Source organism: Xenorhabdus poinarii G6 (assembly GCF_000968175.1).
Taxonomy (GTDB): Bacteria; Pseudomonadota; Gammaproteobacteria; order Enterobacterales; family Enterobacteriaceae; genus Xenorhabdus; species Xenorhabdus poinarii.
Map to the genome: position 1 here is coordinate 2,364,531 of NZ_FO704551.1, position 230,118 is coordinate 2,594,648.

A 230,118-nucleotide genomic window follows, 5' to 3' on the forward strand; every position below is an offset into this window, starting at 1 on the left:
TCCGTTATCAGCTATGCTATGGAATCTTAAATTTCATAAACAAACCGCGCGCTAAAGGCGGCGCTTTATTACTCACCATAGGATTATCGGTGCCATGCAAGAACAATATCGTCCAGAAGACATAGAACAACAAGTCCAGCTTCATTGGCAAGAAAAGCAAACGTTCAAAGTGACAGAAGACAGCAGCAAAGAAAAATACTATTGCCTGTCAATGCTACCCTATCCTTCTGGCCGACTACATATGGGCCATGTCCGTAACTACACCATTGGTGATGTCATTTCCCGCTATCAGCGCATGCTAGGCAAAAACGTTCTGCAACCGATTGGTTGGGATGCTTTTGGTCTGCCGGCAGAAGGTGCAGCAGTCAAAAATAATACGGCACCTGCACCATGGACTTACTCCAATATCGAGTACATGAAAAACCAGTTAAAAACCCTGGGTTTTGGCTATGACTGGGATCGTGAGGTCACTACCTGTACACCAGAATACTATCGTTGGGAACAGTGGTTCTTCACGCAACTGTATGAAAAAGGTTTGGTATACAAAAAAACATCCGCCGTGAACTGGTGTCCGCAGGATCAAACGGTTCTGGCGAATGAACAAGTGATTGATGGCTGCTGCTGGCGTTGTGATACTCAAGTTGAGCGTAAAGAGATCCCACAGTGGTTCATCAAAATTACCGCTTACGCAGAAGAATTGCTCAACGATCTGGATAAACTGGAAGACTGGCCTGAACAGGTCAAGATCATGCAGCGTAACTGGATTGGCCGGTCAGAAGGTGTCGAAATCACATTCAATGTTGCAGACAGCCAGGAAAAACTCACCGTTTATACCACTCGTCCAGATACCTTTATGGGGACCACCTATATTGCTGTCGCGGCAGGTCATCCTCTGGCACAGCAAGCCGCGAAAAATGATCCGAAACTGGCCGAATTCATTAACGAATGCCGCAATACCAAAGTTGCTGAAGCAGATATGGCAACCATGGAGAAAAAAGGCATGTCAACGGGTCTGTTTGCCATTCATCCATTGACCAACGAAAAGATGGCTATCTGGGTTGCCAACTTTGTTCTGATGGAATACGGCACGGGGGCGGTTATGGCTGTTCCCGCGCACGATCAACGCGATTGGGAATTTGCCACTAAGTACCATCTGCCCATGAAAGTCGTCATTCTCGACAACGATGGCAATGTATCCAATATTCAGGAAGCGGCTGCCACCGATAAAAATGCCCTGGTGCATTCCGGTGAATTCAGTGGACTGAGCCATGAAGAAGGTTTCAATGCGATTGCTGACAAACTGGTTACCATGGGAGTTGGTCAGCGTAAAGTCAATTACCGTCTGCGTGACTGGGGGGTTTCCCGTCAACGTTATTGGGGTGCCCCAATTCCAATGGCTACGTTGGAAGATGGCACTGTCGTTCCTGTTCCAGATGATCAACTACCGGTTATTTTGCCCGAAGATGTGGTGATGAATGGGATCACCAGCCCGATCAAAGCCGATCCTGAATGGGCAAAAACAACGATCAATGGCCAGCCGGCACGGTTTGAAACGGATACCTTTGATACCTTCATGGAGTCCTCATGGTATTACGCTCGCTATACCTGCCCGGATTACGATAAAGCGATGCTAGACCCGGCGGCAGCTAACTATTGGCTGCCGGTGGATCAATACATTGGTGGTATTGAACATGCGATCATGCACCTGATGTATTTCCGTTTCTTCCACAAATTGATGCGCGACGCCGGCATGGTTAACTCTGATGAACCCGCTAAACGCCTGCTGTGTCAAGGTATGGTTCTGGCCGATACCTTCTATTACACCGGCAATAGCGGTGAAAAAGTCTGGGTATCCCCCTCTGATGCGATTGTTGAGCGTGATGAGAAAGGGCGCATTGTGAAAGCCACGGATAAAGATGGTCATGAACTGGTTTATACTGGCATGAGTAAGATGTCCAAATCCAAGAACAATGGCACCGACCCACAAATCATGGTCGATAAATACGGCGCGGACACGGTTCGTCTGTTCATGATATTCGCCGCACCACCAGAACTGACACTGGAATGGCAAGAGTCTGGCGTAGAAGGAGCTAACCGCTTCCTGAAACGCGTTTGGCGTCTGGTTTACGAACACAGCAACAAAGGCGTAACCCAACCGCTGGATATCAACAACCTGACGACTGAACAAAAAGATTTGCGTCGTGATTTGCACAAAACTATCGCAAAAGTCACCGATGATATTGGTCGCCGCCAAGCGTTCAATACCGCTGTTGCAGCCATCATGGAGTTGATGAACAAACTGACTCGTGCACCACAGGAAAGTGAGCAAGATCGCGCTTTGATGCAAGAAGCGCTCACGGCTGTTGTACGTATGCTTTCACCGATCACTCCACACGCCTGCTTCGTCATGTGGAAAGCACTGGGTAATGAAAACGATATTGACACTGCGGCATGGCCACAAGCGGATGAACAGGCAATGGTAGATGATACTAAACTGGTCATTATTCAGATTAACGGTAAAGTTCGTGGTCGTATTACGGTGCCAGCAGAGGCAACAAAAGAATATGTTCAAGAAATGGCGACACAAGAATACAGTGTGACGAAATATCTTGAAGGGGTCAGTATCCGCAAGGTTATCTACGTTCCGGGTAAGTTACTGAACCTGGTTGTAGGTTAATAACAGGAGACACTATTTGTGGTAAAACGTGTGGTAAGCCGTGTGGTAGGCAATAACCTACGACATCGTATGTTCACGTTGTTGCTCGGGTTGGCGGTGCTAGCCACCGCCGGCTGCGGTTTTCATCTCCGGGGCACAACACAAGTACCAAAAGAGCTTCAGACATTGCAATTAAGTTCTAGTGACCCTTACGGGCCACTGGCGCTGGCAGTACGTCAACAATTACGTTTGAACGACGTTAAAATTGTTGAACATGGCGATGCTTCACTCCCTATCCTGAAACTTGTTGGTTCTAATACAAATAAAGAGACCGTTTCTATCTTTCAGGATGGCAAATCGGCTGAACGCCAATTGGTTCTGAACGTAGATGCACAAATCTTGATGCCGGATGGCAGTATCTATCCACTACGCGCTAAAGTTGATCGCTCTTTCTTTGATAACCCGTTAGAAGCACTGGCAAAAGATGCAGAAAATGATCTGGTTCAACAGGAAATGCGCGAACAGGCTGCCCGTCAGCTGATGCGCCAGCTGCTGACTGTGCATAGTGCTGAGCGCCATAAAGCCAAAGAAAAACAAAACGCAGCGGCTATACAGAAGCAATGATTCGACTTTATCCTGAACAACTACGCTCGCAGCTTAATGAAGGGCTGCGAGGTTGCTATCTGTTATGGGGCAACGAACCATTACTGTTGCAGGAAAGCCAGGACAGCATCCGAAAAGTCGCAGAACAACACGGATTCCTGGAGCATTTCACCTTTACATTGGATAACCATACCGATTGGGATGAAATCTTCAGTCTGTGTCAGTCACTGAGTCTGTTTGCCAGCCGCCAGTCTCTCACCCTGCTGCTACCCGAAAATGGCCCAAATACCGTCATGGCAGAACAGCTTACCAAGCTGTCGGCACTGCTGCATGCAGATATCTTACTGATATTACGTGGGCATAAACTCACCAAAGCTCAGGAAAATAGCCCGTGGTTCAAAGTGATTGGACAAAATGGGGTTTATGTCAGTTGTTTGGCACCTGAACAACATCGTCTGCCACACTGGGTAGCACAACGTGCCAAAAACATGGGGTTATTCCTGGAAGACGAGGCCAATCAACTACTGTGCTACTGCTATGAGGGAAATTTATTGGCACTGGCTCAGGCGCTTGAACGCCTCTCCTTGCTTTACCCCGACAATCAATTGACCCTGCTGCGCGTGGAAGAAGCCGTCAATGATGCCGCCCACTTCTCTCCTTATCAATGGGTTGATGCTTTGCTGGCAGGCAAAATAAAACGGGCATGGCATATACTCAAACAACTTCGACAAGAAGATACCGAGACGGTTATTCTGCTTCGTACAATCCAGAGGGAGTTGATACTGCTTCTGACGCTGAAACGCCAACATACGACACGCCCTTTGAAGGCGTTGTTTGATCAACACAAAGTCTGGCAAAATCGCCGCTCATTACTGTCAGACGCACTACAACGTCTGTCACAGCAGGAACTGCAATCTGCTATACATTTATTGACCCAGATGGAACTGCGTGTCAAACAGGATTATAGCCAATCTATTTGGGCTGACCTGGAAACGCTTTCTATGCTGTTATGTGGAAAACCATTACCAGAGAGCTTCTTAAATGATTGATTCGATTGTCCCAACCCATATTGATTCAGAAATCGATACGATGATTCCTGCAACGCCGGTGGGTTCTCCGGTTATCCAGGCACTATTTGGCGGTACCTTTGATCCCATCCATTATGGCCATTTACGTCCAGTAGAAGCATTGGCTCAATTAGTGGGACTTAAACACGTTATTTTATTGCCCAATCACGTTCCCCCACATCGCCCGCAGCCAGAGGCAAGCGCTCAACAACGGCTGGAAATGGTTCAGCTGGCTGTACAAGATAACCCGCTGTTTACCGTGGATACCCGTGAACTGCAACGAGAAACGCCCTCTTACACCGTCGAAACACTGCAATCTTTTCGTCAGGAAATCGGTGAGCAATCCCCGTTAGCATTCATCATTGGGCAAGATTCATTACAAACTATCCATACCTGGTATAAATGGGAAGCGTTGCTCGATGTCTGTCATCTGTTAGTTTGCTCCCGACCGGGTTATCAAAGCCAGCTTTCGGCTCCTGGAATGCAACAATGGCTTGAAAAACACCAAACTGACTCGACACACACATTGAGTCAAAAACCGCATGGCTATATTTATCTGGCAGCCACTCCGCTATTAAACATTTCCGCAACGGATATTCGTCACCGTCACCTGCAAGGGCTGAATTGTGATGATTTACTTCCGCTATCGATACAAAATTATATCGATTCACAGAGGCTATATAAGAAATAGCGAAATCATGCGGTTATTTGCAGCTAACTCGCTTACTTTTATAGAGATTAGCATGCTATTATTCTGCGTTATCCAACCCATTTTATGAAATAAAGGTGATCCTTTTGCAAGGCACAGAACTACAACAATTTGTTATTGACAAACTTGAAGATTCCAAAGCACAGGATATTGTTTCTATAGATGTCCGTGGAAAATCCAGTATTACTGACTGCATGATTATTTGTACCGGAACATCAAGCCGCCACTTGATGTCTGTGGCGGATAATCTGGTCGATGACTGCCGTCAAGCCGGCATCATACCGCTGGGTGTTGAAGGGCAAGGTATTTCAGATTGGATAGTCGTGGATCTCGGTGAAATCATGGTTCATGTTATGCAAGAAGACAGCCGCCGTATGTATGAACTGGAAAAACTCTGGAGTTGAGTTTGAAGTTACAACTGGTTGCTGTAGGAACAAAAATGCCGGACTGGATACAGACCGGCTTTATCGATTATTTGAACCGCTTTCCCAAAGACATGCCTTTTGAGCTAATTGAAATTCCGGCGGGGAAACGGGGGAAAAATGCTGACATCAAGCGCATTCTGGAAAAAGAAGGCGATCAGATGTTAGCCGCGGTGGGTAAAGGTAACCGTATTGTGACACTGGATATTCCAGGCTCTCGCTGGGATACCCCACAACTGGCACAACAGCTTGAACGTTGGAAGCTGGATGGCAGAAATGTCAGCCTGTTGATTGGTGGCCCCGAAGGGTTAGCGCCTGCCTGTAAAGCCGCTGCGGAACAAAGTTGGTCACTTTCGCCTTTAACCATGCCACATCCTCTTGTTCGGGTTATGGTCGCAGAGAGTCTTTATCGAGCCTGGAGCATCACGACTAACCACCCTTATCATCGGGAATAAATGAGGTAATCTGACACCGTGAATTCTGGTAATGGGATGAAGAATAAACGAACCCCTTTTCGCGATCACTCTGCTGAATCGGCCTTATTCATACGCCGCTCACTCGCGGCGTTTATCGGCATTATTATTTTAACCGGCGTCCTCATTGCCAATCTCTATAATCTCCAGATCACGCGTCACGAAGATTACCAAACCCGTTCGAATGGAAATCGCATTAAGCTCGTTCCCATCGCACCGAGCCGGGGCATCATTTATGACCGTAATGGCACGCCGCTGGCCACTAACCGCACCATTTATCAGTTAGAAATTGTGCCACAAAAAGTCACCGATCTTGATAAGACGTTAAATCAGTTACGTTCCATCGTTGAACTCACGGATGAAGATATTGAAACCTTTAAAAAAGAGCGCCAGCGTGCTCCCCGTTTCGCATCTATTCCGCTGAAAACCTCATTGACTCCGGTTCAGGTTGCCCGGTTTTCCGTCAATCAATACCGTTTTACCGGATTAGAAATCAAAGGCTATCAGCGCCGCTATTATCCTTATCACTCCGCACTCACCCATGTCATTGGCTACGTTGCCAAAATCAACGACAAGGATGTGGAACGATTAGAAAAAGACGGCATTATTTCCGACTACAAAGCCACACATGATATCGGGAAACTGGGTATTGAACGTTACTATGAATCCATTTTGCATGGCAAACCGGGTTATGAAGAAGTTGAAGTGAATAATCGGGGTAAAGTGATCCGTCGATTACATGAACAGCCCCCCCAAGCCGGAAAAGATATTTACCTGTCAATCGATTTAGAGCTGCAAACGTACATTGAAGAAATCCTGACAACCAGCCGTGCCGGAGTTGTCGTTACCGATCCCCGAACCGGGGAGGTTTTGGCTATGGTGTCTAATCCAAGCTACGATCCGAATCTGTTTGTTGATGGTATTTCAGGTAAGAACTATAAATCCCTGCTTGATGATCCAAATCGTCCCTTAATTAACCGGGCAACACAAGGCGCTTATCCACCCGCATCCACGGTTAAACCGTTTATTGCTGTTGCAGCTCTCAGTAGTGATGTCATTACCAAAAACACCACCACCAATAATCCCGGTTGGTGGGAACTGCCAGGGTCAGACAAGCGTTACCGCGACTGGAAGCGCTGGGGACATGGCAAACTGAATGTCCATAAAGCGATTGTCGAATCAGCGGATACTTTTTTCTATCAAGTCGCCTACGATATGGGTATTGACCGAATATCTGAATGGATGACTAAGTTTGGCTATGGTCAATTTACCGGCATTGACTTAAAAGAAGAAAATCCCGGCAATATGCCGACCCGTGAATGGAAACTTAAACGCTATAAAAAACCGTGGTATCAAGGGGATACAATCTCTGTTGGTATCGGTCAGGGGTATTGGACAGCAACGCCAATGCAGATGGTAAAAGCCCTGATGATCCTGATTAATGATGGCGAGGTGAAAACACCTCATTTCTTGCTGGATACCCGCACCAATGGCAAGATGCAGCCTTACCATCCTCCAGTCAGTCAACCGATTGGTGATATTCATTCCGGGTATTGGGAAATTGCCAAAGATGGCATGTATGGCGTTGCCAATGCCCCAAATGGCACAGCTCGCCGATTTTTTGCCGGTACGCCATATAAAGCAGCGGTTAAATCAGGAACGGCCCAGGTTTTCAGTTATGAAACCTACAATGCCAATAAACTTGCTGAACATCTGCGTGACCATAAGCTCATGATTGCCTTTGCACCTTATGATAACCCGACTGTAGCCATTTCCATTATTCTTGAAAATGGGGGGGCAGGGCCATCTGTCGGCGCTATCGTTCGTCAAATTTTGGATCATATTTTACTCAGGGATAACAAAAACACTGCCCCTGCCAGCACGTCGGAGACAACCGGTGTAAACCCGAGCCAAACACAAGCTATCAGGACACGAACGCATTGAATAAATCCATGACAGATTCACAAAACAAGGTTTCTTTCTGGGCCAGGCTACATATCGATATCCCTTTACTGCTGTTTATCCTGGCATTACTGGCCTACAGTCTTTTTATTATGTGGAGCGCCAGCGGGCAAGATGTTGATATGATGGAGCGTAAAGTCGGACAGGTCATCATGGGCCTCTTCGTTATGCTGATTCTGGCGCAGATCCCGCCACGCATATACGAAAACTGGGCGCCTTATCTCTATATTGGCTGTGTCATTTTGCTCATCCTTGTGGATGTTTTTGGCCAGATTAGTAAAGGGGCGCAGCGCTGGCTGGATCTGGGCTTTGTCCGTTTCCAGCCATCAGAAATTGCCAAAATCGCCGTTCCTTTGATGGTCGCGCGTTTTATCAATCGAGATCTCTGTCCACCATCGCTGAAAAACACGGGGATTGCACTGGTTTTGATTTTTGTTCCGACCCTACTGGTCGCAGCACAACCTGATTTAGGCACCTCTATTCTGGTCGCCGCTTCTGGGATATTTATCCTGTTTCTGGCCGGCATGAATTGGAAACTCATTGGCGTTGCCTTGTTACTGCTTGCCTGTTTTATTCCAATATTGTGGTTTTTCCTGATGCATGATTACCAGCGTGCCCGCGTTATGATGTTATTGGATCCAGAAAGTGATCCGTTGGGTAAAGGCTACCATATCATTCAATCCAAAATTGCCATTGGCTCAGGCGGAATATTTGGCAAAGGCTGGTTACAAGGCACTCAATCACAGTTAGAATTTCTGCCCGAGCGACATACCGACTTTATTTTCGCCGTTCTGTCTGAAGAATTAGGCTTGATTGGTGTTCTTGTTTTACTCGTGCTGTACTTACTGATCATTATGCGTGGCCTGTATATTGCTGCCAAAGCACAAAATACCTTCGGTCGGGTAATGGTTGGGGGCTTGATCCTGATTTTATTTGTCTATGTCTTTGTCAACATTGGTATGGTAAGCGGTATCCTGCCAGTGGTTGGTGTTCCCCTGCCATTGATCAGTTATGGGGGATCTGCATTAATTGTCTTAATGGCGGGGTTCGGCATTATGATGTCGATACATACGCATCGTAAGTTATTGTCCAAAAGTTTATGAGGAAGAAGTTTCATGCGTCAACAGTGGCTTACCATTGGCCTTCTGGCCGTACTGCTATCAGGCTGTAACCTAACAGGCAACAACCAGGCACCTTCTCTTCCCCCCGTTCCAACCCGCGATGTTTTGGGGGCAGAGCCTCGATATGAGCCTTACCATCCACGCGTCAACCAGGATTATCAGCGGGACGGGCAAACGTATCATATCGTGCAGGATCCTGCTAACTTTACCCAAACAGGTTATGCTAGCTGGTTTGGTGAAGAGTCCAATGGAAAACTGACGGCCATTGGGGAACAAGTCAGCCCCTATACTTTAACCGCAGCACACCCAACATTGCCTATTCCAAGTTACATTCGTGTTACCAATTTAAGTAATGGACGCATGATGATTGTCAGAGTCAATGATCGGGGGCCTTATCATCAACCAGGGAAAATCATTGAATTATCTCGTGCGGCAGCGGAACGTCTGAATTTGATGCCGCAAAGCAAAGTGAAATTAGACGGAATTCTGATTTCACCTGATGGCTCACTTTCCGGTTTAGGCACCGTCGGCTCCTCGATTATTAAGCGGAGTTTTGCTTTGCCTGACCGACCAAAAATTATGGGTATTCAACCATCTTCGCCTGCTTCCCCGCCGGAAAGTTCTGCATCATCACTCCCTGAATCAACAAACGGTTATCGGCTACAAGTGGGGGCGATAAGCGTTGAAGAAAAAGCCAAAGCGTGGCTACAGTCGTTGAGTCAGCGCTTTCATGTCCCAGGGCATATCACCCAATTTGGTCACGTCTATCGCATCCAGTTGGGACCATTCAATAACCGCCAGCAAGCGCTAGAACTACAAAAAACATTAATGGATCAAATGCAGCAATCCTCTTTTATCGTTGCGCCCTGATCCCCGAAATACGATCGTAAACCATGACATCACCGCCTGCTGATATTGACGCACTCTCCCCGTCAGCAGGCCGCTAAGATCGGCTTGTCGCTTGCGTTTTGTTTAATGTCAGCTTTTCTTGCATTTGTTATTATGTCATTTATTATCAATCCTTCTCTCACGGATGTTATCTAATCAATCATGAAATACATAGTTACTTCCCGTTTTATCAAAAACTCCGCCTTAGGCATTGCGCTGGCCGCCAGTGTCTCCACGTTCGCCAACGCAGATGATAATTTCAAAACCATGATCCCTGGGGTACCAGAACTGGATTCAGAAGCCTATATTCTGATTGATTACAATTCAGGAAAAATACTGGCGGAAAAGAATGCGGATATCCGCCGCGATCCAGCCAGTCTGACCAAAATGATGACCAGCTATGTCATTGGCCAAGCGGTTAAATCAGGAAAAATTAGTCAGAATGATATTGTGACCGTCGGTAAAGACGCCTGGGCAACCGGTAACCCGGTGTTTAAAGGTTCATCTTTAATGTTCTTAAAACCGGGTGACCAAGTTTCTGTTGCTATGCTCTCCCGTGGCATTAATCTGCAATCAGGCAACGATGCTTGTGTTGCCATGGCCGATTATGTGGCGGGCAGCCAAGATGCCTTCGTCAGCTTAATGAATCAATATGTGCAAAGTCTGGGGCTGAAAAACACTCATTTCCAGACTGTTCATGGTCTTGATGCTCACGACCAATACAGCACCGCCCATGATATGGCATTGATTGGTCAGGCACTCATCCGTGATGTGCCGGACGAATATGCTATCTACAAAGAAAAAGAGTTTACTTACAACAACATTCGCCAACCTAACCGTAATGGTTTGCTATGGGATAAGAGCCTGAATGTTGATGGTATTAAAACAGGACACACCAGCGGTGCAGGCTATAACCTTGTTGCTTCTGCTACCGAAGGGAATATGCGCCTGATTTCTGCCGTCATGGGAAGCCTCACCTTCAAGGGACGTGAAACCGATAGCAAAAAATTGCTCACATGGGGATTTCGTTTCTTCGAAACAGTTTCACCTCTGCAAGTCGGTAAAGAATTTGCCTCAGAACCCATTTGGTTCGGTGATGCCGATACCGTCCAACTGGGCGTTGACAAAAATGTTTATCTGACGATCCCCCGTGGCCGTTTGAAAGATCTGAAAGCCAGCTATGTATTGAACAATGCCGAACTGCACGCTCCGCTTGCTAAAAACCAAGTTGTCGGCACTATCAATTTCCAGCTTGATGGTAAAACCATTGAACAACGTCCATTGGTCGTCATGCAAGAAGTTAAAGAAGGTGGCTTTTTCAGCCGCATCGTTGACTATATCCGGCTGATGTTCCATCACTGGTTCGGTTAATGACTTGAAAGCCAGATATTGAGTCCTATATTCACTCAATATCGTGAGAAAATGATCACGCCACGGCAAACCAATCCTGATGCCGTGGCAATTATATTTTAGGAATGCCCATGAAAACCAAATTAAATGAACTACTTGAATTCCCCTGCTCATTCACCTACAAAGTGATGGGATTGGCTCAGCCTGAGTTGGTGGATCACGTTGTTGAAGTAGTTCAACGCCATGCACCGGGCGATTACTCCCCTGTAGTTAAGCCAAGCAGCAAAGGGAATTACCACTCAGTCTCCATCACCATTAATGCGACACACATTGAACAAGTTGAAACGCTGTATGAAGAATTGGGCGCACTGGAGCTGGTACGCGTCGTACTGTAATTCATCGCTCGAATTGATAACTCTGCTATATACACGTTCCAAATGCCATACAATTAACCTCATGTGCTGCTGTTGCTTAGACAGCAGCACATAAACCGAATGCATGGCCGGTTTAAATAACATCCCTGGCGTACCACACCATAATGAAAATGGTTATTATTATGGTGCGTGAAGGACACTGGATAAAAAAAGACGTTATCAGACGTACTTAAAAACGCCAGAATGCTTTTGAGCACAAAATAAGTATCGGGTAAATTTCCAACCTTCCCAATAACATAGCTGCACACATCATCCATTTGGCTATCGGATCAAGATCACCGAAACTTTGTGCCGTAGCGCCATACCCTATCCCCATGTTATTGATACAAGCCGCCACGGTGGCAAATGAGGTCACTAAATCATAACCGAGCAAATTCAGCGCCCAGATAAAGAAACAACTAAAAAAGATATAAAGGAAAAAAAATCCCCAGACAGAACGCAGCACCCTTTCCTGAACAACAGATTTGCCAATTTTTATTGTTGAGATAGAGTTTGGATGAATAAGTTGGGTAATTTCATTGACGCTCTGTTTTGTCAGGATCATAAAACGAAGCGCTTTGATACCACCACAAGTCGATCCCACGCAGCCACCAAAAAAACTCACTGCCAACAACAATAAGATGGTATGGGGAGGCCATTGTGCATAATCAGAGGTCGACAAACCATTATCCGTCATGACAGAACTGGTCATGAAAAAACCATGCACAAATGCGTCTTTTATGCCATACATGCCTGAACGGTATAATTCCAGCCAAGTCGTGAGAATGATCACGGTCAGTACCAGTAGAAAAAATCGCAGTTCCGCATTTTTTAACAGCGGTTTTAAGCTCCTGCGCGTCAAGGCAACAAAATAGAGTGTAAAGTTGACTGCCGACAGTATTGAAAAAATCCCCCCCACCATCTCAATCGCAGCGCTATCGTAATAACCAAGGCTTTCATTACGGGTCGAAAATCCCCCCAGGGAAACAGTTGAGATCCCGTGACAGATCGCATCAAACCACGACATACCTGCAGCCGCAAAACTGACCGAGCATAATCCGCCCAACAACAGATACACGACCCACAGACTTTTAGCACTGTCCGCAAGGCGTGGCGTCAGCCGTTCTTCTTTGAAGGGACCGGGCATTTCTGATTGATAAAGTTTGGCACCACCAATCCCCAGTAAAGGTAAGATAGCCACGGCAAGGACGATAACACCTAATCCACCGATAAAATTGAGCTGAGCACGATAATAGAGCACAGATTTGGGTAACGCTGAGACATTATTTAATACGGTGGCGCCAGTGGTCGTAATACCGGATACCCCTTCAAACACCGCATCCACCAAATTAATGTCTAAATTTTCATCAAGCACAAAAGGCAAGGCACTGAGCAATGAGAACAATAGCCAGAATAGTACAATGATAAGAAACCCATCCTGCGTACTGGGATGGGCTTTCGTTTTACGGGTAAAGTACCAACCAATGCCTCCTGTAACAAATCCAATGAGAAACGTCTCAAAAAAAGCAAAAATACTTTTTTCTTTATAAAACAAAGCCACAAAAATAGGCAGCAACATAGAGAGGCTGTAGAGGAGCACCAAAAAACTACAAAGATGCCCGACAATCAAGAGTTGGTTTTTTTTGACCATCTGTTAGCTCAAACAGAGAATAATAAGGAAAATTACCAATATATATAACCATGATAATATAAAATAAAAACATATTCGTCTAATGAACAATATTATTGCGTTAACGCACTCCCAAACTGGTGGGAATCCTCTTACGGCGTTATACTGACGGGTACTTTTTTGTTAACGAATGATGAAATTCCCATTGCAACATAACACCATTATTTTACGCCAGTTAGGTATTCAGCCCTACGAGCCGGTTTCTGATGCTATGCACCAATTCACCGAGCAGCGTACTGCGGAAACACCTGATGAAATCTGGCTTGTCCAACATGAAAGCGTATTTACACAAGGTCAGGCTGGTAAAGCCGAGCATGTACTTGCACCGGGTCATATCCCTGTTGTTCAATCGGATAGGGGGGGACAAGTCACTTATCATGGCCCTGGGCAGCAGGTCATGTATGTTTTGATTGATTTGAAACGCGCGAAAATTGGGGTTCGTCAATTAGTCACGGCAATCGAAAATACGGTGATTGAAACGCTGGCGCATTTCGGGGTAGAAGCGTATGCCCGCCCAGATGCGCCTGGGGTTTATGTTGCGGGTAATAAAATCTGTTCTCTTGGTCTGCGTATCCGAAAAGGATGCTCTTTCCACGGTCTGGCACTGAATATTGCCATGGATTTACAACCCTTTCTGCGCATAAACCCGTGTGGTTATGCTGGAATGCAAATGATCCAACTCAGTGAGTTCGTCACTGGGGTGACGATTGAAGATGTACAACCCATTCTGGTAGAAAAATTCTGTCAGATCTTGGGATTTCAACTCATCAATGAATAATGATATAATTTTTTAACATTTTTCAAAAAAATTTGAATGGATTTATTTGCCTGGATATTTTTATTATAACCATCAGGCAGTTAAGTCAAAATCTGAAGAATATAACTGGAACCAGCACGATTATGAGTAAACCAATTCAGATGGAACGTGGTGTCAAATACCGCGACGCAGACAAGATGGCTTTGATCCCTGTGAAGACAATCGCCACAGAACGTGAAGCACTCTTGCGTAAACCTGAGTGGATGAAAATCAAGCTTCCCGCAGATTCCAGCCGCATTCAGGGTATCAAAGCTGCAATGCGTAAGAATGGATTGCACTCCGTCTGTGAAGAAGCCTCCTGCCCTAACCTTGCTGAATGTTTTAACCACGGTACCGCCACTTTTATGATCCTTGGCGCCATTTGTACCCGTCGCTGCCCGTTCTGTGACGTCGCCCATGGCCGCCCAAATGCCCCTGATGCCAATGAACCGCTCAAACTCGCACAGACTATCCAGGATATGGGGCTGCGTTATGTCGTGATTACCTCTGTTGACCGTGACGACTTACGTGATGGTGGTGCTCAGCATTTTGCTGACTGTATTACCTCTATTCGTGAAAAGAACCCATCAATTAGGATCGAAACGTTGGTGCCGGACTTCCGCGGTCGCATGGATCGTGCGCTGGAAATTCTGACCGCAACCCCCCCTGATGTGTTCAATCACAATCTGGAAAACGTGCCGCGGGTTTATCGTCAAGTACGTCCGGGAGCAAACTACCATTGGTCTTTAAAACTGCTGGAAAAATTCAAAGAAGTGCATCCAGATATCCCTACTAAATCGGGCTTAATGGTGGGATTGGGTGAAACTAACGAAGAAATTTTGGACGTCATGCGGGATTTGCGTAGTCATGGGGTCACCATGCTGACCCTGGGGCAATATTTACAACCTAGCCGTCACCATCTGCCCGTACAACGTTACGTCAGCCCGGCGGAATTTGAAGAGATGAAGGAAGCTGCCTTAGCAATGGGCTTTACCCATGCGGCTTGTGGCCCGTTTGTTCGTTCTTCTTATCACGCAGATTTGCAAGCTAAAGGCATAGAAGTCAAATAACCTGTTGCCACCATCATGATAAATATTATATTTGCGGTATTCATCGGTGGTGGCCTGGGTAGCGTACTACGCTGGTTCATTAGTCTCCGCCTGAATACGCTTGCTTCTCCCATCGCCGTTGGTACGCTAACGGCCAATTGTATTGGCGCATTCATCATTGGATTAGCGCTGGCCTATTTTAACAAAGCCACACATCTCGATCCGGTTTGGAAATGGATGCTAACGACCGGTTTTTGTGGTGGGCTAACCACCTTTTCCACGTTTTCCGCTGAAGTCGTTTATTTATTACAGGCCGGAAAAATAGAATGGGCACTGTTCGGCATGCTGGTAAATGTCAGTGCGTCATTGTTGATGACCGCCTGTGCTTTTATGATAATGAACAAACTGTAATGATATCAATCTTCCCTTCTCGCGGGCTTGCCACACGGGAAGAGAGGGATTAAGCCTCAAAAAGCTCAATAGCGGATAACATAAAAAAACCCGCTATCAACCAACACGGGTTTTTCAGAAATACGTAGGATTTGAAATTAGATTGCGACAACGTTCGCAGCAGATGGACCTTTCTCACCCTCAGCAATATCAAACTCTACTTTTTGGCCTTCAGCCAGCGTCTTGAATCCGTTAGTTTGAATGGCGGAAAAGTGTACAAAAACATCTTTGCTACCATCTTCTGGCGTGATAAAACCGAATCCTTTGGATTCATTAAACCACTTAACGTTACCTTTAACTTTTGACATCAAAACTTACCTTTAAGAAAAAAGACTAGCGTAGCTTACAGTACAACAAATAATATAGTCTACTGTCTGTAACATAGATCACGAAATGTATGACAGAATGCAAAAAACAAACTTTTCGCTTAGTTACATTAGTTTATTCTATACGCTAATGGTAATTTCACAAATAAATTAGCGCGTTATTTCAATTCTGTTTACTTTTCACTTTTCTGTTTTTTTCATGCTCCAGTAGCCACCCTTTGATATCCAGTCCGCCGGTATAGCCAACCAATTTACCATCATGCCCAATCACTCGATGACAAGGCACAATCAATGAAATAGGATTGCGTGAATTAGCCATCCCGACAGCACGGCAATAATTGGCGGATCCTAACGTGAGTGCCAATTGTTTATAGCTCCACATTTCGCCATAAGGGATGCGACAAAGCTGCTGCCAAACGCGTTTTTGGAATTCAGTTCCCTGGATATTTAAAGGAACGGTGAACAGGACTCTCTTCCCTTTGAAATATTCCTGCAATTCTTTTGCACACTGCTGAGTAATCACACTTTTTGATTCTAATGCTTTCTTTTCGCTGACGAAATAGATGCTGGTAACGCCTTCATCGTCCGCACTGATATGTACATAAGGCTTGGGAAAACCGTCTGGAGTATTCAGGTAATGATGATACATAAACTACCTCCATTTAATTTATTATTAAAAATTTCTGTACTGGCCTAAATCCCTCATTCATCAATTTGCAATGATGAATTCGGTTACACATCTGACAATTTGATAAAGAAACCATTGCACCCTCTGACCATTAAAATGATGACGCTGCCAATAAGATATAACACTTCGTTTTTAATTTCACCCCCGTTAAAAAACCTTAAAATACCATATGTAGATAAAATTTATCATTGATACACTATAGGTAGAATAAATTTCTTAAATAAATGATTACAATATAATATATTAATGTTAGATTTTATTATTCTTGATAATATAGAACACGAAGATATTTTACTAGAAGTGTTATCATTTATGACAAAAATGGTGAGATATCCCCATCGCATTTCAAGAAACATCTCTTCTCCTGAAGGGATACACTACACTGGAATCAATCAATCCAATGGTGAAAAAAAACCGGTTATTCCAATCACTAAAAGCGTTCACAGCACATTGTGATGGACATTCAGACGTCAATTATCATTCACACCATTTTTCCGACCTATCATCAGATAGGGATAATGAACAAAAATAAAAAAACGTATTCAATTATCATATTAATATTGAAACAAAAAACAGACCATTTAAAACCGTATACATCGTCACATTACCCATAAATGTCAATTTGCATTGTACAAACACAAGCAAGTCTTAATTCCTTCTTGCTGAGCGAAAGTGAATAAAATAATTTATGGATACGACGAGGATATACGGCAGCCAATATATATTTCAATGAAAAATAAAATAGCTTATCTTGATGGTATTTTTTCCCTTCTTATAACTTAGTAAATAAGCAAAATAAACAGCTCCATATTGCCACCCAACAAAACCAGATTAAATACAATAATAACAACCAGATACAAGATAAATAAAATAAAAACAAACACCAATATTTAAGGTGAGCAGTCTAAAAGTAATCGTCAGTTCCTCATTTCTCACATCCGCATTATGCCATGAAAAATATCAAATTTTGATTAATGGTGATAAATAAGGTGTTGTCATCAAATTTCAATATGCTAGGGTATATATTGGCGAAATTTGGCAAAGGCGTGTTTAGGTAATCTAAAAAAAATAATAGAACAACTAAAATCATAAATCATCATAAGCAACGGAGAAATATTGATTTCATGACAGTTAAACTTGAAGTTAACAATCTCTATAAAATATTTGGCGATCCCCCTGAGCTAGCATTCGAATTATTAGCATCTGGCCTCAGCAAAGAGCAAATATTTGAGAAAACAGGTCTCACCGTCGGTGTTCAAAATGTTAATCTGGCCATTGAAGAAGGCGAGGTATTTGTGATCATGGGATTATCCGGTTCAGGTAAATCCACACTGGTACGCCTTCTCAATCGTCTGATAGAACCCACCAGAGGCCAGGTCTGCATCGACGGAGAAGATATTTCCACCATCACAGAAACTCAATTACGGGAGGTTCGTCGCAGTAAAATCAGTATGGTTTTCCAGTCATTTGCGCTGATGCCGCATTTAAATATTCTGGAAAATACGGCGTTTGGCATGGAGCTTGCCGGTATTCCAAAAGAAGAACGCCAGCAAAAAGCATTCGAGACGCTAAAACAGGTTAATCTGGAAAATTATGCCCTGTCATATCCCGATGCACTGTCCGGTGGTATGCAGCAACGTATCGGGTTAGCCAGGGCGTTGGCCAATAATCCCGATATTTTGTTAATGGATGAAGCCTTCTCAGCGCTCGATCCCCTCATCCGAAATGAAATGCAAGATGAATTATTACGTCTGCAAGGAGAACATCAACGTACCGTTGTATTTATCTCTCATGATTTGGATGAAGCCATGCGTATCGGTGATCGCATTGCCATTATGCAAGGCGGTATTGTGGTTCAGGTCGGTACACCGGAAGAGATCTTAAATCACCCCGCTAACGATTATGTCAAAACGTTCTTCCGTGGTGTGGATATCAGCCATGTCTTCTCGGCAAAAGATATTGCCCGCCGTCGTCCAGAAGCACTGCTTCATGTTGCCGCCGGCTTCGGCCCTCGCTCGGCACTGCAAGTGCTGGATAATGAGGATAGAAACTATGGCTATTTAATCGAAAGGGGCCAGAAGTTTATTGGTGTGGTGTCCGTCAATTCCCTGCAACACGCATTGACAGAAAAAAAATCCATCGAACATGCCCTATTGAAAGAACCCACTGCCGTTGCAGCCGAGACGCCTCTAAACGAATTGATATCTACCATCGCACAATCCCCTTGCGCGGTTCCTGTCGTCGATGACGGTGGCCGTTATTTAGGCGTCATTTCCAAAGGAATATTGCTACAGGCTTTAGATAAGGAGACTTCCCATGAACAATGACTCTTCCCATACAGTCACTGATTTCGATACCCACAGTGATCCCTGGATGGAGAATGCCACTGCATCGTCCTCATCAAACAGCGACTGGCTGAATACATCGGCAACCCATATGCCACCAGACCATTTTAATCTCATGTCACCTTTTCAGCACAAACTCATTCCGTTTGATTCCTGGGTTAGCCATCTCGTTGATTGGACTGTTGTACATTTCCGCCCGGTCTTCCAAATGATCCGTGTCCCTGTCGATTTTACCCTCAACGGTTTTGAGCAATTCCTGACAACCTTGCCGCCGCCCGTCACTATTTTGTTTTTTGCCTTGCTGGCCTGGCAACTTGCTGGTGCAGGCATAGGCGTGTTCACGTTAATTTTATTGATCGTCATCGGCGCAATTGGTGCGTGGGCAGAAGCGATGGTAACGATGTCTCTTGTGCTAACGGCCTTACTGTTCTGCATTATCATAGGGCTTCCTTTGGGGATCGGTCTGGCTCGCCATGAACGGCTAGCCAAAATTGTTCGTCCCTTGCTGGATGCGATGCAAACCACACCCGCGTTTGTTTATCTCATTCCTATCGTCATGCTGTTTGGCATAGGTAATGTCCCCGGTGTGATAGTCACCATCATTTTTGCTTTACCCCCTATCATCCGTCTGACGATTTTGGGGATTAAACAAGTGCCATCAGATTTAATTGAGGCAGCCCGATCATTTGGAGCAAGCCCACGGCAAATGTTGTTCAAAGTTCAACTGCCGCTGGCAATGCCGACAATCATGGCTGGTGTAAATCAAACATTAATGTTAGCGCTTTCCATGGTGGTCATTGCCTCCATGATTGCGGTGGGCGGCTTAGGGCAGATGGTGTTGCGCGGTATCGGCCGTCTTGATATAGGATTGGCATCCATTGGCGGCACAGGAATTGTGATTTTGGCCATCATCCTCGATCGCCTGACCCAATCGGTGGGGAAAAATCATCGCACCAGAGAAAGGCGTTGGTATCACGCCGGGCCAATTGGATTGCTGAGCCTGCTTTTTTTCGCATTTTTCCCAATCAGAAAAAAAACCACTGCCCCAAACAACGCCACTCCCCATCATGCCAATAAAAACGATACATCAAATACAGTATCCGATCTGACTACGAAAGGAGGAAACTGCCATGGGCATAATCACCTTATGCAACAAGATCACAAATAAGGGGAGAATGTTAGGTGCACTCCTAATCGTATTAATGAGCATTTCCTGGTCACCGGCGATATCGGCGACTGAGCGACCGGGGAAAGGGATCACGGTGCAACCGCTGCAAAGTACCATCAGTGAAGAAACGTTTCAGACTTTGATTGTTTGCAAGGTATTAGAAAAACTCGGCTATGATGTCAAACCGATTAAGGAGGTTGATTATAACGTCGCTTATGCTTCCATTGCTGCCGGAGATAGCACATTTATGGCGGTTAATTGGGTGCCACTCCATAATGCCTCATACGCTGCAGCAGGAGGAGATAAGGTATTCTATCGTAAGGGAAATTATGTCGTAAATGCCGTCCAGGGATATCTCATTGATAAAAAGACCGCAGACACATACCACATCACCAATATCGCCCAATTAAAAGATCCTAAGCTTGCCAAATTGTTTGATAGTAATGGCGATGGAAAAGCGGACTTAACCGGCTGCAATCCCGGATGGGGATGTGAACAGGCGATTAATCGTCACTTAACTGCTTATGGGTTAAGTGATACCGTGAAACAGAATCAGGGTAATTATGCAGCGATGATGGCTGATACAATTGCTCGTTACCGGGAAGGTAAGCCTATTCTCTACTACACTTGGACACCCTATTGGGTGAGTGATGTGCTAAAACCCGGAAAAGATGTCGTCTGGCTTCAAGTCCCCTTTTCTGCCCTCGGCGATGGAGAAACAATCGATACCCAATTGCCTAATGGTCGTAACTACGGTTTTCCTCCCAGTGTCATGCATATCGTGGCAAATAAAGCATGGGCGAATAAAAACCCGGCGGCTGCGGAACTGTTTGCCGTGATGACGCTACCGATTGCTGATATCAGCGCACAAAACCAACGTATGCATAGCACTAAAATTTCGGATGTTGACATTGAACGCCAGGCTGAAGGCTGGATCAAATCACACCCGCAAACAGTCGAACGCTGGTTAAACGCAGCCAGAAAAGCGGCTGATTAGTTGTTCAAGATTGACTTTTCCCTTGCGTTGTACTGGATAACCATAAGATATTAACAAAAACGCATGGCTATCCGGTACATTCTCGCTTATCTCCGTTAATATACTCGTTGTAAACAACATTGTTTAAATAATTTATATATTTCATATTTTCACTTTCACCATATTTTGTTAAGGTTGTTTTATCTATTAACAAAAAAGCAAAATATACCATGCCAATGCCCGATAAATTTGCGCCTGATATGCCAATATCTGATCTCCCTATCGTCATTGGTTATATCCCCATCTCTTTTGCTTTTAGCCTGAACACCGGAATGGCATTGTGGATCTCTACACTGTCCGTCATGGCAATAGGTATCCGTCATATTTTATATGGTCCTGCCAACTTTTTATTCCGTTATCTTCCCCTACGTTTGGAAGCCCATCGTTTTTCTGTCAGAAAAGCGGGAATGGTGTTCGACAGTATTAGCTCACTTCTTATCGTCTCAAACATGCCGAACCACCCTATCTGGTGCTGTCGTTTTTGGCATAATATTCAAGGTATTTATGAATTAGGTATCAATATTAAAAGAAATATGTGATAACAAATAACTATAATTGCTAAATTTAACTTTTAATATAGTATTTGTATGGTTTTTAACAACAGTTACTTTACCGGTAGAAACTAATAAGGTATCTAAACAATGGAAAGTTCATTCACTCCCACAGAAGAGTTACTTAATTGCCGTGTAGCACAGCAAAAGAGTTTACCCTACCAAGAGATTTTACTCACCCGCTTGTCTATGCATGTCCAGAGTAAACTGTTGGAAAATCGCAACAACATGCTGAAATCACAAGGAATCAATGAAACCTTGTTTATGGCGCTGATGATTCTGGATACCAAAGACAGTCGTAGTATTCAGCCATCAGAACTGAGTGCTGCATTGGGTTCTTCTCGTACAAATGCCACCCGGATTGCCGATGAATTAGAAAAGCAAGGTTGGATAGAGAGAAAGGAAAGTCATAACGATCGTCGTTGTCTCTATCTGCATCTCACAGAAAAAGGTTCAAATTTCTTGAACAGTTTACTTCCCCCCCAACATGAATGCCTGGTCAAGCTTTGGTCTGTATTTGATCTTGAGGAGAAAAAGCAATTAGAAAAATTGATGAGAAAAATCTTGAGTCAATTGGATAATATTGAGGATTGTTTGAGTAAGTGATTTCCTTCTTCTGAACAGCCTCAAACCCAAAAAATGCTTGTATAGCAACATGATCTAAAAAAACTTTTCTGCAAGCCTGTATCATCGATACTTCATATGGCTGACTATTATCATCAGATAATATTTGATCCATACTGTTCACCCTTCCAGTAGTGTAAACACACTACTGGAGACGTGTGTGTTTTTCCCCCTATAGGGACAATAGAGTCAAGAACAAATACGGAGACTCTCTATGAGCACGAATGAGAAAGCCCCCCTTTCACCTAATGCTGAACCGCTTTCTTTGAGCGAAAAACCGGGTATTGGAAAAGATGCGCCTGAAAAACAGGATGCGAAAAAGCCGGAAACTAAAAAACAAAAACGTCGCAGTATCATTATGTCATTGACGTTACTCTTTCTTTTACTTGGCGCAAGTTATACCGTTTACTGGTTTATCGCTTTACGTTACCAACAAGAAACGGATAATGCCTATGTCTCTGGTAACCAGATACAATTAATGTCACAAATTTCAGGCAGCGTCGTGACTGTTAATTTTGACAATACTGATTTTGTGAAAAGTGGTCAGCCTCTTGTTCAACTCGATCCCCGTGACGCCGAACTGGCCTTAAAACGCGCCGAAAATGAATTAGCCAATACTGTCCGGGCCACTCATCAGCACATGGTTGATAGTAAAAGATATCAAGCGACTATAGCGCTAAAAAAAATTGCACTCAGAAAAGCGCAAAGTGACCTCGACCGAAGAGAAATATTGGGTACTAAAGATCTTATCGGCAAAGAAGAATTGCAACATATGCGTGAAAACGTTGCGGCTGCCCAAGCGGATTTGGACATCGCAATAGCCCAATATGAAAGCAATCAAGCCATTATTCTGGATACACCCTTGGAAAAACAGCCCACTATCGAAAAAGCAGCCTCCGGTGTGCGTGATGCATGGCTCGCTTTACAGAGAACCCATATTGTCAGCCCTGTTGATGGTTATGTCGCCCGCCGTAGCGTTCAAATCGGCTCCCGTATCAATTCAGGAACCCCCTTGATGGCGATTGTACCAGCCGACACGATGTGGATTGACGCCAATTTTAAAGAAACTCAGCTTGCAAACATGCGTATCGGGCAACCCGCAAAAATCATTAGCGACTTCTATGGCGATGATGTTGTCTATACGGGTAAAGTAGCCGGCATTGAGATGGGTACAGGTAGCGCCTTTTCTCTCTTACCCGCGCAGAATGCCAGCGGAAACTGGATCAAAGTGGTACAACGTCTGCCTGTTCGGATTGAGTTTGAGCCTGAGCAGCTAAAACAGCATCCCCTGCGCATTGGGTTATCAACAAAAGTGATTGTAGACACAACACACACCGATGGCACTGCATTGGCAACAACTGAACGTACTCTCCCTGCCTATCATACTAACGCTTTGACGATCGATATGGCGCCTGCAAACAGAATCGTTACTGACATTATTAATCGTAACTCAGGCAATCAATTTTAAGGGGGCAGCATGGTAACAAGAGAACCGTTTACAGGTGCGAAACTCGCTCTTCTGACCATTACACTCTCAATGGCGACGTTCATGCTTGTTCTCGACTCTACCATTGCCAACGTCGCCATACCGACGATTGCTGGTAATCTGGGGGCATCAAGTTCACAGGGAACATGGGTGATTACCTCTTTCGGTGTCGCCAACGCAATTTCCATTCCAATTACAGGCTGGCTTGCAAAGCGTTTTGGGGAAGTGAAGTTGTTCCTCTGGTCTACCGCGATTTTTACTCTCTCATCCTGGCTGTGCGGCCTGTCAAACAGCCTTAACATGTTGATTTTCTTCCGCGTTATTCAAGGGTTGGCCGCCGGCCCTGTCCTTCCTCTTTGTCAAAGTTTGTTACTCAATAACTATCCAATCGCGAAACGAAATATGGCATTGGCGCTGTGGTCGATAATGATCGTTGTCGCCCCGATTTGCGGGCCTATTCTAGGTGGCTATATCAGTGACAACTATCATTGGGGATGGATTTTTTTCATCAATATTCCCCTGGGTATCGCAATTATCTTTATCATTACACAGTTATTGCGCAATCGGGAGACGAAAACAGAAATACGCCCCATCGATATTACCGGGCTATTTTTGCTGGTGATTGGAATAGGCAGCCTGCAAATTATGCTCGATCAGGGCAAAGAGCTTGATTGGTTTCACTCCACTGAGATTATTATCCTGACGATTACGGCCATTATTGCACTCATTTTCCTGATTATATGGGAACTGACGGATGATAATCCGGTCATCGATCTGTCGCTGTTTAAACAACGCAATTTTTCCATTGGTACACTCAGTATCAGCCTCGGTTTCATGATGTACTTTGGTTCGATCGTTTTACTGCCACAGCTATTGCAGGAAGTCTTCGGTTATACCGCAACCTGGGCAGGTCTTGCCGCCGCTCCGGTTGGATTTCTGCCACTACTACTGTCTCCCATTATTGGTAAATTTGGCCATAAGCTCGATATGCGCTATATCGTCACATTCAGTTTCATCACTTATGCGGTATGTTTCTATTGGCGCGCTTATACCTTTGAACCAGATATGGATTTTGCGACTGCGGCATGGCCTCAATTTTTTCAGGGGCTTGCCATGGCATGTTTCTTTATGCCATTGACAACGATCACATTATCAGGATTAGCACCTGAGAGAATGGCCTCAGCGTCCAGTTTGTCAAATTTTACTCGTATCTTGTCGGGTTCAATCGGCACCTCTCTGACAACCACGATGTGGACACAGCGTGAATCGATACACCATGCCAATTTTGCAGAGCATATCACGCCATATAACCCCAATTATCAGCAAATTCATCAGCAACTCAGTCAACTGGGAATGAATAATGAACAGATCTCTGCTTATCTGGCAAAACAGATTACGCATCAAGGTTTAATTATCTCAGCCAATGAGATCTTTTGGCTTTCAGCTGGCGCATTCCTGATCTTGGTGTTATTGGTCTGGCTGGCAAAACCGCCTTTTTCTGCCGAAGGGAAAGATTCCGGGGGAGCACACTAAATTGATTACGGGGCCTATACGGGAGCATTTGCTCCCGTTGAGATGACATCTTTACAGCCGTCCGTGACACATTAGCCCCGGATTTATTCGGACATGCTGAGGTTCGTTTGATGTTTTTGGCGAAATAAATTATCCAAGACAATTGTTCGTATTATTTTTCTTTAGTCGTTCCAAGAGGGCAGTCGTGACAATTACTTACCCCAGGCAATTTATTTCTTTGACAGCAACAACGGCGCTGTATGGCATTATTTTTCATAATGACTGTGCGATAAAGTGGATTATCCCTGCCATCAGGTAACGTCTGTTCGAAAAAAAGGTGCTGGATTAATGTATCATATTGTGATTTATCCACTCTATCTTTAAAATTATTCAAGTACCAATGCATAACATAACCAATATTATTCCACAGTAGTCGCTTATTTATTCCACGGTAGGATTCGATTTTATCACATACAGGAATAATATGCCGATCCAACATAATCTGGTAACGCGATAATAAAGATATTGGCTCGTCCAGCCAAGTTAGCTGGTAATAAATGATATTTGGTCTGCCCGTTTCATGAAATTCAATCTGAAAAAGGTGATAATCCGTATCAACCGCCTGAGGATACGCCAATAGCATTAACATCATGGGTGGCACAACTAGGCCAAAATACCACTGTGACCATAACGAATAAAGTCCTTTCTGATTCGGTTTTAATTCATTATCACCATAATACGAATCCTGATATTTCTTCATCAATGATAAAAAACTTTCCTCACCTGACCACTGATTCAACCGCATACTTTCTGGTGGGATATTTCCTGAATTTATTTTTATGGATGCATTAAAATGACTAAATGCACCATCAAATAAATGAGTAATATCTTCGACAGTGATTTCAGATTTATGCTTACCAGAATCAGTGATACCAGAAACAAATTTCATGGAGTCCTGATAAGGATCATTTTCCATTCCCTATTCCCCTTTCATCTATTATTTATCCTGAACTACACTCGCTATCATTCATTGGTCTTATATTTAGGCATGATTAATGGCCTGTTAAATTCAGGATCACGAATAATCCGGTAGGCCAAACCAAATACATCAGCAATCCTTTGTTCTGTTACGATTTCCTCAGGATTACTTTCAGCATAAACCCGACCTTCTTTCATCACAAGCAGATGCGAGGCATAGCGCAGAGCCAAATTAATATCATGTAAAACCAACACTAATGTTTTACCTTGTCGATACAAGCGTTGACAGAGGTCAAATTCACGCGCCACCGATTTTGGTTTATGACAATACATTGAGACTGATAAAATTACAATCAACCATAGCCGGGTAGGGGACTACTGATGAGGCAGCAGCCTTCGCTTTATTGGTTGAAACAATTATAGGAACGGGCTGATGTAGCACCATAAAATGGTAAACAGGCTCTCTCGAAATTCTAGCCATCCCTTCCGTTCCCACCATTAGAACCACCTTTTCCACCATCACTACCATCCCCTCTTTTTCCACCATCACCACCATTACCACCATTACCTCCTTTTCCATTATTTTTACCGGTTATACCATCGCCGCCGTTGCCTCCATTTTTACAATCAGGAGTACCATTCTTGCCATTTTCTCCTTTTTTTCCATCAAGGACAGAGCAATTAACGGTTTCAGAGATTTGCTTTGAATAGCTTGATGTAGAAAAGAGTAAAGGCATCGTTAAGCTGAATAAAAAAACAGATTCTTATTAATCATATAATTACCTTTAGTTACCTTATATTAAAATTCTTTGCTTGAAAGACAATCAATCTCAAAAAACAAAGGCGTTTTTTCATGATTTATCCATTCAATAAAATTAAAAAATAAATGGATAGCTAATTATTAGCATAACATAAATAACATTCCAAAATAGTGTAACTCACCTGCACAGTATACCATTCCATTTATAGTATATAGTTAAATATCATATGTAGCTGGATTGCGAAAAGTCATTTACTCTTAATGGATGACATTAATAATTATCACAAAATCAAACTTAGATTCGCATAATAAGTGCAATTAAAAAGAAACACCCTAAATTAACAGAAAAAATAAAGGCCCTGACTAAATAATCAGGGCCTATTAATCGTGGCAATGAAGCTATCTCTTTCTATTTTCAAGTCACCGTTCTTTGACCAAATGGCAGCTTGAGAATCGATTCCGGATATAAATTAAACTTTGTTCTGACGCCACCATTCCGCCAGCATAATACCGGTTGCAACAGAAACATTCAGACTTTCCACCCGACCAGTCCCACCAATGGAAAGGCGAATATCACCATCTTCCCAGGTGCTATCACTGAGTCCATCACTTTCCTGGCCCAGTACCAAAACCATTTTTTCCGGTAATGTTGCTTGTGCCAGCGTCGTGCTGCCTTTATGACTTGACGTGGTTACAATGGAATAACCTTTATTGCGGAATTTATTCAGCGTCTCGGTGAATCCATCAGCGTCAATGCCTTTGATGTGTTCAGCTCCTCCCTCCGCGGTACGGATAGCCGCACCTGATTCCAGCATTGCCGTATCTTGCAAAACCACACCCTGTACGCCAAAATGCGCACAACTACGCATAATTGCCCCAAGATTATGTGGGTTACCTACGTTTTCCAATGCCAGCACACAATCTTTTGCAGGTGCCTGCTGCAAATAAGTTTCCGCATCCAAGCCATTGCGTTTCTTAATCAGGAAACATACGCCACCGTGATGCTCTGTACCTGATGCCTTAGACAGCTCTTCATCATCCACCACATGGTAAGCCTTGCGATTTGCCGCCATCCATTTCAACGCATCACGAAAACGCGGGGTGACTGATTGAACAAACCAAGCCCGAACAATCGCGTCAGGACGATTCTTGAACATGGCCTGACACGCATTTTCTCCATAGATACGGGTTTCTTCCAAACGCTGGCGACGAAGCTGTTCAGGATCAATATAACTTTTACCACTGATGCCATTGTGCTCTAATTTGGGGGGTTCTCCCTCTGGACGAGAGATTGTTTTCCACGGAGAACGCTCGCCTGCATGCACTGGCCGCTCATTATCACGACGACGGTCACCCTGCTCACGCCCATTTCCAAATGGACGTTTATCATTTCTACGGTTGTCACTGTGTTTACGACGATCAGCGCCTTTACGGCTATCGTTGTTGTCCTCACTACTGCGGACATACATTACTTTGACTTTGCCGCTTTTACCACTATAGGAATCGTTCATTTATTTCTCCAACTGCGTTATGGCGCGAAGATTACCCGATGTACGCGCCCGAAGCTACCTCTGGCAACGACAATCCATTAAAATATCCGCTAATTTTTTTATTGGCTTTATCCACGAACCTGTTTGAGTTCTTAAATGAGAAATAACAACGCTGTTTATCAGCTTCGCCAACTTCGCCTCGCCCGTTCTACCCGCCCTTTCCAGGCCAGGGGGTGTCGGGTGCAGCGCTGCCTGCATTGTTTATTACCCCAGAAAAGATGCCTGTGTGAAATGATCTCACCAGCGAATGCAACAAGCCGCTTCTGTCTCATCATGTTTGATACTGAGCCAATGAAACCCAGTAATACCGGAAAGTTGATCGCAGATATCCTGCCCGATACACGGGCTTTTCTCTGGTCTAGAACCGAGCCTGATCAACAAATGCTTGACGTGTTACGCGATCCAACTCGGCAACCCTATCTGATCTTTCCAGACAGTTATGCCACACCGCCTAGAACGGTATATCAGAAACCCGCTGATAACCCAAAGCCGCCGTTGTTCATTATATTGGATGGGACTTGGCCTGAAGCAAGAAAAATGTTTCGCAAAAGCCCCTATTTGGATGATATTCCCCTGCTGTCTATCAATAGTATTGCTAAAATGGACTATTTACTGCGGGTTCCTGCCAGAACAGAACAGCATTGTACTGCTGAAGTCGCAGTCGCGGCACTAGAATTGGCCGGAGATATCGAAGCGTCACAATCATTATTGAGTCATTTCAATCATTTTCGTGAACAATATCTGGCAGGGAAAGCGAATCATCTGTAGGAATAAGTCACAGTAATGCTTAGTAATCCGCGCTAAAGTGACAGATGATAATCAACGTTATTCATGGTAATTGTTTAATCAATAATAATGGTTTATTGATGTAATCACTGATGAGGAATTCCAGACATGAGCCAGCGCGGACTTGAAGCATTACTACGTCCTACATCCATCGCCGTTATTGGTGCTTCTGAAAAACCTGAAAAAGCCAGCTCAATGTTGATGCGGAATTTGTTAATGGGGGGGTTTACAGGGCCGATTCTTCCCGTTACACCCAACAAATCTGCCGTTTCAGGGGTGCTGGCTTATCCTTCTGTCGATAAATTACCGTTGACTCCGGATCTGGCTATCATCTGCACGCATTACAGTCGTAACTTATCTTTGTTGGAACAACTGGCTCAACATGGATGCAAAACTGTCATTATTTTATCTTCTCCACCAGCGCAATTTACTGAATTGAAGCAATGTGGTCAAAAATATCATATTCGCATTTTGGGACCGAATAGCCTTGGCATTCTGGCTCCCTGGTACGGGCTGAATGCCAGTTTTTCGCCTATCCCCATCCTTAAAGGGAAACTGGCTTTTATCTCACAATCAGCAGCAATATCAAACACAATTCTGGATTGGGCCAATCATCGTAATATCGGTTTTTCATATTTTATTGCTTTGGGTGACAGTGTTGACATTGATATCGATGACCTGCTCGACTTTCTGGCAAGAGATAGTAAGACCAGTGCTATTTTATTACATCTCGAACATATCAGCGATGCCCGACGGTTTCTTTCTGCCTCCCGAAGCGCCTCACGCAATAAGCCTATTCTGGTTGTGAAAAGCAGCCGCACTCGAAAAGCTCAGCAATTACTGGGAGAACAACAAAATTTTGATGCGGCTTATGATGCCGCTATTCAACGTGCCGGATTACTCCGTGTACAGGATACGTATGAGATGTTTTCCGCAGTGGAAACATTGAGTTTTATGCGGCCATTACGCGGAGAACGTTTGCTCATTGTCAGTAATGGCGCAGCGCCAGCCGCAATGGCGCTAGATGAGTTACTGAGAAGAGCGGGTAAACTCGCTATGTTAGGCGAGGAAACACTCCGTGGACTGTCTGACATGCTCCCTGATACGCTTCTTTTACGTAATCCATTGGATATCGGTGATGACGCCTCAACTGAGCGGTATATTGCCGCGCTCAGTCTGCTATTAGATAGCCATGATTATGATGCCCTACTGTTGATCCATTCTCCTTGTGCTATATCCAACAGCCAAGCTACCGCGGTTCGGGTCATACAAACCATTAAAGAACATCCTCGTGGGAAATGGATCACTATTTTTACTAATTGGTGTGGAGAATATTCTTCCCTGGAAGCCCGGCGCTTGTTCAGTGAGGCGGGTATTCCGACGTATCGAACACCGGAAAGCGCGATTACCGCATTTATGCATATGGTGGAATATCAGCGCAATCAAAAACAGTTAAAAGAAACGCCATCCTTACCGATTGGGATTACATCGAACACGGCCAGAGCCCATGAATGCATACAACATGCCCTTAATCACGGACACTACCGTTTAGATACCCATGAAGTACAACCTATTCTTGATGCATACGGTTTACATACGTTACCGACTTGGATCGCTCATACTCATGATGATGCAGTCAACATTGCAGAAAAAATTGGCTATCCTGTCGCTCTAAAACTGCGTTCACCGGATATTCCGCACAAATCTGAAGTTCAAGGGGTCATGCTTTATTTACGCAATGCCGATGAGGTGAGGACCGCGGCGCAAGCAATTATTGAACGTGCCAAACAAAATTTCCCGCAGGCCAGAATTCACGGCTTATTAGTACAGAGCATGGCTAACCGTGCTGGTGCCCAGGAACTAAGAATTTCGATTGAGCAAGATGAGATATTTGGCCCCTTAATCATGCTAGGAGAAGGGGGAATCGATTGGGTGAATGAGACACAAGCTGCAGTCGCTCTGCCTCCCCTTAATATGGCACTAGCCCGCTATCTGGTGATTCAGGCCATTAAGAGTGGCAAAATAAAATCGGGGGGGTCATTACTACCTCTGGATATTCTTGCCCTTAGTCAGTTATTAGTCAGCGTCTCTAACCTTCTGATTGACTGTCCTCAAATTATTCGCGTGAATATCCATCCTCTGCTTGCGTCAGGGAATGATTTCACTCTATTGGACGTGACGATGGAGCTAATGCCCGTCACTGGCGATCCACGCAAAAGACTGGCTATCCGACCCTACCCCAATGAACTGGAAGAAACTATCTACATAAAAGATGATCTTGAGTGTTTGCTACGCCCGATTCTGCCGGAAGATGAACCTTTGTTGAAGGCATTTATCGGCCAGGTGACGAAAGAAGATCTTTATTATCGCTATTTCAGTGAAATCAGCGAGTTTACTCATGATGATCTCGCGAACATGACTCAAATTGACTATGACCGAGAAATGGCATTTGTGGCGATCCGCCATCCAACCACTACCCCCGAAATTATTGGTGTTGCCCGGGCGATGGCCGATCCCGATAATATTGAAGCAGAATTTGCAATTTTAGTTCGATCCGATCTCAAAGGGTTCACTTTAGGCTATCAGCTGATGTCCAAGCTCATTCACTATACAAGAGAACATGGTATTCAGGTATTAACTGCTATTACTATGCCTGAAAACCGTAATATGATTCAACTTGCGAAAAAACTGGGGTTTACCATTGATATACAATTAGAGGATGGCATTGCGAATCTGATGTTAAGACTTTAACCAAAATGAACCTAGTCGATATCTCATCATCCACCGTGATAAATTTTTACTTCGTGACGAATTGCACAGAGTTGCATCAATCAACCCGAAAGCGCTAATTCATACTCACAATGAGTCAAACTAATGGTATTATCGCGGGATTATTTTGATTCATACACCTTATGATGGTCTCAACTCCATCTTAAACTAAGAGAAAAAACGCACTGTGATGTTGTCCAAATTTAAACAAGCAAAACACCAACAACACCTTGCACAACTGCCTAAATTACCGCAGTCAGTTGCTGACATAGAAACACTTTATCAATCTAAAGTGTTCCGCAGCGCCTTACTGGAGCACATTGCAAATGCCCAAAAGCATATTTATATCGCTGCATTATATCTAGAAAACGATGATGCGGGATGGGATATTCTGACTGCACTCTATACTGCCAAAAAAAATCGTCCAGAACTGGATATCAAAATTTTGGTTGACTGGCATCGTGCTCAGCGTGGTCGGATTGGCGTGGCAGCGGCGGCAACGAATGCAGATTGGTATTGTTCCATGACCGAAAGATACCCTGGCGTTCATATTCCTATTCTGGGTGTTCCGGTGAATACACGTGAAGCACTGGGTGTTTTACATCTAAAAGGCTTTATTTTCGATGAGACCGTTATTTATAGTGGAGCCAGTATTAATGATGTCTATCTGCACCGCTATGAAAAATATCGTTACGACCGTTATCACATATTGCATAATGCAAAACTTGCTGCTGTCATGAAGCAATTTATTGATAACAGTATAATTAGTGCTGAAGCTGTCAAAAATTTGGCCAGCTATAATCGTCCTCGTAGTCTTGAAATTAAAAATTCAATCCGCCAATTTCGTGCTTCATTGAAAAACTCTGAATATCACTTTAAAAATCAGGCATCAAATGAAGAATTAGCGGTAACTCCGCTTGTTGGATTGGGAAAAAATAATCTCCTAAACAAAACAATTTATCACCTCATGTCCTGCACTGAAGATAAGTTGGTTATCTGTACACCTTATTTTAATTTGCCAGCCGTGTTGGTACGTGCAGTATCTCGGTTACTCTGCCAAGGGAAACAAGTCGAAATTATCATTGGGGATAAGACGGCTAACGATTTTTACATTCCACCAGAAGAGCCGTTTAAGCTAATCGGTGCATTGCCCTATCTGTATGAAATTAATTTGCGTCGCTTTGCTAGTCGATTGCAAAAATTTATCGATAACCAGCAATTAACGATCCGGTTATGGAAAGATCAAGATAACACTTATCACTTAAAAGGCGTCTGGGTTGATAATCAATGGCATTTCATTACGGGTCATAATCTGAATCCCCGGGCATGGGGATTGGATCTGGAAAATGCCATTCTGATTCACGATCCCCATCAGGAGATGGAAGAGCAACGTACAATGGAATTAAATTGCATTCGTACTCATACAAAAATCATCCATAATTATCAGGAGCTAGAAAGTATCCAGCTCTATCCTGTGAAGGTACGTAAACTCATACGACGCTTACGCCGTATTAGAGTGGATCGACTGATCAATCGAATACTGTAAAATCGACCATTCATTGATAAATAATGATTGCTTTCTAAATCCCCTCAGGCTCTTTCTTGAGGGGATTTTTATATCTTTTTTTATCAAAAAATACAGTGGGATCCAAATAACATTTGAACAGAATCCCCCAACGCAAAAAAGCCATCCGGTGACGGATGGCTTCTCTGACTAATTGATGTCTGGCAGTGTCCTACTCTCACATGGGGAGACCCCACACTACCATCGGCGCTACGGCGTTTCACTGCTGAGTTCGGCATGGGGTCAGGTGGGACCACCGCGCTATTGCCGCCAGACAAATCCGGTTTTCAATCTCGAACAAGCTATTTCTCTTGAAACTCTCTCTGCCCACTAAAACACCTTCGGTGTTGTCAGGTTAAGCCTCTCGGTTCATTAGTACTGGTTAGCTCAACGTATCGCTACGCTTACACACCCAGCCTATCCACGTCTTCGTCTTAAACGTTCCTTCAGGACCCTCTAAGGGTCAGGGAAGACTCATCTTAAGGCAAGTTTCCCGCTTAGATGCTTTCAGCGGTTATCTCTTCCGCACTTAGCTACCGGGCAATGCCATTGGCATGACAACCCGAACACCAGTGGTGCGTCCACTCCGGTCCTCTCGTACTAGGAGCAGCCCCTTGCAATCTTCCAACGCCCACGGCAGATAGGGACCGAACTGTCTCACGACGTTCTAAACCCAGCTCGCGTACCACTTTAAATGGCGAACAGCCATACCCTTGGGACCTACTTCAGCCCCAGGATGTGATGAGCCGACATCGAGGTGCCAAACACCGCCGTCGATATGAACTCTTGGGCGGTATCAGCCTGTTATCCCCGGAGTACCTTTTATCCGTTGAGCGATGGCCCTTCCATGCAGAACCACCGGATCACTAAGACCTACTTTCGTACCTGCTCGCGCCGTCACGCTCGCAGTCAAGCTAGCTTATGCCTTTGCGCTAACCTCACGATGTCCGACCGTGATTAGCTAACCTTCGTGCTCCTCCGTTACGCTTTGGGAGGAGACCGCCCCAGTCAAACTACCCACCAGACACTGTCCGCAACCCGGATGACGGGTCCACGTTAGAACATCAAACATTCAAGGGTGGTATTTCAAGGATGGCTCCATGCAGACTGGCGTCCACACTTCTAAGCCTCCCACCTATCCTACACATCAAGGCTCCATGTTCAGTGTCAAGCTATAGTAAAGGTTCACGGGGTCTTTCCGTCTTGCCGCGGGTACACTGCATCTTCACAGCGAGTTCAATTTCACTGAGTCTCGGGTGGAGACAGCCTGGCCATCATTACGCCATTCGTGCAGGTCGGAACTTACCCGACAAGGAATTTCGCTACCTTAGGACCGTTATAGTTACGGCCGCCGTTTACTGGGGCTTCGATCAAGAGCTTCGCCTTGCGGCTAACCCCATCAATTAACCTTCCAGCACCGGGCAGGCGTCACACCGTATACGTCCACTTACGTGTTTGCACAGTGCTGTGTTTTTATTAAACAGTTGCAGCCAGCTGGTCTCTGCGACTGGCCTCGGCTCCGGACGCGCGGTCCTTCACCTAGCGCCAGCGTGCCTTCTCCCGAAGTTACGGCACCATTTTGCCTAGTTCCTTCACCCGAGTTCTCTCAAGCGCCTGAGTATTCTCTACCTGACCACCTGTGTCGGTTTGGGGTACGATTAATGATAATCTGGAGCTTAGAGGCTTTTCCTGGAAGCAGGGCATCAGCAACTTCGCCACCGTAGTGACTCGTCATCAGACCTCAGTGTGATAGTCAGCCGGATTTACCTGGCTCACCCACCTACATCCTTAAACCGGGACAACCGTCGCCCGGCCTGCCTAGCCTTCTCCGTCCCCCCATCGCAATTATCACCAGTACAGGAATATTAACCTGTTGCCCATCGACTACGCTTTTCAGCCTCGCCTTAGGGGTCGACTCACCCTGCCCCGATTAACGTTGGACAGGAACCCTTGGTCTTCCGGCGAGCGGGTTTTTCACCCGCTTTATCGTTACTTATGTCAGCATTCGCACTTCTGATACCTCCAGCAGACCTCACAGTCCCCCTTCAACGGCTTACAGAACGCTCCCCTACCCAACAACACCTAAATGTCGCTGCCGCAGCTTCGGTGCATGGTTTAGCCCCGTTACATCTTCCGCGCAGGCCGACTCGACCAGTGAGCTATTACGCTTTCTTTAAATGATGGCTGCTTCTAAGCCAACATCCTGGCTGTCTGAGCCTTCCCACTTCGATTCCCACTTAACCATGACTTGGGGACCTTAGCTGGCGGTCTGGGTTGTTTCCCTCTTCACGACGGACGTGAGCACCCGCCGTGTGTCTCCCGTGATAACATTCTTCGGTATTCGCAGTTTGCATCGGGTTGGTAAGTCGGGATGACCCCCTAGCCGAAACAGTGCTCTACCCCCGAAGATGAATTCACGAGGCGCTACCTAAATAGCTTTCGGGGAGAACCAGCTATCTCCCGGTTTGATTGGCCTTTCACCCCCAGCCACAAGTCATCCGCTAATTTTTCAACATTAGTCGGTTCGGTCCTCCAGTTAGTGTTACCCAACCTTCAACCTGCCCATGGCTAGATCACCGGGTTTCGGGTCTATACCCTGCAACTTAACGCCCAGTTAAGACTCGGTTTCCCTGCGGCTCCCCTATACGGTTAACCTTGCTACAGAATATAAGTCGCTGACCCATTATACAAAAGGTACGCAGTCACACCCCAAAGGGTGCTCCCACTGCTTGTACGTACACGGTTTCAGGTTCTCTTTCACTCCCCTCGCCGGGGTTCTTTTCGCCTTTCCCTCACGGTACTGGTTCACTATCGGTCAGTCAGGAGTATTTAGCCTTGGAGGATGGTCCCCCCACATTCAGACAGGATACCACGTGTCCCGTCCTACTCATCGAGCTCACACTGCCAACGCCTTCGGATACGGGGCTATCACCCTTTACTGCCGGCCTTTCCAGACCGTTCTCCTGACGCTGACACTGCTGATGGCTCTGGGCTGCTCCCCGTTCGCTCGCCGCTACTGGGGGAATCTCGGTTGATTTCTTTTCCTCGGGGTACTGAGATGTTTCAGTTCCCCCGGTTCGCCTCATTAACCTATGAATTCAGTTAATGATAGTGTGACAGGTCACACTGGGTTTCCCCATTCGGACATCGCCGGCTATGACGGTTCATATCACCTTACCGGCGCTTATCGCAGATTAGCACGTCCTTCATCGCCTCTGACTGCCTAGGCATCCACCGTGTACGCTTATTCGCTTAACCTCACAACCCGAAGGTGTCTTCGGAGATGCGGGTTGAGAGACGCCTCAATACTGTCTTAACAGCACTGAGTGTTTCAAATTTTCAGCTTGTTCCAGATTGTTAAAGAGCATGATTTGTAAATCGGCTGTCACCAGCCCACTTAAAAATACAGTTGGTTACGCCTTTCACCCGTTCCCCGCAGCGTGGCGTCCCCTAGGGGATTCGAACCCCTGTTACCGCCGTGAAAGGGCGGTGTCCTAGGCCTCTAGACGAAGGGGACATCTGTCTTCTTCGCAGACGCGCTGCTTCTTCTTCATTTTCATCAGACAATCTGTGTGAGCACTGCAACAATAACCTATCGTCGGTTTAAGGAGGTGATCCAACCGCAGGTTCCCCTACGGTTACCTTGTTACGACTTCACCCCAGTCATGAATCACAAAGTGGTAAGCGCCCCCCCGAAGGTTAAGCTACCTACTTCTTTTGCAACCCACTCCCATGGTGTGACGGGCGGTGTGTACAAGGCCCGGGAACGTATTCACCGTAGCATTCTGATCTACGATTACTAGCGATTCCGACTTCATGGAGTCGAGTTGCAGACTCCAATCCGGACTACGACAGACTTTATGAGGTCCGCTTGCTCTCGCGAGGTCGCTTCTCTTTGTATCTGCCATTGTAGCACGTGTGTAGCCCTACTCGTAAGGGCCATGATGACTTGACGTCATCCCCACCTTCCTCCGGTTTATCACCGGCAGTCTCCCTTGAGTTCCCACCATTACGTGCTGGCAACAAAGGATAAGGGTTGCGCTCGTTGCGGGACTTAACCCAACATTTCACAACACGAGCTGACGACAGCCATGCAGCACCTGTCTCACGGTTCCCGAAGGCACTTTCGCATCTCTGCAAAATTCCGTGGATGTCAAGAGTAGGTAAGGTTCTTCGCGTTGCATCGAATTAAACCACATGCTCCACCGCTTGTGCGGGCCCCCGTCAATTCATTTGAGTTTTAACCTTGCGGCCGTACTCCCCAGGCGGTCGATTTAACGCGTTAGCTCCGGAAGCCACAGCTCTAGGCCACAACCTCCAAATCGACATCGTTTACAGCGTGGACTACCAGGGTATCTAATCCTGTTTGCTCCCCACGCTTTCGCACCTGAGCGTCAGTCTTCGTCCAGGGGGCCGCCTTCGCCACCGGTATTCCTCCACATCTCTACGCATTTCACCGCTACACGTGGAATTCTACCCCCCTCTACGAGACTCTAGCCAACCAGTCTTAGATGCCGTTCCCAGGTTAAGCCCGGGGATTTCACATCTAACTTAATTGACCGCCTGCGTGCGCTTTACGCCCAGTAATTCCGATTAACGCTTGCACCCTCCGTATTACCGCGGCTGCTGGCACGGAGTTAGCCGGTGCTTCTTCTGCGGGTAACGTCAAACGCCAACCTTATTCAGGCTGCCGCCTTCCTCCCCGCTGAAAGTACTTTACAACCCGAAGGCCTTCTTCATACACGCGGCATGGCTGCATCAGGCTTGCGCCCATTGTGCAATATTCCCCACTGCTGCCTCCCGTAGGAGTCTGGGCCGTGTCTCAGTCCCAGTGTGGCTGGTCATCCTCTCAGACCAGCTAGGGATCGTCGCCTAGGTGAGCCTTTACCCCACCTACTAGCTAATCCCATCTGGGTTCATCCGATGGCGTGAGGCCCGAAGGTCCCCCACTTTGCTCCGCAGAGATTATGCGGTATTAGCCACCGTTTCCAGTGGTTATCCCCCGCCATCGGGCAGATCCCCAGACATTACTCACCCGTCCGCCGCTCGCCGGCAAGAAAGCACGCTTTCTCCCGCTGCCGCTCGACTTGCATGTGTTAGGCCTGCCGCCAGCGTTCAATCTGAGCCATGATCAAACTCTTCAATTAAAAGTCTGATGCTCAAAGAATTAAACGGTTTATTCATAATGAATTCACTGTTAGTCACTCTTTAAGACTTGATTCTTTCTTTCGCCTTTCGGCGTTGAGATAGGGTCTTGCGAGTGCCCACACAGATTGTCTGATTAATTTGTTAAAGAGCGTGTCAACCGGGCATCGCTGCCGGGTTGCGAGGCTGCGTATCTTACGCTTTCCTCTTTCAGTGTCAAGCCTTATTTTTCAAGGCCTTTCACTTTGTCATCCCGACAGGTTTGTGTGTTTGTCGTGACAACGGATGCGCATTATAGGGAGTTTTACGACTGTGGCAATCGTTTTTTCAAAAAAAAACCTCAACCGCTCATTTATCCCTCAAAACACTATAACCTGATGCTTTTATAATCGATAAAATGAAAGAAGAGGTGCAAAAAACACCTCTTTTTATCTCAATGTGACTTTACCTTCTCTGCTTTTTTATTAAAAACCTGTCAGGTAATGTCATTGCATGGCAACAATCCGATCATTTTCTAGCACCAACGTCACTAGTTTACCTGGAATCAATGTTCCAGAAAGGATCTGCTGAGCCAGTGGGTTTTCAATCTCTTGTTGAATTGCACGTTTTAATGGGCGAGCACCATATACAGGGTCAAAACCCGCTTCGCTTAATTTTTCCAGCGCGGACGGTGTTATTTCTACTTGATAACCACGCTCTTCTAAGCGCTGATATAAACGCTGCAATTGAATATTTGCAATAGATGTCAAATGCCCTTTCCCGAGTGGATGGAATACAACAACCTCATCAACACGATTGATAAACTCAGGTCTGAAATGATGACCAACCACTTCCATCACCATATTTTTCATACCGATATAATCCAAGGTACCAAAACGTTCTTGGATCATATCGGAACCTAAGTTGGAGGTCATAATCACAACCGTATTGCGAAAATCGACAGTTCTACCCTGTCCATCAGTTAAACGACCATCATCCAAAACCTGTAACAAAATGTTGAAGACATCTGGATGCGCTTTTTCTACTTCATCCAGCAAAATGACAGAATAAGGACGACGACGCACAGCTTCTGTCAAATATCCCCCTTCTTCGTATCCAACATATCCAGGAGGCGCACCGACCAACCTTGATACTGAGTGTTTTTCCATAAACTCTGACATATCAATGCGCACCATGGCATCATCACTGTCGAACAAGAAATTAGCCAGCGCCTTGCACAATTCTGTTTTACCAACGCCAGTCGGTCCCAAAAACATGAACGAACCGATCGGACGATTAGGATCAGATAACCCGGCTCTGCTACGACGAATGGCATTCGATACAGCATCAACAGCTTCACTCTGCCCAATCACACGCTTATGCAATTCTTGCTCCATGCGCAATAATTTATCTTTTTCACTTTCCAGCATCCTGGACACTGGAATTCCTGTCCAACGAGCAAGTATTTCGGCTATTTCAGCATCTGTGACTTTGTTACGCAGCAACTTCATATGACGATTTTCTGCTGTGGTTGCCGTTGTCAGACGCTTTTCCAATTCGGGAATTTTACCATACTGAATTTCAGACATTTTAGCCAAGTCACCGTTACGGCGTGCTTTTTCTAATTCAATACGGGTATTTTCTAATTCGGCTTTGATATTCTGAGTACCACTCAGTTCAGCTTTTTCTGCTTTCCACTCTTCTTCCAATTCAGAATATTCACGTTCCTTTTCTGCCAATTCCTCATTCAGCATCTCTAAACGCTTTTTACTGGCATCATCAGATTCTTTTTTTAGTGCCTGTTGTTCAAGCTTTAGTTGAATAACACGGCGCTCAAGGCGATCCAAGGCTTCCGGCTTAGAATCCATCTGCATACGCAGGCTTGCCCCTGCTTCATCAATCAGGTCGATTGCCTTATCAGGCAGCATGCGGTCAGAAATATAGCGATGAGACAATGTTGCCGCCGCAACAATTGCTGGATCAGTAATCTGGACATGATGATGCAATTCATATCGCTCTTTCAACCCACGTAAAATAGCAATCGTGTCTTCAACAGTAGGTTCTGCGACATACACTTTTTGGAAGCGGCGCTCCAAAGCTGCATCTTTTTCTATATATTGACGATATTCATCCAGAGTTGTTGCCCCAACGCAATGCAGTTCACCACGAGCCAGAGCTGGTTTTAACATATTACCAGCATCCATTGCACCTTCGGCTTTACCGGCTCCTACCATAGTATGCAATTCATCAATAAACAGAATGACTGAACCTTCCTGTTTGGCTAAATCATTCAAAACACCTTTCAAACGTTCTTCGAATTCTCCACGATATTTAGCACCGGCTAATAACGCCCCCATATCAAGTGACAAAACACGTTTGTTTTTCAGCCCTTCTGGAACTTCACTATTAACGATACGCTGTGCCAAGCCTTCGACAATTGCGGTCTTCCCAACCCCAGGTTCACCAATGAGGACCGGGTTGTTTTTAGTTCTACGTTGTAATACCTGAATAGTTCGACGGATTTCTTCATCACGTCCGATAACGGGATCTAATTTGCCTTGTTCAGCGCGTTCAGTAAGATCAATGGTATATTTCTTTAACGCTTGACGCTGATCTTCTGCACCTTGATCATTCACTTTGTCACCACCACGCATTTGTTCTATTGCCTTAGTGATCTTATCTTTGGTTGCCCCCGCAGCTTTTAGCATGTCACTTAATATTCCACGCTCTTCTATCGCTGCCAGAACAAAGAGTTCTGAAGATATAAAGTTATCGCCTTTTTTTTGTGCAAGCTTGTCACACAAGTTGAGGTAACGTCCCAGTTCATTGGATACCTGCACATCGCCACCGTTGCCCTCTACTTTCGGCAATCGATTCAGAGCCTGAGTCAGTTGGTGGTTGAAATTGCCCGTATCCACCCCTGCCGAGGCTAATAAAGGACGAATTGAACCACCTTCTTGATTGAGTAATGCACTCATCAAATGGATAGGTTCAATGAATTGGTTATCACGCCCCAATGCGAGAGATTGGGCGTCAGCGAGAGCAAGCTGGAATTTATTGGTAAGACGATCCAGACGCATAACACCTCCAATACTGGTCAGAATTTGCTACTGAAGATTAGATAAGGTCAATTCCTTACATATTCAAGGTATTCTGACAAGTTAATTGGACACGGACCGCTATACATCAAAGATCGCCCTGTGAAGTCAGTTATCGCAACCAGATTAAAGTTGCCATTCTCCCAGTATGGCCATCACGACGATAGGAGAAAAAATTTTTTTCCTCCATGAAAGTACATGCGATCCCACCAAAAATTTCTGCTATGCCTACTGACTGCAACTTTAATTTAGCCAGTAAGTAAATATTTGCCAGAAACCTATTACTATGATCATCATAAGGCGTGAAAGCTTGTGCTAGCTCAGGGTTAGTCTTTATGAAGGCTTCCCTCACCTCACTACCCACCTCAAATTTTTCAGGGCCAATAGCTGGCCCCAACCAAGCACGGATCGTATCCGGTTTTGCATTAAATCGGGATACGGTATTTTCCAACACCCCGGCACATAGTCCACGCCATCCGGCATGGGCGGCGGCCACCTCCATACCTGAACGACTACAAAAAAGCACTGGCAGACAATCTGCTGTCATCACAGCACAAACCTGCCCCGGTATATTCGTGTAAACAGCATCAGCCTGATTATTTACCACTGACAAACCATCAAGTGTGATAACACGTGTACCATGAACTTGTTCTAACCATGTCGGTTGCTGCGGTAATTGGGCATATTCAACTAACAATGCCTTATTCCGTTCCACGGCTTCCGGAACATCCCCAACGTGATTGCCTAAGTTTAAACTATCATATGGGGGCAAGCTCACGCCCCCCAAGCGGGTGGTACTGCAAGCACCAACATTATCAGGTTGTGGCCAATCAGGAAAAATCAGTGATGTCATTTACCTACCAATCCATTTCATCTTTGAAAGCTTCTGTATCCGCTTTCATCACTTCAACCAATTTCACCATGTCATCTGGCAATGGTGCATGCCATTCCATCTCAATACCCGTAATCGGATGGTAGAGACGTAACATAGTGGCGTGCAATGCCTGACGATCAAAATTGCGCATCACTTCGCGAAATTCATCAGAAGCGCCTTTTAATGGGCGAGGGCGTCCACCATACAACTGATCACCCACCAATGGATGCTTGATATGTGCCATGTGCACACGAATTTGGTGTGTCCTGCCTGTTTCCAAACGCAAACGCAGACGCGTATGTGCCCTGAAGTGTTCCATTACGCGATAATGGGTAACAGCAGGTTTTCCCATAGGGTGCACGGCCATATGTGTCCGTTTCGTTGGATGACGGGAAATAGGTTCTTCAACCATTCCCCCAGCGGTCATACATCCCAAAGCGATCGCTTCATACTCACGGGTTATTTCACGTAATTGCAAGGATTCCACCAAACGGGTTTGTGCTGGAACCGTTTTTGCCACAACCATTAATCCAGTCGTATCTTTATCAAGACGATGAACAATGCCAGCACGAGGAACATCCGCAATTTCAGGATAACGGTATAATAAGGCATTCAATACCGTGCCATCAGGATTACCCGCTCCCGGGTGAACGACCAAATTACGGGGTTTATTAATGACTAAAATATCATCATCTTCATAGACAATATTAAGATCAATATCCTGAGGCTCCCAACGTGCATCCTCTTCAATGATAGCATCAATGGTGATTTCTTCACCGCCTAGAACTTTTTCTTTGGGTTTGTTAATTAATTTGCCATTAACTTGAACTTTATCATCCAAGATCCACTCTTTTATACGTGACCTGGAATAATCAGGGAACAATTCAGCCAAGGCTTGATCTAAACGTTGACCAAGCTGAGATACAGCGACTATAGCGTTAAGCCGGATTTGTTGTGCCATATAAATTTCTATATTTTACGTTGAGTTTTGACGGCGAAGCCGTTTCATTTAAAATAGTGTGCTATTGTAACTCTATATTTGCCGGGAGCTTCACGGACAGTCTCCCAGAAAACACTCAGAGGATAATCAACACGTGATGATTCGCATGAAATATCTGGTGGCAGTGACCACATTGAGCCTGGTTCTATCTGGATGTTCCAGCAATAAGGATGCTGTTCCTGATATTCCGCCATCCCAAATTTATTCAATTGGGCAGGAAAAGCTACAAGAAGGTAACTATAAAGCGGCTATCAAGCAATTGGAATCCCTTGATAACCGATATCCTTTCGGGCCGTACTCGCAACAGGTTCAGCTTGATTTGATTTACGCCTACTACAAAACAGCAGAATATCCACTGGCTCTCGCATCCATTGACCGTTTCATGCGACTGAACCCAACCCACCCTAATATTGACTATGTGCTATATATGCGTGGCTTGGTTTCACAAGCTCTGGATGACAACCTATTACAAGGCTTTTTCAGCATGGATCGATCAAATCGTGATCCTGAACATGCCCGAGCCGCATTCCGTGATTTTAGCCAGTTAATGCGTTACTACCCAAATAGCCAGTATTCCGCTGATGCAACCAAGCGTTTAGTCTTTCTCAAAGAACGCTTAGCTAAATACGAACTTGCAGTTGTGAAATATTACACGCAACGCGGTGCTTATGTCGCTGTCGTCAATCGTGTAGAACAGATGCTGCGAGACTATCCAGATACTAACGCCACCCTGAAATCCCTTCCTTATATGGAATCAGCCTATCAGAAATTAGGGTTGACTGCTGAAGCAAATAAAGTGGCACAACTGATTGCGGCCAATCCTGCATAAGATTTAACCCCACCAGGTTTAAACAGACGATTAAAAACAGCAGCTATTTAGCTGCTGTTTCAGACCGCTGACAAACCTCGTTGAAAATAACGGGGTTTGTTGCATTCATGATCAATCATTATCTGCCGATTTTTCCTGATTTATCCCCGACACGTCTTTTTCCTGAGCGTGATTGGGTTTCTGTCCCGGTGAATTCACGAATGATCCACAGATAAAACCAATAAAGCGCCGCCTCCAGTAAGGCGATCTTCTTGATATTTTGGGCTGTTGCCGCCAACAGGCACTGTATCTGGACTTTCAGCAATCCGCGAAAATGGGCGTAACGATGCCCATGATGCTGTTTCGCATCCGCAAAACTGCGCTCTATCGTCTCTTTTCGCCGCTTATGCACCTTTTTACCCCACGGGCTCAAGCGAATGTCCCTGGCCTTTTCTTTGTCCGCTTCCCAAATATGCCGTGTTAACGTTTTTCCCTTTTTAGCCCGGGTGCAGGCCGCCCGAAGTGGGCAGGCCTGGCAAATACCGGCGGCCGTTCGGTAATAGCGGTATCCCTGACGACCCGTGGTGGTATAAATCAGCGTTTCGCCCTGCGGGCAGACATAGCAATCCTGTTGCGGATCATAAATAAACTGCTTCTTTTGAAACGTATTTGGTCCTTTGTTGGGGCGGCGATAGCTGATGACCGGCGTCAGACCCAATTCCAGGGTCAGATGGCAAACCGGCGCCGTAAAATAGCCCGCATCCAGTACCACAGCGATCGGATTCAGCGGGAAACGAGTCCGCTGGCGCTTCAGACGCCCTATCAATGGCTGGCTGTCGTGGACATTGCCCGCCGTGGCGTAGGTGTCCAGGATAATATTGGCTTTCCCGTCCACGGTACGGTGGTCGAGATAGAAAAAGCCTTTGGGTTTGTTCGTCCGGTGCATAAACCCGCTTTCCGGGTCAGTCGTACTGACTTTGGCTTTTCTTTGCCGTTCCTTATGGGCTGGCGTCAGGCTTTTTTTCCGGACTTAGCCCGGTCTTCATTCACCGCTTTTTCCAACGCGTCCAGATAGGCCCCCGGGGGTACGGGATGCCGAATATTCCCGGATTTATGGGGATTGGCACTGGCTTTCAGGTGGGTGCTGTCCGTATACAGCTCCCGGCCACCGACAAAGCCTTTACGGATAGCCTGTTCGACAATGTTGTCGAAAATCGGTTGGAACACATCGGAATGGTTGAAGCGGCGGCGTCGGTTCTGGCTGAGGGTTGACGCATCCGGGACTTTGTCTGTCAGCCCCAGCCGCAAAAACCAGCGGTAAGCCATATTGACCTGAATTTCCTGAACCAACCGGCGTTCACTGGGCACCCCAAATAAATAGCCCAACAGCATCATCTTAATCAGCATCACCGGGTCTATCGCGGGGCGGCCATTATTCTGGCAATACAACGGGGTGACTAAGTCGCGGATAAATTCGAAATCAAGGGCGGCATCCACTTTACGAACCAGATGACTTTGGGGTACGAGGTCATCAAGTGAGAGTGTTTCGGGGGGAAACGTCTGGGGAGAGGGGATTCTTAACATGGCGGCAAGCTCCGTCGGGTGAACGGAATTTGATTAAAGCAAAGTGCCGGATAAAAAACCAGCACTTTGTCAGTAATCTGAAACAGCAGCTATTTAGCTGCTGTTTTTTGTAAGCTTCAGCGAATCATCACCTTACTCTCTGCCATTTTCCATGCCAGCAGTTTTCTTTGATAAAGCATTAAAACACTCAAAAACGCTATTCCATTTGCCAAACGCTTGCGGTAAATCACATCAGGGAATGTTCGTTTTCACAAGTAAAGAATCATTTCTAGGGGCAAACGGTGTTCAAGTTTCTCATGCACTAACCCCCTGTACAAATAGCTTATTCCAATGAGGCTCTGCTAGTATAGTTTGCTACATGGTGGTGAGATCTGGATATTTTTTGGCAAAAGTCATTATACCAAATCATTATTCTGTCTGATAATCACTCGAAAAGGTCAATAACCTCTAAAAAATGCTTATAATTCGCTTGGTTACTGATCAATTTTGTCAAAAAACAAAAAACATACAGGATAACTAATGAACAAATTAGAAAGCATGAAAGTGTTTGTCACCGTATCCGAAGCCGGGAGCTTTAGTGCAGCAAGTTCGTTATTAAATATATCGCCAGTTATGGTAGGCAAGCATATTGAGTATTTAGAAAAAACCCTCCAGTTACGTCTTATACATAGAACTACGCGAAAACAAAGTCTAACAGAAGCAGGAAGAATGTACCTCTTAGACTGCAAAGATATACTTGAACGTATTAGAATATCCGAAACGATAGCAGAAAGACTAGATAATACTCCCCGAGGTAAGGTAAGAATTACCGCACCGAATACGCTAGGTTCAACATTAGTAACTCAAGCAATAGTAGAATTTATGTATCGTTACCAGGATATTAAAGTAGAGTTATTATTAAATGACAAAGTTAGTAATATCATAGAAGAGGGAATAGATTTAGCCGTGCGTATAGGAGAACTTCAATCTTCGAGCTACTTAGTTGCTAAACAGCTTAAGCCTTACAGTGTGAGTATTTGCGCCTCCCCTCAATATATTAAAAAGAATGGCTTTCCAAAATCTCCCAGTGAGCTTGAAAATCATAATTGTTTGACTCATTTGTTATGGAATGAAAATACAGGCTGGGAAAGCCTATTTTATTCGAAAAAGCATGCGATTTCGACAAAAGGCAATTTTTCCACGAATAATGGAATAGCATTACGCAATGCTGCGCTTGCTGGCTGTGGAATAGTCATGCTACCTGACGCTTTGCTAGCGCAGGAAATTAAAAATGGTAATTTAATAACCATGTTAGAAGAATATGCACCATCACCTAGAAAAGTACATTTGCTTTACCCGTACCAAAACCAGCCTCTTCCCAAGACTCGTTGCCTAATAGATTTCTTATCAAAAAAACTGGGGTAATTCTCACTGAGCATTCCACTAAACTTATAATGATATAAGTCATTTATCGCATATAAAAAAGAATTTTTTATAGCTCATAAAATAGGATTAATTAAATAATAGCCAAGTAATTACAAAGCCACTGTTTACAATGCCCTAACTAAATAAGCATTTATAAAAATCAATCTGAGGAATAGCATAGCGATAAAATATTACGATCACCATCATAGAAGGCATTCTATCTTGCCTTACTGTTAAGGTAGTATATGACTATTGCGGAAAAAGCTATGACAACCAAAAGCGAAGTATTTTGGACAGTATTTGCTACATGCTTGGCATTTGTAATCATCCAACTTGATGTGACTATAGTTAATATTGCGTTGCCATCAATAGGTATACAGTTAGGAAGCTCTCTCTCTGGATTACAGTGGATTATTGATGCTTATACACTGGTATTAGCGATTGTTTTGTTAACAGCGGGGGTATTAGGTGATAGATTAGGGAGTAAACGTATTTTCATCGCTGGATTTACAATTTTCGGTTTTGCATCATTCGCATGTGGGCTTTCAAGTTCAACCAATATGCTAATAATTTCTCGCGCATTTCAGGGATTAGGTGGAGCTTTGGTGTTACCAACTTCATTAGCTCTGATAGCACATGCTTGCAAAGGTGATAATGCGTTGAGAGCTAAAGCTGTTAGCTTTTGGGCTGCATCAGGTGCATTGGCAACAGCATTAGGGCCTATATTAGGTGGTGCATTGGTAACATTCCCGGGGTGGAGATGGATTTTCTTTGTCAATGTTCCTATTTGCCTAGTTGCTATTGCAATAACAATTAAGGTTGTTGTAGAAACACCCAAAAGTGTTAAAGGCCGTTTTGATCTTATAGGACAAGTTCTTATCGGTCTTAGCTTACTGTCATTGATTAATAGTTTTATACGTGTAGGTAAAGCTGGGTGGGATCAAAATGTTATTCTGGGTATAATCTTTGCCGCTATCTTATTAGTAGCTTTTTTGATCCGACAACACTTTTCTAATAATCCGCTAGTGCCTCTATCCGTTTTCCGCATTATGCCATTTTCATCATCAGTACTTTCCGCTTCTTTATTAAGCTTCACGTTTTATGGTTTAATTTTTGTTTTGACACTTTATTTCCACAAAGTATTAGGATATAGCCCAGCGGTATCAGGTATTGCATTCCTACCTTTAACAGGGGTAATAATTGTTGCGAATCTTAATAGTGTTCGGCTAGTTAAGATGGTGGGATATAAAGTTTCAATTTCAGGCGGACTTGGAATGGCGGCTATCGGTTACGCATGGTTGGCTCTACTCCCAACATATACTGGTATCCTTGCAATGATTCCTGGAATGATGCTGGTTACTTTGGGTATGGGCACCGCTATTCCATTAACAACCACGGTAGTAATAGGAAGCGTGGACAAAACAATTTCTGGTACCGCTTCAGCAATTCTCAACACGGGCAGACAGTTTGCAGGGGCAGTAGGAGTGGCATTATTTGGAACATTAGTTTCTGACAATGTAGAAACTATCGCTATGAATATTAATTACGTTTACCTAATCTCCACCTTATTACTATTGCTTGCAATGATTAAATCCGTGATATATATAAAAAAAGAAATTTTACCCACATCAATATAAAACGTTTTAAAACCAATATAATGGATCATATTAAATAAAATGAGGAACATAATCACTTTTCTGATAGAAAGGCAAGCTTCGTGGTGACATTTAAACAAGCCATTTTCAATTAACTATTGATGCCAGAAAGGAATAAATTTTTGGCAAAAGTCATCGACACGGCAGTAAAGTTCTTCCCAATTAGACATGCCTGAGTATCTCCACGATTTTGTTTTCTTCAACAAAAACGTTGATCATGCCTCAGGCATTTAGTTTTCTTCTGAAGCAAACTTCAAGTTAAATACGTATATTGATAAAAATACAGATAGACATAATTATTTTAGTTCCCGAACTGAATACCATAATGAAAGCATGGGTCTTTCATTCATTTTTAGATGTTAATTTTTAGGAAAAATAGACTGATCTTCTTGGCTATAGCTAAATTTAATATCTTGATTTTTATCAGACGGTAAATCTATTCGTATAATAGGTATTATTTTCCCGGTTACTTTATAAAAATCCTTTTGATCATGTTGTGCATCTTTTAATCCTCCTACACGATAGAAAAAGGCACTAATCGGTAATTTATCAGGAATATTTTGATCCCATGTAGCCAAGATTAATTCATTATTTAAGGGTAAATCGAACAATGATCTCACCTTAATTCCTTGCATAAATGCAGCTGCATTCCTCCTAACATCAAAACCACATTGGTATTTGTTATTTTTATGGATACTATAATATTGCTTCACCCATTGTTTAGCGGTAGTAATTCCCTGTGACTGACAAGGAGTACTGCTATAATTTCCCATGACATAAGCCCCACAGCCTTTATCCTTTCTATCGAAAGTATCGCCATCAATAGGAAAGTAACAAAGAACTTGTGGTCTAATTTTATCATTAATTGGGTTAACACTATTTGGGTTAGTATAATACGGAGAAAAAATAAAACCATTTTTGTAATCATTAGCAAATTCAATGACTTTAGCATCATGTCTTAAATAAGAAAATGAAACTCCCCCGCTTTTCTGAGAATGTGGACTTGGATTCCAAGAATGATAATTATCCGAAGCAACAATTCCTCTTAATAAAACACCAGAGCATAAAAATGCAGGAGAAGCATCATCACCACAATCATAGGGAGTGTGCAAATAATACTCTGTTATTTTTTCAGCAATGTTAATGCCATAGAGCTCATGATCTGATTGAGCATGAACAATAGAGACAAAAAAACCAATAAAAAAACTGAAGGAGTAAGATTATTTTTTTCATATTATGATCCCGTAATTTTCACCATTAATAAATTGTTCAAGATGGATTGATATTTTAATTTCAGTGAAATCTATGATTCATATAATTAACTGCGTCAGTAAAAATACTTTTTATTATCTAAATCCAAGTTATTTCTTCTATTTATACTCAATTGACATCACAACTATTTAACCTCCTCGTATAGTGTGATAAATATTAGTTTTTGAGATTACCTAATTTTTATATTTACTCATTAATGAAATAAGAATTTCAAAAATCAGCAATCCATATATAAATTGTCTTTTTTATCTTAATAATTCAAATCACTTTTTCTTATCGACTAATAAACAAAGGTTATCGAATTAAAATTTCTTGATAATATTTTCAATATCCCACTATCAACCATCATGAATGCATGTTAACTGAATCAAGACAATAGAGACTACACATGAAAAAAGTTAAATTAAAGTTATTTTTTAACTTATGGTTTTGAACTGTTATATTATAGATACCGAAACAATAGTATATAAGAGAATATAAATCTAGACTCCTAACACTTATGAAAATAAGACAAAATTTACATCATAATAAAAAACCTTATTTCAAGCCTAAAAAATATTAGGCCTGAATAAAGCATGGGATTATATTTCACATTAATTAAAAACATTTAATTATCTGGATATAATTCTATTGGGATAGACGCTTAAACTAGCGAATATTTCCTTTTCTTATCAGCATACGACCATCACGCCAGCCCTCCACGATAATCGCGCAAAGTGTAGCAAACAAAATGTCAAATAAAGGTGGCGGTCCGGTGTGATACAGAAATTAATCAAACTCTTTGGAGAAACAGTGAGGCATCACACAAGAGTTTCTCCGACTTCGTACACGGTGGTGCAATGTTATACTCACAAATTAATGATTAATTGTAGAAATTGCGCACTTAGGTAGAGCCCAATACCAAATGACGCATGTGCAATCAAACTCCGACGCCGGGCAACATTAGGTTGAGGTGTGCGTGAAGCAGCGATTCCGAACCCAAAAGCGGGTTGCATGATGCAAAAAGGAGCAATAACGCTGATGATACCGATGATGAATGCAGGAATCAATGTCGGTTCATATACCCATTGGTGTCCGACAACCGCAACCAATAAAAAAGCAAAAATGATACCTATTGCATAGTGTGCCAACCATCCCATCAAAAATTCTCCCTTCACCTTAGGGGCTTGTATAATCGTATGATGGATAAATTGCCCCTGAGGGAAATGCCCTAACCAGCGTCCGACCAATCTGTAATCAAGAGAAGGAATGTTAAAAAACTGTTTCTGCAAAATAGCCCAAATGTCCATTATCAGTGTCGCTCCAATCCCAATAACAACCACTTTTAACGTAATATCCATTGAGTTTCCTTTTCGTCAGTCATCAGATTCAAGCTTCTTATCTTTGCCGGGGGTGCTACGATCGAACCAAGTTCCCACTAGTTGGTGATACATAACTTTGACAAGATATCATTCAATTTATAAATTGAATGATATCTTCATGATTAATTTATGTCAACTCACAACGAAAATACTAACTATCCGTTTTTAATGAATTTGCAGAGGTGGCTCGGTCTATTACTTGATGTCCGATTTTACGCAGAACTTCGTTATGGCCAGCTAATTGGCTCAGATATCGTTGGAGAAGCGCCCAAAGGCAGTCAATGTCCAACGATTAATGCGGATAGAGCTGTTTCTTGCTAAACAGAATATCGGAGATAAACTTTCTACCATTACCAAATATAAGCCAGATATAAGATTAATTATTTCTGTCTACCCCCTATGATCGGCTATCATTGGCCTGTTGCAAAAGCACCTGACTTTCCTTCATAAATCGCACGGCTTCATCGCCAAACCAATCACTCACTTGGTTAAAGCGCTCAATAAACGCTGATTTATCTTGATGTTCCAATATTTCCAGGGTCTGTCCAAAGCTCTGATAATACCGACGAATAAGTTCAATGTTTTCCGGACTAGACATAATAATATCAGCATACAACTGAGGATCTTGCGCGAATAAGCGCCCTACCATCGCCAATTCCAATCGATATATCGGTGAAGATAGTGACAACAATTGCTGTAAATCGATGTCTTCTTTTGCAAGGTGGCATCCGTAAGAAAAGGTTGTGAAATGGCGTAACGCTTGAATGAAACTCATGTTTTTATCATGTTGCCCCGCGTTGATTGGGTGTAATCTCGCCCCCCATACCGATATCTGCTCCAAAAGCCATTGATATGCCTCTGGATAACGTCCATCGCAATAAACAACCACTTGTTTCGCAAAACTGCCTACATCGGGACCAAACATAGGATGTAACCCTAAAACAGGCCCCTGATGTACATCAAGCATCGCGTTTAGCGGCCTTTGTTTTATGGATGCTAAATCAACTAAAATGCATTGTTCCGGTAAAGGAGGCAACTGACGAATAATTTTGTCCGTCAAGTGTATGGGAACGCTGACTATCACCATTCCTGCACCAGCCAATATCTGCTCCGCGTTTCCCCAATCGCTGGCTTCAAGCACCCGGACCTCATAGCCAGACAACGTTAACAATCGACGGAATAATCTGCCCATTTTGCCTGAGCCACCAACGATAACGACCGGTCCCAAATGAGTACCGAGTTTTTTAAAGCCTTTTTTATTTTCACTGACATAAGACTCTCGCATAATTCGGCGCAGGATGTCTTCAATCAAATCAGGCGAAATGCCCACATTTTCCGCGTCCTGACGGCGAGAGGACAGCATTTCAGCTTCCCGGTCAGGCGCATAAATTGGTAAGCCAAGTTGACTTTTAACTTCACCAACTTGGGCAACTAAGTGCATTCGTTTCTCTAGCAAAGATAATAAGGATTTATCTACCTCATCAATTTGCGTCCTCAATTGTGACAATTCTGCTGCCATATTGATTATCCTGCTTTTTCCATCGTCATATTTCGATTGGCCAAATGTGGGGCGATTTGTTGATGCAGTTTTCGCAAAATCTGCGCTGTAGTCTGCCAGTTAATACATGCGTCAGTGACCGAAACACCGTATTTCATCCCCGAACGTGGCTGTTCAGAGGATTGATTACCTTCATTAAGGTGGCTTTCCAGCATAATGCCCGTAATGGATTGATTGCCTGAGATAATTTGTTCAGCAACAGAATCCACAACGATACTTTGACGACGAAAATCTTTATTAGAATTACCATGACTGCAATCAATCATCAGAGATGGTACCAGTCCTGCTTGGATCATTTGGCGTTCACAATCAGCGACATGGTCTGCACTATAATTCGGCACAGCACCGCCGCGCAAGATCACATGCCCATTCGGATTTCCTTTAGTTTGTAGTAAGCAGACTTGCCCCGACTGATTTATCCCCATAAAACGATGAGGCATTGCAGCGGCTTTCATGGCATTAATAGCGGTATTCAAATTACCATCAGTACCATTTTTAAATCCGACTGATACGGATAAACCAGATGCCATTTCACGATGAGTTTGAGATTCCGTCGTTCTGGCACCAATGGCTGACCAGCTAAAGAGATCCCCCAAATATTGAGGGTTATTGGGATCAAGTGCTTCATTAGCCAGAGGTAATCCCATTTCTACCAAATTTGACAACAGGCGGCGAGCAATATGCAATCCGGCATCCATATCAAAAGAACCATCCATATAGGGATCGCTGATGAGTCCTTTCCAACCAACCGTTGTCCGGGGTTTTTCAAAATAGACGCGCATAACAATATACAGACAATCACTCAATTCAGTGGAGAGTGCTTTCAGACGCTGAGCATAATCCAGAGCGGCATCCACATCATGAATTGAGCAAGGACCACATACCACTAATAAACGGGGATCTCGATGCTGAATAATGTCAGCAATAGTATTGCGTGCGTTTGTGATGGCATGGAGTTCATTGCTATTCAACGGGTATTTCCGTTTCAACTCTTCTGGAGTGATAAGAACCTGTTCATCAAGAATATGAACGTTATTAAGCGCGTCTTTTTGCATGATCATGTCTCTCTACCTGCCTTACTTTATCCATTTCATGTTTTTCTCAGTGTCTAGTCGATAACATACCATGCATCGTAAAGAATACAATCCAAAAATGTAAATTAAATATCATAAGTGTAAATATTAATTTACGATTTAATTTAAAACTTCACCAATATGATGAATATATCAATAATTCATTGAATCGTAGTTTCACGGAAAAACATATAAATAAATTTATAAGTTAACTTATTGTAAATAAAACATCACAACCACGCTAAAAACAGAAATAATTGATTAACCAATAAGAGACATTTCATCAAACCTGCAAATATCTTTTAAAATCAATGAATAAAAATAAGATCTTAATCCCATTTTTATATAAATATTCTAATAATATTAATGTGTATTTTTAGTGTTGTTATGAAACTATAAAACATCGCTTATAAAGACAAATGATACCTAATCGGTTTCAAACTCCCATAGTTTGGAAGATGAAGGTATAGGTCATACAGATTCAAGAGACTGTATAACCAATTTTTATTTTTTAATCATTTATTAAGGACAGATATGATAACGCTGCAATTTGCCATCATCATCATATGCTTATTGATCGGTACGCGTTATGCGGGAATGGGATTGGGACTAATCAGTGGTATTGGGCTTTTTATACTGACATTTGTCTTTGGTTTGGAACCGGGTAAACCGCCTGTTGATGTGATGCTCACTATTCTTTCCGTCATCGGTTGTGCGTCTGTTTTACAAACGGCGGGTGGACTCAATGTCATGATGCAATTTGCAGAACGCCTGCTGCGTCGCCATCCACAACATATTACCATATTGGCACCACTGACAACCTGGACGCTCACTTTTCTTTGCGGTACTGGTCATGTGGTCTATACCATGTTTCCGATCATTGGTGATATTGCCCTAAAAAAAGGGATTCGCCCTGAACGACCAATGGCCGTTGCTTCCGTTGCTTCCCAAATGGCAATTACAGCGTCCCCTGTATCTGTCGCCGTTGTTTCGTTGGTGTCAATTATTGCGGCCAACCATGGAATCGGCCAGGCATACGGGATCTTGGACATTTTAGCGGTTTCAATACCAGCATCATTAACTGGAGTCATACTGGCCGCATTATGGAGTTTACGTCGAGGCAAAGATCTTGATCAGGATGAAGAATTTCAGGCCAAACTCAAAGATCCAAAGCAACGTGAGTTTATTTATGGTGCTTCAGACACACTATTGGATCAGGTTTTTCCTAAACCGGCCTATTGGGCAACTTGGATTTTCTTTGCCGCAATTGCAGTCGTTGTCCTGTTTGGGGCATTCACCGAACTACGTCCTGCTTTTGATGTAAAAGGCACATTACAACCACTTTCCATGAATCTGGTTATCCAGATGATGATGTTAATTGCAGGTTCCATCATATTAATGGTATGCAAAGTCAAAGCCAGTGAAATTGCCAACGGCGCCGTCTTCAAAGCAGGTATGGTTGCGATTTTTTCTGTCTTTGGTGTTGCGTGGATGAGTGACACCTTTTTCCACTCACATTTAGGTGAATTAAAGCTTATTCTGGAAGATGTTGTCCAAGCACAACCGTGGACTTACGCCTTAGTCCTGTTTTTAGTCTCAAAACTGGTTAACAGCCAAGCGGCTGCTTTAACTGCGATTGCCCCAATGGGATTACAGCTTGGGGTTGACCCTAAATTGCTGATTGCTTTCTTCCCTGCGGCCTATGGCTATTTTGTTTTACCTACTTACCCAAGCGATCTGGCGTGTATTGGCTTTGACCGTTCAGGGACAACAAAAATAGGGAAATTCATTATCAATCATAGTTTTATTTTGCCGGGATTAATTAGCGTCAGTAGCGCCTGTACAGTCGGATACATTTTAGTGAGTACATTTATGTAACCACTGATAGGTCACCCCAACCAGTGATAACTAAAGCAAAGAAATAACCCAATGTATTCGATATATTGAGTTTGTAAAAAGGCCAGCAATTTGCTGGCCTTTAACGATAACTTTCGGATGTAGCGAAAGCGTATTATTTAGCGTTCAAACGCTCTTTAATACGAGCCGCTTTACCAGAACGCTCACGCAGGTAGTACAGTTTAGCTCTGCGAACAGCACCACGACGTTTAACGTTGATGCTGTCTACGACTGGGGAGTGAGTCTGGAATACGCGCTCAACGCCTTCGCCGTTAGAAATCTTACGAACAGTGAATGCAGAGTGCAGACCGCGGTTACGAATAGCGATAACCACGCCCTCGAATGTCTGCAGACGCTTTTTAGAACCTTCAACGACCCATACCTTAACTTCCACGGTGTCACCCGGACGGAATGAAGGTACGTCTTGCTTCATCTGCTCTTGTTCAAGTTGTTTAATAATGTTGCTCATAATAACTCTCTTACCCTAGGTAAACTGATATATCAACGACATTCCTTTACAGGAGATATCTGGACTAATTTGTTGCTTGATCTTGATATTCCTTCTGGAATTCAGATAGCAACATCCTTTGCTCGTCAGTCAGAGCTAGGCTTTCTAGAAGTTCGGGTCTTCGTAACCAAGTTCGGCCAAGCGATTGTTTCATTCGCCAGCGGTTAATTTCGGCATGGTTTCCCGACAATAAAACAGGGGGAACGCCCATTCCATCCAACACTTCAGGACGGGTATAGTGAGGACAATCCAATAATCCATCAGCAAATGAGTCTTCTTCTGCCGACGCCTGACGTCCCAAAACCCCCGGGATAAACCGAGAGATAGAGTCAATCATTGTCATGGCAGGAAGTTCTCCCCCGCTAAGAACATAATCACCGATAGACCATTCTTCGTCGATTTCGGTTTGGATTACACGCTCATCAATACCTTCATAGCGACCGCAAACCAGAATGAGTTTCTCATTTGCTGCCAGTTCGCAAACACCCTGTTGATCAAGTTTGCGACCCTGAGGTGAAAGATAAATCACCTTTGCGCCAACACCTGCCGAAACTTTAGCTGCGTGAATGGCTTCCCGTAATGGTTGCACCATCATCAGCATGCCTGGACCACCGCCATAAGGACGGTCATCAACAGTACGATGCCGGTCGTAGGTAAAATCCCGCGGACTCCAACATTCGATACTCAACAGGCCATTCTTTACTGCCCGACCAGTTACCCCGTAATCGGTTATTGCGCGGAACATTTCAGGAAACAGGCTAATAACCCCAATCCACATACTGCGTCCCACTCATTTAAACCGTTTGTTACCGGAGATTAAAAACTAGGATCCCAATCTACCTCAATCAATTTGGTAGCGAGATCGACTTTCTTGATAACCTGCCCATCAAGAAACGGAACCAACCGCTCCTTGATACCGAATGCATCTTTCAGGTTTGCTTTTATTACCATCACATCGTTAGAACCGGTTTCCATCATGTCATGAATGGTTCCAAGGTTATAACCTGCGGTGTTGACTACCTGGCAACCAATAAGGTCTTTCCAGTAATAATCACCTTCGCTCAATTCTGGTAACTGGCTAGAATCTACGACCACTTCACAGTTGGTGAATACATTCGCCGCATCCCGGTCATCAATATCTTTGATTTTGATGATGATATCCTGATTGTGGTATTTCCACGCTTCTAGCTCAATGTGTTCCCACTGGCCTGAGCGTTGAATAAACCACGGCTGATATTCAAAAATGTCTTCGGTGTGTTCGGTGGAGGAAAAAACTCTGAGCCAACCACGAATGCCATACGCTGATCCTAATTTCCCCAATACAATTGGCTCAACAGGATGCTCCAGGCCAGATTGTTTGCTCATTGTTACCACCGTGACAGATTAAGCTGCTTTCTTCGCGTCTTTGATCAGTGTAGCAACACGATCAGACACAGTTGCACCCAGACCAACCCAATGTTCGATACGGTCTAGATCTAAACGCAGAGCTTCTGCATTTCCTGAAGCGATTGGGTTGAAGAAACCAACACGCTCGATAAAGCGACCATCACGCGCATTGCGGCTATCGGTCACGACTACTTGATAAAACGGACGCTTTTTTGCGCCGCCACGAGCTAAACGAATTGTTACCATAACATCCTCATTAGTTAGCAAAACAACCAGACTCCATCGAGGAACGGAGTCCGGCTGTCCATTTAAAAGCCCGAAAATTTTACTCACTTTGGCGCAAAAAGCAATCCAAAGAACCGTTTCTTTCGCAACTTTGTTGATTATCGCCCCATAAATCCCGGTGGTAGCATACCTTTCATGCCTCGCATCATTTTTGCTAACCCACCTTTCTTCATTTTTTTCATCATGCGCTGCATTTCATCAAACTGTTTCAGCAAACGATTGACATCCTGCACTTGTGTGCCCGATCCCATTGCAATGCGACGCTTACGAGAACCTTTGATGATTTCCGGTTTTTGACGCTCTTTACGCGTCATAGAATTAATGATGGCTTCCATTTTAACCAGAACTTTATCATCCATTTGGGATTTAACAGCATCCGGTATCTGCGTCATTCCCGGCATTTTGCTTAACATGCTGGTCATTCCGCCCATATTACGCATCTGTTTAAGCTGTTCAAGAAAATCACTTAAATCGAAACCATCGCCTTTTTTCAGTTTAGAGGCCAATTTTTCCGCTTGGGTACGGTCAACTTTGCTTTCAATTTCTTCGATCAATGAAAGCATATCCCCCATCCCCAAAATGCGGGATGCAATGCGATCTGGATAGAAAGGCTCCAACGCATCTGTCTTTTCACCAACACCGAGGAATTTAATCGGTTTACCTGTGATATGGCGAATGGAAAGTGCCGCACCGCCACGGGCATCACCATCAACTTTAGTCAGAACAATCCCGGTTAATGGCAAGGCTTCATTGAACGCTTTTGCTGTGTTTGCCGCATCTTGACCTGTCATCGCATCAACAACAAACAGGGTTTCAACAGGATTGATGGCGGCATGAACCGCTTTGATTTCATCCATCATCGCTTCATCGACATGCAGACGGCCAGCGGTGTCCACTAGCAGCACATCATAGAATTTCAACTTGGCATGTTGGATCGCTTTGTTGACAATATCAACAGGCTTTTCCTGTGGATCGGAAGGGAAAAAATCAATCCCAACTGTTACCGATAAAGTCTCAAGCTGTTTAATCGCCGCGGGCCGGTATACATCGGCAGAAACAACCAATACTTTTTTCTTGTTTTTTTCTTTTAGCAGCTTCCCTAACTTAGCGACGCTGGTTGTTTTACCGGCACCTTGCAAACCCGCCATAAGAACCACAGCAGGAGGCTGTGTGGAGAGATTCAACTCACTGTTAACCTCCCCCATCGCTTTAACCAGTTCATTCTGAACGATTTTGACGAATTCCTGACCTGGAGTAAGGCTCTTGTTAACCTCGTGTCCGACGGCGCTTTCTTTAACACGCGCAATAAAATCACGCACAACAGGTAATGCAACATCCGCTTCGAGCAAAGCCATACGAACTTCGCGCAGCGTATCTTTAATATTATCTTCAGTCAGCCGTCCGCGACCACTGATATTGCGCAATGTGCGCGATAGTCTGTCAGTTAAATTATCAAACATTGTCTCAGCTCAGATATTTACAAGTGGGTCTACCTGTAAGGCAAATTTCACGAATTATAACACGATGATTATGTGATCACTGCAAAGAGATTCCCAAGTATGATTAACAACGGTTGGAGACTACTCCTGCTAGCGGTATACTTAGATTTTGTATTCAATCCATGCCTAATGGATTTAAAGTTATACTACAATGGCAAAAGAACTCATCCATAATGACATCACTAACTGTATAAATAGAGCATGTGTAAACAAAAGAATAGATGGGTAGAAGGAGTGATAATAGCCAATAAAACAGTTACTTGAAAGGAAAATGGTTAATACTCAACACTATTGCGAAAACGATAAACGTTATGCTGATATTTTCAATTATTGCTTTACTTGCTTATCTCATTAGCCTGACGCTCATCGTGCCGGGTTTAATACGCCAACAAAACAGTTACCAAAAACTGGCTCTTTCTTTCGCGATTATCGCGTTAGTCACTCATGCTACTACTTTGAAATACCAGGTTTTTAATGTCAGCAGTGGGCAAAACCTGACATTATTAAATTTAGGCTCCATTGTCAGCTTGCTTATGTGCATTATTATGACAATTGTCGCTTTCCGTGGTCGTGCATGGTTTTTACTGCCGATTGTTTACAGTTTCGCCATGATCAATTTGATACTGACCAACATGGTGCCGGGAGAGTTTATTACCCATCTTGAAAACAGTATTGCATTATTCATTCATATCGGATTGGCATTACTTGGCTATGCCACCTTACTCATCGCAGCCCTTTATGCATTGCAACTTAGCTGGCTGGATCATCAACTGAAAAAGAAAAAACTCACCTTTACCTCTGGTATTCCGCCATTGATGACAATTGAACGAAAAATGTTTCATATTACTCAGGTGGGGGTAATTCTACTCACATTGACACTATGTACAGGCATCCTATATATGGATGATGTTTTCAGTAAAGACAACATACATAAATCTATTTTATCTCTCATTGCATGGTTTGTGTACGTTATTTTGCTTTGGGGACATTATCATGAAGGCTGGCGTGGCAAACGCGTTATTTGGTTTAATCTAATTGGCGCATTTATTCTGACACTTGCTTTTTTTGGTAGCAGATTATTACAAGAAGTGATGGCTTATTCATGATTAACATCATCACCATAGCCAATTAGTATAAATATTAGGAAGGAATTCTGTTTTGCAAAATGAAAGCGTTTCAATCAGCATATTGATTATCATTCTTGTTGTGATGATTATCGTTTCAGCCTATTTTTCTGCTTCAGAAACTAGCATGATGACAATCAACCGATATCGCTTGCGACACCTGGCTAAACAAGGAAATAAGTCCGCACGCCGAGTTGAATCTTTGCTCCGTCATCCAGATAGGCTCATTAGCTTAATCCTGATTGGTAATAATCTTGTTAACATTCTGGCATCTTCTCTGGCGACTATCATTGGTATGAGGCTCTATGGCGATGCTGGTGTCGCTATTGCAACGGGTATACTCACATTCGCTATTCTCATTTTTTCAGAAGTCATGCCCAAAACCATCGCCGCACTTTATCCTGAAAAGGTGGCCTTCCCTAGTAGCTTCCTGCTACGCCCATTAGAAAAAATTATGCTCCCCCTTGTCTGGTCATTCAATAAAATCACATTACTGCTTATGCGCTGTTTAGGGATAAAAACCGCTAATATTCGCAATGATGCGGTCAGTAAAGATGAACTACGCACTATTGTAAATGAATCAAACACGCATCTGTCACGCCGCAATCAGGACATGCTTCTCTCAATACTCGATCTTGAAAAAGTGACCGTTGGGGACATTATGATCCCACGTAATGAAATTGTCGGCATTGATATTAACAATGATTGGAAATCCGTTATCAGACAACTGACACACTCTCCACATGGACGCATTGTGTTATATAGAGACTCTCTCGATGATGCTATTGGTATGCTACGTGTACGTGAAGCATATCGGCTGATGATGGAGAAAAAAGAATTCACAAAAAGAAATTTGATTAAAGCCGCAGATAAAATCTACTATATCCCGGTGAGTACACCATTAAACGTGCAACTGATTAACTTCCAACGCAATAAACAAAAAGCGGGCTTAATCGTTGATGAATATGGGGATATTCAAGGGTTAATCACCGTCGAAGATATTTTGGAAGAAATTGTCGGCGATTTTACTACCTCCACATCTCCAACCCTGGCAGAAGAAGCTCTTCCACAAAGTGATGGCACCGTACTTGTTGATGGTACAGCCAATATCCGTGAATTGAACAAAGCGTTCAATTGGGCACTCCCCGAAGATGGCCCAAGAACAATGAATGGAATGATCCTAGAAGAGCTGGGGGAAATTCCCGAATTACACGCTCAAGTGCAGATTAATGAATATAATTTTGAGGTTCTTGCGGTATACGATAATGTTATCAAGCAGGTTCGAGTAACATCAATGAATAAAGGCGCATAACTTCACATTTCTGGCATCAGATTTTTTACGAAAAATTTTTAGTTAGATGAAACCTTTTCATTTGCGATGGGTCATAAGGTATGAAGACGCGCAAAATTGTTATCATCCCTATTCTCTAAGATCTTTTTTGGCCACCATATAGTGGCCGTTTTCTTTTTTAACTCCCAGCATGAATTTTTAAATACTCTTCAAAACTCATACTATCTTGCTGCTCAATGTGATGTTGGCGCGATATAGACGCTTCACGCTCAACTGAAAAACGCTCATCGTCCAAAATTGAATAATGTTCTTCAGTCAATTCATTATGATACTGGTTTGCCAGCGCCAGCCCAAAATGCCCTACCCCTTGGGATTTCATTTTTTCCAGAACGCGCGCAGAAAATGTCAGTGTTGGATCTTCAAACATGTTCACCAACTCTTTACAGACTGATTGATATTGCGTCCCGGAACAGGTATCCAAAACTTCTGCCACTCGCCCTAAGTCTCTGAATAATTCCCGCCCCACGACCTTAAGCGACTGCGGTTCAACCCCGCCACCAAGATCAATAGACAGTCCTGGCTTACGTCCCTCTAGGATAACTTTATTCCAGTTTCCACGACAACATTCAAGCTCCGCACTTCCCATTTCTGGCGATTCAGCCAGAACACACCATATCAAGAATAAGTCAAGAAAACGAATTTGAGTTTCACTAACACCAATCGGTGAAAAAGGGTTAATATCCAAAGAACGAACTTCAATATACTCTATGCCAGCTCTTAACAGGGCATCTGAAGGTGATTCCCCTTCTTTCGTCACTCGTTTCGGGCGTATCGGTGCATATAACTCATTTTCAATTTGCAAGACATTGGTGTTAAGCTGTAAGTATTTGCCATCCTTTTTGATACCTATTGTCGCAAACTCTTCGGATGGCTTATGAATCGCGTTCTTAAGCCCCTCTACATAGGTATGAAGATGATTAAAAGTAATATTCAGATCACTTTGTGATTTGTTGGTATAACCTAGATCACTCATCCTCAACGAGGTTGCATAAGGCAGATAACAAGTTCCTTTTTCAGTTTCCTCAAAAGGTAATGTTGAATTTCGTCCGCGTAGGAACGAAGAACAAATTGCCGGCGATGCGCCAAAAAAATAAGGGATCACCCAACCAAAACGATAGTAATTGCGGATCAAACGAAGATAACCATCTGAAATCTGCTCTTTTCCCGTTTCAGCGTCTTTAATACCCAACCAGACCTGCCAGAAACTTATTGGCAGAGAAAAGTTATAATGCACGCCAGAAATTGTTTGCATCAACGCGCCATAACGATTTTTTAGTCCTTCACGGTACAAGGTTTTAAAGCGACCCAAGTTAGACGTACCATATTGAGCCAAAGTGATATTTTCTTCTTCATCAATAAAGCACGGCATACTTAAAGGCCACATTTTTTCATTATTCAAATGCCGAGCCGTATAAGTATGCAAATCTTTCAGGAAAGCCATGGTTCTATCTATGTTGCTATCAACCGGCGTAATAAACTCCAATAAAGATTCAGCAAAATCAGTTGTAATCCATTTATGCGTTAAAGAAGCCCCCAGTGATTGTGGGTGCTCCGTCTTAGCTAAATGACCGTCTGGAGTAACACGCAATGTTTCACGTTCAATGCCACGGCCAATACCCTTTAAGACAGTAGGATTTGCTGCTAACCATGACAATGCTTTTGATACGTCCGGGATCAATTTGTCCTCCCGTGGAGTTTAAAAGATTATTACTAAAAGATTACTTTATATGAAACAAGTCAAGTTGTCGCTGATTACATAAAGAGGACAACAAACTAATGATTGAATTATAACCAAAAGATAATGAAATAAATATTATGATTAGGGGGAATCAAAAAGAAAAACCCCTGCCTTATTAAAAGCAGGGGTTTCAATTTGGTGCATCCAGGAGGATTCGAACCTCCGACCGCTCGGTTCGTAGCCGAGTACTCTATCCAGCTGAGCTATGGATGCGTTGTCAATTTTTATGTCTTATCAGGTACTGTTGATTACCTGACTTTTCAAAATTTTTATCCCTAAAAATCGGGATGTATAAAATGGTGCATCCAGGAGGATTCGAACCTCCGACCGCTCGGTTCGTAGCCGAGTACTCTATCCAGCTGAGCTATGGATGCATTGTCGGTTTCTGTTTCTTCTCAAGGCGCTGTTGAATGCCTAATCTTATAGAATTGAGAGACCTAAAAATCGCGGTATTTAAAATGGTGCATCCAGGAGGATTCGAACCTCCGACCGCTCGGTTCGTAGCCGAGTACTCTATCCAGCTGAGCTATGGATGCATCGTTTAAATGGCGGTGAGGGAGGGATTCGAACCCTCGATGCAGCTCTTAACCACATACTCCCTTAGCAGGGGAGCGCCTTCAGCCTCTCGGCCACCTCACCATTCGCTTAAAACCTGCGACTTAGAAGTTTTCACTTCACGGCTTTCAGAATGCTAACTTCAGATTCTTACCCAGAAGATTTTCTTCAAGCCCTTCGTCGCTGCGATGGCGCACATAATACTTTCCCAGCCTGATAAGTCAAACAATTTTTCGCAACTTTTTTTTGTTTGCGCACTTAACACGCAAAATGCGTGGTTTAGCATCTAACGGGCTGTTTTATCAGCAGAGAAATCATATAAAAAATATAAAATTTATGAAAATGATTATTCATCACTATGACCTCATGAACGAGGCCTTTTCAACAGATAGAAAATAAAAAGACGTGAGAAAATAGCTCAAGGTACCAAAAAGGGATAAACGCGACAGGGTTACAAAAGAGAAAGTCGAAAAAAGAAACAGAGGAAAGCAGAGTAGCGCCCAAGTCTTAAAAAAAGCGTGGACGCCATTCTTGAATTAAAAAGTTGTAGGCTGAGATTTCTCTGCCTGAATCCGTTGATAAATTTCTTCACGGTGAACAGAAACTTCCTTGGGCGCATTTACACCAATGCGAACTTGGTTACCTTTAACTCCCAGTACTGTGACTGTTACCTCATCGCCTATCATGAGTGTTTCACCAACTCGACGAGTCAGAATAAGCATTCTTTGCTCCTTGAAAATTTAAAAGAGTCGGGTCTCTAGGTTTCCCCGCTATTATCCATCAAACACCGTGAAAACGTAAAGCAATGATATCTACTTAAAGTATAAGCAGTTTTGAACACATTTCCTATATCTATAGGATAGCTAAAATATAAGTGTGTGCCCAACATTTCAACAATTTCACAACAAAAAACATCTGGCACCATAAAAAACGTGTTCATGGTGCCACGGCTATCACGGCAATCCTACTATAACCGTAATGTCACCCACTCTTCTACACTCGCTAATGCAGAAGGAAGAGCTGCTACATCAGTCCCGCCAGCCTGAGCCAAATCAGGACGTCCTCCTCCTTTGCCTCCAACTTGCTGGGCAACAAAAGAGATTAAATCGCCTGCTTTTATTCTAGCAGTCAAATCCTTCGTTATACCAACAATCAAGCTGACTTTATCACCAGCCACGGTAGAAAGCACAATAATTGCTGATCCCAACTGATTTTTTAGATCATCAACCATCGTTCTGAGCACCTTCGGTTCTATATCACCTAATTGTGTTACCAGCAAACGAACACCTTGGATTTCCTTCGCCTTACTCGCCAAAGAAGAACTTTCCTGAGCTGCTTGCTGAGATTTCAACTGCTGAAACTCTTTTTCCAATAGCTTCGTTCTGTCCAGTGTCGTTTTCACTTTCTCATTCAGGCTACTGACATCCCCTTTCAGCAGATGAGCAATGTCTTGCAGTAAATCAGCCTGTTGATAGAGAGAATTTAGCGCAGTTTGCCCTGTAACGGCTTCAATACGGCGAATACCTGCTGCTGTACCTGATTCACTGGATATACGGAACAACCCGATATCACCTGTACGACTAGCATGAGTACCACCGCACAGTTCAGTAGAAAAGTCGCCCATACTAAGCACTCGTACTTTCTCGTCATACTTCTCACCAAATAATGCCATCGCACCTTTGGCTTTTGCTGCTTCCAACTCCATTAATTCTGTAACAATTGATGAATTTTTACGAATTTCTTCATTCACCAAATTTTCGACTTGACGGATCTGTTCTGGCTTCATGGCCTCAAAGTGGGAAAAGTCAAAGCGCAGATACTTATCATTTACCAAAGAACCTTTTTGGGCAACGTGTTCGCCCAAAATTTGTCGTAATGCCGAATGTAACAGATGAGTCGCGGAGTGATTCAAACGGATCGCGTCTCTGCGTACTACATCAATTTCAGCATTAACGGTATGATTAACGCTCAAACTACCGCTTGTCAATTTACCAATGTGGCCCACTGCCTGCGCGTATTTTTGTGTATCCAGGACGTCAAACACACTCTTGTCATTTGACAGTTTCCCCGTATCACCGACTTGCCCACCAGATTCAGCATAGAAAGCCGTTTTATCCAGTATCACGATCGCTTCTTCACCCGCATGGATTTGCTCAACAGCCTGGCCATTGCGGAAAATAGCGACAACAGTCGCTTGCTGTGAATTATGTTCATAACCACAAAAATCGCTGCGCCCATCAACTTTGATCAATTCATTGTAATCCGTACCAAAACCACTGGATTCACGGGCTCGGCGGCGCTGATTTTCCATCGCAACACTAAAACCGACTTCATCAACTTTGATATGACGTTCGCGGCAAACATCCGCAGTCAGGTCAACAGGGAAACCATAGGTATCATACAAACGGAAAACGGTTTCACCGTCTAGAGTATCGCTTGCTAATTTAGTCAACTCTTCATCCAGAAGCTGTAATCCACGTTCCAAAGTACGGGCGAATTGCTCTTCTTCTGTTTTCAACACCTGCTCAACTAAAGATTGCTGCTGTTTCAGTTCTTCACCCACCGCTCCCATGATGTTGATCAGTGGCGCAACCAATTTATAGAAGAAGACCTCCTTCGCGCCTAGCATGTTACCGTGGCGAACAGCACGGCGAACGATGCGGCGAAGCACGTACCCACGGTTTTCATTGGATGGAATCACTCCATCACAAATCAAAAATGCACAGGCTCGGATGTGATCCGCAACAACGCGTAAGGATTTATTGGTAAGATCCGTTGCGCCTGTGACTTCTGCAACCGAAGCAATCAGATTTTGGAATAAATCAATTTCGTAGTTGGAATTAACGTGCTGTAAGACTGCGGTGATGCGCTCCAACCCCATGCCGGTATCAACAGAAGGCTTTGGCAGGGGTTCCATCGTGCCATCAGCATGGCGATTGAATTGCATGAAGACGATATTCCAAATTTCAATATACCTGTCACCGTCTTCTTCAGGGCTGCCAGGCGGGCCTCCCCAAATATGTTCACCATGGTCGTAAAAAATTTCCGTACAAGGCCCACATGGTCCCGTATCCCCCATTTGCCAGAAATTATCTGACGCATATGGAGCACCTTTGTTGTCACCGATACGAATGATTCTTTCTGTTGGAACACCGACCTCTTTATGCCAAATGTCATAAGCTTCATCGTCGGTTTCATAGACAGTAACCCACAGCTTTTCTTTTGGCAAATTAAACCACGCTTCGCTGGTCAACAATTCCCATGCGTATTTAATCGCATCTTGTTTAAAGTAATCGCCAAAACTGAAGTTACCCAACATTTCAAAGAAAGTGTGGTGACGGGCTGTATAACCCACATTTTCTAAATCGTTATGCTTACCGCCAGCACGAACACAGCGCTGAGCCGTTGTTGCTCTAGAATAAGGTCTACTATCCAATCCTAGAAAGACATCTTTGAACTGGTTCATCCCTGCGTTAGTGAACAACAATGTTGGATCATTGGTCGGCACCAACGAACTACTTGGTACTATCTGGTGCCCTTTAGTATGAAAAAAGTCAAGAAACGCCTGACGGATCTCAGCGGTGCTTTTGCTCATAATTGTCCCGAAATCAAGCTGAAAAAACAGATTTATGAATGGTTGAGGTGGTATATTGCACCACCATTTCAACTCACGAATAAATTAAAATAGGGTTAAGATAGAGTGTCTTCCATAAGAAGTAAAATCCCATATAAATCCATTCGCTTTTCAGCATTGTAATTCGTCTGGGGATTTTCTGAAAGTCTGTTCGTTACACCGGTGTCAATACACTTATTTCAAAGATGTGTATTTTTCGTATAAAAATAAAAACCACATCCAATGTGGATGTGGTTTTTAAAAGACTAATTGGCTTTATATTACAACTGAATATAGAAACTGCACGAAAAGTCATTAAAACTCTTCGTTATTCACTTCTTCACCGTTACCTTCAAAATCTGTCACATAATCCGCAGCAGCGCTACTGAATCCTTCGGTATTATTCAACAGCAAATCACGTAGTTTCTTATCCAACTCAGCCGCAATCTCTGGATGTTCTTTCAGATAGATGGTGGCATTAGCTTTACCTTGTCCAATTTTGTCACTGTTATAGCTATACCATGCACCGGCTTTTTCTACCATTTTGTGTTTAACACCCAGATCGATCAATTCACCATAGGTGTTAATACCTTCACCGTAAAGAATCTGGAATTCGGCCTGTTTAAATGGTGCAGCAACCTTGTTTTTAACCACTTTTACACGTGTTTCGCTACCAATAACTTCATCGCCATTTTTCACCGAACCAGTACGACGGATATCCAAACGGACAGACGCATAGAATTTCAGCGCATTTCCACCTGTAGTCGTTTCAGGGTTACCAAACATCACACCAATTTTCATACGGATCTGGTTGATGAAGATCAACAAGGTGTTAGAATTTTTCAAATTCCCCGCCAACTTACGCATAGCCTGGCTCATCATACGTGCAGCCAGCCCCATGTGAGAGTCGCCGATTTCACCTTCAATTTCTGCTTTTGGTGTTAACGCAGCGACAGAGTCAACAATAATGACATCAACAGCACCGGAACGTGATAACGCATCACAGATTTCCAATGCTTGTTCACCCGTATCAGGCTGAGAACACAACAGATTATCAATATCTACGCCCAGTTTTTTCGCATAAACCGGATCAAGAGCATGTTCGGCATCAATAAAAGCACAAGTTCTGCCTTCGCGCTGGGCAGCAGCAATAACTTGCAATGTCAGCGTTGTCTTACCGGAAGATTCAGGACCGTATATTTCAACAATACGCCCCATCGGCAAACCACCCGCACCCAATGCAATATCCAGTGACAAAGAGCCGGTAGAGATCGTTTCAACATCCATCGAGCGATTTTCACCCAAACGCATGATGGAACCTTTACCAAATTGTTTCTCAATTTGGCCTAATGCCGCTGCTAGTGCTTTTTGTTTGTTTTCATCGTTAGCCATGTTTACTCCTTCGCAAGCAATGAAGGGGCTGCCCCACTGCTGATAAACTGTTTCTGATACCAAAGTGCTGTATGATTATACTGTATAATCATACAGCATCAAGCTAAATTTTTTTGACTTCTTCCAACAGGGTCTTTAATGAAAAGATAACGGCTTGCAGACGCACAGTATTGCGGTCACCCGAAAAATGCTGGCAATATGTCACCGTATGTATATTTTCATCAACATGAAAAGCAAACCCAAACCAAACTGTACCCGTTGGTTTTTCCTCACTTCCCCCCTCCGGCCCTGCAATACCACTGACAGCCACAGCAACATCAGCATTAGCTGCTGTTAATGCTCCTATGGCCATCTCTTTGACAACTTGTTCACTTACCGCACCAAACCGTGCCAATGACTCAGGTGAAACCGCCAACATGTCATGTTTAGCTTCATTACTGTAAGTCACAAAACCACGATGAAAATAGGCCGAACTTCCCGCAATATCAGTGATCACTTTGGCTATCCAGCCTCCTGTGCATGATTCTGCACACGTCACAGATAATTTTCTCTGTTTTAATCGACTTCCAAGTTCAATACTAAGCTGATTCAGGATTTTTTCATCCATAACAGGCCTTCAATTCTATAAGAAATTAATTTTTCCGAAGCAGATCCCAAATCCATAGCCCCCCAATTGCCAGAGAAAGCAAAATACCAAAACCAACGCCGACAGCAACAACCGGTGCGTTTAACATAATGGAAATGGAATACAGCCCTAGCATGACCAGCATAGCGCTGTTCTCACCCAGATTTTGCACAGCAACAGCTTTACCGGCTCCCATCGCCTGCTTTCCATGTTCTTGCAATAATGCATTGAGTGGAACGACAAAAAGCCCGCCGACTATCCCAAGGACAATCAGAATTAAGTAGGAAAAGACGATGGATTGCTGAACAGCAAAAAGAATGACCATTAACCCGATTAAGATCCCCGCAGGCATACAGCGACGAACGGTTTTCAATGTGATAAACCGCGCAGCTAATCCCGCGCCACCAATAATACCAATAGCAACAACGGCATTCATCAGTGTCGGAGTCGTATTGCCATCAAGCCCCAGCACCACGGGTACCCAGGTAATTAATAGGAAGCGCAGCGTGATACCGGCCCCCCAAAATAAACTGGTGCCCACCAATGAAAATCGAGTTTCCTGATTACGCCAAAGGGAAACACAAACCGCAATGAAATCCACCAACATTTTTTTGGGATTCCATCCCCTGTCGGTACGAGCCGCGGCTAAACGAGGTATATAAAAATTAGCAACAACGGCGACGCCATACGATAAGGCACACAGCCCCAATGCGGATATCAGGCTAATGTCAGAAAGAAAGCCACCCGTCACTGATCCAATCAAAATAGCGGCAATGGTCGAAGCTTCCATCATGCCATTTGCTTTTACCAAACGCCCACCATCCGTCAATTCACCCAAGATCCCGTATTTGGCAGGGGAATAGGCTGCTGCCCCGATCCCCACCAGGGTATATCCCAGAAAAGGATTCATATCGATACAAACGCTGATGGCACCAAGCAATTTGATGCCATTAGAAAAGAGCATGACACGCCCTTTCGAAAATCGGTCAGCAATTTGCCCCACAAAAGGGGCAAATACGATATACGTCAGGACGAAAACAATTTGCAGAGCCGGCCAGCTCCATTGAGGATAAGATTCTGCCTTTAATTGGGCTAAGATGGCAAAAAACAGCGCATTATCCGCAAAAGCAGAGAAGAATTGCGATAGCAAAACGGCTTTCATTCCTCGAGTTAACAGCGGTTTCTCCACAGTGACATCCATTTTATTACTCCTGTTCAGCCATTATTCTTAGTGTGACAAAATCCGGTTTGCCACTGCTAAGCAGAGGAAGTTGCCTCATATAGCGAATATCTCGTGGAACCGATAATTCGGGCATTCCCATGTCGCGAGCCACTCCCAACATTGCATTGCTATTTAGATTTGCATCTGTTGTGAATAACACCAGTGCTTCGCCTTGGCTGTGATCGATCCTAACTGTCGCCGCATGCAGTGCATCATTGGAAACGCAAGAGGCTATTTGCTCTACCGCTTCGAGAGAAACCATTTCTCCCGCCAGTTTAGCAAATCGTTTTACCCGCCCTCTAACCGTACAGAAACCTTCTGCATCAATAGAAATAATATCGCCGGTATCATACCAACCCACTTGGCAATGTCCGTCAGCATCTTCGGCGGATGGCACTTCCAGATGTTCAGGCGCTTCAACCCGCAAATAGCCTTTCATAATATTTGGCCCACGCAACTGTAAGCGCCCTCCTTCTTCAATACCCTGAACAGGCAGTAAGCGCGCTTCCATTCCGGGTAAAATCCGGCCAACTGTTCCGGTTTTTGCTGCCATCGGTACATTGATTGCGACTACCGGTGCACATTCTGTCACGCCATACCCTTCCAGGATGCGGATACCAAATTTATCCAGCCAAACACGTTTGGTCTTGTCTGACAATTTTTCTGCGCCGGCGATGACATAACGCAGACGAGCAAAATCATAAGGATGCGCAAAATGGGCATAATTGCTTAAAAAAGTTGAGGTTCCGAACAATACCGTACAGTTACGGTCATAAACCAACTCAGGCACAACGCTATAATGTAGCGGGCTGTGATAAAGAAATACCCGGCTACCTGTCATTAATGGGGTAAATAAACCCACTGTCAGGCCAAAAGCATGAAACAGGGGTAAAGAAGACATAAAACGATCCAACGGGGTAAAATCAGCGATTGTTTTTATCTGTTCAACGTTTGCCAACAAGCTGGCATGGCTGTGGACAACGCCTTTTGGCACGCCTTCTGAGCCTGACGTAAATAAGATCAACGCATCATCATCCGGTTTTTGCGAGGCCAGGATAGCTTTGGAAGGAAAAATCATGTGCCACCATATCCAACGTTTATCTTCCTGCGTGATCGTCTCTTTTAAATCTTCGAGGTATACCCAATGGGCTTCTGTTACCTGTTTCGGTAAATGCGTTAATTGTCCTTTTTCCAGAAACTGGCGGGAGGTAACGATGGTTTTAAGGGTTGCCGCCTGCATCGCATTTTTAATACTACCGCTGCCTGCCGTATAGTTCAGAAGAGCCGGTACTCGCCCTTTTAATGAAGTACCATAAATGACAGCCGCCATCTCAATCGTATTTGGCAACAACAGGCCAACCCGTTCATCGGCTTGTGTAAAACGTTCTAAGATCCGGCTAACACCCAACATTTTTTTCAGCAAAGAGTGATAACTATCTTCTTTAAAATTCATATCTTCAATGCAGCGTTTGAAGCGACCAAAACGTTTTTGCGCAGTCAGATAAGCACTGAACAACGTCTCCTTTGGGCGCGTCTGTATCCTCGCTTCCATCATCATGGCATGAAGATGCTCTCCAGCTAAACGGCGACGCATAGTTGAATCAGGCCCATCTGGCATCGGCAGATCGACAGCAGGTAAAATCTTGAGGGTGATTTTCGGGAACCAGTGCAACTTCATGATCCCTCTTAAGCGACTAAAGACCGTTTGCTCTGCCCCCTCAATGCGTATTGGAACAACCTTTGCGCCGGATTTCGCGGCAATAAAAGCAGTACCATCATAAATTTTCATAAGGGATCCAGTCACCGTGATCCTTCCTTCAGGGAAAATCACAATCGGACGACCTTTATCCACTTCTTTGACCAACGTCCTGACTGCCATTGGATTGGTAGGATCCAGTGGTACAACATCAGCATAAGGCTTAACGAATCTGAAAAAGCGCTGGGTTGCAATACTGGAATAGATAGCGAATACCGGTTTTACCGGCAAAAATAACCCAATGAGCAAACCATCCAGAAACGAAACATGATTGGGTGTAATAATACATTTCGGGTGTGTGAGCGGTTTGTGGTCCCCTTCAACGGTCACTCTAAAGAGAACACGAACAAGTAATCGAATAAAATTTAAGAGCATATCCATATCTCAAATATAATTAAATAAAATTAAAGTGAGCAAATTGAATAATACTATAAATTGTATAGGTAATCTGATATATAAGATTTTCCTGTTAAATAAAAAATAAACTTAAACGCTTTTAATATATCAAATTAGATTACTTTTCTGACTTAAAATGTAAGATTTAACACAGGAAACAATATCTTCTGTTGCAAGACTGGCATCGACAACGAAGTCAGCACACGCTTGATATAATGGTTCCCTTTTAACCAATATTTCTTCCATTTCCTCTATGATGGACTTCCCTGTTAAGCTAGGACGCTGTGAATTTTCTGGATTGAGTGATAACCGTTGACTCAGGACTTCGGCGGATGCCTGTAAATAAATGACGATACCATTTTGTTGCATATACTGACGGTTCTCAGGCGACAAAACCATTCCCCCACCTGTTGAAATAACATGTTCATTCTGACTCAGCGCTTTCAATGTGTGGCTTTCTAATTGTCTGAAATGTTCCCATCCATGCTGCTCAACAAGCTCGGCAATCGTCATTGTACTGATGGTCTGAATACGCTCATCCGTGTCAATAAATTTATACGACAACGCTTTCGACAACAACTTACCTATTGTCGTCTTCCCTGCACCTCGTGCACCTACGATGAATAGAGTTTGTTTCATTTCGTTGTTTTCCTGAATAATTTATAAAATTAAGCTTAAACATAAAGTATAGTAACTAAATATTTACACTGGTGTAAAAAGGTATTTTTAATCGAACAAAAAGTCACACTTAGAATTAAGTGTGACTCATCGTCGTTCAACCCGTTTTAATTAACATGGAATCATCGTTAACGGCGTGGCAAATAATCGCCATAACCAATCCATTTATAGGTTGTCAGTGCATCAAGCCCCATTGGACCTCTGGAGTGCAATTTCTGAGTGCTGACAGCCACCTCTGCCCCCAAACCAAATTGCCCGCCATCCGTAAAACGTGTACTTGCATTCACATATACCGCGGCTGAATCAACGTGGCGCACAAAATGGTCAGCCTGCTGCAATGAATCCGTCAGGATCGCATCAGAGTGAGCGGTACCATAGGCACGAATGTGCTCAATAGCATGTCCGATATCACTGACAATTTTCACATTCATATCTAAAGATAACCATTCATCACAGTAATCATCTTCTGTGACTTCGACGACAGTAGCAGGGCCATCTTTCAACAATACCATTGCTGATTTACTTGCGTGCAATGTCACTCCCAGTGCTTTCATTTTGACACTTAAACTAGGCAGAAAATCAACGGCGATTTTTTTATGTACTAATAACGTTTCTAATGAATTACAAGCACTTGGGCGCTGAACTTTTGCATTAGTGATGATTTCTAATGCTCTTTCAATATTGACGGTTTCATCCACAAACGTATGACAAACACCAATACCACCAGTAATCACCGGAATAGTCGATTGTTCCCGGCATAATTTATGCAATCCAACCCCACCTCGCGGGATCAACATATCGACATAACGATCCATTTTCAGTAACTCAGCCACCCATTCACGATCGGGTTTATTGATAGCCTGAACCGCGGCGGCAGGTAAACCGCTTTGTTCTAATGCCTGCTGTATCACTTTCACCATCGCCTGATTAGTATAGTGAGTCTCTTTGCCACCCCGCAGGATCACCGCATTACCTGTTTTCAGGCACAAAGATGCCACATCAATGGTCACATTGGGACGAGCTTCATAAATCACACCAATCACCCCCAAAGGAACCCGGCGGCGACTCAGTTGCAACCCATTATCCAATAATTGTCCATCAATAACCTGCCCTACAGGATCAGCCAGACGGCAAACCTGGCGTACATCATCAGTTATCGCTCTCAGCCGTTCAGGTGTCAGTAATAACCGATCGAGCAGTGCTTCACTCATTCCCTGTTCACGGGCTTGCTCCATATCTTGCTGATTAGCCGCAAGAATGGCTTCAATTTCTGTTTCCAACAAATCAGCAATATGATTTAACGCTTGGTTTTTCTGATTAGTACTTAATTGCGCCAATTGCCATGATGCTGCTTTGGCTGCTTTTCCCATTTGCTCTAGCTCTAGCATGGTGGAACCCTTCACTTACGATCAATGATGATCTCTCAATTACGACGTTCATTAAATTACGATAAAATCGTCACGGTGAACCGCAACAGCACCATATTCATAACCCAATATCTGGCTAATTTGCTGTGAATGATGGCCTGCAATCAAACGTAAAGCATCACTGTTGTAACGGCACACGCCATGAGCCAAATCTTTGCCCGATAGGCTACGGATGCAAATAACTTCACCGCGGGAAAAATCACCTTTAACGTTTTTGATTCCTTTGGGGAGTAACGAACTCCCTTTCCCGATAATCGCCGCTTCTGCACCGTGATCAACAATAATTTCCCCCGCCGGAGGTGCACCAAAGATCCAACGCTTGCGGCTTTCCATCGGAGTCGCCAGCCCACGAAAGCGTGTTCCCACTGAGTTGCCTTCAATAACGTCCGCAATCACATCCGGCCTATTACCGGCGGCGATAATAACATCAATACCGGCTCGTCCAGCGACCCCCGCCGCCTGAAGTTTTGTTGCCATTCCCCCAGTGCCTAACCCCGAAACACTGTCTCCTGCCATCATTTTCAGTTCATCACTAATATCATGCACTTCAGCAATCAATGTTGCATCGGGGTTATTGCGCGGATCGGCGGTATAAAGTCCTGCGATATCGGTCAGGAGCAAAAGTTTATCCGCACTCCCCAGAATAGCCGCCAGCGCAGAAAGATTATCATTGTCACCCACTTTAATCTCTGCTGTCGCAACAGCATCATTTTCATTAATAATGGGCACAATGCGATTATCAAGCAAAGCCTGTAGGGTGTCCCTTGCATTCAGGAAACGTTCACGATCTTCCAAATCCGCACGGGTCAGAAGCATTTGCCCAACATGAATACCATAAATAGAGAAAAGCTGTTCCCACAACTGAATCAGACGACTTTGCCCAACGGCTGCCAGCAACTGCTTTGACGCAATCGTTGCCGGAAGATCAGGGTAACCTAAATGTTCACGTCCAGCCGCAATCGCACCAGACGTCACAATAATAATGCGATGGCCTTTTTCATGCTGTTGAGCACATTGACGAACCAATTCCACAATGTGAGCACGATTCAAACGACGAGAGCCACCAGTCAATACACTCGTCCCCAGTTTCACAACCAATGTTTGGCTGCCATTCATCATATTTCTGCCATTATCGTTAATTTGAAAAAGATAATGCCCAGTTTTAACAGGAGAGAAGCGTTATGCCAACTGTCATAACGCAAAATTTAATAAAAGCAGGTTAAAAACAAAGTCATGCTATAACTTGTGTTTGAAGGGTAGCCGTATTTTCTGATGGGATCAACGTCAATTTGAGCGTATCAAAAGCATCGGCCAAACGTTGGTGAAATGTCTGCAAAGTTGATTCAAGGTGTTCTAGATCAGACTTTTTTTTGATACCCATGACATGCCACTCACCATGTTTATCAAACAAACCTATCTGATAATTATAAACAAAACCTTGATCCTGCTCTTCTAATTCTAACCACCACCCCCAAAATTCCCGTTTTTCTGGCGTCACTTTTGCACTGACACAAACCGCCAGACAGTCAAAGAAAAAATAACCATTCTGACACTTTAATTCACGTACATACGGTCCTAATGCAGAAAAACGCTTTAACAACCTATTTTTAGAATAACTTGTGGGTAAAGTCATACAAAGGTCTCCTTATATACAGAATACCTTTGTATCAAATGATTACAAAATTTCAAGTTATAAATTTCACTTTATAAAACTTTTTCTTTCAACCATACACTTATTTCGTGTAACGACCTATTGAAACCTCTATAAATGGGTGTAGCAGGAATAGCCCGTAAAGAACCATCCATCGATGACATTGCAATTAACTTTGAGTCTTTTCTTGGACTGAAAATATCATCTTCCCAATACACTGAAAACATAGGCACAGTACAACGACGTCCTAACAGCCCTTGTTTTTTCAATGAATAGCAACTCAGTTCTGATCGTAATCTTTCTGCATCAAGATGATAAATCCCCAAGCGATTGGCCAATACGTCAATATACATTGACGGAATTTTCTGCTGTAGTTTTTCATCGTACAGCAATTCATGCACAATCGGGCCTATCACCGACACTCCTTTAATTAATTTCGGCTCCAGATAAGCAAGACGAACAGCAATATTAGCGCCAAAACGAAAACCAAATACACCGACACGAGTATGATCAATCCACGGTATTCTATTGAGTTGTTGTAGAATTTGTCGATGAAGTGCGCAGGTATCCTGTGTCAATGTGAATTTAGCGGAGTAACCAACGGAAGGCATATCTACCGTTAACATAGCAAAACCAAGGGGCGCCAAGTGCTCACAGAATAACCGCCAAAAATCACTCTGTACATTATCAAGACTGGCACAAACGAATATGGTTGGACAAGGCTCCTCTATATGGGAAGGAATATGCAATAACCCCGTCACACTTTTGCCATCTTCCAGCCGGAATACCAATTTTTTCAATTCATGATCAGAAAAACGGGCCGCATTTTCATAGGCTTTATTTGCCAGCACAATCGCCTGATCGGCCAATTCATCACCACGTAAATGAGGATAAGCCGCAATACCGTATAATGTTGCAGCCTTTGACCAGTATTCACTGGCTTTTTCTACATCCCCAGTATTCAAGGCTTCTTGTTGCCAGTGCATGGCTTCCTGGGACCACTCAAATGCCCAGTTTCCTTTGCGATAGCCGACCACAGTATCCAACAAATGTTCAGTACTACGCTCGGCATCAGTTACGGCAATCCGACTTAGCACATCTTGAATTTCCAGCGGATTGACACCCCTCCAGATCCAAGCGAGCCAATTAATCATTCGATACCAACGCTCGCGGCGCTCGCTACGAAGCACACTATCACTGGCCGTTCCCGATTGTGGACAAGTATATCTTACCAGTGTAGAAGTCTCCCGTTGTTTAAAACGAGGTTTAAACAACGATTCTGAAAGGTTTTGTTTCGTCATGACAAAGAAAATTTTGATTACTTATCACAAATAGGCGGAATGAACATTACACCCATATCCCATGGCTGTTCAATCCAGGTATTCTGGGGGATATCCACAACATAATCATCGACAAGAGGACGGCCGGTCGGTTTTGCAAAAATCGTGACAAAATGGGCTTTTGGATACATATCACGAATTGCCTGAGCCGTACCACCAGTATCAACCAGATCATCAACAACGATGAAGCCTTCACCGTCACCTTCTGCTTTTTTCAATACTTTCAACTCGCGCTGATTATCATGATCATAGCTGGAAATACAGACCGTATCGACATGGCGAATGCCCAATTCACGCGCCAGTAACGCACCGGGCACGAGACCACCACGGCTAACAGCGATAATACCTTTCCATTGTTCTACAGGAAGTAAACGTTGTGCCAATTGACGGGCATGTATTTGCAACATATCCCACGTTACAACATATTTCTCACTCATAAAATTTGATCCTGGAAGCTAAAGAATATTTCAGAAAAGTGTTCTTGCGGAAAAAAAGGTTGCGCGAGATTATAGTGATTTGAACAGACAAAAACCAGTAGAAACAAGATAAGACCCGCGGTAATCACCGCTAAAATACCGATAACTATCTACTGTTAAACCGATATACTGACCATCTTCGATTTGTGCCGTGATCTGTGGTTGTGAAAGCTTTAATGCAATTACCAAGTACGTTAAATCTAAAGAATAACCATGTGATAGACCGTCTTGCATCCCAAAAGCTTGGGTACACTTTTGCTTAATGGGTAATGTCTCCGGTTGTAGAGGCCTGACATAACGCGCGGATAAAACTAGCCCCGTTGACCCTGAGGTAAGCCCCATTCTGACTGCACATGGTAAGCAATAAAATGATATTCTCAGGCATTACATGGGCATTAGGGCAATACAGATGATAATAAGCACTCTAATGCATCAAACATCATCATTTTTATCTCACTTACATGTCGTTATAGGAGATTCACAGTGTCTGAATTATCAACATTATCCCCGCAACCATTATGGGATATTTTTGCTCAAATCTGCGCCATTCCTCATCCTTCCTATCATGAAGAAGCTTTGGTCGCTCATATCATTGAGTGGGCAAAAAACAAAAAATTCCATGTAGAGCGGGATGAAATCGGCAATGTTTTGATCAGAAAACCCGCATCAAAGGGCATGGAAAATCGCAAGGCTGTCGTACTTCAGGCACACCTTGACATGGTTCCACAAAAAAACAACGACACTCAACACGATTTTACACAAGATCCTATCCGTCCTTATATCGATGGCGACTGGGTGACGGCTGATGGCACTACGCTTGGTGCGGATAACGGTATCGGTATGGCTTCCGCTCTGGCGGTGTTGGCAGACGAATCCATCAAACATGGTCCCCTGGAAGTGTTACTTACCATGACCGAAGAGGCGGGTATGGATGGCGCATTCGACCTGCAATCTGGCTGGTTGCAAGCTGATATTCTGATCAATACCGATTCAGAAGAAGAAGGTGAAATCTATATGGGTTGTGCTGGTGGTATTGATGTTGTCACCGCTTTGCAACTGTCACGTGAAGCACTACCGACTAACTACAAAACCCTGCAATTAACGATTAAGGGATTAAAAGGAGGTCACTCTGGGGGCGACATTCATCTGGGATTAGGCAATGCTAACAAACTGCTGGCTCGCTTTCTGGCGGCGCATACGGATGAGCTGGAACTAAAATTAATCCATCTGCAAGGTGGAACGCTACGCAACGCTATCCCTCGCGAAGGTTCAACTATCATTGCCGTTCCTGCCCATAAAGTTGAAAAACTGTCTCAATTGAAAGAGAGCTATCTGGAAACATTGAAAAACGAATATGCTGTCGTTGAACACAATCTCACGCTCTTGTTGGAAGAAACCGAAATATCATCACACGCATTAACCACAGATTGTCAGACGCGCTTCATCTCCATGCTCAACAGCATGCCTAATGGTGTTATTCGGATGAGTGATGTTGCCAAAGGTGTTGTAGAAACATCTCTGAACATGGGCATTGTCACCATGGATGAAGAAAAAACGGAAGTTATTTGCCTGATTCGTTCACTCATCGAAAGTGGCAAGGATTATGTGGTTGAAATTCTGCGTTCTCTGGCAAAACTGTCCGGGGCAGAAATCATAGCAAGTGGCAGCTATCCGGGGTGGCAACCTGATGCCAATTCCCCCATTATGCAGTTAGTACGTGAAACTTATCATCAATTGTTCGATAAAACCCCGAATATTATGGTGATCCACGCCGGCTTGGAATGTGGTCTATTTAAAAAACCGTATCCTGATATGGATATGGTTTCTATCGGCCCAACTATCCGCGGCGCTCATTCCCCTGATGAAAAAGTTCACATTAAGAGTGTCGGTCAATATTGGCAATTACTCACTGCGATTCTAAAAGCGATCCCGGTTAAAGAATAAAGAAACGATGTTTTCTCCCCTGCTATCTGGCTGGGGAGGAGATGCCAGCTTCACATTTTATTGACACTTTTACATTTTGTTTTATTACGCCAATACGTCCTAGGGTTTGTCACTATAAGTGATACATCATGGCTCAGAATGACTTATCTTAAATGCCCTGTTTTTCATGCTATAACACTGAAGGATTAATGAAATTAAAAGAAAAAATACTGCAAAATAGATTAAAATCATAGTTCCCATTCCAAGAGATATCACTATCCCGCCTAACATCGCACCTATCGAGCTTCCCAAATAGTTGATTGAGCTATTAAGAGCAATGACAGCACTTCCATGTTTAGGTTGATAAGATAATAAAATATGTTGCTGAGGTGCGCCTGCGGCCCATCCCATGGCTCCCCATATAAAGAACGGCAGATACTTGATAAATGGTATATTAATCATTATTGGTATACATATAACAGAAAATGTTAATAAGACCAATATAAGTAAAATCAATGCTTTTTCTTTTTTAAAATAATCAATTAGATAGCCAACTGATAAACTGCCAAATAATCCACCGAGTCCCCAAGCCCATAAATATGATGTTATATTATTTGAACCACTAATATCTTGTAATAAAGGAGACAAATATGTATATAGACCTAAGCTTGCAAGACCCGCGAAAAAAGTGATCAGTACAGTGATTGTAACTTTTTTATCTAAGAACATGATAACCCTGTCTTTTAGGGATGGAGGCGCAGTCACTGGAATGAAAGGGAAAAACTTAAATATGCTGAAGGCTGCGATAAAACTAAGCATTACAGTGAACCACATTGTAGCTTGCCAATCAAATTGGTTTGCGAGATAAAGCCCCACAGGAACACCTAACACCGTTCCTATACTCATTCCACCCACCGTTAATCCAAGAGCACGCCCTTTCTTCTCGGCAGAAACCAACATTGTAGAACCAGCTATAGCTAATGGAGAAAATAGGCCAGCACTAATCCCCGCGATTGCTCTAGAAATCAAGAATACAGAAAAATTGGGAGAACTGGCGCTTAACGCATTCGCAAATCCAAAGATGATGATAGATATTAATAGCACTTTTTTTATCGATTGCCCTGCTAAAAGGGAAGCGAACAATGGCGCAGATATCGCATAACATAAAGTAAATATACTGACAGCTTGCCCAATTTGAGAAGCACTTTTTTGATATGTCTCACTAACACCAGGTATGAGTCCGGCTATAATATAGGTATTAAATCCTAAGGCAAACATCCCTATAGCTAAAAAAATAATTTTTTGCATGTTGCTATGCCTTTATATCATGTTGTAATTTATTAACGTGATTAATCAGTTTGCTAGGTTTTGACGTGTATATAGGGCAGCCCTCCACACATAAATAAACTGTGTTTTAATCTAGTTATACGTTCCTATGTAAAAAATATTTCATACTCAAGAAAGAGCATGATATTTTATGCACAAATGCTGCATTACCCATCATTATAATATCAGTGTATACAATAAGAATTTTTAAATAAAATGAATTATTTCAATATGAAGGTATGAAAAAAAATCATGAGTATGACTAAATATGAAATCTTTGAAGCCGTGATTAAGACAGGAAGTTTCTCTAAAGCTGCTGAAAGATTAAACAAAACACAATCTGCAATAAGCCATGCGATTTCAGATTTAGAAAAAAAATTTGGTGTTTTATTGTTTGTTAGAAATGGCCGAAAAGTGAATTTAACTCATCATGGCATAAAGGTGTATACATATATATATAAGATATTAGACATTAATCGCCATTTAATGAAAGAAAATTTCATGGATGAAAATAGTTCTTATGTTTTGAGAGTTGGTGTTTTTGAGAGTGTTAAAAGAACTATTTTACCTTCGGTTATCAAGGAGATGAAAAAATCATATCCACTTATCGAAATCATTCTATTCGAAGGGTCATATGATGAAATCAAAGAATGGATTATAAATGATTTAATAGACTTTGGTTTTACAATTAGTGATGGTTTTGGTTGTAATTCAATACCAATCTTAGCAGATGAATTAGTCGTAGCAACAAAAATAGATCTGGATTTCCCCTTAGACAAAACATCCTTAAATCACTTTTTTAGTATAAACAAATTCATTATGCCGGCGGCACCATATAAAAATAACATTGAACTATTTTTTAGTGAAAACAATATAAAACCCAATATTTACTCTCAGGTCAGTGATTGTAATACAATTGCAAAAATGGTTGACTTAGGCATTGGTGTATCTATAGGACCAAAGCTGTTTTTAAAATCATTTGAAAAAATAAAATTACATGATCTGCCTGTTAAATCTCACAGAAACATATACATTTCCCATAAAAAGAAGGGTTTTGGAAAAATTGAAGATTTTTTTATTCAAGAGGTGATAAAAACAGCGAGTGGTTTAATTTAGCTTACGAATTCAAGAAACTAAGTATGTAATATATATGCTTAGTTATATAGCTTTTCATTTTTTATATATTTTCTGGGTGCATTTAATGATTTTTGATGGCAAGCAATATATCCATTTTCTTTTAATTTAAAATCAGCGTACCAAGATACAGTAAAACCAATCACAAAACCAAAAACACCAATAAAAGTGAGAGGGTTAAAAATTGAATCATTATTTTTGGCTGTTATTAAATTAGCAGGCTTCTGAGGTTTCCTGATTTGCGTTCATCTATTTTAACGACGGAATCTTCTTCACCGCTACGCTGTAAAAACAGGGTAAAGCAGCCAGCGTCAAAATACCGACCATAGCCCACACCACGATCCAGTTGAAATTCACCGCCAGACGGGAAATCATCATTGGCGTCAAGAATGAGGCGACAAACACCGTAGTCCCAATCATGCCCAGCGCCGTCCCCACGCGATCCACCCCGGCTTTCACCGCCGCTTCGGTGTAAGCCACGCCATGCCATGCATGACCAAACAGCCCTGTCAAGATCAACAGAATGACACCAGCAAAAGGTTGAGTAACTACCAGACAAAGCAATAGTGACGAAATCCCACCTAGCACCGCATAACGCTTCAGCAGAGGCAGGCGATTTTTATGACGATCGGTGTAATATCCTGACCAAATGCGCAGAGCACCGCCACCAATCTGCACGCCAATAAGAATGATGGATATCAACGCCAAATTAATCTGCAAAACATCACCCATGTAAACGCCACCGAAAGTCAGCACCGCCATTTGCGGCACGGTCAAAAAACCAGCGGAGATCACCACTTTCCAGACATCACTGTTTTTGAATGGTGAGACAGAGACGGGCTGAGATTTTCCCTCCTGCTTGAATTCCGCGTGTCTTGAGGTAACAAAGAACATCACAAACAAGCCAGTGGCGAAACCGGAGATGGCGAGAACCAGGAAAGTGATATCAAAGCCGTACGCCCAAGCCAGCCAGGGTAATAATCCTGTACCAATAGCGCCGCCAATGGGAATGGCCGTCTGGCGAATACTCATAGCGAGACCACGCTGGGAGTCATCAAACCATGACATCACGGTTCGACCGGAGGAGGCGTTAATACTGCCGCCACATGCCCCTGCGAGGCCCAGCGCAATACTCAGATGAATAAAGTTGATCGGCTCACCCGTTTCTGGTGTCAGATAATGCCCGATAGCGGCAAAAATGGCGGCAGCGGAGAACAACCCGAGGATCAGTACGGCCTTATCCCCCAGTTTATCGGTCAGAACGCCCCAGATAATTTCTGATAGCGCCACGCCAAGTCCCATCGCTCCCAGAACGTAACCGAGTTCAAATAACGAGAAATGATACTCCTCACGCATTAAAATTCCGGTTACCGGAATACCGGCAAATCCCATCGCAAAGGTCGCCTGAGCTAAAACACCAGCACCCAGCACAATCCAGCGATAATTTTTACTCTTTTCCATTTTCTCTGCCTGATTAATATAACGTGAATCTCACCTGAATTTGTCACCGGATGATGCGACACTTATGACGCTGATAATGCTTGTACAGGCTGCCGCTAAATAATCAATACGACACATCCTTCACTGCAGCTTGAAGCGTAAACCGAACCTAGCTTTAGCAAGATCAGATCGTGCATTATCAAAAAATCACCACAAAAGATACTAATTGGTATTTTTATATGTTATTTATTCATCAATGACTTTGTCAAGATAATTTAACCACTTTCATTATTTTAAAATATAAATGTTTATATACAACAAGTTAAATTAATTCATCTTTGTTGGCATATAGAAAAACATATGAGTCCTATCGATATTGACACCACATGATATACCTACTAGTATGTTTTTGTATTTCTTAAAATGAGGATAAAAATAATGATGAACGTTGCCATGAATGGGGGTTTTCAAATCACCTGGTAGACACTATCATCCAGATTGCCTAATTGACTAAGAAGCAATGAAATATGCCCGCTCCAACTGGCATATTTTCTGGAGAATGATAACCCACAATGACGAATCAATTGAATTCCAGAGATAAACTGATACAGGCAATGGCAAAGCTTCTGTTAGAAAAAGGGCTTGCCAATACCAGTCCGCGAGATATTTTAAGCGAATCAGGGGTAGGTCAGGGAAGCCTTTATCATCACTTTGAAGGTAAAGAGGATCTGGCGCTTCATGCTATTCGTTTCAACTGCGATCAACTGATCCATGCCACTCAAATCCTGCTCGAAAAAGAGGGCTCGGCCTTTGATCGGCTCTCTGCGTTGCTACAGAAAGCACGCGATATCAATCGCGGATGTCTTGTCGGACAGATGGCGCGCGATAGGCGGATTATGGCAGACCCGAAGCTAGCACCCGAAGTGACACGCGGTTTTGAATGGATGAAAAGTGCAATTGAAAAGCTGCTTAAAACGGGTACGGCTGAAGGAAGCCTCTCTTCCCGGCTGGCACCGCTGGAAGGCACCATCATGATTATGTCCGTTTTACAGGGGGCTTATATTACCGCCAGCGGTTTGCAGGATGAAACTTATTTTCATCTGAGTATCAGCGCCCTGCTAAAGCAACTTATGCCGGACAAATAGTCTGAAGGGTGATCGCAACAGTACGGAATATCGGGTGTCAAAAAAGGGTGATCGTATTGAGATCACCCTCCTGATATCATCAGCATGACACTCACAGTGTGTCAGGAAGCAAAATTACTCTTTCTCTTTTTTATTCCCATCACTTTTCAGACGATTAATGAGATCATCCGTTTTTTTATCCGCTGCAGATTTTATCTCTTCCGTTTTCGACTTCACGGCATCTGAAAGATGCTCGATTTTGTCATTCGCCTGGTGCTGTATCTCATCCGCTTTTGCTTTCATCGTATCCACGACATCATCCGCTGTTTTGGTTGCCTTATCCTGTATATCAGCAGCCTTTGACTTCATTTGCTCAGTCACGTCATGGGCAGAATGAGTGATTTGATTTTTCACGTCCCCGGATTTGTCAATCGCACTATGACTTTCAGGCACCCCGTTTTCCTTTATCTCCGGTGATGTTTCTTTTGCACGATCAGTGAGATCTGTAGCTGCTTTTTCAACATCATTTTTCATTTGCACTGCATTTTTTTCTGTTTTCTGTCCTGTATCTGCCGCTTTTTCTGACGCCTCATCACAACCGGCAATCAGAGCCACGATACCCGCCAAGAGCAGAGAACCAATAATCTTTTTCTTCATTGACTAACCCCTTGTACTTACAGAAATTAAATGACACTGACAGTAATACCCCGCCGATGAGTGTTCTGACCATTCAGTACCATCACATCCCATCGGCTTTTATCACTATGCCAACACGATTGACTCTTGAGAAGGAATTATAAAATATACTTTTATTTCAATGTGTTACTATCTAATCATCCAAGAAAACAAAAAAAATCTCAAAAAAATAAAACAATTCTCATTTTCACTTACCCATTTTAATTCCTTAGGTGACTTATTACATTGAATAATATTTTATTTAATCGCATTCCAGGGAATTTATGGCAAATAATAGTCAAAAATTAGAAAAACACCCAATCGCCACCATGATCCAGAAAGTTTTAAGTCACGCGCTCTCAGGAACATTCGTACTAGGGGCTGCATTCTCCAGCCCTGTTTACGCTATCGAAAGTTCAACCACAGAAAAAACAGAGAAGAAAGGTGAAGTGATGAAACTGCCTGCGCTCTCTGTAGTTGAAACTTTACATAATAGTGCCAGTGCAGGAAGTTCAGTACTCAAAAAAGAAGATATTGACCGGACGCAGGCCGATAACGTGGCTCAATTACTCGGGCAACTTCCTGGCGTTTCCATGTCAGGTTCTCCGCGTCCCGGTGGGCAATCGCTGAATATTTGGGGAATGGGAGATCCAGAAGACGTGAAAATCACCCTGGATGATGCACCAAAAGGCTTTGAAAAATATCGTCAAGGCTCTATTTTTATTGAACCTGAATTAATTAAGCGTGTAGAGGTTGATAAAGGCCCACACAATTTACTCAATGGTAATGGGGGATTTGGCGGCTCTGTCAAAGTTGTGACAAAAGATGCGGGAGATTTATTGCGTCCTGATGAAGATTGGGGCGGTTTTATCAAACAAAGCTATCACACCAATGACAGGCAGTGGATTAACAGTGGTGCAATATATGGTAGAAATCCTGACGGTTTTGCTGATGGATTACTCTATGTCAGCAAACGCGACGGGCACAATATTACACTCCCTGATGGCACCCATTTTGAGTACTCTCAAAACAAGCAAACATCCTATTTATTAAAAACCAATATCTATCCCAATGATACACATACGATCAGTTTGTCTGCTATGCGCTCTGAATCCGCTGGCTGGCAACCGTGGGCGGCTAAGCGGGGTGAGTTAGCTGCCCCTACCACCTATGCAGTAGAAAAATATGGCAGAGATGGTGCCTGGAAAAGAAAACTGGTCTTCCGTGATCTGGTCGATCAGAACTACACTGCCAAATGGAATATCGCACCAGAAGAGACGCCATTGTTGAACCTGACAATGACTTATGCGTATTCCAACACGAAGCAAAATGATCGCCGTCCAGAAAATTCCTCCCCCTCTTTCAGTGGATTAATGGGGAATAAAAGTTGGGTTGATTACACGGATATTCTGGCTGATATCCAAAATAAAAGCCTATTTTCAACTGGTATTATTGAACATGAATTACTGGTGGGAAGCCGTTGGCATAAAAATAAACGCAATGTATTGATGTACGATAAAAGCAAAATAAAGAATAGCAACTACAACTATGGTTATTATCAACCAGGCTATATGCCTGCTGGCGATCAACTCACTTACAGCTTATACGTTCAAGACGCATTGAAAATAGGCAGTGTCACCGTAACACCTGGTGTACGCTATGATCATGTCAAAAATATGGGCAGAGAAAATAACGCTTCCGCATATAACGATAAGTCACCAGAAGTCAACCATGACTATAGCAGTGTCACTTATACCGGCTGGTCACCCCATTTAGGTGTGATGTGGCAAACCAATAAAAACCTGTCATTGTTTGCAGATATCAGCCGTACATGGCGCGCGCCAATCGTTGATGAGCAATATGAAGTCCAATCGAAAGCCAGCTCTCTTAGCAGCTCTAGCCGTCATCTTGATGTTGAACGAATGACAGGAATTCGTCTTGGCGCTATTCTCAATTTCGATAATTTGATGCTTGAAGATGACAGCCTGCAAATCCGCACAACGTTGTTCCGCAACCGTGGTAAAGACGAAATCTTCAAAAGACGTGGTATTTACTGTAAAGCCATGCTGGATAGAGGAACATCTCGGTCATGCGACAGCTCGTTAGGAAATTACCGCAATTTGCCGGGCTATACCATTGAAGGCTTAGAAATAGAAACTTTCTATGACAGTTCGACGCTGTTTGGGAAACTTTCGTTCTCTACGATACGCGGTCAACGTGATGCTTCTCCACGCGATCCGTGGATAGGACACAAAACCTGGCTTGCAGAAATACCACCAACTACTGCACATGCAATGCTCGGTTTCAAAATTCCACAATGGCAAATGGCGATGGGCTGGAAAGGCGACTTTATCCGTAAGCAAGATCGCTCGCCGATAGATGGCGATCCAGAAAGCGCGAGTTGGTCACTACCCAAAAGTAGTGGTTATGCCTTGCATGGTCTGTTTGCAAGCTGGCGCCCTTCTTATCTGAAAGGATTTGAAGCCCGGATCACCGTTGATAACCTGTTCAACCGTGATTACTCCCCCTACTTAGGCGAGTCGGTTGCAGGCATTGGCCGCAATTATAAATTGAGTATTTCACAACAATTCTAACCCACTCTCGCGCTAACCCTCTTAATTTTTAAGGGGGTTAGACGCCGAATTCTGCATTGACTTCTTTCATATAAATACAAATAATAATTATTATCATATTTATCGTATCCCATCAGGCAATATCATCATGGTGGTGCAAAAAAGCACATTTGGGCGCAATCAAATTACTCAGAAACTCTATTCTGATTACCATCACTGGCTATGTAACTGGATCAAACACAACAGCGCTTGTCCAGGCCATGCCGAAGATCTCACCCAAGAGATTTTCATCAAACTAATACAATCTTCGGATCTCGAGAATATTCGTCAGCCAAGAGCTTTTTTGATGAAGATAGCCCGCAGAACCCTCTCCAATTACTGGCGGAGAAAAAAACTAGAAGACCGTTATCTGGAACAGATGTGTGAAACACCTAACACTTCACCTTATTCTGCCGAGAATCAGCTTGTACTGTTAGGACAATTAGAAAAGATAGATCAGGCACTGGATGAGCTTCCGGCAAAAGTTCGGCAAGCATTTCTGCTCACCCAATTACAAGGGCTGCGTTACAAAGAAATTGCAGAAGATTTAGACATCTCAATAAGCTCAGTGAAAAATTATTTACATCAGGCTCATAGAAAATGCCAACCCTTCAATATGTGATAATTTTTTCTGCCTCGACAATAAAAACCCGCTGTTTATCTGGCAGCGGGTGATTTTACGCATGGTAACCCGATTGAATTTCAAACCATCTTAAAGAATCCGGTTCTTCTCTAACTGTGCTTGACGGGCTGCTTCTCTTGCAATGCGCTTCTTACGCGCATCGCAGGGTTCAGGACAATCACAAACTTTTTCTACACCTATGCTTCCCAAACCACCACAGCTTCCCTGAATGCTCTTGCGCTTAAAGATATAGCCCAGTGCCATACCCGCGAAGGCCAATAGGAAAAAGATAAAAGCAGCAATAAAGACTTCCATAACCTTTCCTCTCTTATTTCTTCTGCAAGTAAGCTTTAAAGGCAGGACTATAGCGTTCTTCAAAACCGTCTTTGGTTTTGACAATCATAAAGACCGGAATATTCAGCTTTTCAGCCACTTCCATTCCTTTCTCCGGTCCCAATACATCCAGACCGGTAGAAAAGCCATCTGCACTCATACAAGACGGCGCTATGACGGTAATTGAAACCAAATTATGTGTGATTGGTCGGCTGGTTTTAGGGTTAATGGTATGAGAATAACGCACGCCATTTTGTTCAAAATAGTTTCGGTAATCCCCCGATGTCGCAACAGACATATTACCTGGCACGATGATTTCCTGAGCACTCTGCTCCATACCACTATCTGATGGTTTTTCTATGGCGATCCGCCATGGGTTACCTTTGCCATTGTTACCCGATGTACGTACCTCACCACCAATATCAACCATGTAATTTTTAATGTGCTGAGATCTTAGATAGTCAGCGACAACATCAACGCCATAACCTTTAGCAATGGAAGAGAGATCGACATACAGTTCGGGAATGGCTTTAATGAGATGATTACCTGCCACCGACAAGTGATTGATGCCTGTCCAAGCACGACGAGTGGCTAATTCTTCATCCGTTGGGGCTTTGGTAATGCGGCCTTCAGGCCCAAATCCCCACAAATTCACCAATGGGCCAACGGTGACATCTAATGCCCCTTCTGTCAGTTGATTGATTCGAATCGCTTCTTTGACAACTTTCGCGGTGGCGGCAGATACCGGGAACGGTTTATTCACTTCACGGCTTTGATTAAAACGACTTAATTCAGAATTGGGCCGATAAGTGGACATCTGATCATTGACTTCTTCCAGCAGACGATCAATCTCTTTTTGCAGGTTTTCAGGGGGTGGTGCGGACGAATCCGTGACATATTTTACGGAATAATACGTCCCCATCGTCTGCCCATTCAGGTTTTGCTGTTCAGGGCCACCACATGCCGACAGCAACATAACCGCTAACAGCAATGTTCCCCAGTTGATAATTTTTTTACTCAGCATAACTTACTCTTTCTGAATCGTCAGCGCCCACAAAATGTGGGCGCTTATCGTTAAATCAATGTGTTACCATCATCAGCCGCCGAAATCATCCAGCAAGATGTTTTCATCTTCTACACCGAGGTCTTTCAACATCTTAATGACCGCCGCATTCATGACCGGAGGCCCACACATATAGAACTCACAGTCTTCTGGCGCCGGATGATCTTTCAGGTAGTTCTCATACAGGACATTATGAATAAAGCCGGTATACCCTTCCCAGTTATCTTCTGGCAACGCATCTGACAGTGCCACATGCCATGTGAAGTTCTCATTTTCTGCCGCCAGCTGATCAAAATCTTCGGTATAGAACATTTCACGCTTAGAGCGCGCACCATACCAGAAAGAGATCTTACGCTTTGAATTCAAACGGTTAAGTTGGTCAAAAATGTGGGAACGCATAGGCGCCATACCTGCACCGCCCCCGATAAAGATCATTTCCGCATCGGTCTCTTTCGCAAAGAATTCACCAAATGGGCCAGAAATCGTGACCTTATCACCCGCTTTCAGTGACCAAATGTAGGAAGACATGATACCCGGAGTAACATCTGGATTTCTTGGGGGTGGTGTTGCAATACGCACGTTCAGCATGATAATGCCATGCTCTTCCGGGTAGTTCGCCATTGAATATGCGCGGATCGTCGGCTCTTTAACTTCAGAGACATAACGGAACAGATTGAATTTATCCCAATCTTCACGGTATTCCTGCGGTACATCAAAATCGGAATAACGCGCTACGTGTGGAGGACATTCAATTTGAATGTAACCCCCTGCACGGAATGGCACAACTTCCCCGTCAGGAATTTTCAGCTTCAATTCTTTAATGAACGTGGCTTTATTATCGTTGGAGATAACTTCACATTCCCATTTCTTAACGCCGAAGATGTCCTCTGGCAATTCAATTTTCAGATCTTGTTTAACATTGACCTGACATGCCAACCGACAGCCTTCTTTTGCCTCACGTTTATTGATATGGGAAAGTTCTGTTGGCAGGATATCACCACCACCTGCTTTGATTTTCACCCGGCATTGACCACAAGAGCCACCGCCACCGCAGGCAGAAGACACAAAAATCCCCTGACTGGAAAGCATATTCAATAACTTGTCGCCAGCAGGGGCTGAAAAACTCTTATCTTCGTCGCCATTGACTTCAACTTTAATATCCCCGGTGTTCACTAACTTAGATTTTGCAAACAAAATCATTGCCGTCAGTACTAACACAATCAGGGTAAACATTACTACGCCTAGAATGATTATATCCATGAATTCTTCTCGCCTTTAGAGCTGCACACCGGAGAAGGACATAAAGCCCAATGCCATCAAACCGGTGGTGACAAAGGTGATGCCTAATCCTTTCAGACCCGCTGGAACATCCGCATATTTCATTTTTTCACGGATAGCCGCCATCAGAACAATGGCCAACATCCACCCCATGCCTGAGCCAAAGCCATATACGATAGACTCACTGAAGTTATAGTCACGCTGTGCCATGAATGAAACGCCACCGAAAATCGCACAGTTGACCGTAATTAATGGCAGGAAAATGCCCAATGCGTTGTAAAGCGCCGGAACATAACGGTCTAAGATCATTTCCAGGATCTGCACCAGTGCCGCAATTACCCCGATAAAAGTAATGAAGTTCAGAAAGCTCAGATCCACCCCATCTATCAAGGCTCCATCACGGAGTACCAGATTGTAGACAAGATTATTAGCCGGAACGGAAATACCTAATACGACAGTGACAGCCACACCCAGACCAAAAGCCGTCTTAACGTTTTTTGATACTGCCAAAAACGTACACATACCGAGGAAGAACGATAACGCCATATTCTCGATAAAGACTGCGCGGACAAACAAACTGATATAGTGTTCCATTTTGTTTGTTACTCCTTCTCAATCTGCGCAGGTTTCAGGGTTCGCAGACCCCAAATCAGCATACCAATAATAAAGAATGCACTCGGTGCCAGCAAAAACAGGCCGTTTGGTTGATACCAACCCCCATTTTTGACTGATTCCAGCACCGTCATACCGAACAATTTCCCTGAACCAAACAGCTCACGCAAGAAACCCACCAGCAACAGAATGACGCCATAGCCCAAACCATTACCAATCCCATCCATAAAACTTTCAACAGGTGGGGCTTTCATGGCATAAGCTTCAGCACGTCCCATGACAATACAGTTCGTGATAATAAGACCCACAAACACCGAAAGCTGTTTAGAAATTTCATAGGCATAAGCCTGCAAAATCTGGTCTACGACAATCACCAGCGATGCAATGATCGCCATCTGTACAATGATTCTCACACTGCCAGGGATGTAATTACGAATCAATGAAATGAAAAAGTTGGAAAACGCGGTAACCAATGTCACCGCAATCGTCATGACCAGCGCAGTTTCCAGCTTAGTGGTCACCGCCAGCGCTGAACAGACCCCCAAAACCTGCAAGGCAATTGGGTTATTATCAAACAGTGGCCCAAGCAGGACACGTTTTATCTCTTTACTATCAGCCATCTTTCAAGGCTCCCTCACGTACTTTTTTCAGGAACGGGCCAAAGCCGTTATCACCTAGCCAGAAATCAAACATATGCTGAACGCCGTTAGACGTCAGTGTTGCTCCAGACAGGCCATCTACGCCATAAGGATTATTACCGGCACCACCACGGACGATGGTAATCGCTGGCGTCCCTTCCGGGGTATAGAGCTTTTTACCGATCCACTGCTTACGCCATTGTGGATTATCCACCTCTCCCCCCAGACCCGGCGTTTCACCCTGAGAATAGTAAGTAATGCCACGCGAGGTTACGCCATCCACATCAATGGCAACGAAAGCATACATCATGGACCACAGGCCAGAACCGTACACAGGCAGCACTAACTCCGTCGTTTCTCCTTGCTCATTTTTCACCAGATAGATCTCTGCCATATTGGCACGACGGCGAATTTTTGCCTTATCCTGTTCTGGTGACAGCGCGATGCTGGTTTCATCACCACGCAGCGCGTTATTCAGATCAAAGTTACCACGACTTTTTTCCAGCCTGGCTGTTTTCAAATCAAGCAATTCAGGCTGAATGCGGCGGTTATAGATTTCTTTTATTTCTGCGGTAGACATATTCGGTTTCAATAAACCCGCTACATCCAGAATATTACGCTGTTTATCCAGTTGTTTCTGTTCTTGCTGCTGTGCTTTCAAGCCTACGGCTGATCCCGCCACCACAATTGAACAGACAAGGCACAGCACAAAAACCACCAGAAACGTTCTGGCAATGCTGTCATTATTTTTTGGTTTATCATTAGCCACGGGCTTTTCTCCGCTTAATGTTGGCCTGCACGACCAGATAATCAAACAGTGGCGCGAACAGGTTAGCGAACAGGATCGCCAACATCATTCCTTCCGGGTAAGCCGGGTTAACCACCCTGATCAGAACACACATCGCTCCAATCAAAATGCCGTATGCCCATTTCCCTTTATCCGTAAACGCGGCGGATACGGGGTCAGTGGCCATAAAGATCATACCGAAAGCAAAGCCCCCCAGAACCATATGCCAGTACCACGTCATCGCAAACATCGGGTTTGTGGTAGAGCCAATAGCATTAAACAGGTAAGACGTTGCGATCATCCCGAGCATGACACCCGCAACGATGCGCCATGAAGCGATACGGGCAAACAGAATGATGGCACCACCGATGAAAATCATCAGCGTGGAGACTTCACCCACTGAACCGGGAATATTACCGATAAAGGCATCCATCCAAGTGACCGGCTGCCCGGTAATGGTATTCATCAAACCATGTTGACCCGCAGTTGCCCATTGAGACAACGGCGTTGCACCAGAGAAACCGTCAGCCGCTGTCCAGACTAAATCCCCTGAAATTTGTGCAGGATAAGCAAAAAACAGGAAAGCACGGCCGGCTAATGCCGGGTTAAGGAAGTTACGCCCCGTTCCCCCAAAGATTTCTTTTGCGATCACGACACCAAACGAGATCCCCAAAGCGGCCTGCCACAACGGCAGTGTTGGTGGCACAATCAGCGCAAACAGAATCGAGCTGACAAAGAAGCCTTCGTTGATTTCGTGTTTACGGATGAGAGCAAACAAAATTTCCCAAAAGCCCCCCACCGCAAAAACCACCGCATAAATTGGCAGGAAGTAGGTTGCGCCAAGCAACATTTTACTGCCCCAACCGGCATCCGGTGTTAATGACGCACCAAGATACTGAGCCACAAGATAATGCCAGTCAGACGCCAGAATCTGCTGTAAAGCCTCTCCATTATATAAATGCGCCAGAGCAGGTATCGCCTGATTGCCGACGTTATACATTCCCCAAAACATCGCAGGGAAAACTGACAGCCACACCAGGATCATCATACGTTTGAGATCGATGGCATCACGAACATGGGCATGCCCTTTTGTCACTGTCCCCGGTGTGTAAAAAACGGTGCTCACTGCCTCATAAAGAGGATAATATTTTTCCAGTTTGCCACCGGCCTCGAAGTGGTGTTCTACTTTCTCAAATAAATTTTTCAGGCCCATGAATTACCCTTCCAGCTCAATCTTAGTCAGCACGTCACGCAGTACCGGACCGTACTCATATTTGCCAGGGCAAACATAGGTACACAATGCTAAATCTTCTTCATCCAGCTCCAGACAGCCCAGTGCCTGAGCACTCTCTGTATCACCTGCAAGTAAATCACGCAGCAGGTGCGTTGCCATGATATCCAGCGGCATGACACGCTCATAGTTGCCAATTGGCACCATAGAACGTTCTCCACCATTTGTGGTCGTTGAGAAAGCAAATCGTTTCTTTTTCAAGAAATGACCAATGGTGGTGCGGGTAATGGAGAATTTGTTCACGCCTGGTGCAATCCAACCGAACAGCTCTTTTTCCCGGCCTTCGGCCAGAACGGAAACTAACGTATGAAAGCGACCAAGATAATGACGAACATCATCTGATTTCGTACCACACAGTACGGAACCCGAAATAATGCGGTTTTCACCCTCTTTCAATTGATTTTGCGTCAACTCCAGCAAATCAGCCCCTAACTGAGTACGTATCAGGCGTGGTGATTTAACCTGTGGTCCTGCCAGAGAGATGATGCGATCCGTGTAAAGCTCGCCCGTGGTAAACAGTTTACCGATCGCAATCACATCCTGATAACCCAGATGCCATACTGTTTTTTGGGCACTGACCGGCTCAAGGAAATGGATGTGAGTACCCACTAAACCGGCAGGGTGTGGGCCAGCAAACAGGTTATAAGTGATTTGAGCGTTATTTCCTGTGGTTGGAATATGCCCCGCGCCGTGGCAGACGTGGACTTTTCCATCTGTCAATGTTGACAGAACATTCAGGCCATCAACAAAAGCCTCTTCCTGAGTTGCGATAACGACTAGAGGATCAGCCGCCAGTGGCTGGGTATCCATAGCCGTGACAAAGATCGCCTTTGGTATTGAACCGGGAACAGGAGAACGACTGAAAGGACGTGTACGCAATGCTGTCCATAGCCCTGACGCAAGCAGGTTTTTTTCTACCTGTTCACGGTTCAGGTTAGCAAGTTCGGCACGCTCGTAACGATCAAACGTCACTTGCTCATGACCATTTAATTCAATCACAACAGATTGCAAGACTCGACGCTCACCACGCCCAATGGTGACCACTTTACCGCTTGCAGGACTTGTGAAATAAACCCCTGGATTCTTCTTGTCTTCAAAAAGAATTTGACCTTTTTTAACATGCTCACCTTCCTTAACCAGCATAGAAGGACGCATTCCAACATACTCTTCGCCCAGTAAAGCAACATGGCGAATGGTTGAACCGTCTTCTATAACTTGGGCAGGCTCTCCTGCTATCGGGAGGTTGAGTCCTTTTTTAATTTTTATCATAAGATTTGCACAAGTTTATTAGTTAAATCATATACTACAGATTGCCCTATGGTATTCCCTCAGGGTAATGCAGCAGCTTCAGTAATAAAAAACCCTCTTGAACGATAGAGATCTCAAGTTATTCACCCCGATAATCGTTACAATTTTCTCTTAAATTTCGCCAGCGGTAATTCTAACACCTCCCCCATTGACTGTCTGATTAAACAAGTGACTTAGTTCAAGCAAATAAGAATAATTTCTCTGTTAAACCGCTAATTATTCGGAAAAGACGAGCCTCTCCATCGTTTTTACCTACAACAGAACAGTTTTCAACCGAAAAATAACTTCAAAGAACAGAATATCGCTGTTATCTTTGACTCATCGTTTCTCAAAAAATGGCAATCAAAATCCTGATATTTCCTCTAACTACCCGGTTATGTTATGAAAAAAATAACATTTTGTCTTTCACTGAACCTCTCATTCGGCTCACTACTGTTGTATGTACCTCTTTTGGCCGCGGTATGCTTATCCGTAGCGCAAGCGTCGGTTGTACACACCTCTCACTCACCCTCGGCGATCACCGAAGAGGCTTTCTTATGGCCCAAACTGTCAGCTAAAAAACCGTTATTAAAACGAATGGGGGCCAAGGTTTTCATTCAGATCTTGAAAGAAGAAAGGCGCCTTGAACTTTATACGGAAGACAACACCGGCCATTATCAATTGACTCAAAGTTACACGATTTGTAACTACTCTGGCGGACTTGGCCCGAAGACACAGAATGGTGATTTCAAAAGTCCCGAAGGGTTTTACCATGTCAGCCCCAAACAGTTAAACCCTAATAGCCACTATTATCGGGCCATTAATCTGGGTTTTCCCAATGAGCTTGATAAATCCAAAGGATACTCCGGCAATCATTTAATGATTCATGGTGAATGTAAATCCATTGGCTGTTATGCCATGACCAATCGCTATATGGATGAGATATATCAGTACGCAGAAAGTGCATTTCAGCATGGACAGCATGAAATTAAAATCAATATTTATCCTTTTCGCATGACTCCACAAAATATGATGCGGCATAGGAATAATAATAATTACTTGTTTTGGCGGCAATTACAGCCCGCCTATGCATATTTTATCCAAAATAGCATTCCTGCTACTGTTAACGTAATAGACGGGCAATATGTTGTTAACGTGGAACCAAAAAATCAGTTCCCCTTATGGAATAATAAATCAAACTATCTTTTCTCCAAAGTGAAATAGCGCATAGTGACCAGATTCAATACGGTGCCAAAACTCATTTCCGGTTAAGGGTTGCGTGGCAATCACAGAGACCACATCCCCGGACTGAGTGTGTTGCTGAAAATCAATTTCCATATCCTGATCAAGTAATTTAGCTCTACCGAAAGGAGCACGACGCGTAATCCAATGCAATTGTGTCGAACAGTAAGCCATCACAAACTGCCCATCTGACAACAGCATATTGAAAACCCCTTTGTGTCCCAGTTGCGCCGCCAGAGAAGCAATAAATTTAAAGACTGCCGGCCAGTTGGCAGGACGTTTAGGGTATTTCAATGATAATTGATGTAATATCCAGCAAAATGCCCTTTCACTGTCTGTCTCCCCTACCGGTCGGTAACTCCCTGTTTTCAGTTGCTTGTAACCCTTAAGCTGACCGTTATGGGCATACGTCCAATACTTCCCCCATAATTCACGAGTAAATGGATGTGTATTGACCAGTGACACTTTTCCCCTGTTTGCCTGACGAATATGCGCCACAATCACTTCGGACTTGATCGGATAGCCTTGCACAAATTGGGCGACAGGTGAGTGACAACTGGATTGATGATCTTTAAATGTCCGGTATCCCAATCCCTCATAAAAGGTCACTCCCCAGCCATCCTTATGCGGGCCGGTATATCCCCCACGCTGAATAAGACCACTCAGACTGAAAACGATATCGGTCGGCACGTTGGCGCTCATGCCAAGTAATTCACACATTGCCCCCCCTAACAACAATCAATCTTTTGCCATTTCTTTTTCAATCAATTGAATCAAAATATGAATGACTTTAATGTGAATTTCCTGAATACGATCTGCATAACCAAAATGCGGTACTCGAATTTCAACATCTGCCGTACCCGCCATTTTTCCGCCATCCTTACCCGTCAGCGTAATGACTTTCATTCCCTTGGTACGGGCAACTTCAACCGCTTTAATGATATTACCAGAATTGCCCGACGTCGAAATACCGAGTAAGACATCACCTTTCTGACCAACAGCTTCAAGATAGCGGGAAAATACATAGTCATAACCAAAATCATTGCTCACGCAGGATAAATGGCTAGGATCGGAAATCGCAATCGCCGGATATCCCGGGCGATTTTCACGATAACGGCCGGTCAATTCCTCCGCAAAGTGCATGGCATCGCAATGTGAACCACCATTTCCACAGGAAAGCACTTTTCCTCCCGCCTTGAATGCATCAGCCAGTAACATAGCGGCTTTTTGGATAGCGTCAATATTTGCATCATCACTAAGGAAATGAGCCAATGTGTCTGCGGCTTCGGATAATTCACTGCGGATCAGTTCTTGATACATGGAGCTTCTTCTCCTGAAAGGTCTTCGGACTTAAATACGGGCTAATCAGTGTAACGGATTCCCCCCCCTTAAAGAAGATATCATCGCACTTCAGTAAAATTCACAGATAAAACGAAAATGACTTTGTGAGCTAGATTGTAATTAAGATGTAAACGTATTGATAAATACGTTTTCCTCATCTAAAAAGGAAGGACACCGTAACAGGTCAGACCTCTGACAACTCAACCCGAGATTTACAGGAGTTTTACTATGACCGCTCTCAGCATTATTTTATTTTTAGTCTTGATCGGCGGGCTTTGTTACCACAAAGTCAGCCTGACTGTCAGTAGCTTGCTGCTTGCTGCCTATACGCTGGTTATGGGTATGACGAGTCTTTGGAGCTACTGGCTGTTGTTACCGTTAGCCATTGTCCTATTTCCTCTTGTCTTTACACCAATACGTATCTCTTTATTTTCTGCACCGGGTTTAAACGCCTTCCGTAAAGTGATGCCAAATATGTCCACGACAGAAAAAGAGGCGATTAATGCAGGGACCACCTGGTGGGAAGGTGACTTGTTCCGTGGTAACCCTGACTGGCAAAAACTGCATAACTATCCAAAACCGCAGTTAACTGCTGAAGAACAAGCCTTTATTGATGGGCCGGTAGAAGAAGCTTGCCGTATGGCAAATGATTTCCAAATCTCGCATGAATTGGCTGACTTACCCCCTGAACTTTGGGCTTATCTGAAAGAAAACCGCTTCTTTGCCATGATCATCAAAAAAGAATACGGTGGTCTGGAATTTTCCGCTTACGCTCAATCTCAGGTACTGCAAAAACTGGCCGGTGTATCCGGTATTCTAGCCATTACGGTCGGTGTACCTAACTCCTTAGGACCAGGTGAATTACTGCAACACTATGGCACTGATGAACAGAAAAAACGTTACTTGCCTGGCCTTGCCCGTGGTGAAGAAATACCTTGCTTTGCCCTGACCAGCCCGGAAGCCGGTTCAGATGCCGGCGCTATCCCTGATAGCGGGGTTGTCTGCATGGGGGAATGGGAAGGTGAACAAGTGCTCGGTATGCGCTTGAATTGGAATAAACGTTACATTACGCTTGCCCCTATTTCTACCGTACTGGGGTTAGCGTTTAAACTCTATGACCCAGACCATCTGCTTGGTGACACTGAATCACTGGGCATTACCTGTGCGTTGATCCCAACGAATACGCCAGGGGTTGAAATTGGTCGCCGCCATTTCCCCCTGAATATCCCATTCCAGAATGGACCGACCCGTGGTAAAGATATTTTTGTTCCTATCGATTACATCATTGGTGGGCCGCAAATGGCGGGTCAGGGCTGGCGTATGCTGGTTGAATGTCTGTCGGTTGGTCGCGGCATTACTCTGCCATCCAACGCAACGGGAGGATTAAAAAGTGCAGCGATGTCAATCGGTGCTTACTCCTATATCCGCCGTCAATTCAAACTGCCTATCGGTAAAATGGAAGGTATTGAAGAACCCTTAGCGCGTATCGCTGGTAACGCTTACCTGATGGATGCCGCCGCAACCATGATTACCGGTGGTATCATGTTGGGGGAAAAACCGGCTGTTTTGTCTGCCATTGTGAAATATCACTGTACGCACCGGGGGCAACGTTCCATCATTGATGCCATGGATATCGCTGGCGGGAAAGGTATCTGTCTTGGCCCATCTAACTTCCTTGCCCGTGGCTACCAGGGTGCCCCCATTGCCATTACCGTTGAGGGTGCAAATATTTTGACGCGTAGCATGATCATCTTTGGTCAGGGTGCTATCCGCTGCCATCCTTATGTCTTGGCTGAAATCGCGGCCGCAGAAAACAACAATGTGAAAGCCTTTGACAAAGCATTGTTCGGTCACTTAGGTCATGTTGCCAGCAACACCCTGCGCAGCTTGTGGCTTGGTATTACCAAAGGCAGAACCAGCGGCGCACCCGTCAATGACGCGACCCGCCGTTATTACCAGCAGATCAATCGCCTGAGTGCTAACCTTGCCCTGCTCTCTGATGTTTCAATGGGCGTATTGGGCGGCAGCCTGAAACGCCGTGAACGTATTTCTGCCCGTCTGGGGGATATCCTGAGTCAAATCTTCCTGGCTTCTGCTACGTTGAAGCGTTATGAAGATGAAGGACGTCAGAAAGAAGATTTACCTTTAGTACAATGGGGCATCGAAGATAGTCTGCATCAGGCCGAGCAAGCGATAAATGATTTGTTGCGCAATTTCCCTAACCGTTTGGTCGCCGGTTTAATGCGTGTCATTATCTTCCCGTTAGGCCGTGCACATACCGCCCCATCTGATAAATTGGATCACAAACTGGCTCAGCTATTACAGACACCTTCCGCTACCCGTAGCCGGATTGGACGAGGGCAATATCTGATCCCAAGCGAACACAATCCGCACGGATTACTGGAAGAAGCCTTGCACGATATTATTGCAGCCGAGCCAATCCATGCCCGTTTAAGCCGCGAAGCCGCTAAAAACCTGAGCTTCACGCGCTTGGATAAATTAGCGGAACAAGCACTGGCAGAGCGCCGAATCACTCAGGAAGAAGCCGATATCCTGAAACGTGCTGAAAACAGTCGGCTGCGCTCAATCAATGTTGATGAATTTGAGCCGGACGCATTTATTCCAAACTCAGCAAAACGACCTGAAAGCCAGCGTAAAACTCAAGCCGCCTGACGCTGTTCTCACGCATGGATTAAGCTCAGGCATGAAAAAATACGGGGAACGTGATGTCCCCGTATTTTATTTTAAATGGATTCCAGCGCTAACAATTCTTCTATTGTCTGACGACGCCGAATCAAACGACTTTCCCCCTCAATAAACAAAACTTCAGGGATCAAAGGGCGACTATTATAATTTGAAGACATCGATGCACCATAAGCGCCTGTATCGTGAAAAATCAGGTAATCACCAACTCGAACATCAGGTGGCAGCCAACGTGGTGCAACCTCCCCTCCTTCTAGCTGGGTAAAGACATCGCCAGACTCGCATAATGGCCCTGCAACAATCGTTTCCACTAAGGGAGCGGCTTGCAAACGGGTTTGCTGTAAATTTTCATGACGTTCGCTGTCTTTGTGGCCACTTGTTGGTAACACCGAAATATGGTGATAACTGCCATACATTGCCGGGCGCATTAAATCATTGAAACCCGCATCTACCAGCACATACTGCCGATTCCCCATCGATTTCACCGCCCGTACTTCTGCCATCAAGATACCCGATTCAGCAACCAGAAAACGACCGGGTTCAATTTCCAGCTCCACGTGATGCCCCACATGTTGCTCAATACGCTGACGCGCCTCATGCCATAAACTGTAATAATGTGCGGTATCTACTGACTCTTCCCCCATTTGATAGGGAATGGATAACCCACCGCCTGCTGAAATGGCCTGAATATCTTCCCCACACAGCACAACCTGCTCCACCATAGCATGACAGACATGGGAGAGATGCTGATAATCCACACCTGAACCAATGTGCATATGCAATCCCACTAATTTCAGGCCATATTGATGAATTTTTTCAATTGCCAGAGGAAGATCCTCAAACCAGATCCCATGTTTGCTATTTTCGCCGCCCGTATTCGTCTTTTGGCTATGACCATGCCCAAATCCGGGATTAATGCGTAACCAGACCGGATGGCCGGACTGACGTTCACCAATTTGCGCCAGCATGTCAATAGAACCCACATTGACCGGAATATCCAGCTCAATAACACGCAACAATGTTGCTTCATCAATCAAATCGGCAGTGAACACAATTTCCGATTCGGCGCGACCGGGCTTAAAACCTGAATACAGTGCCCGTTCTATCTCACCTAAAGATACCGCGTCCACTTTCACGCCCTGTGCTCTTATCAAGCGTAAAATGTGGGTATTCGAACACGCTTTCTGGGCAAATCGAATAACATCAAACTGTTTTAGTTTTTTGATTTGTCTGATGATGCTATCGCCATCATAAATCCATAACGGTGTTCCATACTGAGCCGGTAAATGAAACCGATTATCAGAGGTGAAATATTCTTGCAAGAGATGGGGTAAAGTCGATGTAGCCATTGAAGCGTCTCACAAAATCAGCAGATTTTTTTATTATGGATCTGAAAGAAACAGGAATAAAAATATCCTTTTAGCCATAGCTCATTCATTTTTGATATCGTTGTGTCTGTTTTTTATCCATAATACTTTTCTGGTTTGGCAACATCACCGATGATCCATAACGAAATCATCCCTTAAAGCAGAAATCAGTCAGTAACGAGGCTAACATATGCGATCCTGCTCATGGCGACACATAGAAATTTTTCATGCTGTAATGACCACCAAGAATCTGACTGATGCGGCATTATTACTCAAAACGTCTCAGCCCACAGTCAGTCGTGAACTTGCTCGTCTTGAACAATTACTAAAATTTAAATTATTTGATCGCATCAAAGGCCGTCTGTTTCCTACCGCGCAAGGATTACGGCTATTCGAAGAAGTTCAACGTTCTTATTACGGGCTGGAAAGAATAATCAATGCGGCTGATAGCATCCGACAATTTGAACAGGCGCAGTTATCCATTACCTGCCTGCCAATGTTTTCCCAATCTCTGCTGCCAAAAACCTGTCGTAGCTTTATTGAATGTTATCCTGAGGCTAAACTGACCATCATCCCGCAAGAGTCTCCCCTGTTGGAAGAATGGCTTTCCGCGCAACGCTACGATATTGGTTTAACCGAACACTTACAGCCCCTGGCAGGCACCGAACAAGAAACCTTGATCACCTTAAATGAAGTGTGTGTATTACCCGCCAACCACCCACTCAGTCAAAAATCACAACTGACGCCTGTCGATTTTCACAACCAAAAATTTATCAGTCTGTCGATCACTGACAGTTATAGACAACTCATTGATACTATCTTTACTGAGCATCAAGTCAGTCGCAACCTGGTCATGGAAACACACAGTTCAGCTTCAATTTGCACCATGGTTCACGAAGGCATCGGCGTGTCCATCGTCAACCCACTAACGGCGCTGGATTATTTGAACAATCATTCCGAGATCTGCATTCGCCCATTCAGCATCGATATTCCATTCACCGTAAGTTTAATCAGGCCCGTACATCGGCCCTCCTCAGAACCCGTTGACGTTTTCATTACTCATTTAAAACAGCAAATTGCCCGATTTCCCGAAAAATTGCTCTCAGCATTTCACGATTAATCGCTGCCAATAAGGTGATGTTGCAAACCAATCCACCAGAAAATCCAACAATACCCGCAAAGTCGTCGGCATATTCTGGCGACTGGCATAAATACCATAGATTCCCATCACCTGAGGTTGATATTCAGGCAGCAATTCAACCAACTGCCCTGACTTCAGATAAGCAGAAACAGAATAATAAGGTTGCATCGTAATTCCCGCACCTTGCAAAGCAGCTTCCATTAATACCGTAGACTCATTGGAACTCAACGTCCCGCTGACAGGAACTGAATAGTGTTCATGCTGCTTTTCAAATACCCATAAACTTTGCCCGAAAAAGTTATAGGTCAGACAGTGATGTGATGTTAAATCCGCCGGTTTTTTGGGTATCGGTTTGCCCGCTAAATAAGAGGGCGCCGCACAAACGATGGAATGACAGGTCGATAACGGACGGGCGATCAAATTTGGTTCCAGGTGGTTGGTAATACGAATAGCTAAATCAATACGTTCTTCTACCAAATTGACCGCTTTATTATTCATTTGCAAATTGACCGCAATCTGTGGGTATATCCGCATAAATTCAGGAATAGCCACCGCCAGCGCACTGATAGCCAAAGACTGGGAGCAACTCACACGTAACAACCCTTTCAACGTTTGAGCTTCCAACGATTGCTGCACTGGCATGTCTTCTGCTAACGCCATTAATTTAAGGCTGCGCTGATAAGCGTTTTCCCCCGCCGAAGTTAGGCCAATTTTACGTGTGGTACGATGCAACAAACGCACGCCTGCCCATTTTTCCATCTCAGCCAGATATCGCGATACCATTGCCCTTGACATCTCTAACCGTTCTGCCGCTGCAATTAAGCTGCCCTGTTCAACGATCGTAACAAAGACTTGTGCTGCCGTGACCCGATCCATTTTAACCAACCTATTTCTTTTTCGATCCAATTAGCTCGATATATGCAACAAACAGTTGCTGATTATGCGGTTTTTAAATCGGAATATGCAACTTATGATATGTACCCTTCAGGCACATAAGCATTTTGATAGAGGAATTCGACACATGGCTCGCAAAACAACCTTAACAATCGCTCTGGCGGCCGCGCTTTCTTTGGGCGCAGCATCACTGGCTCAAGCCGCTGCGCTCAAGTTAGACGTCTACAACCCAGGTGAGAACGGTGTTTTCCCGGTTTCTTCTGAAATTATCAGTGGTGATCATGAAGTTGTGTTGATCGATGCTCAATTTAAGAAAAATGATGCACAAGCACTCGTCAAAATGATCCAGCAAACGGGTAAAAAATTGACAACGATCTACATCAGCCAATCCGATCCTGATTTTTACTTTGGCCTTGAGGCGATCACCGACGCTTTCCCTGATGCCAAAGTGATCGCATCGCCAGAAACCATCAAAGCGATCAATGAAACCAAAGATGGCAAACTGGCTTATTGGGGGGGAATACTGGCCGATCAGGCACCTAAAAAGATCATTGTGCCAGCACCATTACAAGGAAATTCCTTTACTGTTGATGGCAAGAAACTGGTTGTTGAAGGTTTAGATGGCCCTGCTGCGGATCGCACTTTTGTCTGGATTCCTGAACTAAAAGCGGTTGTCGGTGGTGTGACTGTTTCTGACAATATCCATGTGTGGATTGCGGATACCCAGACCAAAGAATCACGCAAACACTGGATGCAAACATTGGATCGCATCAAAAGCCTGAAACCGGAAACCATCGTTCCAGGTCATTATTTAGGAAATTCATCAATGACGTTAGACTCTGTGACTTTTACTCAGAATTATCTGACCACACTGGAAAAAGAATTAACAAAAGCAAAAGATTCTGACGCATTGATCGCAGCGATGAAGAAACACTATCCAGACCTTGCTGATGAATCCAGCCTTGAGTTAAGTGCCAAAGTATTAAAAGGTAAGATGAAATGGCCTCAGTAAGTTAAAAATAGTATGGGCGTAGCAGAAAGTTACGCCCATTATCACAACCTATTAATCAGAACACCTTAATCACAATACTTTTATAACAACGCATTAATAACAGCGACTCAATAAAAAGACCCAATAATAATACATTAATAACAACACCAAGTCATACATTGTTATTTTATACATTTTTATCAGATAACCTTAAATCAAATAAAATGGTTCAATTGATCCAATTCTCCTTAGCAAAGTTATACCCGATTAATACCATTGCCGACAAGCATAAATAAGGGCCAAATGCAATGAACTCAGGAAAAGACTTTCTTTTTAGACTCATCATCGTAAACCCAAACAGCCCAGATAATGAGGCCATCAACATCAATAGTGGTATCATTTCTACCCCTAACCATGCACCAATGGCTGCAGTTAATTTAAGATCACCATAACCTATTCCCTCCTTATTTAAAGTATATCGACATAACCAATATAAAAACCATAAAAAAAGATACCCTGATATGGCGCCATATATTGCACTTCTGATTGAAACAAAATGACCATCAACATTCAATAAAAGCCCAATCCATAATAAAGGCAACGTAATAATGTCCGGCAAACAATATGTTTTTATGTCAACAATCATTAATAACAATAAGGCACTGCATAAAAATATAATTATTACAAAATCCACATTCATTGAAATAGCGTCAAATTTCGTTATAAATAACATCCTTGTCACTTTTTCTTTCCTTATTTCCTGACATCAATCAGGACAAGATGAATATTAATTTCTCCTTCCGGATCTTGGCAATAAAATTTTAACTAAAAAAGCCATTACAAAATAAATATGCGAACCAGTTCGCAAGAAGAGGTCAGCTATTTTTGATGTTAAGAGATAACTTGATCACGCAAACAACGCTCATTTATCATGGCTGTGAATTAACGTTATCATATGGCTGTTTGCGCCATGCCGGAAGAACCCGGAAAAAAGAAGGAAAGAAGAAATATGCGAATACCCCGCATCTACCACCCTGAGCTGCTCTCAATAGGCACTGAAATCTATTTGAGTGATGATGCAGCCAATCATGTTGGTCGCGTACTTAGAATGAGTCACGGGCAAGCATTACAACTCTTCGATGGCAGCAATCAGGTTTTTGAGGCAGAAATCATTGAAGCCAATAAAAAAAGGGTCAAAGTATCTATCCTTGAAGGCAAATTCTCTGATCATGAATCACCATTGAACCTGCATCTGGGGCAAGTGATGTCCCGTGGCGAAAAGATGGAATTTACCATCCAAAAATCCGTTGAACTGGGTGTCAATACGATCACTCCCCTGGTGTCCGAACGTTGTGGTGTAAAACTGGATGCAGAGCGATTAGAAAAAAAATTACAGCAATGGAAAAAGATTGCCATTTCTGCCTGTGAACAGTGCGGGCGTAATCGCATCCCTAAAATTCGTCCCATCATGTCACTTGAAACCTGGTGTGCGGAAGACGATGACAGCCTAAAATTAAATCTGCATCCCCGCGCCAGCCACAGCATCAATACTCTCCCACTCCCGGTGGAAAAAGTGCGCTTGTTGATTGGACCTGAAGGGGGATTGTCTGCCGAAGAAATAGAAATGACGGCAAAACATCAATTTACTGATATCCTGTTAGGGTCTCGTATCCTGAGGACAGAAACTACGGCACTCACCGCAATTACCGCATTGCAGGTCCGTTTCGGTGATCTAGGTTAAGGAGAAAAAATGATCAAGCTCGGCATAGTGATGGATCCCATTTCATCCATCAACATCAAGAAAGACACCAGTTTTGCCATGCTGCTGGCAGCCCAAAAACGCGGGTGGGAAATCCATTATATGGAAATGCAGGATCTCTACCTGCATCAAGGAGAAGCCCGTGCACGCACACGTTTACTCACAGTAGAAGAAAACCCACAACAGTGGTATCAGTTTGGCAGTGAACAAACGATCGCCCTCGATACTTTGCAAGTGATTTTGATGCGCAAAGATCCTCCTTTTGATACTGAGTATATTTATGCGACCTATATTCTGGAAAGAGCTGAAGTCAAAGGTAGCCTGATCGTTAATAAACCCCAAAGCCTGCGCGACTGTAACGAGAAACTGTTTACAGCCTGGTTCCCTGAATGGACACCGGATACGCTCGTCACGCGTAATGCGAAAAATTTGCGTGAGTTCCATCAAAAACACGGGGACGTCATTTTTAAACCCCTGGATGGCATGGGAGGCGCATCTATTTTCCGTTTGAAACACGACGACGCCAATGTAGGCGTGATCATTGAAACACTGACGGATCACGGTAGCCGTTATTGTATGGCGCAAAATTTCCTGCCTGCTATCAAAGAGGGAGATAAACGCGTATTGGTTGTTGATGGCGAGCCTGTACCTTATTGTCTTGCCCGTATCCCGGCTCAGGGAGAAACCCGCGGTAATCTGGCCGCAGGCGGACGTGGAGAAGCCCGCCCATTATCAGAAAGTGATTGGGCAATCGCACGCGCGGTTGCTCCTACCCTAAAAGAGAAAGGGTTAATTTTTGTTGGGCTGGATATCATTGGCGATCGTTTAACTGAGATCAACGTCACCAGCCCAACCTGTGTACGTGAGATAGAAGCCGCATTTCCAGACATTTCCATTACGGGGATGTTGATGGATGCGATCGAAAAACGATTGGGAAAACAGGCAGCAGAAAAGGCCAAATGATATTCCTTTCCTGACAACATTTGCCATTTATTATACGAGCCCACATACTGTGGGCCAAATCATACTTACATTGTCAAAATAATTATCAGAAACCACATGAATCTACAGCACCATTTTCTTATTGCCATGCCTTCGCTCTCTGATCCTTATTTCAATCGTTCTGTAGTTTATCTCTGCGAACATGATCAAAACGGGGCAATGGGGTTAATTATCAATAAGCCAATAGCGCAAGTCTCTATCCAAAGTATCTTGCAAAAATTAGATATCACCCCGGAAGACAGGGACAACACCATCGATCTTGATCAACCTGTGATGGCGGGAGGCCCCCTCTCAGAAGAGCACGGCTTTATTTTGCATACGCCTCAATCCGGTTTCAGCTCCAGTATCCAGATCTCTGAACACACCATGATCACCACATCCAAAGATATGCTGGAAGCGCTGGGAACCACACGCCAACCCAAAAATGTTTTAATGACCCTTGGGTATTCAAGCTGGGAAACTGGCCAGTTGGAAAAGGAAATTATGGAAAACAGTTGGCTCACGGTCTGTGCTGAACCTTCTATTATTTTTGATACCCCCATTGCCAATCGCTGGCATGAAGCGGCTTCTTTACTGGGAATTAATATTTACAATCTCGCCTCGCAAGCAGGACATGCCTGATGAAAAATCGCACAATCATTGCCTTTGATTTTGGAACACACAGTATCGGGGCAGCCATCGGGCAAGAAATTACAGGTACAGCCAGAGCCTTATCTGCGTTCAAAGCCAATGAGGGTTCGCCCAATTGGGTACTCATTGAGAAACTACTCCAAGAGTGGCAACCGGATCTGGTGATTGTTGGTCTGCCTCTCAACATGGATGGAACAGAACAGCCGGTCACTGCACAGGCGCGTAAATTTGCCAATCGCATACATGGGCGTTTCGGCGTACCGGTTGAACTACATGATGAAAGGTTGACCACGGTGGAAGCGCGTTCTCATCTGTTTGATCATGGTGGTTTCAAGGCGCTGAATAAAGGCAGGGTAGATTCCGTCTCTGCGGTTATTATTCTGGAAAGCTGGTTTGAACAGCAATATTGATAATCAATATTCGTGATAGCCATCCCCATCCTTAGGTGTGGCTGTTCACTCACCATCTGCCAGCAATCCCAACAAATGACGGTGTTGGCGGCTTTGCTCGTAAGTCTGCATACCGTAAGCAGCACCTGTTTGCATTAATGAGGCTATTTGATGGGTTTTATTTTCTCTTATCAAGTGGCTAACAGCCTGATTGATCATCAATACTTCATAAATCGCTACCCTCCCCCCGTCTTTAGCTGGGAGCAGTTGCTGAGCAATCACTGCCTTTAAGCTGCCGGCTAACTGGCTACAGATCCAACCTTTTTCTTCTGCGGAAAAAACATCAACTAAACGATCTACCGCCTGGATCGCGCCACGTGTATGCAATGTCGACAAAACCAAGTGCCCTGTTTCAGCCGCGGTCAGTGCCAACCGAATCGTCTCTTTATCCCGTAATTCCCCCAATAGAATCACGTCAGGATCTTGCCGCAATGCCCCCTTCAGAGCCGTTTGATAATTTGCAGCATCTTTACCAATCTGCCTTTGCTGTATCAAACAATGTCGGCTTTGGTGAACCAACTCGATGGGATCTTCCAGCGTGATAATATGTTTACAAACCTGACTATTTAAAACATTAATCATGGCTGACAGCGTGGTAGATTTGCCACTTCCTGTCGCTCCTGTCACTAATATTAATCCGCTCACCTCCTGCAAAATAAGATGCCGGATGATGTCAGGCGCATAGAGTTGTTCCAATGTCGGGCACTTATCGGCAATCAATCGCAATACCAACGACAAATGAGATTGTTGATAGAACAGATTTCCTCTGAGTCGCTGTTTATCCGACATGACCAGCACAAAATCAACATGCCCGTGCTGCTGTAACTGCCGTTGCTGTTCTTCCGATAATATTTCCTCGCTCCATGCAAACAAGGTGCTGGCTTGAATTTCCTCCAATTGTCTTTGTGGGTATAACTCACCATTAATCCGCAAAACCGGAAATTGCCCGACACAAAGATGCAGATCGGAAGCATTATGCTTTACACTAAGGGACACCCATTTTTCCATATTCATTTTTTTATCTCCTGAGCCAACTATGAACAATATCGAACAAAATCTTCACGATGTCAGGAACCGCATCACCCTTGCAGCGCAAAAATGCGGACGTGCTCCAGAAGAAATTACCTTGCTTGCAGTGAGTAAAACCAAACCTGTGAATGCCATCGCAGAGGCCATCGCGAATGGACAGCGGGAATTTGGTGAGAATTATGTTCAGGAAGGGGTTGAGAAGATTCAACACTTTAATAACCGTAACGATTTAGTGTGGCACTTTATTGGCCCATTACAATCTAATAAGAGTCGCCTAGTTGCAGAAAATTTCGACTGGTGTCATACCGTAGACAGATTGAAAATCGCTCAGCGTTTAAGTGAACAACGACCTGAACATAAACAACCTCTCAATATTCTGATCCAAATTAATATCAGCGGGGAAGAGAGTAAGTCAGGCATTTCATTGGATGAGTTAACTGAATTGGCAGCAAAGATTCATGCATTACCTCATCTTACCTTACGTGGATTGATGGCCATCCCGGCGCCAGAAAATCATATTGAAGGCCAAATAACCGTTTTTCGCCAAATGGAACAGGCTTTTATCGAATTGAAAAAGCAGTATCCCCAAGTTGATACATTGTCAATGGGAATGACCGCAGATATGGAAGCCGCGATTACCAGTGGTTCTACGCTACTTCGGATTGGAACCGCAATCTTCGGGGCTCGTCAGTACAGGGCATAACGTAGACTATTATCTGCTTCAATAACGAATATTCACTGATTAATATGCGAGATTGTTTAATGGAAAATCGTAAAATCACCTTTATTGGCGCCGGAAACATGGCTCATGCCATCATTGCCGGGCTGATCAGAACAGGTTACCCCGCTGAATGTATTACTGTCTGTTCTCCAAATACTTCCCGCCGCGATGTCCTGGCTCAAAAATATGCGATTAACAGCCAAAGTGATAACATTCGTTACGCACAAGAGGCCGATGTTATTGTGCTGGCAGTTAAGCCACAGATGATGTCAACAGTTTGTGCGTCATTACATTCGCACATCGATTTCAGGCAAAAACTGGTCCTTTCCATTGCGGCAGGCATTCCCATTTCCCGTTTTTACACGCTCTTGCAAGATAACCTCAATATCATCCGTATTATGCCAAATACACCTTCGCTGGTCGGGCAAGGACTCAGCGGGTTGTTTGCGCCTGAACATATCGGGCAATCTGATCGCGAATTTGCAGCATCGTTAATGAGCGGCGTCGGAAAAATTTGCTGGGTAAATGATGAAAATGGCATTAACGATATTATTGCTGTTGCTGGCAGTGCCCCTGCGTACTTCTTCTTATTCATGGAGTCGATGCAGCAAGAAGCGGAACGTTTGGGGTTTGACCGCGAAACGGCCAGAGAACTTGTTCTGCAAGCTGCGATGGGTTCAGCTAAACTTGCCGAAACGCAAAAAGATCTTCCTTTTGCTATGCTGCGTGAGCAGGTAACATCTAAGGGTGGCACAACGGCCGAAGCACTACGCATTTTTTATGAGGGTAGGCTGCCTGACATTGTGTCCAGCGCCATGCAAGGTGCTATCCGCCGAGCACAAGAAATGGAAAAATTATTTTAATTCAATTGGCTTAATTTAATCAGGGCTGCTACATGCAATTCTTAAACTTCATTTTTTTTACCGTTCTGGATTTATATATTGCCGTTTTGCTGCTTCGCGTCTGGATGCAGTGGGCACGTTGTGATTTCTATAATCCATTTGCACAATTCATCGTTAAAATCACCCAACCAGTGGTACGCCCATTACGCCGAATCATTCCTGCCATAGGTCCCATTGATACCGCATCTGTGGCACTCGCCTACCCACTTGTTGTTCTCAAATTTTTGTTGCCCTTATGGCTTGCCACAGGGCAATTCCTCATGCCTTCTGGTTATATTTTTTTGGTTGCGGTGATTGAATTACTGACGGCTGCCGGCAAGCTCATATTTTGGTTAGTCATCGCTCGGGCGTTATTAAGTTGGATTAGCCAAGGACGTAACCCTGTTGACTATGTGCTGATTCAATTGACAGAGCCACTCATGGCGCCTATCCGTCGCATTATCCCTTCGATGGGTGGCCTTGATTTCTCTGCCATGATCGTCATCCTGATTCTCTACGCACTGAATGCCCTACGTTATGATGTGATGGGATGGCTGATTTCGATCATCGGAAGTTGATACGTAAAGTGAATGAAACACAAAAAATTCAGCCAAGTACGTAGCGTTATTGGATACATAGGGTTAATGAAATAAATGACAATGCAAAAAGTTGTTCTCGCTACAGGAAATGCGGGGAAAGTTCGTGAACTGGCTGATTTATTCGCTGACTTTGGTTTGGATATCGTGTCTCAAACCGAGTTAGGCGTTGATTCAGCCGATGAAACCGGCCTGACTTTCATCGAAAATGCAATCATCAAAGCTCGCCATGCCTCGGCAATGACAGGTTTACCTGCGATTGCTGATGACTCAGGGTTATCTGTTGACGCATTAGGGGGGGCTCCCGGCATTTATTCCGCTCGCTATGCAGGCAGCGATGCCTCCGATCAGGCGAATTTGGAAAAGTTGTTGGACGCCATGCGTGATGTCCCCGATGAACAGCGTCAGGCTCAATTCAATTGTGTACTGGTTTTCTTACGCCATGCAGAAGATCCTACTCCGTTGGTCTTTCACGGGCGCTGGTCAGGCAAAATTACCCGTGAACCTGCCGGAAAAGGCGGTTTCGGTTATGACCCCATTTTTTTTGCCCCGGAATTTCACTGCACAGCAGCCGAATTGACTCGTGAGCAGAAAAATGCCGTTTCACATCGAGGAAAAGCATTAGCCATGTTGTTGGAAGCAATGCGTAATGCTTAAGTTACCTCCTCTCAGCCTTTATATTCATATTCCGTGGTGCGTGCAGAAATGCCCTTACTGTGATTTCAATTCACATGCTTTAAAAGGGGATGTGCCGCACCAAGAGTATGTTGACCATTTATTGGTAGATTTACAGGAGGATCGGCCAATGGTTGGTGAGCGTGAGATATCAACGATTTTTATCGGTGGAGGAACGCCAAGCCTGTTAAGTGCCGAGGGGATGCAGCGGTTGCTCGATGGCGTAAGACATTTACTCCCGCTCTCTCCACAAGCAGAAATTACCATGGAAGCCAATCCGGGCACTGTTGAAGCCGATCGTTTTAGTGCCTATCAACAAGCAGGCATTAATCGCATTTCTATCGGTGTACAAAGTTTCGGTTCAGATAAGCTTATCCGTTTAGGGCGCATCCACGGTCCAGAAGAGGCCACGCGAGCAGCAAAATTGGCGGCCGGGCTTGGGTTACGCAGCTTCAATCTGGATCTGATGCATGGCTTGCCTAACCAAACACTCAATGAAGCCCTCAATGATTTACGTCAGGCTATTGCACTCTCCCCTCCCCATTTGTCCTGGTATCAACTGACAATTGAACCCAATACTCGCTTCAGCTCGCGCCCTCCGGTTTTACCGGATGATGATGCGTTGTGGGATATTTTTTCCCGGGGACATCAGTTACTGACAGAGGCAGGTTATCAACAATATGAAACGTCGGCATATGCTAAACCGGGTTATCAATGCCAACACAATCTCAACTATTGGCGTTTCGGGGATTATTTGGGGATAGGTTGCGGCGCTCATGGCAAAATTTCGTTTGAAGACGGCCGTATCCTCCGTACTGTAAAAACCAAGCATCCACGTGGCTATATGCAGGGGCGCTATTTAGATCAGCAAAATCAAGTGGATAATGAAGAACGGCCATTTGAATTTTTCATGAACCGTTTTCGTTTGCTGGAATCCATGCCTCGTCAGGATTTCAGTGATTTCACCGGGTTACCAGAAAGTGTCATTCGTCCACAAATAGATAACGCGCTGGCCGCAGGCTATCTCACTGAAAATGAAACACATTGGCAAATTACTCAGCACGGAAAACTGTTCCTGAATTCCTTACTTGAACTCTTTCTTTAACGGAATAAGTGCACAAAAACAAACTGCACCTGAAAATGAAAAGGTGCAGTTTTTAACGATCGGGCTGATGATATCCATCCCCAAAATTCAGGTGGTTAACGCCCATTTTTAAGAAAAAATGGCTATCCCCAATATCATTTGATTCTTCCTGTCGCACGAGCATAAGAAAATAGCCCGCCAGCAGAGACAATATTAGCCAGTTCACCAATAGGATCAGTTCGATATTTTTTCCCTTTTTCCAGTAAGACAACGGTTCGATTTTCAATATCAATCTCAATACTGTCCCCCGTCACTAATTGGTCACATAAGCGCTCCTGTGCTGCAATGGGCAATAACTCTCCGGTGGATACACAATTCCGAAAGAATATGCGGGCATAGGACTGAGCAAGAATAACTTTCACCCCGGAAGCCCCTAATGCCGCAACTGCATGTTCACGCGAAGATCCACAGCCAAAATTCTGACCTGCCACAATAATTGAATATTTGGCTTTTCCCGCATTTTCATCAATAAAAGGGAGTGAGCCTTCCGGTAATCCACACATCGCCAGTGAAGCCAGTTGAGCATATCCTTCAGGGGTGGAAGGATTCACCTTGAGATACTCGGCCGAAAGAATCTGGTCAGTATCAATATTATCGGTTAATACATAAACCTCACCTCGAATAATATTTTCCGTTAACTCACTCATAAAAATTCCTCAGGATTGGTTATTTGACCCGTGATCGCAGCGGCAGCAACAGAATAAGGGGAAGCCAGATAAATATTGGCGCGTTTATGCCCCATTCGGCCAACAAAGTTACGGTTCGTTGTGGATATCACCGATATTGGATCATTGACGCGTCCAAACGTATCCGGCGGGCCACCACAACAGGCGGCACATCCTGATTCAGAGGAGAGTTTCACCCCTGCATCACTTAAAATTTGGTAGACAGAAATGCCATCAATCTGGGTTGTAATCGTTTTATGAAAAACTTCTTTTGTTGCCGGGACGGCATAAGTCGGAATGGTAACTTTATGCCCTTTGATAATACGGGCTGCCGCCACAAAATCCTCCAGCTTGCCCCCCGTACAGGAGCCAATATATGCCTGAGAAATGGCGACGTTGGCCAGTTGTTCAATAGACACAACATTATCTGGAGAATGGGGTTTGGCAATTTTAGGTTGCATGGTAGAAACATCAATATCTAACACCCGGCTATACTGTGCATCTTCGTCAGGATAGACAATGTCGAAAGGAAGATGATTCCGTTCGGCTAAATAATCTAAAGTCGCCTGATTAGGCACCATCACACCGTTTTTAGCACCACACTCTACAACCATATTGCAGATCGTCATGCGTTCTTCTACCGATAATTCATCAATCACATTGCCGCCAAATTCAATGGCCTGATAGGTCGCACCATCAACGGTTAATTCTGACAATACAGCTAAAATCATGTCCTTGGCCAAAACATGAGCCGGTTTTGTGCCGGTAAAATTGACCCGAATGGTCGTCGGCACCTTAAGCGGAATTTCGCCTGTCCCAAGCGCATAAGCGGCATCAGTAATACCCAATCCAATCGCGAACGCGCCAAAAGCCCCCGCCGTCACAGTATGCGAGTCAGTCCCTAATAATACTTCACCGGGACGGATATGCCCGCCCTCTGCAAGCCCGATGTGGCATACACCTTTATAATCTGGTGTCCCGACATCGTAAAAATATTTGATGTTCTGTTCGGCCGCAAATTCACGCATGACCCGAATGTTCTGATTAGCTTGTGGGTCAGCCGAATAAACAAAATGGTCTGGGATTAAAATAAAACGTTCTGGATCCCATATCTTTGCATCTTGCCCGAATTCTTTTTTAAAGACGCTGGCAACACCCGGCGTGCAAGGATCGTGAGACATCAGAATATCCACTTTTGCCCAAACCACTTCACCCGGAGTGACTTGTTCACGCCCACTTGCCCGCGCAAGAATTTTTTGTGTCATAGTTTGGCTCATCTCACATGGCCCTCCAAAAGATTGAAACAGACTTAACAGATTGTCATCCTAACAAGATTACTACGCCTTAATGTAGGGATAATGTAGGGAATTTCGCACTGTTTCCAGTATGGAACAGTTGTTCACTAAATGGGAAATTCTTGCCCTGTAAATCGGGCGTGAATTTGCTGTATAACCTATTCCCCTCATCTTCTATCACGAACAGGAAGATAGGCGTCCCGCAATCAGATATGTGATATGTTATAAGGCAATTCCTACGCGTAAATCATCAGGTTATTGCATGAATAATATTGAGAACCTTACCTCAATGGTGGTCTTTGCCCGGGTCGTAGAGACGTTGAGTTTTACCGAAGCGGCAAAATTGCTAAGGCTTTCCAAGTCTTCTGTCAGCCGGGAAATTGCCCAATTGGAAGTGAGACTCGGCACCCAATTGCTCAACCGGACTACACGCAAAATTCAAGTGACAGAAGTCGGGATGAGTTATTACCAATATTGCCACCGGCTTCTTACCGAGGCTCAAAATGCTGAACATTTTATCCGTAGTTTCCATGAAGAACCGATGGGAAGTTTACGTTTAATTGCGCCGGTCTCTTTTGGCAGTCAATGTATTGTTCCCGCCCTGAATAGCTTTATTGCCAGCAACATTCATATCAGCGTCGATTTGGAACTGACTGACAGAACGATAAATATGATAGAAGATCAATGCGATATCGCAATCATCATCGGACGGGAGGCGCCACCATATCCCCTTGTCATGCCGTTGATTGATATTACCTGGGGGCTTTATGCAACACCGGATTACCTAAATCAGTTCTCACCAATCAAGAAGCCCGAAGATCTCCCCCGCTACGATTACCTGCTATTTCGTGGCCCGGCACATACTCTCTCCCTGCCATTCCGTAAAGAAAGAAATAAACTGGATATTGAAGTGCGCAGTCGGTTTCGCATCAATAACAGTGTGGCGTTAATGCGTTCTGCTCTGACCGGCGCTGGCATTGCCTATTTACCCGATTATGTGACGCATGAAGCGGTGGCAGAAGGAAAATTAGTTCGCCTTCTCCCGGAGTGGAAGATGGATATTTATCAGGCTTGGATACTGTTTAAATCAGAAAATACACTGTCTTCGCGCGTCCAACAGTTTGCAAATTCGTTGCAACGCAAGCTAAAACACGCGTTAGAGAGTGGAAAACGGGCAGGTGAATAAAAAACATAACCACAATAATATGCGGGTACAATTCATGCAGTACAACCGTACCCGCCAGATCGCTCACCAATCATAACGATTATTGGTTAATAGTAATTACCGTGACGGTAATCCCACGTGGTGAAAATGTCAGACATCATCGCCATAATTTTGTTGACTTCCAATCCCTTACGGATAAGTACCGGACATGGCGTGATATCACGTTGACCTTGTTGCAGCGGAATTAATTTGCCATTTTCATCTACCATTGAAACCATCACACCTTGCTCATAGCGGGTTTGCTCGGTTTCGTTTGGCTGGATAGATTTCACATAGTCATTAGCCGAGATAATCAGATCCGCCCGCGCCTCTATCCGGTCACCGATACATTCAACCAATCCCCGATTCCCCTTACCCGATGGATTCGCGGAGCTGGCAAAAGAAAACTTGCCATATTTTTCCCAAAGTTCTTTTGCCAGGATTTCGCCAGGTTTACCAAATTTAATCACAAAACAGCTCGTACCACGTTGATCCATCATCAGTTCTTTAGAACCATCATCCGGGATACGGGCAACGGCTTCTTCTTTCCACGGCAGAATACACCCTAACAATACATCCTGATCCCAATGCCTTTGATAAAGCGCTTCAATTTCCGCATTAAGCTGAGCCAGCTCTTTCAACTGTTCCAAAGATCCACATAAAACAACACCGGGTTTGTTACGATTGCGCTGTTTCGCTTCAAACTTGCGCTCCAGACCTTGCGCATCAGATGTCATGATAATGTAGCCTACTTTGGTTGGGCAAACTATCATTCCTCCGTCATGAGAGAGGATCTCTACCGCTTCCGGCTGTAACCCATTATTCCATTGAATTTTTTTGCTGCTCATATTGATACCTTTACTAGAAACGGAAGAATTATTCATCAATTAACGTTGGTAATAACCAGTGATAAACGCGGTTGCCAAGGTATTAGCCTGGATATAAAAACGAGCCACAGCATTCGTTACTTCTGCATCAATACCCAGTTTTTCTACCGATAAAGCATGTACAGTGAAAATATAGCGATGCGCTTTATCCCCCTCCGGTGGACAAGGGCCACCATAACCAAACAGGCCATAGTCATTTCTGCTCTGAATCGTTCCGATAGGTAATTGACTACCATCGCTTCGCCCTGCATTTGCAAATAAACATGGGGTTTCAATCGGGATATCAAAAGCGACCCAGTGCCAGAAGCCACTGCCTGTCGGTGCATCAGGATCATAGACCGTTATCGCGAAACTTTTGGTTTCACCGGGTGCTTCTGTCCAGGCAAGTTCGGGAGAACGGTTATCACCACGACCACCAAATTCATTAAATTCATTCTCTTTTTTCAAGAAGTCATTATTCTTAAATGCCGTTGAACGAATAATCATGCTTGAGCCCCCACTGATGCGTTTTAAAATATCCTAACGCAGTTTTTTTCTGCTGCAAGACCCGATCACAATTTTGCCTGATTGTTTCAATTTAGGAACAATAAGTCAGCTGCAAAGATATTTTGATGAGATATATTGGTATTTTATTACCCTCACAAGAAATTGAGTTCTCTACCATTCCAGTGAGAATAGTTTTAATGATTTTTTATATTTTTTTATGCCTAATAATAGAATTATCCCGAAATTCAACTATGCAAATTTCGGGATAAGCGCAGGAAAAACAGATAGTAATCTAAAAAATCACAATGCCTCAGCAATTGCATTAACTTGTCGCGTCATACTGTCCAAACCGCCACCGGACAAGTACCAAAGATCAGATTGTAAGTACACTATCTTCCCATTTTTATAGGCATTAGTTAATTTGATTTGATCATTTTCAAACTTATCTTTTTCCAACTTACCTGCCCCAATGGCCTCACTACGGTCGATAATAAAAATCACATCAGGATTTGCTTGCGCAATCATTTCTGCTGTCACAGAGCGGCTTTTATCTTTATCCGATTTGGCGGGTAATACAGCACGAGGGGCTTTAATAACATGATAAACAATCGCCTGGTTATTCGGATAGAGTTCACCTGCATTGTGTAATAATACTAATACCTTGCTATTCGCTGCCTGCGCTTTTTCCTGAGCGGATAAAATCGCTTTTTCTAAATCAGCCGATTGCGTTTTAACATCATCCTGCTTATTAAATATCTCACCTAATAATGTGAGATTACTCTCAACGGATGAAAGATAATTTTTACTGTCTGTGCTGAAATTCACAGTAGGTGCAATTTTTGACAAATGATCATAAGAAGCGCCCTGACGTCCGGTAATAACAATCAAATCTGGTTTTATTTCAGCTAATTTTTCCAAATTTGGCGTTTTCATTCCCCCAGCATCGAGCATACTCACAGACACGTTATGACGCAGATATTCCGGTAAGTTACTGATAGGTAATGCAATCACGCGATCGGATAGCCCGAGTTTTGCCATCGAATCGTAAGTGCCGAAATCGAACAGAACAACCCGCTGTGGATTCTTTTTGACCTGAGTTTCGCCGGAAAAATGTTTTACTGTGATATAATCACTAGACTGAGCTGTTATGGCATTCGGTGCAACTAATTCGGATGATTGACTTAATGCCGAGTAACTGGTAACCGAAAGTAATGATGCAATAACAATTGGCAGGATTTTTTTCATTGTTACACCTAAATGAGCCTATTAAGAAATAAGTGGCTTGCATTCTAGATGGCAACATTAATATGTCAACAAAATAAGAATCAATTTCATATTGATTCTTATTTATCTCGGCAGGGTATTTTACTGAATAGAACGCATCAGGTTAATGCGTTGTTGTTCTAAATTACTGGCTTTGTTACACACTTCTTCTTTTAAGTGCTTCAGCGCTTTTTCCTGCTTTTTCCATTCAGCCTCAAAACCATTTTGCATTCCACCCAATCCACCGAGAAGAGACATTAGCATCTGTTTGCCGTCACCATTTTGATTGCTATTTTTACGACTCATTTCGTTAATACTATCTTGCAAAATACCGCCAAGGGTCTGCTCAATAAGTTTTTTGCCTTCGGGTTCGACTTGTTTGACAGCCTGAGCATTGAACGTAAAACCAGTAACACGCGTTTCAATCACTTTGTCAATTTGCTGATGAAGACTCGATTCCAGTTGAGACAAACGGCTACGAATATGACTTTCTTTACCCATGGTTTCGACAACCACTTTATCTAACGACTGACGTGCATTGGCCAAATGACTCAATGCCTCTTTCTTCACCCAGGGCAAATCCTGACGGATCGTTTGTTGATACTGCCGAGCCATATTACGCTGTTCTGTAGTCAACGATAACGTTTTACCATCACGAGTTATGATACCATCGGGCAATATTTTTAAATTGCCGCTCCCCCCTACAATCTGGACAGAATTTGGCGTGACAATAAGATCATCTTTCAGCGTGACATGACATCCAGAACTTGCCTGCGCCTGAAACGCAAATAATAATGATGCAGCAAGGGTCATTTTGCGGAACATACATTCTCCTGATTTTTTGCCTGTTTCTTTTGTGTAATCGTTTCTCATCAGCACGGGCAAGATCAAAAAATAGAACGCCCAATGCGCCCGGCCAATTTTTCCAATGCCGCACAGCCCGCTAATGAGTTACCCGATTGATCTAACTCAGGAGACCACACCGTCGCTGTGAACTCTCCTGGAACAACACAAATAATGCCACCACCAACGCCCGATTTTCCCGGCATACCAATTCTGAACGCAAATTCGCCAGAGCCATCATACATGCCACACGTCAACATAAGCGCATTAATTTGACGGGTTTGTCGAAGACTCAAAATTTGCTGGCCAGAACCGATCATTCTCCCTTGGTTGGCTAAGTAAATAAAACACTGAGCCAATTCAACACAATTCATTTTCAACGCACAATATTGAAAATACGCTTGCAACACTGTAATCACATCATTTTCAAAATTACCGAATGATTTCATCAGGTAGGCGATCGCCGCATTACGACTAGAATGATCCATCTCTGAGCGGGCAACGATATCATCATAACAAATGTCTTTTTGCTCAGTCAGGCTACGAACAAATTCAAGCATTCGATGCTTAGGTGCGCTCAAACGTGATTGCAGCATATCGCAAATAATCAAGGCGCCTGCATTAATAAAAGGATTACGCGGGATGCCTTTTTCTAATTCCAACTGCACTAATGAGTTAAACGGCTGCCCTGAAGGTTCCGTACCCACTCGTTGCCAGATATCCTCTTCCTTATAACGTGTCATCGCTAATGTTAAGCTCAACACCTTAGAGATCGATTGAATCGAAAAGCGTGTTTCTGCATCCCCTGCTTTAAATACCTGCCCGTCTACCGTACAAATGGCCATCGCCAGATGATTGGCCGGTACTTCTGCCAAAGCAGGAATATAATCTGCTACTTTTCCTTGACCAATCAAAGGGCGTACTTCTTCTAAGATATCTGCTAATAACGAATCAGAGAACCTTACCTTCACCACTTTTTCTCCAGACAAACAAGGGCCCCCAAGGAGCCCCTGCATATAGCACTATTTTGGCTTTTGTGTAACACCATATTGATTTTTTTATGCAATAGCGAATCAATCCCACCACACATCAAATAGTTCTGATGTTATCACGTCTTTCATACCATGATCTTTCAACCACTGCTCAACCAACTGGCGATGTTCTTCAGTACATTTGCCAATTTTTTGCAGACAGATAATGCCTTCCCAGTGCAAATAACCGCTGGCATCCAAAGCAAGGCCATTTGGCTCGATCAGTTCTGCAATCAACGTATCCACTGTGCTATCAACAACGTCAACAGGCGTATCAGCGGGAAAATGCCACTTTACTGAAAATCCCAACTCCTGAAATTCATCAATACGCAATTTTTTACGCAGACGACGACTACGGTTTTTAGCCATTATTTTATCCTCTCAAACATGAGATCCCACACACCATGACCTAACCGCTGACCGCGCATCTCAAACTTCGTGATGGGGCGCGAATCAGGACGTGGCACATAATCACCGTTTTCCGATAAGTTTCTATACCCTTCTGCTGAACTCATTACTTCTAACATATGCTCTGCATACGGTTGCCAGTCGGTCGCCATATGAAAGATACCACCGGTTTTGAGCTTGCTTTTAATTAATTGAGCAAATTCAGGCTGGACAATTCTGCGCTTGTTGTGACGCACTTTATGCCAAGGGTCGGGAAAGAACAACTGAACCATCGTCAGACTTTGATCGGGGATCATATGATTCAACACCTCGATAGCATCATGGCACATGACACGCAGGTTACTGAGTTTTTCGTCTTCCGCGGATGCCAGACATGCCCCAACTCCCGGCGTATGTACTTCAACCCCCAAAAAATTTGTTGCTGGGTTCTGGCTTGCCATTGTGACTAATGACGTCCCCATCCCAAAACCAATTTCCAGCACAACAGGTGCTTCACGGCCAAAAAGCTCGGCCATATTGACCAATTTTTCTTGATAGTCTACCCCCATCTCAGGCCACATATTATCAAGTGCTTGCTGTTGACGACTCGTTAACCGCCCCTGCCGACGCACAAAACTACGGACACGGCGCAACGCTCTGCCATTTTCATCATATTCCGGTGAAATTACGTTATTTATCATGGTACTTTTTGTCAGTTTTAAAGGCTTTTTGCTCAGGCGTCTGGGACTTTATATACCGCAGAATTGCCCAAAGAGAGCGCAATTATGCAAAGATGGCTGAGTTTATCAAGTTCAGTGCCCATAAGCACAACTTTAATGCAAACTTGCGTAACGCTTCGAAACAAAGTTCGGGTTTACACTGAGGTTACACTATGTTGCAATCCCGTTCACGAAACAATCACCCGATATAAAGACAATTATTCTAATGATGGATGCTGAGCAATTTTCACAGGTGGTACTTGAGTGGTATCATCATTATGGTCGCAAGACTCTGCCATGGCAGTTAGAAAAAACGCCCTATCACGTCTGGCTTTCAGAAGTGATGTTACAACAAACGCAAGTTGCGACCGTGATCCCCTATTTCCAAAAATTTATTTCACGTTTTCCTGATGTTGCTTCTTTGGCGGCGGCGCCATTAGATGAAGTTCTCCATTTATGGACAGGCTTAGGGTATTACGCACGCGCCCGGAATTTGCATAAAGCAGCACAACAGATTGCAACGTTATCAAATGGTCAATTTCCGACCACATTTGATGATGTTGTTGCCCTGCCGGGTGTCGGGCGTTCAACTGCCGGCGCCATTCTCTCCTTGTCTCAAGGCAAACACTTTCCCATCCTTGATGGTAACGTGAAGCGTGTTTTGGCTCGCTGTTATGCCGTTGATGGCTGGCCGGGAAAAAAAGAGGTTGAGAACCAGTTATGGGATATCAGCACACGCGTCACGCCCGAACACGGTGTCGAATATTTTAATCAGGCGATGATGGATCTCGGTGCCATCGTGTGTACCCGCAGCAAACCCAAATGTGAGATTTGCCCACTTAATACAGGCTGTATCGCTTACGCCAATCATAATTGGGCAAATTATCCGGGGAAAAAACCGAAACAAAGCATCCCGGAAAAAACAGCCTACTTTTTATTAATGCAACGGGGAGATCGGGTTTGGCTAGAGCAGCGGCCTCTTTCTGGCATTTGGGGAGGATTGTTTGCCTTCCCGCAGTTTGCAGATCAGGCATCACTGGAGCAATGGCTGGAAAATTCCGGCATCTCTCACGGTAAATTTGAGCAACTGACGGCATTTCGTCATACATTCAGCCATTTTCATTTAGATATCATCCCCATTAAAATCGATATTTTATCTTTTGATTCCTGCATGGATGAAAACAAGGGACTTTGGTATAACTTACGCCAACCAGCAACAATTGGATTGGCAACGCCCGTTGAATACCTTTTGCAACAATTGGGTTAATTTGCCCACTATTTTGAGGATTAATTATGAGCAGAACTATTTTTTGTACTTTTTTGCAACGAGAAGCCGAAGGCCAAGATTTTCAGCTCTATCCAGGAGAATTGGGCAAACGTATTTTCAATGAAATTTCTAAAGAGGCATGGCAACAATGGATGAGTAAACAAACCATGCTGATCAATGAAAAAAAATTAAATACCATGGATCCAGAAAATCGCAAGCTGCTTGAACAAGAGATGGTCAAATTCCTGTTTGAAGGACATGACATCCAAATTGACGGCTATACACCACCGGAACAATAATATTACGATCGCGATTAACCTAATAAGAGCCATTTTAGGTGGCTCTTATTATTGACCCTGATAAAACGTCAATATCCAACAGCATTAATATCCAACGGCATTATAAAATGAAAAGACTGCTGGCTCTGATCCTCCTCGCTCCACTTTTAATTTCCTGTTCTAGCAAAAAAGACGTTGAATACAACGAAGAATACATAAAAGACACCAACGGTTTCGATATTTTAGTAGGGCAATTTGCTCACGATATTGAGAATATTTGGGGCTTACAGGAGATTTTAATTGCTGGCTCAAAAGATTACGTAAAATATACCGATCAATATAAAACCCGTAGCCATATCAATTTCGAGAAAGGCAGCATCACCATTGAAACCCTCTCTCCCACTGAACCGACTGAACATTTACGCAAAGCGATTGTGACTACTTTACTGATGGGCGATGATCCAGGCACGATCGATCTTTATTCCGACGCCAACTATATCCCGCTTAGCAAAGAACCCTTCCTATATGGTCAGGTTTTGGATAATAGTGGTGAACCTATTCGTTGGGAATGGCGTGCAAACCATTTTGCTAACTATCTGATTCAGAATAAATTACAAAAACGCCGATCAGGGCTACACATCATTTGGTCTGTCACCATACAGTTGGTCCCTAACCACTTGGATAAACGCGCCCATAAATACCTCCCCCTTGTTCGCAACGCGTCCATCAAATACGGCGTTGACGAATCCCTGATCCTTGCCATCATGCAAACTGAATCCAGTTTTAACCCATATGCCGTCAGTCGCTCCGATGCCCTGGGGCTGATGCAGGTTATGCAGCATACCGCCGGGCGAGATGTTTTCAAGATGCAGGGAAAATCCGGCCAGCCTAGTCGCAGCTATCTCTTTGATCCTGATAACAACATTGATGCTGGCACCGCTTATCTATCGATGTTACAAAACATCTATTTAGGTGAAATTAAAAATGCCACCTCACGGCGCTATGCTGTCATTACAGCCTACAATGGTGGAGCCGGTAGTGTATTGCGTGTATTTGCCAATGACAGAAAAAAAGCCGCTCAGATCATCAATTCAATGGCACCAGGTGACGTTTACGCAACACTCATCAACAAGCACCCTTCTGCTGAATCACGTCGCTATTTGATAAAAGTAAACAGTGCTCAGAAAAACTATCGCAGATAGCTGATAATAAATGAGTTTATAACGAAATAGTCATACATGGAGAGGTGATAACCTCTCCATTTTGTTTGTATTTATAGCTTATTGTGTATTTTCAGAGCATATAAATAAAATTATGCAGAAAATGTTTGACGGATTGGGCTGAATACGGTTTAATGCGCCCCGTTAGCCCGGATAGCTCAGTCGGTAGAGCAGGGGATTGAAAATCCCCGTGTCGGTGGTTCGATTCCGCCTCCGGGCACCAATTTTAAAACTCGTTTGTTGAAGTGATATCAATAACTTAACAGATGAGTCAGAAATAAGTGCTGTTAAGCAAATGTTAATGAATATAATCTATTACTTTGCGTAAGTTAATAAACTAAGAACAGCCACTCTATACGAAGTCAGGTGAACACAGTTTGTGCTCACCTTTTTACGTTTAAAGTAATGATTTCAGTAATTGATTCTGATGTCAAGTCAGGTGATGGTCAGAATTGCTCTTTGAGCACACTTCCCGGTTTCTTCGTTTTGTGTCTCCACCTCCAAACCATCCCATAATCCAGTGACACAGTCAGGGCAATCCCGCTGATATCCTGCCCTGTTTTTTTACATCACGTTAACGAGTTACACAGCAAGATCCAGATAAAACGCTAGTTCATTCGCCAGGGTTTTACCCGCGATTTCCATATCGATATCAATATATTCCATCGTGGTCGCCAGACTACGGTGTCCCAGCAAACACCTGACCAGCTGCAAATTACGATCAGGCGCTTTCATCAGTTCTGTCGCCAACGTATGACGAAAACGGTGGGGAGAAACAGCAAAACCACTCTCTTTAGACAGGCGATTAAAGAAAGAACGAAGATGCTGCTTTTCTCTGTCATGATGATACTGATAACTGACATGGCGTCCGTGATAACGAAAACGCAGACGGGTTAAATCAAACAGTGGATCATTCTCTTTCGCGCCACAGGCTTTTGCCTGTTCAACCAACTGCTCCAGCCGGGGTTTCAGCTGCGGGATCATCGGCACCCGCCACTCACTGTGGTTTTTACTGCCTTCCACACGCAACTCAATGTAACTGTTGTCCAGATTAATATCTCGTAACCGCAGGTGCAGCAGCTGGTTCAGGCGCATGCCCGTCAGCCGGAAGGTATCCAGTACGGTCAGCCAGTACCCCGTCGGGTATAGGGCACATCGTCCTCCCCGCGGGGCGGTCTGTAAACGTTCTTCCTCTTCATACTGCTGCATCCGCAGGTAAATCCCGGTTATCTGAGCCTTACTCAGGGTTTTCTTTTGTTTCTTCTCTTTTTTGACTGCCGCGTCATTAAACGGATTTTTGGGGTGTGACAACAGTTTTCTTTCCATCCCGAAATTAAAAATGGCCCGCAGGTGCGCCACCTTATTGTTCCACGTATAGCCGGACTGATTTTTTTCCATCAGCAGATGACGCCGCCAGCGCAGGACATCCCGGTGAGTCACACTCTCCGGCAACCCCGTTTCCCCCAGATACCGGATAAAGACCCGCACCACCTTGCGATAACTCCATTCGGTTGCCGGCCGTAACATCCGTGAGAAGAAATACTCGTCCAGCAACGCATCCCAGCCCATTGTTTCCTCATTATTTAACATATTATTGTTTCCTTGGTGTGTAATATTGTGTTCCGGTACAGAAACGTCCCATTAATAAACTGCAAATTAATTAACACGTTAAATTATTTTATTTTTCATATAGTGACCTTTTATACATTGCGGAAACAAGGCATTCCGGCACTGATGCGGTGCATTTGGATAATTTCAAATCGTTATCGTTACCATTTGTATTATTTTTCATCAGAATTTCATTCCTCCGCCTGAAACAATGACAGTAATGTCCGGGTATCCTCGGCGGTGTCAGGCGCAGGGGCTGTTCCCGGTGTGACTGGCGGAATAACCGGATCGGGTTCTGATGATGACAGCCTGGTATCGGTAGCCGGTTTAGCAGATTCAACGGGATTCAGCAGCGGTGACTGCACCTGCTCAGCGGCAGACTGAAGCAGTGAGTCCGTCAACGGGACAGAAGACGGATGTCCGCCAAGATGCAACATCAGGCACTGCCACGCACCGGGCACTAAAGACAGCCAGGTCACCGCTTCCTCCGGTAACAAACGGGCAGCCAGCAGCGTCTTATAAAGGACAGGCAGCTCAGGCCGCGGTGCCTGAAACCGGAAGCGGAAACGACGTTCAGGTATCCACAATCCCGGCGGCCAGTGATGCCCGTCTTCCAGTTCCCCTTCCAGTTGCCGCAGCAGAGGCAGGTGGTAAAACAGCGCCGCCCAGAACACCACCGCCTGCCACAGCAGACTTTGTGCGGCCTGTGTTTCCGGCGCCACCCCCGGTGGCAACATATGCCCTTTTGCCAGCCGCACGGCACAGGCAGTAAATTGCAGGGTCAGATCGATAAATCCACCGCGATAAGACCAGATGCCCTCTTGTGTCGCGGGAACATGCTGCACACGGGCGCATAATTGCCGGAGCGGTTCCAGATAAAATTGCTGATACAACCCGGCGGGCAGCGCACTGTTTTCCCACAGTTGCCGGAGATACTGACCACGTCCTGTGGTTGCCAGCAGCACTTCCGCTGACTGTGGCCGGAAATAGCCCCGGCTGTCGTGAAGGGCTTGTGGTTGTTGTCCGGATAATGTTGGCTGTGTCACAGACTGACGGGTAAAACGGGATTTAAAACGCTGAAACATGGTTTTCCTCTTTCGGTTCAGATTTGGCTCAGTGTCGGTGAATCCCGGCCGGAAACAAGGAACAACTCTTTTTTCGGAAATGAAAATTAAACTGACCCAGTTCAGCCCCTGACTGACAAAATCAGCTTAATTTTCACCATAACCATTTGTATTAACTCAACTTAAAAAATAAAAAAAAGCGCCCCGAAAGGCGCAATAGTCATAATATTTTCGTTGAAAAAATGCGTTCAGGCGGCGATAAGCTCCGCTTCCCGCAAACGCTGAGACCAGTTGCCCAGATAATGCGCGGGCGTATAACGGGTTCGCTTGTCACCACCATCATGCAGGGCATTGCCGATGGTGACGGCGGCCGGAATACCGGTCAGGGATAATTGAATATACGCCATCACGGCCGCCAGCGGGTCAATATCAATCGCATAAACCCACAGACTGCACAACGGATCGTGCCCCAGCTCCCGCAGCACTTCAGCGGCGGCCAAAGTTATACAGCCCGCACCACAGCACGGCTCGCACAAGGTGACAAACGGTTGTGTCTGCAACAGCCCGGCGACATCCTGCAACTGCATCTGTGCCATCATTCTGGCCACACTCCAGGGGGTAAAGAACTGCTGAAGATCCTTATCACCCAGTTCCAGCTGCATAAACACATTACCCAGAAAATCACCGGGTTCCTGCGCCAGTCCGAGCACCACATGCGAAAACAATTGTACGATCCGGTCAACATCGACCCGTTCGTACTTGTTAATGGTTTTCAGATAATACTGCTCCAGCTCCTCACTGAAACAGTGTTTATTGTGGATCGCTGCCATAGCACAATTGCAAAAATCCCGGAAGACCTGATAACGGGGATGATAACGGGCCGTTTGCTTAAACAACGAAATAAATTCTTTCTGATGATCGGTTCGGGATGCCATTGCGTGTTTTCCTTGCTGAACAAAAAGCGAAAAAAGGAAAACACGTCCCGAAAAGGGAATAGTTCCCCTTTCGGTTGAGGTAAAAATAAATGGATACTGCGTTAAACGAAGGGCTATTGCCCGACCGCGATAGCCGGCAGAGCCAGTGCCGTTTCCGCCTGCTCACCGGTGACCAGATAGAGTGTCGGCCGGTTTTCCCGTCCTGACTGCCCATGGCCGCTGTCCACGTGCTCTCCCTGGTCATAGCAATCGTAGCCTTTGAGGCTTCCTGATGCTTCGCTGTACCAGTGGCGGATTTCACAGTCAAACATCGCGGACAGTTTCCCCATCAACTCGGCCGAAGGCGGTGCCCAGGGAGAATCAAAACGCACGGTTAAATTGCTGACATTGCGGCGTGCCCAGTGAACGCGATGACCAAACGGCCATTCAAAGCCGTATTGTTGAGTATAGAACTGTGCCGGGGTGGCAATCCCTTTCAGCAATCCGCTGTTGCCGTTAATCTCGGTGGCCAGCCGGGTCGGTAGGATCATCAGCATATCGCAGGGCTGGGTCGATCCCGGAGACGCGCTCAATCTGTCCCAGCAATCGCCGAGATTGATCGCCTCTGACCAGCCGGCCATCCCGAACCAGTCGGCATATTGCCGGGTCAGGATGCGGGCAATGATAACCCGCGCTGGCTCAGGCACACTGTCCCAGCGCATCAGGCTGATGGCGGACTGGCGGTACAGGCTGTCGATCAGTTTGATATTGTTACTGCTGAGCGGCACATTGTCCTGCAACAGCTTCAGCCACTGTTCAAAAGCCAGATTATGCGCCGTCGGTGCCGCCGTTCCGCGGATTAACTCCGGGTAGGGCGTATAGGTTTGCGGTTTTGTCGGCTTAAATATCCCCGCACACTCCGCCAGAAACAGACGCAGGCTTTGTAACACTGCCTGACGGTAACCGGGGAGTTCCTCACCACAGACCCACTGCTGCATCACATCAATGCACACGGATTTGCCGGTGATTTCCAGTTGGTTTGTACACCATTCTGCCATGGTAATGTTCCTCATGTTTAACACTGTTCAGATAAAACCGAGGAGCCGCGCCATCAGGGGCACGGTTCCCCCGATGGGTAATGAAAAAAGCGAGCGTTAACCGATATCCCGCAACAGCTCCTCAAGACTGCCGTGATGGAAAAACACGTGCCATTCATCCTGAATGCGCAGATAAGGGGGACGGCACGGCACCCTATTGCTGTCCAGACGGGTTAAATCATATTTGTCGACCAGTCCGTTAATCGCCTCAAAAGGACGGATACCGTTTATCCGCAGAGACTCGGCGGTATCGGTTTCACACAAGACGGTATCATTCAGGCTGAGACCAAAATGGCGTTTCAGTAAACAGGCGGCAATCACCTGCCAGACCGTTAATTGCAAGGCTTCCATGAGCACACCTTCCTTAAAAAAATGATGCTTTCACGGAAACGCCCTGCCGGAGAATATCGTTCACCTCACCGCATTGCCGGTAACGGGATGACACCAGATGCAGCGACAATAAATGCGCTTTCTGCCACAACATGCGGGCGTCCGGATAGTTCTCCCACCCCTGTTCGGCAACCGCAGCATGGCATAACCGCTGCCGCTGCCTTTCCAGTGACAGGCGTTCCGACGCCAGTGTGACCGGCTGTGCCCAGACAATACCGGCATCAAACCGCCCGCCGAGCACTTTCCGGCCATGACGGTCATAAAGCATGACGGTTTGGGGAATAAAACCGGATAACCCGCCATCCGGTACCGGCCAGTTACCCGCCAGAGATAACGTTTCCAATTTTTGCACCGCTTCCGTGATTGTGGGTGCCGCGCAAACGGTCAGTGTCCTTTCCCGTTGATACGTCCCCGGTTCCGGACCCTCCATCAGGCCCGTGACCTGAACCGTAAAAACAGGGTGATGTGATGCCACGCCGGTATCATCCGGTACCGGTAAAAATATCGGGTTCATGGTGATTTCCTTGAGTGATTAAGTGAATATCAGATAAAGAAAACACCCATCCGATGCCGGGCAGGTGTTTTCGCTTCCCCGGTCAGGCGCTTAAGAAAAACAGAAAAACGACAGCATTAATGGACTGAGTAATCAGTGATAATCGGTATGTGCTGTTCGTTATAATGAAGTAAAAAAACCGTCATGCCCCCTTTAATCCCAACGCCGCACGGATAGACTGAGTCTGTGGGTGTTGCAACGCGTATTCCCGCAGGTCACAAAACCGCGCTGCCTCCTCATCCCGTTTCATCAGCGCGGTCAGGTAACCCAATACGCTCAGGGTGACTATCAGCCCGAACGTATCTGCTGACACTTCACCTTCAAAGTGCGTAATATCGACTTTGACAGTATACGTATCAGCACGGGTGGGTACCGCATAGGCGATTTTGTCTGAGATTTTCCGGCACCACCATTGATCACGCCGGTAATCCTCACAGAGCGTGGCAGCGGCTTTAATCACTGAGTGTTCCAGCAGCATTAATTCCAGCGGACTGGTACGCGGAAAGAGGTCTGAGAAAGGGAACAATTCAGGCGCCGGTGTGGATGGCGCCGTTGTCATGGTTTCGTTTTGTTGCATGATGGACTCCGGATAAAGCAACGGAGAACACCCCGCCCGACGGGAAAGGTGTTCCCCGTCTGGGTGACTGACACATTGGCCAGCATGGATGAAGCAACCTGCATCACCAGTGCCAACGATATCGGCGGTCAAAGGTACGCAGAGTTTCGTCTTGATTTAACGTCAATAAAAAAACACCCGCCCAACTGACGGGAAGATGTTTTCCGTTCCCCGGTCAGGCGCTTACAGAGAAAAGGTCAGCATAACAGGCTGACGAATTAATGATGTTTATTATTTTGACGGCCGATAAAAAACGCACTGACCCCCTCGTCAGAAACATGGGTATCCAGCGCCGTTTTTATCAGTGCGGCCTCCGCGTGTTGCGACGCATGTTTCCGCAATTGTCCGAAGCGGTGGGCATCCTCATTCGGGGTATCCACGGCGGCAATACGGACAAACACCGCCATCGTCACCGCCAGCCCGAATGCTTCCGCCGAGAGCGTGACATGCAGTTGCTGGTCAGGCAGCCACACGGGATACGTTTCCCGTTGGGTCGGCACCAGAAAACTTAAGCCTTCTGACACCCGGCGGCTCTCCCAGTGTTCGGGGCGATAAACCTGACAAAACATCGAGGCCGTATTGGCCAGTAGAAAGCCAAGAAACAACCGCTCCAGCGGTGTTCTGTCGGGAAAGACGGCTGACAGCGAAAGCGTATCAAGCAGAATAAACTCATCGTTTGGCATCGTGGTGAACTCCTTAAAAAAAGACGGAGAACACCTGCCCGACGGGAAAGGTTCCCCGTCCGGGTGAATGGCCGCAGGGCCATCAATGATTAAGAAACCTTCATCGCCATCAAGACTGACGATATCTGCTTCCAAAGGGGCGCAGATGTACCACACAGGCGTGTACTCCCTTGCAGGCTACGGGAGTGTTGTTGTCGCTGCCCGAAGGTGATCCTCACAAGCGACCGGATCATCAATAAGCCTTATCACGCTAATAAACGGAAATAATAAGGTCAATGGGTAATTCTTTTTCCGGCAGGGAAAAATAACGTTATTCCGTTTCATTATTCTGATAGTAGACCTGCCGGATATAACGCCCGCGCCCATCCCCGTGCCCCAAGTCCATCGACACCAGCGCCAGCACTTCCCGTTCACTAAAACCCTGTGCTTTGTAATGCGCGCCGGATTGCTGCGCAAAATGGTAACGCATACTGTGCGGCGCTTGCTTACCCTCCAGTCCGGCACATCTGACCACGTAACGGTAACGATCTATCGCCTGATGGATCGTGGGCTTATCAATCAATCTGCCACTGCGTCCTGCCTTTGCCCGTTCCGCATAATCAATGGCGTGGTACAACGCGGCGCGGTCGAGGATGACCGTCTGCCTCGGCCGCCCGCCTTTGGTGCCAAACACTACCCGCACGGCGGTATGGCCGTTTTCCAGCGCTTTTTTCCAGGTCGCTAAGGATTTATAGGCTTCCACAGCTTCTTTGGTGCGCAGCCCCAGCATATACGCCAGTTGCATCACCGCGGCCACGCCCCGGTCTTTTTGCTCAACCTGCTGAAAAATTTCATTGAATGCTGTCGGTATCAGCGCAGCCTTCATGCCTTTGCGGCTCGTATTTACAATACCCAGTGCCTGATTGCTCAGGCGAGGATTATCCAGTGCCGCCAGCTTGTGTTTTCCGGCCTGCGCTAAAATGGCTCTCAATGCAGACATTTCATTTTGCAGTGTTCGATAATTGATATGGTTGGCCTTACGCCCAGCAATATAGCGCTCAACATATTTCGCTTTAAGGCTGTCCATCTGCCGGAGCTTAATGCCCTTACTTTTCAAATAATCCAGAAACTGCCGGGCAATTCGCTCACGATCCGCGACCGTGACAAAACTCCCGCCCGCCTGTCGGGCATGAGTAATAAATGCTTTTCTGAACAGCTCAACCTTTGAACGTGTCGATTTCTGCGCCATCCGCGCCTCTCCTGTCACTTTCCCGCTGTTTTTATTTATTTTTAACTGTTCCCTGCGTGTCGGTTCAGGTTCACCGTTCCGTGGTGCGTCAGATAATGTGTAGCAGGGCGAGGGAGTGTTGAGTTATTGCAGGAGCTCGCGGCGTGCTCAGCACGGCGATGACATGCTCCCCGTTCAGTGCCTGATAAGTGTCAGGATGAACGCCTCATTATCTTGACGTAGTGTCATTTCTCCTTTTTTACAGTATCAGCCTGTTGCAGGCAGTGGGTTGAAAACCAGACCTGACTCTCGTTCGTTAATCAAACGGAATGTCAGTCAATGGCCTATTTTTCGCGGTTTCACTGAGTAATTTGGGGTTAAAATCGGTCGTAAAGCCAGTCCGGACGTGCTCTGGACGTTGGCCGCCTGGCGGCGTCACTTGGTAATCGCGCTGCGTTTACACAAGTGACGCCGCGCTGCTGTAGACGCTGAAAATATTGACGTCATCTGATCCTGATGTGCCATCGCTGTACAGGATCTAGAACGTTTATCGTGCGTGACTTAAAACGTGGGTTAATGTCATACCTCATTCGGATCGAAGCAGAGAAGGTTCTGCCCGTATTGTGTGGTAAGCCGGTTGTTCATAATACCGGATAACTTTCATCGCCGGACGGTGAGTTATTTGTCTGACGATATCTGCTTCCAAAAGTGCGCAGATGTACCGCATTGCGATGCTCTCCCTTGCAGGCTACGGGAGTTTTATTTCGCCACTCAGAAGAGGTGATCCTTGCAGGCAATGGATCATACGTAGTTACAGTTAGATACTGTATCGGTTGGGTTAAACGGGGTCAACTTTTTGTTTGACAATGAGGTTGTGAAGGAAAAAGACATTATTTTCGTGATAAAAATAACTTCAACTCAGCTCATAATCTTGGCAAACTTGTGATTACCTCCCCCTACATCCGTCAACCAAATTGAGTAAAATACAGACAGGGTAATTTCATCCATTGGGTATAATGAAACATCAAAAATATTGGGTTAACTCTAGCCCTAAACGCAATGTTCAACTGATTTATCTTAACTCAGCATCAACAACTTAATTGGAGCAACGACGATGTATATACCCAAAAAAATGGAAATGACTGACCAAAACAGCGTGTCGACATTTATTATCAACAACAGCTTTGGAATATTGATCTCCCCTACACTAATAGGCACCCATCTTCCTTTTGTTTTCACCCCTGCGGAAGGAAAGATGGGCGTATTATATGGGCACGTCGCTAAAGCTAATCAGCACTGGAAAGAATTTGAAGGCCAGCGAGTATTAGTGATTTTTACTGGGCCGCATGCTTATATTTCTCCAACTTGGTATAAAGCACACCATGCTGTTCCAACTTGGAATTATTCAGCCGTACATTGCTATGGGGTAGTAGAAATTCTGGGACACGAAGAGACAAAATTAGTCATGGAAACCCTGGTTAATGCCTTTGAACCTAGCCTGATAGAGAACAAAGAACTTATGCCAGACTCTTACCTCAATCAGAAAATGCAAGCGATAGTCGGGTTCAAAATTTGGATTGACGAAATTCAAGCTAAAGAAAAGCTCGGCCAACATAGAAGTCAAGACGACCAACGTGGTGTTTATACGGCGTTGAAAAACAGTACAAAAAGCGATAACGTAAAATTGGCTAATTACATGAAAAAGCGTCATATTGGCACTGGCGATTAAGGTATCGCCAGTAGGCCTGTGGCACAGTAAGCTATTTCACTCTCATTACTGGACTCAGCAAACACGCCAGCCCTACGCTAATCTGAATGAGTGCACAAACTATAAACAGCAGTTCTATCCCACCGCCCGAAACCACATATCCTGAAATAGCCAAGCCGAAAGGTAAACCTAATTTAACCCGAATTCCGTTTAAGCCGTCATTGGAAAATCTTCTTCTGAGTAGAAAACTTTCAGTGACGGTTTCTTCAATTTTAGGCAGTAAGCAATGACACCACCTAAAACGGTCAATAGAAATCCTTTTATACTTCGGTGCCGGGAATGCTCTATTTGAGAAATGGTTTTTAATTGCCCATTAATTGTTTCAATAATAAAACGCTTTGATAACATTATATTATCCCATTCAGCCAGCACTTGCGCTTTCATGTGACGGCGCTTTTTTGTCATGAACGTTACACCCGCTTGCGCTAAAGCACCTGCCAGTTCTTGACTAAGATAGCCTTTGTCACCATAAAGAGAACCCGTTAATGCTTTTGCTAATTCGCGAACCGGTTCCCGATCATCCACATTACCGGCGGTGATTTTGAGTGCCAGAATTTCGCCCTGATGGTTAACAATCAAGTGTAATTTGAAACCGTAAAACCACCCTATCGAGGTTTTTCCTCGCTGTGCCACCCCCTCAAACACCTTATGGCGGGGAATACGAATGTTATGGCACACGCGTAAACTCGTGGAATCAATAAAAGCGATCCCCGTGGGCTTTCCTTTTAACTGAGTCAGATAACTGCACAGCGGCACTAAAACGGAAGGGGAAACACTGACAAAACGGGTATAACTGAGCAAAGTTGGAAAATCGTGATGATGATATTTCCAAATATGCTCCAGATAAAAATGTTTAAAATCACGGTAATGCGACATGTGAAAGCGGATCAGGATGGTCATCATTTCACTGGGATACATGTGACCTTGCCTGCGGCGTAGACGATGCCCCTTATTAAGACAAAACTGTTCCCATTGAGGAATGAAAAAACGACAAAAGTCATCGACATCGCAGAAAATTTCAACTAGTTTGTTCATTGCCTGTTCCTTCTTAGAGCGGTTTTTGGTGTGCACCAAAACTTTGCTCTTGGAACAGGCACTTCGCCAATTTTTTATCCAGAATTCGGGTTAATTTAAATATTGTGCCAGTAATACCCATTATTCTTCCTATATTCTCTTTTTTTACACTTTCTTGACGGTATGTGTAAACGAGAAGAGCGGTGATTATTTCGAAAAAATTCGCCCAGAAAAAAGCAAACATCAACATGGCAGGGTGGTTAAAAAATAGAATCAACAGGTAACCAAATACCTCAAGGGTCATAGTGACAACCAACACGAACCCTAAACCAAACCGGCTTCGTAGGTGAACTGTCAATAGAGAACCGAGTATCCCTCCTATTCCGCCTGCAGATAGCATATAACCAATGTTAACAGCATTCATGATCAGAACTGTTTTGGCATAATAGATAGCTTGCAACGAAAATACGATTGAGCAAGTATTTAACACCATGATAGCCAGCGCCATATGATATAGCGGAATATTAGTTTGTAATATCTTCCAGCCTTTAACGATAGACGTTCTTATATTTTCGGGGGGGTTGAATACCTCTTTTTCATACGGCATTTTGAACAAATAACACCAGGCAATAAACAGAAATAAGGCTATCCATAGAAAAATAATATGGGCGGATGAGAAAAAAATAATCACACCAGACAGCAAAGGACCAAGTGCCTGGAATAGGCTATTCAGTGAACTCATGCTGGAGATGGCTGCACTTTGTAAATTTTCAGGTAATACATGTTTCAGCATTCCCATTCTGGCATTAAGGTAACCAAAGTTAAAAGCCATCATAAAGAAAGCACAAGGGAATAGCACCCACAATGGGTCTGAACTAAACTCGATGGCTAACCAGCCAGTCAGCAAACACACAACCTGTCCTACAATCATCCATTGAGACCAGACCCTACGATCCACGCGATCAATCAAAGCTCCAATCACCGCTGCCAGAAGAATATAAGGTAGAAATTCTGCAGCACGCATCCAGCCCATGATTTCCGATGAGCGGGTGATATCGTAGATTAATAACGGTAATGCCAGCTCATAAACTTTTCCCCCTAAATGACAAAAAAGCGCCCCTGAAAATAGCATCCGAAACTGTTTATGTTTCCATATAGCCTTTTCCAAAATGTTTCTCCACTACACGGTGGTCTCTGTTTTATATAACCACTAAAGTCTGGTTATCGTATGTCATTTCAGAGCACCATATCTGGGCAGTGCATAACGATTAAGAGGCAGACACAAAGTTTGTGTTTGGGTATATTGTTCTAAGCTCCAATACCCGCCCACAGTACCAATACCACTCTGCTTAAAGCCACCAAACGGACAACGAATATCCCTGATATACGGTGTATTTATACCTATATTGCCCACCTGCATTTTCCGCGCAAAAGACAGTGCTTTTGAATCGCTCGCACTCCACACCGTTCCCGCAAGGCCAAATTTGGAATCATTAGCTAAAGAGAGAGCATGTTTTTCGTTTTCTGCGATAAAAATGGCTACGACAGGCCCAAAGATCTCTTGTGTAGCGAATGAACTTTGAGGATGCACCCCGGTTAAAACAGCAGGTTCAATGTAAAATCCCCTAGAACAATCTATAGGTACAATCCCCCCGGTACACAAACTAGCACCTTCTTGCTGTGCCTGAGTTATGGCCTTTAGGATGTTTTCTCGGTGGCTGACACTAATCATTGGCCCAATTTCGCTGGTTTCATCAAATGGATCACCTATAGCTAAATCATATTAATATGACATAATATCTAAAGCTAAGATGACAAAGCATAAAATGAGATGAGCTACAGCTTAGATTTTCGAAAGCGAGTACTGGCATACAAAGACAAGCATTCGTTGACTTTCGAACAAACGAGTGCCCATTTTGAAATCTCCATGCGTACCTTGTTCCGGTGGTGTAATAAAATAGAACCTTGCATGACCCGCGATAAACCCGCCACGAAAATCCCTGATGAGGGACTTATTGCGGATGTCCAAAATTTTCCTGATGACTATCAATGGGAAAGAGCAAAACGTTTAGGTGTCTCACAATCGGCTATTCATTACGCTTTGAAACGGCTGCGGATCACCCAGAAAAAAACGCGCCAACACCCTCGCGCTGATCCTCAAGCTCGTCAGGCATTTATCGAGCGCATCAGCGATTATGAACAGACTGGCAGACCCCTTGTTTATTTGGATGAAAGTGGTTTTGCTCAATCGATGCCACGTAAACATGGATATTCGGAAAAAGGGTTACGCTGTTTTGGTACGCATGACTGGCAGGCAAAAGGTCGTATCAACGTCATTGGCGCCATTCTCGAAAATACTTTCGTCACCTTAAGCTTATTTACCGAGAATATTAATGCCGATGTTTTTTATGCGTGGATGACGCAAGATTTGCTGCCAACGCTTCCACACGGAGCAGTGATAGTGATGGATAATGCGCCTTTCCATAAACGGAATGACACGACACAAGCGATAGCAGACAGCAGATGTCAACTGGAATGGCTTCCCGCTTATAGTCCGGATTTAAACCCTATAGAACACAAATGGGGCGGAGCAAAAGCGATAAGGAGGCAAAAAAGAGGTTCAGTTGATGAGTTGTTTACGGAGCATATTAAATATGTCAGGTTATGTTGATTCTGCTATACACAAATATTCTGGACTCGCTCAATAAACTGACGGCTAAAAGTTTCGGCGATTGTTTTGTCGACGATGATGCGAGAACCCGCAGTGCACACCTGTCCATTGCTGCTGAAAGCAGATACTAACGCACCGTCTAACGCCGCATCAATATCTGCATCGGCTAATACCACCGTAGGAGATTTTCCTCCTAATTCCAGCAACGAACGTCGTAATGTGCTCGCCGAGTATCTTAAGACATCTTTTCCAACTTGAGTGCCTCCAACAAAGCATAATAAATCAATATCAGTATGTTGAATAAGGGCTTCTCCAGTCGGCCGACCAGCTCCATGTACAATATTGACTACACCTTCAGGTAGACCAATTTCTTCAAATATTTGACCAAGTAAAGAAACCGTGACTGGTGCTAATTCTGAAGGTTTTAAAACCACAGTGTTACCCGCGATCAGTGCAGCCGCTAAGTTAATTGAAGAAACAGATAATGGGCCGTTCCATGGTGTCATGATCGCAACAACGCCTACAGGAACATTATGGGTAAAATTAATGTAGGAATCCCCTATTGGAATGGCGCTGCCAAAGAAACGTTTACCCTCTTCAGCAAAAAAGCGAAAGTGTTCTACTGCACGAGGAAGATGCCCATGTAAACACATTTTTGACAAAAAACCCGTATCTTCACATTCATACTGAGCAAATAGAGACACGTTATCTTCTAACACATCTGCAATCATATGCAGATAAGATGCCCTCTCCTCTACCGAGAGTCGTGACCATGAACCCTGCTCATATGCCATTCTGGCAGCATACACTGCGGCATCAATATCAGTAGACGACGAAACATTCACTTGGGCAATGCGTTCTTCCGTCGACGGGTTGATGGAAAATAATCTATCCCCACTTGTTGCTTTAACATGCTGCCCATTGATAAAGTTGACAATGTCTATCATGATCCCTCTCTCTCAATCTGCCAAGCTCATTGTTCTGTTTTGTTTTAATAACTGAACAAACGCCATATGGAATTTATCCACCGCACACTCAAGAATGTCATGCGTGTGGCAAGTACTGAGCCAACCATGAGATTTGTGCATATCGATGCCATACTGGGTAAGGAGTGCTTTTAATTCGTTATAGATAGTTGCATTTTTTTGCGTTATCCAAAACGCATCTTCAGAAGGCGAAATATCTACCCCTTCTTTTTGCGCCCCAATCAATATGTGAAAGATCGATGATTGATGAAACAGTTGTACATCAATGCCAAGCTGCCTAGCTTTTTCATTGACTGCATTCACAAACATCATTGTGTTTTTATTTAGTGTCTCTTGAATAGTTCCATCAGCCACAAGTGCCAAAGTGGTCAAGCCAGCACTGGCAGATAATGGATTACCGTTGAATGTACCAGAATGAAGTACCTTAGTATTATGCCCAGCGTCAAAACAGGACATAATTATCTGGGAACCGACTATCGCACCACCGGGTAATCCACCACAGAGCACTTTAGACAATGTAGTAATATCCGGCATGATGGAAGATAACTGTTGCACACCACCCGGTGCATAGCGAAATCCACTCATCACCTCATCAAAAATGAGTAACGTATTGTAACTACTAGTAATATTTCGTAACTCCTGTAAATACTGCCTATCATATGGAAGCGTACCACTACTGCCTCCCCCCGGTTCCAAGATAACTGCCGCCGTTTTTCCTTTCATTAAAGAGACTTCCACGGCTTCCAGATCGAACGGTGGTACTAATTGAAGATAATTGGCAGAATCTGGGTGCGAGCCAGTTGGCCATCCACCTATAACACCTGAAAGTGCTTCATCATGCCAACCATGGAAATGCCCATCAATTCGCATGATAGAAGGTTTACCTGTATAAGCTCGAGCCAAGCGCAATGCCAGTAACGTAGCTTCGGTACCAGATGCACAGAACCTGACTAGTTCAGCACTGGGTATCATTTGAATTATTTTTTCAGCCCATTCCACCAACAAAGTATGATTACCGGAAAGATGTGTGCCACTATTTAACTGAGTAGCAATTGCTTGAATCACGGCAGGATGATTATGACCCAGAATTAACGCACCATGTCCCATCCAAAAATCGGTATATTGCCGACCGCTGGTATCCCATTTATAAGCACCATCAGCACGTTTAAATACTATGGGGTGGGCGGAAGCCCAACTATCATGAGTTGTTCCACCAGCAATGGCGCGTTTTGCACGTAGTTCCCAATTTTGCATGATTAATGCTACTCCTTGTTCTCAGACAATAAAAAGTCAATGACTTGCGGTGCACGCCTTGGTAATTGAGAATCCTCTTTTCCATAGTATTCGAACAGGTATTCGTAATAGAGGATGAAATAATTAACAAGTTGGCGAATAGTGACAAATAGGCGCTTTACCTCGCGATGAGAAATAATCTCATCATTTGCATAAAGGTTTTCGAAAATAGAAGCCTGATGGCCTAATCGGGCATCAATCAAAGCATGTTTAAGAAAAGAACCAAACATACCCTGGGCAAAAGGATATAACTCAATCAGCTGAGAATAATATTCGTTCAAACCAGTTTTGTTGAAACTACTGCCGTCAGATTGCATTAATGAAAATACGGCGGTGTATACCAGAGTACTTTCCATTGCCACTTCATTAAGATAATTGATCAGCGCCCGAGTACTTGGTAGCGGAAGGGCTTTTTTTACCTGTGTCGCTGATAAACCATCCTTCATTAGCCCCTGTAAGAAAACTTTCCCATGATCAGATTCCTCAGCGTAATGAGCTGCGATTTTCTGACGAACATCAATCGATTCACGGCAATATGCAACTCCGGCAGCCATATATTCATTGGCAGCATCCACATAGTGATAAAATTCAACACCCCAACCTAAAATTTGCCTTTCAGTGCAAGTACCATTGTGCACCTTTTCCCAAAACATTTGGTTATTAATATGCTGCCGCCAAAAAACCATCTCTTGTTTCACTAACTCAACTAACTGATAACCAGTAAGAGATCCTTTATTCTTATTATTTATATCAATTAGCACAGACTCACCACACAGATAATCCAGCAGGCTGATAATATCTTCTGATGAAAATCCTGTTTTCTGTGAAATTAAATCAACTGTATTCGTACCATTGAGAAAGTTGAAAATTCCTTGAAGAATTTCCATACTTTTATCAGAAAAGATATAATCATTACCTGGCACGCTAAGAATGGCTTCGTGTCCTTTTACCATTAAAATGGCTTGAGGAAGGCATTTAGGTAATGAATCTGGAGTAAATATTCCATCCACTTGAGTTGTCATAATAACTCCTGACTTAACGGTAACGAGAAGGGTTGATGACCTCATTGAAGGGGACGTTGCTATAGTGGGTTTGAATATCATGTGTCCACAATTTTAACGTTTCGACCAACATCCCTGCTGACTTGATAGCATCATTAGCTCGCTCTTTTTCCAATGTTGAGATACAAGCACAGACTTTTTCCAGCCAATCATTATGCCCGTACTCTTCATCCAAATAAGCATGCTCAATTAAAGGCTGGACTATCCCTTTATTTTCTTTATCGTAATATTGGATAAGCGAGTTATAAAACACCATACTCTCTTTACGATCTCCGCCTGTAGATTCAAGAAATGCCGAACATGTGGCATAAGAGATAGCATCTCTACGACCACATTCACGCATATGATTAATAATGGCGATTGTGCTCGGTAGCGGCTGGTGATTCAAAACTTGTTTTTTGGTAAAACCTAATTGTTTGAGTGCCTTCATAAAAAACATATGGTGGTTATATTCTTCAATGAAATGCTGAGAAAAAAGAGCCCGAATTTGTTTATTTTCATTAGCAGCCGCAGTCACTAATGAAAGGCGTTTAGTCGCTCCCTCGATAAAATAGCAATTTTCTAACAGCCATCCAGCGAAAGCTGATATAGATAATTTTCCAGTAGTTAGATCGTGCCAAAAATCAAGAGTAAACACATCTCTTTTCCATTTAGGAAAAATTTCTCGGCACATTTTTGCAAAACTCTGAGGGTCGATGGTGTTACCTGAAGGTATATCTTCCATCTTTACTATATTTGCATCAATTAGATGAAACAATAAATCGCGAAGCTCTTTTTCATCGTAATGATATTTTTCAGCCAAGGTGAAAAGCGTATTACTTCCATCCATATCTAACAGTAACTTTTTAAGTTCCCGTGGCTTTTCTGATTCAATAGTAATATCCAAATCATTAGTGACTATTTTTATTTCTTTTGGTTGTTCATGAATTGCAGGAAAATACTTTAGATATGGATAACTCATAAGTTATCTCCTCAACTTCTATGCCAAGGTATAAAGGCTGCATAGCAGCCTTTATATATTCACTTTAAAAATCACTTGACTAGAGCGCCTAAAGCACGACGTTCTTCTTGATTTGATTTTTTCTTAACATTAATTGAAAATTTATTTGTTTGTTTTTTAGAATCAATTGATTCGATATTTTTTTCTTTATTAAAATTTTGCATAATATTTTCCTATTCATGTGATTTAGATCTAATTAAAATATCAACAACAATACTTCATTGACATTTCAAGTTAGAAAACTAGAACAACCCAATATTAGTGTCAACGCCTTGCTGGCAGACATTTAGAAATTATTTATATTCTATTTTTCCCTGTTTTTTATTTCACATTAATTATGTTTGAATATAAATAATTATTAACATAATAATATTATGCAAATATTGAAGTAAGAAGAACAAGTAGCATTCATATCTATACCTATCGTCACTAAAGATGCTTGATTTATACTTAAAATTCCATAATGCTAACGGATATGAAAATTCATCTGACTGAAGCACAAAAAAACCATTGAGTTGATGAAGTGGCTTAATTATCAAGCCAATAGAGGAGATACTCATCACAATGACGAACATTCAGAGTATTCCTAACTCAGTCACCCCATTGAACGCTTTAGCGCTTACCGCCGGACAACATTTTCTGCATCACCAGCTGCCCTAACATGCCGGCAGACTGCCTGACCTGCCCCGCGCCCTGGCTCATCATACCGGCCATATCTCCCATCCGAACGCCGGCCCACGCTAATGCGCCCAACCAGACCATCGGCAGGACAATAAACAGCGTGCCCATTACCAGCCCCATAATTAAGTCATCGGAGGTGTTCTGCAATCCCACCAGATTAAACAGGCTGTGGGTTTCTGAACCGTACAGCGCTTCCAGCAGAAAACTGTCCAGCCAACGAGCGGTTTCCCACCAGAAGGTCAGAAAGTTGAGCGCAAATATGGCGAACGTCAGTGTGAGTACCGTCTTAAATTCATAGGCGGCAAATAACAGGATCAACGGTATCAGAATATACAACGCCATCAGGATCACCGCCTGTACCATCGGCAAAGCCTGACGCACAGCATCAAACGCCGGCATGCTGAGGAATCCACCCAGCAGAGTCCCCGCAGAAGAACCTACCCGATTTGATCGGTCCCAGACCGTAAAGTCCGCGTTCCCCCCATAGCCCGCATACACATAGCCTTCCTGCGACACCGTCAGATTGACCGGACTGACCAGACGGCGGATCACTGCTTCTTTATATTCACGACCGTCTTTTCCTATCATTTTCAACGCCGCTGACAAACGCAGCCATAATCCCGGATCGGCCTGCGCCAGTACTCTGGCCTCCAGTCCGGTTTTGGATGTTGACCACCACGCTTTGCAGGTCGGATAGCCCCCCTGTCCGGTATTGGGTCGGCCGCTATCCCGGCTCTCATGCCATAGAAAATGGGTTCTGGGCGTTCTTGATTGCAGTGTGTGGTAGTCGCCGGCTAAAAACGTGCGGCTGCCCAGCCAGTCAATATCATTCAGCACGGCCGGATCGGTGGTTTGCCCCTGATCCCGTTGTTGCCACTGATACAACGCTAAAGCATAACAGTCATTAGTAAAATCCTGCAATTCCGCCGCCAGTGCGGCGTTGGCAATACGGGTATGCTGCACGTCAAAACGCAGTTGCCGCAAATCAGGCCGGCAGGGAATGGTGGCAACCGCAGCTTGCGTCAGCCCTTTGGACAAGCGGTGTACCACCGCCCACCAGAGTGGTACGGCGGCTGTCTGATGATTCAGGCTGGATATCACTGGCGCATTACTGCTGTCGCCGGGCGCTTTCGGTGTCCAGGTGCCGCAGCTTTTCGCTCTGGATTGATCATACTGGAAGGTGCTGAGGCTGACATTCACCAGCGGCACACAACACACCACCATGACAAAAAAGGCGCTGTACAGGGTGTTTTCAATCCGGGACAGCGACTGTAACCCGCCATGGCCGTCCTCTTCGCCACACTCTCTCACTTTCAGCCAGACAGCGATGACCTTTATCACTAAAGGCAGTGTAAACAGCCCCGTGGCAATCAAAATTTGCCATAATCCGTTGTTGACGACCCAGCCGAGTAAGGTCAGAAAATATTCCAGATAGCTGTTTGTGGTCATGACACACTTCCTTGACTGGCTGACAGGGCATATTCACCCAGCAGGATAAACAGCAGGCTGACCACCATCATCCGCAGCAACACCGCACGGTATTCCTGCTTGTCTTTGGTGATCAACCAGATTTTCCAGCCTCCCCAGACCAGCACCAGATACAGGCTCAACCGCCAGACCAGCCAGAAAGGTTTTGTTTTCGCAATCCAATGATAAAGGCCAGTGAGTTTTTCGGCATGATGAAGTCCTAATCCGCCTATCACCAGAGTGATAATGGTGACCACGGTGATCATCAGGGCTGTCCTGATACCTTTTTTCACTAACCGAATCCCCTGTGCTTTTGTTGTTTCTGCCATCATCGGCCTGACCGACTGTTATTGTTGGGCATTTCCAGTTGGTAAAAACGCGCATCACTGCTGTCCGGCACCTGTTTTTGTGGATGAGCCTGAATGCGATCATTTTCCCGCTCAATAATGGTCAGAATGGCATTGCGGGCCAGTTCCCGTTTCAGTTGCATTTCATTTTTCAGCGCGGTGATTTCCCGGTCCAGCGCCGCAATCCGCCGTTCCCCTTCAGCCAGGGCTTCCGGCTGGGCCGCGGCATTCGGTTCGGACATGCCGGTGATAAGCATCCGCCGCATCAGCAACGCCGTTTCGGTGGTTTCCGCCATGGCCAGTTCACTCGCTAAACGCCCCGTCAGTGCAGCCCTGTCCGGGTCCCTCTGCAACGCCTGTATCACGCCTTTGGTCACGGCCAGACCGCCGGTTTTCAGTTTCGCCAGGTTAGCTGCCGTCGGTTTTTCCGTGCCATTGACCAGTTTTATCAGTTGCGCAATATTGGCCTGGGTATGTGCTTCCAGCATCGGCGCAAAACCCGTCCCAGCCACCGTAGCCCCCGGTTGCTGAGATTCGCCACCGCTGGTGCATTCCGCAGCATTGGCACAGGTGCGGATAGCCCGGTCGCCCAGCACACTGACCACCGCTTCGGCGGCTTCACGGGCATTACTGAATTTTCGGCAGGAACTGCCATCACAGTGTTGCGGGTGAACAGCAGACTGGCTCAGCACAGGTTGGTTGTTCATCATATTAAATCCTGCACTGGCTAAATCCCGCGTGGGCCGGATGGCATTCTGCCCCCTGCCGCCCTGCTTTTTGCCGCCAATCCACGGATGCCCGCCGGTACCGGTGGCTTTGTTGCCGGCATTATTGATTCTCACCGCATCCCCATCCCCGCGGTTGACCAGGGTCTTGTATTCCTGCATTGCCGCAGACTGCGTCCATTTGGTATTTTGCGCAAAATCCATCATCTTTCTGGCCATGTTCTGACAGTTGAACTGGGCTTTATCGAACGCCACATTGGCCTGCAAAACGCCGTTGGTCAGCATGTCATACAGCCCCGGATTGGCCCGCTGGATTATCATGGCGGGGAGACTGGCGACCGCCCCGGTGGCGCCCTGAATGACTTCGCTCATCAGGTTTTTCATGCCTGCCGTGATGCCGTTGAGCTGATTACTGACCGTGGTTTTCAGGTCAAAATTTCCGCACATCAAATCCGAACTCCAGCCGAGTTCCAGTCCTCCCAGTTTGCTCAGGGAGCTGCGGGTCGCCGGTTGTGAAATCACCGAGCCGCCCCCCAGGGTATAAAACAGCGTATCGGAGACGGCACCGCTGACATCCGCCCCATAACCCAGTGCACTGTGATTCACCTGCGGTAATGAAAGGGATACTGTATTGCCTTGTGCAGAAGCCGTTGCCAACCAACTTAATATCAACAACAAAGCGCTTATTCTGGTCATTATTCACCCTTATTCAGATATCCGTACTACCAAGAAAACGCTGTCCCCGGCGCTGACAGCAGCTATAGGGTTGCCACAGGGCATACGCCTGATTGCTGTCTGCCGCCGCTGTGTGGCGGCCATCCGGGAATACTGCACAGGACTGACTTAACTGTGGTGACAACCGTTGCCATTGGTGATTTTTCGTGCCGGTATTTTCGGTAACCGGGGCCGGCGGCCAGTAGCCGTCACGGCGTTGCCCGGCCAGTGGCTGATAAACATGAGGCTGCCCGGTACGGGTGATAATGTCCACCACCCGCTGTGCCACCACGGCAGCGGCTTTATCCTCATCAACCTGTGTGACAAAACCGGAACGGGGGTAGAGATTGCCCCACATATTGCCCGCCGACTGGCTGCCCAGTTCTCGCAGACCGGGGATAAGCGCTTCAGGATAAAGCGACTCCGGCAGCCCGCTGCGCCACGCGACAGTATCCAGCGTACTCAGAAAATAAGGCATCAACGGTGTGGCCGCACTGCGACAGGAATACCCCGGGATTTGTCCGCCAATCAGCGTAGTAGCGGGATGCCCGATAGCATCGGCGTATTTGAAACGCAGACGGGGACTCTGCTTCCCGGCAATCTGAACCGTGTGATTACCGCCGCCGGCGGTCAGGCGGGATAACACCCCCGTCACCGCAGTTTCCAGTCCGCCGGATAACGGGCTGATGTGAGCCATTTCAGACCACGGGTTGCCGCCGGGTGCATGATAGGTGGAGACCACCGCCTGCGGCAGGAAATGGGTCACTTTGACCGAGGTTTTCACCGTGCAGCCGTGCCAGGAACAAAACAGCCAGTAACAAATGCCGCTGACTCGCCACTGAATGCAGGCGGGCGAGAGACTGCCGGCCACAATTTGGGCGGTGTTAATGGCGGCCTGCGTAACCGGCGCAAATGCCGCTATCAGGGTGATGACAACCGGAAAAACAAAGCGTGGCGTATTCATGGCCGGTTTTGCTCCCTGAGTGCGTTCGCTTTGGTCACATCCGCCGTGCCATACACCACGTCGCGGTCATCAAATACCACGGCAGGATATTTACGCACCCCTAATTGCCAGGCACTCACCACGGCACGGTAAGCCCCGATAAGGTGTTGTTCCTGCTTTTGCCATTGGGGGGATTGCAAAATAGCCAGTGCCTGCACGGCGGCTTGTCGGGGGTCTGCGGGAAGCCGGCCAAAGCGCTGCGGCTGAAGTTGCTCCGGGGCATCCAGCCAGATAACTTCACTGTCAGAGGAGAGATTTGCAGGGAGATTCCGGCTATCGGTATAAACTACCGTTTTTGCGTTGGCAAAGTGTGACGTCATCAATCCTGCAAAGAGTAATAAACAGAGCTTTCTCATCATGCCCTTCCCGTGTCACCAAACATCGGGATAGCGTGAAGAAAGCTCTGGAAAAAGTCAGCGAATAATTGTTTTTCCGGAAAAGGAAAATCAGACTTTTTGGAATAACAAAACCTTTATTGACTGGATTGACTGGGTATTATGCCTCCCCCCACTAGTGGACAGATAACCGTTTCTGCTATAAAGCGGCAGGTATTCCTGAACGTGTCAGGTTTGCAACGAAACTCCACCCACGAGGCAGATGCTGGAGTAGGTATTGGAGGCCTATGTTCTTTGTCGCTGGGTAACTACGGATGCTTGACCATCATCTGAGATGCTGACTGGAATTCCGATATCGGCCATTTTTGCTGGCGATCCTCAAGATGGCTATACTCACAATGTGAGTACTCATCATGGATGGTTGCTTCAGTTAAATTCACCGATTTTCCTCCAAAACATGAATTTTTCCCAACTAAAATAAACAAAAATATGTATTAATAGACAAATATAAAAATAATAAGGAAAGCCTATTTATTCACATCTAGAATTGGATAAAAACAAAAAGTAATGTAAATAGAATGAGCAAGGTTATGTTAGATAAGGATTAAAAAATATCAAACAACCTTACAATGAAAATATAAAATTAGGTCAATCCAAGCTATTTTATAATTGAGAAAATAACCCAAGCATATTACTTCAAAGTTAAATCAGCATTTCCCTATAAATTTGGTCGTGTATTCAAGGCGTTGTTCTTAAGTTATAATCACCATTTTTATGGGGAGAACTTGAGTGGCAACAGTGGAAGTAAAATGCCGATTTTGCAACCAAATAAAAGCGGTGAAAAAGCATGGTAAAGGGAAAGGGGGTCACCCGCGTTATCGTTGTTTCTCCTGTCATCGCACTTTCCAACTGGATTATTCTTATCGCGCCTGTCATGCCGGGATAAAAGAACAAGTCGTTGATCTTGCCATGAATAATTCAGGTATTCGTGATACCGCACGGGCATTACACATCAGTATTAATGCTGTTGTTCGCACCCTAAAAAACTCCGCCCAAGATGGGTAACAGCACTGCCACTGGATAATTTGGAAATTCAGTTGGTCTGTGAAGTTGACGAGATGTGGTCTTTTGTCGGCAATAAAAAACAACAACGTTGGTTATGGTATGCTTGGGAGCCCCGTCTGAAACGTATCATTGCTCATACCTTTGGAAGGCGGAATAAGAAAACGCTGAAGAAGCTATTGAAAAAACTCGCTCGATTCAACGTAGCTTTCTGGTGTACAGATAATTTAAATGCTTACAATATGTTACAAACGAATAAACACCTCATCGGGAAAAGTTTCACGCAACGGATCGAGCGTGAAAATCTCACTCTTCGTAATCGAATTAAGCGATTAAACCGCAAAACATTGGGTTATTCAAAATCGCCGGAAATGCATGATAAAGTCATCGGGACTTTTATCGAAAGAGAATATTATATTTAGAGTCAATCAACGCATTGAATACACAACCATAAATTTTCATGGCATTATAAAAACCATAAATAACAATATCGAAATAAAAAAATAACACAACCCACATCTTATATAGAATTGCCCCGCCTTTTTTAATGTGTCTTGTTATTTACAGCCCCACCTTAATTGCCAATAAAAACAACACATTATAATATAATGTCGAGATTTTGATAAATTAACACCAAGAAGAATATTAATAAAAATCATGATCTCAATCACGAAATAAAAAACAAACAGTTTTAAGTATGGTTAATGGGGCGTTAATATGAAAAGCCTATTTGATTTGAACAGCAACAATCATATAAATGAGATTTTTAAATCTGTAGACTGCTTTGTATTTATAATCTTTGCAAAAAAGGTGTCATAATACTCATAGAAAATAACTTCACTGTTATGAAAAATAATTTATAACACTACTCACGGAAAACTGTCAGTGTTTATTGCACTTGCAAATCAATTATATATAAATATTTACTTTTTTATTTACCAAAACCATCCCTGATAACAATGAAAATTTTATAATTGAAAGGTGAATTATATGTATAAAAACCGCTGTTATATGCCATTTATTCTATATCCTCCTGATATGTATGATGTTACGGACACAAAGTCAGAAAATCAACTTATACAATCACTGAAACTAGAAAATGATGGAACTGATTTTGTCATGTATCTGTCAGTGCCATACTGTCGTGTATGTTGCAAAGCGTGCCCATATTTTGTTGATCTTCTGCCAATGAATAGCGGAAAAACACAAGCAATTTTGGATCAATACGTTGATATATTGGTTCTTGATCTAAAACGTCACGCAGCCATGCCCCGGTGGGGAAATGCATGTTTACGAGGGATTTATATTGGAGGCGGAACAGGCTCACTGCTTGAAATAAGCCATCTGGACAAAATACTTTCCACACTTAGCCGATATTTCAGACTGTCGGACGATTGTGAGATCACTCTGGAGGGAAATGCCAAAGATTTCACTCAGGAAAAAACCCTCTTTATTGCAAATTCAATTATCAACCGAATTTCGTTAGGGGCGCAGTCTTTTCAACCTGATGTATTAAAAACTGTAGGTTCACCCCATAAAGCCCAACAAACAATTGATACGATCCGTATGTTACAGGACGCAGGTCTTAATCATATCCAGCTAGATATGATGTATAACATGCCTGCTCACACGCTTGAGCACTGGGAAAAGGATTTTAAAGTTTTACATGAACTTGGTATCAAGCATCTTACTACTTATCTCTACCGTGTGACACCTGGAACTCGTCAGGAATCGCTTATTAAAGCCGGTAAGGTTCCTCCTGTTGCAAATGCCGAAAGTATCATAGTTAAACAAATGCAGGAGATGATAAGACAATTTGCTGCAGAAGCAGGTATGCACAATTATATGTACGAACATTATGCTCTGCCTGGATATGAATCCAAATATAATCACTGGACTATGAAGGAATGCGTGGATGCATTGGGACTCGGTCCGGGTGCATACAGTTTTATCAACCAACGTAGGACCGGCATTTCCAAAGATATTAATCGATATATTGATGCCGTCCTTAACGGTGATAATACTTTTACTACCGCGAGTATTCAGCTAACACCAAAGTTAAGCAGACAACGTTATATGATTTTTAACCTTCTTTACTATCGTATTGATAAAGTGCATTACCGCAAAGCCTGGGGGACAGACTGTTACGAAGATTTTAAAACCATTATTGATAGCCTGATTCGTGACAACCTGATGCGAGATACTCAAACGGAACTAATAGTCACCGATTCAGGAAAAAACTGGCTGCAAAATATGATGCTTGAATTCTTCGATGACAGTATGTGGGAAAACTCACAGGCCCTCAAGCAACAGCAAAGTTCATGGGCAATGAACAACCACATGATAGATATCGGTGCCTCTAAAAAAGAATTCTGGTTGGCAAGGGCTTAATTCATTTAAACGGTATAATTAATATGCTTAACGAAAAAAACATCCAGCGTGCAGAAAATGACATCGCAGTTATCTTGTTTGAACTGGGAATAACAAACTCTCCAAATGAAAGAATTAATTCAGGAAAAGATATTCGTGACGAGTTTGGTCTTGACAGCCAAGAAATAATAACGCTTGTTGAAACCATTTCATCTCTGGCGGTTTCAGCCAAGCCTCTTCAGGAAAATGAGGTTAATACCATTAACGACTTAATTAATTATCTCGCAATTAACCGAAATACATGGCTACATAAAGACGTTCCTTTTGTTCTGCAGGGAAATACCATTATTAACCGCGATATTGATACCGTCTTTACCTATATCAGAGATTATAAAAACTGGCCCAACATTCTGAACCACGTTTCTAGAATTGAGTCAGAAAAAGATGATAGCTGTATGCAAAGTTTCATCATGCACATTGAAGAACTCAGCACCGGGCAGGAATATTTTGTTAAATCTTGGCGCTACATCAATGAAGAACTCCGTATCATTGACTTTTCTCAGCCGCTACCCCCCAAAGGATTTAAATACCATAAAGGGGGCTGGCGCTTCCAGTCGTTAGATGACGGAAAAACTCGTCTCATCAGTTATCACGGTTTTTCTCTGTTAGATGATACAAACGTTGAAGACGCTATCGTTCTCATCAGAAAACATATAAAAGCGGCACTAAATACTTGGGCTCGTTATGGAAACGGTGAAAACAATGCCTGATCTCTGCCTTAATCTTATAACCAAGCAAAATGTTGCACCCGGTTCAGATCCTCTGGCGAAAATCTGGTCACTCGATCACTGGCTCAATACACTCGATCGTGTTTGTGACATCGACCGAATTTCAGAAAGCGCGACTCGACAGCACTTTATTTTGTTTTTCAATGCAAACAGGTCTGAACCAGATCGGGTTGAGGTTGAGCGTGTACGCTCAGATAACCGGATATGTGTGACGCACTTGATCCCTCCGCCCAATGTGCTTGCACTAAACGCTGAATGGTGGACTGAAAATACCCACCCAAATGTGCTTTTTGCCAACCGACGCCTTCTGATTGAAGAGGACACATATTCCCCTGATATAGCACGTAAGATGTTTGCGCTACTGAGAGAAAATATGGACAGACTGACAGGACGGACATTATGCGGACCAAAATAGCTATCGTCGGAAACGGGATTACTGCGGGTCTAGCGGCTAACCTTCTGACGTCATTAGGCGAGATTACTCTGTTTCAATCTCCCCGTTTCTTCACAAGCGGTATCCCAGAGATAATACCACGAAAAGTGTTTTTTAACGCACTCAATACTATCGACGAGGAAAAAACCGTCACCCAGACCGCTCCAGCAATCAAGAACGTACTTTGGCGGCATAGCGGAGAATTCCACAGAACGAAACTTACCTCAACTGAGCAATATTTTGTATATGATAAAGGGCGTCTGGCTGCATTTTTGGTAGAAAACATTCCTACTGAGCAGCGCATGCAGCAAGAAATCACCCACATTGCAGATTTGACGGGTTTTGACCGGATATTCGATTGTCGCGGTACTCAGTCTGTAATAAACGATCCTGCTTATGTATCACATCACACATATCCAGCACGAACAGCCTGCCGTTATCTAGTGATGTCCTCTCCTCCCGATCAGAACAGGGATGATATGTTATTCTGGTCTGAAACTACCATCCGTAGTAGCAGACGTACCTTTTTCATGATCCCTGTTGGAGATAACAGAATATCACTGGGGTGTTCCTGTTTACCTTCAAATGTAATTTCCACAGAAGAGCTGTTCACTGCCATGGCTGCAAAAGGGATTGTAATTGCACCGGAAAAAATCCTTTTTAGCGGACATGTTGTTCCTGAAGGACGTGCGATGACATGTTCCATCAATCATGTCACTCCTCTGGGTGATGCCAGCTCTTCCCCCTGCCCACTGAGTGAATACGGAACACTTAAGGCATTGTGCCAAATCAGGGCGGTAACTGGTCACGCTTGTTTTTCATCGTCAGAGATTCAACGCCCCAAGAACCATGAAATAGACCCACATCTGCCACAGGAGTTATTCTGATGAAAGATTACACCTGTATTTCCACTGCCCTGTATCCGGGAAATGGTGAACCCGTTAGTATCAGCGTGGATACCCTTGACCATATAGCTGGGGTAGCCCATTTATGCAAAGGTTTCGATATTAGTCCTGAAGACTGGCCAGATGGCTACGGTATTTCCAACGAAATTGTCACACTATCAACACACCAAGGGACGCACATTGATGCCCCTCTTCATTACTCACCGGATGCATCAGACATTGTTGCCGCTGATATAAACCACTTTATAGGACAGGCAGTGATCTTTACTGATCGCATATCCTGCGGGTCAGAAATAGAAATTGACTGGTTGGAATATTTACAACGTCTCGACCACTATGCCGAACATGCACACGCGGTATTTTTCATTACGGGAGCCTACGAGCGTTATGGTGAACCCAGTTATTTTACTGAGTTTAAAGGCATACCTGTTCGTTACGTCGAAGCGGCTCTCGATCGTGGTTACACTCTGATTGGAACCGACGCTTTCAGCATAGATCCGCCTTTTGCCGTAATGTCTCGCGCCTATATAGAGACGAAAGATCCCACGAGGCTTTGGCCGGCACACGTCCTGGGACGTAAACGCCCGTATTACCAAATTGAGCGTTTGGCAAATCTCCAGAATTTTGAAGCTGCCAAACTTGTTGATTTTATTGCCTTACCCATAAAACTACACTGCGGGGCGGCCTGGGCCAGAGCCGTAGCAAGGATTATTGAATGAAACATTTGTATATCACTCATGCTGCCGCAGTTAGCCCCTTAGGCAACTCATTGGAAGAAATTTGGCAAAACATAATAAAAGGTACAGCGACTTACGGAAAGGTAAACTTGCTGGGTAAGCGAGATTTTTTCGTTGCAGAAACGGTTCCCAGTACAGGCTCTGATATTTCCGCCTATGCGCCACTTTTTTCGAATACGCTACGCAGGTTAGTCAGTGAACTAGATGTTACTGATCCTGTCGATGCTATTTTTTTTGCCAGTGCCGTAGGCAATCTTGCCGAAGTGGAAAATGAGATTTATTCCGATCGTCCCGTCACTCTGAAACAACTCGATTTTACATCGGTTGAGCGTGTTTTTGCCAACACGCCCGTTTACGGAAAAAATACACAATTCGTTTGTGTTCCAACAGGCTGTTGTGCGGGGATTCAGGCTATTGGTCTGGCTAAAAATATCATGTTTCGCCTGGGACTTAAGCGAGCCTTGATAATGTCTCTTGACTTTGGTCTGACTCCTCTGTCATTGGAAGCTTTCAACAAAATTAACGCAACCTGCACTTTTGATCCCAATTTAACCACCAGTCCTTCACGTCCATTCTGTCTTGACCGAGATGGTTTTCTTTTTGCGGATGGCGGCGGTGCAATCTTGGTCAGCACTGACGTACCCAGACAGCCTGTCCCCCGTATCTCCGGGTATGGATGCGTTTCCAGTGCATACCATATGACAGATATTTCGATTGACGGAAGTTCAATACGCAAAAGTATTGAACTAGCCTTAAAAGATGCTGGAATTAAGGGTGAGGCAATAGATCATGTCAATCTTCATGCCTCAGGCACTCAACAAAATGATCAGGCTGAATACCAAGCATTAAAGGATGTGATTGGAACAAAACTACCAACAATCACAGCGTATAAGGGGAATCATGGCCATGCACTGGGAGGTGCTAATATCATTGAAGTCGCTCTGGCATGGAAAATGATGACAATGGGTATTCTTCCTCCAACAGCGAAAAATCTACCGATTGATGCCTATGAAGAAATTTCTCTGCGTTCTCAAGCCGCACCATTTCAGAGCAAAGTGATGTTAAAGACCGCCAGCGGATTTTCAGGAATTCATGCCTCAATAATTATGGAGAATGGTTATGCCTGAAACTTTTACCTGCCTGCTCAAACAAGATATTGTTGAGTTGACTGACCTGACAACGTCGGAAACATCGCTGGTTACATACCGGGAATTTGATGCACTGATACCACGCCGACAGCGTCCAAAATTATCGACGGCTACTCGGCTGGCTGGCGGACTCTGGCAGTATTATGATCTTAATAACCGATTGGAAAACCTGGATGCGAACCCCAGAAATACACCTCTACTGATACTGAACCGCTACGCTAACTGGGATTACGTAATGGAAATAATGAGCAGTGATATGAATGTCACGCTTGAGGGCGTGAACAGTTATGTCGCCACAGCATGGTTTCCTGCCGGCCTTCAAGGTTATCTTACGATTGAACAGGATAACAAAGCGGAAGCGCTTACATTAGCGACCAGTAACATCTGTATTCAAGCCGCTGCAATCGATAGTTTATTCCAGCAGAACTTGCAGGGTAGGCGAGCTGGGGCAGTTGTTGTGGGCACCTTCGAATGCATTCCCAAACGAATCGGTACACACCGTATCATTGACGGTAAATCTGCCGCATTTGGTGCCTTCAGCTTGATTTCATCAAAAGATAATGAAGCAGACATTTCTGCAACTTTATCCATCCATAAGGAGCTTTATCATCATGTCAGTCATTAACAACAATCCGTTGGTATTTTCTCATTCTGTCAATATACCGGCAACAGCTGCTGTAAGCGTTTGGAAAACATGGAGTAATCTCGCCGGTTGGCAGCAATGGGACGCCTCCTTGGCAGGCACTGAAGCAGCAGAAAATGGCCTGTCTCTTGGTAAACGTTTCATGATTATTCCCAAGGCTGGGCCTGACGCTATTGCGGTCAATGTGACAGCATTGATTGAAAACGTTCACTTCACCACAACCGCAAGCAGCCCTATGGGACTTCTTTGTTTCGGTCATACACTGACATTGAGTGATAACAAGCAGCATGCCATTTTACAGCACTCCATTTGCGCTCTACCGGCCACTGATGGTTCCGTATTTCCACCACCATTACTGGAAAAACTACAGTCAGATGTGACCACTAGCGTGAATGTACTCTCCCGTCTTGTTCTTCAGGGAGAACCAGTTGCATGAAACATTGGATTGCAGTGATCTCGCGGGCTCATGCCCGCATTGCAGCCGATTCTGGTTTCCTTCAGGTATGTCATGGAAAGGCTGCTCCCCTGCGTAAAACCCGTGCTGGCGATGAGGTATTTATATACTGTCCCCGAAGCGAGATAGGTTCGGGGGAAATATTGAAAACGGTCGAATATCAATGCGTATTCAATGATGATGATATTTATCAGGTTGAACAATTTCCCGGTTTTAAACCATTCCGTAAGAATGTCACTTTTAACAGAAATTTTCAGTCAGTCGCACTCAAGGACGTTATCGGATTAGAGTTCAACACAGATCCACATTGGGGAATGCTGGCACGAAGAGGTTTCTTTGAGATAAGTACACACGATGCTGAACTGCTCAGAATAGCGATGCGGAGGCTGGAATGAGTCGATATTCAACAATTATAGTGGTATTTGATCAGGTTTCGCGGGAGGATTTTTTTCATCGCCTCGAATGGCCATATCTTGTTAGAGCCTGGTCCAGGACTATAGCCTGGCATCAACTCTCTACTCAAAAAGTACAGCTTGAGTTGGACGGGTTGGATGGTATTGACAATCTCACCATCACGCGCAGACGACGGGGCGACCGTATTTTTATCGGTGCCCGTAACAAAGCCGGTGCTCTTATTCAGTCCGGCCTCTGGGAGTACGAGCAGAGAAATCAGTTGTGTGTATGCTATCGGCGTGTCTATAAACCAGAGTTAGTCGGCCTTCTTCGGGAACGGCTGCCTGACTTTATCTGTTCGACTTTTCTGAAATGAGAAAGCCGACATGTCAAAATCATCCATGCCTGTACTGATGATCGCGGTGCTGTCGGTAACAACCTTTGCAGCAGGGTTATCTGAATTTATTGTCATCGGCCTGTTAAGCCAGATTGCTGTCGAATTCGGTGTGACAATGCCACAGGTTGGTTTACTGGTGACTGTCTATGCTCTGGGAATAACACTGGGGACACCACTGCTCACGATGCTAAGTCTGCCGCACAGCGCCCGACCCCTTGCAACGTTCCTGATGCTATTATTTGCGGTTCTTAGTGCTGGTTCAGTCATGGTATCCAGTTTTACTGTTCTGATCATACTGCGCATAGTTGCCGGAGTCGTGCATGGTGCGTATTTCAGCATAACATCGGCTAGCCTTCCGACAGTTATTACTACACACCATACGCCACTAGCCATTGCGCTAATGTTTTCCGGGCTAACACTTGCCATAGTTTTAGGCGTACCTGTTGGGATGCTGGCAGCAGCGAATTATGGCTGGCAAACTCCTTTTATAGCAATTTCTATTATTGCAGGTACCAGTGCCATCCTGTTATGGTTTGTGCTGCCCAGAGAATTTGGCTCCCCCACACCGACAATAAACCGCATATCAACGTTGTATATTGCGCTGAGTAACCCAGCATTAATCAAACCTTATTGTTTTACTATACTCGCATTTGGTGGCGGCTTCGCTTTTTTTTCTTATGCTGAACCATGGCTGACTGAAATCGCGGGACTGGATGCTCAAATCGTCGTATTAATTATGGGGGCTGTCGGCTTAGGTGCTCTTATAGGTAATATTCTGGGAGGCATTCTTCCCGGAAAAGTAGGGTTACCTAAGGCGTTAACTTCCACCATCGTGTTCCAAATTATGGGGCTTGTGGGGTTGTATTATGCTGCCAACTCCATCAGTCAGGCAATTTGTCTTGTGTTGTGGAGCGTGGGTGCATTTGCCACCGCGCCAATGGTGCAGAACTGGGTCATCTCTGATAAAGAAACGTCTAACGCACGCATTTCTGCTAGTCTGAATGTGTCAGCTTTCAATCTGGGCATGTCACTGAGTTCTTTTATTGCCACGAGACAGATTGCTGCAGATGGTATAACCCATTTACCGCTTACTGCAGCATTCTTGGTTATACTGGCTTTACCCTTTTGCTTTTTTCGTAGGCAACATTAATCACCAAACTCATTTTTGTTTTGGAGACGTGAAATGTTTATATGGAATTATAGTGAAGAAGTTATTACCGACGCTACACCTGAACAAATCTGGGCGATGTGGCAGGATGTTTCGTCATGGCCCTGTTGGGACAAAGAACTTCAGTGGGTCAGATTAAACGGTAATTTTACGAAGGGTTCTACTGGACGAATGAAATCAGTTGGCGGACCTGAAGTTGATTTTACATTGAGCCATGTTGAGCCTTTACGTTCATTTTCTGACGTTGCAAAGCTACCTTTAACGACCCTTGTTTTTGATCATGAATATATAACTCCACCCGATGAAAATGTCCCAGCCCGCATTCGCCATGCTGTCACTATGACAGGATGGCTGGCGCCAGTATTCGGTTATCTGATCGGAAGTAAGATAAAAAATCATTTGCGTGATGCGATGAAAGAATTAAGTCGACGTGCGCTAATCGATGACAAAACAATACGTTAAACATATTAGGGCTACAGCCGTAATTGCTTTGTAAACTGATGCCCTTCCCGGTGACGATAGTAACATTGTTGTGCACGGTATTGATGCCATCGTCGCCAGTATGATGGTTCCCTGATAATTGCTCTATTACTTATAGTATGGCTGTATGAACGATACGATTATTTCAGTATATAAGATTTACCGTTAAGAATATGATTTTAATCGTGAATTTTATCCTGGGAAATAACCAATGCGCGGGATTTTAAAACAATTAGTCTGATAACCATATTTTATGGTGACAATTATCAATAAAAAAACAAATGGTTATGTTAAAATTTCATTATTTTAAACATTTGTCTTTTATTCTTATTTAATTGAATTTATCAAATGAAATGTATATTTTAAATTTCATCAAAACGTGATAATCAACACACTTTTACAAACCCTAAATATAATCTCATGGGTTTATTATTAAGTAATGCTTTTTGTATTTAAATGATATTTTTTATTATAGTATCGCCTCTGTGTCATCATCTCTATTAATGTCATCAATATGTTTTTGCTTGTGTGCTTATGGTTATTTATATTTTAAGTTTATAAATAGAACATACCGATAATCGTAATAACTCATACTGATTTTATATTTAATCGATTAAGACAAGATATTGTTATAATTTTTCTGCCCCTCTCTGGCAAAAGCCCTGTTAATCAAATATTGAGACTAAACAACATGTTGAAAGAGCTCGGGCTTAAATATTCCCCTCAGCGGCTGTTTTACCAGCCACTGATTTCATTTATAACAGGGGAACCCTATCTAACGCAGCGACTGCCCACACGCAAACCCGGTACTGGCCCAGGCATTTCGCATCCAGCGGTCTGTTTCTGCCCAGAATGTCCATTTTGCCAACCCTTCGGTTGAGCCAGAGCCGCCTGCCAGATAATCCGTGGATGTCACATAAAATTCACGTATCCAGCCATCATAAAGGTAAAAATTGCCCCATTCCTCATAGAGCCGTTCAAGCGCATATTTGGATGCAATCCGGCTGCCGAGTGACTGACAAATTTGTTTTGCATTCGAGTAAAAATCTTCTGTCAGGCCTGAACGATCAAACCAGGTATAACCGGCCAAAGTCAGTACCACCTGTTGACCTGCTTCATCCGTTCCCGTGAGTCTTACACCAGCCGGGTTCTGCTGCACCTGCACCATATCCCCTGATACCGTCACTGCGGGTGAACCACTTTGCCAGTTTACCCGGCCTGTGTTGCCTGCCGTGATAAGGCGAAATTTCGCGCCACGCCAGAATACCGAAGGCCCACGGGAGCCAAAGGATTTCTGGTTAGCATTGCCGCCCTGACGGTCAACAGCAACAGTATCAATGATACGTAGCGGGGGAATAAATTCCGCCACCGGCGACACAATCGGCTGATCCCCGATTTTAGCCGTGACCGAGACCCATCCTGCCTGGTGACTGACAACGGTGGCGGTGGCATTTCCCTGACGGTCTGTCCACGCTTCCGCCGCAATCACCTCACCCATATCACCAGACCAGACAACCGCTTTATCCGGCACGCCCTGACCCTCAATATCCGTGATTGTCACCGTAAAAGTCACTCGATCTGCTCCATCTGCGACTGCACGGGTTTTATTGACACGAATTGCCGATGAGAGAACTTCATCAAAAGTCACCACAAGCGCGGCCATCTTATTATCCCCGACCAGAACCTGCACTTGATGCTTCCCTGAAAAGGTACTGCTCAGCTGAACTTTGGTCTGTCCATGACTATCTGTTTCTGTCTGTTCTGAAGACAGCACTCCGCGATCCGTTTGCCAAACCACCGGCTGATTTGCCACGGGTAACTCCAGTGAATCTCTCACCGTAGCGGTCAACACCACCGTATCCTGTCCATCGCCTTTAGCCCGGGCTTTATCCACCGTGATAGCCGGTTTCAGCAAACGGTTAAACGTCACCACAGGGGCATTCAATGTTTTTCCTGCCACGGCCGCATTAACCGTGGCCGTTCCTGCAGTTTGGCTGACTAACCGTGCGGTAGCTTCGCCTTCGCTGTTTGTCTGATCTTGCTTATCCAGCCATTGCCCGTTATCCACAGACCATTTCACTTCGGTATTGGCCACGGGCTGGTTGGCCGCATCGCGCACGGTGACGGTATAAAGGACACTGTCCTGACCATCCGCAATGACAGTTGGCTTGTTTGCCTGAAGAATGTGAGTTAACGATGCAGTAAAGGTAATCGGTGAAGAAACCACGGTTCTGCTGCCTGCCACCACCGTGATTTCTGCGGTTCCTGCTGTCAGGCTGGTTAAATAAGCGGTGGCTTGCCCGTTCAGGTCAGTTGTTAATGCAGATGATGAAAGCTGACCGAGACGAGTTTGCCAGCCAATGACCTGATTGGGCACGGGTTCACCGGCGGCGTTTTTGACGGTCACGGTCAGCGTTGCCATCGCTTTTCCGTCGGCTTTTAAGCTGTGTTTATCCACGGTGATCTCTGGTATCAACACGGCATCAAAATAGACCGCAGGCGCCATCGCCATATCCTTATCCATGGCAACACGTACAGTATGCAACCCCTGCTGACGGCTGCTCAGCGACACCGACGCCTGCCCCTGTGCATCGGTTTTCTGTGTGGTGTATGACAATTTTCCTTTGTCACTTGCCCAAGTCACCGTTTGATTGGGGATAGGTAGTCCTTCCTGATCGGTCACCACCACGGTATAGATCACACTGTCATTACCCTCCGCGAGTGCCTTAAGTTTACTCGCCGTTACCTGTAACTGTTTTTCAGCCGGTAAACTGATAATCATCACAGTTGCCCGGTTGGAGCGATTTCCCCGGCTGTCAACAGCAACCCCGGAAAGCCGGACCGGTTTTTCTGTGGTTTTCGGTAACAACAAGGTGACTTTATCCGGTTGCTGATAAAGCATTTTGCCGCCCGCCTGCTGTAGTTCCCCCGTATCCAGTTCTAAACGCGCAAGCGGGTATTTGGATTGAATAGTCGGTACAAAAGTGATTGCTTTTCCTGCATAGCCGTTGAGGAAGGCCGGAAAGGTCAGGATTATCAGTGTCTGCTCCTGATAATCCAGTACCATATCGCTGCGCCGGTTGACAAAATCCAACTGGCTGGATCGCAGGCTGCGCAGCGGCGCGACTTCATTCGGGTCAAGCTGTAGGTTAAATGGGACACCAAATCGATAATTCATCCCCAGGGTAAAACGGTTTTCTCTGACGCTCTGTTTACCCTGCCGAAAATCCGCGCCCAGCGTTACCAGGGGCACCGGCGTATAAGTCAGCCCGGCAGTGACGCTATACGGATTTTTCTGGCGTTCTGACTCGCCAAATAACGCCACCTGCTGCCCGTAATACTGTTCAAACTGCAACTGCCCGCCCCAGTGAGGAAAAGCAGGCAAATAAGCTTCCGCCTGAATATCCCAGCCGTTTGCCGGTCTTGCATCGAAATCCGTGAGTCGGTATGGCTTCCAATGGGATAAACGCTGGTAAAGATTAGCAGAGAGTTTGACGTTATCATGCCAGGCTTCTAACCCAAGACTATAACGGTGATGCTGCGCCGGCCATAACGCATCCCAGAAGACATTGGCACCCCATAACCAGTTACGGGTCAGATAGCGATAACCAAAACCCATTGAGGTTGTCGTCTGGCCATGATTGGTTTTTACCCCGAACTGACTGAATGCCGTGCCCGAAGCAGCACTATACCAGAGTAACAACCAATCAAATGAGATGCCTTTTAACGAAAAACGGCTGTCAAAAGGTAAGGTGAGACGGGCATTACCGTATTGGTTAAGCCACGGAGTCAGTGTGGATGTCACTGCGGACGAGAGTTGTTGAGCGACCAGTGTTTTTGCGGCTTCATCGGGTGAGTGTGAGCGGGTGAGTTGCCCCCATTGGGAGGTGATCTCCGCGAATTTGATCGTATTATCACTCTGGTTATCTTGCTTCCCAGACGCATGACTATTAAGACTAAATGACAAGCATAACAGGCAGATAATAAGAAATTTTAGTTTACTGAACAGAGACAAATGAGTTTTCTGGCACACTGGTACGTTACCTTTTTCATTAATGATGAAAGGGATAACATGCCGAAAAAGTGGCTGAGTTACTGTGTTTAATTCTTTTCTTGGTAGAGGAAATTATGAGATCAAATAACCAAAGGGAAGCAAATAGATATACAAAATACATCATGAGATGTCCGATCTTAAAACATTTTCTCAAGGTTTTTACGTGATTACTATCGGGTCAACAGGCTCTCGGGATGTCTTGAACCGTTAAAGCACGACAATATAAATATGGATTGTAAGATCAATACGCCTATAATCTTATTATAAATTTGCGAATATGAACGCTTTCATTGGTAATCATAGTGCAAATGCACTGCAACAATAGGTGAATAAAGATGAAACTATTAATAAGTATACTATCAATGTTGGTAATAATTAGTTCAGGTTGCGTTTCAGTGAAAAAATCCTTTTCTCTGGATTATAAAACCGATGGCTCTGCATTTCACTTATCTCAATCATGTATAGAAAACTTCATTCCAAAAGAAAACAGCAATGCCATTTTCATCAAAATAAAGAATAATACTGATTGCAGCGAACCATTTAATCTATTCTGGGAAAAAAGCATAGGAAAGAAAGTATCCGTTTTCTTTAACGGAAAACCTATATTCAAAGATATTTATACAGTTAATAAAATTCACACTGAACATGGATTTAATCAAGCCGTTGAATCAAATTCGATACTCAATGAGATAGTTAATACACTAAATTAATATAAAGCTATGGCTTCTTTTTTAGTAAAGAAGCCATAAGGTAACAACACTAATAATTAACTGATATCAATAATTATTAGTATGTGACTTCTATTGTTTGTCCCACTGAATGACTTTTGAAACGTATGCGATCTGTACCGGCACCATCATTACCTCTAATCGTATACGAACCTGGCCCCATAGTGCTCACGGGTATCATTCCTGAATTCGATGCATATTCAATTTCAACATCAAATGATGAAGGTGCTGAAGAAATAGTATCAAATGAAACAGTATATGCATAAGGTCCTACATGTTCAGCTAAATCAACCCATGGTCCCCATGTAAATGGAGGTGCCCAAGCTTGTTTTCTCATAATAACCTCTCATTTTAATTAGCAAATTTAATAAACATAATGAATTTTATCTTTGTTTCATAAAAAACTAAAATGAATACATGACTTATATGTATCCATGATAGGAATATAACATGAAATAAAATAAAAAATAGATTTCATTCTCAGTAAACCCCAAAAATAAACAGAGGAAAAATATCGTTATAATATGGCATTAAAAACTTTCTTGACTATAAGCAAAAAAGATAACATTTTGAGTATAAAATCACATTATACTTATTATAACCATATGTGATTTTTTAAATCCTCAGTGCTAATATACATTTATCACATAATTACTCTGAACATGAAAGCCACTCTATATAAAACCACAAAAGAGTCAGTCAGATTAAAATAAACTACGCCTATTCTTCCATTTTGATTAATGTCCAAATCAAAGCAAATCATCGAATGGGCCAAGATTGATGATTTTTATGAACCATTACGCAAAGGAATTTCTGTTTATGGTGCGCTGTATTTTACAAAAAGTGCTGCTCTTGGATAAGGATAAAATTAATGGATAATTCTCAGAATGATATGTTCATCATTTTTTGGCTATAATAAATGGCATATCCCATACACCACTTAATATCCTGATAAATAATAAAAAATAGAGTTACTTTATCTCCCTGTATCAACCTTTAACCACCGCGCCACATCCATTTTTCTGGCCACCAATACCGCCGCCGCCAGTTCACTGCACTGATGTTCCCGCATCAATGCCCGCCGTTCGGCTTTTTCTTCTTTTTCTGTCATGCCCAGCGCCAGATATAGGCTTGGCGGAACAACCCGGAACAAGGCTTCGATTTTCTTTGCCAGCACCACGCCTTCGGTATAACAACGGGGTAATTTACTGGCAGAGAGCAGCACCGCTTTCTGCTCTTCAGTCAGCTTTTTAAACCGGGCGATTTGCTCCACTTCATCCGGCGGCATGGTCAGGCACAGCCACCATTCCGCCATATTCAGCATCTTTTCAGCGGTATCGGGGTAGTCCGCCAGGTTTTGGGTGGCTAGCCACAGCCAGGCACCCAGTTTACGCCACATTTTCACTACCTTGGTCATATAGGGTGATAACAGCGGGTTGGTGGTAGTGATATGCCCTTCATCAATGACCAGTTGCAGTTCGCGGTCCTGATATTGATCCCGTTCGGCGAGGTTATTGACTTTGTTAATCAGCGAGACCATCGCCAGTGCCATTTGCGCCGAGTAGTTCTCCCGTGCCAGTGTGCCCAAATCAATCAGGGTGACATCCACTTCCGGCCACGGCGTACCGGGGCGGTTAAACAGTTCACCCTCAAAGCCTTGTGTAAACATTGACATGGCGCTGGCCATTTCATCCGCCCGTGCCCGCCGGTGGGCGGTGATTAACGGCTGGCCATGCTCATCCTGCTGGTGATTACGGGCAATGGCATAAAGCGCATTTTGTAAGTCTGACGCCACCATCTGACGCGCCTCGTCGAAGCTGATCTGGGCTGCCATCATAATGGCTTCACGAATAAGACCACGATCAGAGCGGGTCAGGCGCTCTTCCTCTCTTTTTTCACCACCGGTGATCATCAGTCTGGCGGCAATTTCCATCTCGCCCAGAATATCGCGCTGTTCATCCCCCTCCTCTTCTTGTTGTTCATCGGTATCGGGGATATCGGCTTCGTTAATGCGCAATTGCTCAGGACTCAGTTGCAGCAGTTGATGGGCATCGGCAAACAGTGCCAGACTGACGCCACAACCCGGTCTGATACCGATTTTATTGACCGTCAGCCCCAGACTTTCATAGTAATCGGCCAGTAAACCAAAACTGTTGCCGGCTTCAACAATAAACAGACGTGGACGGTGGATGGCCATCAGCTGGATAAGCGAAGCACACAGGGTGGCGGATTTTCCCGCCCCGGTCGGACCAAACAGCAATAAATGGGCATTCTGAGTACGATCCTGTTTGTTCATCGGATCAAAGGTCAGTGGGGAGCCGCCCCGGTTAAAGAAACTGAACCCCGGATGCCCGGTGCCGGTCGAACGGCCTGTCACCGGCAATAACCCGGCCAGATGCTGTACCCAGGTCAGGCGGCTGTACCCATGTTTTTTGTCTTTCTGCGGGTTAAAGCACATCGGCAGTGCCCGTAAGTAGGCATTCAGCGGTAACACACTGAATTCCGGCCGGACGGGCTGTAATCCGGCTGTCAGCAGGGTGGAGGATAACTGATGCACCCGGTGGTTGATATCATCCAGATCCTTGCCCCGCACCAGAAAAGTCAGCGCACTGCGGTACAGTTTATGCCGTCGCCCCAGCAACTCTTTGACTTCCTGCACATCCTGCCGGACGCGCAGCGATTCGGTATTTTCTCCCACCGCATTTTTTGAAAGCTGGGTAAAGTCCTCTTCCAGCCTGTCCTGTGCCTGTGCCACAATGGTCAGGGAAACTACCGTCCCTGCCGGCATCATATCCATCAGGGCATTGATATTGTCGCCCCGTTTCACTTCGCCTGTCAGTGTTCCCGGTTCTGGTGGACGGCGCAGGCGCTCAACCGGCACCGCTTTATGGGGCAGTCCGTCAAAACCACCAGACACCGGTCTCAGGATCAGACACCGGCGGGTTAAACCATAAACTTTCGGCGAAAATCATTATTAACCGGGAGATCAGGCGGCCTGGGAGGTTCGTAACCCACAGTACGGTAAAAATCGGCTTTTGCCATCCCCCAGTCCGGCGCCGGATTAAAATGACGCAACAGCCAGTTATGGATCTGCTCCCCGTTTTGCCTATGGGCCACGACACCGGCCGCTGCCAGTGATGAGACCAGCCGTTCGCAGACCTGATTGAGGGCGGCAACAGCCGGTAAGGTTTGGTTGTCATGGCGGGATTTTCGCGTGACCGGAAGCCATCGGTAAACCACCATACGGGTCTGGCGCTGCTGGCCCCGCCACGGCTGCCCGGTGATTAAGCTGTCCTGAAATATCCCGTCAGGCCGGGCAATGCTGGTCAGGTGGTGTTCCGATTCAGACAAAAAGGCGTCAGTAAAGGCTGTGCCCTGTGCCCAGGGTTTCACATAGCCCCGCAAGGTGTTGAGATAGTCAGCAGGATCATCTTCATCCTGACAAAAAAACTGCACCACCCACGGCGAAATATCGTCTTCTTCCAGACTGTCCTGGATCGCATCTTCCAGCTGATCCCGGATTTCAAGCAACCGCGCAACCGGGCGCCCTTCCGTGGCGATGGGGTCAATCCGGTAGACCGCCCCGACGGAAATCCCGTCATCCAGCAGCAGGCATTGTTCTTTTTCCAGATATTCCACCCAGGGCAGGTAATCGATGATGGAAGGGTTTGCATGGTAAATAGTAGTTTCATCCGCCTCACGCAATTTACCGGGACGGTTCAGTGCCTTGGGTTTTTCCATTACAGTGCCTCCGTGCGTTCACCCGGCAGGGCATATTGTACTTGGCTGTAAAACGGGAACACCGTGCTGTAGCCCGGTATCGGCGTATTGCCGGCGACCAGATGCGGAAAAACATACATCACCATATCGGGGTTGGGTAAGCGGGGAAATTGCTGGCTGATTTCCTGTGCCGCTGAACGGCTGTAATGATAAGGTGCTTCCAGTGCCCTGCGCCGTTCGGCGGGGGTTAACGTCCGGCGCAATGTTTCCCTTGCCGATACAGTAGCATGACCGACCTTGTTCCCCTGCCACATCGCCAGCACCGTCTGCTCCCCGGCAGGGAGTAAGGTCTCTTTCGAGGTCGCACAGCCGGCCAGCAGTCCGATTAAGCTTAACACTAAACAGGGGCTTAGTTTCCGCATGGTTCGGTCTCCGTCGTGCCGATGGCGGTAAAGGTGGCAAATTCAGGGTGTACCGCCAGTTCCGATAAAGTAAAGGGCAGCCGTTCCCACTGTTCAGGCTCTGCGCTTTCTTTTGTTTCAACCACGGCCTGCCACTGCGTCTGCGTCCAGGGAAAGACGGTAAAATCACCGTCCCAACATGGCTGACATTCTCTGCCGCTGAAAGATACAACCGGCACGCTTTTTTGCGCACTGTACGCCAGTAAAGCTGTACCTGTGCGGGTTCAGCCCGTGACGTCACCGACACTTGCAGGCAATACGGGGAACCCGCACTGAATATCCACTGAGAAGAGGTATTTTCCATTAATCTAATGCTTCCTGATTGTCACGTTGGGTGGTCTCACGCACGCCGTAGCGCACCTTACGTCCTTTCGTTTCATAATCAATCGCCAGGCGTTGTGTGATATGCACCACAACACGGGCACCGGGCGGGACGTAAACCGCATCAAACGTCTGGCTGTAGCGCTGTCTGAGCCATTCACTCAGGTCATTCATGCCGCCGGCCATCGCTTTGCCTAATGCCGCCTGTCCGGCATTGCCCGTTAGCGCGGTGGTGATACCGCCGGTGCCACTGGTCTGGGCGGTACGCTGACTTTCACTCAGGGCATCGCCGGCCGAATGCATGGCCGAGAGCGCAAACAGGGTCGGCAGATAGGTGGCGGCGTTGGATTTGCGCTCACCGCTGATACAGGGAATGCCGTTTTCATCGGACAGCCAGCCGATGCCGTTCGCGCTGGTATTGTTGTTTTGCCCGCTGCCCGGCAGGGTACGCACCGTGCCATCCTGAAAAACAAAGGTAATGGAATTAACCTGACCGCGCACGCAGGAAAGCGTCCAGTCGCCGCTGGCCGAACCGGATACCACCGCCCCTTCCACCGCCGGCAGTTCAATACCATTGGCGGTCAGGTTGTCTTTGCCGATAAGGATTTTGAACGGATAGGGGTCAGTCACCGTGCCATTCACGGGAACCCGGCCTAATAACGCGGTCATCGCCTGACTGCCCACTAACGTGGCATTTTCAGGCAGGGTATAGACCGGCTGTTCATTTTCTTCCTTTGACGGGTTTTGAAGCGAAGGGCTTTGGGGCTTACTTTGCCCGGCGGCGAGCTGTTCACTTAAAAATGAGGTCGGGAACTGCGCCGTGGCTTTTCCACTGCCGGGGGTTTGTATGTCTGCGGGCTTTTCATCGGCGGGTGTTATCCAGATAAGTTCATTCTGCCCTGAGCCTGAATTGGCAGAATACGGAATACTTCCCGACCCAAGTGGTATCGGACTGTCCGGCGCAGACAAAGGCGCTGAATTTAAGCGTTCCGTCAGTAAATCAATCTGTGCAAGCAATCCCTGCTGTTCATCCTGTAATTCACGCCGGCGCTGTTCATCGTCCTGCCGGATAGCTGCCACCGCCGCGTCTATCTGACCGGCGACATCCTGACGCTGATGCTTTAACTGGTCATTTTCTTTCAGGATATCGGCATTCTGCTGACCTAAACGCTTTTGCTCTGCCCGCACGTTATTGAGCGTTCCCACCAGCGTTCGCAGGGTATCTTCCGGCGTATCGCCACCGACACCCAGCGCCTGTAACTCCTCCGGTGACAATGTGGCCAGGACATTGTTGGGTGGCGTATCGGGCGCGGTAGTGTCGGTTGAACTGCAACTTTTCATCCCGATAAACCCGCCGAGAACCAACACCGCCGGCACCAGCATTTTCACCAGACTGTTGGATTTAACCTGCATGACGGCCTCCCGGTTTCACCGCTACCGGCTCAGGGATAAAAGCATTATCCGACTGTCCTCGGGTCACAAGATACAGCACGGTGGTATCTTCCGGTGTCCCGGCTTCGCTCAGCCAGCGATGCTGAAACGTCGCCGAGACAAATTGTCCCTGCAAAGCCCGTGGGTCAAGCGTGATATTGCGCTTAGCCGTATTGCGCAGTTTCAGGGCTACCACGGTGTAATTTTGCACGCCCCAGCCGGCCAGCGGGGAAACCGCAATCGGTTCTGAAGGGTAGAGTGTCGTGATAGATTCGGGTAAATGCAGACTGACCGGGTGGATCCACGTAACCGGCTCGACGGTACGCAGCGGGGCATAAAGCTGCTGAGCGGCATAGCGGGTTAATATCACAGGCGCGGGAGCCGAAAGTGCTGATTTTCTCTGATACGGTGACCCCTCTTTTGGGGCAGAATTTTTTTCATCCGGATAAAGAATGCGGACGGGTTCCGTTGACCCCATTTTGGTGGCGGTGATATCCAGTAAGATAATTTCGCCGTTTTCACTGTCCTGCAATTGCAGACGGGTAGACGGAAAAGATTGGCTGGCTTTCAGGTAAACCGCCCCGCCTGCGCTCTGCACCCGCAGTTTATCGCTGAGTGACGGAGACAAACCAACACGGACATTTCTGTCTGCGAAAATAATCCGCTCCTGACCTACCTTGAGGGCAATGGATAGCGGAATGCGTTCCCATTTCATCAGTTCATCAGCCTTTGCACCGAGGCTGAACAGCACGAGGCTGACCAATCCCAGCCAAAAACAGGCAGAAGAGCAAGATGGATATCTTTTCATTGGAACACACCCTTTTTCTCTTCCACAGGTTGCGGCATGGCTTCCAGACGCTGTGGCATCCCGTCGTAACAATCCAGCGCCAGCCCGAAGGGGTTACGCTCCGCATCCCCCTCCCAGCGCACCACTTTCAGGGGATAGCGCACCAATGCCCGTTTCACTGGCTCGGCGTGATAATATTCATCGGCCACCAAATCCAGCCGCACCACCCAGTTATCCCGGTTACGCACCGTCACACTTTTCGTCTCGTAACCCCGGCCGGGAATTTCATACACCACCCGCACCCGGTCGAGCAGTTCACCACTGTCGGCCCGGGTTTTAGCATCTTCCCGTAAAAAATCCTGACAGGCGGGGGTCAGATAAGGCGACAAAGCCGCAATTTTAGCCGGGTAGTCCTGTGCCCCGTTTTTCGGCCAGGCGTTCAGTTGCTGGAAAAGATAAAACGCAAAACTGTAGACACTCGGCGCAGGCACTTCCCACCACGGGCGGGTGCTGCCGCTGCGTAAGTCCGGTGGATTATGGATGGTGAGACTACGCGGTGAGGCCATCCAGCCCGTGAGCGTAATCAGCAAGACCAGTACCAGCACCCCGCAGGCAAGCCGCAGGGTCAGGATATGCTGGTCACGGTTTTTCAGCGCATGACGAAACCGGCTCATCGCAGGCTCCCGTTACGATGAGACAGACTGCTTCGGCGCAACGACCAACCCTGAGCCGCAATAATCAATGCCGGATCACCGATGCCCAGCCGGCGTTTTTTCTCTTCCAGCTTCAGCCAGAGATAATTTTCCGGTTTGCCGCGCTTAAGCTGAGCGAGCCAGCGACCGCCAAAACTAATCAATAACAAGGGCATGAACAGCATACCCGTCGGTATCATGACCCAGCCGGCTAACGGGATAAAAGGAAGGCTCACCATCAACCCGAATGCCAGCCTCAGCAAAGCGGTCAGCCCCATTTCCGGTGTGGTGAATCCCCGGAATACGACCGGTTCGGCATTTAAGCGATCGGGTAAAAACGGGATCGTCTGCATCAGCGGTACCTCAAAAGATAATGCCGGCCGATTTCGCCAGCAACCAAATCACCGCAACCAATAGCACCACGCCGACCACGATAATGGAGCCAAACTGTGTCCAGGTGGCTTTGCCGTCCCGCACTTCCGAAAAGGTTTCAACCGCCGCCGAGGCGACCTTAAAAAACGCCACTGCCGAAAGGATCAGCCCGCCAATCACAATACCATCCTGGGCATAGCCCTTCACCTGTCCCAGTAATCCGCCCCCGCCACCACTTTTTGGCGGTTCGATAGCCGGCAAATCGGCCCAGGCGGATTGACAGAAAAGACCGGACAGCAAAAAAACGGTACTTATTCTGGTTATCAGATTCGCACTGATACGACGGCAAACGGTAAAAATTGGCTTCATGTTCAATTCATTCCTTTTTCATTATGTTCGTTGCATCAGCTGGCAAACATCCAGACCGCGACCACCAGTAAGATGGCGGTTCGCATAGCAAACTGGCTTATCGTCTGATTACGTACTTTTTCATTCGCCCAGCCGTTCCAGACATCCACTGCGGCCCAGGCCGCCCAAAGAAACAGGGTGGCTAAGAAAAATCCGACGCAGACCAGATACAAAAAGGTGATATCAAAGTGCCCCGAGGCCACGGTAAAGGCAATGCGTTGTGCCTCCGTCATTGCGGATGTTCCTGACGGTAATGACCGGATACACTGCCTGATCCCTGCTGCTGGGCGCGGGAAGGGGTCAGATAGTGATCGATACCGGCTTTGATGGTGCTGAGATCCGCTTTGATACGGAGGTAATCAAAGTCATAACGAGGAGGTGTTGGGATGTCAGCCTGCTTTTCAGCGAGGCTTGCGCGCTCCAGTGCTATCTGTACCTGCTCAATCAAACGCTTTGCACTCGCCAGTTCGTCTTTCTCGGCAGCCTGCGCAAGCGGTACACACACCAGGATCAGACTCAGCAGACAGGCAGAACGGGACAGGGAAAAGCAACCGTGCATAAACATTCACCTCGTCATGGAATTCAGGTAATCGAGGATGCGGGGTTTTTCAGGGCAGATCAGCAATAAACCCTTTATGCTTTGATGAAAATTAGCTAAATAGTCTGGCTAACTTATTCAGCCAAAACTTAATAATGAAGGAAAACACATGCTGCGGATTGATTTAAGCGTCCCTGATGAGGAATACGAGCAGGCACGGAAGCTGGGTGCGCACTGGGATGCCGTCGAACAAATCTGGTATATCGACAACAGCATTGACCCGACGCCGTTTATGAATTGGTTGCCGTTCTACAATGTGCATGCTGAATACTGGTATCTCACCCAGACTCAAACAGCCTGCCCGCACTGTCATGAATCCACCACGGTGACCGCGTTTATGCTGCCAGCCGGGCATAAGATGCTGGAAAATGATGATGACGATGAAGATGATATCAGTACTGAAATGAGCTACACAGAACAGGACAGCCCGGCATTTTTATTTTATATCGCCGATATTCCCACTCTCGTGCGTAACGTGCTGCCCGGCTTTCACCATACCCTGCGCAAAGCCGTCAGCACTGGATAAACCACTGCGAACACTGTGGCGTGCAGCAAGATGATACCGAACTGTTTGCAGAAATCGGCGGCGCGTTTTTTCCTGCGTCCAGAGAGCAAGCGGCGACTATTCAGTTACACCGTATCGATCAGCCGTTTGTCGGGTATTGTGAAGATATTTCGCATCATCACTACTATTTTGACCCGAAGCAGGATAACCGTATCTGTAAAGCGTGTGACTGGTTTGAATGGATGACGCAGGTGGTGAATGCACCGTCAAAATACCAGCATTAGCCTGAAAGACTGACGCGCCGCGGGGCGGCTTGTCTGCTGACGCTGGAGTACAAAACAAAAAATGTTTTGCACTCCAGCATCCAGCGCACTTACAAATATTTCTTAAACATGGATGTTGTTATCACAATCGCCATGCCCAGCACTATCGCCGCAGGCAACAATATCACCGTAGGATACACCACATCCGGCCACGATAAATACAGTACACAGGGAACAGTGCAGGCCGGTTTTATCCCCCGTTTTGCATGATGGTAAACAAAACTGGATTCATACCCTGCACCATAACGCCGTAAATCCCGCCGTCCCAGCCCGTCAACCAGTGCAACTATCACCACCATCACAAACAAGGGGACGGATAACAGCAGAATGGCTATCCGGGTCAACATCCCCATCGTGATAAACACCGTGGCCAGCCAATACTCCCGCAAATGCCCCGATATGCCATGTAATACCGTATTGAATTCACGCATAAAATCATTGCGGCTATTGAACTGGTATTGCGACTGTCCCTGAACCCAGCCCATAAAACCACTGTCCACAAACAGCCATTGATAGGCTTGCGCCAACCCTGCCGAAACGGTTTGTGAGGGTTCTGACAGCAACAGGCTTCGGGTAAATTCTGAGGAGAGATAGTTAAGCTCTGCCTTCATCATATTCTGACTATGAGTGGCACCCTGTTCCGGCCAGAAAAAAGCCATACCAAGATATTCCAGTAACAGGCTGAATAGCCAGGACATCGCCATAAACCCAATGAGTTGCCACGGCCATTCCCATAACACACGATACAACAAACCATGCTTGCGGGGCGGTTGGGAAGATGGGCGGGAATGGTTTTCTGACTGTGCCATGTGCGGTAACTACCCCTTCTCTTCCCACCAAGATTCACTGGTGCGGTAGTACCTGCGCATCTGTTCGGCAATTTTCTGCAAATTGGCCGGCATCAGGACATCATCGTCATCCCCCGTAGGCAAAGGCATGCGGATTTTCCACAACTGTCCACCCTCCAGTAACGCGAACGCCTGCCCTTTCGGCAGGTTAATCATTTCGGCCGGGGTGATCAGCGGCGTTTTGACGGTGCCTACCCTGTCCTGTGTGGAAGAGGTGAAATCCTGTCCCTGTTCCACATCGGCAATATCCGAATGCCCGGAGACCAGGGTCTTGCTGTAGATTTCCACTTCCGGCAGCTGGCTGGTGAGCAGTTCAGCCGTCCGGTTATCCCGCACCCGCAGCATCATCAGGGTATTGAAGTTGCCCACCACCTGCGCGGTTTTGGCCGGGCTGCCAATACGGGCTTCGATATCGGAGGAGGTCTGGGTATACGCCGTCACCTGCATCCCTGCCCCGCCGCCTTTATTGATCAGCGGGATAAACTCATCGCCCATCAATTCGTTGAATTCATCACAATGCAGATTAATCGCCAGCTTACCATCATGACGAACCGGCAAGCCGGCATTCATGCCATATTTATAAATCTGTCCGGCGACACTCACCAAATCCGCAAACATACTGTTGCCCACCGCCGAGGCCACATCGCTGTCAGACAGCGCATCCAGCCCGATATAAACAATCCCGTTTTTGCGGATCACCTGCTCCCAGTCAAAGATGGGCCGTAGATCCGCCATATTGAGGTAATCCGGCGATAACAGTTCGGCAATTTTGCCTGTCGTCAGTTTTTCCAGCAGCGGCAATAAGGACGCGACAATTTTATCAAAATAGGTACGGTCATAACGCACGGCAGAACGCAGACCATCCAGAATCGGGTCATAGAGTTGCTTGCCTGCGTCAGAACTCAGCGTCATTTCCATCGCCCAGAGCCGGAGGGCATCGGGTTGCCCCTGCATATTGCGCGGAATGTCTTTTTCTTTCAGTTTGCTGAGGGAATGACTGATTTGCGCCAGCAGATCCGGCTGTCTTTCTTCCATCATTCGGGTGGCATAGCGTTGATACAGTTCGCTGATATTATTGACGTAGCGGGTGATAAGCTGGTAATCCGGCCGGTGCCCCAGAGCCACCAAAGCACGGGCAACAATATTGACAAACCGCCAGGCAAATTCACGGAACGCGGCGCTGTTGCCTTCCCCGCTGAGCTGCCCCGCCAGACGGGAAGCCACTTCGGATACCCGACCAAACCGTCCGACGGCGTTATAACGGGCTGAAATCCCCGGCCAGCCCAGATGAAAGAGGGACAGTTCATTGCCGCGACCCGCGCGGTGTGCTTCAGCCCAGATCCGTCTTAACAGGTCAGCATCCCCTTTGGGATCAAACACAATCACCACTTCACCGCGCCGGATATCCTGTGTGATAAGCAGTTCAGCCAGCCGGGTTTTCCCCACACGGGTAGTCCCCATCACCAGCGTATGCCCGACCCGCTCGCGCAGATCCATAAACATGTCCGCCTCCTGCGGTTCAATCCCGTGGATAGCCGGATTGCCACCCACAGGCGGCAGCGGGCGTACCGGATTAAATGGCGAGTCTTTGCGTAATAGCGCAGATAATGTCGGCCAACGGTATTCAGTTCGGCGCTCCAGTGCGCGGGCAAACTGATATATCCGGGACGATTGTACGAATCGCTCGACTTCCGGTCGCCGCGTATCCTGCAAACGCTGGGTATGCTTCTGCTGCCAGCGAAATCCCCGGCCCAGAAACAATTGTCGGTGACTGACGGGAATGTGCTTTGTGCTCATCTGGTAACGCGGCAGGCGGCGCAGATTCCGGCGATAGCGGATAACCTGCATGCCCTGCCACAGGCGCAGTATCGCCAGAACGGCAAACCCGCCACCCATGACATAACTGACGGAGGGTGCCAATGCAATGGCCCAGGGTGCCCGGAAACAAACAAATGCCGCAACGGCGGAGACCAGCGCCGTATTCAGCTCGACGGCAGGACGCAGCAGGGCTTCAACCACATAACGGCGGCTCATGGTGACAACTGTTGGGAAAGTTGAGTTTCCGTGATCAACACCGGATAATGTTGCAGTTGCAATCGACGAGCCAGCTCGGTGCCGGAAGCAGGCGATAACAATAAATCCGGTGCCAATGCCCGCAGTGACTGCAAACCCGCCATTTCCCTGACATTGACGACCAGACCCACAGCTTGCAGTTTCGTCAAGGTGGCCGCATTCTGGCTTAACCACCGGCGTGAACCGGGATCATCCCCAATCAGAAACAGTGCCCCAATTCCCGGCAATTGCAGTGGTCTGCTTGACACTTTTCCCGGCATCAGCTCCGGTGTTTTGACAGGCAACATCGCCGCTTCACCTGCCATTTCGGGTGAGGAATTTTGCACCGATGACACAGGCTCATCGCGTTGCTCAGCATTAATGCTTTCATAAAAAGGCGAGGCATCTTTGCCGCCTAAATCTGCAATGATGTTCAATTCAGCATGGCAGGCACTTATCCATAACAGGCTGATAACGGGAAATACACTCAGCCGTTTCATAATGATGTGATCTGCCATCCCTGCTCTCCCTGCCGCAATAAAACCGGCATGATGCCCTGCCCAAACCGGAACCAGTACCCCGCATCATGATTCAATGTGATGTGTCGGTTGCGTACCCGTTCAACGGGGATACGGTGTTTTTTGGCCCATTGCCGTAGTGTGTCATCATTGCCCTTGCTGTCGACCAGATAAATGTCAATCGGTTGCATCAATGCCAGAACTTCTGCTAAACGGGCGTCACACGGCGGGCAATCGTTGATTTTGACAAACAACGCCAGACGCCCCTTTGCCTCACCGGATTTTTCCATATTGACCGGCAACACACTCGGAAATAATCGCTGCCAGGCCGCATCCACTTCACGCTGGAAGCGCAATTCTTTTTCAGTGCGGGCAAATTCCGCTTTGACCCACTGCTCAGCATAACGGCGGCGTTCCGCCTCGCTTTCAGCTTCAATACCCAACGTCGTCAGCGGGTCAAGCCCCGGTGACTGAATGCCCCTGGGGCCCTTAAGTAATTGCTGGTAACGCTGATATTCATCCGCACGCAATCCCCATTGTTCAGCCTGGATTTTCAGGGACTGTTTGTCGCTTTCCACCGATTGCACCGGCTGCGACGTTAACGGTGACGGTGTGGCTGCCCATACTGAACCACTTAGCAGTACGCACGCCACCAGACCGATTCGGTTTAATCTCATCAACGACCTCCCGGCTGAGGGTGTGGGAGCTGATAGCCCGGCCGCAAGTGATGGCAAACCACACGTTGCACCTTATCCACTTCCAGTTGCCAGGCCGGACCTGCCATAATCTGCAAAGCTGTACGCAACCGGACAAGGCCTAACTGGGCGTGTACCGACGGCAATGACTGGCGGTATAAAATATCATTGTTTTTTTCAGGCGCACATAACGTGTAACCCGACTGACGTAACACATAACGCAGGGCATCAAAAACCGTGGGATGCTGAGAAACTGGAATATGAATATCGATCAGTTGGGCAAGCGGATCACGCTGCGCGGCTGTCGGGTCAATGCTGACCAGCAGATAACGGCCATAACGGACAACCTCCGGCGGTGGTTGATAAATATCAGGTAAGACGGGCTGAATATTACGTGTGATCGGCGTGACTGAAACCGTGTTTTCGGGAGTACGCTGAGATTGCGGTTGTTTTGACGGGGCATGACAACCCGTCAGGATAATGGCCAAGACGCCCATAAATACTGTTATTTTCATTCCTGTTATTCCTGCCCGGCAATAAAATCCCCTTGACTGTGCAGGAAATAACAGGATTTATTCAATCAACAACTGGAACTGCCTTTGGGAAAATAAAAACGTTACCGCTTATTGCTCTGAAGAATCTGCTGAAACTGCTTTGCGCGCCGCACGCTCAATCAACTGACCATTCTGGTCAAAATAACGGCTCGGCCAGATTTCAGCGGGATGCACGTCGAGGTAGTTCGCAATGATCCATTCCCCTTTTGGCCAGGCGCGGGACAGGGTGTTGGCGAGGGTCGAGGAGCTTAATCCGGCTTCGCGGGAAACCGCGGCGAGTGTTGTACCACGTTTGCGTAATGCACAAATAATTTCGGCTGGGTGCCAGTCTTGTTGAGAGTGAGTCATCGTCATACCTGCTTCCCCTTCTTTTGATTATTGGTGGCGATTCAAGACAGGGATTCTCAGGTACCGGAGATCAACCAATCCGGCGAGGCCGAAGCCTCCCCTGCCTGAACCGCCATTGAGAGGGCGAGAGCAGGCACACTGGCAGAAACATCCTACCAGTGGGTTGATCTTACGAGGCCTGAGATTCCTCACTATCGGATTTTGCCGATAGCTTTTTTACTTTAACGAATTACGTTATCTAATTCAATAATCGAACGAGTAAGTTTAATCAGTAAAATTAAGTTATTAGCCGTCGTCAATTCAGCTTCCCTGCATATTTGATACATCGCTTTATTCAACAATACCAAAACTGAAGTTGAAAGTGCTTATCTCTAACGGTAATCATAACCAAAGAAACATTTGATTCAGAGAATAGTGCCCCGGCCATCAGCGGGTTATGTTAACATTAAATATAACTGCCCTGATGCATGATTTATCATCAATAGTTATCCCCTTGTCTGATACCGAAGTAAAGCATTTCAAAGGAGGCGATATGACTACGTCTTTAGACAAGCTCACGATTAAAGGATTTAAATCAATCCATGAGCTTAATGAATTTGAACTTAAAAGCTTAAACGTAATTGTTGGCGCTAACGGCGCAGGTAAAAGCAATTTGATCTCCTTTTTTAAAATGCTGCGGGCATTAATAGACGGCACATTAAATCGCTATGTACGCGATAGTGGTGGTGCAAGCGATTTACTTTTTAATGGCAATAAGGTCACGCAAAAAATGGAGTTTGATACCCGCTTCGGTGACAGAGGATTCCGCTTTAAACTAGTCCCCACGCCAGCAGACAGTTGTGCTATTGAAGATGAAGCCCGTTATTACAAAAAAAGCGCTTCCCAGTGGTGGTTATTGGGGGACAGCGACGATGGCCGATCCAGAATGGTTGCTGAAATCGAGAACAATTCCGCTGATGCGCCATATTCCAAACCTGTATATGATGCCATAGCTTCCTGGCAGATTTATCATTTTCACGATACCAGTGCTACAGCCGGAATGCGGAAATATGAAATCATCCAGGATAACAAAACATTACGTACAGATGCGTCTAACATTGGAGCGTTCTTATTAAAACTTAAAAATGATGCTCCAAATGAATACAAATCAATTGTAAATGCAATCAGATTAGTCACCCCTTTCTTTGATAACTTCATTCTGGAACCTCGCCAAAGCGGTTCAAAAGAAGAAGTTAACATTAGCTGGACGCAAAAAGGCTCAGATTATCCGATGCAGCCTTATCATCTATCAGATGGTTCAATACGCTTTATTTGTCTGGCAACCGCATTATTACAACCAAATCCGCCATCGACCATTATTATTGATGAACCTGAGCTGGGTCTGCACCCTGCGGCTATTGTGATCCTTTCAGAGTTAATCCAACAAGCGGCTCAGCGTACCCAAGTTATTATCGCCACTCAATCCCCTATTTTAATCGATCAATTCTCCGCCGCAGATATTGTCATCGTAAATCGTAAAAAGGGGGCTTCAAGCTTTGAACGTTTAAATGAGGAAGATTTTTCTCAATGGCTCGAAAACTATTCACTGGGTGAATTATGGGCTAAGAACGTCATCGCCGGAGGGCCAACTTATGAGTAATTACATCGAAGTCATGGCCATAGTTGAAGGTAAAACAGAACAAATTTTTATTGAAAAAATGCTTCAACCTTATCTGGCTGAGAAAATGATTTTCATCTCTGCAACTCAGGTGTCTAAGCCTGGACAAAAAGGCGGAGATGTGCGTTTTTCAAGAGTCAAGAAAGACATTGAGATGCATCTTAAACAACGTCCAACGACCTATGTGACCACATTTATTGATTATTACGGCACCAATGAATGGCCGGGATTAGAGACGTTAAATAGACATTGGGAACCAAAACAAATAGCCGAGCATCTGCATCTTTCAACACAAAATGAAGTTCGTCAATTCCTGCCAGCACAGAGAGTTGATGAACGTTTTATCCCATACATTGTTATGCATGAATTTGAAGCTTTACTCTTTAGTGACAAAGAGATACTTGCCAATGAATTGAATATTGATGAACAAGAAGTGGAGCAAGTACTTCAGGAATGCAGGGAACCGGAATCTATTAACAATAGCCCACAAACAGCGCCTTCAAAGAGATTGGGAAAATGGTCAGCGAATGGAGTATTTGCCAAAACCACAACTGGAATCGCTATTGCCGAGAAAATAGGCATCCCTAAGATGAGAGAAAAGTGCCCATTATTTGATGAATGGCTACATAAACTTGAGATATTGATAACAATTTAAATATATAAATGGAATTCAGAATTGGTTGATTTACAAACACCCATATATACAAATAAGCCCTGTTGAGACAGGGCAATGCGTTAATGATGAAAACCCCACTCAAAACGGGATCTCCGAATCCCAGTCGGTTTCATCCTCTTCCGGTAAAACTGAAACCTGTACCGGCTGCGTTTTTTTTCTTTCCTGATTAACAGGTTGAGATGATGGCTGCTTCTGTGCTGGCTTATGCCCTGCCTGTTGAGGTGCCATACTCTTCGAATCCCCACGACTCCCCAGCATCTGCATCGACCCATTCACATTCACCACTACTTCCGTTGAATAGCGATCCTGGCCCTGATTATCCGTAAGCGTACGGGGAACCCCACCTAGCCAGGATAAATCCATTGATTAAACTAGTTTCACCTATTATGATGATGGAAAAAACTCACATGAGCCAATCCAGGTTTACTCAAGCCGAGTGGCGGGACCTGTTTGAACAGCAGAAAAAATCCGAACTGACTGTCCCGCAGTTTTGCCAAAAAATCGGTGTGTCGACAACCCGGTTCTATCACCACCGCCAACGCACCTCCCATCCACCAGACAAGCCGTCTGGGCTGGCTTCACCGTCTGCTTTTATTAAAGTCAGCACCGCTCAGAAAAAATCCGCCTCATCCAGCACACTCCCCATCTTATTTGAGACACCACATGGCACACTGCGTTTTCCTGCCGGCACGGATAAGCATGTTATCATTGCGATTATTCGGGGGCTCGCCGCATGAAAATGTTTGTGGATGTGCCGGAGGTGTATTTGTGCCGCTCATTTATCGACTTCCGAAAATCCATCAACGGGCTGGCGGTCTGGGTGGAGCTGGAAATGCAACTGTCTCCGACGCAAACCGCGTTATTCCTCTTTTGCAACAAGAAGCGGGATAAACTCAAAATCCTCTACTGGGATAAAACCGGGTTTGCGCTCTGGTACAAACGGCTGGAGAACGCGAAATTCAAATGGCCCACCGCCGTCAACAGCGCCTCCCTGACCCTGACAGAGCAGCAACTGCACGGGTTGTTATCGGGTTATGATGTCATCGGGCACCAGCCCTTCTCCGTACAGGATTGCCATGTCGCCTGATCCCTTGATGATCATCAAACCAACGGGCATTAATTACGCTTTTTCGCCGGGGATGGCATAAAATGTCCCCATGAAAATTGATATTGATGCCCTGCCCAATGACCCCGCTGAACTGAAACGGCTGCTGATTAAGCAGTCGCAGCGGCTGGCCTTTTTGGAAGAGCAGTTCCGTTTAGCCCAACAAAAACGGTTTGGGGCTTCCTCGGAAGCGTTCCCCGGCCAGGGGGAGTTGTTTAACGAAGCGGAAGAAATTGCGCTGCCGGCTGAAACGGCCGCCGCACAGGAAACCCTCACACTTCCCCGCCGTAAGCCGACACGCAACCCCCTGCCCAAAGATTTACCGCGCGAAACCGTGTTCCATGATATCGCCGAGGAAGAAAAACAGTGTGCGTGCTGTGGCGGCAGGTTGCATCAGATGGGGGCAGATCGCAGTGAAAAACTGTTGTTCATTCCCGCTCAAATCAGGGTGGTTGAGCATGTCCGCCCCAAATACGCCTGCCGTGAATGTGAAAAATCCGGCATTCAGACGCCTGTCAAACAAGCCTCCCTGCCAGCGATGCCCATCAGGAAAGGTATGGCGACCAGCAGCCTGCTCAGCCAGCTTATCACCAGTAAATATCAGTATGGGTTACCGCTGTACCGTCAGGAAAGTGTGTTCAAACAGTATGGCATTGACCTCAGCCGCCAGACCCAGAGTGACTGGATATTAAAATCCGCGCAGTTGTTTACGCCGTTGGTGGCCAGGTTCAGGGAAATGCTGTTGCAACAACCGGTTCTCCATGCGGATGAAACCCCGGTGAAGGGGGTGACGTCTGAAAAAACGACCCATTACATGTGGGTCTATTGTGTGGGCACTGATACCCCCGAACCGGCGGCGCTCACACCGAATATTGTGCTGTATGACCACCAGGCCAGCCGTTCAGGCACCTGCGCTGCTGACTATCTCGCCGGTTTCCAAGGTTATCTGCAGGTGGATGGCTATCAAGGCTATGAGCAGACCGGTGCCCGGCTGGTCGGTTGCATGGCCCATGCCCGTCGTAAATTTATGGAAGCGAAGCAGGCGCAGGGAAAAAACAAAACGGGCAAAGCCGATATCGCGCTGAGCCTGATCCAGTCACTGTACCGGGTCGAGCATCAGATCAAGGAGTTAAGCCCGGCAGAAAAATACCGGATCCGCCAGGAAAAAGCGCTTCCTATCTGGGATAAGTTATCGGCCTGGCTGGTTAAAACCCAATCCCAGGTGATCCCCAAAAGCAAGCTGGGTGAGGCCGTCACTTATCTGAGCAATCAATGGGCAAAACTGATCCGCTATCGTGAGGATGGCCGCTTGTCAATCGACAATAACCGGGCCGAAAGGGCGATCAAACCGTTTGTCATCGGGCGAAAGGCGTGGCTGTTCAGCCATACCTCGCGCGGTGCACAAGCCAGTGCGATCCTCTACAGCGTCATTGAAACGGCCAAAGCCAATGGATTGATCCCTTTCGATTATGTCATGACTTGCCTGGATGAGTTATGCCAACCCACCCCGGATCTGGAAAAACTACTGCCCTGGAAAAAAGTGATAAGCAAGGTGTAGTTTAGTTGACGCTTACGATAACCGCGCAGTTTTCCGCCCGAATAACCTTTATCGGCCAGCACGGCTTTGCCACGTCGTTTCATGAAACCATTTTTGCGTTGGACGCCAATGCCATCGAGCAACGGAATGGCGGATTGACTTTCATGGGCTTGCCCTGCGGTCAATATTAGGTTGAGGGGAAAACCCTTTCGGTCGGTTGCCAGGTGGATTTTGGTGCCATAACCACCGCGTGAGCGACCCAGCGCATGCTCGTCAGCGATATCGGGCTGTTTTTTTTCGCGCCGGCGGCCTCTTTACTGGCGCGAATATGGCTACCATCCAGGCAAATTTCAGTCCAGTCAATCAACCCTTTTTCATCCAGAACGGACAGTAACCGATTAAATATCTTGTTGATAATGCCCGATTTTGACCAACGATTAAATCGGTTATAGACCGTTTTCCAAGGCCCATAGCGTTCCGGTAAGTCGCGCCACGGTGCTCCAGAGCACAATACCCAGAACATCCCATTCATCACACGACGGTGTTCAACATAGGGACGTCCTGCCCGTTCTGAATGAACCAGGGGCAAACAAGATTCTATCAATATCCATGCGTCATCAGGAATGTCGTAGCGTGCCATCATCTTTTCCTATATTGAAAACCGTTTAGATGATAATACTACCAATTTACATTAAGGGACACGGCCTAGTACTACAGCCGTAACAATAGTAAAACCAATGCATTATCTGATACTCAAAAAACAAAGAAATAACATCAATTCAAGCTGTTCTATGGGATTATTCCCTATCGAGAAGAGTGAATACGGCTGTAGTACTAGTTTGGTCTCCAGGTACGCACAATGTAAGGATTTCATCATTACAAAATGATTATAGAAAAGCGATTTCTGAACGTTATGAAAGAAGATTTGGTAAGGCACCAAATTTATCAAAACTCAATGCTGATCATCCAGTTGATCTTATAGTCGGTGGTTCTGCAACGCAACGACTGAAAATGTTAAATGAATCTATCAATAAGAGTGTTGGTAGTGCTTTAAAAAGCGCGGGCAGAAAAGCTAATACCGCTCGTTTAAGCGCGAGCGGTTCTCTTTTTATGGGGATAACGGTGTGCTTTGTAGAGTATTTGTCTTGGAACTGATTGCCGTTTTCTCTTTTTAGGTAAAATCAGCCGTTTCCCATTGGCTCTGAGTGCCTTAAGTTTCTGGGGAACCGTGCCGGGGCTTCGTCCTGAACACCATAAAAATTCATCCTGTATCAGTCGCAGTGCATTGATAAAGCTTATCCTCAGTGGTTCAACATTGTGTTCTTCTGCCATACGAACCATCTCCAGTCGCACCAGGTTGTACGCGATAAATATTCCCCATAATTCTTGATAAATCCCCGTACGCTTCTGACTTCTCAAGATCGCAGTATTATTGAGCTGTCTTTGTTTGAGTTCGCCATAACCTTCTTCTATTTCCCACCGCGCCCAATACACTTCAAGGATTTCTTTTAGCGGATAGGTCTCCGGGCATTCCATTGACGTAATAAAGCCTTTGATTTCACCGTTCGGTTCTGGGATCAAGATAAGACGGGCCTGCCAGCTCTTGCCAAGGTGGGGGTAAACCGCCTGTGCCTGCGGTGATACAGGCAGTTTGATGAGTTTGTCATACGGGCTATACGTTTCGATAACCTCATAACGCATTTTCTTTTTGATGGGGGTTAACCAATGGGTATTCTTCCCGGCTCCCCGCCAGGCCTGCAATAACTCGGCCGAGAAAAATCCCCGGTCAAACAAGGTCAACGTATTCGCCGGGGCTGAGCCGACTAACTGCTGGGCGTAGGCAATTTCGCTATCGGTAATGGGACCAAAAGCCACATCGGAAATAAGATGCGTGCGGGCGGACATCAGGGTGACGGCCAACACCGAAGGGAATGTTGCCTTGCCCGAGGCATAGCCCAGTAATTGATTATCGGCGGTTTCAGGCCCCTTAAACTGGGTACCATCCACACACAAGACTTTCAGCCCACAGACCGCCTGAGTGGTGTCTTCTTTTTCCCATGCTGTCGCCGTGGTGTGGAAAAGGTGCCTCAGCGGCTCAACCCCAATCCGGTGTCTGGCTTGAGTAATACTGCTTGAGGCCAAAGACGGTAGCTCTCCCCTGGCATCGGGAAAGGCCAGTTCCAATTTGTCACAGACATCATTAATGGAGCGATTCCTCATGAGACCAATGCCCAGCACCAGCCAGACAGCTTGTTCTGCGGGGAAACGGCGTTTTCGCACGGTAGCACATCCGGTTTCCCTGACCGCTTCAGTCACCCATTCGAGAGGAATATTTTTGCTAAAAGCATCAATGGATTCAGGGTAGTTAAATTCCGCAGTAGCTTGGAGTTCACGAGAAAACTCAGACATAAAAAATCGGCCTCAGACAATAAACTGAGGCCGATTATGACTCATCTAAGTTTGCTTAAGCGAGCGGTATTAGGGCAGAAAAGCAGGGTTAAAAGCTGGTGATAAAATTAGTGAAATAATATTTATTTGAGGATGATATATAATGAAAAGTTCTTTTTCTTTCACAACAGATACAGCAACATTAGCTATATTTGATCTGCAAGCAATAAAACATAGAAAAACAGACACTCCTGATTGGTGGTCTATTCCCGATGATGAATTACATGAAATGAATAAAGGTAATATTGCCTTCTTAGAATTAGTGGATGATGGTGTTTATTCTGTTGAATTAGTTGATAATATAGAAAACCCTAATATTGAAGTATGTATAAAATCCCCATCGGGAGAAATATTTATTGGTGCAGGAGAAGATACTACAGGAGGAGATCTTGAACCTGATGATTCAGAATATATATCTAGAAAAAAATATTTGTAACGCCAGGTAGCTATACGATTCTTGTAAAAAAAGAAGATGATAATTTACTAATTTCATTAGTGAAAGGTCAATGTTCTTCTAATAACTTTCAAGAACCAATAAGACTTGACTAAATAAAAAAGCTGGGAAGACTCGTGGGTTCTTCCCGCTTTTAATTCTCAATATATGATGCACTCTAGCACAATCATAAAATTTTAAAAAGAAGGAAAAATTTGTCTAAAAAAGGAATGAGAATGAAACAACAATAAGAGCCAAGAATATTTTTAAAGGAATATATAAAATAGGTAATCAAATAGCTTTAGACATGTAAAATACAATTTTAGGAGTGTAATGATGAAAGGCTTGAATAAGAAGTTTGTAACTGAACCAATGCGTTTTTTATTTTTAGATGACCTTTTATCAGGAAAGGGCCAGTTATCTTCTGATGTTATTTTATTGGAGGATAAAGATAAATCTCTAAAATTATCATTTAGTCAAGACCTTCCAGATGGATACTTAGTATGGCAAGATCTTATAGAAAATAACGTTGGTGAGTTTTCCTTAGAAAATAACTATTCTGAAGCCGAAGATTATTTAGAAGATATTGACGAAGAATATGGTGATTTACAAGAAGAAAAGATATTATCTTATAGAAAATCCAAGATAAAAAAGATAAACACAGAGTATGACGATTTTTATTTTGAAATTTTAGATGATATATACTATCAGTTAAAAATGCTATCTATACAAAGATATATATTAGGAAATAAAAATGAATCATTATTAGAAAAAAATGTTCAATATATATAAAGAAGGCTTTTATCCATGTGGGATGACTAAGGATAAAAAAATAGTCGTTTTTAATCCACAAGTATTAAAAAGCAGTTGATATAAAAGGTATATAAACAAAAAAACCGGAAAATCCTTGTGATCTTCCGGTCTTCTTACCGTGGAAAATATCCAAATCATGTTAGCTCTGCGGTGATCACTGGATTCATATAACAAGTACATTACATACTCTTCATAACAACAATCATAATTTTTGAAAAGGAAGACAATACATGAGAAATCCAATCTAAAACGAAATCACCTTTCCGGCAGGCTGGTTTCTTTTCATTAATGGTGAAATCCCCTTCTATTGCGATCATGGGTGTACTGTCGCCGATTTTGCAGCTGCGGGAAACCTGATCGGTTATAACAAAAAAAACGGGATTTACTTCAAATTTGCCTATGAATCCTCCGAAATCAGAGGGTATGAACCTCCGCCGGGAATCTATGTTCTGACTATCAGAAAATACAATTACACCCAAAACTCCGGTTATTTTGGCCGCTGTGTTTATGCGGAAGTGAAACAAACCTCGTGTCCGGAAGAATTTAAAAAAATCATGACGGATATGCTGAACATGTCGGCGGAACAATCCACGTTTGAAGAAGTAAAACGGCCGAAACCACAGGGAAAATGCACACCTCAGTTACAGCAGTGTATTAATGATTTTTTTACCAGCGTCAAGCAAGATCGCACAGATGAAATTATGGCTTTCATCAGGTCTCCCATGGATGAAGACGAAGAGGAAAATATTCTTTATCTTCGAAAACTGTACTATGGACACTATGAAAGCCCATATCAGAGAGATGGTTTAGTTAAAAGTAAAATACATAAAACAGTGGTATCGGAGATCTACAACTACTTTGAATCGCTCGATAAAACAAGAAAACTTGAGAATGGCCGGGATCTTTTTCCCTTTCTTTTTAGTCCAAAAAAAGATGATATCAGCGCCATTGTGCCTAAAAATGTGAGTTTATGCGAAGTTTTTATGAATATGAGCCATATTCAGGATGAGAAACTCATGTGATAAAACGTCAGAAGAATATTTATCTTCTGGTTTGTCCTGTTTCTATAGAAAGATCAAACCAATGATATCGGATATTCTACCCGCCAAATAGACTCCGCCATTACCTCAAACGGAGTCTATTCTTTGACAAAAGAAAGGAGCAACATCATGAATTAAATTGGCAAGATCAGACAACGCTGGCAGATCAAGCAAAATAACGTAAACACAGAACCGCCTTAGCTTCCACACGCAAATGCCAGCCGATGCCAGGCATTACTCGTCCAGCTATCCGATTCTGCCCAGAATGCCCATTTTGTCTGCGCATCCATTGAACCGGAACTGGTAGAAAGATAATCCGTGGAAACCACATAAAATTCCCTCACCCAGCCTTCATAATGATAAAAATTCCCCCACTCTTCATAAAGCCGTTCAAGTGCATATTTGGGCGCAATCTGGCTGCCGAGTGATTGACAAATTTGCGTTGCATTAAAATAAAAATCTTGCGTCAGGCCTGAGCGCTCAAACCAGGTATAACTCGTTAAGGTCAGTACCACCTGCAGCCCTGCCTCATCGGTCCCTGTCAGTCTCACACCGTCAGGGCGTTGCTGTACGACCACCGTATCACCGGATACCGTGACCGCCGGAGAATCACTCTGCCAGTTCACCCGGCCTGTATTACCGGCGGTGATAATGCGAAATTTCGCGCCACGCCAGAAAACTGAAGGTCCACGGGTACCAAAGGCTTTCGGGTTAGCATTACCGCCCTGACTGTCAACGGCAACGGTATCGGCAATGCGTAATGGCGGGATAAAGTCGACTGTGGGTGAAATAACCTCCTGGTCATCAATAATGGCCGTTACTGAAGCTGTGCCTGCCTGCTGGCTGATCAGTGTCGCGTGGGCTTCGCCGTTTTCATCGGTTTCAATCTGTGCATCTGTAAAGTGGCCGTTGTCCGAGCGCCACCAGACAGGGATACCGACGGCGGGTTGTCCAGTCAGGTTTTTCACCGTTACGATCAATGTGACGCTATCCTGACCATTGGCAATAATGCGGGTTTTATCTGCACGCAGGGTGGATGTCAGCACATCATCAAACCAGAGCGTCGGGGCAGTCACCGTCTTATCATCAATCTGGATCCATACCCGATGCTCCCCAGCAACGGTGCTGGCCAGTTGAATTTGTGCCTCCCCCTGCGAGTTGGTTCGGGTCTCTGCCGATGACAGGACACCGTTGTCGGTGTGCCAGATGACGACCTGATTTTCAACCGGCAACCCCAGCGCATCTTCAACAATCGCGGTCAGCACAATAGCTTCCTGCCCGTCGCCGCTGGCGTGGGTTTTATCCGTAATGATAACGGATTGCAACTGACGCTCAAACGTGACCCCGCCCGCCGTGATGATGGTACCTGATAGGTCAGCGCGGACACGGGCGACGCCGACTTTCCGGCTGATAACCCGGGCATGGGCTTTCCCCCTGCTGTCGGTGATAATCTGTTCATCGGCAATCTGGCCATGATCCGTTGACCAGACGATTTCCCTCCCTGCCATCGGCTGGTCAGCCGCATCACGCACATCAACCGTGCAAAGCGCACTGTCCTGTCCATCGGCAATGGCTGTACTTTTGTCACAGATCAACGTATGGGTCAGGGCGGGTAAAAATTCAACCGGTGATGCCGTGAGCGTTTCTTCACCGATAGTCACCGACACCTCTGCGATACCGGAGGGTAAACTGACTAATGCCGCGGTAGCCTGCCCGTGATTATTGGTTGTTGACGACGAGGTCAGGAATTTGCCCCGGCTGGTTTGCCACTTAACGGCCTGATGGGGAACGGGAACGCCGGCGGCATCCTTTACAGTGATGGTCAATGTCACGGCATCCTGACCATCCGCTTTGGCCTGCGTTTTATCTGCGGTGATAACAGGCTTCAATACCGCGCTGAAGTGCACCGGCAAAGCCACAATGACATTATCACCGACCGAAACCTGTACGCTATGCTCCCCACCATGATGGCTGCTCAACAACACCGCCGCCAGTCCCTGTGCATCGGTTTTCTGTGTGGTTTGTGAAAGTTTGCCTTTGTCACTTGACCAGCTCACCGTTTGATCGGGAACAGGTTCCCCGTCACGATCTTTCACCATCACGGTATACATCACACTGTCCTGACCGTCCGCCCTTGCCTGCGCCCGGTTTGCGGTAACCTGCACATGGATTCCCGTCGGCTGGATAAAAAGGGTGGTTTCCGATGGCCGGGAACGATTGCCATGTTTATCAATGGCAATGCCGGAAAGCCGGATCACTTTATCGATGGCTTTCGGCAAAAGCAGCATGATTTTATCAGGCGTCTGATGAACAATTCTGCCGCCGGCTTGCTGTAATTCATCAGCCCGGAGTTCTAAACGCGCCAGCAGATATTTGGAGGTAATTCGTGGCGTAAAAGTGATGATTTTGCCTGCATCGCCTTTAAGCTGAGCGGGAAAATCCAGTGTTATCAGCGTCTGCTTGCGGTAGTCCAGCACCATATTATGATTCCGGTTGACAAAATCTGTCCGTCTGAATGTCAGGCTGCGTAACGGCACGACTGCGTTGGGATCGAGCTGTTGTGCCAGCGGGACGCCCAGCTGATAATTGAGTGCCAGCGTAAAACGGTTATCCCGGTGATCCTGTTTTCCCTGCCGGACATCCGCGCCCAATGTAACTAACGGCACTGGCGTGTATGTCAGCCCGGCCGTCAGGCTGTAAGGATTGTGCTGACGTTTGTTGTCACCGAATAAACCCACTTGCTGTCCGTAGTATTGTTCAAACATCACCTGCCCGCCCCAGTGCGGCAACGCGGGTAACCCGTCTTCTACCCGGATATCCCAGCCGTTGGCGGGGCGTGCATCATAATCGGTGACTTGCCGGGATGTTTTCCAGCCGGATAAGCGCTGGTAAAGGTTGGCAGACAGTTTGACGTTATCATGCCAGGCTTCTAACCCGATACCGTAACGGTGATGCTGCTCCGGCCATAGTGCATCCCAGAACGCATTAGCTCCCCAGAGCCAGTTATCACTCAGATAGCGGTACCCCATGCCAAGATGGGTGCTCGTCTGACCGTGCCCGGCTTTAACGCCCCACTGGCTGAATGTAGTGATGTGATGGAACGGCCTGTTCACCTTCCCACAGAGGAAAACCGTCATGGAAACCCAACCGACTTTTACCCTTGCGACCCTGCGCCAGCAGCTTGCGGCGTATCTGGATACCGTTGTTGACCATGGATACAGCAAACGCACACAGGAAGCCTACCGGGAGCGGCTGCGCCCGTTCGTGGACTGGTGCGAACGGCGTGACGTCCGCCATGCGCCACAGGTCTCACTGGCGTTGCTGGAGAGCTGGCAGCGTTACCTGCGCAGTTACCGCAAGGCCGACGGGCAGTATTACACCAACGGCGGCCTGATAAGCCGCCTGAGTGCGTTGCGGGGCTGGTTCCGCTGGCTGCTGAAACGCCATCATATCCTGTATAACCCGGCGGAGCTGCTGGCCATGCCGAAAGAAGAAAAGCGCCTGCCCGCACAGGTGTTAAGTGAGACCGAAACCGAATCGGTGCTGATGAGCATTGATATCCAGACCCCGCTGGGGTTGCGTAACCGTGCCCTGCTGGAAGTGTTCTGGAGTACGGGTATCCGCCGTAATGAACTGATTAACCTGAGGCTGGGTGATATTGACAGCGGACGGGGCGTTATCGTGGTGCGGCAGGGAAAAGGCAACAAAGACCGGGTCGTCCCCATCGGTGAGCGGGCGCTGTCATGGGTAAACCGTTATCTGGCCGACGTCCGCCCCCGGCTGGCGTGGAAATATGACAGCGGTTATCTGTTTATCACCATCAAAGGCCAACCACTGGCACGCAGCACAGTGACGCTGATGGCCGGGAAAGCCATCCGGGAACAGGCCAGACTGAACAAGCCGGGGGCGTGCCACCTGTTCCGCCATTCGATGGCCACGCAGATGCTGGAGAACGGGGCGGATACCCGGTATATCCAGGCGATACTGGGGCATGAAAAGCTGGAAACGACGCAAATCTACACGCGGGTTGCCATCGGACACTTAAAGGCGGTGCATCACCAGACCCACCCGGCCGAGCGTGACAGCAGGGCGGACAGCGACACCGAGCCGCCGGAGAGCGGTTCAGGGCACAGTGTGGCGGAAAGCCCGGCACCGGACAACCCACAGCGGCGGGGCTGACAATCCGCCCGTCCCCGTTGAGTTCGCTGGGTGCGGTGCGGGGGCAGACCGTGGCCGGACTGCCCGTCAGCCCCGGCCAAAAACCCGCGTTCTTCTTTAGCGGCCTTGCCACGTCAGGCCAACAACCCTGAAGGCAGGTCGGCCTGACGGCCTCCGTTAATTTACCTCCCCCGCCCCGCACCCGCAGAACGGCCGCCCGTCGTCCGGTAAACCGGACGCCATTCGCCCGTTGCCGAAAGGGAAATACCTCATAAAATCAGGCTGTTGAGCCAACGTGCGCGAGCACAGGTGCTATACTGCACCACAGCAAACGGGCACAATAGCCTGAAAGTACACATCGGGGATCGGGCAAAAAAATCTTTACCCCAACGGGTAAAACAGGCTCTTTAACAGGCTGTTATTAAAGAAAAAATCTCGCCTAAAAAGTATGGTCGTGTCGGGGTAATCCCTAAGATCCGATAGGGCTGGCGGGGGGCGTGAACCCGTATGGGTATGTGCATAATCCGCTGGGGCTGGGTAAGATCAGATTGTTGTTCAGGTGTAAATGGTAAAATTTCTTCTCCTGGAAATATGCAAAAACAGGTCGAACGAGGACAAGCTCCTAGAGATATTATTCGAGTCGACAAGGGGCATATTCCTGGGCAAGAGCCGCATGTTCACTATAAAGATGGAACTTCATCCAATCAAAGTGGCGGAATTCATGACGCACATAAAGGAATGCCGAATCCGAGTAAAAAAGCTAGGAATTGGCTTCGAGATCACGGCTGGACACCACCTGAGTAATTGAAGGTATTTATGAAAATCTACGGTTATGAATCTGATGATAGCGATTTAGTATCGCTTAGTGAGGTTACACTTCAGCTATCGTTAAAAGAACTTAATGATTTTATCGAGTTTCTAAACAATACAGCAAAATTAATGGAGGCTCATGGCGACAAGTTCGGACATGAGCATCTGAATGATTTTTATAAGAAAGATAGCAAGCCAGACATAATTATTATCGGTCAATAAGTCAAAAGTCGGAAAGATCTCTGCGATCCTTCCGGCCTGTCCATTCCCCGCTACACCCCAATCTCCGCCTGAATCACCAGCCGTCCGCGTTCAGCGGTGACCGTGACCGGGTGGTTGGTTAAAAATCCCAGTTCCTCCAGCCAGCGGCCCTTGAGGGTGATGGCCGGGGCAGGGTTGGGCCTGCCACATTGCGGCACGTATCCCACGGTGTAATAACGCTCTGTTTTTGCCGCTTTCTTTACAGCGGTGCCTGCTTTAGCGTGAGTTTTCGTTCCACTGAGCATCAGACCCCATATCCTGCTGAGTTTCATTCATCATTTTCTGCTCCCGGGTGATACTCTGGCAACGATCGGGTTGCACAGGCTAATGAGCTTCCTTGCTCACCACACGGATCCCCTTTATTTATTAGTATAATTAATGAGTTGCATCAGACCTGGCAGTTCTTTTTCAATTGATTGCCGGCATAATATGGCGACGGCCATATTACCTTTGTCCACAACCCGAATAAGACCTGCTTCACGCAATACTCTAAAGTGATGCGAACGTGTCGCGCGTGTGACAGTCAGTCCAAAGGTTGAACAATGTCGTTCGGCTCCTGGCTTGTCAGCCAGCAATGCACGCACAATTGTTAGCCTCACTGGGTCGGCAAGAGCTTTGAAAACCTTAACCATATCAAAGGCAACTGCCTCTTCGGCGACCTTTTCTTCCATTCTTTCTCCTGATTTACTGATTTTTTTTAAAGATTCTTGACAAAAATCTAGGAATCCTGAATTTTAATAGATGTTCGATAGATATCGAATGTATGTATTCAGTGATACGTTTGATTTTATGCGAACAATTGATGGTAATCTTACTACGAGTGAGTAAGATTACCCTAATCCGGAGGTTAGTGATTGATTTAATGGGGATAACATGTCTTTTATCGAAGATGTTGAATCAGAATTCATAATCAGGACCGGCTCATATAATTATCAGAACACCATACCAAAATCCTGTGTTCATCGTGCGGCGGTAGGGGAAGTATTTTTAACAGACATCAGAAAGATCCACGATAATAAATACATAACCGCAGGTTATTTACCAAAGTCGCATATTTACTTTAACGATTTTCCGTACCGGAAATCGAGCGAACGAGTGTACGACGCCATTTTATTGCTGGAAATTTGCCGACAAACATCAATTTACGTGACGCATAATTTCTTCGCCGTCCCATAACGCAGAGTTTCGATCTGGTGATTAGTCGCTACAACGTGAATTTCACGCGCTTTTGTGAATTCCATAAGCCGGTTTATTGTCATGCGCGGCTGGGTGAAATTTATCTCACCGGTGACAAAAAAAGCACCGTTATTCCCATGACGATCACTCAGGACGAGAAACAGGTCTCAGAGGCTGAACTTACCATAACGTTTAAGTAAAAAATGATGAAAATAATATGGTTTGATTTTGGTGGTGTACTGTCGCCGTCTATTCCGGATCTTTTTACCTCTTATTATCTGAAGACCGGTATCCCTCCAGCAGTACTCCAGCGGGCAATGAAAGAAGTTGCCGACGATTTGAATATGGGTGTGCTGACACCGATTGAAAAAGCGATTATTACCGAGCGCGAATGGGGCGGGGGCATTCGCCATAAACTTAATCAATCCATCCCGGAACTGAATCTCTCAAGGGCCAGGCTCGAGCAGTTTGACGAACAGTGGTTCGACGGTATTCTGCCTAACCAGTTGATGATTGATTTGTTCCGCAAGGTAAAAGCCGCCGGGCTAAAGGTGGGGATCCTCACTAATAACGTGGTGGAATGGGAAGACCACTGGAAGCGGGTGATTGGCATCAGCGAAGAGGCCGATGTCATCGTCGATTCCTGCAAAGTGGGTTGTCGTAAACCGGAGGCGGAGATCTTCGCCATCGCCACCGAGCGCGCTGGTGTGCGTCCGCACGAGAATCTGTTGATCGATGATGTTCTGGAGAACTGCATGGCCGCCGAACAGAACGGCTGGAATAGCGTGCATTTCAAAGACAACTCCAGCGCAGTGGCAGAGGTTACCGCCGTGCTGCTACGACAGGAGATCTTCCTGTGAATACCACCGCTTTTGCGTGGCCATCCGTTGCCACCATTCCGAATTACAACTGCACGCCGGGCTATGAAGTGCTGGAGCCCGCAAGCTACCAGCGGGCAGGCAAAATCAAATTGCTGAGCGGCCATGAGGCTTGGCACGTGATCAACTATCACGACGTTAAAAAAGTGCTGACCAGCAATACCTGCCTGCGCGGGCCGTCGAACGAACCGAACGGGCCCAGCATTTTACCGACGCTGACGCCGAAAGATTTACTGCTGAACCTCGACTTTCCGCACCACGCGCGGATGAAGCGCTTCGCGGCGAAAGACTACAGCGCCAGCGGCCTGGCGTGGCTTGCGCCACACATGGTGGACGCGATAGAAACGCTGATGCAGGCCGCCTGCAGGGGAGACTCGTTCGACTTGTATCAGGACGTGCTCGACCCGTTGGTGGCGCAGATTAACTGCCTGTTGCTCGGCATTCCTCTGGTAGAGAAAGAGTACTTCCGCGTACTCAGCGTGACGGTGCAAAAAGCCAACCCTCAGAAGGTGGAAGATCTCATTGAGAAGTTTACCGCGCTCTATCAGTACCTGTTTGAGCACGTTACCGGCGAACGGCAACACGCGGACGATGGGCTGATTGCCCGCTTCGTCGCGATGCGTGAAAGCGCCACGCCGCCGCTAAACGATGAAGAAATTACCGCCATTCTGCTCGGCTCGCTGCTGGGCGGTGATCAGAATACCCTGACGGTGATGACCAAGATTTTCTACGCGCTGTTGTGTACTGAAACGCTGTGGCAACAGGTGGTGGATTTCCCGGAAACCACGGAGCAGGTATCGGATGAACTGATTCGTCTGACCAACCTCGGCACCGCCTCGGCGTTTCCACGCATCTGTAGCGAAGCCATCGAGCTTTCCGGCGTCACTATCCCGGCCGGGGCAACGATTTTCCCGGACGTGTTTCTCGCTAACCGCGACCCGTCGGTGTACGCCTCACCCTTAACGATTGACCCGTTCCGCAACGGCCCACGCCATCTGCAATTTGGCTATGGTATGCATCACTGCATGGGGCAGGAACTGGCAAAACTGGAAATCTATACGGCAATAAAAACAATAGCCCGACTTGCCCCTGGTTTACGGTTATCAGACCACGTATTACCGGAAAACTTTATCTGGAATGAAGGAATTATTCTCAGGAGACCTGCACAGCTCCCGGTTTGTATTATCCGAAATAAGGTTAAATAATGGAAACACAAGTTGTTGAAGCAAAGTCATCGCAAACCATGATCCTGCTCTGCATTCTGATTGCAGTGTTCGTGGTACCGACGTCTATTTCCGGGACGGCGATTGCCCTCCCGGCGATAAGCGCCGATCTCCACTCGCAAACCGCTTCGTTGCAGTGGGTGGTCAACGCCTTTAACCTGACCTTCGCCAGCTTTACCCTGGCCTGGGGAGGTCTTGCTGACGTGTTTGGCAGTAAGCGCTCATTTATTGCCGGTGCCGGGCTCTATTTCCTTGCCTCCGTGCTTTCATGGAGCGCCGGGAATATCTATGTGTTGGACGCGGCGCGTGCGCTGGCGGGCATCGGCGGTGCGGCGATTTTCTCCTGCGGTAGCGCTATCCTCATTCAAACCTTCAGCGGCACCCAGCGCACCCGTGCGTTTGCGCTGTTTGGCACCATAGCTGGGCTGGGTATCACCTTTGGTCCCACCATCTCCGGCTGGCTGCTGAACGTGGCAGGCTGGCGCGACATCTTCGTCGTCCACGCCATTGCGCTGTTCGTGGTTCTGATCCTGGCCGTCACCATTCCGGCGGCGGTGAAGAAGGCAGAGAAGCCGTCGCTCGATATCGCCGGGATCCTGCTCTTTATCGTCTCGCTGTTCCTGCTGATGACTGGCATCACCCAGGGCGCTGAACTTGGCTGGAGCGATAACATCACCCTGAGTCTGCTGGGCTCCGGGCTGGTACTGCTGCTGTTTTTCGTAGCGATAGAGAAGCGTTCGCCGAATCCGATGGTTAATTTTGCGCTGCTCGGTAATCACTATTTCCTGTCGATGCTCCTTATCCCAGTTGTCGCAAGCTTCTGCTTCGTGACGCTGCTGACCTGGTTCCCGACCTGGCTTATTGCCATGAAAAGCCTCTCGCCGCTCGAATCCGGGCTGGTGATGCTGGCGCTGACCTTGCCGGTACTGGTACTGCCGATTGTCGCGGGCAAGCTGGTGACGCGCGGTGTATCTGCCAATTTACTGCTGGTGATTAGCCTGGTGTTGTTCGTCGGTGGCCTGCTGTTGCTGTGGATCTTCAACCAAGGCAGCATGTCGATGTGGCAAATTCTGCTGAGCCTGTTTTTGGTGGGCGGGGGGATGGGGCTGTCGGCAGGTCTGGTTGATGGTATAGCGCTGAGTGTGGTGTCTGTTCATGAAGTGGGACGTGCTGCCGGTATACTCAATACCTTCCGTCTGGGGAGTGAGGCTATCGCGGTTGCCATCTATGGTTCCTTGATGTCGACCGGTATTTTTCACTCATTGGTCTCCAGGCCTGTACCTGAGGGGATTACATCTAAACAGTATCTGGCGGATGTTGTTTCGGGGAATGCGTTTTCCTCAGCAAGCGCAGAGCAGACTGACTGGCTTGAAAGTGTGTATACCCAGGCGTTCAGTAATACTCTGCTGGTAATGCTGATTATTTCATTAGTGATATCGCTTTCTGCTGTGCTGATGATTCGTTCTAAAAAGGGGCATGGATAAATAGAACAACACTTACCCTGGCAGCCTGAAGATTCTGGCTGTCAGGGAGCAGAAAAATTACGGATACAAAATACTCTGTGCATCGTGAAGTGCTTCGCGGGCGTTGTCCTGTTTTCCCGGTATTCACCATTACTCTTGTGATTCCGAGCTGGAACCCTGATTCAGTGTGCCACTACATCTGACGGAAACGTAGCAGGTGTGATGAAGTTGTTTAAGCGCTGTGACTGGCAGGCAGAGCCTGAGGATGATACCTCCCTGCCCCACCAGTTTACGCTGATGGCCAGGCAGGAAGTGTAAGGGAAGGATAATTAATGACGGATCTGCGGTTGGTCGCCTTCGGACAGACTTTCTATATAAACGTAAGGTCGCTCTCGGTGCCGCCTGACGTTGATAAAGGCGGTTGCATATCCCAACGCAAGACAGCAACACCGCCAGTGCCACCCGCCCCTCAGAACCGGAAAAAAAGGACGTCGATAGCGTATCGGAAAAGTTGATCACGGCAATGTCTTGCGAGCGCACATTGGCTGTACAGGCCGCATTGGCAGAACAGCCTACGGTCGCTGTCGCCCTGTTAACGTGGTCATGCTGCCTGAAAATTTTTGGTAACGGTTGGTCAAAAAGTGCCGATTGCTTCAAGGCCAGTCTGACCACACAGCAGGGCGCCTTGATCGGCAATGCCCCGTCTGGCAAACAGGGAAAAGCCTACCTGTTTCTGATGCAGGAAAAAGCCCGGATAGCAGCCAAATTGCCGGAAAACTGGTCGGCAGATTACGACTTGTTGCTGGCGTGGTCTGTCGAACAGGTCAATGCCCTGTTGGGTTTCTGTACGGTTTTCGGCATTGACGGTGTTCAGGAACGCCAGTATGGCAAAACGAGTAACAGCAAGCTCGACAGGCTGGAAAGTGTATTGAACTTTGATCTGCGTGACTGGTGGCAACCCACGGCAGAGGGGTATTTCAGCCGGATCAAGAAGGAACAGATTGCCGATGCACTGACAGAGGCCGGATTTACGCCACAGGCGCAATCTGCACTCAAGATGAAAAAAGGGGATGCAGCGGCGATGGCGGAGGCAGAAATTGGCAAAACTCGTTGGGTGCCAGCATGGATGAAAGCAGAGGGTGACACCGTCGCCACATCGGCGGCTGAAAGTGATGATCCCGCTGACGATAAAGTCGCTGCGTGACGGACAGGAGACTGCCGCCGCAAGGCGGCAGAAATGACGCTCGCGTTTGTCACGCTGGGCGAACTGGCAACCTAGTACAGACGACAGGAACGGCGGGGCATTGTTGATGATGACCTGATAGATCAGATCCAGGCATGGCGTCGGCGTTTTTGCTGGCGCAATACGGTACTTTTTTCAAATATTCCGTTTTGGATGATAAAAGATAGTCCCAATATGGGATAAATAACTTGATTTAGTCCCATTATGGGACTAGTATGATTGTATGAAAATCATATCGGTCAAGATATTGCGGGATTTTTGGGCGGAGTATCCCGATGCGGAACAGCCCCTGAAAGCGTGGGTAGATGAAGCCTCACGCGCAAACTGGAATACTCCGGCAGAGATCAAAGAGCAATACCGCAGCGCCAGCATCCTGAAAAATCGGCGCGTGGTATTTAACATTAAAGGAAATGCATATCGGTTGATCGTCGCGATTGCATACCAACGGGGATGGATGTTCGTGAAATTCATCGGCACACACCGCCAGTATGATGTCATTGATGCCGATACGGTAGAACTGGAATAACATAATGAAAATCAGACCAATTCGTAATGATGATGATTATAAGGCCGCGCTGAAGGCCGTCGAACCCTTCTTTGACAAAGAACCAGAAATCGATACCCCCGAAGGCGATTTTTTTGAAGTAGTTTGCCTGCTCATTGAAGAGTACGAGAAAAAACATTACCCCATTGAACCGCCCGATCCCATTGAGGCTATCAAATTTCGGATGGAACAACAGGAATTGACAATCAAGGATCTGGAGTCGGCTATCGGCAGGTCAAACAGGGTATATGAGATTTTGAATGGCACTCGAAAATTGACACTGCCCATGATCCGTAATCTTCACCGCCAGTTCAATATTCCGCTGGAAAGTCTCGTTGGCCGTTGAGTCCCTTTGCTGATGACGTGAATACATGACCGCACCGGATTGCGGCTGACAGTGCCAAAACGCGGCACCGTAGAAAATACCGGGACAGAACGCTGCTGTGGCTTCGCCACGGCCGCTCTCTGTCCTTTTCTTCTTTTGACACCCATGTGTTGTTCTCTGGTGCATAGACGCCATGCCACGGTGACTATTTCCCTTCTTCTTTCCATGACCTTGACCTCTCCTCCATATATCAGGCCAATACCACAACAGCATGGCCCCCTCCGGCTTCCCGGCTTTGCCCTGTCTCTTCTACACAAATCCCTCAATAACAACGAGGGATTTTTATTGAACTTTTTTAGTTAACATTGATCTGATCCTAACAGTCTGTTTTAGGATAATTTTATGTTTTCTATTGATACCTCTGTCTGGGCGCAAGCAACATTCCAACAAGCTAAATTAGGCGATGCACGTCGAACGAAAAGACTTATTCTGCTTGCTAGCCAACTGGCGGCTAATACGGGAAAATCCATTGTGCAATCTCATTCTTCAAGCGCTGATATTGAAGCAGCTTATCGTTTTGTTCGTAACGATGATATTGACGCCCAAGCCATTGCTGAAGCCGGTTTTGCGGCAACGGTTGATGCCTGTATGGCTCACAACGGTTTATTCGCGTTGGAAGACAGCACTTCTTTGGAGTTTAAGCATCCAACAGCAGCCTGTGAGCTAGGTCATACAACATCTCACAAAAATTCATCCGGTTTGCAAGTTCATTCTGTTTTACTCTTTTCACCAGAGGAGCAGCAGGTTATTGGCTTAATTGAACAACATCGTTGGACTCGGGATAGTGCTTCTTATGGGCAACGTAAAGACCGAAACCGGCGCGCTTATGAAGATAAAGAGAGTTATCAATGGCAACGCGCCTCGCAAGCTATGTCATTGAGACTCGGCGAACAAATGAACAACGTCATCTCTGTTTGTGACAGAAAAGCGGATATCATTGAATATCTTCGATATAAAACACAACAACAGCGGTTTGTTGTTCGCTCCATGCAAAGTCGATGCATTGAGCAAGCTGATGATAGACTTCACCCATTTAGTGCATCGCTATGCCGTGCTGGGGAACGGAGCGTTCATGTTCAACAAAAAGGCGGTCGTCAATCAAGAGATGCCATCTGTGATATTCGATTTGCGCCGATTTCAATAAAAACCCCCTCAAATAAAACGGGTCATTCCCTCTCACTTTTTTATGTTGGTTGTCAGGAACAAGGTGATAATGAAGGATTATGTTGGCACCTTTTAACCAGTGAACCTGTTACAACAGCTGAGCAAGCACAGAAAATCCTTGAGTATTATGAGAAGCGTTGGTTAATCGAGGATTTTCATAAATCATGGAAAACAGGGGGAACCCAAGTCGAAGAACTTCGTATGTAAAGCAAAAACAATTTGGAACGAATGATCGTTGTATTAGCCTTTATTGCGGTTCGTATCCAGCAGTTGCGCTATCTTAGTTTGCAAACAGAACGCGCTAAAACCTAGCATGTGAAAGCCTACTGAGTCCGATAGCATGGAAATTATTATGGTTAAAAACAGAGTCGAAGACACTCCCCAAACAAGTACCTAGCTTACATTGGGCCTATTTAAAATTAGGGAGGCTCGCTGGTTGGAATGACAGTAAACGAACCGGAATAGTAGGCTGGCAGAGGCGATGGGAAGGTTGGTTCAAACTACAAACCTTACTTGAAGGTACCAACTTGCCCTATCTCTTGATTCGGAGATGTGATCAAGAGACAGGGCTGTAACAGGGCATTGCCCAGACTGAGATTTTGCTGTGTCATTGGTTAACTCCCGCCACCATAGTTATCTGCTGATAAGTCCGAAAAACGGGTATATTGACCGTCAAAGCGCACCCGCACCGTGCCCGTCGGTCCCTGACGCTGCTTACCGATAATGATTTCGGCAATCCCCGCATCCGGCGTGTTCTCGTGATAGACTTCATCGCGGTAAAGGTGCAGAATCAAATCGCCGGGCTACAAACCGCAGGTTTTTTCATCGAGAATCTGAAATCCCGTTGGCGTCCCGGTAATCCCGTTGCTGCCCTGTATTCGCTCCAGATGGAAAATCAGGGCATCCGCCCCTTGCAGCAGGGTCACAGCCTGATGCTGCCGAACGGCGCCTTTTTCCGCCAGATTAAACAGCTGGCGTTCTGCCTGTTCGGCAATGGTGACTGCCCGTGCATTAGGCTGAAAGACCTCCGCACTGATAGCGTTGCCCAGTGCCAGTAACTGACGCAGCTGACTTTTCTCCGCCACAATACGGGCATATTCCATGATATTGGCGGCACTGGGGGTGTTTTTACACACCTCTGCCACATAGGCAACCCCCCCTATGCTGTCGATTTGTCCCCGTTGGCTCAGCATATCGGTCAGAGTAATCAGATCATACGGTGTATTTTTTCGGTCAGTTCAGCAATGGCCTGATACATTATCCGGTGAGCCGGAAAGAAAAAGTCTTCAGGTACCAGTAACTGAACTATGTCATCCCAGCGATCATTCTCCAGCACCAGCCCGCCAATCACCGACACTTCCGCATAGCCATAGCTGGGCTGCTCTTTGCTGACCGCCTGTAAAAAGTCATGATCTATATTCATCAGTGACCTCCTTGCCGACCCTATTCAGTGCATTGACTAACCGTTGTTGCAGACGGGGCGAAGAGACCCAGAACAGGACGTCGTTTGCGGTTAAATACCGGGGTTTTCCCGCATGCCAGATAACATTCATTGCGCATCCCCAGTCGATTGTTTAGCCAATACGGCATCAAACTTCGCGGTCCATTCGGAGAACAGTTCACAGGCCAGACTGTGCATGGTCTGGGCAGCAGCCGGGCTTTTTCGGTTGGTTTTATATTCCAGGCGATGCACGGGTTGGGCACGAACGTGTCCCAGTTTGTAGATATCCAGCAGGTCAATGCGGGTTTGCAACAACTGATAAACGCGGTTGCCGCCTAACGCCGACGTATCGTAGCGTTGCTGTTCAATAATATCAGCCAGCTCATTAATACTACAGCCGTAATCCATATTGTGCCATGATGGGGTTCTTCTTCCTTAAATCAAAGGTGGTGTCACATGCCATCCCCTGCCAAAATCTGGGAACAGGCGCTACAGGCATTACATGCCCGTCTGACTCCCTTATTTCACTCTACCGGCCCACGACAACGCAGCCTCGCCTATCTTCGGGGATTGCTCAGTGATGTTGAACGTAAGAATAGCTGGCAACTGGCTGAATGGCTAGGGGAAAGTTCCCCCGATGGCATTCAATATTTGCTGGAACGCGCTGATTGGGATGTCGAGATGGCCCGCGATATCCTGCGGGATTATGTCACTGAACATTTGGGCGATGAACAGGGGGTTCTCATCCTTGATGAAACCGGTTTTATCAAAAAAGGGACCCATTCTGCCGGGGTACAGCGTCAGTATAGTGGGACCGCTGGACGAGTAGAAAACAGCCAGATAGGCGTATTTCTGTGTTACGCCGGCCACGGCGGTCATGCTTTTATTGACCGGGCCTTATACCTGCCTCGCCAATGGATCGATGACCGTGCCCGCTGTGAAGCTGCGGGTATCCCGGCCAGTGTCACGTTTGCAACGAAACCCCAGTTAGCCCGGCAGATGCTGGAACGGACATGGGATGCTGGCGTGCCCTGTTGCTGGGTGACTGCGGATGAAGTGTATGGCCGTGACCGTCGTCTGAGGGTCTGGCTGGCGTCCCGACACCAGCCCTTCGTGTTAGCCATTCCCTGTAATACCCCTTTATGGTGGTAAGGACCCAAATATCTCCGTGCTGAACGGATTGCCGATACCCTGACTTCCGCTGACTGGAAAACACGGTCAGCGGGAATGGGAACAAAAGGTGAGCGTGAGTATGACTGGGCTGTCGTGCCATTATGGCGTTTACAGCTCAGTGAAGAGGAGCGGCGTTATGGTCATTATCTGTTGGTTCGCCGCAGCCGGGATAGTAGACAGGAACGGGCTTACTATGTGGTGTATGCCTTGCGAGAACAGGCGGATCTTAATACGCTGGTTCAGGTGGCGGGTTGTCGCTGGGAAGATCATCCGCTTACCCGATAAAAACAGCCAACACGTGTATGTTCGCCTACCTTTAGGCAGCGCTGACCAATCGCATACGCGTTCACCATAGCCTGTTGACTGAGGACGATACCTTTCGGTTTACCTGTGGTTCCCGAAGTAAAAATAATCATTCTGCTGTTTGTAGCTGCGTACTCGTTAAAAACCTCAGAATAACCAGATGAAAAATCAGGAATAAACTGTAATATAGCAAACTCATCCTGAATAGGTGCGGCACTAACTAATGCCTGTAACGCCATCTCATCAATAATGGTCCGCTTTGCTGTGATACCCCATTCAGAATCGATTAAGATCACATTTTTCCCTGAGCGAATAACGCCATAAATCATACACAGGCAGTAATAGCTGTTATCCAGTATGATACCGATACCCTCTCCGGGTAAATCCGCAAATTGCCAAGCCAGAGCATCAACTAGCATATTGGTTTCTTTCCATCGATACTCAATGGCTGATTCGGGCTTTAGAGCATCAACCAACAGGGGCTGCTGTGGCGAGCTAAAGGCTTTCTCACGGAGTGTAGCGTCCAGAGTGATGGGTAGGTATTCCATCTGTCTCTCCTAGCGATTTACCGCAGTAAAGGCGTGAATATCGAAATTAACAGCAATCGGAGTGGAGCCGCTAAGCGTCATGACATTTTTCATAAATTCATGAACGTAAGCCGTTCCACCTTCCTGCTCAACATAGCAAGTCACGTAACTGGTAGATAAAAAAAACAATGCGATATCTTCCGCAGAGAGGAAAATAATGTTGGCAAATACCTCGCGTTGTGCGTTATGCAAATGTGGGCAGTCGCGTATCAATTCGAGAGTGTCATCGTATTGTGTCAGACGGGGATCTCGGTGTTTTGTCCAGCGTGTGACTAACTCTTTTTCGATATAATCCCGCAGAGGCCCATAAACCAGTAGAAAATCATATTTATAAGCGCAAAATAACCCTCCGGGTTTTAACCAGTTTTTCAGATTTATTAACACCTTTTTACGATCCATCCAGTAAAATGAAGTCGCACTGGTAATCAGGTCGTAATTGCGGAGTGGAGAAAAAGTTTCAGCCGGAGAGACGTTAAATGTTATATCAGGATAATTATGTCGCGCCCGTTCAATGAGTGCATCACCAAGGTCACATCCTTGAACATAAGCAAAATACGCTTTCAACCGAATGGTATAAACCCCATTACCACAACCAATATCCAGTGCAGCTTCATTTGAAGGTGAGCGGGTAGACAACGAATGATACAGTCCATCCGGATAGGTGATCTTTCCCCTCACAATATCGTAAGATTTTGCATTTTTATTAAATTGTTTCATTGAGTTATCTCCATCAAGCTTTCGTGGTAATCACCTTTGTGAACAAAGTTAATATACGTGCCGCAACCGCGAATAAACCGGTAGGAGTGAGCCACACCCGCAGGGATAAAAACACTGGCTGGGCTATGTACATGTCGACTATCTCCCCCAAGATTTACTTCGACTTCCAGGCCGACATAATCCTGCCCGTCCCCCAGAAATAGAAATAAGGAGTCACAATTATGGATATGGCTGTCAACATGGCCGAATTCTGCAGACTCATCAGCTCCCAGCATAGAAAACTGACGGGCAGAGAACCATCCACCAATCGTTTATCCAACATCACAAAACGCTTTCCAGGGCCGTGGCGGTGATATTTCAGCTCTGTTGAAGATTTTTCAAACGGTGTCAGGAACAGATCTTGATCTTGTAAAGGAGTAAATTGCTCCAGAGAGATATCTCCTTTGATGAGTTTTGGATCAAAAATGCTGTAGGCAGCGCTGTCTTTTTGCATAGCAAGTTGGTGCAAGCGGGCTACATGTACAAAAGCGTTTTTACCCACTACTGGCTGCATTGGGGACATTGGGATACGGCTATAAGCTTCCACTAATTCAGAAAGCGCCAAAATCTGGGATATATCAAAACGATTCTGATCGAAACGCGTAGCAAGCAGAGTGATCAATTGAAAAGTATCGGTGATACCTGTACGTTCACCGATGCCGTTACAACTCGTGGAAACCCACTTAACTCCCGCTTCAATCGCTTTCAACGTGTTAGCCAGCGCCAACCCTCGATCGTTATGAACGTGATACTCAAATAAAACATCAGGAAATTCATGGTGTAATAGTGATAACACATCAAAAGTTTCATCAGGCAGTAGAATACCGACACTATCAGCAAAACAGATACGTTCAGCACCTGCTTCACGGGCAGTCATAATCATGCTCACCAGATCAGGGGCTGCCGTACGTCCGGCATCCTCAATGGTTGCCCTTACTAATAACCCTTGTTCTCGGGCATAACGGATAGAAGAGCCAAACATCGTGAGCAATTCTTCATGTCTCTTACCTTTAAACTTTGTTGCCATCGAAATTTCATTAATTGAGGCAAACAAACCGATCCAGTGAGCACCCGTCTGTAACACAGCATCGATATCTTCCTTGCGAGCTCTGGCGTGAGCTAACACGGGCACAGGTGAAGCAGCGACCACACCACGGACACGTTCGGCTTCTTTCGACGAAATAAAGGAATGCCCACACTCAACCGTATCTACCCCTAATGCCGCTATTTTTCGGGAAAGCAGTGCCGACTGTTCCGCAGTAAAACAACACTGGCGGGTTTGCATCCCCTCCCTTAAAGTGCAATCGATGATTCGTATCATGTAGGATGCTCCATACTTCTGACCAAGGTTTCAAAACAAGGAGCAGCCTGAAATTCCATAATCTTGGGTGCATGTTTAAATTGGCGGGCGAAACGTGCCAGAAAAGTGACCATTTTCATCGAATGGTTTAACAGCTCTTCGAGGGATTCATCAATATTGGCTTCTGAAATATTTCTATCAGGGAAAATAACTTTTAAGTTATCGATTACCCATATCTTCATACTTACCTCACATTATTTTTTGATATTCAGTCTCTTCAACAAACACTATCGGCATACCCACAGCGTGTTGACGCCATAAAGATGAATAACTCTTTGTAAAGTCTGCGGGGTTAGCATTTCTTCTTGATGGATGATACAACAGCCACCATTGAGCAATGCCCCCCAGATTTCCAGTGTGGCAGCATCAAAAGATAAAGGAGAGTGGAATATAGCTAAATCAATATAATTAGGCATGCTCCACATGTTCCATAAACAACTCATCAATTGAACATCTTTCACGTCTTCTTATCGCTTTTACTTCGGCCCATTTGTGTTCGATGGGATTCAAATCCGGACTGTAAGCAGGTAACCACTCCAATTGGCATCCGTGGTCTGCTATCGCTTTTATCGTGTCATTTCGTTTATGGAATGAGGCATTATCCATGACAATTACTGTCCGGCTTGGGAGCTTTGGCAATAAATCTTGGGTCATCCAGGCATGAAAAACATCCGCATTAATGCTCTCTGCAAACAAGCTTAAGGTGATGAAGGTCTTTTTGATGATGGCGCCAATGGCATTAATGCGACTTTTAGCGTGCCAGTCGTGTGTGCCGAAACACCGCAGCCCTTTCGCCGAATAACCGTGTGTGCGTGGCATAGACTGCGCAAAACCGCTTTCATCCAGATAAACAATCGATTTGCCCGCGTGTTCATAGTGGCGGATACGCTCGACAAACGCCTGACGAGCCTGTGCGTCAGCTTTGGGGTGTTTTAGCCTTTTTTTTGACGGTGATATTCAGCCGTTTCAAGGCGTAATGGATAGCTGATTGTGAGACGCCCAGCCGTTTTGCCCTTTCCCATTGATAGTCATCGGGGTCATTTCGGACATCGGCGATAAGTGCCTCGTCACTAATTTTAGTGGGCGGTTTATCACGCGTCATACAGGGCGCTATTTTGTGACTCCACCGAAACAAGGTGCGGATAGAAACCTCAAAGTGGTTGCTTGTTTGCTCGAATGTCAATGAATGTTTGTCTTTGTATGCCCGTACTCTTTTTCGGAAATCCAGACTGTAACCCATCTCAATTCTGCCTTGTTATTGGAAGTCACAGACATTATGACATAGTATTATGATTCTGCTATAGCAATACCGGACGAGCATCAAAGTCGAGAAACGTTTGTTGCTGACAAAGACGGATAATACCTGCGTGAGTGCAAGCAATGGCTTTTGGCTCCCCCGTACTGCCGGATAAGAAATTAACATAAGCGGTCTGATTAGCGCTTACCTCGGGTAAAACAGCAGGGATAGGGAAACCCTTATCCTGTGCAAAAAATAGTGTCATGCCATCAGGAATATTTTTAAGGTAATTATCTGAAGAATAAAACATTACATTGCAATTCAGTCGACTAAGCTGTTTTTCGAGCCAAGTTTTTGGTTGAGTTAAATCAACATAAACATAGTAATTTCCGGAAAGTACAATCGCTAACAAAGCGACAATCGTTTTGACATTATGAGGTCTCGCGATAGCAATACACTGACCTTTTGCTTGCAGAATCTCAGCAAGATGCATGCAGAGCTGACTAGCCTCAGTATATAGCTGCAAATAATTTAAGGATTCTGTTTCGTCAATAACGGCCAAAGAATTCCCATAAAGGCTGACAATATGAGATACTATATAACCTATTGATTTATATTTAAACTCATTCATCTTCTCTATAATCGACTTAATCTACTTCAAACTTTTCTAATTCGTGAGAAAAAATCTTAATAAAAACTAAAGAAACAATCCATGAAATAATTGCAATTCAATTAAACAAGATTTAAATAAATATTTATTATTTATTATTTATTATTCCTTGATTTTCTAATAGGTTATTTATTTATCTTTCCAATATTGTAAATACACTCTATTTCACAGAGGATTATTTATTTTAAATTTCCATACATAACAATATAACTCGTATAATCTGAAGCCGCTGACTTATATATCCTCCTGTGAAGTAAGATATTCTTCCGCTAAACTCCACCTAGCCAAACATGAGCACTTCATTATACAGGCCGAGATCTCACATTTTAATAGGGTTATTTAGATTAACTCAACAACCACCTACTAAAGTAGGTGGGTTAGTGATTAACGGACTGAAAGTCCGGATACGCATCGGCTAAACGGTACGTCAATTGTCCATCCTGAAGTTATCATCCGGATTGAGTTCAAAATGATGCGCCAGATAAGCCTTTACCATCTCCTCCGTTAACTGACACGCCGTGGCACAAAAATAGCCTCTGCCCCAAAAATGTTATCCCCAGTAGCGTTTTTTCAGATGCGAAAACTCTTCATTGTGCCTATATTTTGTTACCCACACAAAATGATACTCAATCTAAAATACCGTGTGGCTGCCATATCTGTAATCCATATTGCACCTCTCGTGCAACACAGTATCGCAGCTAAAGCTGACCGACTAAAGTCAGTGGTTTTAACCTTTCATATGGGAAATAAAAAGTAGGCGTGACTTTTTATCAGCAAGATAAATGACCAACGTTCTAACATCAATAAAAAACATGAGCTAATGGGTGTGATTTTCTTAGCCTTTTCTGCTGTGTTATCTGGGGCTTCTGGCTGGAAATCGATTCAAGAATTTGGTAAGTTACAAATCGAATGGCTTAAACAACACACCTCCTTTACTCATGGTATTCCTCACCGTCATACGATTGCACGTATTCTCAAAGCCATTGTGGCTGAATCCTTACTGGAAGCCTTACTCAATTGGGTCAATGAACGTCGCTCACAAGAAGGCAAACCTATCATCGCCATGGATGGAAAAATACTTCGGGGCGCTGACCAAAATGAGGCGAAAACCGCCGCACATTTGGTTACATCTTATAGTGCACCAAAAGACAACATTGAATCCCAACAGAAGTTTCAGCAAGTGACAAAGCGTTTTTTGGCTTCGAGAACCAAAAACGTGGGCAATAATCCGCTTCAACCGAGGTTCCCATGCGTACCACAGTCAACGTTAGCGCTGATTGAATACTTGACCCTGATACAGAGCGTTCCCCGGTTATTTCGAACCGGGAAATGTTTCTCTTCCGCACCATAGATGAACTCGAACACACTTCCACTCATAGTGACTAAAACTCAAAAGACATTTATAAAATCTGGTTTTGACTCTATATTAGCAAACAACTCTTACCTCTTAATTTTTTAATAACCCGACCAACTGGAACTGACATAATGAAATACAGCTCAACACACACTAGGCGGATTTTTTCATTAGTACTTTTTAGCATCATTACTGTTGAACATTTTTGTTCATCGACATAACCCATGTTATGAAGGCTCTAAGTGGCACTGGGATATGTTTACGGCTTGGGTAGTAAATACAAAAATTATCAGCAGGATAAGTATAATCAGGTAACAAGCGGACAAGTCTGCGCTCTTTAATTTGTTCCACGACAAGATTTTCATAAACAAATGCAATACCTAACCCAGATTCTGCAGCCTGAATCATAGCTGTATCTGAATCAACAACAAGATCTCCCTTAACAGAAACTTCATGTGTATAACCCTGCGCATTAATAAATTCCCAACGATATCTTTCCCCACTAGGAAAACAACGGTTAATACACCTGAAATTAACAAGATCCTTTGGTGAAGAAGGTTCGCCAGATTCCTTAACAAAGTCTGGACTTGCAACAGGAATAAGGGACAGTTTATTCCCAAAGGGAATCGCAATCATATCTTTATGAACATCTTGTGTATAGCGTATACCTGCATCAAACCCTGACTCTATAATATTTACTTTCCTGTCTGTTGTGAATATTTCCAGAGTAATATCTGGATATTCTCTTTTGAATTTAACGAAATAGTCCTGAAAGAAAAGATCAAGCACTATCCGTGGTAAATTCACTCTCACAACCCCTTCCGGTTTTACCCTATGATAATTAAGACCGTCAATGATACGCCTGTAGTCATTTAAAACGGGTGTAACGTTATTTAGAAATTCCTCACCAACTGTAGTCAAAGAAAGACTCCGGGTTGTACGATTCAAGAGCCTTATTCCTAACGTCTCTTCAAGGTTATTTATTACACAGGTCAAAGATGGCGGGGAAAGATTCAATTCTTTTGCTGCCTTACGAAAACTACCGTATTTCACAATAAGAATTAATATTTCTACATGTTGAAAATCAGGAATATTTTTCATTATTAATTTATATTAAACACTGTATTACCCATATATTAATTGTTATGAATGTAAAATGGAAGTATATCTATAATAACATTATGCCAATGAGGAAAATAAGGTGAAAACACGTTATCTCGGAAAGGATAAATTCCAGGTTTCAGCATTAGGCCTTGGTTGTATGGGTATGAGTTTTGCCTACGGTGGTGCCGAAGAATCGCAGGCTATTAACACCATTCACACTGCAGTTGATTTGGGAGTAACCTTCCTTGACACCGCTGAAGTTTACGGTCCCTTTGATAATGAAGTCCTGGTTGGAAAGGCTATCAAAGGTATTCGCGATAAGGTACAGATTGCGACTAAATTTGGTTTCCGTATCCTCCCTACCGGTCAGGGCCTTGAGCGTATGGCTGGCGTTGACAGTCGTCCGGAACATATCCGTGAAGTCGTAGAAGGTTCACTCAAACGCCTCAACATCGATACCATTGATTTACTATATCAACACCGCGTAGATCCAACCGTTCCCATTGAAGATGTTGTGGGAACGATGGCCGAATTGCTCAAGGAGGGGAAAATTCGTCACATCGGGCTTTCAGAGGTATCTCCCGATACTTTACGCCGAGCCTGCAAAGTTCATCCGATTACTGCTGTTCAGACTGAATACTCTCTTTGGACTCGCGAACCGGAAGAAGGCATTCTCAAAGCCTGCCGTGAGTTGGGTGTTGGATTTGTACCATATAGTCCACTGGGGCGTGGATTTTTGACAGGAAAGATCACGGACCAGTCCGGCTTCGCAGATGATGATTTTCGTCGTAATCTCCCTCGCTTCCAGAAAGAAGCGATGCAGCAAAATCAACAACTGCTTAGCCAGTTGCAGGATGTTGCTGGTAAAAACCGGTGTACATTGGCACAACTTGCACTCGCATGGGTGATGAGCAAAGGGGATGATATTGTGCCCATTCCGGGGGCAAGGAAAATTGGGCATTTGCAGGATAATACCGGTGCGGTCAGTCTGAACATTTCCGATGATGATATTAAAATCATTGACAATATCTTCACTCCGAATAATGTTCACGGATTAAGGTATAACCAGAGTGATTTTAATTTAATCAACAAATAACATCCCGAAATAAATCCTCCCGCCTTTCTGGTTGGAGATGAGGCTTCTTATGAATATAGCTGTTTCCCGTGCATCAGGTATGCCTGCTGCTGTATATGCTCTGTCTGTTGGTTCATTTGGCATTGGTACTACAGAATTTGTGATTATGGGCTTACTTATTAATGTAGCCCACGACTTTAATATATCAATAACTTTGGCGGCGTATTCAATTACCTCTTATGCTTTCGGCGTGGTAATAGGCGCTCCTTTACTTACTCCACTACTCAGTCGATATCAGAAAAAGCCCGCACTTATTTTTTTGATGTGTATATTCACTATAGGAAATCTGTGGTGTGGTATATCCGGAAGCATTACCACTCTGATTATAGCCAGAGTCATCACTGCTTTTGCTCATGCTTCCTTTTTTGGAATTAGCTCAGTTTTTGCATCTGAACTTGCACCACCAGATAAACGAGCCTCTGCAGTATCAGCATTATTCCTCGGTGCAACACTAGCTAACATAATGGGAGTTCCCCTTGGAGCATGGGTAGGACAGTTATTTGGTTGGCGGTACACATTCTTTATGGTAACTTTTATAGGTATATTATCTGCACTATCAGTAATACTATTTGTTCCTAATCGCAAAGCAAAAAATGAAAACACCGCCAGAATTTTTGATGAATTGAAAGTAATAACGCATCCAAAAGTTTCGAGAAGTTTATTCATTACAGCATTTGGTTTCTCTGGTGTATTCACAGCCTTTACTTATATTGCACCAATGCTTAAAGATGTTACAGGGATAAATGAAAAATTAATCCCATCTGTTCTGGTTTTATTTGGTGTAGGTATGGTGGCAGGCAATCACATCGGTGGAAAACTGACCGATAAAGGGACACGTAAAGCCCTTATTATCACATTGTCCTTGCTCATTACCGTGTTATGCCTGTTTCCGATTGCCATATTGACCACACCAACTGCCTGCATCGCCATTTTTTTGCTGGGGATGGCTATGTTTTCAACGATCCCACCGTTACAGGTTCAGGCTCTTGATAGCAGTGAAATATCAAAAAGTATGGTGTCCTCCTGCAATATTGCTGCATTCAATCTTGGCAATGCTGCCGGAGCCTGGTTCGGCGGATTACTAATCACTTACGGCGTGTCACTTTCTCACATTCCGTTAGCGGGTGCGTTGTTGACCACCACCGGATTGATAATTGCTTGTATAACTTTGTAATTCATTAAAGGTAAGAGAGTTAATATGAAGTATCGTTATTTAGGTTCAACAGGACTATCTGTATCAGAGTTGTGCTTTGGTGCTATGACTTTTGGTGAGAAAGGCGCTTTCCTGGGATCTCAGCAAGGAAGAAATCGATATTCTAAACAAAGTGAGTGATAAAGAAAAACCTTATCCTTACTGGCATATCTGCAATGTTGCCGGTGACAGCCGTATTGAGGGTGATGTTTATCCGTAATGGATAATTGAATTGTAAATACTCTTATGCCCCATGCGGGGCATAAGTTGATTCAGTGTATACTTATTATAAAAATAATAAATTCCTTCATATAAACAATAAATATATACCTTCATGCTATAAATTTCATATTAGCCTCTCTCAACCGGAAATGGAGGGTATTTTAGTGTGTTTTTCGAAGATTATTATTTCTTAAATATCAACTTTAATTGGGTTTTTATCGAGTGATATTTAATCGCAAAAGCAATTCATCACACTCTTTTAGCAAACAAAAGGGTTAAGGAGCCTGAAGCTCAACCATACGGAAACGCACGAAAAGTATATTTTTTAAACAGGACCACAAAGCTGTCGCCACGGGTGACACTGTTATAAAGGTCATTCATCCGTTTCATCGGCTTGCTTCAGCGGTCTGAGCGCCTTTTTGTTAACTGTTCTGCCAAAGTGAATGTAATGTGTAGTGGCCAAGCATATTGATATGCGAGTGGCGCAGAGGTGACAGGCTAGATTCATTCTCTTCATCATTCTGACACTTTTGTATCAATCATCCTGACGGCAAGTTAGGGTATGATTCAACTTGACTTACAAGTCTGAGAGTTGTGGCAAGATTTTCATTTTTGACGTGCGATTCTGGCCTCGCCCCAATGTGCTAACATCGCTATCACTGGACGTAAGGTCAAGCCTTCTTCAGTTAGGCGGTACTCAACACGTGGTGGTACTTCTGCATAAACAGTTCGGGAAACAAGTCCAGATTCTTCAAGATCTCGCAGTTGCTTGGTAAGCAAGCGCTGGCTAATACCAGGAAGACGACGATGTAGTTCGTTGAAGCGCAAGTAATCGTTTTCCAGTAAATGATGCAACACAACACCTTTCCAACGGCCACCAATTAAATCAAGAGCGACTTCTACCGGACAACCAGGAATATCACGATAATGTTTATTTTTCACATCAATAGTTCCCTTTAAGTAACTTAGTACGTTTTATTTCCGTACTTGTTTATTTGCGTCATTATCCTGATTATATAATTCATCCAATAATCATGGAATTCATTCTATGCAATCGATTATCTACCGCCATTCCTCATCACTGACCCACTCAGATGTTTTTTGTTCAGTCGAAACCGCGACACCAATCCCAGGACCTAATGATTTGCTCGTTTCAGTTCAGGCCGTTTCCGTCAATCCCGTGGATACGAAAATTCGCTCTGGAGATGTTATTGTCCCTGACGCTGTTACGGCACTAGGCTGGGATGCTGCGGGTATTATTAAAGCAGTAGGAGACAACGTGACCCTGTTTAAACCAGGGGATCATGTTTTTTATGCGGGCTCTTTCATGCGACAAGGTGCTAACTCCGAACTGCACTTAGTGGATGAACGGTTGGTTGGGCCGAAACCCAAGTCATTATCATTTGCACAGGCTGCAGCACTGCCACTGACAGCGCTGACTGCATGGGAATTATTATTTGACCGTTTCGGTATTGTTTCCGGAGAAAAAACAAACAAGGAAACATTGCTGATTGTGGGTGGGGCTGGGGGTGTCGGCTCGATGCTGATTCAGATCGCGCGGAATTTGACTAATATGACAGTAATTGCTACAGCATCACGGGCGGAAAGCTACGAGTGGTGTTTAAGACTTGGCGCACATCATGTCATCAATCATTCACAACCACTCGCAAAGGAAGTTGCAGCACTCAATATCGGCCCGATAACGCACATAGCCGCACTGACCCACACGAATAGACATTTCTCTGCTTTGGCTGAAGTCATTGCACCACAAGGAAAAATTGCGATCATTGATGACCACGAATTTCTTGATGCCGTACCTCTTAAGGCCAAAAGTGTATCACTCCACTGGGAAATGGTTTTCACACGACCGCTTTACCAGACAGAAGATATGATTGCACACCATCAGATTCTTACTGAAATCGCTGTTCTTGTTGATGCAGGTGTATTGCACTCAACGTTGACCAAAGAGCTACACCCCTTTGATGTGCAAAACTTAAAGCTTGCCCATGCTCTTGTCGAGCAAGGAAACATGCTTGGGAAGGTGGTTATTAGTAGAACTCAGCCACAATAAAAAGACACCGCTATCTACTGTCAGTACAAAAAATGAGGTGATCACCTGAGCGGTCACCTTTGAGGGCATTCCACAAAACCGTAAACAAGGTCAAAATCCAGCATATTGGCTGGTTAATCGGATTATTTTTTTAGGTTAAAAATCCAAATCAATCTCATATAGTTTTCGTGTCGAACACTTTTGATTTTTACGATTGCAACAGCCTTTCCCATTTCTTCATCGCCATCTTCAGGGAAATTCAGCTGTACTGCGGGATAATGACCAAAAAGAACGCCACCGGATAAGGCGTTTATCATAAATGGCCACTGGCGGGCATCAGCAAAACGTCCTAATGAATTACTGCGATGAACACCAGTAGCAAACGGGCCCAGTTCTGGTGCCAGTAATACGAGGCTATCGATCTTATGAGCAGGTTTATGCTGAGTAAAATAATTTATCAGCATTCCAGCCCCACTAGAATGCCCCAATAGATGAAGACGAATAGCTGGAAAATGTGTTTTTAACTCAGTGATAATCCGATCGACATCGCACCAGACAATAGCTGGCCGGGAAACAGTGCCTTTATCTCCAATTGAATTCCCGTGTCCACGAATATCAACCAGACACACAGCAAGATTGTTTTCAGTTGTGAGTTGGCGAGCAAGGATATCGTATCCCGCGTCTATATTTACCCCACCACCGTGATAGACAATGAACAGTCTTTTGCCGCTTTCTCTGGTTCGTAAAGACGATAACGTAACCCTTCTATATAGGCCGTTTTTACTTTTACTGGAATAGCAAGTGTCTCGGCAAGCAATGCAGCCTGTTCATTGAATTTTTCAAAATTAATCACTATCAGGATTTCCTGTTCAACTCGATACATCCTGTTGCTGCTTATCAGTATCACGGACAATCAGGCTGCCATCACTCACTGCCGCATGCGTCGTGGAAGACTGCCTGTCACTCTTATTGGTACCGGTCAGCCTATTCGAGATCATATTGGACACTAGCTGGCTACCCACTGCACCGTCCGCGCTGGCAATCACCGCCCCATCAAGCAGGGTATACTCCCCCACCCTGACATTATAAACCCGCCTTTGCCGTAGTTGGCGCAGGCAAGGAAGTTGGGGCCAGGGATCTCACAACGGCGGTGTGCGGGTGTGCTCATGGTTAAGTCATCCATTCATGTAATATAGGGTGATTATTACATGAATTTATTTATGACGACACTATCTACGTTAATCCAATTTATTTACTTAAGTTAATTTTTATTGTGATATACGTCTTCATTTTGTTAAACACACATTGACTAACACCTCATTTTAATTAATTTATTAATATATATTTACATACACTGATTTATAATAACGCTCATTAGGATAAATTTCACCAGTTTTAAATAGGTGATTAATTTAAAATAATCATAGGGGAATGATATATGATAAATAGTGCATGGAAACAAGAGACTGGGGAAATAAAAACTCCTATTTGGGGAATTGTTGGGAAGGATGACCCACATGTTTCACAAGACGATATAATGGAATGGAAATTATTAACGCACGAATTTAAAGGATGCCAGATTGCTGATGGCGATCATTTTTATTTAAATAAGAATAGACTTGAAATAATAAAATCAATCAATGGAATGGCAATCAATAATAATGAAGAAAACTAATTATTGATTATCTAATTTTTCCCTAGTGTAATGATATGTCGAAAAATAAAAAAGAAAATAATGTATTGGATAAAAGAATTCAAAAGGGAGAGGTGTTCAAACAACTGCATACAAAGGGTTCCCCTTTTATCATGCCAAACCCTTGGGATCGCGGAACCGCAATATTGATGGAAAATGCAGGATTCAAGGCTCTGGGAACGACCAGTGCTGGTCTGGCCTTTACATTAGGCAAATTGGATAGATCTATGGCGGTAACACGCCAGGAAGCATTAGACAATGCACAGTTTATTGTTAGTGCAACTGAACTGCCTGTTTCAATCGATCTGGAAGATGGGTTTGGCGAGCACCCTGATGATATAAAGAAAACTATTCTTGATGCTGCTGCATGTGGTGCAGTAGGAGGTTCTATCGAGGACTACTCAGGGAATCGGCAACTCCCGATTTACGACTTATCGACGTCCATTTCACGAGTTGAGGCCGCAGTTGATACGGTAAAACAGTTACCGTTCCCCTTTACACTTACTGCTCGCACTGAAAACTATCTTTACGGAGTTCATAATCTGAAAGATACCATCGCTAGACTAAAAGCATATGAGAGAGCCGGAGCTAATGTACTCTACGCTCCAGCCTTGCCTGACGCAGAGTCTATCCTAGCCGTGTGTCGGGCAGTAAATACTCCTGTGAATGTTTTGTTGGGGGCAGGGAATCGATTGTCCGTTGATGAATTATTCTCTTTAGGCGTCACTCGTGTAAGTCTAGGGTCGGCACTATCACGCGCTGCATTAGGTGGCTTTGTCAGGGCCTTGCAAGAGCTCCAACAACAGGGTAGCTGTAATTTCCTTGACCATGCTATTGGCTATTTCGACGTTGGTACATTACTAGCGGAGAAGAAAATTTAATGCATTCTTTCAATTATTACCAAAAGGCGAAGTTAATTGCACCACAGTATCTTTTGGGTGAACAGGTGTTAGCATATCATGAAATTGTACAGTGGCAACAACGTGCGGAGAATTTCTCAATGGCACCACAGCCCGCTCTGTGGGGATGAGGAACTGTGCATAAAAACTCACGTTCTGTCGCTGAAATGGCTGTCGCTACGGCCAAAAAAACACTATTGTCAGCCAACGCCCATCATCAAGACATCGATACACTAATCTTCTGCAGCACGTACTTTCCCGATCGGCCGAATGAGCATATTAGTCTTTTACGTGAGGTTGCTTGCCCTCTGAATTTGGAACACACGGAAATTATCGGCGTTACGCTCGGGCGGTGTACAAATTTAATCAAGGGGTTGCGTCTAGCCCAAGCGCGTATAGCCTCTGGTCAGTCTAAACAAGCTCTTGTTGTTACCAGCGATTGCATAGTGAATGAAGAAGAACGTATGGAAAATTTTGCGTTGTTCTCGGATGGCGCCGCAAGTTGTTTGGTATGTATCGATAGTGATCCTCGTCCTGGCTTTTCAATCATAGCTAATGCCGAAAAACAGAATTTGGGGCAGCTCTCACAAGGTCTCTCTGTTGAATTGAGTAAAGCCGTAAATCAGGCCTTATTCCATGACGCTCAGATCTTAATATCTGACATTAATCGTCTATTTCATACCAATGTTTACCTCCCCATATGCAATTTGAAGTGTCCACTCCCCATTAATCGAGACACTGTAATTTAGAGTTTTCTAACTGCTTTCGATATACCTCCGGTGGGCGATGATTTAAACTTTCGTGCGTTCGACTTCGGTTATAATCTTGCTGCCAAAACCAGGCTAGTTCTCGAACTTGACTCAATGATTCAAATAAATACGCATTTAAAAACTCTCGACGAAATGAACCATTAAACCGTTCAATAAATCCATTCTGTTGTGGTTTACCCGGTTGAATATGGCACAGTGTAATTTGGTTATTTTCACAATAATTCAATAGATTAATTGAGATGCATTCAGGGCCATTATCCAATCGGATTTGTTTAGGTAATCCTCTCTGTGTTTTTAAACGTTCGAGTACTCTAATCACCCGTTCAGCGGGCAGTGAAGTATCCACTTCAATGGATAAACATTCTCGTGTTCCTTCATCGATAATATTCAACGTCCTAAATCGTTTGCCGCAATATAATGTGTCATGCATAAAATCCAACGCCCATTGAATATTCGGGATTTTAACCAAGGTTAATGGCCTTTTTTCTCGCTCAGTCAGTCTTTTTTTAATGCGACGCTTAAGGTTTAAGCCTAGCCGACAATAAACACGATAAACCCGTTTATGATTAAAGAGATATCCTTGAAATCTCAGTCGATAATAACATTTCCAAAAGCCCGCTTGAGGCGATTTAACTAATACAGCCTGGATGGCATCAATGACGATTTTGTCTTTTTGACGCCAATCTAATCGCTTTCGATAAAACGTTGCTCGTGATAACGAGGTTAACTGACAGGCTTTAATGACCGACAATCCCGCTTTTTGCAGTGATTGAGCACAGGATTTTTTCTCGGTCACTACCAACCCTTTTTTGCGAAAAGTTCCTTCATGGCATGATTTTCAAGGCTAACCTCTGCAAACATTTTTTTGAGTTTAGCGTTCTCTTCTTCAAACTCTTTTAATCGTTTAACATCATTGGCTTCCATACCACCATACTTCGACTTCCAGTTGTAATAAGTGGCGTTACTGATCCCATTTTGGCGACAGATATCGTCAACTTTCATACCAGAATCAGCGAGTTTTAAGATGTTGACTATCTGAGTTTCAGTAAAACGAGTTTTTTTCATATTGACCTCTGCAAATGTTAGGGCAGAAAATCTAATTATAGCTGTCTCATTTTAGGGGAAGTGGACAATAGGCCCGGTCTGCGACAGATTTCGCATCGACTGGCTGACCTTCTGCTCTCAGTTGTTTTTCGGCGTGCTGTTTCAGGGCCTGCTGCGTTTGTGGGTCTTGCAGTTTTTCCGTCGCCGCTTTCGTCGCTTTAATCGCTTCATTCGTGCTGTAGATATCCAGCACCTGGCTGCCGATTTGGGCAATGGCCTGCGCCTGTGCCAGCCGCCGCTGCTCTTTCTCCTTGTCAAAAATCGGACTCAGGCTATTGGCGGCCTTGTCAGTATCCCGGCTTAAGGTTGAAACAGCCTGTTGCTGCTTATCGGCATCACGGACAATCAGGCTGCCATCACTGACCGCTGCATGCGTCGTTGACGATTGGCTGTCACTGTGATTGCTGCCAGCCAGCATATTCGAGGCCATATTGGACACCAGCGGGCTGCCCACCGCGCTGCCGGTGCTGATACCCACGCTTTGGTGTTCGCTCTTGTATTCTGCCTTGTTTTCAATATCACTAAAACCCAGTGTGCCGGTATCCAGACGGTTTTTGTCCTTACCCGCCGTGCTGGCAATCACCGCCCCATCCAGTTGGGTATGTTAGCCCACCCTGACATCAAAACCACCCTTGCCGGCAAAAATACCCGTCTGCTCGTTGACCGAGCCAAACCGGCTGTGGAGTTTATCACGGCTGGCATTGATACTGGCGGAGCCACTCCCCGCACCATAGGTAAAGCTGGCACCGGTGCTGATATTCTCCTGTTTGCTGTCGTAGTTATCCTTATCCTGCTCGCTTTGCAGATGCAGGTTGCGACCCACATCGGCAGTCACTTTCTCCCCGCTGACCTGTGCCCCTTTAAGCGTGGTATCCTGACCGGCGGTCAATCCCACACCGACACTACCGCCCTGGCTGCTGTTTTCACCGCGCGTTGTCTGGGTATTTTCAGCGGATTGCAGGACGATATCCCGTTTCGCGTCCAGAGCCACATCCCGCCCGGCTTTCAGATTGCTGCCTACAATCTGAATATTACCGCTGTCTGCCTGAGCGTTGTCGCCTTTCGCGGTAATACGGATTCCCGCCCGGCATTGAGCTGACTGCCCTGTGACTGCGTTTGTTCCGTGTGGGTTTCCGATTTCGCCGACTGGCGGCCATAGGAAAGCTGGATACCGATGGTATCGGTCGGTTTTTTCGCATCTCCCCCAGCCTGATTGATGGCATCAGCTTTGGCTGCATTCGCTTCACTCAGCTGGTACGCCTGATAACCCTGCGCCCCGGACAGCACCGCCTGCGTGCCTTTCAGCGCCTGCAATCGGCTGTCACCTTTCGTTGCTTTCGCTTCATTGGCGGTTTTCACCGCAGTGTCAATCGCACTGCCGACCGTGCCAGACAACGCCAGTGTCAGGCCGGACTGTTTCGACTCCGTTTTGCTCAGCTCGGTGTAGCTGTTTTTCGCCGCCGTGACCGCCACGTTTTTCGCTTCCATATCGAGGTCTTTGCCCGCGATCACCTCGCTGCCGTGGAGGGTCGCGTTGCGTCCTGCCGTCAGCGTCAGGTTGCCCTGGCCGCTGCCTATCACACTGCCTTTTTCACTGTGTCCATCACGATCGGTGGTATTTTTCTGGCGAGCCTAGCCCACGGTAAAACCGATCCCCCCGGTGCCCATCAGGCCGGATTTTTTCTCTTCTTTCCGGTGCTGTTCGGTCAGCGATTCTGCAACCGTCGTGACCTGTATATCCCGTCCGGCTCCCAATGCGACATCGTCTGTACCAGCAATATGGCTGCCCTGCACGCGCACGTCCTGCCCGGCGTTCACCGTCACCGTGTTTCCGCTCAGCGTACTGCTCACGGCTTCACGCTGATGCCGCTCGTCGTGGGTTTCCGTCGAGCTCGAAGAGAGCATGCCTTTGTCTTTGCGGTAACTGTGGTCAACCCCGGAACGCTGCACTTCACCGGTTTCGACGACCACATCCCGTCCCGCCTGCACATGCAACGCATTGCCAGTCACCACATCACCGGCTTTCACGGTCAAATCGTTACCGGCCAACATCCGCAGATCGCCCTGGCTGCGCACACGACTGCCGATGTCCGTCCGTTCATGTTGGTGCTGATAGTTCTGGCTGTCCCAGTCATGGTTGCGGGTCGCGTCGGTCGTGACAACCTCCACACGCAGATCATGGCCGGCACTCAATGTAGTGGTACTCTGTTGTCCCCGGTTGTCGATGTCACTGCCGGCCAGCACCAGATTATGGCCGGCCTGCAGGGTCAGATCCCCCGCATCATGGCTGACCTCAATGCCGGCGACACAATCAACTCACTGATCGGTGCCCTTGCCCACAGTGGTAGCGCTGGTCAGGTCATGACCGGCCAGCAAGGTCACCGGGCGCTCTTCCAGCCAGACCATATCGGTCGTGAGCAGAGCCATGTTTGCCCTGCCGAAAATCGGGGATTTCGCTCTGCTGAACCGGAGGGCTGGGATTTTTCGCACCACAGATTTTACCCTTTTCATTAATGATGAAAAAGGTAACATGCAGAAAAAACGCTTTAAATACTGTGGTTAATTCTTTTCCTGATCGAGAAAATTATCTGCACGTTATAAAATGATTTTACTAAATTATTCACCAGAGAGATCCGCAATGTTGTCATCATTCATGAATACGTTAACTCGTAACTTAAACCACGCTAAAACCTCAGACGATGAAGCGGAACAATATACGCCTGAACAACTCCTTTCATGGGCACAAGGCTGTATGCTTGAAGGGTTACCTGATGACTTTAATGAAGCATATGTAGAATGTCTGCAACAACAGCATCCTGACGGGAAAAGGGAAGTAAAAATAACACATCGGTTTAAACTTAATGTAAACTCTTCCTATGAAACTTTTACACCCGCAGATTATCTCTATCCTACACAGTGTATAGAGAGGGTTCTGACAGGAAAGGCTTGGAAGAAAGCTAAGCTGACATTTAACCCAAGAGAAGCAACATTTTTCTGGGAATAAGTCTCTCATAGAGCCTGTAGTGTATCTTGTTGTAATAATACAGGCTCATCAGTGACTTTTAGAACCACACAATCAACCCCGTAACCCTCGTGCCACATCCATTCTCTTCGCCACTAAAAAAACAATCACCACAACTTTTGCTAATTTGCCATCGTTAATGCGACAGAACCACGTTACTTTCAGACTTATTAGCCCTGGTGTTGGCCATAATTTTTCCTTTATACCTACCTGCTAGCAATTACATCCCACTCTGTAGGGCGCAGCAGTAACATAATCGACACCGGATACAGGGTGGTATTCCACTTTAATATCGATTGTTTTATAGCCAAAAAAGTATTTCTACGTAAAATTTTCACCATTTTTATCCAAGATAATCACATCATATTTTATGTACCAGATCCTAAATATTGCTTTTTAAGCAAATTAAAATCTCGCCTTGACATCTGATAAGACTATCAATTTGGTGGTGTATATTTTTTCTGCTTATCCTCTTTATATCAGATAAGTATTTAACAGTGGTCAGGTTTCCAAAAAACGATCACCAAAATAAATTATAAATATAGAATGAAACTTTTGTTTGTCCCATCTCTTGGCGAAGGGAGGCTTGCAAAACGTGTAGTAATTTATATATGAAAATGATGGGATGTAAATAAAACACCAAAAAAAACCTATGAGTATTCATAGGTTGTGAAAAGCAGAAATCACCACAGGGCGTAAAAAACATTAAATAACAATATGATATGGCATAAACTCATGAAATCCTTTCTCATAACAAGAAAAAACAAGCTGGTCACGTGTATCTACCTTGAATTTTTTCTTTATATTTATTAAGTGAAAATCGTGAGATGATGTAGATATACCTGCCAATTCAGATATTTTTTGGCGTGAAAATCCTTTTAATAAAAAAAACAATACCTTTGACTCACTGCTAGTCAGATTATACCCTGAGTAGTCAGATATTTTCATATTGGTAGCTGTGCCTGCCAGATTTCCAAACTCTACTGCTCTATTAAGAATGATGGCGGTAGCTATCGTTCCTGATGGAATACCATTCTTGGAGTAAATGACTTTTTTATCAGTAAATAAACTCGTTTTTACGATGCCACTCAGAGGTTCTATGACGCTATACTCTAAGCCAGCTATAATGTCTTTTTCGTGATTTATGTAAATATCTTTATTTTCTGCCCATGGCATGTCGTCATCATTTAGTCCTATTAAAGATTTAGGGCTATATCCAGAGTACTTACTAAAAACAGAATTTGAAGCAACAAATTCATGATTATAGTTTTTAACCAGCATGATACCGGTATTCCAGGGAATAAAGGGATTATCACAAAACCACTCAAAAGATCCCATATCTCCTTGAGGTCGTGATAAAAAATCCCTATCATCACTTTTGGTCATATTGAAAACACCTAAGTTCAAATATTAGCCAATAATAGAGATGACCACTGCCATCTCCATGGAGTCTTACGACAAAAATAGTAACAAAGTGAAAAATAATGAAAAAAGTCAAAACATTTCACTTGCCACACCAAAAAGGTAAGCTATCTGACTATTGGATTACTATCTGTGATAGCAATGTAGAAGGAACAGAACAAGACGTCATAAAAAAAGTCCTTAATAAAAGGAAAGAATTACACTGATAGTGGTGAATACAAGCGTATATCAGCTTTTTCTACATATTTTTTTGCAATCACATCAAAAAAATGCGTGATATAACTCTTGTTGCAATGTGCATCAAAATCCTCTCGAGAGTACCAACGTTCAATTAAACATACATCCCAACAATCACTTTCAGCACCGGAATAGCTAATTTCATCCGCTCGTTCATAGTGTAGACAACCATTCTCTTTGGCGGTTTCATTCATTGACGAATATTTAAATCCTTTTTTTACCAAAAATCTCGCTGTACAGTAAATTTCTTTCATTACTCTTTCTCCATTAAAGAGAAAAAATTAATATACAATATCAAGTATCAACAATAAACAATCAGTTTTGTTGCCTTGTTGGAGCAATTTTAAGGTCACGTACACACACAGATTGAGGTAGCTCATAAGAAAATACTATACTTTTAGCTACATCTGTCGCAGAAATAACACCACCAATACTCTCTTTCCAGCTAATATAATCATTTTTCACAAAATCATCGCTAATATGACTGATCAGTTCTGTTTCCGCTGCGCCTGGAGAGATAGTTATAACTCGAACATTGTCTGGCGCAACTTCCCAGCGGACACTATCTGACAATCCATGAACCGCAAACTTTGTCGCACAATATGCAGCATGATACTGGTAAGTCTTTTGACCAGCTAAAGAGGATATATTAATTATAGTTCCTGTTTTCCTTTTTCTCATAGATGGTAATACAGCTTGCATCCCATTGATAACACCTTTAATGTTTGTATCTATCATCTTGTTCCATTCATCATGATCTTGATATTCTAATTCTCCTAACAACATGACACCTGCATTATTTATAATGCAATCCACATCACCGAACTTTTCTTCTGCCTGCCTAATCGCATTAAATACTTGCTCACGGCAAGTAACATCAACTTCAAAACAAAGCGAATTATCAAGGTTCATTGCAATTAATTTATCTACTCTACGCGCCAAAAGAGCAAGGTAATAACCCTTACTATTTAATATCTTAGCCACTTCAGCACCAAATCCAGAACTGGCGCCAGTGATAACCACTAATTTTTTTTTCATATAAAATTGCTCCATTTGCTATAGAATTTCTTGGCAACATCGGGATGAGAGCGAAGTCTGCCTTTCATATAGTTAAGGCCTACATTTCTTAGCAATGGGTTATTAGGATCGGTTTTTATAAGTGAACGACCTGAAGTCAATTCTTTAGGTAAATCAAAAACAGGGACAATAGAATCAAGGCTTGCACCTAAAAAGTATGCAATGGAAAATCTATCTCTCTGTTCATCCGGGGTTAAAACTCTATGAACTGTTGCCCGAAGGTAACCATTGGTGGCCAACTCTAATAGCTCTCCAAGGTTGACAACAAACGTACCATTAATTGGTGGAACATCAATCCATTTATTATCGCTAATTTCAACCTGCAAGCCTTTGTTCTCGTCCTGTAAAATTAACGTCAAAAGTCCTGAGTCTTTATGTGCACCAACACCCTGAGTTTCTTTTATTGAGCCGCTATGCGGGTATTTAATTAATTTAATATGTTCATTTGGTGTCTCACCATATATTTCATCAAATGAATGATTTGGTAATCCCAGCCCTGTAGCTAAAGCCCTAAGTAATTTTAAAGAAATATTAGTCAATATATCATTATAAGCTAACATTACATTTTTCAATTCAGGTAAAGATTCAGGCCATTGATTATAACCATGTAACCCTAACCAGATAGGATCGTTATCAGTTACATTATGTGGCTCACGTTCTGCACCTATATCAAACTGTTCTCTCCAGTCTGCGTTTCCATTCGTTCTCTCATTACCAGCTCTGTTATATCCTCTGAAGTGAGGGGAGTTGATCATGGCAATCGATAGTTTTTCTTTTTCAGGTAAGAGAAAAAATTTTCTGGTCAGTTCACGTACTTTTTCTAAAAATGAAGGCGATACCCCATGGTCACTAAGATAGAAAAAGCCAACATCGTGGGCCGCTTCCGTCAATAGAGATATGAATTGGTTGTTCTTGTCAGAATATCCATCT

General features: G+C 45.2%; 226 protein-coding genes, 6 tRNA genes, 3 rRNA genes and 13 pseudogenes (1 of these 248 cut by a window edge). 103 read left to right on the forward strand and 145 right to left on the reverse strand.

Translation table 11 applies throughout. The features are described from left to right. Positions 1-94 precede the first annotated feature (94 nt). From leuS to ybeD, 11 genes are all read left to right on the forward strand, one after another. Entirely contained in the window at positions 95-2,677 is a 2,583-nt protein-coding gene (leuS, locus tag XPG1_RS10905; protein WP_045959102.1) for a leucine--tRNA ligase, read from the forward strand. A 69-nt stretch (positions 2,678-2,746) separates the two neighbouring features. Continuing rightward, positions 2,747-3,280: an LPS assembly lipoprotein LptE gene (gene lptE, locus XPG1_RS10910; protein ID WP_173425898.1), complete on the forward strand. Its 534-nt coding sequence runs from the start codon at positions 2,747-2,749 to the stop codon at positions 3,278-3,280. Further along, complete coding sequence (holA, locus tag XPG1_RS10915; protein WP_045959104.1) at positions 3,277-4,308, forward strand: DNA polymerase III subunit delta; 1,032 nt, start codon at positions 3,277-3,279, stop codon at positions 4,306-4,308. Before lptE ends, holA begins: the two co-directional genes overlap by 4 nt. Positions 4,309-4,348: 40 nt before the next feature. Continuing rightward, on the forward strand, positions 4,349-5,017 hold the full coding sequence (gene nadD, locus XPG1_RS10920) for a nicotinate-nucleotide adenylyltransferase (protein WP_045960684.1): 669 nt from the start codon (positions 4,349-4,351) through the stop codon (positions 5,015-5,017). Positions 5,018-5,112: 95 nt separating this feature from the next. After that, complete coding sequence (gene rsfS / locus XPG1_RS10925) at positions 5,113-5,439, forward strand: ribosome silencing factor (protein WP_084717300.1); 327 nt, start codon at positions 5,113-5,115, stop codon at positions 5,437-5,439. 2 nt (positions 5,440-5,441) lie between these two features. Then, positions 5,442-5,912 carry a 23S rRNA (pseudouridine(1915)-N(3))-methyltransferase RlmH gene (rlmH, locus tag XPG1_RS10930; RefSeq protein ID WP_045959106.1) on the forward strand — a complete coding sequence of 157 codons (471 nt, stop codon included), beginning with the start codon at positions 5,442-5,444 and terminating at the stop codon, positions 5,910-5,912. 36 nt (positions 5,913-5,948) lie between these two features. Continuing rightward, on the forward strand, positions 5,949-7,874 hold the full coding sequence (gene mrdA, locus XPG1_RS10935; protein WP_231853001.1) for a peptidoglycan DD-transpeptidase MrdA: 1,926 nt from the start codon (positions 5,949-5,951) through the stop codon (positions 7,872-7,874). A gap of 8 nt (positions 7,875-7,882) precedes the next feature. After that, positions 7,883-8,995 (forward strand): peptidoglycan glycosyltransferase MrdB, encoded by a 1,113-nt coding sequence (gene mrdB / locus XPG1_RS10940; protein WP_045959107.1) that lies wholly within the window; start codon positions 7,883-7,885, stop codon positions 8,993-8,995. Positions 8,996-9,007: 12 nt separating this feature from the next. Further along, on the forward strand, positions 9,008-9,883 hold the full coding sequence (rlpA, locus tag XPG1_RS10945; RefSeq protein WP_045959108.1) for an endolytic peptidoglycan transglycosylase RlpA: 876 nt from the start codon (positions 9,008-9,010) through the stop codon (positions 9,881-9,883). A gap of 180 nt (positions 9,884-10,063) precedes the next feature. Next, entirely contained in the window at positions 10,064-11,272 is a 1,209-nt protein-coding gene (dacA, locus tag XPG1_RS10950; RefSeq protein WP_045959109.1) for a D-alanyl-D-alanine carboxypeptidase DacA, read from the forward strand. A 110-nt stretch (positions 11,273-11,382) separates the two neighbouring features. Then, entirely contained in the window at positions 11,383-11,646 is a 264-nt protein-coding gene (ybeD, locus tag XPG1_RS10955; RefSeq protein WP_045959110.1) for a DUF493 family protein YbeD, read from the forward strand. 208 nt (positions 11,647-11,854) lie between these two features. Here ybeD and XPG1_RS10960 read toward each other — a convergent pair whose 3' ends face one another. After that, a complete protein-coding gene (locus XPG1_RS10960) occupies positions 11,855-13,315 on the reverse strand; it encodes a TrkH family potassium uptake protein (protein ID WP_045959111.1) in 1,461 nt (486 codons plus the stop codon). Between the two features lie 172 nt (positions 13,316-13,487). On the opposite strand from XPG1_RS10960, the gene lipB reads away from it, so the two are divergent. From lipB to crcB, 3 genes are all read left to right on the forward strand, one after another. Then, positions 13,488-14,132 carry a lipoyl(octanoyl) transferase LipB gene (lipB, locus tag XPG1_RS10965; protein WP_173425899.1) on the forward strand — a complete coding sequence of 215 codons (645 nt, stop codon included), beginning with the start codon at positions 13,488-13,490 and terminating at the stop codon, positions 14,130-14,132. A 122-nt stretch (positions 14,133-14,254) separates the two neighbouring features. Then, the gene (gene lipA, locus XPG1_RS10970; RefSeq protein WP_045959112.1) at positions 14,255-15,220 is read left to right on the forward strand and encodes a lipoyl synthase; all 966 of its coding nucleotides are present in this window, start codon (positions 14,255-14,257) and stop codon (positions 15,218-15,220) included. A gap of 15 nt (positions 15,221-15,235) precedes the next feature. Beyond that, on the forward strand, positions 15,236-15,610 hold the full coding sequence (gene crcB / locus XPG1_RS10975) for a fluoride efflux transporter CrcB (RefSeq protein WP_045959113.1): 375 nt from the start codon (positions 15,236-15,238) through the stop codon (positions 15,608-15,610). Positions 15,611-15,747: 137 nt separating this feature from the next. Here crcB and cspE read toward each other — a convergent pair whose 3' ends face one another. Both cspE and XPG1_RS10985 read right to left on the reverse strand, forming a co-directional pair. Beyond that, the gene (gene cspE, locus XPG1_RS10980; protein WP_045959114.1) at positions 15,748-15,957 is read right to left on the reverse strand and encodes a transcription antiterminator/RNA stability regulator CspE; all 210 of its coding nucleotides are present in this window, start codon (positions 15,955-15,957) and stop codon (positions 15,748-15,750) included. A gap of 181 nt (positions 15,958-16,138) precedes the next feature. After that, entirely contained in the window at positions 16,139-16,624 is a 486-nt protein-coding gene (locus XPG1_RS10985) for a methylated-DNA--[protein]-cysteine S-methyltransferase (protein WP_045959115.1), read from the reverse strand. A gap of 1,163 nt (positions 16,625-17,787) precedes the next feature. Here XPG1_RS10985 and proV point away from each other — a divergent pair. The 7 genes from proV (at position 17,788) to emrB (ending at position 25,406) form a co-directional block, all read left to right on the forward strand. Further along, on the forward strand, positions 17,788-18,990 hold the full coding sequence (proV, locus tag XPG1_RS10995) for a glycine betaine/L-proline ABC transporter ATP-binding protein ProV (RefSeq protein ID WP_045959117.1): 1,203 nt from the start codon (positions 17,788-17,790) through the stop codon (positions 18,988-18,990). Further along, positions 18,980-20,176 carry a glycine betaine/L-proline ABC transporter permease ProW gene (proW, locus tag XPG1_RS11000; RefSeq protein ID WP_084717301.1) on the forward strand — a complete coding sequence of 399 codons (1,197 nt, stop codon included), beginning with the start codon at positions 18,980-18,982 and terminating at the stop codon, positions 20,174-20,176. The genes proV and proW overlap by 11 nt, the downstream gene beginning before the upstream one ends. 7 nt (positions 20,177-20,183) lie before the next feature. Then, positions 20,184-21,173, forward strand: coding sequence for a glycine betaine/L-proline ABC transporter substrate-binding protein ProX (gene proX, locus XPG1_RS11005; RefSeq protein ID WP_045959118.1), 990 nt, complete (start codon positions 20,184-20,186; stop codon positions 21,171-21,173). A 209-nt stretch (positions 21,174-21,382) separates the two neighbouring features. Next, on the forward strand, positions 21,383-21,751 hold the full coding sequence (locus tag XPG1_RS18980) for a hypothetical protein (protein WP_045959119.1): 369 nt from the start codon (positions 21,383-21,385) through the stop codon (positions 21,749-21,751). A gap of 102 nt (positions 21,752-21,853) precedes the next feature. Next, on the forward strand, positions 21,854-22,369 hold the full coding sequence (gene mprA, locus XPG1_RS11015; protein WP_045959120.1) for a transcriptional repressor MprA: 516 nt from the start codon (positions 21,854-21,856) through the stop codon (positions 22,367-22,369). Between the two features lie 232 nt (positions 22,370-22,601). Beyond that, a complete protein-coding gene (emrA, locus tag XPG1_RS11020) occupies positions 22,602-23,855 on the forward strand; it encodes a multidrug efflux MFS transporter periplasmic adaptor subunit EmrA (RefSeq protein WP_084717302.1) in 1,254 nt (417 codons plus the stop codon). A gap of 9 nt (positions 23,856-23,864) precedes the next feature. Then, complete coding sequence (emrB, locus tag XPG1_RS11025) at positions 23,865-25,406, forward strand: multidrug efflux MFS transporter permease subunit EmrB (RefSeq protein WP_045959121.1); 1,542 nt, start codon at positions 23,865-23,867, stop codon at positions 25,404-25,406. Positions 25,407-25,557: 151 nt separating this feature from the next. Here emrB and fhuF read toward each other — a convergent pair whose 3' ends face one another. The 4 genes and pseudogenes from fhuF to XPG1_RS11045 form a co-directional block, all read right to left on the reverse strand. Beyond that, positions 25,558-26,334: a siderophore-iron reductase FhuF gene (fhuF, locus tag XPG1_RS11030; protein WP_045960690.1), complete on the reverse strand. Its 777-nt coding sequence runs from the start codon at positions 26,332-26,334 to the stop codon at positions 25,558-25,560. Between the two features lie 74 nt (positions 26,335-26,408). Beyond that, a pseudogene (locus tag XPG1_RS11035) lies at positions 26,409-26,657 on the reverse strand (iron-enterobactin transporter ATP-binding protein); the annotation flags it as partial. A 179-nt stretch (positions 26,658-26,836) separates the two neighbouring features. Then, a complete protein-coding gene (locus XPG1_RS17635) occupies positions 26,837-27,100 on the reverse strand; it encodes a hypothetical protein (protein WP_071825373.1) in 264 nt (87 codons plus the stop codon). Positions 27,101-27,593: 493 nt separating this feature from the next. Beyond that, positions 27,594-28,634, reverse strand: a complete 1,041-nt coding sequence (locus XPG1_RS11045) for a tRNA/rRNA methyltransferase (RefSeq protein WP_045959124.1) — start codon at positions 28,632-28,634, stop codon at positions 27,594-27,596. Positions 28,635-28,769: 135 nt separating this feature from the next. Here XPG1_RS11045 and XPG1_RS11050 point away from each other — a divergent pair, with 135 nt between their 5' ends. From XPG1_RS11050 to pssA, 3 genes are all read left to right on the forward strand, one after another. After that, entirely contained in the window at positions 28,770-29,441 is a 672-nt protein-coding gene (locus XPG1_RS11050) for a tRNA-uridine aminocarboxypropyltransferase (protein ID WP_045959125.1), read from the forward strand. Positions 29,442-29,567: 126 nt separating this feature from the next. Then, positions 29,568-32,210 (forward strand): bifunctional acetate--CoA ligase family protein/GNAT family N-acetyltransferase, encoded by a 2,643-nt coding sequence (locus XPG1_RS11055; RefSeq protein ID WP_045959126.1) that lies wholly within the window; start codon positions 29,568-29,570, stop codon positions 32,208-32,210. Between the two features lie 208 nt (positions 32,211-32,418). Next, entirely contained in the window at positions 32,419-33,774 is a 1,356-nt protein-coding gene (pssA, locus tag XPG1_RS11060; protein ID WP_045959127.1) for a CDP-diacylglycerol--serine O-phosphatidyltransferase, read from the forward strand. A 177-nt stretch (positions 33,775-33,951) separates the two neighbouring features. Here the strand turns inward: pssA and rrf are convergent. The 7 genes from rrf to rluD form a co-directional block, all read right to left on the reverse strand. Then, a 5S ribosomal RNA gene (gene rrf, locus XPG1_RS11065) occupies positions 33,952-34,067 on the reverse strand. A 76-nt stretch (positions 34,068-34,143) separates the two neighbouring features. Further along, a 23S ribosomal RNA gene (locus tag XPG1_RS11070) occupies positions 34,144-37,050 on the reverse strand. A 183-nt stretch (positions 37,051-37,233) separates the two neighbouring features. Then, positions 37,234-37,309 (reverse strand) — tRNA-Glu (locus XPG1_RS11075). An 87-nt stretch (positions 37,310-37,396) separates the two neighbouring features. After that, positions 37,397-38,939: ribosomal RNA gene (locus XPG1_RS11080) — 16S ribosomal RNA — on the reverse strand. The 16S, 23S and 5S rRNA genes sit together here with 1 tRNA gene alongside, the layout of an rRNA operon. 483 nt (positions 38,940-39,422) lie before the next feature. Further along, on the reverse strand, positions 39,423-41,996 hold the full coding sequence (gene clpB, locus XPG1_RS11085; protein ID WP_045959128.1) for an ATP-dependent chaperone ClpB: 2,574 nt from the start codon (positions 41,994-41,996) through the stop codon (positions 39,423-39,425). Between the two features lie 130 nt (positions 41,997-42,126). Further along, the gene (gene yfiH / locus XPG1_RS11090) at positions 42,127-42,867 is read right to left on the reverse strand and encodes a purine nucleoside phosphorylase YfiH (RefSeq protein WP_045959129.1); all 741 of its coding nucleotides are present in this window, start codon (positions 42,865-42,867) and stop codon (positions 42,127-42,129) included. Positions 42,868-42,871: 4 nt separating this feature from the next. After that, complete coding sequence (rluD, locus tag XPG1_RS11095) at positions 42,872-43,849, reverse strand: 23S rRNA pseudouridine(1911/1915/1917) synthase RluD (RefSeq protein WP_045959130.1); 978 nt, start codon at positions 43,847-43,849, stop codon at positions 42,872-42,874. A 136-nt stretch (positions 43,850-43,985) separates the two neighbouring features. On the opposite strand from rluD, the gene bamD reads away from it, so the two are divergent. Then, positions 43,986-44,717: an outer membrane protein assembly factor BamD gene (bamD, locus tag XPG1_RS11100; RefSeq protein WP_045959131.1), complete on the forward strand. Its 732-nt coding sequence runs from the start codon at positions 43,986-43,988 to the stop codon at positions 44,715-44,717. A gap of 118 nt (positions 44,718-44,835) precedes the next feature. On the opposite strand, the gene XPG1_RS18030 is transcribed toward bamD, so the two are convergent. Then, positions 44,836-46,280, reverse strand: a protein-coding gene (locus XPG1_RS18030) for an IS1182 family transposase (protein ID WP_231853002.1) whose coding sequence is annotated in 2 segments (ribosomal slippage) — positions 44,836-45,713 and positions 45,713-46,280 — 1,446 coding nt in all. Because the reading frame shifts where the segments join, the coding sequence is not laid out codon by codon here. A 519-nt stretch (positions 46,281-46,799) separates the two neighbouring features. Here XPG1_RS18030 and XPG1_RS11110 point away from each other — a divergent pair. Next, on the forward strand, positions 46,800-47,684 hold the full coding sequence (locus XPG1_RS11110; protein WP_045959132.1) for a LysR family transcriptional regulator: 885 nt from the start codon (positions 46,800-46,802) through the stop codon (positions 47,682-47,684). A 266-nt stretch (positions 47,685-47,950) separates the two neighbouring features. Beyond that, positions 47,951-49,321 carry an MFS transporter gene (locus tag XPG1_RS11115; protein ID WP_045960692.1) on the forward strand — a complete coding sequence of 457 codons (1,371 nt, stop codon included), beginning with the start codon at positions 47,951-47,953 and terminating at the stop codon, positions 49,319-49,321. On the opposite strand, the pseudogene XPG1_RS19290 reads toward XPG1_RS11115, so the two are convergent. From XPG1_RS19290 to XPG1_RS11125, 3 genes and pseudogenes are all read right to left on the reverse strand, one after another. Then, positions 49,312-49,509 (reverse strand): annotated as a pseudogene (locus XPG1_RS19290) (IS982 family transposase); the annotation flags it as partial. The gene XPG1_RS11115 and the pseudogene XPG1_RS19290 overlap by 10 nt on opposite strands. 189 nt (positions 49,510-49,698) lie before the next feature. Next, positions 49,699-50,451: an N-acyl homoserine lactonase gene (locus XPG1_RS18475; RefSeq protein ID WP_157879481.1), complete on the reverse strand. Its 753-nt coding sequence runs from the start codon at positions 50,449-50,451 to the stop codon at positions 49,699-49,701. 1,008 nt (positions 50,452-51,459) lie between these two features. Next, entirely contained in the window at positions 51,460-51,951 is a 492-nt protein-coding gene (locus XPG1_RS11125) for a DUF2938 domain-containing protein (RefSeq protein ID WP_045959134.1), read from the reverse strand. A gap of 150 nt (positions 51,952-52,101) precedes the next feature. On the opposite strand from XPG1_RS11125, the gene XPG1_RS18480 reads away from it, so the two are divergent. Further along, positions 52,102-52,293: a hypothetical protein gene (locus XPG1_RS18480; protein WP_157879482.1), complete on the forward strand. Its 192-nt coding sequence runs from the start codon at positions 52,102-52,104 to the stop codon at positions 52,291-52,293. Positions 52,294-52,369: 76 nt separating this feature from the next. Here XPG1_RS18480 and tyrA read toward each other — a convergent pair whose 3' ends face one another. Both tyrA and XPG1_RS11135 read right to left on the reverse strand, forming a co-directional pair. Continuing rightward, on the reverse strand, positions 52,370-53,491 hold the full coding sequence (tyrA, locus tag XPG1_RS11130; protein ID WP_045959135.1) for a bifunctional chorismate mutase/prephenate dehydrogenase: 1,122 nt from the start codon (positions 53,489-53,491) through the stop codon (positions 52,370-52,372). A gap of 5 nt (positions 53,492-53,496) precedes the next feature. Beyond that, entirely contained in the window at positions 53,497-54,591 is a 1,095-nt protein-coding gene (locus XPG1_RS11135; RefSeq protein ID WP_045959136.1) for a 3-deoxy-7-phosphoheptulonate synthase, read from the reverse strand. A gap of 546 nt (positions 54,592-55,137) precedes the next feature. On the opposite strand from XPG1_RS11135, the gene XPG1_RS11140 reads away from it, so the two are divergent. Next, complete coding sequence (locus XPG1_RS11140) at positions 55,138-56,481, forward strand: anaerobic C4-dicarboxylate transporter (protein WP_045959137.1); 1,344 nt, start codon at positions 55,138-55,140, stop codon at positions 56,479-56,481. Between the two features lie 133 nt (positions 56,482-56,614). Here XPG1_RS11140 and rplS read toward each other — a convergent pair whose 3' ends face one another. The 5 genes from rplS to ffh all read right to left on the reverse strand — a co-directional run bounded on the left by rplS (position 56,615) and on the right by ffh (position 60,138). Continuing rightward, positions 56,615-56,968, reverse strand: coding sequence for a 50S ribosomal protein L19 (rplS, locus tag XPG1_RS11145; protein ID WP_010845356.1), 354 nt, complete (start codon positions 56,966-56,968; stop codon positions 56,615-56,617). A gap of 64 nt (positions 56,969-57,032) precedes the next feature. Next, on the reverse strand, positions 57,033-57,785 hold the full coding sequence (trmD, locus tag XPG1_RS11150) for a tRNA (guanosine(37)-N1)-methyltransferase TrmD (RefSeq protein WP_045959138.1): 753 nt from the start codon (positions 57,783-57,785) through the stop codon (positions 57,033-57,035). Between the two features lie 38 nt (positions 57,786-57,823). Continuing rightward, positions 57,824-58,372 carry a ribosome maturation factor RimM gene (rimM, locus tag XPG1_RS11155; RefSeq protein ID WP_045959139.1) on the reverse strand — a complete coding sequence of 183 codons (549 nt, stop codon included), beginning with the start codon at positions 58,370-58,372 and terminating at the stop codon, positions 57,824-57,826. Between the two features lie 18 nt (positions 58,373-58,390). Further along, positions 58,391-58,639 (reverse strand): 30S ribosomal protein S16, encoded by a 249-nt coding sequence (gene rpsP, locus XPG1_RS11160; protein WP_045959140.1) that lies wholly within the window; start codon positions 58,637-58,639, stop codon positions 58,391-58,393. A gap of 137 nt (positions 58,640-58,776) precedes the next feature. After that, positions 58,777-60,138 carry a signal recognition particle protein gene (ffh, locus tag XPG1_RS11165; RefSeq protein WP_045959141.1) on the reverse strand — a complete coding sequence of 454 codons (1,362 nt, stop codon included), beginning with the start codon at positions 60,136-60,138 and terminating at the stop codon, positions 58,777-58,779. Between the two features lie 350 nt (positions 60,139-60,488). Between ffh and XPG1_RS11170 the strand changes: the two genes are divergently transcribed. Together XPG1_RS11170 and XPG1_RS11175 are read left to right on the forward strand one after the other, a co-directional pair. Then, positions 60,489-61,283, forward strand: a complete 795-nt coding sequence (locus XPG1_RS11170) for a cytochrome C assembly family protein (protein WP_045960694.1) — start codon at positions 60,489-60,491, stop codon at positions 61,281-61,283. A 52-nt stretch (positions 61,284-61,335) separates the two neighbouring features. After that, the gene (locus tag XPG1_RS11175) at positions 61,336-62,613 is read left to right on the forward strand and encodes an HlyC/CorC family transporter (protein WP_269450570.1); all 1,278 of its coding nucleotides are present in this window, start codon (positions 61,336-61,338) and stop codon (positions 62,611-62,613) included. Positions 62,614-62,770: 157 nt separating this feature from the next. Here XPG1_RS11175 and gshA read toward each other — a convergent pair whose 3' ends face one another. From gshA to gpt, 17 genes are all read right to left on the reverse strand, one after another. Next, positions 62,771-64,330, reverse strand: coding sequence for a glutamate--cysteine ligase (gshA, locus tag XPG1_RS11180; protein WP_045959142.1), 1,560 nt, complete (start codon positions 64,328-64,330; stop codon positions 62,771-62,773). Positions 64,331-64,526: 196 nt separating this feature from the next. Continuing rightward, positions 64,527-64,603 (reverse strand) — tRNA-Arg (locus XPG1_RS11185). 84 nt (positions 64,604-64,687) lie between these two features. Continuing rightward, positions 64,688-64,764, reverse strand: a tRNA-Arg gene (locus XPG1_RS11190). Between the two features lie 85 nt (positions 64,765-64,849). Further along, positions 64,850-64,926 (reverse strand) — tRNA-Arg (locus XPG1_RS11195). A gap of 10 nt (positions 64,927-64,936) precedes the next feature. Then, positions 64,937-65,029 (reverse strand) — tRNA-Ser (locus XPG1_RS11200). Between the two features lie 452 nt (positions 65,030-65,481). Further along, positions 65,482-65,667 (reverse strand): carbon storage regulator CsrA, encoded by a 186-nt coding sequence (csrA, locus tag XPG1_RS11205; protein ID WP_010845367.1) that lies wholly within the window; start codon positions 65,665-65,667, stop codon positions 65,482-65,484. 245 nt (positions 65,668-65,912) lie between these two features. Next, on the reverse strand, positions 65,913-68,540 hold the full coding sequence (gene alaS / locus XPG1_RS11210; RefSeq protein WP_045959143.1) for an alanine--tRNA ligase: 2,628 nt from the start codon (positions 68,538-68,540) through the stop codon (positions 65,913-65,915). 333 nt (positions 68,541-68,873) lie between these two features. Further along, a complete protein-coding gene (gene recA, locus XPG1_RS11215) occupies positions 68,874-69,950 on the reverse strand; it encodes a recombinase RecA (RefSeq protein WP_045959144.1) in 1,077 nt (358 codons plus the stop codon). A gap of 103 nt (positions 69,951-70,053) precedes the next feature. Beyond that, positions 70,054-70,557, reverse strand: coding sequence for a nicotinamide-nucleotide amidase (gene pncC, locus XPG1_RS11220; protein ID WP_045959145.1), 504 nt, complete (start codon positions 70,555-70,557; stop codon positions 70,054-70,056). A 25-nt stretch (positions 70,558-70,582) separates the two neighbouring features. Continuing rightward, entirely contained in the window at positions 70,583-71,776 is a 1,194-nt protein-coding gene (gene lplT, locus XPG1_RS11225; RefSeq protein ID WP_045959146.1) for a lysophospholipid transporter LplT, read from the reverse strand. A gap of 4 nt (positions 71,777-71,780) precedes the next feature. After that, positions 71,781-73,928, reverse strand: coding sequence for a bifunctional acyl-ACP--phospholipid O-acyltransferase/long-chain-fatty-acid--ACP ligase (aas, locus tag XPG1_RS11230; RefSeq protein ID WP_045959147.1), 2,148 nt, complete (start codon positions 73,926-73,928; stop codon positions 71,781-71,783). A 129-nt stretch (positions 73,929-74,057) separates the two neighbouring features. Then, the gene (aroL, locus tag XPG1_RS11235; RefSeq protein ID WP_045959148.1) at positions 74,058-74,588 is read right to left on the reverse strand and encodes a shikimate kinase AroL; all 531 of its coding nucleotides are present in this window, start codon (positions 74,586-74,588) and stop codon (positions 74,058-74,060) included. 167 nt (positions 74,589-74,755) lie between these two features. Continuing rightward, positions 74,756-76,015, reverse strand: a complete 1,260-nt coding sequence (proA, locus tag XPG1_RS11240; protein ID WP_045959149.1) for a glutamate-5-semialdehyde dehydrogenase — start codon at positions 76,013-76,015, stop codon at positions 74,756-74,758. A gap of 51 nt (positions 76,016-76,066) precedes the next feature. Next, a complete protein-coding gene (gene proB, locus XPG1_RS11245; protein ID WP_045960698.1) occupies positions 76,067-77,170 on the reverse strand; it encodes a glutamate 5-kinase in 1,104 nt (367 codons plus the stop codon). A gap of 115 nt (positions 77,171-77,285) precedes the next feature. Beyond that, entirely contained in the window at positions 77,286-77,687 is a 402-nt protein-coding gene (crl, locus tag XPG1_RS11250; RefSeq protein WP_045959150.1) for a sigma factor-binding protein Crl, read from the reverse strand. Positions 77,688-77,758: 71 nt separating this feature from the next. After that, positions 77,759-79,006 carry an esterase FrsA gene (gene frsA, locus XPG1_RS11255; protein WP_045959151.1) on the reverse strand — a complete coding sequence of 416 codons (1,248 nt, stop codon included), beginning with the start codon at positions 79,004-79,006 and terminating at the stop codon, positions 77,759-77,761. A 17-nt stretch (positions 79,007-79,023) separates the two neighbouring features. Further along, on the reverse strand, positions 79,024-79,482 hold the full coding sequence (gene gpt, locus XPG1_RS11260; protein WP_045959152.1) for a xanthine phosphoribosyltransferase: 459 nt from the start codon (positions 79,480-79,482) through the stop codon (positions 79,024-79,026). A gap of 522 nt (positions 79,483-80,004) precedes the next feature. Here gpt and pepD point away from each other — a divergent pair. Continuing rightward, a complete protein-coding gene (gene pepD / locus XPG1_RS11270) occupies positions 80,005-81,465 on the forward strand; it encodes a beta-Ala-His dipeptidase (RefSeq protein WP_045959154.1) in 1,461 nt (486 codons plus the stop codon). A gap of 126 nt (positions 81,466-81,591) precedes the next feature. Here the strand turns inward: pepD and XPG1_RS11275 are convergent, their stop codons facing one another. Beyond that, the gene (locus tag XPG1_RS11275) at positions 81,592-82,752 is read right to left on the reverse strand and encodes an MFS transporter (RefSeq protein WP_045959155.1); all 1,161 of its coding nucleotides are present in this window, start codon (positions 82,750-82,752) and stop codon (positions 81,592-81,594) included. A gap of 270 nt (positions 82,753-83,022) precedes the next feature. Here XPG1_RS11275 and XPG1_RS11280 point away from each other — a divergent pair, with 270 nt between their 5' ends. Next, entirely contained in the window at positions 83,023-83,886 is an 864-nt protein-coding gene (locus tag XPG1_RS11280; protein WP_045959156.1) for a LysR family transcriptional regulator, read from the forward strand. Between the two features lie 38 nt (positions 83,887-83,924). On the opposite strand, the gene XPG1_RS19180 is transcribed toward XPG1_RS11280, so the two are convergent. Continuing rightward, positions 83,925-84,143: a DUF1240 domain-containing protein gene (locus tag XPG1_RS19180; RefSeq protein WP_084717304.1), complete on the reverse strand. Its 219-nt coding sequence runs from the start codon at positions 84,141-84,143 to the stop codon at positions 83,925-83,927. 10 nt (positions 84,144-84,153) lie between these two features. Continuing rightward, positions 84,154-85,365, reverse strand: coding sequence for an MFS transporter (locus XPG1_RS11285; protein WP_045959157.1), 1,212 nt, complete (start codon positions 85,363-85,365; stop codon positions 84,154-84,156). A 551-nt stretch (positions 85,366-85,916) separates the two neighbouring features. Between XPG1_RS11285 and XPG1_RS11290 the strand changes: the two genes are divergently transcribed. Then, entirely contained in the window at positions 85,917-86,489 is a 573-nt protein-coding gene (locus XPG1_RS11290; protein ID WP_045959158.1) for a TetR/AcrR family transcriptional regulator, read from the forward strand. A gap of 114 nt (positions 86,490-86,603) precedes the next feature. Here the strand turns inward: XPG1_RS11290 and XPG1_RS11295 are convergent, their stop codons facing one another. Continuing rightward, positions 86,604-87,125: a hypothetical protein gene (locus XPG1_RS11295; RefSeq protein ID WP_045959159.1), complete on the reverse strand. Its 522-nt coding sequence runs from the start codon at positions 87,123-87,125 to the stop codon at positions 86,604-86,606. Between the two features lie 302 nt (positions 87,126-87,427). On the opposite strand from XPG1_RS11295, the gene XPG1_RS11300 reads away from it, so the two are divergent. Both XPG1_RS11300 and XPG1_RS11305 read left to right on the forward strand, forming a co-directional pair. Further along, positions 87,428-89,737, forward strand: coding sequence for a TonB-dependent hemoglobin/transferrin/lactoferrin family receptor (locus XPG1_RS11300; RefSeq protein ID WP_045959160.1), 2,310 nt, complete (start codon positions 87,428-87,430; stop codon positions 89,735-89,737). A 127-nt stretch (positions 89,738-89,864) separates the two neighbouring features. Beyond that, on the forward strand, positions 89,865-90,377 hold the full coding sequence (locus XPG1_RS11305; RefSeq protein ID WP_045959161.1) for a sigma-70 family RNA polymerase sigma factor: 513 nt from the start codon (positions 89,865-89,867) through the stop codon (positions 90,375-90,377). 90 nt (positions 90,378-90,467) lie between these two features. Here the strand turns inward: XPG1_RS11305 and nqrM are convergent, their stop codons facing one another. From nqrM to XPG1_RS11345, 8 genes are all read right to left on the reverse strand, one after another. Continuing rightward, a complete protein-coding gene (gene nqrM, locus XPG1_RS11310; RefSeq protein ID WP_045959162.1) occupies positions 90,468-90,692 on the reverse strand; it encodes a (Na+)-NQR maturation NqrM in 225 nt (74 codons plus the stop codon). A 13-nt stretch (positions 90,693-90,705) separates the two neighbouring features. Continuing rightward, a complete protein-coding gene (locus XPG1_RS11315; protein ID WP_045959163.1) occupies positions 90,706-91,734 on the reverse strand; it encodes an FAD:protein FMN transferase in 1,029 nt (342 codons plus the stop codon). 72 nt (positions 91,735-91,806) lie between these two features. Further along, positions 91,807-93,033: an NADH:ubiquinone reductase (Na(+)-transporting) subunit F gene (gene nqrF / locus XPG1_RS11320; RefSeq protein WP_045959164.1), complete on the reverse strand. Its 1,227-nt coding sequence runs from the start codon at positions 93,031-93,033 to the stop codon at positions 91,807-91,809. Between the two features lie 15 nt (positions 93,034-93,048). Then, a complete protein-coding gene (gene nqrE, locus XPG1_RS11325) occupies positions 93,049-93,645 on the reverse strand; it encodes an NADH:ubiquinone reductase (Na(+)-transporting) subunit E (protein ID WP_045959165.1) in 597 nt (198 codons plus the stop codon). 8 nt (positions 93,646-93,653) lie between these two features. After that, positions 93,654-94,283 (reverse strand): NADH:ubiquinone reductase (Na(+)-transporting) subunit D, encoded by a 630-nt coding sequence (locus tag XPG1_RS11330; RefSeq protein WP_045959166.1) that lies wholly within the window; start codon positions 94,281-94,283, stop codon positions 93,654-93,656. After that, positions 94,276-95,070 (reverse strand): Na(+)-translocating NADH-quinone reductase subunit C, encoded by a 795-nt coding sequence (locus tag XPG1_RS11335; protein WP_045959167.1) that lies wholly within the window; start codon positions 95,068-95,070, stop codon positions 94,276-94,278. The genes XPG1_RS11330 and XPG1_RS11335 overlap by 8 nt, the downstream gene beginning before the upstream one ends. After that, positions 95,063-96,301, reverse strand: a complete 1,239-nt coding sequence (locus tag XPG1_RS11340; RefSeq protein ID WP_045959168.1) for an NADH:ubiquinone reductase (Na(+)-transporting) subunit B — start codon at positions 96,299-96,301, stop codon at positions 95,063-95,065. Before XPG1_RS11340 ends, XPG1_RS11335 begins: the two co-directional genes overlap by 8 nt. Positions 96,302-96,304: 3 nt before the next feature. Beyond that, a complete protein-coding gene (locus XPG1_RS11345) occupies positions 96,305-97,648 on the reverse strand; it encodes a Na(+)-translocating NADH-quinone reductase subunit A (RefSeq protein ID WP_045959169.1) in 1,344 nt (447 codons plus the stop codon). A gap of 420 nt (positions 97,649-98,068) precedes the next feature. Between XPG1_RS11345 and XPG1_RS11350 the strand changes: the two genes are divergently transcribed. After that, positions 98,069-98,890: a L,D-transpeptidase family protein gene (locus XPG1_RS11350; RefSeq protein ID WP_045959170.1), complete on the forward strand. Its 822-nt coding sequence runs from the start codon at positions 98,069-98,071 to the stop codon at positions 98,888-98,890. On the opposite strand, the gene XPG1_RS11355 is transcribed toward XPG1_RS11350, so the two are convergent. Further along, on the reverse strand, positions 98,861-99,628 hold the full coding sequence (locus tag XPG1_RS11355; RefSeq protein WP_045959171.1) for a class II glutamine amidotransferase: 768 nt from the start codon (positions 99,626-99,628) through the stop codon (positions 98,861-98,863). The genes XPG1_RS11350 and XPG1_RS11355 overlap by 30 nt on opposite strands. A gap of 18 nt (positions 99,629-99,646) precedes the next feature. After that, positions 99,647-100,228, reverse strand: coding sequence for a D-sedoheptulose 7-phosphate isomerase (lpcA, locus tag XPG1_RS11360; protein ID WP_045959172.1), 582 nt, complete (start codon positions 100,226-100,228; stop codon positions 99,647-99,649). 249 nt (positions 100,229-100,477) lie between these two features. Between lpcA and fadE the strand changes: the two genes are divergently transcribed. Beyond that, complete coding sequence (gene fadE / locus XPG1_RS11365) at positions 100,478-102,922, forward strand: acyl-CoA dehydrogenase FadE (RefSeq protein ID WP_045959173.1); 2,445 nt, start codon at positions 100,478-100,480, stop codon at positions 102,920-102,922. Positions 102,923-102,993: 71 nt separating this feature from the next. Here the strand turns inward: fadE and lysA are convergent, their stop codons facing one another. Then, complete coding sequence (lysA, locus tag XPG1_RS11370) at positions 102,994-104,301, reverse strand: diaminopimelate decarboxylase (protein ID WP_045959174.1); 1,308 nt, start codon at positions 104,299-104,301, stop codon at positions 102,994-102,996. A gap of 208 nt (positions 104,302-104,509) precedes the next feature. Between lysA and XPG1_RS11375 the strand changes: the two genes are divergently transcribed. Next, positions 104,510-105,439: a LysR family transcriptional regulator gene (locus tag XPG1_RS11375; RefSeq protein ID WP_045959175.1), complete on the forward strand. Its 930-nt coding sequence runs from the start codon at positions 104,510-104,512 to the stop codon at positions 105,437-105,439. On the opposite strand, the gene XPG1_RS11380 is transcribed toward XPG1_RS11375, so the two are convergent. Beyond that, positions 105,422-106,336 carry a LysR family transcriptional regulator gene (locus XPG1_RS11380; protein WP_045959176.1) on the reverse strand — a complete coding sequence of 305 codons (915 nt, stop codon included), beginning with the start codon at positions 106,334-106,336 and terminating at the stop codon, positions 105,422-105,424. The two genes, XPG1_RS11375 and XPG1_RS11380, sit on opposite strands and share 18 nt — an antisense overlap. Before the next feature lie 145 nt (positions 106,337-106,481). Between XPG1_RS11380 and XPG1_RS11385 the strand changes: the two genes are divergently transcribed. Then, positions 106,482-107,366, forward strand: a complete 885-nt coding sequence (locus XPG1_RS11385) for an MBL fold metallo-hydrolase (RefSeq protein WP_045959177.1) — start codon at positions 106,482-106,484, stop codon at positions 107,364-107,366. Between the two features lie 208 nt (positions 107,367-107,574). Here XPG1_RS11385 and XPG1_RS11390 read toward each other — a convergent pair whose 3' ends face one another. Continuing rightward, positions 107,575-108,078 (reverse strand): prepilin peptidase, encoded by a 504-nt coding sequence (locus tag XPG1_RS11390; protein WP_052708299.1) that lies wholly within the window; start codon positions 108,076-108,078, stop codon positions 107,575-107,577. A 276-nt stretch (positions 108,079-108,354) separates the two neighbouring features. Between XPG1_RS11390 and rsmE the strand changes: the two genes are divergently transcribed. From rsmE to ruvX, 4 genes are all read left to right on the forward strand, one after another. Continuing rightward, positions 108,355-109,086: a 16S rRNA (uracil(1498)-N(3))-methyltransferase gene (rsmE, locus tag XPG1_RS11395; protein WP_045959178.1), complete on the forward strand. Its 732-nt coding sequence runs from the start codon at positions 108,355-108,357 to the stop codon at positions 109,084-109,086. A gap of 9 nt (positions 109,087-109,095) precedes the next feature. After that, positions 109,096-110,067 (forward strand): glutathione synthase, encoded by a 972-nt coding sequence (gshB, locus tag XPG1_RS11400; RefSeq protein WP_045959179.1) that lies wholly within the window; start codon positions 109,096-109,098, stop codon positions 110,065-110,067. Positions 110,068-110,163: 96 nt separating this feature from the next. Further along, entirely contained in the window at positions 110,164-110,727 is a 564-nt protein-coding gene (locus tag XPG1_RS11405) for a YqgE/AlgH family protein (RefSeq protein WP_045959180.1), read from the forward strand. After that, the gene (gene ruvX, locus XPG1_RS11410; RefSeq protein WP_045959181.1) at positions 110,727-111,146 is read left to right on the forward strand and encodes a Holliday junction resolvase RuvX; all 420 of its coding nucleotides are present in this window, start codon (positions 110,727-110,729) and stop codon (positions 111,144-111,146) included. Before XPG1_RS11405 ends, ruvX begins: the two co-directional genes overlap by 1 nt. A gap of 45 nt (positions 111,147-111,191) precedes the next feature. On the opposite strand, the gene XPG1_RS11415 is transcribed toward ruvX, so the two are convergent. Next, on the reverse strand, positions 111,192-112,199 hold the full coding sequence (locus XPG1_RS11415; protein WP_045959182.1) for a type IV pilus twitching motility protein PilT: 1,008 nt from the start codon (positions 112,197-112,199) through the stop codon (positions 111,192-111,194). A gap of 22 nt (positions 112,200-112,221) precedes the next feature. On the opposite strand from XPG1_RS11415, the gene XPG1_RS11420 reads away from it, so the two are divergent. The 5 genes from XPG1_RS11420 to hemW all read left to right on the forward strand — a co-directional run bounded on the left by XPG1_RS11420 (position 112,222) and on the right by hemW (position 116,192). After that, entirely contained in the window at positions 112,222-112,917 is a 696-nt protein-coding gene (locus XPG1_RS11420) for a YggS family pyridoxal phosphate-dependent enzyme (protein WP_045959183.1), read from the forward strand. A gap of 59 nt (positions 112,918-112,976) precedes the next feature. After that, a complete protein-coding gene (gene proC, locus XPG1_RS11425) occupies positions 112,977-113,798 on the forward strand; it encodes a pyrroline-5-carboxylate reductase (protein ID WP_045959184.1) in 822 nt (273 codons plus the stop codon). 32 nt (positions 113,799-113,830) lie between these two features. Next, entirely contained in the window at positions 113,831-114,394 is a 564-nt protein-coding gene (locus XPG1_RS11430; RefSeq protein WP_045959185.1) for a YggT family protein, read from the forward strand. Positions 114,395-114,475: 81 nt separating this feature from the next. Beyond that, the gene (locus XPG1_RS11435; protein WP_045959186.1) at positions 114,476-115,069 is read left to right on the forward strand and encodes an XTP/dITP diphosphatase; all 594 of its coding nucleotides are present in this window, start codon (positions 114,476-114,478) and stop codon (positions 115,067-115,069) included. Further along, a complete protein-coding gene (hemW, locus tag XPG1_RS11440; protein WP_045959187.1) occupies positions 115,062-116,192 on the forward strand; it encodes a radical SAM family heme chaperone HemW in 1,131 nt (376 codons plus the stop codon). The genes XPG1_RS11435 and hemW overlap by 8 nt, the downstream gene beginning before the upstream one ends. A 134-nt stretch (positions 116,193-116,326) precedes the next feature. On the opposite strand, the gene XPG1_RS11445 is transcribed toward hemW, so the two are convergent. Both XPG1_RS11445 and XPG1_RS11450 read right to left on the reverse strand, forming a co-directional pair. Continuing rightward, the gene (locus XPG1_RS11445; protein ID WP_045959188.1) at positions 116,327-116,878 is read right to left on the reverse strand and encodes a LeuD/DmdB family oxidoreductase small subunit; all 552 of its coding nucleotides are present in this window, start codon (positions 116,876-116,878) and stop codon (positions 116,327-116,329) included. After that, positions 116,875-118,173, reverse strand: a complete 1,299-nt coding sequence (locus tag XPG1_RS11450; RefSeq protein WP_045959189.1) for a 3-isopropylmalate dehydratase large subunit — start codon at positions 118,171-118,173, stop codon at positions 116,875-116,877. The genes XPG1_RS11445 and XPG1_RS11450 overlap by 4 nt, the downstream gene beginning before the upstream one ends. 280 nt (positions 118,174-118,453) lie before the next feature. On the opposite strand from XPG1_RS11450, the gene XPG1_RS11455 reads away from it, so the two are divergent. Next, positions 118,454-119,377: a LysR family transcriptional regulator gene (locus XPG1_RS11455; RefSeq protein ID WP_045959190.1), complete on the forward strand. Its 924-nt coding sequence runs from the start codon at positions 118,454-118,456 to the stop codon at positions 119,375-119,377. 86 nt (positions 119,378-119,463) lie between these two features. Here XPG1_RS11455 and XPG1_RS11460 read toward each other — a convergent pair whose 3' ends face one another. The 7 genes from XPG1_RS11460 to trmB form a co-directional block, all read right to left on the reverse strand. Further along, the gene (locus XPG1_RS11460; RefSeq protein WP_045959191.1) at positions 119,464-120,243 is read right to left on the reverse strand and encodes an L-threonylcarbamoyladenylate synthase; all 780 of its coding nucleotides are present in this window, start codon (positions 120,241-120,243) and stop codon (positions 119,464-119,466) included. 39 nt (positions 120,244-120,282) lie between these two features. Then, entirely contained in the window at positions 120,283-120,768 is a 486-nt protein-coding gene (locus XPG1_RS11465; RefSeq protein ID WP_045959192.1) for a YbhB/YbcL family Raf kinase inhibitor-like protein, read from the reverse strand. Between the two features lie 300 nt (positions 120,769-121,068). Continuing rightward, positions 121,069-122,013, reverse strand: coding sequence for a siderophore ABC transporter substrate-binding protein (locus tag XPG1_RS11470; RefSeq protein WP_045959193.1), 945 nt, complete (start codon positions 122,011-122,013; stop codon positions 121,069-121,071). 120 nt (positions 122,014-122,133) lie between these two features. Further along, complete coding sequence (locus XPG1_RS11475) at positions 122,134-122,856, reverse strand: DUF2884 family protein (RefSeq protein WP_045959194.1); 723 nt, start codon at positions 122,854-122,856, stop codon at positions 122,134-122,136. 62 nt (positions 122,857-122,918) lie between these two features. After that, positions 122,919-123,845, reverse strand: coding sequence for a glutaminase B (glsB, locus tag XPG1_RS11480; RefSeq protein ID WP_436286830.1), 927 nt, complete (start codon positions 123,843-123,845; stop codon positions 122,919-122,921). A gap of 102 nt (positions 123,846-123,947) precedes the next feature. Then, positions 123,948-124,274, reverse strand: a complete 327-nt coding sequence (locus tag XPG1_RS11485; RefSeq protein ID WP_045959196.1) for a YggL family protein — start codon at positions 124,272-124,274, stop codon at positions 123,948-123,950. After that, the gene (trmB, locus tag XPG1_RS11490; protein WP_045959197.1) at positions 124,274-124,993 is read right to left on the reverse strand and encodes a tRNA (guanosine(46)-N7)-methyltransferase TrmB; all 720 of its coding nucleotides are present in this window, start codon (positions 124,991-124,993) and stop codon (positions 124,274-124,276) included. The genes XPG1_RS11485 and trmB overlap by 1 nt, the downstream gene beginning before the upstream one ends. A gap of 247 nt (positions 124,994-125,240) precedes the next feature. Here trmB and mutY point away from each other — a divergent pair, with 247 nt between their 5' ends. From mutY to XPG1_RS11510, 4 genes are all read left to right on the forward strand, one after another. Beyond that, positions 125,241-126,278, forward strand: a complete 1,038-nt coding sequence (mutY, locus tag XPG1_RS11495; protein ID WP_173425900.1) for an A/G-specific adenine glycosylase — start codon at positions 125,241-125,243, stop codon at positions 126,276-126,278. A gap of 26 nt (positions 126,279-126,304) precedes the next feature. After that, positions 126,305-126,577, forward strand: coding sequence for an oxidative damage protection protein (locus XPG1_RS11500; protein WP_045959199.1), 273 nt, complete (start codon positions 126,305-126,307; stop codon positions 126,575-126,577). 107 nt (positions 126,578-126,684) lie between these two features. Beyond that, positions 126,685-127,758, forward strand: coding sequence for a membrane-bound lytic murein transglycosylase MltC (gene mltC / locus XPG1_RS11505; RefSeq protein WP_045959200.1), 1,074 nt, complete (start codon positions 126,685-126,687; stop codon positions 127,756-127,758). Between the two features lie 165 nt (positions 127,759-127,923). Then, a tRNA-Phe gene (locus XPG1_RS11510) sits at positions 127,924-127,999 on the forward strand. A gap of 359 nt (positions 128,000-128,358) precedes the next feature. Here the strand turns inward: XPG1_RS11510 and XPG1_RS11515 are convergent. From XPG1_RS11515 to XPG1_RS18485, 10 genes are all read right to left on the reverse strand, one after another. After that, complete coding sequence (locus XPG1_RS11515; RefSeq protein ID WP_045959201.1) at positions 128,359-129,366, reverse strand: tyrosine-type recombinase/integrase; 1,008 nt, start codon at positions 129,364-129,366, stop codon at positions 128,359-128,361. 209 nt (positions 129,367-129,575) lie between these two features. Further along, entirely contained in the window at positions 129,576-130,469 is an 894-nt protein-coding gene (locus tag XPG1_RS11520; protein ID WP_045959202.1) for a TraI domain-containing protein, read from the reverse strand. 227 nt (positions 130,470-130,696) lie between these two features. Beyond that, positions 130,697-131,383, reverse strand: a complete 687-nt coding sequence (locus tag XPG1_RS11525) for an N-6 DNA methylase (protein ID WP_045959203.1) — start codon at positions 131,381-131,383, stop codon at positions 130,697-130,699. A 113-nt stretch (positions 131,384-131,496) separates the two neighbouring features. Further along, positions 131,497-132,420, reverse strand: a complete 924-nt coding sequence (locus XPG1_RS11530; RefSeq protein ID WP_045959204.1) for a DUF1281 domain-containing protein — start codon at positions 132,418-132,420, stop codon at positions 131,497-131,499. 96 nt (positions 132,421-132,516) lie between these two features. Beyond that, positions 132,517-132,810 (reverse strand): TA system toxin CbtA family protein, encoded by a 294-nt coding sequence (locus XPG1_RS11535; RefSeq protein ID WP_045959205.1) that lies wholly within the window; start codon positions 132,808-132,810, stop codon positions 132,517-132,519. A gap of 13 nt (positions 132,811-132,823) precedes the next feature. After that, positions 132,824-133,363, reverse strand: a complete 540-nt coding sequence (locus XPG1_RS11540; RefSeq protein ID WP_045959206.1) for a hypothetical protein — start codon at positions 133,361-133,363, stop codon at positions 132,824-132,826. 181 nt (positions 133,364-133,544) lie between these two features. Further along, positions 133,545-134,111: an antirestriction protein gene (locus tag XPG1_RS11545; protein WP_231853003.1), complete on the reverse strand. Its 567-nt coding sequence runs from the start codon at positions 134,109-134,111 to the stop codon at positions 133,545-133,547. A gap of 125 nt (positions 134,112-134,236) precedes the next feature. Next, positions 134,237-134,857 (reverse strand): antirestriction protein, encoded by a 621-nt coding sequence (locus tag XPG1_RS11550; protein ID WP_231853004.1) that lies wholly within the window; start codon positions 134,855-134,857, stop codon positions 134,237-134,239. 154 nt (positions 134,858-135,011) lie between these two features. Then, a complete protein-coding gene (locus XPG1_RS11555) occupies positions 135,012-135,929 on the reverse strand; it encodes an integrase domain-containing protein (protein WP_045959208.1) in 918 nt (305 codons plus the stop codon). Positions 135,930-136,494: 565 nt separating this feature from the next. Then, positions 136,495-136,635, reverse strand: a complete 141-nt coding sequence (locus tag XPG1_RS18485; RefSeq protein ID WP_157879483.1) for a hypothetical protein — start codon at positions 136,633-136,635, stop codon at positions 136,495-136,497. Positions 136,636-137,022: 387 nt separating this feature from the next. Between XPG1_RS18485 and XPG1_RS11560 the strand changes: the two genes are divergently transcribed. Continuing rightward, positions 137,023-137,637, forward strand: coding sequence for an FMN-binding negative transcriptional regulator (locus XPG1_RS11560; RefSeq protein ID WP_045959209.1), 615 nt, complete (start codon positions 137,023-137,025; stop codon positions 137,635-137,637). Positions 137,638-137,826: 189 nt separating this feature from the next. Here the strand turns inward: XPG1_RS11560 and XPG1_RS11565 are convergent, their stop codons facing one another. The 3 genes from XPG1_RS11565 to XPG1_RS11575 all read right to left on the reverse strand — a co-directional run bounded on the left by XPG1_RS11565 (position 137,827) and on the right by XPG1_RS11575 (position 140,461). Then, positions 137,827-138,711 (reverse strand): IS982 family transposase, encoded by an 885-nt coding sequence (locus XPG1_RS11565; protein ID WP_045959210.1) that lies wholly within the window; start codon positions 138,709-138,711, stop codon positions 137,827-137,829. A gap of 13 nt (positions 138,712-138,724) precedes the next feature. Next, positions 138,725-139,858, reverse strand: coding sequence for an MFS transporter (locus tag XPG1_RS11570; protein ID WP_052708300.1), 1,134 nt, complete (start codon positions 139,856-139,858; stop codon positions 138,725-138,727). A gap of 63 nt (positions 139,859-139,921) precedes the next feature. After that, positions 139,922-140,461: an aldehyde dehydrogenase family protein gene (locus tag XPG1_RS11575; RefSeq protein ID WP_269450594.1), complete on the reverse strand. Its 540-nt coding sequence runs from the start codon at positions 140,459-140,461 to the stop codon at positions 139,922-139,924. Positions 140,462-140,521: 60 nt separating this feature from the next. On the opposite strand from XPG1_RS11575, the gene XPG1_RS18710 reads away from it, so the two are divergent. Then, positions 140,522-141,361 (forward strand): IS630 family transposase, encoded by an 840-nt coding sequence (locus XPG1_RS18710; RefSeq protein WP_071825328.1) that lies wholly within the window; start codon positions 140,522-140,524, stop codon positions 141,359-141,361. A 5-nt stretch (positions 141,362-141,366) separates the two neighbouring features. On the opposite strand, the gene XPG1_RS11585 is transcribed toward XPG1_RS18710, so the two are convergent. The 11 genes from XPG1_RS11585 to XPG1_RS19085 form a co-directional block, all read right to left on the reverse strand. Beyond that, positions 141,367-142,308 carry an aldehyde dehydrogenase family protein gene (locus XPG1_RS11585; protein ID WP_045960702.1) on the reverse strand — a complete coding sequence of 314 codons (942 nt, stop codon included), beginning with the start codon at positions 142,306-142,308 and terminating at the stop codon, positions 141,367-141,369. A gap of 12 nt (positions 142,309-142,320) precedes the next feature. Continuing rightward, positions 142,321-143,601: an aspartate aminotransferase family protein gene (locus XPG1_RS11590; RefSeq protein WP_045959211.1), complete on the reverse strand. Its 1,281-nt coding sequence runs from the start codon at positions 143,599-143,601 to the stop codon at positions 142,321-142,323. A gap of 8 nt (positions 143,602-143,609) precedes the next feature. After that, a complete protein-coding gene (locus XPG1_RS11595) occupies positions 143,610-144,662 on the reverse strand; it encodes a thiaminase II/PqqC family protein (protein WP_045959212.1) in 1,053 nt (350 codons plus the stop codon). 13 nt (positions 144,663-144,675) lie between these two features. Next, positions 144,676-145,662 carry a thiaminase II/PqqC family protein gene (locus XPG1_RS11600; RefSeq protein WP_045959213.1) on the reverse strand — a complete coding sequence of 329 codons (987 nt, stop codon included), beginning with the start codon at positions 145,660-145,662 and terminating at the stop codon, positions 144,676-144,678. A gap of 71 nt (positions 145,663-145,733) precedes the next feature. Further along, positions 145,734-145,865: a hypothetical protein gene (locus XPG1_RS19080; protein WP_269450571.1), complete on the reverse strand. Its 132-nt coding sequence runs from the start codon at positions 145,863-145,865 to the stop codon at positions 145,734-145,736. Between the two features lie 448 nt (positions 145,866-146,313). Further along, the gene (locus XPG1_RS11610; RefSeq protein WP_045959215.1) at positions 146,314-147,831 is read right to left on the reverse strand and encodes a conjugal transfer protein TraG N-terminal domain-containing protein; all 1,518 of its coding nucleotides are present in this window, start codon (positions 147,829-147,831) and stop codon (positions 146,314-146,316) included. Continuing rightward, positions 147,828-148,181: a hypothetical protein gene (locus XPG1_RS11615; protein WP_052708302.1), complete on the reverse strand. Its 354-nt coding sequence runs from the start codon at positions 148,179-148,181 to the stop codon at positions 147,828-147,830. The genes XPG1_RS11610 and XPG1_RS11615 overlap by 4 nt, the downstream gene beginning before the upstream one ends. Continuing rightward, on the reverse strand, positions 148,178-149,617 hold the full coding sequence (locus XPG1_RS11620) for an integrating conjugative element protein (RefSeq protein WP_045959216.1): 1,440 nt from the start codon (positions 149,615-149,617) through the stop codon (positions 148,178-148,180). The genes XPG1_RS11615 and XPG1_RS11620 overlap by 4 nt, the downstream gene beginning before the upstream one ends. A 13-nt stretch (positions 149,618-149,630) precedes the next feature. Then, the gene (locus XPG1_RS11625) at positions 149,631-150,599 is read right to left on the reverse strand and encodes a TIGR03756 family integrating conjugative element protein (RefSeq protein WP_045959217.1); all 969 of its coding nucleotides are present in this window, start codon (positions 150,597-150,599) and stop codon (positions 149,631-149,633) included. After that, positions 150,596-150,994: a TIGR03757 family integrating conjugative element protein gene (locus XPG1_RS11630; RefSeq protein ID WP_084717358.1), complete on the reverse strand. Its 399-nt coding sequence runs from the start codon at positions 150,992-150,994 to the stop codon at positions 150,596-150,598. The genes XPG1_RS11625 and XPG1_RS11630 overlap by 4 nt, the downstream gene beginning before the upstream one ends. A gap of 287 nt (positions 150,995-151,281) precedes the next feature. After that, entirely contained in the window at positions 151,282-151,413 is a 132-nt protein-coding gene (locus tag XPG1_RS19085) for a hypothetical protein (protein WP_269450572.1), read from the reverse strand. A 349-nt stretch (positions 151,414-151,762) separates the two neighbouring features. Between XPG1_RS19085 and XPG1_RS18050 the strand changes: the two genes are divergently transcribed. The 13 genes from XPG1_RS18050 (at position 151,763) to XPG1_RS11700 (ending at position 161,933) form a co-directional block, all read left to right on the forward strand. Further along, positions 151,763-152,457, forward strand: a protein-coding gene (locus XPG1_RS18050) for an IS1 family transposase (protein WP_157879484.1) whose coding sequence is annotated in 2 segments (ribosomal slippage) — positions 151,763-152,012 and positions 152,012-152,457 — 696 coding nt in all. Because the reading frame shifts where the segments join, the coding sequence is not laid out codon by codon here. 568 nt (positions 152,458-153,025) lie between these two features. Beyond that, a complete protein-coding gene (locus tag XPG1_RS11645; protein WP_045959221.1) occupies positions 153,026-154,426 on the forward strand; it encodes a coproporphyrinogen-III oxidase family protein in 1,401 nt (466 codons plus the stop codon). 23 nt (positions 154,427-154,449) lie between these two features. Continuing rightward, positions 154,450-155,175 carry an SRPBCC family protein gene (locus XPG1_RS11650; protein ID WP_045959222.1) on the forward strand — a complete coding sequence of 242 codons (726 nt, stop codon included), beginning with the start codon at positions 154,450-154,452 and terminating at the stop codon, positions 155,173-155,175. Next, positions 155,168-155,608 carry a hypothetical protein gene (locus XPG1_RS11655; RefSeq protein ID WP_045959223.1) on the forward strand — a complete coding sequence of 147 codons (441 nt, stop codon included), beginning with the start codon at positions 155,168-155,170 and terminating at the stop codon, positions 155,606-155,608. The genes XPG1_RS11650 and XPG1_RS11655 overlap by 8 nt, the downstream gene beginning before the upstream one ends. Next, a complete protein-coding gene (locus tag XPG1_RS11660; RefSeq protein WP_045959224.1) occupies positions 155,593-156,513 on the forward strand; it encodes a hypothetical protein in 921 nt (306 codons plus the stop codon). Before XPG1_RS11655 ends, XPG1_RS11660 begins: the two co-directional genes overlap by 16 nt. Continuing rightward, positions 156,513-157,250: a cyclase family protein gene (locus XPG1_RS11665; protein WP_052708303.1), complete on the forward strand. Its 738-nt coding sequence runs from the start codon at positions 156,513-156,515 to the stop codon at positions 157,248-157,250. Before XPG1_RS11660 ends, XPG1_RS11665 begins: the two co-directional genes overlap by 1 nt. Next, positions 157,247-158,395 carry a beta-ketoacyl-[acyl-carrier-protein] synthase family protein gene (locus tag XPG1_RS11670; protein ID WP_045959225.1) on the forward strand — a complete coding sequence of 383 codons (1,149 nt, stop codon included), beginning with the start codon at positions 157,247-157,249 and terminating at the stop codon, positions 158,393-158,395. The genes XPG1_RS11665 and XPG1_RS11670 overlap by 4 nt, the downstream gene beginning before the upstream one ends. Then, the gene (locus XPG1_RS11675) at positions 158,388-159,041 is read left to right on the forward strand and encodes a hypothetical protein (RefSeq protein WP_045959226.1); all 654 of its coding nucleotides are present in this window, start codon (positions 158,388-158,390) and stop codon (positions 159,039-159,041) included. Before XPG1_RS11670 ends, XPG1_RS11675 begins: the two co-directional genes overlap by 8 nt. Continuing rightward, entirely contained in the window at positions 159,028-159,495 is a 468-nt protein-coding gene (locus tag XPG1_RS11680; protein WP_045959227.1) for a hypothetical protein, read from the forward strand. Before XPG1_RS11675 ends, XPG1_RS11680 begins: the two co-directional genes overlap by 14 nt. Next, positions 159,492-159,908 (forward strand): EVE domain-containing protein, encoded by a 417-nt coding sequence (locus XPG1_RS11685; protein ID WP_045959228.1) that lies wholly within the window; start codon positions 159,492-159,494, stop codon positions 159,906-159,908. The genes XPG1_RS11680 and XPG1_RS11685 overlap by 4 nt, the downstream gene beginning before the upstream one ends. Then, positions 159,905-160,282, forward strand: coding sequence for a hypothetical protein (locus XPG1_RS18765; RefSeq protein ID WP_071825378.1), 378 nt, complete (start codon positions 159,905-159,907; stop codon positions 160,280-160,282). The genes XPG1_RS11685 and XPG1_RS18765 overlap by 4 nt, the downstream gene beginning before the upstream one ends. A 10-nt stretch (positions 160,283-160,292) precedes the next feature. Then, positions 160,293-161,453 carry an MFS transporter gene (locus tag XPG1_RS11695; RefSeq protein WP_045959229.1) on the forward strand — a complete coding sequence of 387 codons (1,161 nt, stop codon included), beginning with the start codon at positions 160,293-160,295 and terminating at the stop codon, positions 161,451-161,453. Positions 161,454-161,486: 33 nt separating this feature from the next. Further along, on the forward strand, positions 161,487-161,933 hold the full coding sequence (locus tag XPG1_RS11700) for an SRPBCC family protein (protein WP_045959230.1): 447 nt from the start codon (positions 161,487-161,489) through the stop codon (positions 161,931-161,933). 793 nt (positions 161,934-162,726) lie between these two features. On the opposite strand, the gene XPG1_RS11705 is transcribed toward XPG1_RS11700, so the two are convergent. Next, on the reverse strand, positions 162,727-165,984 hold the full coding sequence (locus tag XPG1_RS11705) for an Ig-like domain-containing protein (RefSeq protein ID WP_045959231.1): 3,258 nt from the start codon (positions 165,982-165,984) through the stop codon (positions 162,727-162,729). Between the two features lie 356 nt (positions 165,985-166,340). Between XPG1_RS11705 and XPG1_RS11710 the strand changes: the two genes are divergently transcribed. After that, entirely contained in the window at positions 166,341-166,715 is a 375-nt protein-coding gene (locus XPG1_RS11710) for a hypothetical protein (protein ID WP_045959232.1), read from the forward strand. A 76-nt stretch (positions 166,716-166,791) separates the two neighbouring features. On the opposite strand, the gene XPG1_RS11715 is transcribed toward XPG1_RS11710, so the two are convergent. The 11 genes and pseudogenes from XPG1_RS11715 to XPG1_RS11765 all read right to left on the reverse strand — a co-directional run bounded on the left by XPG1_RS11715 (position 166,792) and on the right by XPG1_RS11765 (position 175,484). Continuing rightward, positions 166,792-167,070: a colicin Z C-terminal domain-related protein gene (locus XPG1_RS11715; RefSeq protein ID WP_045959233.1), complete on the reverse strand. Its 279-nt coding sequence runs from the start codon at positions 167,068-167,070 to the stop codon at positions 166,792-166,794. Positions 167,071-167,709: 639 nt separating this feature from the next. Next, positions 167,710-170,474 (reverse strand): annotated as a pseudogene (locus XPG1_RS11720) (conjugative transfer ATPase). Then, entirely contained in the window at positions 170,474-170,875 is a 402-nt protein-coding gene (locus tag XPG1_RS11725; protein ID WP_045959234.1) for a TIGR03751 family conjugal transfer lipoprotein, read from the reverse strand. Before XPG1_RS11725 ends, XPG1_RS11720 begins: the two are co-directional and overlap by 1 nt. After that, entirely contained in the window at positions 170,863-171,093 is a 231-nt protein-coding gene (locus XPG1_RS18985; RefSeq protein ID WP_231853005.1) for a hypothetical protein, read from the reverse strand. The genes XPG1_RS11725 and XPG1_RS18985 overlap by 13 nt, the downstream gene beginning before the upstream one ends. A gap of 124 nt (positions 171,094-171,217) precedes the next feature. Beyond that, the gene (locus tag XPG1_RS11735) at positions 171,218-172,648 is read right to left on the reverse strand and encodes a TIGR03752 family integrating conjugative element protein (RefSeq protein WP_045959235.1); all 1,431 of its coding nucleotides are present in this window, start codon (positions 172,646-172,648) and stop codon (positions 171,218-171,220) included. Further along, on the reverse strand, positions 172,638-173,474 hold the full coding sequence (locus XPG1_RS11740) for a TIGR03749 family integrating conjugative element protein (protein ID WP_045959236.1): 837 nt from the start codon (positions 173,472-173,474) through the stop codon (positions 172,638-172,640). The genes XPG1_RS11735 and XPG1_RS11740 overlap by 11 nt, the downstream gene beginning before the upstream one ends. Further along, positions 173,471-174,127, reverse strand: a complete 657-nt coding sequence (locus XPG1_RS11745; protein WP_045959237.1) for a PFL_4703 family integrating conjugative element protein — start codon at positions 174,125-174,127, stop codon at positions 173,471-173,473. The genes XPG1_RS11740 and XPG1_RS11745 overlap by 4 nt, the downstream gene beginning before the upstream one ends. Then, positions 174,124-174,498: a TIGR03750 family conjugal transfer protein gene (locus XPG1_RS11750; RefSeq protein ID WP_045959238.1), complete on the reverse strand. Its 375-nt coding sequence runs from the start codon at positions 174,496-174,498 to the stop codon at positions 174,124-174,126. Before XPG1_RS11750 ends, XPG1_RS11745 begins: the two co-directional genes overlap by 4 nt. 10 nt (positions 174,499-174,508) lie before the next feature. Then, on the reverse strand, positions 174,509-174,886 hold the full coding sequence (locus XPG1_RS11755; RefSeq protein ID WP_045959239.1) for a TIGR03745 family integrating conjugative element membrane protein: 378 nt from the start codon (positions 174,884-174,886) through the stop codon (positions 174,509-174,511). Positions 174,887-174,921: 35 nt separating this feature from the next. Then, positions 174,922-175,158: a TIGR03758 family integrating conjugative element protein gene (locus XPG1_RS11760; protein WP_045959240.1), complete on the reverse strand. Its 237-nt coding sequence runs from the start codon at positions 175,156-175,158 to the stop codon at positions 174,922-174,924. Then, positions 175,155-175,484 carry an integrative conjugative element protein, RAQPRD family gene (locus XPG1_RS11765; protein ID WP_045959241.1) on the reverse strand — a complete coding sequence of 110 codons (330 nt, stop codon included), beginning with the start codon at positions 175,482-175,484 and terminating at the stop codon, positions 175,155-175,157. Before XPG1_RS11765 ends, XPG1_RS11760 begins: the two co-directional genes overlap by 4 nt. Positions 175,485-175,632: 148 nt before the next feature. Between XPG1_RS11765 and XPG1_RS18990 the strand changes: the two genes are divergently transcribed. Next, the gene (locus tag XPG1_RS18990; RefSeq protein WP_231853006.1) at positions 175,633-176,049 is read left to right on the forward strand and encodes a DUF5710 domain-containing protein; all 417 of its coding nucleotides are present in this window, start codon (positions 175,633-175,635) and stop codon (positions 176,047-176,049) included. A 20-nt stretch (positions 176,050-176,069) separates the two neighbouring features. Further along, a complete protein-coding gene (locus XPG1_RS18995) occupies positions 176,070-176,312 on the forward strand; it encodes a hypothetical protein (protein WP_231853007.1) in 243 nt (80 codons plus the stop codon). Positions 176,313-176,401: 89 nt separating this feature from the next. Here the strand turns inward: XPG1_RS18995 and XPG1_RS11775 are convergent, their stop codons facing one another. The 6 genes from XPG1_RS11775 to XPG1_RS11800 form a co-directional block, all read right to left on the reverse strand. Beyond that, complete coding sequence (locus tag XPG1_RS11775; RefSeq protein ID WP_045959242.1) at positions 176,402-177,160, reverse strand: TIGR03747 family integrating conjugative element membrane protein; 759 nt, start codon at positions 177,158-177,160, stop codon at positions 176,402-176,404. 9 nt (positions 177,161-177,169) lie between these two features. Further along, entirely contained in the window at positions 177,170-179,233 is a 2,064-nt protein-coding gene (gene traD / locus XPG1_RS11780; protein WP_045959243.1) for a type IV conjugative transfer system coupling protein TraD, read from the reverse strand. Then, on the reverse strand, positions 179,230-179,769 hold the full coding sequence (locus XPG1_RS11785) for an integrating conjugative element protein (protein ID WP_045959244.1): 540 nt from the start codon (positions 179,767-179,769) through the stop codon (positions 179,230-179,232). Before XPG1_RS11785 ends, traD begins: the two co-directional genes overlap by 4 nt. After that, positions 179,748-180,446: a TIGR03759 family integrating conjugative element protein gene (locus XPG1_RS11790; protein WP_045959245.1), complete on the reverse strand. Its 699-nt coding sequence runs from the start codon at positions 180,444-180,446 to the stop codon at positions 179,748-179,750. Before XPG1_RS11790 ends, XPG1_RS11785 begins: the two co-directional genes overlap by 22 nt. Then, complete coding sequence (gene pilL2, locus XPG1_RS11795) at positions 180,446-180,979, reverse strand: PFGI-1 class ICE element type IV pilus protein PilL2 (protein ID WP_045959246.1); 534 nt, start codon at positions 180,977-180,979, stop codon at positions 180,446-180,448. Before pilL2 ends, XPG1_RS11790 begins: the two co-directional genes overlap by 1 nt. Positions 180,980-181,087: 108 nt before the next feature. Further along, positions 181,088-181,372, reverse strand: a complete 285-nt coding sequence (locus XPG1_RS11800) for a helix-turn-helix domain-containing protein (protein WP_045959247.1) — start codon at positions 181,370-181,372, stop codon at positions 181,088-181,090. A gap of 526 nt (positions 181,373-181,898) precedes the next feature. Here XPG1_RS11800 and XPG1_RS11805 point away from each other — a divergent pair. Both XPG1_RS11805 and XPG1_RS11810 read left to right on the forward strand, forming a co-directional pair. Further along, positions 181,899-183,005: an AAA family ATPase gene (locus tag XPG1_RS11805; protein ID WP_045959248.1), complete on the forward strand. Its 1,107-nt coding sequence runs from the start codon at positions 181,899-181,901 to the stop codon at positions 183,003-183,005. Then, entirely contained in the window at positions 182,998-183,678 is a 681-nt protein-coding gene (locus XPG1_RS11810; protein ID WP_045959249.1) for a DUF4276 family protein, read from the forward strand. Before XPG1_RS11805 ends, XPG1_RS11810 begins: the two co-directional genes overlap by 8 nt. A 99-nt stretch (positions 183,679-183,777) precedes the next feature. Here XPG1_RS11810 and XPG1_RS11815 read toward each other — a convergent pair whose 3' ends face one another. Then, positions 183,778-184,062 carry a single stranded DNA-binding domain-containing protein gene (locus tag XPG1_RS11815; protein ID WP_436286811.1) on the reverse strand — a complete coding sequence of 95 codons (285 nt, stop codon included), beginning with the start codon at positions 184,060-184,062 and terminating at the stop codon, positions 183,778-183,780. Positions 184,063-184,106: 44 nt separating this feature from the next. Between XPG1_RS11815 and tnpA the strand changes: the two genes are divergently transcribed. From tnpA to tnpC, 3 genes are all read left to right on the forward strand, one after another. Beyond that, positions 184,107-184,436, forward strand: a complete 330-nt coding sequence (gene tnpA / locus XPG1_RS11820) for an IS66 family insertion sequence element accessory protein TnpA (protein ID WP_231853008.1) — start codon at positions 184,107-184,109, stop codon at positions 184,434-184,436. Further along, positions 184,433-184,786 (forward strand): IS66 family insertion sequence element accessory protein TnpB, encoded by a 354-nt coding sequence (tnpB, locus tag XPG1_RS11825; protein WP_012986901.1) that lies wholly within the window; start codon positions 184,433-184,435, stop codon positions 184,784-184,786. The genes tnpA and tnpB overlap by 4 nt, the downstream gene beginning before the upstream one ends. Before the next feature lie 70 nt (positions 184,787-184,856). After that, positions 184,857-186,362 carry an IS66 family transposase gene (tnpC, locus tag XPG1_RS11830; RefSeq protein WP_045957449.1) on the forward strand — a complete coding sequence of 502 codons (1,506 nt, stop codon included), beginning with the start codon at positions 184,857-184,859 and terminating at the stop codon, positions 186,360-186,362. 11 nt (positions 186,363-186,373) lie between these two features. Here tnpC and XPG1_RS11835 read toward each other — a convergent pair. Further along, positions 186,374-186,981: pseudogene (locus XPG1_RS11835) on the reverse strand (IS5 family transposase); the annotation flags it as partial. A 446-nt stretch (positions 186,982-187,427) separates the two neighbouring features. Beyond that, the gene (locus XPG1_RS11840; RefSeq protein WP_045959251.1) at positions 187,428-188,750 is read right to left on the reverse strand and encodes an IS4 family transposase; all 1,323 of its coding nucleotides are present in this window, start codon (positions 188,748-188,750) and stop codon (positions 187,428-187,430) included. A gap of 142 nt (positions 188,751-188,892) precedes the next feature. Between XPG1_RS11840 and XPG1_RS11845 the strand changes: the two genes are divergently transcribed. The 3 genes from XPG1_RS11845 to XPG1_RS19005 all read left to right on the forward strand — a co-directional run bounded on the left by XPG1_RS11845 (position 188,893) and on the right by XPG1_RS19005 (position 191,057). Beyond that, positions 188,893-189,225: a DUF6386 family protein gene (locus tag XPG1_RS11845; protein ID WP_366300576.1), complete on the forward strand. Its 333-nt coding sequence runs from the start codon at positions 188,893-188,895 to the stop codon at positions 189,223-189,225. Between the two features lie 330 nt (positions 189,226-189,555). Next, complete coding sequence (locus XPG1_RS11850) at positions 189,556-190,014, forward strand: hypothetical protein (protein ID WP_157879485.1); 459 nt, start codon at positions 189,556-189,558, stop codon at positions 190,012-190,014. A 575-nt stretch (positions 190,015-190,589) separates the two neighbouring features. Next, complete coding sequence (locus XPG1_RS19005) at positions 190,590-191,057, forward strand: hypothetical protein (protein ID WP_231853010.1); 468 nt, start codon at positions 190,590-190,592, stop codon at positions 191,055-191,057. Positions 191,058-191,272: 215 nt separating this feature from the next. Here XPG1_RS19005 and XPG1_RS11860 read toward each other — a convergent pair whose 3' ends face one another. Next, a complete protein-coding gene (locus XPG1_RS11860) occupies positions 191,273-194,212 on the reverse strand; it encodes an Ig-like domain-containing protein (RefSeq protein WP_231853011.1) in 2,940 nt (979 codons plus the stop codon). Here XPG1_RS11860 and xerC point away from each other — a divergent pair. After that, complete coding sequence (xerC, locus tag XPG1_RS11865; RefSeq protein ID WP_045959253.1) at positions 194,211-195,254, forward strand: site-specific tyrosine recombinase XerC; 1,044 nt, start codon at positions 194,211-194,213, stop codon at positions 195,252-195,254. The genes XPG1_RS11860 and xerC overlap by 2 nt on opposite strands. Before the next feature lie 795 nt (positions 195,255-196,049). Next, positions 196,050-196,265, forward strand: a complete 216-nt coding sequence (locus tag XPG1_RS11875) for a hypothetical protein (RefSeq protein ID WP_045959255.1) — start codon at positions 196,050-196,052, stop codon at positions 196,263-196,265. Positions 196,266-196,315: 50 nt separating this feature from the next. Here the strand turns inward: XPG1_RS11875 and XPG1_RS11880 are convergent, their stop codons facing one another. Together XPG1_RS11880 and XPG1_RS11885 are read right to left on the reverse strand one after the other, a co-directional pair. Continuing rightward, complete coding sequence (locus XPG1_RS11880) at positions 196,316-196,576, reverse strand: SymE family type I addiction module toxin (protein ID WP_231853012.1); 261 nt, start codon at positions 196,574-196,576, stop codon at positions 196,316-196,318. A gap of 87 nt (positions 196,577-196,663) precedes the next feature. After that, positions 196,664-196,975, reverse strand: coding sequence for an ArsR/SmtB family transcription factor (locus XPG1_RS11885; protein WP_045959256.1), 312 nt, complete (start codon positions 196,973-196,975; stop codon positions 196,664-196,666). Between the two features lie 202 nt (positions 196,976-197,177). Between XPG1_RS11885 and XPG1_RS19185 the strand changes: the two genes are divergently transcribed. From XPG1_RS19185 to XPG1_RS11920, 8 genes and pseudogenes are all read left to right on the forward strand, one after another. Continuing rightward, positions 197,178-197,480, forward strand: a complete 303-nt coding sequence (locus XPG1_RS19185; protein WP_045959257.1) for an AfsA-related hotdog domain-containing protein — start codon at positions 197,178-197,180, stop codon at positions 197,478-197,480. 203 nt (positions 197,481-197,683) lie between these two features. Further along, the gene (locus tag XPG1_RS11895; RefSeq protein ID WP_045959258.1) at positions 197,684-198,340 is read left to right on the forward strand and encodes an HAD family hydrolase; all 657 of its coding nucleotides are present in this window, start codon (positions 197,684-197,686) and stop codon (positions 198,338-198,340) included. After that, on the forward strand, positions 198,337-199,563 hold the full coding sequence (locus XPG1_RS11900; RefSeq protein WP_045959259.1) for a cytochrome P450: 1,227 nt from the start codon (positions 198,337-198,339) through the stop codon (positions 199,561-199,563). Before XPG1_RS11895 ends, XPG1_RS11900 begins: the two co-directional genes overlap by 4 nt. After that, positions 199,563-201,065 (forward strand): MFS transporter, encoded by a 1,503-nt coding sequence (locus XPG1_RS11905; protein WP_052708304.1) that lies wholly within the window; start codon positions 199,563-199,565, stop codon positions 201,063-201,065. The genes XPG1_RS11900 and XPG1_RS11905 overlap by 1 nt, the downstream gene beginning before the upstream one ends. A gap of 183 nt (positions 201,066-201,248) precedes the next feature. Beyond that, a pseudogene (locus XPG1_RS19295) lies at positions 201,249-201,362 on the forward strand (DUF2913 family protein); the annotation flags it as partial. A gap of 103 nt (positions 201,363-201,465) precedes the next feature. After that, complete coding sequence (locus XPG1_RS11910) at positions 201,466-202,248, forward strand: hypothetical protein (protein WP_052708305.1); 783 nt, start codon at positions 201,466-201,468, stop codon at positions 202,246-202,248. A 262-nt stretch (positions 202,249-202,510) separates the two neighbouring features. Next, entirely contained in the window at positions 202,511-202,813 is a 303-nt protein-coding gene (locus XPG1_RS11915; protein ID WP_045959260.1) for a type II toxin-antitoxin system HigB family toxin, read from the forward strand. Between the two features lie 4 nt (positions 202,814-202,817). Beyond that, positions 202,818-203,177 carry a helix-turn-helix domain-containing protein gene (locus tag XPG1_RS11920; RefSeq protein WP_045959261.1) on the forward strand — a complete coding sequence of 120 codons (360 nt, stop codon included), beginning with the start codon at positions 202,818-202,820 and terminating at the stop codon, positions 203,175-203,177. Here XPG1_RS11920 and XPG1_RS18500 read toward each other — a convergent pair. Beyond that, positions 203,132-203,383 carry a hypothetical protein gene (locus XPG1_RS18500; RefSeq protein ID WP_157879486.1) on the reverse strand — a complete coding sequence of 84 codons (252 nt, stop codon included), beginning with the start codon at positions 203,381-203,383 and terminating at the stop codon, positions 203,132-203,134. The genes XPG1_RS11920 and XPG1_RS18500 overlap by 46 nt on opposite strands. A gap of 175 nt (positions 203,384-203,558) precedes the next feature. On the opposite strand from XPG1_RS18500, the pseudogene XPG1_RS11925 reads away from it, so the two are divergent. After that, positions 203,559-204,955 (forward strand): annotated as a pseudogene (locus XPG1_RS11925) (IS4 family transposase). 39 nt (positions 204,956-204,994) lie between these two features. Here XPG1_RS11925 and XPG1_RS19300 read toward each other — a convergent pair. The 4 genes and pseudogenes from XPG1_RS19300 to XPG1_RS11935 all read right to left on the reverse strand — a co-directional run. Further along, positions 204,995-205,174 carry a DnaB-like helicase C-terminal domain-containing protein gene (locus XPG1_RS19300; protein WP_052708306.1) on the reverse strand — a complete coding sequence of 60 codons (180 nt, stop codon included), beginning with the start codon at positions 205,172-205,174 and terminating at the stop codon, positions 204,995-204,997. A 9-nt stretch (positions 205,175-205,183) separates the two neighbouring features. Next, positions 205,184-205,803, reverse strand: a pseudogene (locus XPG1_RS17680) (replicative DNA helicase). After that, positions 205,787-205,933 (reverse strand): hypothetical protein, encoded by a 147-nt coding sequence (locus XPG1_RS18505; protein WP_157879487.1) that lies wholly within the window; start codon positions 205,931-205,933, stop codon positions 205,787-205,789. The pseudogene XPG1_RS17680 and the gene XPG1_RS18505 overlap by 17 nt, the downstream one beginning before the upstream one ends. Continuing rightward, positions 205,930-206,214: pseudogene (locus XPG1_RS11935) on the reverse strand (ParA family protein); the annotation flags it as partial. The pseudogene XPG1_RS11935 and the gene XPG1_RS18505, both read right to left, overlap by 4 nt. Before the next feature lie 63 nt (positions 206,215-206,277). Here XPG1_RS11935 and XPG1_RS11940 point away from each other — a divergent pair. Beyond that, positions 206,278-207,258: pseudogene (locus tag XPG1_RS11940) on the forward strand (IS701 family transposase); the annotation flags it as partial. A 2-nt stretch (positions 207,259-207,260) separates the two neighbouring features. Here XPG1_RS11940 and XPG1_RS11945 read toward each other — a convergent pair. The 9 genes and pseudogenes from XPG1_RS11945 to XPG1_RS17685 form a co-directional block, all read right to left on the reverse strand. After that, positions 207,261-207,845, reverse strand: coding sequence for an AMP-binding protein (locus tag XPG1_RS11945; RefSeq protein WP_045960720.1), 585 nt, complete (start codon positions 207,843-207,845; stop codon positions 207,261-207,263). Positions 207,846-207,854: 9 nt separating this feature from the next. Beyond that, positions 207,855-208,601, reverse strand: a complete 747-nt coding sequence (locus XPG1_RS11950; RefSeq protein ID WP_045959263.1) for a class I SAM-dependent methyltransferase — start codon at positions 208,599-208,601, stop codon at positions 207,855-207,857. A 154-nt stretch (positions 208,602-208,755) separates the two neighbouring features. Next, positions 208,756-209,961, reverse strand: a complete 1,206-nt coding sequence (locus XPG1_RS11955; protein ID WP_197541104.1) for a LeuA family protein — start codon at positions 209,959-209,961, stop codon at positions 208,756-208,758. Then, complete coding sequence (locus XPG1_RS11960; protein WP_045959264.1) at positions 209,958-210,182, reverse strand: hypothetical protein; 225 nt, start codon at positions 210,180-210,182, stop codon at positions 209,958-209,960. Before XPG1_RS11960 ends, XPG1_RS11955 begins: the two co-directional genes overlap by 4 nt. Positions 210,183-210,227: 45 nt before the next feature. After that, positions 210,228-210,416, reverse strand: coding sequence for a hypothetical protein (locus XPG1_RS11965; RefSeq protein WP_045959265.1), 189 nt, complete (start codon positions 210,414-210,416; stop codon positions 210,228-210,230). After that, the gene (locus XPG1_RS11970) at positions 210,409-210,957 is read right to left on the reverse strand and encodes an IS630 family transposase (RefSeq protein WP_231853077.1); all 549 of its coding nucleotides are present in this window, start codon (positions 210,955-210,957) and stop codon (positions 210,409-210,411) included. Before XPG1_RS11970 ends, XPG1_RS11965 begins: the two co-directional genes overlap by 8 nt. Beyond that, positions 210,917-211,240: an IS630 transposase-related protein gene (locus tag XPG1_RS11975; RefSeq protein WP_045957844.1), complete on the reverse strand. Its 324-nt coding sequence runs from the start codon at positions 211,238-211,240 to the stop codon at positions 210,917-210,919. The genes XPG1_RS11970 and XPG1_RS11975 overlap by 41 nt, the downstream gene beginning before the upstream one ends. Before the next feature lie 58 nt (positions 211,241-211,298). Continuing rightward, positions 211,299-211,868 (reverse strand): AMP-binding protein, encoded by a 570-nt coding sequence (locus tag XPG1_RS11980; RefSeq protein ID WP_045959266.1) that lies wholly within the window; start codon positions 211,866-211,868, stop codon positions 211,299-211,301. 466 nt (positions 211,869-212,334) lie between these two features. Further along, positions 212,335-212,538, reverse strand: a pseudogene (locus XPG1_RS17685) (transposase). 138 nt (positions 212,539-212,676) lie between these two features. Between XPG1_RS17685 and XPG1_RS18060 the strand changes: the two are divergent. Then, positions 212,677-213,042 (forward strand): annotated as a pseudogene (locus XPG1_RS18060) (ISAs1 family transposase); the annotation flags it as partial. On the opposite strand, the pseudogene XPG1_RS18715 reads toward XPG1_RS18060, so the two are convergent. Together XPG1_RS18715 and XPG1_RS11990 are read right to left on the reverse strand one after the other, a co-directional pair. Then, positions 213,043-213,168: pseudogene (locus XPG1_RS18715) on the reverse strand (IS1 family transposase); the annotation flags it as partial. It lies immediately after the preceding pseudogene. A 282-nt stretch (positions 213,169-213,450) separates the two neighbouring features. Then, complete coding sequence (locus XPG1_RS11990; protein ID WP_045959267.1) at positions 213,451-214,362, reverse strand: LysR family transcriptional regulator; 912 nt, start codon at positions 214,360-214,362, stop codon at positions 213,451-213,453. 100 nt (positions 214,363-214,462) lie between these two features. On the opposite strand from XPG1_RS11990, the gene XPG1_RS11995 reads away from it, so the two are divergent. From XPG1_RS11995 to XPG1_RS18510, 3 genes are all read left to right on the forward strand, one after another. Further along, complete coding sequence (locus XPG1_RS11995; protein WP_045959268.1) at positions 214,463-215,461, forward strand: aldo/keto reductase; 999 nt, start codon at positions 214,463-214,465, stop codon at positions 215,459-215,461. Positions 215,462-215,510: 49 nt separating this feature from the next. Then, on the forward strand, positions 215,511-216,674 hold the full coding sequence (locus XPG1_RS12000) for an MFS transporter (RefSeq protein ID WP_045959269.1): 1,164 nt from the start codon (positions 215,511-215,513) through the stop codon (positions 216,672-216,674). Between the two features lie 94 nt (positions 216,675-216,768). Further along, a complete protein-coding gene (locus tag XPG1_RS18510) occupies positions 216,769-216,912 on the forward strand; it encodes a hypothetical protein (protein WP_157879489.1) in 144 nt (47 codons plus the stop codon). 608 nt (positions 216,913-217,520) lie between these two features. Here XPG1_RS18510 and XPG1_RS12005 read toward each other — a convergent pair. Further along, positions 217,521-217,856, reverse strand: a complete 336-nt coding sequence (locus XPG1_RS12005) for a winged helix-turn-helix transcriptional regulator (protein WP_045959270.1) — start codon at positions 217,854-217,856, stop codon at positions 217,521-217,523. A 106-nt stretch (positions 217,857-217,962) separates the two neighbouring features. On the opposite strand from XPG1_RS12005, the gene XPG1_RS12010 reads away from it, so the two are divergent. Then, entirely contained in the window at positions 217,963-218,985 is a 1,023-nt protein-coding gene (locus XPG1_RS12010; RefSeq protein WP_045959271.1) for a zinc-binding alcohol dehydrogenase family protein, read from the forward strand. Between the two features lie 122 nt (positions 218,986-219,107). Here the strand turns inward: XPG1_RS12010 and XPG1_RS17115 are convergent, their stop codons facing one another. Genes XPG1_RS17115 through XPG1_RS12020 form a run of 3 tightly spaced genes read right to left on the reverse strand, consistent with a single transcriptional unit; the run spans position 219,108 to position 220,040 of the window. Further along, positions 219,108-219,683, reverse strand: a complete 576-nt coding sequence (locus XPG1_RS17115) for an alpha/beta hydrolase (RefSeq protein ID WP_366301135.1) — start codon at positions 219,681-219,683, stop codon at positions 219,108-219,110. Continuing rightward, positions 219,653-219,847: a hypothetical protein gene (locus XPG1_RS19010; RefSeq protein WP_052708311.1), complete on the reverse strand. Its 195-nt coding sequence runs from the start codon at positions 219,845-219,847 to the stop codon at positions 219,653-219,655. Before XPG1_RS19010 ends, XPG1_RS17115 begins: the two co-directional genes overlap by 31 nt. Then, positions 219,834-220,040 carry a hypothetical protein gene (locus tag XPG1_RS12020; RefSeq protein ID WP_045959272.1) on the reverse strand — a complete coding sequence of 69 codons (207 nt, stop codon included), beginning with the start codon at positions 220,038-220,040 and terminating at the stop codon, positions 219,834-219,836. The genes XPG1_RS19010 and XPG1_RS12020 overlap by 14 nt, the downstream gene beginning before the upstream one ends. Before the next feature lie 362 nt (positions 220,041-220,402). Between XPG1_RS12020 and XPG1_RS12025 the strand changes: the two genes are divergently transcribed. From XPG1_RS12025 to XPG1_RS12035, 4 genes are read left to right on the forward strand one after another with little or no spacing between them, the layout of a single operon-like run. After that, entirely contained in the window at positions 220,403-220,639 is a 237-nt protein-coding gene (locus XPG1_RS12025) for a hypothetical protein (protein WP_045959273.1), read from the forward strand. A gap of 35 nt (positions 220,640-220,674) precedes the next feature. Then, on the forward strand, positions 220,675-221,538 hold the full coding sequence (locus XPG1_RS12030) for an isocitrate lyase/PEP mutase family protein (protein ID WP_045959274.1): 864 nt from the start codon (positions 220,675-220,677) through the stop codon (positions 221,536-221,538). Continuing rightward, entirely contained in the window at positions 221,538-221,687 is a 150-nt protein-coding gene (locus XPG1_RS18515; RefSeq protein ID WP_157879490.1) for a hypothetical protein, read from the forward strand. The genes XPG1_RS12030 and XPG1_RS18515 overlap by 1 nt, the downstream gene beginning before the upstream one ends. 6 nt (positions 221,688-221,693) lie before the next feature. Then, positions 221,694-222,305, forward strand: coding sequence for a beta-ketoacyl-[acyl-carrier-protein] synthase family protein (locus tag XPG1_RS12035; protein ID WP_157879491.1), 612 nt, complete (start codon positions 221,694-221,696; stop codon positions 222,303-222,305). Here XPG1_RS12035 and XPG1_RS12040 read toward each other — a convergent pair. From XPG1_RS12040 to XPG1_RS12060, 4 genes and pseudogenes are all read right to left on the reverse strand, one after another. Beyond that, a protein-coding gene (locus tag XPG1_RS12040; protein WP_197541105.1) for an IS3 family transposase occupies positions 222,283-223,391 on the reverse strand; the annotation gives its coding sequence in 2 pieces (ribosomal slippage) (positions 222,283-223,142 and positions 223,142-223,391; 1,110 coding nt in all). The genes XPG1_RS12035 and XPG1_RS12040 overlap by 23 nt on opposite strands. 547 nt (positions 223,392-223,938) lie before the next feature. Further along, positions 223,939-224,502, reverse strand: a pseudogene (locus XPG1_RS18645) (hemagglutinin repeat-containing protein); the annotation flags it as partial. Beyond that, a complete protein-coding gene (locus XPG1_RS12055; RefSeq protein WP_045959278.1) occupies positions 224,448-225,011 on the reverse strand; it encodes a hemagglutinin repeat-containing protein in 564 nt (187 codons plus the stop codon). The pseudogene XPG1_RS18645 and the gene XPG1_RS12055, both read right to left, overlap by 55 nt. A gap of 51 nt (positions 225,012-225,062) precedes the next feature. Then, on the reverse strand, positions 225,063-225,599 hold the full coding sequence (locus XPG1_RS12060; RefSeq protein ID WP_157879492.1) for a hemagglutinin repeat-containing protein: 537 nt from the start codon (positions 225,597-225,599) through the stop codon (positions 225,063-225,065). A 9-nt stretch (positions 225,600-225,608) separates the two neighbouring features. Between XPG1_RS12060 and XPG1_RS12065 the strand changes: the two genes are divergently transcribed. Both XPG1_RS12065 and XPG1_RS12070 read left to right on the forward strand, forming a co-directional pair. Next, positions 225,609-225,944 (forward strand): hypothetical protein, encoded by a 336-nt coding sequence (locus XPG1_RS12065; RefSeq protein WP_157879493.1) that lies wholly within the window; start codon positions 225,609-225,611, stop codon positions 225,942-225,944. A 124-nt stretch (positions 225,945-226,068) separates the two neighbouring features. After that, on the forward strand, positions 226,069-226,434 hold the full coding sequence (locus XPG1_RS12070; protein WP_231853014.1) for a hypothetical protein: 366 nt from the start codon (positions 226,069-226,071) through the stop codon (positions 226,432-226,434). Positions 226,435-227,157: 723 nt separating this feature from the next. On the opposite strand, the gene XPG1_RS12075 is transcribed toward XPG1_RS12070, so the two are convergent. The 4 genes from XPG1_RS12075 to XPG1_RS12090 all read right to left on the reverse strand — a co-directional run. Further along, positions 227,158-227,838, reverse strand: a complete 681-nt coding sequence (locus XPG1_RS12075) for a helix-turn-helix transcriptional regulator (protein WP_045959281.1) — start codon at positions 227,836-227,838, stop codon at positions 227,158-227,160. Positions 227,839-228,071: 233 nt separating this feature from the next. Then, a complete protein-coding gene (locus tag XPG1_RS12080; RefSeq protein ID WP_045959282.1) occupies positions 228,072-228,365 on the reverse strand; it encodes a putative quinol monooxygenase in 294 nt (97 codons plus the stop codon). Positions 228,366-228,426: 61 nt separating this feature from the next. Continuing rightward, positions 228,427-229,149 (reverse strand): SDR family oxidoreductase, encoded by a 723-nt coding sequence (locus XPG1_RS12085; protein WP_157879494.1) that lies wholly within the window; start codon positions 229,147-229,149, stop codon positions 228,427-228,429. Further along, positions 229,146-230,118, reverse strand: partial view of an isopenicillin N synthase family dioxygenase gene (locus XPG1_RS12090; protein ID WP_045959284.1) — the 3' portion only. 35 nt of this gene lie beyond the right edge of the window; the window shows 973 of its 1,008 coding nt (coding positions 36-1,008); the start codon falls outside the window, past its right edge — the gene reads right to left on this strand; it ends in the stop codon at positions 229,146-229,148. Before XPG1_RS12090 ends, XPG1_RS12085 begins: the two co-directional genes overlap by 4 nt.

What these genes read in the sequence shown, in the direction of transcription:
- rpsP (WP_045959140.1), bottom strand. Translation starts at nt 58,639, where the DNA reads ATGGTAACAATTCGTTTAGCTCGTGGCGGCGCAAAAAAGCGTCCGTTT.
- XPG1_RS11685 (WP_045959228.1), top strand. Translation starts at nt 159,492, where the DNA reads ATGAAACATTGGATTGCAGTGATCTCGCGGGCTCATGCCCGCATTGCA.
- trmD (WP_045959138.1), bottom strand. Translation starts at nt 57,785, where the DNA reads ATGTGGATTGGGGTTATTAGCCTGTTTCCTGAAATGTTCCGCGCAATA.
- tnpA (WP_231853008.1), top strand. Translation starts at nt 184,107, where the DNA reads ATGAGCCAATCCAGGTTTACTCAAGCCGAGTGGCGGGACCTGTTTGAA.
- XPG1_RS11415 (WP_045959182.1), bottom strand. Translation starts at nt 112,199, where the DNA reads ATGAATATGGAAAAATGGGTGTCCCTTAGTGTAAAGCATAATGCTTCC.
- XPG1_RS11450 (WP_045959189.1), bottom strand. Translation starts at nt 118,173, where the DNA reads ATGAGCCAAACTATGACACAAAAAATTCTTGCGCGGGCAAGTGGGCGT.
- XPG1_RS11745 (WP_045959237.1), bottom strand. Translation starts at nt 174,127, where the DNA reads ATGAGCCGGTTTCGTCATGCGCTGAAAAACCGTGACCAGCATATCCTG.
- XPG1_RS11485 (WP_045959196.1), bottom strand. Translation starts at nt 124,274, where the DNA reads ATGGCTAAAAACCGTAGTCGTCGTCTGCGTAAAAAATTGCGTATTGAT.
- XPG1_RS11965 (WP_045959265.1), bottom strand. Translation starts at nt 210,416, where the DNA reads ATGCCTAATTATATTGATTTAGCTATATTCCACTCTCCTTTATCTTTT.
- XPG1_RS11350 (WP_045959170.1), top strand. Translation starts at nt 98,069, where the DNA reads ATGAAAAAAATAACATTTTGTCTTTCACTGAACCTCTCATTCGGCTCA.
- XPG1_RS11110 (WP_045959132.1), top strand. Translation starts at nt 46,800, where the DNA reads ATGAACAAATTAGAAAGCATGAAAGTGTTTGTCACCGTATCCGAAGCC.
- mutY (WP_173425900.1), top strand. Translation starts at nt 125,241, where the DNA reads ATGGATGCTGAGCAATTTTCACAGGTGGTACTTGAGTGGTATCATCAT.
- XPG1_RS11765 (WP_045959241.1), bottom strand. Translation starts at nt 175,484, where the DNA reads ATGCACGGTTGCTTTTCCCTGTCCCGTTCTGCCTGTCTGCTGAGTCTG.
- XPG1_RS18480 (WP_157879482.1), top strand. Translation starts at nt 52,102, where the DNA reads ATGTCAACTCACAACGAAAATACTAACTATCCGTTTTTAATGAATTTG.
- proC (WP_045959184.1), top strand. Translation starts at nt 112,977, where the DNA reads ATGGAAAATCGTAAAATCACCTTTATTGGCGCCGGAAACATGGCTCAT.
- frsA (WP_045959151.1), bottom strand. Translation starts at nt 79,006, where the DNA reads ATGACGAAACAAAACCTTTCAGAATCGTTGTTTAAACCTCGTTTTAAA.
- XPG1_RS11045 (WP_045959124.1), bottom strand. Translation starts at nt 28,634, where the DNA reads ATGAACGATTCCTATAGTGGTAAAAGCGGCAAAGTCAAAGTAATGTAT.
- cspE (WP_045959114.1), bottom strand. Translation starts at nt 15,957, where the DNA reads ATGTCAAAAGTTAAAGGTAACGTTAAGTGGTTTAATGAATCCAAAGGA.
- XPG1_RS18505 (WP_157879487.1), bottom strand. Translation starts at nt 205,933, where the DNA reads ATGAATGTTATCTGGCATGCGGGAAAACCCCGGTATTTAACCGCAAAC.
- hemW (WP_045959187.1), top strand. Translation starts at nt 115,062, where the DNA reads ATGCTTAAGTTACCTCCTCTCAGCCTTTATATTCATATTCCGTGGTGC.
- XPG1_RS11660 (WP_045959224.1), top strand. Translation starts at nt 155,593, where the DNA reads ATGCGGACCAAAATAGCTATCGTCGGAAACGGGATTACTGCGGGTCTA.
- fhuF (WP_045960690.1), bottom strand. Translation starts at nt 26,334, where the DNA reads ATGAAATTTGTTTCTGGTATCACTGATTCTGGTAAGCATAAATCTGAA.
- XPG1_RS18980 (WP_045959119.1), top strand. Translation starts at nt 21,383, where the DNA reads ATGCCAATGCCCGATAAATTTGCGCCTGATATGCCAATATCTGATCTC.
- lptE (WP_173425898.1), top strand. Translation starts at nt 2,747, where the DNA reads ATGTTCACGTTGTTGCTCGGGTTGGCGGTGCTAGCCACCGCCGGCTGC.
- XPG1_RS11135 (WP_045959136.1), bottom strand. Translation starts at nt 54,591, where the DNA reads ATGATCATGCAAAAAGACGCGCTTAATAACGTTCATATTCTTGATGAA.
- XPG1_RS10960 (WP_045959111.1), bottom strand. Translation starts at nt 13,315, where the DNA reads ATGGTCAAAAAAAACCAACTCTTGATTGTCGGGCATCTTTGTAGTTTT.
- XPG1_RS11920 (WP_045959261.1), top strand. Translation starts at nt 202,818, where the DNA reads ATGAAAATCAGACCAATTCGTAATGATGATGATTATAAGGCCGCGCTG.
- mrdB (WP_045959107.1), top strand. Translation starts at nt 7,883, where the DNA reads ATGACAGATTCACAAAACAAGGTTTCTTTCTGGGCCAGGCTACATATC.
- XPG1_RS11735 (WP_045959235.1), bottom strand. Translation starts at nt 172,648, where the DNA reads ATGCAGGTTAAATCCAACAGTCTGGTGAAAATGCTGGTGCCGGCGGTG.
- XPG1_RS11315 (WP_045959163.1), bottom strand. Translation starts at nt 91,734, where the DNA reads ATGCTGAGTAAAAAAATTATCAACTGGGGAACATTGCTGTTAGCGGTT.
- XPG1_RS11695 (WP_045959229.1), top strand. Translation starts at nt 160,293, where the DNA reads ATGTCAAAATCATCCATGCCTGTACTGATGATCGCGGTGCTGTCGGTA.
- XPG1_RS10985 (WP_045959115.1), bottom strand. Translation starts at nt 16,624, where the DNA reads ATGTATCATCATTACCTGAATACTCCAGACGGTTTTCCCAAGCCTTAT.
- XPG1_RS11700 (WP_045959230.1), top strand. Translation starts at nt 161,487, where the DNA reads ATGTTTATATGGAATTATAGTGAAGAAGTTATTACCGACGCTACACCT.
- pncC (WP_045959145.1), bottom strand. Translation starts at nt 70,557, where the DNA reads ATGGATGAAAAAATCCTGAATCAGCTTAGTATTGAACTTGGAAGTCGA.
- XPG1_RS11585 (WP_045960702.1), bottom strand. Translation starts at nt 142,308, where the DNA reads ATGATAGACATTGTCAACTTTATCAATGGGCAGCATGTTAAAGCAACA.
- nqrF (WP_045959164.1), bottom strand. Translation starts at nt 93,033, where the DNA reads ATGGATATAATCATTCTAGGCGTAGTAATGTTTACCCTGATTGTGTTA.
- traD (WP_045959243.1), bottom strand. Translation starts at nt 179,233, where the DNA reads ATGAGCCGCCGTTATGTGGTTGAAGCCCTGCTGCGTCCTGCCGTCGAG.
- XPG1_RS11650 (WP_045959222.1), top strand. Translation starts at nt 154,450, where the DNA reads ATGCTTAACGAAAAAAACATCCAGCGTGCAGAAAATGACATCGCAGTT.
- XPG1_RS11275 (WP_045959155.1), bottom strand. Translation starts at nt 82,752, where the DNA reads ATGCAAAAAATTATTTTTTTAGCTATAGGGATGTTTGCCTTAGGATTT.
- XPG1_RS18500 (WP_157879486.1), bottom strand. Translation starts at nt 203,383, where the DNA reads ATGGAAAGAAGAAGGGAAATAGTCACCGTGGCATGGCGTCTATGCACC.
- XPG1_RS11885 (WP_045959256.1), bottom strand. Translation starts at nt 196,975, where the DNA reads ATGGAAGAAAAGGTCGCCGAAGAGGCAGTTGCCTTTGATATGGTTAAG.
- XPG1_RS11055 (WP_045959126.1), top strand. Translation starts at nt 29,568, where the DNA reads ATGAGCCAGCGCGGACTTGAAGCATTACTACGTCCTACATCCATCGCC.
- XPG1_RS11340 (WP_045959168.1), bottom strand. Translation starts at nt 96,301, where the DNA reads ATGGGCCTGAAAAATTTATTTGAGAAAGTAGAACACCACTTCGAGGCC.
- proB (WP_045960698.1), bottom strand. Translation starts at nt 77,170, where the DNA reads ATGAATGGCAGCCAAACATTGGTTGTGAAACTGGGGACGAGTGTATTG.
- XPG1_RS11655 (WP_045959223.1), top strand. Translation starts at nt 155,168, where the DNA reads ATGCCTGATCTCTGCCTTAATCTTATAACCAAGCAAAATGTTGCACCC.
- nqrM (WP_045959162.1), bottom strand. Translation starts at nt 90,692, where the DNA reads ATGGAAGTCTTTATTGCTGCTTTTATCTTTTTCCTATTGGCCTTCGCG.
- XPG1_RS12085 (WP_157879494.1), bottom strand. Translation starts at nt 229,149, where the DNA reads ATGAAAAAAAAATTAGTGGTTATCACTGGCGCCAGTTCTGGATTTGGT.
- XPG1_RS11420 (WP_045959183.1), top strand. Translation starts at nt 112,222, where the DNA reads ATGAACAATATCGAACAAAATCTTCACGATGTCAGGAACCGCATCACC.
- XPG1_RS19010 (WP_052708311.1), bottom strand. Translation starts at nt 219,847, where the DNA reads ATGTATCGAGTTGAACAGGAAATCCTGATAGTGATTAATTTTGAAAAA.
- XPG1_RS17635 (WP_071825373.1), bottom strand. Translation starts at nt 27,100, where the DNA reads ATGCCTTTACTCTTTTCTACATCAAGCTATTCAAAGCAAATCTCTGAA.
- proX (WP_045959118.1), top strand. Translation starts at nt 20,184, where the DNA reads ATGTTAGGTGCACTCCTAATCGTATTAATGAGCATTTCCTGGTCACCG.
- XPG1_RS11465 (WP_045959192.1), bottom strand. Translation starts at nt 120,768, where the DNA reads ATGATTATTCGTTCAACGGCATTTAAGAATAATGACTTCTTGAAAAAA.
- XPG1_RS11680 (WP_045959227.1), top strand. Translation starts at nt 159,028, where the DNA reads ATGTCAGTCATTAACAACAATCCGTTGGTATTTTCTCATTCTGTCAAT.
- XPG1_RS11760 (WP_045959240.1), bottom strand. Translation starts at nt 175,158, where the DNA reads ATGACGGAGGCACAACGCATTGCCTTTACCGTGGCCTCGGGGCACTTT.
- recA (WP_045959144.1), bottom strand. Translation starts at nt 69,950, where the DNA reads ATGGCTAACGATGAAAACAAACAAAAAGCACTAGCAGCGGCATTAGGC.
- XPG1_RS12075 (WP_045959281.1), bottom strand. Translation starts at nt 227,838, where the DNA reads ATGACCAAAAGTGATGATAGGGATTTTTTATCACGACCTCAAGGAGAT.
- mrdA (WP_231853001.1), top strand. Translation starts at nt 5,949, where the DNA reads ATGAAGAATAAACGAACCCCTTTTCGCGATCACTCTGCTGAATCGGCC.
- XPG1_RS11375 (WP_045959175.1), top strand. Translation starts at nt 104,510, where the DNA reads ATGCGATCCTGCTCATGGCGACACATAGAAATTTTTCATGCTGTAATG.
- XPG1_RS11615 (WP_052708302.1), bottom strand. Translation starts at nt 148,181, where the DNA reads ATGATGGCAGAAACAACAAAAGCACAGGGGATTCGGTTAGTGAAAAAA.
- XPG1_RS11295 (WP_045959159.1), bottom strand. Translation starts at nt 87,125, where the DNA reads ATGAAGAAAAAGATTATTGGTTCTCTGCTCTTGGCGGGTATCGTGGCT.
- gshB (WP_045959179.1), top strand. Translation starts at nt 109,096, where the DNA reads ATGATCAAGCTCGGCATAGTGATGGATCCCATTTCATCCATCAACATC.
- XPG1_RS11125 (WP_045959134.1), bottom strand. Translation starts at nt 51,951, where the DNA reads ATGGATATTACGTTAAAAGTGGTTGTTATTGGGATTGGAGCGACACTG.
- XPG1_RS18765 (WP_071825378.1), top strand. Translation starts at nt 159,905, where the DNA reads ATGAGTCGATATTCAACAATTATAGTGGTATTTGATCAGGTTTCGCGG.
- XPG1_RS11290 (WP_045959158.1), top strand. Translation starts at nt 85,917, where the DNA reads ATGACGAATCAATTGAATTCCAGAGATAAACTGATACAGGCAATGGCA.
- bamD (WP_045959131.1), top strand. Translation starts at nt 43,986, where the DNA reads ATGATTCGCATGAAATATCTGGTGGCAGTGACCACATTGAGCCTGGTT.
- XPG1_RS11140 (WP_045959137.1), top strand. Translation starts at nt 55,138, where the DNA reads ATGATAACGCTGCAATTTGCCATCATCATCATATGCTTATTGATCGGT.
- XPG1_RS11665 (WP_052708303.1), top strand. Translation starts at nt 156,513, where the DNA reads ATGAAAGATTACACCTGTATTTCCACTGCCCTGTATCCGGGAAATGGT.
- lipB (WP_173425899.1), top strand. Translation starts at nt 13,488, where the DNA reads ATGAAATTCCCATTGCAACATAACACCATTATTTTACGCCAGTTAGGT.
- XPG1_RS11355 (WP_045959171.1), bottom strand. Translation starts at nt 99,628, where the DNA reads ATGTGTGAATTACTTGGCATGAGCGCCAACGTGCCGACCGATATCGTT.
- aas (WP_045959147.1), bottom strand. Translation starts at nt 73,928, where the DNA reads ATGCTCTTAAATTTTATTCGATTACTTGTTCGTGTTCTCTTTAGAGTG.
- XPG1_RS11945 (WP_045960720.1), bottom strand. Translation starts at nt 207,845, where the DNA reads ATGGAATACCTACCCATCACTCTGGACGCTACACTCCGTGAGAAAGCC.
- XPG1_RS18990 (WP_231853006.1), top strand. Translation starts at nt 175,633, where the DNA reads ATGCTGCGGATTGATTTAAGCGTCCCTGATGAGGAATACGAGCAGGCA.
- lplT (WP_045959146.1), bottom strand. Translation starts at nt 71,776, where the DNA reads ATGGATGTCACTGTGGAGAAACCGCTGTTAACTCGAGGAATGAAAGCC.
- nadD (WP_045960684.1), top strand. Translation starts at nt 4,349, where the DNA reads ATGATTCCTGCAACGCCGGTGGGTTCTCCGGTTATCCAGGCACTATTT.
- XPG1_RS11445 (WP_045959188.1), bottom strand. Translation starts at nt 116,878, where the DNA reads ATGAGTGAGTTAACGGAAAATATTATTCGAGGTGAGGTTTATGTATTA.
- XPG1_RS11345 (WP_045959169.1), bottom strand. Translation starts at nt 97,648, where the DNA reads ATGATAAAAATTAAAAAAGGACTCAACCTCCCGATAGCAGGAGAGCCT.
- rsmE (WP_045959178.1), top strand. Translation starts at nt 108,355, where the DNA reads ATGCGAATACCCCGCATCTACCACCCTGAGCTGCTCTCAATAGGCACT.
- lpcA (WP_045959172.1), bottom strand. Translation starts at nt 100,228, where the DNA reads ATGTATCAAGAACTGATCCGCAGTGAATTATCCGAAGCCGCAGACACA.
- XPG1_RS12010 (WP_045959271.1), top strand. Translation starts at nt 217,963, where the DNA reads ATGCAATCGATTATCTACCGCCATTCCTCATCACTGACCCACTCAGAT.
- rlpA (WP_045959108.1), top strand. Translation starts at nt 9,008, where the DNA reads ATGCGTCAACAGTGGCTTACCATTGGCCTTCTGGCCGTACTGCTATCA.
- XPG1_RS11300 (WP_045959160.1), top strand. Translation starts at nt 87,428, where the DNA reads ATGGCAAATAATAGTCAAAAATTAGAAAAACACCCAATCGCCACCATG.
- XPG1_RS11960 (WP_045959264.1), bottom strand. Translation starts at nt 210,182, where the DNA reads ATGAAGATATGGGTAATCGATAACTTAAAAGTTATTTTCCCTGATAGA.
- XPG1_RS11975 (WP_045957844.1), bottom strand. Translation starts at nt 211,240, where the DNA reads ATGGGTTACAGTCTGGATTTCCGAAAAAGAGTACGGGCATACAAAGAC.
- proV (WP_045959117.1), top strand. Translation starts at nt 17,788, where the DNA reads ATGACAGTTAAACTTGAAGTTAACAATCTCTATAAAATATTTGGCGAT.
- XPG1_RS11755 (WP_045959239.1), bottom strand. Translation starts at nt 174,886, where the DNA reads ATGAAGCCAATTTTTACCGTTTGCCGTCGTATCAGTGCGAATCTGATA.
- XPG1_RS11460 (WP_045959191.1), bottom strand. Translation starts at nt 120,243, where the DNA reads ATGAGCAGCAAAAAAATTCAATGGAATAATGGGTTACAGCCGGAAGCG.
- XPG1_RS11790 (WP_045959245.1), bottom strand. Translation starts at nt 180,446, where the DNA reads ATGAGATTAAACCGAATCGGTCTGGTGGCGTGCGTACTGCTAAGTGGT.
- XPG1_RS19005 (WP_231853010.1), top strand. Translation starts at nt 190,590, where the DNA reads ATGACGGATATGCTGAACATGTCGGCGGAACAATCCACGTTTGAAGAA.
- XPG1_RS11590 (WP_045959211.1), bottom strand. Translation starts at nt 143,601, where the DNA reads ATGCAAAATTGGGAACTACGTGCAAAACGCGCCATTGCTGGTGGAACA.
- XPG1_RS11815 (WP_436286811.1), bottom strand. Translation starts at nt 184,062, where the DNA reads ATGGATTTATCCTGGCTAGGTGGGGTTCCCCGTACGCTTACGGATAAT.
- XPG1_RS11875 (WP_045959255.1), top strand. Translation starts at nt 196,050, where the DNA reads ATGAAAATCTACGGTTATGAATCTGATGATAGCGATTTAGTATCGCTT.
- XPG1_RS11520 (WP_045959202.1), bottom strand. Translation starts at nt 130,469, where the DNA reads ATGTTTCAGCGTTTTAAATCCCGTTTTACCCGTCAGTCTGTGACACAG.
- XPG1_RS11670 (WP_045959225.1), top strand. Translation starts at nt 157,247, where the DNA reads ATGAAACATTTGTATATCACTCATGCTGCCGCAGTTAGCCCCTTAGGC.
- XPG1_RS12080 (WP_045959282.1), bottom strand. Translation starts at nt 228,365, where the DNA reads ATGAAAGAAATTTACTGTACAGCGAGATTTTTGGTAAAAAAAGGATTT.
- rplS (WP_010845356.1), bottom strand. Translation starts at nt 56,968, where the DNA reads ATGAGCAACATTATTAAACAACTTGAACAAGAGCAGATGAAGCAAGAC.
- xerC (WP_045959253.1), top strand. Translation starts at nt 194,211, where the DNA reads ATGGAAACCCAACCGACTTTTACCCTTGCGACCCTGCGCCAGCAGCTT.
- XPG1_RS18515 (WP_157879490.1), top strand. Translation starts at nt 221,538, where the DNA reads ATGCATTCTTTCAATTATTACCAAAAGGCGAAGTTAATTGCACCACAG.
- XPG1_RS11330 (WP_045959166.1), bottom strand. Translation starts at nt 94,283, where the DNA reads ATGGCTGATAGTAAAGAGATAAAACGTGTCCTGCTTGGGCCACTGTTT.
- XPG1_RS11555 (WP_045959208.1), bottom strand. Translation starts at nt 135,929, where the DNA reads ATGGCGCAGAAATCGACACGTTCAAAGGTTGAGCTGTTCAGAAAAGCA.
- XPG1_RS11560 (WP_045959209.1), top strand. Translation starts at nt 137,023, where the DNA reads ATGTATATACCCAAAAAAATGGAAATGACTGACCAAAACAGCGTGTCG.
- XPG1_RS11860 (WP_231853011.1), bottom strand. Translation starts at nt 194,212, where the DNA reads ATGACGGTTTTCCTCTGTGGGAAGGTGAACAGGCCGTTCCATCACATC.
- alaS (WP_045959143.1), bottom strand. Translation starts at nt 68,540, where the DNA reads ATGAGCAAAAGCACCGCTGAGATCCGTCAGGCGTTTCTTGACTTTTTT.
- XPG1_RS19080 (WP_269450571.1), bottom strand. Translation starts at nt 145,865, where the DNA reads ATGCAAAATTTTAATAAAGAAAAAAATATCGAATCAATTGATTCTAAA.
- XPG1_RS12025 (WP_045959273.1), top strand. Translation starts at nt 220,403, where the DNA reads ATGATAAATAGTGCATGGAAACAAGAGACTGGGGAAATAAAAACTCCT.
- XPG1_RS11675 (WP_045959226.1), top strand. Translation starts at nt 158,388, where the DNA reads ATGCCTGAAACTTTTACCTGCCTGCTCAAACAAGATATTGTTGAGTTG.
- XPG1_RS11305 (WP_045959161.1), top strand. Translation starts at nt 89,865, where the DNA reads ATGGTGGTGCAAAAAAGCACATTTGGGCGCAATCAAATTACTCAGAAA.
- clpB (WP_045959128.1), bottom strand. Translation starts at nt 41,996, where the DNA reads ATGCGTCTGGATCGTCTTACCAATAAATTCCAGCTTGCTCTCGCTGAC.
- pilL2 (WP_045959246.1), bottom strand. Translation starts at nt 180,979, where the DNA reads ATGAAAATAACAGTATTTATGGGCGTCTTGGCCATTATCCTGACGGGT.
- rluD (WP_045959130.1), bottom strand. Translation starts at nt 43,849, where the DNA reads ATGGCACAACAAATCCGGCTTAACGCTATAGTCGCTGTATCTCAGCTT.
- ruvX (WP_045959181.1), top strand. Translation starts at nt 110,727, where the DNA reads ATGAAAAATCGCACAATCATTGCCTTTGATTTTGGAACACACAGTATC.
- XPG1_RS11840 (WP_045959251.1), bottom strand. Translation starts at nt 188,750, where the DNA reads ATGTCTGAGTTTTCTCGTGAACTCCAAGCTACTGCGGAATTTAACTAC.
- csrA (WP_010845367.1), bottom strand. Translation starts at nt 65,667, where the DNA reads ATGCTTATTCTGACTCGTCGAGTTGGTGAAACACTCATGATAGGCGAT.
- XPG1_RS11915 (WP_045959260.1), top strand. Translation starts at nt 202,511, where the DNA reads ATGAAAATCATATCGGTCAAGATATTGCGGGATTTTTGGGCGGAGTAT.
- fadE (WP_045959173.1), top strand. Translation starts at nt 100,478, where the DNA reads ATGACCGCTCTCAGCATTATTTTATTTTTAGTCTTGATCGGCGGGCTT.
- ffh (WP_045959141.1), bottom strand. Translation starts at nt 60,138, where the DNA reads ATGTTTGATAATTTAACTGACAGACTATCGCGCACATTGCGCAATATC.
- yfiH (WP_045959129.1), bottom strand. Translation starts at nt 42,867, where the DNA reads ATGACATCACTGATTTTTCCTGATTGGCCACAACCTGATAATGTTGGT.
- XPG1_RS11540 (WP_045959206.1), bottom strand. Translation starts at nt 133,363, where the DNA reads ATGAACCCGATATTTTTACCGGTACCGGATGATACCGGCGTGGCATCA.
- XPG1_RS11845 (WP_366300576.1), top strand. Translation starts at nt 188,893, where the DNA reads ATGAAAAGTTCTTTTTCTTTCACAACAGATACAGCAACATTAGCTATA.
- XPG1_RS11850 (WP_157879485.1), top strand. Translation starts at nt 189,556, where the DNA reads ATGATGAAAGGCTTGAATAAGAAGTTTGTAACTGAACCAATGCGTTTT.
- XPG1_RS18485 (WP_157879483.1), bottom strand. Translation starts at nt 136,635, where the DNA reads ATGCGGTACATCTGCGCACTTTTGGAAGCAGATATCGTCAGACAAATA.
- XPG1_RS11625 (WP_045959217.1), bottom strand. Translation starts at nt 150,599, where the DNA reads ATGAATACGCCACGCTTTGTTTTTCCGGTTGTCATCACCCTGATAGCG.
- proA (WP_045959149.1), bottom strand. Translation starts at nt 76,015, where the DNA reads ATGCTAGAGCTAGAGCAAATGGGAAAAGCAGCCAAAGCAGCATCATGG.
- XPG1_RS11515 (WP_045959201.1), bottom strand. Translation starts at nt 129,366, where the DNA reads ATGTTAAATAATGAGGAAACAATGGGCTGGGATGCGTTGCTGGACGAG.
- holA (WP_045959104.1), top strand. Translation starts at nt 3,277, where the DNA reads ATGATTCGACTTTATCCTGAACAACTACGCTCGCAGCTTAATGAAGGG.
- XPG1_RS11905 (WP_052708304.1), top strand. Translation starts at nt 199,563, where the DNA reads ATGGAAACACAAGTTGTTGAAGCAAAGTCATCGCAAACCATGATCCTG.
- XPG1_RS11610 (WP_045959215.1), bottom strand. Translation starts at nt 147,831, where the DNA reads ATGACCACAAACAGCTATCTGGAATATTTTCTGACCTTACTCGGCTGG.
- tyrA (WP_045959135.1), bottom strand. Translation starts at nt 53,491, where the DNA reads ATGGCAGCAGAATTGTCACAATTGAGGACGCAAATTGATGAGGTAGAT.
- XPG1_RS11385 (WP_045959177.1), top strand. Translation starts at nt 106,482, where the DNA reads ATGGCTCGCAAAACAACCTTAACAATCGCTCTGGCGGCCGCGCTTTCT.
- tnpC (WP_045957449.1), top strand. Translation starts at nt 184,857, where the DNA reads ATGAAAATTGATATTGATGCCCTGCCCAATGACCCCGCTGAACTGAAA.
- rimM (WP_045959139.1), bottom strand. Translation starts at nt 58,372, where the DNA reads ATGAGCAAACAATCTGGCCTGGAGCATCCTGTTGAGCCAATTGTATTG.
- XPG1_RS11785 (WP_045959244.1), bottom strand. Translation starts at nt 179,769, where the DNA reads ATGGCAGATCACATCATTATGAAACGGCTGAGTGTATTTCCCGTTATC.
- XPG1_RS11405 (WP_045959180.1), top strand. Translation starts at nt 110,164, where the DNA reads ATGAATCTACAGCACCATTTTCTTATTGCCATGCCTTCGCTCTCTGAT.
- XPG1_RS11895 (WP_045959258.1), top strand. Translation starts at nt 197,684, where the DNA reads ATGATGAAAATAATATGGTTTGATTTTGGTGGTGTACTGTCGCCGTCT.
- XPG1_RS11800 (WP_045959247.1), bottom strand. Translation starts at nt 181,372, where the DNA reads ATGACGATGACTCACTCTCAACAAGACTGGCACCCAGCCGAAATTATT.
- XPG1_RS11805 (WP_045959248.1), top strand. Translation starts at nt 181,899, where the DNA reads ATGACTACGTCTTTAGACAAGCTCACGATTAAAGGATTTAAATCAATC.
- XPG1_RS12065 (WP_157879493.1), top strand. Translation starts at nt 225,609, where the DNA reads ATGGCCGGCACTCAATGTAGTGGTACTCTGTTGTCCCCGGTTGTCGAT.
- XPG1_RS11430 (WP_045959185.1), top strand. Translation starts at nt 113,831, where the DNA reads ATGCAATTCTTAAACTTCATTTTTTTTACCGTTCTGGATTTATATATT.
- XPG1_RS11740 (WP_045959236.1), bottom strand. Translation starts at nt 173,474, where the DNA reads ATGAAAAGATATCCATCTTGCTCTTCTGCCTGTTTTTGGCTGGGATTG.
- XPG1_RS11980 (WP_045959266.1), bottom strand. Translation starts at nt 211,868, where the DNA reads ATGAATGAGTTTAAATATAAATCAATAGGTTATATAGTATCTCATATT.
- XPG1_RS11470 (WP_045959193.1), bottom strand. Translation starts at nt 122,013, where the DNA reads ATGAAAAAAATCCTGCCAATTGTTATTGCATCATTACTTTCGGTTACC.
- XPG1_RS11390 (WP_052708299.1), bottom strand. Translation starts at nt 108,078, where the DNA reads ATGTTATTTATAACGAAATTTGACGCTATTTCAATGAATGTGGATTTT.
- lysA (WP_045959174.1), bottom strand. Translation starts at nt 104,301, where the DNA reads ATGGCTACATCGACTTTACCCCATCTCTTGCAAGAATATTTCACCTCT.
- XPG1_RS11535 (WP_045959205.1), bottom strand. Translation starts at nt 132,810, where the DNA reads ATGGAAGCCTTGCAATTAACGGTCTGGCAGGTGATTGCCGCCTGTTTA.
- crcB (WP_045959113.1), top strand. Translation starts at nt 15,236, where the DNA reads ATGATAAATATTATATTTGCGGTATTCATCGGTGGTGGCCTGGGTAGC.
- XPG1_RS11525 (WP_045959203.1), bottom strand. Translation starts at nt 131,383, where the DNA reads ATGGCATCCCGAACCGATCATCAGAAAGAATTTATTTCGTTGTTTAAG.
- XPG1_RS11530 (WP_045959204.1), bottom strand. Translation starts at nt 132,420, where the DNA reads ATGGCAGAATGGTGTACAAACCAACTGGAAATCACCGGCAAATCCGTG.
- emrB (WP_045959121.1), top strand. Translation starts at nt 23,865, where the DNA reads ATGGTAACAAGAGAACCGTTTACAGGTGCGAAACTCGCTCTTCTGACC.
- mprA (WP_045959120.1), top strand. Translation starts at nt 21,854, where the DNA reads ATGGAAAGTTCATTCACTCCCACAGAAGAGTTACTTAATTGCCGTGTA.
- ybeD (WP_045959110.1), top strand. Translation starts at nt 11,383, where the DNA reads ATGAAAACCAAATTAAATGAACTACTTGAATTCCCCTGCTCATTCACC.
- XPG1_RS11810 (WP_045959249.1), top strand. Translation starts at nt 182,998, where the DNA reads ATGAGTAATTACATCGAAGTCATGGCCATAGTTGAAGGTAAAACAGAA.
- lipA (WP_045959112.1), top strand. Translation starts at nt 14,255, where the DNA reads ATGAGTAAACCAATTCAGATGGAACGTGGTGTCAAATACCGCGACGCA.
- XPG1_RS12030 (WP_045959274.1), top strand. Translation starts at nt 220,675, where the DNA reads ATGTCGAAAAATAAAAAAGAAAATAATGTATTGGATAAAAGAATTCAA.
- emrA (WP_084717302.1), top strand. Translation starts at nt 22,602, where the DNA reads ATGAGCACGAATGAGAAAGCCCCCCTTTCACCTAATGCTGAACCGCTT.
- XPG1_RS11595 (WP_045959212.1), bottom strand. Translation starts at nt 144,662, where the DNA reads ATGACAACTCAAGTGGATGGAATATTTACTCCAGATTCATTACCTAAA.
- XPG1_RS11750 (WP_045959238.1), bottom strand. Translation starts at nt 174,498, where the DNA reads ATGCAGACGATCCCGTTTTTACCCGATCGCTTAAATGCCGAACCGGTC.
- XPG1_RS11455 (WP_045959190.1), top strand. Translation starts at nt 118,454, where the DNA reads ATGAATAATATTGAGAACCTTACCTCAATGGTGGTCTTTGCCCGGGTC.
- XPG1_RS11050 (WP_045959125.1), top strand. Translation starts at nt 28,770, where the DNA reads ATGAGAAATAACAACGCTGTTTATCAGCTTCGCCAACTTCGCCTCGCC.
- mltC (WP_045959200.1), top strand. Translation starts at nt 126,685, where the DNA reads ATGAAAAGACTGCTGGCTCTGATCCTCCTCGCTCCACTTTTAATTTCC.
- XPG1_RS11475 (WP_045959194.1), bottom strand. Translation starts at nt 122,856, where the DNA reads ATGTTCCGCAAAATGACCCTTGCTGCATCATTATTATTTGCGTTTCAG.
- XPG1_RS11500 (WP_045959199.1), top strand. Translation starts at nt 126,305, where the DNA reads ATGAGCAGAACTATTTTTTGTACTTTTTTGCAACGAGAAGCCGAAGGC.
- XPG1_RS11600 (WP_045959213.1), bottom strand. Translation starts at nt 145,662, where the DNA reads ATGAGTTATCCATATCTAAAGTATTTTCCTGCAATTCATGAACAACCA.
- XPG1_RS11170 (WP_045960694.1), top strand. Translation starts at nt 60,489, where the DNA reads ATGCTGATATTTTCAATTATTGCTTTACTTGCTTATCTCATTAGCCTG.
- XPG1_RS11565 (WP_045959210.1), bottom strand. Translation starts at nt 138,711, where the DNA reads ATGAACAAACTAGTTGAAATTTTCTGCGATGTCGATGACTTTTGTCGT.
- XPG1_RS11775 (WP_045959242.1), bottom strand. Translation starts at nt 177,160, where the DNA reads ATGGCACAGTCAGAAAACCATTCCCGCCCATCTTCCCAACCGCCCCGC.
- tnpB (WP_012986901.1), top strand. Translation starts at nt 184,433, where the DNA reads ATGAAAATGTTTGTGGATGTGCCGGAGGTGTATTTGTGCCGCTCATTT.
- aroL (WP_045959148.1), bottom strand. Translation starts at nt 74,588, where the DNA reads ATGAAACAAACTCTATTCATCGTAGGTGCACGAGGTGCAGGGAAGACG.
- XPG1_RS11435 (WP_045959186.1), top strand. Translation starts at nt 114,476, where the DNA reads ATGCAAAAAGTTGTTCTCGCTACAGGAAATGCGGGGAAAGTTCGTGAA.
- XPG1_RS11880 (WP_231853012.1), bottom strand. Translation starts at nt 196,576, where the DNA reads ATGAAACTCAGCAGGATATGGGGTCTGATGCTCAGTGGAACGAAAACT.
- XPG1_RS11710 (WP_045959232.1), top strand. Translation starts at nt 166,341, where the DNA reads ATGAAACTATTAATAAGTATACTATCAATGTTGGTAATAATTAGTTCA.
- nqrE (WP_045959165.1), bottom strand. Translation starts at nt 93,645, where the DNA reads ATGGAACACTATATCAGTTTGTTTGTCCGCGCAGTCTTTATCGAGAAT.
- XPG1_RS11285 (WP_045959157.1), bottom strand. Translation starts at nt 85,365, where the DNA reads ATGGAAAAGAGTAAAAATTATCGCTGGATTGTGCTGGGTGCTGGTGTT.
- XPG1_RS11950 (WP_045959263.1), bottom strand. Translation starts at nt 208,601, where the DNA reads ATGAAACAATTTAATAAAAATGCAAAATCTTACGATATTGTGAGGGGA.
- XPG1_RS11990 (WP_045959267.1), bottom strand. Translation starts at nt 214,362, where the DNA reads ATGAAAAATATTCCTGATTTTCAACATGTAGAAATATTAATTCTTATT.
- XPG1_RS12070 (WP_231853014.1), top strand. Translation starts at nt 226,069, where the DNA reads ATGTTGTCATCATTCATGAATACGTTAACTCGTAACTTAAACCACGCT.
- XPG1_RS11280 (WP_045959156.1), top strand. Translation starts at nt 83,023, where the DNA reads ATGAGTATGACTAAATATGAAATCTTTGAAGCCGTGATTAAGACAGGA.
- gpt (WP_045959152.1), bottom strand. Translation starts at nt 79,482, where the DNA reads ATGAGTGAGAAATATGTTGTAACGTGGGATATGTTGCAAATACATGCC.
- crl (WP_045959150.1), bottom strand. Translation starts at nt 77,687, where the DNA reads ATGACTTTACCCACAAGTTATTCTAAAAATAGGTTGTTAAAGCGTTTT.
- XPG1_RS18710 (WP_071825328.1), top strand. Translation starts at nt 140,522, where the DNA reads ATGAGCTACAGCTTAGATTTTCGAAAGCGAGTACTGGCATACAAAGAC.
- XPG1_RS11115 (WP_045960692.1), top strand. Translation starts at nt 47,951, where the DNA reads ATGACAACCAAAAGCGAAGTATTTTGGACAGTATTTGCTACATGCTTG.
- leuS (WP_045959102.1), top strand. Translation starts at nt 95, where the DNA reads ATGCAAGAACAATATCGTCCAGAAGACATAGAACAACAAGTCCAGCTT.
- XPG1_RS19185 (WP_045959257.1), top strand. Translation starts at nt 197,178, where the DNA reads ATGTCTTTTATCGAAGATGTTGAATCAGAATTCATAATCAGGACCGGC.
- XPG1_RS12000 (WP_045959269.1), top strand. Translation starts at nt 215,511, where the DNA reads ATGAATATAGCTGTTTCCCGTGCATCAGGTATGCCTGCTGCTGTATAT.
- XPG1_RS11380 (WP_045959176.1), bottom strand. Translation starts at nt 106,336, where the DNA reads ATGGATCGGGTCACGGCAGCACAAGTCTTTGTTACGATCGTTGAACAG.
- proW (WP_084717301.1), top strand. Translation starts at nt 18,980, where the DNA reads ATGAACAATGACTCTTCCCATACAGTCACTGATTTCGATACCCACAGT.
- XPG1_RS11715 (WP_045959233.1), bottom strand. Translation starts at nt 167,070, where the DNA reads ATGAGAAAACAAGCTTGGGCACCTCCATTTACATGGGGACCATGGGTT.
- XPG1_RS11620 (WP_045959216.1), bottom strand. Translation starts at nt 149,617, where the DNA reads ATGACCAGAATAAGCGCTTTGTTGTTGATATTAAGTTGGTTGGCAACG.
- trmB (WP_045959197.1), bottom strand. Translation starts at nt 124,993, where the DNA reads ATGATAAATAACGTAATTTCACCGGAATATGATGAAAATGGCAGAGCG.
- XPG1_RS11725 (WP_045959234.1), bottom strand. Translation starts at nt 170,875, where the DNA reads ATGCGGAAACTAAGCCCCTGTTTAGTGTTAAGCTTAATCGGACTGCTG.
- dacA (WP_045959109.1), top strand. Translation starts at nt 10,064, where the DNA reads ATGAAATACATAGTTACTTCCCGTTTTATCAAAAACTCCGCCTTAGGC.
- XPG1_RS11645 (WP_045959221.1), top strand. Translation starts at nt 153,026, where the DNA reads ATGTATAAAAACCGCTGTTATATGCCATTTATTCTATATCCTCCTGAT.
- XPG1_RS11630 (WP_084717358.1), bottom strand. Translation starts at nt 150,994, where the DNA reads ATGAGAAAGCTCTGTTTATTACTCTTTGCAGGATTGATGACGTCACAC.
- XPG1_RS11955 (WP_197541104.1), bottom strand. Translation starts at nt 209,961, where the DNA reads ATGATACGAATCATCGATTGCACTTTAAGGGAGGGGATGCAAACCCGC.
- pssA (WP_045959127.1), top strand. Translation starts at nt 32,419, where the DNA reads ATGTTGTCCAAATTTAAACAAGCAAAACACCAACAACACCTTGCACAA.